Raw genomic sequence first — 224274 nt, forward strand, 5'->3', positions numbered from 1 at the left:
TCTGCTCGCGGTCAATCCGCTGGCGCGGGTGCCGACGCTCGTCGCCCCGGACGGTTTCGTCCATACCGAGAGCGCCGCCATCGCCCTTCACCTCGCCGAGCTTCGCCCGGAGGCCGGTCTCGCGCCGGCGGCGGGCGATCCGCTGCGCCCCGCCTTCCTCAACCGGCTGATCTGGTTCGTGTCGGCGCTCTATCCGACCTTCACCTATCGCGATTATCCCGAGCGTTGGGCGCCGGACGCCGCCGATCAGCTGACGGCCAACGTGGATGCCTTCCGGCAGGATCTGTGGCGGCAGCTCGAGCAGGCGCTCGAGCCGGACGCATGGGTCCTCGGCGACAAGCCTTCGGCGCTCGACGCCTATGTGACGATCATGTCCCACTGGCGCCCGCGCCGGCCGTGGCTGGCGCAGCATTGCCCGAAAGCGCACGCGCTGGCGCTGCGCGCCGACAAGCTGCCGCAGATCGCCGCCGCCGTCAGGCGCAATTTTCCGGAAGGATGATGGAATGGAGCGGGTGAGGGGGAATCGAACCCTCGCGCAGCCGCTTGCGGCGAAGCGCCACAAGGAAACGAGGGTTCGTCCCGAAGAGCAGAAAATGGAGCGGGTGAAGGGAATCGAACCCTCGCGCAGCCGCTTGCGGCGAAGCGCCACAAGGAAACGAGGGTTCGTCCCGAAGAGCAGAAAATGGAGCGGGTGAAGGGAATCGAACCCTCGCACAGCCGCTTGCGGCGAAGCGCCACAAGGAAACGAGGGTTCGTCCCGAAGAGCAGAAAATGGAGCGGGTGAAGGGAATCGAACCCTCGTCGTAAGCTTGGGAAGCTTCTGCTCTACCATTGAGCTACACCCGCTTGGGCGCCGTCTAGATCAGGCAAGCCGCCGGAATTTTCAAGCCCGAAGGCGCGTCAGGGTCCGGTCGTCGCGCGGATCGGTCGAGATCGGCACGATGCCTCCCTGAAGCGGCGCGCGTGCGCGGGGCGGCAACCGAGGAACCCGGCCACCGAGCGCTTCGTTCGAATGCCGTTGTCAAAGGAAGGCCGATGGCGGAGTCGATCGAACGCGAGACAGCCCGGCTCCGGCCCGGCTGGGGCTGGGTGCTCGTCCTCGGGATCGTCCTCGTCGTCGCCGGCGTCCTGGCGATCCTGCAGCCGATCGCCACCAGCCTGGCGACCGGCATCATCCTCGCCTGGCTCCTCATCGCCGGCGGCATCTTCGCGGTGGTCGCCGGGATGACCGATCTGCGGGCGGTCGGCGGCTGGATCTATGTCCTGCTCGGCCTGCTGTCCGTGCTCGCCGGAATCATCGTCATGATCAATCCGTTCTCCGGGGTGCTGTCGCTGGTTTGGGCGATCGGCGCCTGGCTCGTCCTTGCCGGGCTTCTGCAGCTTGCCGGCGCCGCGCGGGCCCCGGCAGGCAAGGGCTGGCTCGTCTTCCTCGGCCTCGTCGACATCATCCTCGGGATCGCGCTGATGATCATGGATCCGTTCTCGGCCCTGTTCTTCCTGGCCGTCGCGATAGGGGTGAGCTTCGTCGTTCGCGGCGCCGGCGCCATCCTGTTCGCACTGGGCCTGCGCCGGCTGTCTCGTCTCTGAGGTAAGGACGGCCGGTATTCAGCGTTGGGCGCGGCCGATCGCGACCAGGGCGCCGCCGGTGACGAAGAAGCTTGCCGCCAGGACGAGGGCGAAGCTGGCGACGATCTCCCGGGTCGGGCCGAATAAGCCGGTGACGAGCATCGCCACCGGCAGGCCGAGCAGCAGCAGAAGACCGAGGAGAAGATCGGCACCCCCGGAAAACAAGGTCCAGGCCCGCACCCTCGGCTCGCGGCTGCGCAGCCCGCCAACGAGCTGGAGCGTGCCGCGCAGCAGCAGCCACGTCGTCACCAGCCAGGAAAGCGGCACGAAAGCGATATAGGGGTTGAGGACGAACAGCAGTCCGTCGAGGGCCGTCACGGCGCCCGCGGCCAGCGCCGCGCTACGGGCGGGATCGGGCCGTCGCGCGGCCGCGGCGGCCAACTCGGCCAGGCCGGCGATCAGCAGCAGCCACCCGACCAGCGTACCCCCGGGCAGGTCCTTCGCCACCGGAAGCACCAAGGCGGCAAGGCCGAGGAGCAGGGTCAGCAACGCGGCGGCGAGGATGACGGCCCGCCGCCCCCCGCTTCGCGTCAGTGCCTCAGATGCCATCGCCTTTCCTCCGGCCGAGCGGAGGCATCATAGGCCGACGTCTTTCGCAGGGAAACGGCTTCCGAGCGCTGCGTCAGCCGATCCGCGTCCAGGTCTGCGACTTGCAGATCAGTCCGGCGACCAGGCAGCCGCGCGCGACGAGGCTGTTCGGCCCGCTCTTGCGCAGGGTGCCCGAGAAGGTCCGGCCCATGTCGGGCACGAACACGCGGCCAGACCAGCTTTCGGGCGCGGTCTGCCGGAACTCGCGCAGCAATTGGGTCCCGACCAGGCTGGCGGTGCCGCCGCGCCGGGCCTTGGCTTTCGCGCGCTCGCTCGCCCAGACCACCGTGCCGCATACCGAAGTCCCGCACGGGGCGATGCGGACATGGACATTGTTCTTCGGATTCTTCCAGATTCCGGCGGCGGCTCCGGGAGCGGCGGCGTCGGCCGACGCATTCGCCGCCAGCCCCGACAGTGCCAGAACGGCCGCGGTCAGCGCGGTCACCAGGATGCGCATAGGTCTCTCCAAAATATCGATTTTCCCCCTCGCCGGGGTGTCCATCCCTATCTGGGGCGCAAGTCCGTCCGATCAAGGTCGACACACGCTTGCGCCGGGCGGGCGCGGCAAGGACGTCCCGCCCCGTATCGCGCCCAATTCGTCCCCGCCCGCCCGGCTTCGCTTGACCCCCGCGCCTGCGGCGCTAGCCGTCTCCCTGCCGCAAGGCAGCCGCTTGACGGACCGATCGCCCCAGTTGCTCGTTCCGCCTCCGTCACGTCTGTCATGACGGCCGCGACGGCAGCGGAAGCTTTACCGGGCGGGCCCGCAGTCTCCCGCGCGGGCCTGGCGGCGAGCGAAGGAGAGACCGCATCTTGACCAAGGCCATCCTGCTTCTGATCGGGCTTCAGGCGGCCGGCGAGCCGCCGCTCATTCCAGCCTTCTTCACCGGCGAGGCGCTCTACGCGATCTGCTCCCGGCCCAATGGCGGGCAATGCTCGATGTATGTCGCCGGCGTGCTCGACGGCCTCTTCTACGCCCGCTCGCGCGGCGGGGCGCCGCTGCTGTGTCCGGCCCCGATCAACAACCGCCAGGCGGCCGAACGGGTGACGCAATATCTCGCCCAGGATTCCGAGCGCCGGCAGCGGGCGGCCGCCCTGCTCGTCCGCGAAGCGCTCGCCGACCGCCTTGCCTGCAACGGCGATGCCGGGACGGAGCGCCCGACGGAGCGTTGACCGGCCCGTTCAGCCGCCGACCTCTACTGCCTCGCCATAGGCCTGGCCGGCATAGTCGCGCATCGCGCGCTCCGCGCTGAAGCGGGGTCCGAGCGAACTCACGCTATGCTTCATCATCGCGATCCAGCGGGTCCGATCGTCATACCAGGTCGGCAGAACCTCACGCTCCAGAAGCTCGAGCAGCCATTCGTCATGGCCTGGAGCCGCGGCGTCCCGCTCGTTGCCGATGCACCAGCCGTTGCGGCCGTGCTCGCAGCCTTCGAGCCACCAGCCGTCGAGGACGCTGAGATTGAGCACGCCGTTGATCGCCGCTTTCATGCCGCTGGTACCGGAGGCTTCGAGCGGTGGCTCGGGCGTGTTCAGCCAGACGTCGCAGCCGGCCACCAAGCGGCCCGCCATCTCGATGTCGTAGCCGGGGAGGAAGACGATCGGCAGATGCGCACCGCAGCTGTGGGCGATCTCGTGCAGCCGGGCGATCAGCGCCTTGCCGCCCTTGTCGTGGGGGTGGGCCTTCCCGGCGAGCAGCACCTGGAAGGGGCGGTTCTCAGCGATCTTGAGCAGTCGGACGAGATGGCCGAACAGAAGGTCGGCGCGCTTGTAGGGGGTCATCCGGCGGGCGAAGCCGATCAGCGGCCGGTCTGGATCGAGGTCGTGGCCGGTGCGGCTGCGGACATCGTCGATCAGGGCCCGTTTCGCTTCCATGTGGGCCGCCCAGACATCCACGTCGCCGGCGGCGGTTTCGAAACCGGCCAGCGCCGATGCGCCGGCGCGCCAGCCGGGCGTCGTCCGGTCGAAAAGGTCGGCGATGGCGGGGTGGGTCCAGCGCACGTGGTGGACGCCGTTGGTGACCGCATGGATTTCGTGGCCGGGGAACATCAGGCGGGTCACCTCGGCATGCTTCTGCGACACGCCGTTCACCCATCCGGTGAGGGCTAGCGCCAGCCTGGTCATGTCGAGCTCGCGCGCGCCGTCGAACAGGCGTGCCGCCTCGTCGGCGAGCACGTCCCCGATCACGGCGCGCACAGCCGACATGGCGAAGCGGTCATGACCCGCCGGGATCGGCGTATGGGTGGTGAAGACGGCGCTTTCGCGTACCGCCTCTGCGTCGCCGCGCTCGGCGAGCAAAGCGAGCGGCAGCAAGGCGGCATGGCCCTCGTTGAGATGATAGCGGCGGATCTCGAGGCCGAGCAGGTCGAGCACGGCCTTGCCGCCGAGGCCGAGCACCGCTTCCTGCCGCAGTCTGAAATCTTGGTCGCCGCCATAGAGCCGACTGGTGATGGCGCGGGCGTCGGCATCGTTCGCCTCGACATCGGTGTCGAGCAGCAGCACCGGCAGCCGGCTCCCGCTCGTCCCTTCGATCTCGCGCAGCCAGGCGCGGATGCGCACCTCCCGTCCCTCGATCGCCACGCTGGCCTCGATCGGAAGCGGCGTTGCCCATTCGGCGGGGTCCCAGGGATCCGGGGCGTCATGCTGATGCCCCTGCCCATCGATGGTCTGGCGGACATAGCCGTCGCGGCAGGCGAGCGACAGGAACACCATCGGCAGGCCGAGGTCGGCCGCCGCCAGCGCGAAGTCGCCGGCGAGCACGCCGAGCCCGCCGCTGTAGCAGCGCATCCCTGATTCGAGGCCGATCTCCATCGACAGGAAGGCGATGCTCGCGCGAGCGAGCGAGGCGGGGAGGCGGCCGGTCATGCTAGGCCCGCGCATCGCGTGGAAGTGGCAGCGGAGCCGGCATCGACCATGGCCGATTCCGACGCCCTGCCGCAGCCTGGGAAAAGGACAAGGACGGTCATGCGCCTATGCTTCTGCAATGATCTGTCGAACTCCAACGGCCGGGTCTTCGGGGCATCCCGCACTCATGATAGAGTCCGCCGCCGGCGAAGACGAGGCCTCGAAGCCGCCGAGAGGAAATTCGGAAGGCAGGAGGGGGTTCCCGGCGACGAGCTTTGCGCACGGGCATCGAGCGCGAGCCGTCGCCCGAACGGGGTTGGCCGCAGCGAGGGCTGCCGCGACGCGGCCGCCATTGGGGGCCGAAGGCCCCGACTGCCCGCCTCAGCCGGCGGCTCTCTGCCCTCCGCCGGCGAGCCTGACGCCGAAGCCCCGCGTCTTGCCCGGGACCAGCCGGCGCAGGTCGAACTCCTCCTCGAACTGGATGCCGGTGCGGCGCGATTCGGACCAGCGCACTTCGGCGCCGAGGCTGCCGCAGCCGGGAAGGTCGAGCTGGACCTTGGCCTCGACCGGGACGGTGCGGTCGCTCTCGAGCAGCGCGCCGCCGGTCGAGATGTTGCGCACCCTCACCGGTATCTGCATTCCGTTCCATTGCAGCGTCGCGACCTTGAGCAGGCCCTGGCGCGGCGGCCGATTGAACTGGAATCCGTCGGCGGCGACGGTCTCGTTGTCGGCGGCGAGCTTCAGCGCCTCCTCGGCGATCATCGGCCGGCCGAAGATGTAGCCCTGGATGTGCGAGCAGCCGAGCTCCCGGATCAGCGCGAGTTCGTCATGCGTCTCCGCGCCTTCGGCGGTCGTGTCCATGCCGAGGCTTTCCGCCAGCGTGACGATCGCCCGGATGATGGCGGCGTTGCGGCTGCCGCGCATCGCCGCCCCGCGGACGAAGGATTGGTCGATCTTGATCTTGTCGAACGGCGTCTTGCGCAGATAGCCGAGGCTCGAATAGCCGGTGCCGAAATCGTCGAGGGCGAGGCGGACCCCGATCGCCTTCAGCCTTGCGAACATGTCGTCGGTCGACTCGCTCTCCACCAGAAACACGCCTTCGGTGATTTCCAGCTCGAGCCGTCGCGGCGCCAGTCCGGCATTGGCGAGCGCGCTGACGATCGTGTTGGGCAGGCTGGCGTCGGTGAACTGGACCGGCGAGAGGTTGACGGCGATCCGGATGTTCTCGGGCCATTTCGCCGCCTCCGCGCAGGCGGTGCGCAGCACCCATTCGCCGAGCTGGAGGATGATCCCGCTCTCCTCGGCAAGCTGGATGAACACGGTCGGCGAGATCATTCCGCGAGTCGGATGGTGCCAGCGGACCAGTGCCTCGAATCCCGACAGCGCCTCGGACTTGGTGTCGACGACGGGCTGGTAGTAGAGCTCGAGCTCGCCCCGGCCGATGGCCTTGCGAAGGTCGTTCTCGAGCATCTGCCGGTCCTGCGCCTCGCTGTGCATTTCCGGCGCGAAGAAGCAGTAGGTGCCGCGGCCTGCGGCCTTGGCGGAATACAAAGCGAGGTCGGCGTCGCGGATCAGCGCGTCGCCGCAGCATCCCTCCGGCGGCGCGATGGCGATCCCGACGGACGCTCCGATCGAGATGTTGTGGCCTTCGATGAGGTAGGGCATCGACACTTGCTGGATCAGCCGGGCAGCGAGGGCGCCCAGGCTCGGCTCGTCGGTCACGCCGGGGAGCACCGCCTTGAACTCGTCGCCGCCGAGCCGGCCAATCTGGCCGCGGTCGCCGATCACCGAGGCCAGCCGCTGTCCGACCTGCTTGAGAAGGGCATCGCCGACCGGATGGCCGAGCGTGTCGTTGACGTTCTTGAACCGGTCGAGGTCGATCAGGAACAGGGCATTGCCGGACGTGCTGTTCGCCTGGAGGGTCTCGTCGAGCGTCCGGCGCATCAGCATCCGGTTGGGGAGACCGGTGAGCGAATCGTATTTCGCGAGCCGATTGATCTCGTCCTCCGACCGGCGCTGCTCGGTGAGGTCGGTGCCGATGCCGCGAAAGCCGAGGAAGCGGCCATATTCATCGAAGCTCGGCGTGCCCGACAGCGACCACCAGGTGTCGGCGCTGGCATTTGCGCGGACGGTGATGTCGGTGAAGGGCAGGCGCGCGGAGAGATGGAAGCCGAGCGTGCGCTCGGACGAATCGGCGGATCCGGACGCGTCCGATCCGATCAGGTCGGTGAAAGGCCGGCCGATCAGCTCCGCGGCGGGAATGGCGAGATCCGCGGCGAGCTGGTCCGAGATGTAGGACAGGGCACCGCGCGAATTGGTCTCCCAGAACCAGCCGCGGCCGGCCTGCTCGAACTCCTCGATGAATCGGCTGGCGCGCTGCGCGTTCCAGTCGATCATCTCCCGCCGCTTGAGCTGGCTCAGCTTCTCGGCCGCCCGGTTGAGGCTGAGCCTCAGTATGGCGATCCCGACGATCCCCGCCAGCGCCGTGCTGACGGCATCGCCGGTGACCAGCAGCCAGGCCATCAGCGCGCCGATGCAGCCGAGGCCGGCCAGGCCGGGGAAGAGGAGGAAGGCGAGGGGCAGGGCAAAGACCGCTCCGGCGAGGCCGAGGGTGAGCAGCGGCATGCCGCCGTCCCGCACCGTGCCGAGGCCGGCAACGACCGTGCCGATGAGGGCGCCGACCAGCAAAGAGTAGAACGCCGCCGCGCGCAGGGCGAGGTGCGGCTGAATCCTGAAGATCCCGCCGCGACGGGCGAGCGCCCACAAGAGGATGTCGACCACCAGCAGAGAGGCGAGCGGCGCCGTCACCACCGGCTGCCGCATCGCCTCCGTCCCCAGCGCGAGCAGGATGGCGGCGGCGCAGACGAGGTGGACTACCAGGAAGAAGCCGGGAACCGGGGCCAGTGCCCGCAGGCGCTCGCGGGCAATGCCTTCGTCGCGCTCGTTCGCGAGCGGCTGGAAGTCCTGGATGAGGAGGCGGCGAAGCGAAGGGCGATCCTCGGCTTCGAGCCCGACCGGCTCCACTGATTTCCTGATGGCACGCATATGCGGAAGGTACGGCCTTTGCCCTTAAGAATAGGTTTGCGGTCGCGGTGCCGTGCAGGCCGCGACATTGCGGGCTTCCCGCTCTTGTCGCGCCGCCCGCATGGGCGCATAGGAAATCGGCTTTCATTGGAGGATCGTCGATGGTGGAAGCATTGAAGAAGCGCCGTTGGGCCGCGCGGCTGACCTGGGCCGGCGCTCTCCTCTGCTTCGGTTCGGTCGCGGCCGCGCTGATCGCCGCCATCGGGGCCGGCCGGGGCTTCTGGCATTTCGGGGCCGGGTTCAGCGTCCTGCGCTACGCTTTCTTCGCCGCGATCCCGGGAATTCTGCTCGCGCTCGCCGGCGCGATCGTCGCCGGTCGGGTCCGGCCGCGGCTGGTTCTCGTCAATCTGGCGGCGCTCGTCGTCGCCGGCATCTTCGTCGGCTTCCTCGGCAATCAGGTCAGGACCGCGCGCTCGGTGCCGCCGATCCACGACATCGCCACCAATCTGGAAGACTATCCGCGCTTCTACCGGCTGCGGGTGCGCGACGACAATCTGGCGGAGGTGCCCGACATGGGCCGCGCCGATCTGGCGGCGCTGGAGCCGCGGGAGCGGTGGAAGGCCATCCATCGCGAGCATTATGGCGATATCGCCACCATCAGGGTGCCGTGGAGCCGGGAGGAGACGATCCAGCGGGCGCGGGCGCTCGCCGAGAGTCGCGGCTGGGAGATCGTCACGGCCGACGCGGAGCGGGGCATCGTCGAGGCGGTCGACACCAGCCGGTTCTTCCGGTTCAAGGACAATGTCGTCGTCCGGGTGCGCCCAGTCACGGACGGGACCGGATCGATCGTCGACATGCGCTCGATCAGCCGCGTCGGCGTCAGCGATATCGGCGTCAATGCCCGCCGGGTCCGGGAATTCCTCGCGGACCTGAGACGCGGCTGATCCGGCAAGGCGGGAGAAGAGGATGATCGAGCGTCGGCGGCTGGGCCGGGACGGTCCGGAAGTTTCGGCCATCGGGCTCGGCTGCATGGGCATGTCCGAATTCTACGGTTCCGGCGACGAGGCAGAGTCGATCGCCACGATCCGCCACGCGCTCGATGCCGGCATCGACTTTCTCGACACGGCCGACATGTACGGGGTCGGCCGCAACGAGACCCTGGTCGGCAAGGCGATCTCCGGCCGCCGCGGCGAGGTCTTCCTCGCCACCAAGTTCGGCAACGTCCGCGGCGAGGATGGCAGCTTCCGCGGCGTCTGCGGCCGTCCGGACTATGTCCGCTCCGCCTGCGAGGCGAGCCTGCAGCGGCTCGGCGTCGAGACGATCGACCTCTATTACCAGCACCGTGTCGATCCGGACGTTCCGATCGAGGATACCGTCGGTGCGATGGCGGAGCTGGTGGGCGAGGGGAAGGTCCGCTTCCTCGGGCTCAGCGAGGCGGCGCCGGCGACGATCCGCCGCGCCCATGCCGTCCACCCGATCGCGGCGCTGCAGACCGAATATTCGCTGTGGAGCCGAGATCCCGAAGCGGAAGTCCTGCCCACGGTCCGCGAGCTCGGCATCGCCTTCGTCGCCTACAGCCCGCTCGGCCGCGGCTTCCTCACCGGCCGCTTCCGCAGCGCCGCCGACTTTCCGGAAGACGATTATCGCCGCTTCCATCCGCGCTTCCAGGGCGCGAACTTCGACCGCAATATCGCGCTGGTCGGCGAGATCGAGACGATGGCGCAGGACAAGGGCTGCACGCCGGCGCAGCTCGCTCTGGCCTGGGTGCTGGCCCAGGGCGAGGACATCGTCCCCATTCCCGGCACGAAGCGCATCCGATTCCTGGACGAGAATCTCGGCGCGCTATCTCTTCGCCTGTCGGCGGACGAGCTGGCCCGGATCGACCGGATCCTGCCGCCGGGTGCGGCGGCGGGCCCTCGCTATCACGAAGCCGGCATGGCCACGATCAACCTCTAGACCCTGGCCGGCGCGGCGCGCCGATTGTCACAATTGAAACGATAAGCCGGCCGCCCCGGCAACGCGCCGCAACGCGCGCCGTCTAGTTCCGTCTTCAGCGAAAGGATGGAACGATGACCCCGCAGCAGGCACAGATCGTCAAGAACAGCTTCCGGACCGCGATGGCGCGACGGGACCGGCTCGCCGGCTGCTTCCTCGCGGAGCTGTTCGCGCGCGATCCGGCGCTGTGGGAGAAGCTTCGCGGCGAAAGCGGCTGGCGCGACGGCAGCTTCGCGAACGGCCTTGCCGCGATCGTCGCCTCGATCGACCGGCTGCATCCGATCGCCGCCGTGCTCGAATGGGTGGCCTATCGCGGCGCCGCCCGCGGCCTCGCCGAGCGCCACCATGTCGCGATCGCCGACGCGCTGATGGCGGCCCTCGAAGCGGTGATCGGCCCGGCGTTCAACCCCATCCACCGTCAGGCCTGGTGGCTGGCGTGCCGCTCCGTGATCGACGTCATGGTCGCGGCGCTCCACGCCGAGCCGCTGGCGGCCTGACGGTCAAGAGAAGCTAGCGATGCTCCGGCCAGTCCGCCGCCCGCTCCTCGGCGTCATCCTGCCTCCGGCGCTCCTCGCGCTCGCGTCGGCGAGCTTCGCGCCCGAGCCTTTCCTCCTCCTCGCGGACCTGCCGCCCCCGCCTCTGGTCGGCCTCGGCCTGGCTGGTGGTGACGGCATCGACGCCGGCGCCGACCGCCTTGACGGGCAGGGTGACGATGCCGACGGCCGTCCGGGCGAGACAGCCCGAAAGGAGGAAGGCGGCGAGCGGGAGGATGAGTAGGCGCATGGCTCCCTTATAGCGCAAAGATTCTTGACCGCACACGAACAACACCCTTGACGTCGAGGCGCATAAGTCGGAATGTTCTGTCATGACAGAAACTACTGACCAGACGGGCAAACTGCCTCCCGCGGTGGAACGCTTCGTGCTTCACTGGGGTGACATGGGCAATGAATGGGGGGTCAACCGGTCGGTCGCCCAGATCCATGCCTTGCTCTATCTCGGTGACCGCCCCCTCACCGCTGAGGAGATCGCCGAGACCCTCGGCATGGCACGCTCGAACGTCTCGACCAGCCTCCGGGAGCTGATCGGCTGGAAGCTGATCCGCCGCGTCCCCGTCCTCGGCGATCGCCGCGATCATTTCGAGGCAGAGACCGATCTCCTGCAAATGGTGACGCGCATCGCCCAAGGCCGCAAGGAAAGGGAGATCGATCCGGCGGCCGCGGCGCTTCGCGCCTGCATGGCCGAAGCGCAGGGCGACCCTCGGGTCAGCGCCGTGGCGCGCGAAAGGTTGGCGGAGATGCAACGCTTCGTCGAGACGCTGAACAGCTGGTACGATCAGATGCTCGGGGTGCCCCCCGCGAAGATCATGGCGCTGATCCGCATGGGCGCCAAGGTGGTGAATTTCCTCAGCTTCGGCCGCAAGGGTGAGGCCGCGAAGGACAAGGGCTGACTTTTCGTGCCGTGACATTTCTGGATTTACAGAAACAAGAGAAGGAGACGGCCATGGGCATGGAGCCGAGGCGGTCGGAAGAGCTTCCGCTTCACCGGCCGCGGATGCGGCGGCAGGGCGGCAGCGGGATCGGCGACCTGCGATTTCGCGCGCTCCTGGGCGAGCCGGCCTGGGGCCGCCTTCCGGAACCGACGCGGGCCCGATTCGGCAAGCGTGTCGACCATTGCCGGAGCGTCGTCTATGCCGGCGAGATCGTCCAATGTCGGATGAGCTGCCTGGGATGGGCGATCGCGCAGCTTGCCCGCTTGTTCGGATCGCCGCTCCCTTTAGGCCGGGACGAGAACGTCCCGGCGGTGGTCAGCGTCACCGAGGATCCCGCGGCTAACGGTCAATTCTGGACGCGGATCTACGGCCGGCGCCGTGGCTTCCCTCAGGTCATCCACTCGAGCAAGCGCTTCTGCGGCCCGACCGGGCTGGAGGAATATGTCGGCGGCGGGCTCGGCGTCGCGCTGCGGCTCGAGGTCGAGGATGGGGCCCTGCACTTCGTCACCGACCATTATTTCCTCTCCTGTCTCGGCCGGCGGCTCGCGCTGCCTCATTGGCTCCAGCCCGGCCGGCTGCGCGTCAGCCACATCGATTGCGGTCGAGGCCGCTTCGCCTTCGTGCTGGAGCTGGCCCACCCCCGGTTCGGCCTGATGATAGGCCAGACCGCCCTCTTCGCGGAGACGGCGCATGGAGACCAAGGATGAGCGACGACGTGCGGCCGATCATCGTCTTCGATTCGCTTTGCCCTTTGTGCAGCGCGCAGGCGCAATTCGTGCTCAGGCATGACCGAGGCAAGCGGTTCAGGCTGGCGTCGATGCAGCGTCTCGCCGGGGCTGACCTTTTCCGCCGCTTCGGCGTGGATCCGGATGATCCGGAGACGCTGATCGTCGTCCAGGGAGGACGCGCGCTTCGCGAAAGCGACGCCGCGCTCGCCATCTATCGCGGCCTCGGCTGGCCCTGGCGACTCGCCGGGCTGCTCGCCCTGGTGCCACGCCGGCTTCGCGACCGCGCCTATCGCTGGATCGCGCGCAATCGCTATCGCCTGTTCGGCCGCCGCAGCGCCTGCTGGGTGCCGAGCGCCCAGGATCGCGACCGGCTGTTGTGACCCGCATCCTGGTCATCGGCGGCTATGGCGGCTTCGGCGGCCGTCTGTGCCGTAGGCTGTCGGACGCCGGGTACGATCTCCTGGTCGGGGGCCGCGACGAGAGGAAGGCACGATCGTTCTGCGCCGCTTTGCCCCGCGCCGTGCCCGTGGCGATCGATCGAGAAGGAGAAATCGCATCGATCCTGCAAGAGCACCGTCCGGACCTCGTGATCGACGCGGCCGGCCCCTTCCAGGCGAGCGGCTACGATGTTCCACTGGCCTGCATCGCCGCCCGCATTCCCTATCTCGATCTCGCCGACGCGACCGGATTCGTCGCCGGCATCGCGGCGCTGGACGAAGCGGCGCGCCGCTCCGGGGTGGCGCTGGTGTCGGGCGCTTCGAGCCTTCCCGCCTTGTCGACCGCGGTGGCCGAACGGCTCGCCGAGGGCCTGGACGCCGTGCGCCGCGTCGACATCGCGCTCAGCGCCGCCAATCGGGCGATGGGTGGCGCCTCGGTCCTGCGCGCCGCCTTGAGCTATGCCGGCCGGCCGGTCCGGCTGCGGCGCGGCGGGCGCTGGACGTACGGGTTCGGCTGGCAGGATTTGCGCCGGATCGATTTCGAGCTGCCGGAGGGCCGTGCCCTGCGCGGGCGGCTGGTGGCGCTGGCCGACGTCCCCGACCTGGTCCTGCTGCCGGACAGGCTGCCGGGGCAGCCGACCGTCGTCTTCCGCGCCGGCACCGAATTGCGCTTCCACATGCTCGCCTTGTCCGCCGCGGCTGCGGTCGTGCGCTGCGGCTGGCTGCGATCGCTCCTTCCCGCCGCTCGTCCAATAGTCTGGGCCTATGGGATCACTCGCGCCCTCGGCGGAGTGCGCTCGGCGATGCGGGTCGCACTCGCCGGCAGGATCGGCAATGCCGCGGTGGAGCGGATCTGGACGCTCGTCGCCGAGCGGGGGCAGGGGCTGGAACTGCCGACCCTCGCCGCCACGCTCCTCGCGGAGAAGATGCTGGCGGGCCGCATAGCGCCCGGTGCGCGATCGGCGGCGGGACTGGTGCCGCTCGAGGCGTTCGAGAAAGCGTTCGAGGGAATTGACGTCCGCTGGGAGCTGACCGAGCGGACCTTGCCGCCGCCCCTCTATGCCCGTCTCATGGGCGACGATTTCGTTCGCTTGCCGACGGCGGTGCGGAACCTGCACGATCTCTGCGCCGACGGCGGCGCCGAAGGCGACGGCATGGTCGAGCGGGGCCGCGGGTTGGCGGCTGGCCTGCTCGGCTTCTTGATGGGGATGCCGCCGCCGGGAAAGACCCCGATTCATGTCGCCTTCACCGAATGCGGCGGCGCCGAGACCTGGACGCGCGATTTCGGCGGCCACCTCTTTGCCAGCGAGCTCTCCGGGAGAGACGGCCTCCTGGTCGAGCGCTTCGGCCCCGTCCGCTTCGCCTTCCAAGTTCCCGGCGGGCCGGACGGCCTGGAAATGAAGCTGCACCGATGGTCCTTCCTGGGCCTGCCGATGCCGGCGTGGCTGGGGCCGCGGATCTCGGCGCGAGAATATGAGGAGGGCGGCCGCTTCCGTTTCGACGTCCGCGTTAGCATGCCGCTGGTCGGGCAGATCGTCCGCTATTCCGGTTCGCTCGACCTGATCCATGGGGGCGACGATGTCATCTGACGCGGAATGGACCGGCGTCGGCGGCCTCCTGGCGGCGGCAACGGTTGCGCCGATTGCTGGCTCCCTCTGGTTCTTCGTGGCCTTCCCGGATTTCGAGGCCGTCATCGAGATCCTGCCGATCGTCTGGCTCTTCGGCTTTCCGATCGCGCTCCTGCACGCGGCCCTGATCGGCTTGCCTGCTTACGCTCTGCTGCGGCGCAGGGTTCAGCCGGCCTGGTGGCGTGCCTGCCTCGGTGGCTCCATGATCGGAGCCGGCCCCATGCTCCTGATCGTGCCTGACTTCGGTTCGCTGCTGCTGGGCGCGACCAGCGGGTTCGCCGGCGGACTGGCTTTCTGGATCTGCGTCGTGAAGCTCGATGGATCGCGCGGTACGTGCAAGTCCACGCCCAAAGAAAAAGGGCGGCCCGTCTCCGAGCCGCCCCACCGGTGATCCGGTCTTTTTCCTGCCTTAGCGCTTCGAGAACTGGAAGCTGCGGCGGGCCTTGGCGCGGCCGTACTTCTTGCGCTCGACGACGCGCGGGTCGCGGGTCAGGAAGCCGGCCTGCTTGACCGCGCTCCTGAGCGCCGGCTCGAAGCGGGAGAGCGCCTGGGCGATGCCGTGCTTGACCGCGCCGGCCTGGCCGGAGAGGCCGCCGCCGCTGACCGTGCAGACGACGTCATACTGGCCCCGCCGCTCGGCGATGTCGAACGGCTGGTTGATGACGAGGCGCAGGGTCGGCCGGGCGAAATAGACGCTCTGGTCGCGGCCGTTGACGGTGATCGTGCCATTGCCGGGCTTCAGCCACACGCGGGCGACGGCGTCCTTGCGGCGGCCGGTCGCATAGGCGCGGCCCTGCTTGTCGAGCTGCTGCTCGCGAAGCGGCGCCGACGGCGTCTGGGGAGCGACGGGCGCGCCGGCCTCGGCCTCGGCCTCGGGGGCCGGAGCGTCGGGCTGGGCGGTGGTCAGCTCGGCCAGATCGGAAAGCGATTGACGGTTGTCGGACATCAGGCACCCACCTTGTTCTTGCGGTTCATGCCCGCGACATCGAGGATCTCGGGATTCTGGCCGCCATGCGGATGGTCGGTCCCGGAATAGAGGTGAAGCGATCGCATCTGCTGGCGCCCGAGCGGGCCGCGCGGGATCATCCGCTCGATCGCCTTCTCGAGCACGCGCTCGGGGAAGCGCCCCTCGAGGACCTTGCCGGCGGTGATCTCCTTGAGGCCGCCCGCATAGCCGGTATGCTTGTAATAGGTCTTCTGCGCCAGCTTGCGGCCGGTGAAGCGGACCTTGTCGGCGTTGACGATGACGACATGGTCGCCGCAGTCGACGTGCGGGGTGAAGCTCGGCTTGTGCTTGCCGCGCAGGATATTGGCGACGATGGTGGCGAGCCGCCCGACCACCAGCCCGTCGGCATCGATCAGATGCCACTTCTTCTCCACCTCGGCCGGCTTGGCCGCCTTGGTGGTCTTCATCAGCGCCTTCATGGCCCGAATCCTTTCGAGGGTTTTCCTCTGTGCAAATGAGCAGCGCCGCCCGATGACGAGCGGCGCGGACGGCGGGCAAATGGCAGCGGAGCCGCCGAAAGTCAAGGAAAAGGGCGGGTTTGACGGGTGGTAACATGATACCACGACCGTCTTGTGGACGCGTCCCGCCTCAGCCCCCGAGCCTGTGCGCGATGCCCGGCAGCCAAGCCAGGCGGGCGAATTCCCATGTGGCGAGCGCGAGCAGGGCGGCCGCGGCCGCGAGCAGCCCGGCGCTGGCGGTCTGCAGCGTCCGTCGCGCGGGCGCGGCGCGGGCCCGGATGAACAGCTCGGCGACGGCCAGATTGGGAAGGTAGAAGGCGAAGTCCATGACGAGGTCGAAGGGACCGCGGAAGTCGGACGCATGGCCGGCCGAGTCGCCGATGGCGAACCAGAGACCGTAGGCCATCCGGTAGAGCCACGATCCGATCGCCAGCGCGAACAGCCTTATCGCCCAGGCGCGGTGGCGCTCGAGCCGGCGGGCGCGGGCATGCCGGTAGGTCTCGATCGCCGCCGCCACGACCAGCGCGCCATAGAGGCCGAAGCCGATATCCATCACCGGGCCGCCGATCGTGCCCTTGGCGAGGATGAAGGCGAGGCCGCCGAGGCCGGCGACCAAAGCGGACGCGACGTAGAGCCGGCCGGTCCAGCGGTGAAAGGCCGGCGCCGCCCGCCGGACGGCGCCGATCAGCTGGATCGGGCCGAGCAGCAGCAGGATGGCGCCTGCGACGAAATGGGCGGCGATCCCGGCGGTGGCGAGCCTGGCTTCCGCCGCGAACAGGCCGGGGAGGACGGAATTCCACTCGGCGGGCCGGCCGAGAGCGGCCGCGCCGACATGGAAGAAGACGATATAGGCGCCGAACAGGGCGGCCGAGAGCCAGGCGGTCGCCGCCAAAGCCGTGCCGCTCCAGCGAAGCCAGGCCGAGGCGGGCAGGGCGGCGGACGGCGGGGCCGCGGCAGCCATCTCTCCAGCCTGCACCTCTTCTCCCCTCAGCTCTCGTCCACGATCCACTGCCGATAGGAATCGAGCGCGTCGGCGATCGGCCACGCGACCGCGGCGGGCACGTCGTAGCTGTGCAGCGCGCCGATCCGGGCGATCGCCGCCGCGGCTCGGTCGGCCCGCGTCTTGAACAGCACCGGCACTTCCTGCGCCTCCTCGACCTCGCTTTGCCAGCGATAGACGGAATGGCAGGGCGCCAGCACGTTGGCGCAGGCGGCGAGGCGCTCCTCGACCAGCTGCCGCGCAACCCGGCGCGCCTCCTCCTCGCTGCCGAAGGTCGAATAGAGGGTGACGATCGCGCCGGCCGCCGCCTCGCTCATGCCTTGGCCTCCTTGAGCCGGTGCGCCGCGACCACCATCGCCCCGAGCAGCAGCACTGCCATGCCCTGGTGGGCGACGGCGATGTCGATCTGCACGCCCGAGAGGATGGTGAGGATGCCGAGCAGGATCTGGACGGTGACGGCGCCGATCAGCGCCGCGCCCTCGAGCCTGAGACCGCGGCTCCAGGCGCGCAGGCCCAGCCAGACCGCCAGAGCGGCGACGGCGAAGGCGAGCCAGCGATGGACGAACTGGACCATGATCGGGTTGTCGGCGAAGTTGCGCAGGAACGGCTCCAGCATCGGCGTCGCCGCCGGGAAGAGCTCGTCGCCCATGAGCGGCCAGCTATTGAAGGCATAGCCGGCCTCCAGCCCGGCGACATAGGCGCCGAACAGGAACTGGACGAAGAGCAGGCACAGCGCCCACAAAGCGAGCAGCGGGGTCCGGCCGCCGGGCGGGGCGCCGCCAGCCAGCGCGCGCAGGTCGAGCGCGACCCACAGGAGCCCGCCGAAAATGAGCAAGGCGGTGAGCAGGTGGACGGCGAGCCGGATGTGGCTCACCTCCGGCACGTCGACGAGGCCGGAGGCGACCATCCACCAGCCGATCGCGCCCTGAAGGCCGCCGAGAGCGAGCAGCCCGACCAGCTTCCAGCCGAAGCCGGCGGGGATGGCGCGGCGCCACCAGAACCAGAGCAGGGGCAAGGCGAAGGCGAGGCCGATCAGCCGCCCGAGCACGCGATGGACATATTCCCAGAAGAAGATCGACTTGAAATCTTCCAGGCTCATCGCATTGTTGTTGATCCGATATTGCGGCGTCGCCCGATAATGGTCGAACTCGGCCTGCCACTGCGCCTCGCTCAGCGGCGGCACGATTCCGGAGATCGGCTCCCAGCGCACCATCGACAGCCCGGATTCGGTCAGTCGGGTGATGCCGCCGACCACTACCATCACGAAGACCATGGCAGCGACGACGAGGAGCCAGGTGGCAAGGGCGCGGGGTCGCGGGTGCGCGGCGGGCCGGGTGGACATGCGCCGCCTATGGCCGAGGCGCCGGAGCTTGGCAAAGGATGGAGCGGGCTCCCTTCACGCGGAACTTTTTCGCGAATGTTATATTGTAACGTCGCTGTCGAATCGCTATACGGGGCGGCAGGAGACGACGCGCGTGTTTCAGGGTGCCATCAGGAACGGAGCCATCGACCGGCTGGCCATCGGCCTGTCCGGCCTTTGCCTCGTCCATTGCATCGCCAGCGCCGTCCTCCTCGCCGTCCTGGCCTCTGCCGGCGGGCTGCTGCTCGATCCGATGATCCACGAGGTCGGCATGATGCTGGCGCTGGTGCTCGGCATCTTCGGGCTCGGCCGCGGCATCCGCGAGCATGGCTTCATGCTTCCCGCCTGCATCGGCAGCCTCGGCCTCGGCATGATGGCCGGTGCCCTGACCCTCGATCATGGCGGCCTCACCACCGTCTATTCGGTGATGGGCGTGCTGATCCTGGCGCTGGGCCACGACCTCAACCGCCGCGCGGTGATCTGAGCGCTCCGGCGGGTCGCCGGAAACCCGGTCCAAGGCGGCGCAAGGACCCCATTGGCCCTTGCGCGCGCTTGTTCCGATCCGGCGAAAGGCCTACATCCCGTCTATGGTCCATGAGCATCACAGCCATTCCGGCGCCGACCTTTCGGTGGCCGCCCGGTCGACGATGGAGAAGTCCGGCGAGCAGTGGACGCCGATGCGCGCCGCCGTCTTCGAGGCGCTGGCGAGCTTCGATCGCCCGGCTTCCGCCTACGACATTGCCGAAAAGGTCTCGCAGGAGCAGCAGCGCCGGGTCGCCGCCAACAGCGTCTATCGGATCCTCGATCTTTTCGTCGGTGCCAACCTCGCGCGGCGGGTCGAGAGCGCCAATGCCTATATCGCCAACGATCATCCCGATTGCCTGCATGACTGCATCTTCCTCATCTGCGACAGTTGCGGCCAGGCCAAGCATATCGACGACGACCGCCTGTCGGGCGGCGTCCGCGACGCCGCGCGCAAGGCCGGCTTCGCGCCCGCACGCCCGGTAATCGAGGTGCGCGGCCGCTGCGGCGAATGCGAAGGCAACTGACGGTTCGACATCCCCGCCAGAGCGTCTTATTATCGGCCCTTGCGAAGGGGATAGAATGAACGACCGACCCAAGACGCCGCTTCTCGACACCGTCGGGACGCCCGAGCAGCTGCGCCGGCTGGACCGCGAGCAGCTGCGCCAGCTCGCCGAAGAGCTGCGCACGGAGACCGTCTCCGCGGTCTCGGTCACCGGCGGCCATCTCGGCGCCGGGCTCGGCGTCGTCGAGCTGACCGTGGCGCTCCATTACGTGTTCGACACGCCGCGCGACGTGCTGATCTGGGACGTGGGCCACCAGGCCTATCCGCACAAGATCCTGACCGGCCGGCGCGACCGCATCCGCACCTTGCGGCAGGGCGGCGGCCTCTCCGGCTTCACCCGGCGCAGCGAGAGCGAATATGATCCGTTCGGCGCCGCCCACAGCTCGACGTCCATTTCCGCCGCGCTGGGCTTCGCCGTCGCCAACAAGCTGTCCGACTCGCCCGGCAAGGCGATCGCCGTCATCGGCGACGGCGCCATGTCCGCGGGCATGGCCTACGAGGCGATGAACAACGCCCAGGCGGCCGGCAACCGGCTCGTCGTCATCCTCAACGACAACGACATGTCGATCGCGCCGCCGGTGGGGGGGCTTTCCCACTATCTCGCCAGGATCGTCTCCTCGAACAAGTATCTGACGGTCCGCCACATCGCCCAGCGCTTCGCGCGCAAGCTGCCCGAAGGCCTCCATTCGGCCGCGCGCAAGATCGAGGAATATGCCCGCGGCCTCGCCACCGGGGGCACGCTCTTCGAGGAACTCGGCTTCTATTATGTCGGGCCGGTCGACGGTCACAATGTCGATCTCCTGGTCAAGATCCTGGAGAATGTCCGCGACGCCGACGAAGGGCCGATGCTGGTCCACGTCGTCACCAAGAAAGGAAAGGGCTACGCGCCTGCCGAGGCCGCGGCCGACAAATATCACGGCGTCCAGAAGTTCGACGTCATCACCGGCGCCCAGGCCAAGAGCGAGCCCGGGCCGCCCAGCTACACATCGGTCTTCGCCAAAGCGCTGCTCGCCGAGGCCGAGCGGGACGACAAGGTCGCCGCGATCACCGCGGCGATGCCTTCGGGCACCGGTCTCGACAAGTTCCAGGCGAGATTCCCCGATCGCACCTTCGACGTCGGCATCGCCGAGCAGCATGCGGTCACCTTCGCCGCCGGCCTCGCCGCCCAGGGCTACCGGCCCTTCTGCGCGATCTACTCGACTTTCCTGCAGCGCGCCTACGACCAGGTCGTCCACGACGTCGCCATCCAGAACCTGCCGGTCCGCTTCGCCATGGACCGCGCCGGGCTGGTCGGCGCCGACGGCGCCACCCATGCCGGCAGCTTCGACCTCGCTTATCTGTGCACCCTGCCCAATTTCGTCGTCATGGCGGCGGCCGACGAGGCCGAGCTCGTCCACATGGTCCATACCATGGCGCTCCACGACGAGGGGCCGAGCGCCGTGCGCTATCCGCGCGGCAACGGCATCGGCATCGAGCTGCCCGCGGTCCCGCAGCGGCTCGAGATCGGCAAGGGCCGCGTCGTGCGCGAGGGCAAGAAGGTGGCGATCCTCTCGCTCGGCACCCGCCTCGCCGAGGCACTGAAGGCCGCCGACAGGCTCGACGGGCGCGGCCTTTCCACCACGGTCGCCGACATGCGCTTCGCCAAGCCGCTCGACGAGGCGCTGATCCGCCGGCTAGCCGCAACCCATGAGGTGCTGGTGACGATCGAGGAAGCGGCGGTGGGAGGCCTCGGCGCCCACGTCCTCACTTTGGTCAGCGACGAGGGCCTGATCGATTCCGGCCTCAAGCTGCGCACGATGCGCCTGCCCGATCGCTTCCAGGACCAGGACAAGCCGGAGAAGCAATATGCCGAGGCCGGCCTCGACGCCGACGGCATCGTCGCGACGGTGCTGAAGGCGCTGCGGCACAACAGCGCGGGGGTTGTCGAGGGCGCGCGCGCCTGAGGCGCCGACCCTCGTCTGTAAGAGCAACCCCTTACGAGTCATCCCAGCGCAGGCCGGGATCTCGATGCCTTACGGCAGCGACGATAAGGAAATGGGATCCTGGCGGTTCGCCAGGATGACGGAAAGGGGCGGCGCCCAATGACTTTGAACCGTCACGGGCGCGCGGCTAGGCTGGCGCCTATGTCCGGAACCCGCTCATGCTGACTCGCCGCGCCTTCGCCACCTCTTCCCTCGCCGCTCTCGCCTTCGGCGGGCTTTCGAACCGTTCCCTTGCGGAGCAGACCGGTGACGACACCTATCGCAACCAGGTTCACGGTTATGGCGATCTCGCCGCCGATCCCGCCGGGCTGCTCGATCTGCCGCGCGGTTTCTCCTACCGGGTGATCTCGTCGGCCGGCGAGGCGATGGACGACGGCTATGTGACGCCCGACCATTTCGACGGCATGGCCTGTTTCGGCCTGGGCGGAAGCCGGGTCGCTTTGGTCCGCAATCACGAGCTGTCGGTGTCGAGGTTCGATTTCGGGCCGACGGGCGGGCGGGCGCGGCTCGTCGAGCGGCTGCGCGGCGAGCCGCATTTCGGCCGCGACAATGAGGGACGGCCGCTCGCCGGCGGAACCTCCACCCTCGTCTGCGATCTCGCCTCCGGACGGCGCGAGACGCAATATCTCAGCCTTGCCGGCACGCTGGTGAACTGCGCCGGAGGGCCGACGCCGTGGGGAAGCTGGCTGAGCTGCGAGGAGAATGTCAGCCGCGCCGGCGAGGTCGGCCAGGATCATGGCTGGGTGTTCGACGTTCCGGCGCGCGGGCGCGGCCTCGTCCGCCCGATCGCGCTTCGCGGCCTCGGCCGGATGCGCCACGAGGCGGCCGCGGTCGATCCGGCCACCGGCATCGTCTACCTGACCGAGGATCAGGACGACTCGCTCTTCTACCGTTTCGTTCCGGAGACGCCGGGCCGGCTGGAAGGACCGGGGCGCCTCCAGGCGCTGGCGCTGCGCGACATTTCCGGTGCCGACGCGCGCAACTGGGAGGGAATCGTCGTGCCGCCGGGCAGCCGCCATGCGGTACGCTGGATCGATCTCGACGAGCCGGAAAGTCCGCAGGACGATCTTCGCCAGCGCGGCCATGCCGCCGGCGCCGCCTTGTTCGCCCGCGGCGAGGGAATCCATCACGGCAGCGGCGAATTCTTCTTCTGCTGCACCTCGGGCGGCGCGGCCGAGCTCGGCCAGATCTTCCGTTATCGGCCGGGCGCCCGCGAGGGCCAGCCGGACGAGGCCGGCGCTCCGGGCGAGCTCCAGCTCTTCGTCGAATCGAGCGATCCCAAAGTGATGGACTATGCCGACAACGTCACCGTGGCGCCCTGGGGCCACCTCGTCGTCTGCGAGGACCGCGCCGACGGCGTGCCCTGCCATCTCAAGGGCGTCACTCCCGAGGGCCGGCTCTACACGATCGCGCGGCTGCGGCTCGACACCGAGCTCGCCGGCGCCTGCTTCTCGCCCGACGGCGGTACCTTGTTCGTCAACGCCTATCGGCCGGGCCGCACCCTGGCGATCACCGGCCCCTGGAACGCCGTCCGATCGAGCTGAGAGGAGAAACCGGGGAAAGGGTAGGCCCCGCCGCGAAGGGGATCAAACGGCGGGGCCTGCTCGATAGCGCCCCCGATCTCGAGCCTCCCTTACATAGGGCCTCGCCACGTATCATCCAATAAGTAGTTCTACTTGCTCGTATTTCTCTCGTCCGATTCGAGATGCGCCGTTGCCAACCCGGTTGCTTCGTGCCGTGCTCGACCGCTGTTATTGTTGCACGCGAAGCCGCGAAGGCGCGAAGAGGAGGATCGGATGCGGAGCATTGAAGATGTAGCGCGGATTGCTGTCGATGCCGGCCTGGGTCTGCATAAGGAGCTGGGTCCAGGGCTGCTGGAGTCTGTGTATGAAGCGATCCTGGCGCTTAAGCTCACCCGCCTGGGACTATCCGTGGAACGGCAAAAGCCGCTCAAGATCGAGTATGACGGCTTTGTTCTGGATGACGGCTTTCGAATTGACCTTTTGCTCGAGGGTCGTGTGATCATCGAGATAAGGTCTGTCGAAACGATGCTTCCCGTCCACAGCAAGCAGCTCTTGACCTATCTGAGGCTGACCGGTCAGCCGCTTGGCCTGTTGATGAACTTCGGTGCAGCGACCTTCCGTGAGGGAATCAGGCGCATTGTGAACAAGCATGACGACTTCGCGTCTTCGCGGCTTCGCGTGCATCAAATTCCCACGCCGCAGCCGGCATCAACGGCCGGAGGTACGATGTCGTCGGCATGAGCAAGGTTCGGGTCGATCAATTGCTCGTCGAGCGCGGGCTGGCGGAGAGTCGGGCTCGGGCGCAGGCGCTGGTGCTGGCGGGGCTGGTCTTTTCGGGCGAGCGCAAGGTTGACAAGGCCGGACAGGCGCTGGCCGGGGATGCGCCGCTCGAAGTCAGGGGCAAGGACCATCCCTGGGTGTCGCGCGGCGGGATCAAGCTCGCCCATGCGCTCGACCATTTCGGCTGGGACGTGAACGGCGCGGTCGCGCTCGATGTCGGCGCCTCCACCGGCGGCTTCACCGACGTCCTGCTCCAGCGCGGTGCCGCGAGGGTGTTCGCGGTCGACGTCGGCACCAACCAGCTCGCCTGGAAGCTTCGGCAGGATCCGCGTGTGCTCGTCCATGAGAAGACCAATGCCCGCTTTCTCGACGCCGCGATCGTCAGCGAGCCCGTCGACCTCATCGTCTGCGACGCCAGCTTCATCTCGCTCGCCAAGGTGCTCGGCGCCGCCCTCGGCTTCGCCCGTCCGGGCGGACGGCTGATCGCGCTGGTGAAGCCGCAATTCGAGGCCGAGCGCGCCGAGATCGGCAAGGGCGGCGTCGTCCGCGACGCCGCGGTCCATGCGCGCGTCTGCGCCGCGGCCGCCGACTGGCTGCGTTCGCGCGGCTGGGACGTCGTCGGCGTGGAACGGAGCCCGATCACCGGACCCGAGGGAAATGTCGAATTCCTCCTCGCCGGGATAAATCCCCAGCCCTGAACGACATTTCCGGCGACAATTTGATACAACCCCCATATCGACATGGCCGCGAAATTCGGCATTGAGCCCCAAGATGAACAAGCGATCCGTTTTCATTCTCCTCGCCCTGCTGCTCGCGGGGTGCGGCAGCGGTGCCGCCGAGAAAGGCGGCGAGCGCGCGGCGCCACTCGTCAAGGCGGCGCCGGCCTCTCCCGCGCGCTTCGCCGATCGCATCGAGGCGGTCGGGACCGCCCGGGCGAACGAGCAGGTGACGCTCTCCGCTCCGGTGACCGAGCGGATCGTCAGGCTCGCCTTCGACGACGGCTCCTATGTCCAGCGCGGTCAGGTGGTCGCGGTGCTCCAGCAGGCCCAGCAGACCGCGCAGCTGCGCGAGGTCCAGGCCCGCTCCCGCGAGGCCGAGCAGCAGCTCGAGCGGGTCGAAGAGCTCAAGGGCCGCGGCTTCGCGACCCGCGCCGATTACGACACTCAGATCGCGGCGGCGGCGGCGGCGCGCGCACAGGCGCAGGCGGTCCGCGCCGAGATTGGCGAGCGGGTGATCCGGGCGCCCTTTGCGGGCTGGGTGTCGCTGCGCAACATCTCGGTCGGGGCGATCGCCAGCCAGGGCACGGAGATCGCCACCATCAGCGACGTCAGCACGATCAAGCTCGACTTCACCGTGCCGGAAACGATGCTGAGCGCGATCCGCGAGGGCCAGCCGATCGAAGCGCGCTCGGACGCCTATCCGGACCGCCCGTTCCGCGGCCGGATCCACACCATCGATCCGGTCGTCGACCCGTCGACGCGGGCGGTGACGGTCCGCGCCCGGCTGCCCAATCCCGATCGGCTGCTTCGTCCCGGCATGCTGCTCACGGTGGTGATCGAGAATGCGCCGCGCATGTCGCTGTCGGTGCCGGAGCTGGCCGTGATCGGGGAGGGCGAAAGCCGCTTCGTCTACGTCGTCGACGCCCAGGGCCGCGCCCAGCGCACGCCGGTTCGCACCGGCGCCCGCGCCGGCGGGCGGATCGAGATACTGGCCGGCCTCCGGCCGGGCCAGAGGGTGATCACCGAGGGCGTCGTCAAGGTCACCCACGGCATCGAGGTCCGCCTCGCCGGGGTCCGCAACGCCGCGCCGGAACCCGCGCCGGCGCCGCGGGCGGGCGAGGGCGAATAGGATGCAGCTTTCCGATCTTTCCGTCCGCCGTCCCGTATTCGCGGCGGTCGTCGCCATGCTCGTGGCGGTGGTCGGGATCGTCGGCTTCTTCAGTCTTTCGGTACGCGAATATCCCGACGTCGATCCGCCGATCGTGTCGGTCGAGACCCGCTATATCGGCGCCGCGGCGAGCGTGATCGAGACCCGGGTCACCCAGGTCATCGAGGAGCAGCTCGCCGGGATCGAGGGCCTGCAGACGATCACCTCGCGCTCGCAGGACGGCGAGTCCGACATCACGCTGGAATTCGAGGCCGGGCGCGACGTCGATGCCGCCGCCAACGACGTGCGCGACCGGGTCGGCAGCGTCGCCGACGACCTTCCCGACGAGGCGCTGGCGCCGGAAGTGCGCAAGGTCGATGCGGACGCTTCGCCGATCATGTTCCTGGTCATCTCCAAACCGGGCTGGTCGCAGCTCCAGCTCAGCGACTATGTCGAGCGCAACCTCGTCGACCGTTTCTCCTCGCTCGACGGCGTCGCCCGCGTCTTCGTCGGCGGCGATGCGCGGCCGGCGATGCGGATCTGGATGAAGCCCGAGCGCCTCGCCGCCTTCGGCCTCACCCCCGCCGACATCGAGGCCGCGCTGCGCCGCCAAAATGTCGAGCTTCCCGCCGGGCGGCTGGAATCGGCCCAGCAGAACGTCACCCTGCGCGTCGATCGCCCCTTCACGACCGTCGACGAATTTTCGGGGCTCATCGTCGGCCGCGGCCAGGACGGCTATCTCGTCCGGCTCGCCGACGTCGCCCGGGTCGAGCAGGGACCGGAGAATCCCTATTCGCGGTTCCGGCTGAACGGCGATTCGGCGGTCGGGCTCGGCATCGTCCGCCAGTCCGGCGCCAACACCCTCGCCGTCGCCCAATCCGCGAAGGACGTCGCGGAACAGCTGCGCGGCTCCTTGCCGGAAGGGATGGAGATCGTCGTCGGATCGGACGATTCCCAGTTCATCGACCGCGCGATCGACAAGGTCGGGGTGACGCTCATCGAGGCGGCGGTGCTGGTGGTGCTGGTCATCTACCTGTTCCTGGGCAGCTGGCGGGCGACCCTGATCCCTGCGGTCACCGTGCCCCTGTGCCTGCTCGCGAGCTTCGGGGTGCTTTGGCTGTTCGGCTTCTCGATCAACCTGCTCACCCTGCTCGCGCTCGTGCTGTCGATCGGCATCGTCGTCGACGACGCCATCGTCGTCCTCGAGAATGTCTATCACCGGATCGAGGAAGGCGATCCGCCGCTCAAGGCGGCGTTCGAAGGAACCCGCCAGGTCGGCTTCGCCATCATCTCGACCACCCTCGTCGTCTGCGCGGTCTTCGTCCCGGTCATGTTCATCGCCGGCCAGACCGGCCTCCTGTTCCGCGAGCTCGCGGCGGCGATGATCGGCGCGGTCGCCTTTTCCGGCTTCTTCGCGCTCAGCCTGGCGCCGATGCTCTGCTCCAAGCTGCTCCGTCACGAGGAAAGGCGCGGCTTCTCCGCCTGGATCGACGATCGCTTCCGCGGCCTCGAGGCGCGCTATGCACGCCTGCTCGACACCGTGCTTCGCCGGCCGCTCGTCCCGTCGATCCTCGTGGTCACCTTCCTGGCCGGGGCGGGGATCCTGTTCGCCGGCCTGCGCTCCGAGCTCGCCCCGGCGGAGGATGTCGGCATCCTCAGCGCCAACGTCTCCGCCCCCGAAGGCACCGGCTTCGACGAGATGGATCGCTACATGGTCGACGTGCAGGGGCGGATCCTTCCCCTGCTCGAGCAGGGCACGGTCCGGTCGGTCATCACCCGCACGCCCGGCGGCTTCGGCACCAGCGACGATTTCAACAGCGGCACGATGGTGGTGTTCCTCCGGCCCTGGGAGGAGCGCGACCAGTCCACCCAGGACGTGGTCGGCCAGATCAACCGCATCCTCACCGAGGTGCCGGCGGTGCGCGGCAACGCCCAGGTCCGCTCCTCGCTGGGCCGCGGCCGCGGCCAGCCGGTCAATTTCGTCATCGCCGGCGCAACCTACGAATCGCTGGCGCGGGCGCGCGACCGCATCCTCGCCGCCGCGGCAGCCAATCCCGGCATCGTCAATCTCGACAGCGACTATAAGGAGACGAAGCCGCAGCTGCGGATCGACGTCAACACCGCCCGCGCCGGCGATCTCGGGGTCTCGGTCGAGGAGGTGAGCCAGGCGCTGCAGAGCCTGCTCGGCTCGCGCCGCGTCTCCACCTATATCGACCGCGGCGAGGAATATCGGGTGATCGTCCAGGCCGAGGCCAATGCCCGCGCCACCGAATCCAACCTCGCCTCCATCTACGTGCGCAGCCGGACCGGCGCGCTGGTGCCGCTGTCGAACCTCGTCACCGTCCGCGAGACGGCCGGCGCCCGCGATCTCGGCCGCTACAACAAGCTGCGGGCGATCACCCTGTCGGGCGGGCTGGCACCCGGATATGCGCTCGGCGACGCGCTCGACTTCCTCGAAGCGCAGGCCGCCGTGTCGCCCGAGGTGCTCGCCGTCGGCTATCGCGGCGAGAGCCAGGCGTTCCGCGAGACCGGCGGATCGATCTATTTCGTCTTCGCCCTGACCATCCTCGTCGTCTACCTGCTGCTCGCCGCGCAATTCGAGAGCTTCGTCCATCCGGCGGTGATCATCACCACCGTCCCGCTCGCCGTGGCCGGCGGGGGGATCGGCCTTGCGGTGATGGGCCACACGCTCAATCTCTACAGCCAGGTCGGGCTGGTCATGCTGGTCGGCCTTGCCGCCAAGAACGGGATCCTCATCGTCGAGTTCGCCAACCAGCTGCGCGACACCGGCCGGGACATCGGCGAATCGATCCGCGAGGCGTCGCGCCGGCGGCTGAGGCCGATCCTGATGACCTCGATCGCGACGGCGGCCGGCGCGGTGCCTCTGATGATCGCCAGCGGCGCAGGCGCGGCCGCGCGGGCGACGATCGGCACGGTCATCGTCTGGGGCGTGTCGATCGCCACCCTCATCACGCTCTTCCTGATCCCCTTGCTCTATTCGCGCCTCGCCCGCTTCACCGGATCGCCGCTGGCGGTTACGCGCAGGCTCGAGGAGCAGCTCGAATCCCCCGCCCAGCCGGCTCCGGCCGAGTGAGAAGGAACCCGGCATGATGGAAATCGCCTCCCGGTCGCAGCTTCGGATGAGCTTCCTGCGCTGGGCGCTGGTGACCGTGCCGCTGGTGCTGCTGCTCGGCACCCTCTCCGGCCGCGCGGCCAATTCCGGCTACGGCAATCCCTGGTTCGACGCGCTCGACAAGCCGTCCTTCATGCCGCCGGGCTGGACGTTCGGCGCCGCCTGGACCCTGCTCTACATCTTTCTCGGCCTCGCGCTGGCCATGCTGCTTCATGCCCGCGGCGCCCGCGGCCGCGGCCTCGTCGTCACTCTTTTCCTGGTCCAGCTGGCGATGAACTATGCCTGGTCGCCGCTTTTCTTCGCCGCGCACGAGATCGGCGCCGCGCTCGCTTTGATCCTGGCGATGATCGCGCTGACGATCGTCCTGGTCGGGCTCGCCTGGCGGATCCGCCGCGGGGCGGCGCTGCTGATGCTGCCTTATCTCGGCTGGCTCTGCTTCGCCGCGGCCCTCACCTTCGCCATCGACCGGGCGAACCCCGGGGCGTCCGAACTTGCGCCGGGGCGGGCGAGCACCGATATCCGCCTCTGACGAGAGAGAATGGAGATTCCCCGATGCAGTCGCAGAACCGCCTGTTCGACGATTTCGTGAAGGTCATGAACGGCGCCGCCGGGACCCTCGCCGGCATGACCCGCGAGGCGCAGACGGCGATGCAGGAGCGGGCGCGTGACTGGATCGGCGGGCTCGACATGGTCAGCCGGGAGGAGTTCGAGGCGGCCAAGTCGATCGCCGTCGCCGCCCGCGAGGAGAGCCAGGCGCTGCGCGCGCGGGTGGAGGCGCTGGAGGCGGCCATTGCCTGTCTCGCCGCGGCGCCGGCGCCGGGGCGCGGCCGTCGCAAGGCGGGCGAAGAGGGCGCCAGCGAGGGCGCCGTCCCCTGAGCCGATCGGCGAATATCCACAGATAATTTGGGGCGGAACCGCGCCTTTTCTTGCGCTTTGCGGCGGAGAAAGGCAGATTTGCTGGAACAGAAGAGGACCGGGGACCGCTTCATGAACATGGATGAGTACGAGCTGGAGCGCGAGGCGAGCGCGCCGATCGACATGCTCGAGCAATATTTCGGCGCCCTCGGCTGGGCCTATGAGCGCAATGGCGACGACGAGATCGTCTCCAGCTTCCAGGGCAGCTGGACCCAATATGAGCTGCGCGCGATCTGGCGCGAGGAGGACCAGGTCCTCCAGTTCCTCGCCCTTCCCGACGTTCGCGTCGCCGCCGACAAGCGCGAGGCGACCTACGAGACGATCGGCCTGATCAACGAGCAACTCTGGCTCGGCCATTTCGAATTGTGGTCCGCATCGGGGCTGGTCCTGTTCCGGCACGCCGCCTTGCTCGAGGGCGACGAAGGCGGCACGCTCAGCCTCCAGCAGGCCGAGACGCTGGTCGAAGCCGCGATCGAGGAATGCGAACGCTTCTATCCGGTCTTCCAGTTCGTCCTGTGGGCCGACAAGACTCCCCAGGAAGCCATCGCGGCCGCCCTCATCGAGACCCAGGGCGAGGCCTGACGGGCGGGACATGGGCCCTTCGTGCCCCCCTCGTCATCCCCGCGCAGGCGGGGATCCAGCTTCTCTCCTCGCCTCGCTTTCTCCGACTTCGCTCGTCCGTTCCCGGCTCCGTGAGGACAGCTGGATCCCCGCTTCCGCGGGGATGACGGAAACGTTCTAGCGGCGGCGCTCCATGGCCAGCGATCCCCTCCTTCCCGGTCCGCTCTGGTTCGTCGGCTGCGGCCATATGGGCTCGGCCATGCTGCAGGGCTGGCTTGCCTCGGGGGTGGAGCCGCGCCACGTCACCATCATCCGTCCGAGCGGGCGCCCGGTCGCCGACGGGGTGCGGGTCCTCACCGATTATCCTGAGGACGAGGTGCCGGCGATCGTGCTGCTGGCGATGAAGCCCCACCAGCTCGACCTCGTCGCCGCGCCGCTCGCCTCGGCGCTCGATGCCGCCACCATGCTCGTCTCGATCCTCGCCGGGGTCGAGCTCGCCTCGCTCAGGCGTCGCTTCACGGCGCCGCGCACCCTGGTGCGGGCGATGCCCAACCTGCCGGTCAGCCTCGGCCGGGGCGTCGTCGGCCTGTTCGGCGAGACCGCCGATCTCACCGCCCGCGCCGAACTGATGGGCCTGATGGCGGCGCTCGGCCACGCCGAATGGTTCGAGGACGAGCAGGCCTTCGACCTCGTCACCGCTTTGGCCGGCAGCGGCCCCGCCTTCGTCTACCGATTCATCGAGGCGCTCGCCGAGGGCGCCGCGTCGCTCGGCATGCCGGCGGAGCAAGCCCATCGCCTCGCCATCGCCACTGCCGGCGGCGCCGCCGCGCTCGCCGCCCACGAAGGCGTCGGCCTCGCCGAGCTCGCCGCCCGGGTCACCAGCCCCGGCGGCACCACCCAGGCCGGCCTCGAGGTGCTCGACGCCGACGACGCCCTCGCGGCCCTCGTCGCCGACACCCTGCGGGCCGCCCGCCGCCGCGGCCAGGAGCTCGCCGCCGCGGCGCGTCGGAGCTGACGGGGCCTCTGCTCGAACGCTATGCGGCGGGGGCGTTCGATGGGCCCACGCGAAGCCGCGAAAGCATGTCTCCCTCTTCGTCATCCTGGCGAAGGGCAGGATCTCTTTCTCCTGAAAGAAGGCGAGGTTGCCGTCCCGGGATCGTCGAGCTCCCTTCGCGTCTTCGCGTCTTCGCGAGAGTCCATCAGGCTGACCCGCCGGTCACCGGCGTCTGAAAATCGGCCCTTCACGCCGCTCAGAATGGCGGCAATCCCGCCGCCGCGCATCGTGACGGGCATGGACCGACCCAAGTTGACCCCTCGCCGCCCGCGCCTTATCCGCTCCTCATGACCGACTACCCGAACTTCCACGATCGCGACGGCATGATCTGGTTCGACGGCGCCCTGGTGCCGTGGCGCGAGGCGAACGTGCACGTGCTCACCCATGCCCTCCATTACGCCTCTTCGGTGTTCGAGGGGCAGCGCGCCTATGCGGGCGAGGTGTTCCGCCTGTCCGATCACAGCGCGCGGCTGCGGCGCAGCGCCGAATTGCTCGGCTTCGAGATTCCGTGGAGCGTCGCCGAGATCGACGAGGGCTGCCGCGACGTGCTCCGCGCCAACGGCCTCACCGACGCCTATATGCGGCCGATCGCCTGGCGCGGCTCCGAGCAGATGGGCGTGTCGGCGCAGAAGACGAAGATCCACCTCGCTATCGCCGCCTGGGAATGGGGTGCCTATTTCGGCGAGGAGGCGATCCGCAAGGGCGTCCGGCTCGACATCTCCAAGTGGCGCCGCCCGGCGCCCTATACCGCGCCGACCGAGTCCAAGGCGGCCGGGCTCTACATGATCTGCACGCTCGCCCGGCACGAGGCGCAGGCCAAGGGCTTCGACGATGCGATGATGTTCGACTGGCGCGGCCAAGTCGCCGAAGGGACGGGGGCCAACGCCTTCTTCATCCGCGACGGCCGGATCCACACGCCGACTCCCGACTGCTTCCTCAACGGCATCACCCGCCAGACCGTCATCGATCTCGCCCGCCGCCGCGGCATCGAGGTGGTCGAGCGGGCGATCTGGCCGGAGGAGCTGGAGAGCTTCGAGCAGTTCTTCCTCACCGGCAGCGCCGCCGAGGTCACCCCGGTCGCCTCCGCCGGCCCGTGGAACTTCGAGGTGGGCGATCTCACCCTGCAGCTGCGCAAGGACTATATCGACCTTGCCAACCGGCGCCTGTCGAACGCCTGAGCGCTCGACCCGCGCCGCCGCGGCGGGGTCCGGAACGCGGCGGGCGATGGCGCTGGGGCAACAGCCTGATCGCGAAGGGGCTTTCGCAATTCCGCCGGCGGCGATAAGGCCCGTCCGCGCCTGCTGGGGCGTAGCCAAGTGGTAAGGCACCGGTTTTTGGTACCGGCATTCGCAGGTTCGAACCCTGCCGCCCCAGCCAAGCTCCTGGGGATCGCTCGCCAGGCGGGGATGGCAGAGGCGCTGGGAGTGCCCGCGGACGAGATCCAGCCTGCACCAAGGTCCGTCGAGCGGCCGCAATGGCTCATCGACGCGTGTTCCCGCGGCTTCCGAGGTGTGGCGAGGACTGTTTGAAAGAACCGGCGCCTGCAGAGGCCAGGCTGCACGGCTGTGCCGGATAGAGACGGCCGGCTCGCGGTCCGTGCGCTCTGGCTTCTGATCGTAGGCCAGGAGTAGCGGCCAGTAACGCCAACCAAGAGCCGGCGGTCTTTGCGCAACATATCTCGCCGCCGCAACGAGTCGCTTTTCTACGCGTATTGTTGATTGCGGTCGCCTATTTGCTGCCGCCCGTCTACTTCTCCCGACCAGCATGGGGGCGAAGCCTTGAGCCGACGGCAGCCGACCTTCACACGATGGGCCAACGTCCTGATCGTGACGGCTGCGCTGGGTATTTCGATGCTGGTCTGGACGACGGCGGCCAGGCAGATCGCCTTCGAGCGCGAGCAGGCGGTGCGATTGGCGATCGCGCACAATGACGATCGCGCGCTCATGCTCCAGCAATATGTCTCGCGAACACTGGACACGGCGAACATGGCCGCGCTTCACGTCGCTGCGCTGACCGCCTCGGGATCGCTGCGCCTGGGACGGGCCGACCGGCCGCAGCGGATCGAAGATCGTATCGCGCTCAATCCCGCCTTTCTCGGGTTGAGCGTCGTTGACTCATCCGGCGATGTGGTCGCGACCACGCTGGCGGGGCGGGAGCTGTCCTCCAACGTCCGCGCGCATCCTGCTTTCGCGAGCCACGTGGCGAGGGACACGGACGGGCTGTTCGTCAGCAGGCCGGCTTATTCGCGGCTGCTGGGCGATTGGACGATCTGGCTCTCGCGGCGCCTGAACCATGCCGATGGCAGCTTCGCCGGCGTGATCGCGATCAACATGTCGCCGGCACAGCTGACGGCAATCTTCGGCGAGACGGCGGTGAAGCCGTCCGAGGTCGCCTGGGTGGTCGGGCTGGACGGGATCATGAGGTCCCGGCGGACCGGAGATCGGGTCAGTGCCGGGGAAGACGTCAGTCGAGGAACGATCTTCCGTCTCCAAAGGTCGGAGCAGCAGGGTCGCCATATCGGCCCCGGGACGCTCGATGGGCAGAACAGGCTCATCAGCCACCGGCGGGTGCCCGGCTATCCGCTGTTCGTCAGCCACAGCATCCTCGAGGACGAGGTGCTCCGCGACGCGCGGCAACGGGCGCGCTACTTCATCGCCGGAGCATTGCTCGTGACCTTGGCGGCGATCGTCGTCGCCCTCCTGATGCGCCATGCCCTCAAGATGCGGGAGCGGCGCGCCATGGCCCTTGCCGTCGCGAAGGCTCGGCTGGAGGAGGCGCAGCGCGTCGGCGGGATGGGAGACTGGTCCTATACATTCGAGGACAGGAAGGTGATCTGGTCGCCGCAATTGTACGAGATGTACGAGCGGGACCCGGCGCTCGGCCCGCTGACGGAGGGGTTCGCGGACCTGCTGGCGGACGAAGGCGCCGAGGCCATGGATGCCTCGGTCCGCCTCGTCGGAGCGGGCGACCCGACGGCCTGGGAGATGGAGGTCCGGCTCCCCAGCGGGCGCACCGTCTGGCATCTGGTCTCGGCGGTCCCGACCCGCGACGCGGGCGGAGCGGTGGTCGGCTTCCACGGCACGACCCAGGACGTCACCGCGCGCAGGAAGCTCGAGGCCCTGCAGGATCAGGTCGCCCATCTCGCCCGGATCGGCGAGATGAACGCGTTGACCGCGACGCTCGCGCACGAGCTGAACCAGCCGCTGGCCGCCGCGCGCAATTATCTCAGCGGGGCGCAGCGGACGGCGGCCAAGCTGGGTCCGGACGCGCAGGCCATCGTTGAGGCGATGCAGGAGGCGCGGCGGCAGGTCGCGCGCGTCGGCGAAATCATCCAGAGGATGCGCAACCTCGTGACCAAGAACAACAGCAGCCGGACCGTGGTCAGCATCGACGCGATCCTGGACGAGGCGCTGGCGATCGTCTCGCTCACGAGGACGTGCACTTCCCCGATCGAGGTGGTGAAGGCCGACCAGGAACTGCTGGTCGAGGCCGACGCCGTTCAGCTGCAGCAGGTAATCCTGAACCTGGTCCGCAATGCCTGCGAGGCGCAGAAAGGCCGCGACGCGCCGCCCCCGCGGATCGAGGTCTCCGTCGAAGGGGACCGGATGGTGGTGTGCGTTGTCGACCATGGCCCAGGCTTTCCCGACAGCCTTCGCGGCAGGCTCTTCCAGCCTCTGACGAGCTCCAAGGAGACCGGGCTCGGCCTCGGTCTCTCCATCTCGCGCACGATCATCGAAGCCCATCGGGGCACCCTTGCGGCCGAGAACCGGCCCACGGGAGGCGCCGTCGTGTCCTTCGCGCTGCCTCTGCACGACAGCCGCCCGCGTTCCCAGGCCGCCTGATCGGTGCAGGTATCCGTTCCGCCGAGATGGCACATGCGGGCGTCGCCGAGGTTCGGCGCGCGACTGATGCGCGCCCCTCGGCTGCCGGCGCAATCCGCGGCTCCACTGGCGCGCTGGCTTTGCTGAGGCCGCGCGGCTCCATCGGCTCCCGGTGACGCTGAAAGCCTGCCGGAAAGTCGCCCCCGCATCAGGGAGAACCCTGATGGCGGTCGTCGTCATCGGGACTAGGACGATCCCATCTCCTCGAAGGGTGGACGCTCGCCCGGCGTGAAAGAGCCGGCGAACGCCGCCCCGATCCGTCCGGAGCAGCCATGGCCGAAGCACCCCTTGTCCTCGTCGCCTCGGATCTCGGTGCGCGTTCCGATCGGGTGGTGGAGCGCGGGCTCGCCATGGCCGGGGCGACGGGTTGCGGCGTCCTGCTCGTTCATGTGCTCGACGGCGCGGCTGCGGCCGATCCCGCCAGGCTCGAACGCCTGCAGGCGATGGCGCGCCGCGATCTCGGCGAGCGCGCCGACAAGGTAGAGATCCGCCTCGAGCAAGGCTCGGTCCCGGCGACGCTGGCGCGGGTCGCGCTCGACGTGGATGCGCCGGTGATCGTCATCGGGACGGCCCGGTTCAACTCGCCCGTCGATTTCGTGCTCGGCACCGCCGTCGACTATCTGGTGCGGCGCTCGCCGGTCCCGGTTCTGGTCGTGCGCCGCCGCTCGAGCCGCCCTTACGAGCGGCTGCTGGTCCTGACCGACTTCTCGAACACCGCTCATTCGGCGCTCGAGGCGGCGGGCGATTTCTTCGCCGGCGCCGAGATCGAGCTCCTCCATGTCTACGGCGCCGCCCACCCCCACCGGCTCGATGCGGAAGCGAGCGCGGCGCAGGTGCGGGCGGAGGCGGAGGACGAGATGGAGCTTCTGCTCGCCGAGGTGGAAGCTTCGCTCCGCGGCCGCATCACCGCTCGAGTCGAAGAAGGGGATCTCGAGCAGGCCGTGGAGGAACGGTTCCTGCGCGGCGCCTTCGACCTGCTGGTCCTGGGGACTCACGGCCGCGGGCGGGTCGCCCATGCGACGATCGGCAGCCGTGCCTCGGCGCTGCTTTCGGCTTCCCTTTCCGACGTGATGATGGTCAGGAACCACTAGGGGACAGCGGCGGCCGCGCTGGGCCGAGCCATCGCCCGTTCAGCTCCATCCTCCGAAAATGGCGGCCGGCGGGGAGGGGGCTCGATGCGGTTGTGGAAGTGGCTGTCGGCATCCGGCGCCGGGCTGGCGCTCCTCGCGGGCTCAGTGCCGTGCTCGGCACAGGATTTCGATGCCTCGCCCAATTACGGCACCGTCACCCTGCGCGGCGGCTCCGCGCCGGATCCGCACCGCGTCGCGCTTCAGGCGGGTGGCGACATCGACGCCGCCGCGCGCATCGATCAGCGCTGCGTCGGCTTCATCTCCAATGCGCCGGACCTGCGCGTCCATTATGTCGCGGGCGGGGCGCCGCTCGTCCTGTCCGTCACCTCTCCCGCGGACACGACGCTCGTCGTCAACGCCCCCGACGGACGCTGGCACTGCAACGATGACGGGGCCGGGGCGGGGCTGAACCCGGTGCTGCGCATCGAACGGCCGGCGAGCGGGCGCTACGAGATATGGGTCGGCCGCTACGGAACGCGCGCGCTCCATGAGGCGCAGCTCGAGATCGGCTCCGGCCGCATCGATGGCGGCGGCTGGATCCTCTCGGAACATCGCTGGCAGAACGCGACCGACGCGCCTTCGCGCCACTTCCTGCGCAACGGGACGGCGCCGGGAAGTCTCCATTATCTGCTGAACGGCACCGCCGCCGGATCCTTCCATTTCTTCTTCAACGGCGGGGATCCGGGCTCGCATCTCTATTTCCGCAACGGCACCGGCATAGGCTCCTTGCATTATTGGCGGCACGGCACCGGGCCTGGCAGCCAATATTACTGGACGCATGGCACCGGCTGCCTGTCCGAATATCTCTGGCGATACGGCACGTCGGGAAACGCTGCCAACGGCTGCAGCGCCGGATCCCCCGTGATCGAGACCCTGCTCGTCCTCTGCCTGACCGGACGCCTCGACATCGCGCCGTGCGGCGAGATCGACGCCGTCCTCCAGGAAGAGGAGCTTCGTCATACGCCGCCCTCGCCCGACCGCGACTACTGGCGGCGTCTCCAGGAAATCAGGCGTTCGGCCGCGGGCTGAGCGTCGACGAAGGCGCATCGGGTCGATTGCCGCCGCGGCCGGTCCACCCGCCATCACCGCCGCGGATCGTGAACAACGGCAGCATGACGTGGACGATCGGCCCGATCGTCACGGCGTAGAGGATGGTGCCGACGCCGACGGTACCGCCGAGACCCCAGCCGACGGCGAGGGCGGTGAGCTCGATCGCCGTGCGGACCCGCCGGATCGACCAGCCGGTGCGGGCGACGATGCCGGTCATCAGCCCGTCGCGAGGGCCTGGCCCGAGCCCGGCTCCGATATAGGCGCCGCCGGCGATGCCGTTGAGGAAGATTCCGGCGGCGAGCATCGCCGCCCGGACCGGCATGGTGTGCAAATCGGGGATCAGCCACAGGCCGAGATCGGCGGCGAGCCCGATGACGACGATGTTGCTGATCGTCCCGATCCCCGGCTTCTGCCGGAGCGGTATCCACAGCAAGAGCACGACCGCACCGGTGACGATGACGACGGTACCGAAACTCAGCGGCGTCCGGTCGCCCACGCCCTGATGGAACACGTCCCAGGGATCGAGGCCGAGGCCGGCGCGGATCATCATGGCCATCGAGAGGCCGTAGAGGAGGAGGCCGACGAAGAGCTGGGCGAGGCGGCGTGTCATCATGCCGGCCTGCTAGGCAGAAGTGGACTTGCTCAAAAGGGCCACTTGAGGAATAGTGGACTGATGACCGGGAGGCGGATCGGTGCCGCGTCGCTCGCGCGGCTGCTCGGCGAGTGGCGACTGGCCGGCAGCGGCGGCGCCGCCTACCGGCAGTTGGCCGAGGCGCTCCGGCTCCTGATCCTCGACGGGCGGCTGGGCCTCGGCATCAGGATTCCCGGCGAAAGGCAACTCGCCGCCGAACTTTCCCTCAGCCGCACCACCGTCGGCGCGGCTTATGATTCGCTTCGCGAGCATGGATTCCTCCAGAGCCGTCACGGCTCAGGCAGCAGCGCCACCCTTCCACGCGGGCCGGCGGCGCGGGCCGAGCTTTCGACCGGCGGCGAGCCGGGCGACGGCGTGCTGGACTTCTCGATCGGGGCTGTTCCCGCCGGCGACGCCGTGCAGCATGCCTTTGCCGAGGCGGTCCTGGCCTTGCCCGCCTACCTGCCGGGGACCGGATACGAGCCCATCGGCCTTCCAGTCCTGCGCTCGGCCGTCGCCAATCTCTACGCCTCTCGCGGCCTGCCGACCGATCCGGACCAGATCCTGGTCACCCACGGCGCCCACAATGCCTTCGCCTTGCTGCTGCGCCATCTCGCGGGTCCCGGCGATCGGGTGGCCATCGATCATCCCACCTACGCGCTCGCCATCGATGCCATTCGTCAGGCCTCGTGCCGTCCGGTGCCGGTGGCGCTGCCGGGGGAGGGCTGGGACGTGGAGGCGCTGCGCACGACCCTGCGCCAGACGGCGCCGCGCCTCGCTTATATCCAGCCCGACTTCCACAACCCGACCGGCCGCTGCATGGACATAGCGACGCGGCGGGCGGTCGCCGAAGCCGCCGCCCTCACACGCACCTACCTTGTCTCCGACGAGACGATGGCGGAGCTGTGGCTGGACGCGCCGCCGCCGCCGCCGCTGGCGGCGTTCGACGAAGCGGCCCAGGTGATCAGCCTGGGTTCCACCGGCAAGACCTTCTGGGGCGGCCTGAGGGTCGGCTGGATCAGGGCCGACGCTCCGCTCGTCGCCGCGCTCGCCCGGACGCGCGCGTCGCTCGATCTCGGCACGCCGGTGCTGGAGCAGCTGGCGGTCACCGCCCTGCTGGCCGGATCGGAAAAGCCGCTGGAGCGGCGGCGCGCGCAGCTTCGCGCGCAGCGGGATCTCGTCCTCGACCTCGCCGCGCGGTGGATGCCGGAATGGCGGTTGACCCGGCCCGCGGGCGGCCTCTCCGTCTGGGCCGAGCTGCCCTTTCCCTGCGCGACCGTCCTGGCCGCGGCGGCGGAGGCGCAGGGCGTGCGCATCGGCGCCGGCCCGCGCTTCGGCGTCGACGGCGCCTACGAGCGTTTCGTGCGGCTGCCCTTCAGCCTCGAGCCCGAGCGGCTGGAGACGGCGATGGAGCGGCTCGGAGCCGCCTGGGCCAGGATCGCAACGTCGGTCGCCAGGCGGGCCTCAGCGGCTCCGGCGGAGCGTGCGGAACCGATGATCTAGAGGCTGTCCCGGCCCGGGTGGAGGCGCCGTGACAGAGCCGATTTCATTCAGGTCCTGGAATGAGGAGGGAGCGTTGCTGACGCATCATGTCGTGCGTGCCCTGCGGGCGGCCGGGGGAGATCGCTGACGTCCCTGGCTCGCCCGGAATCTAAGGCAGGAGTGGGCGCATGAACGTGCGGTCGTATCGAAGGACGCAACGGCTCTCGTCCCGGATGCGATCGGCCTCGATGAAGGCGGCGTCCACGCCGAACTTGCTCCTATATTCCTCATACGCGGCGAGCGAGGGGAAACTGAACAGGGCCAGCGCCCGGTCGCTCGATCCCTCCGAGGGGAGGAAGTAGCCGTGATGGACCCCTCCTTCTTGCTGAACCAGTTCCATCCAGCGTTTCGCGAACCGCTCGAAAGCCTTTATCTCGAGGGGGTCGATCTCGTAATCGACGACGCAGGTAATCATGCAATCATCTCCTTTCGCCAGGGGTGTCCCTGGTGCGAAGCGCGTGCGCGAGCTCGTTCAGGCTGTCGCGGATCGCCGTTTCGTCATGCGCGATCGGCATAAGATACTTCCTCCAGTCTGTGCGGGATGGACTCTGACGAGAAGCGCAACGTTCCGAACGCGAAGCCGCCCCTTCGTCGAACCTGCTTTACGCGAAAGCCCGGTGCAACTAGCCGGGCAGGATGACGAAGAAGCTCTTCCTACCCGGGGCGAGCGGGAGCGCGCGGTTCTGGAAGCCCGTTGCCGAGCGCCTGCCGACCGATTGGGATTGTCATTGCTTCTCCTGGCCGGGTCTTGGCGTGGAGCCGCATCGCGCGGATGTCACGGGAATCGACGATCTCGTCGACCTTGTGCTTGCACGCATCGAATCTCCGGTCGACCTCGTCGCGCAGTCGATGGGCGGCCTGGTGGCGCTCAAGGTCGCCATCGAAGCGCCGGGCAGCGTCCGGCGTCTCGTGCTGGCCGGCACGTCTGGCGGAATTGCTGTCGACTCCCTCGGCGGCCTCGACTGGCGAGCCGAGTATCGCGAGGAATATCCCGGAGCCATGTCGTGGATCACGCAGGTCCGGGAGGACCTCTCGTTGCAATTGTCGACCATTACCGCTCCCACCTTGCTGCTCTGGGGAGACAGGGATTCCATCAGTCCCCCACGCGTCGGCGAAAGGCTGGCCGAATCGCTTCCGAATGCCGTCTTGCGGATCATCCGCGGCGGCCGGCATGATTTCCCTATGACGCATCCGGACGAGGTTGCTCGACGGATCCATGAACATCTGAGCTAGACCCGGCTTCGACCGCGCTGTCGGGTGGTTTCGTTGCCGACACCGGCCAGGCCGGGGCCCCAACTGCTCGTCCTCGCCGGGCAGAGCCGACGCAGGCCACCTGGGATCCCACTCGCTCCTCGGATCCCGGCAGCTCGTTTGACCAGGCAAGGCTCTAGGCACAGGCGCGCAACATGGCCGGAGCCCCAGGCTCTGCGTCTTGCGCGCCGGTGAGGCTGTCGACGAGCGCGTCGATGCGCCGTTCCGCGTCGGCCAGCGACCGGGCGAGCCGCGCATCGCGATATTCGTCATATTCGGCGGCGATGCTGTGGACGTCGGTGATCCCGATATAGCCGAAGGCCGTCCGGATGCTCGGCTCGACGTGGTTCATGTGGGCGATCCGCTCCGGCCGGTCATAGCCATGGTCGCCCCGCGACGAGAGGATCACCAGCGTCTTCTCCATGTCGGCGAGAAGCGGCCAATAGGGTTCGCCGGCGCGGGAGCGGTCGAAGCCGAAGGTGCGGCCGACCCGTACGACATTGTCGATATAGGCCTTGAACGGCGCCGGCACGCCGAAATTGTACATCGGCACGCCGGCGACGATGAGATCGGCGGCGATCAGCTCGTCGACGAGGCGGTCGCTTTCGCCGAGCACCGCCTCCATGGCGGGCGTGCGCTGCTCCGGCCGCGTGAAAGCCGCCTCGATCCAAGCCGCCGTGACCGGAGCGGGCGGTTGCCGGCCGACGTCGCGATAGACGACAGGGTCCTCCGGCCTCGCTTCATGCCATCGCCGAACGAAGCGCGCGCTCAGGCGCCGGCTGTGCGAGCCGGTCTGCCGGGCGCTCGCATCGAGGTGCAATATCGTCGTCATGGCTGAAATCTCCTCATCATCGGTGAGGCGGCGGCCTCAGGATCGGGCCGCATTGACAGAATTGCGGGGCGGCGTACAAACGCCGATTTGGCACCTGATGCATGAACAGGATTCATCCGTATGTCGCGCCGCCTGCCGCCGCTCTCCAGCCTTCGCGCGTTCGAGGCGGCGGCACGTCATGGGAGCTTCAAGCGTGCCGCCGAGGAGCTCGGTGTGACCCCGACCGCGATCAGCCATCAGGTCCGGCTTCTCGAGGACAGCCTCGGCCAGCGCCTGTTCGATCGGCGCACGCGTCAGGTGATCGTCACGCCGGTCGGGGATCAGCTCTTCCCGGCCTTGAGGGACGGGTTCGACCGGATGAGCGAGGCGGTCGGCCGGGTGAGGTCATTGGGGGATCGCGCGGAGGTGGTGATCACGGCCACGACGGCCTTTGCCGCGCATTGGCTCGTGCCTCGCCTCGGCGACCTTCGCGAGCGCCATCCCGACCTGATGCTGTCGGTCTTGGCCACGGACGAGCTGGTCAACCTCGAGGCCGGCAAGGCCGATCTCGCCATCCGCCTGTCGCGATCGCCCCCGCCCGGCGGCGAGGCGGCGCCGCTTTTCCCCGAACTCTTCGCTCCGGTCGCGAGTCCCCGTCTCGGCATAAGCGGAGCGGCGGACCTCGCCCGGGCTGTGCTGATCCATTTCGACCGGCATCGCCCGGATCCGGAGGCGCCCGGCTGGCCGAAATGGCTCGCTCTTGCCGGCATGGATGGCCCGGCGGCCGCGCCGCCGCTGCGCTTCAACGAGGAAAGCCATGCCTTGCAGGCCGCGATCGCAGGGCAGGGCGTGGCGCTGATGAGCCTGGCGATCGCCGACGAGGCGCTGCGGTGCGGACTGTTGGTCCCTCCCTTCGCGCCGACCCTGAAGGGCGAGGTCTATTATCTGGTTCGCGGACCGGCCCGCAGGCGCGCGCCTCAGATCGATGCAGTCTGCGAATGGCTCGTCGAACAGGCGGCGTCGACGCGGAGCGATATCGGCGAGCCGGCGGGTTGAGAGCCTGGCTGACTGCCTGCTTTAGCCCGGGCTCTCGCGCAGGTCCTTTTCCGCCGGCACCGTGATCAGTCGCCGGAGTTTCGGTGCGAGCCTCTGCTCGATCCGGTCGACCACCTCGTAGACCACCGGCACCAGCACCAGCGACAGCGCCGTCGAGCTGATCAGGCCGCCGATCACCGCCACCGCCATCGGCTGGCGGAAGGCGGCGCCTTCGCCGATCCCGAGAGCTGTGGGGAGCATGCCGGCCGCCATCGCGAAGGTGGTCATCACGATCGGCCGGGCGCGTTCCCGGCAGGCGTGGAGCACGGCTTCGCGGCGGTCCGCGCCTTCGCGCTCGCGCTCGATCGCGAACTCGACGAGCAGGATCGAATTCTTGGCGGCAAGCCCCATCAGCATGAGCAGCCCGATCAGCACCGGCAAGGTGAGGTCGAGCCCGACGAGGAGGAGGCCGAGGAAGGCGCCGCCGATAGACAGCGGCAGCGCCGACAGGATGATGATCGGCTTGAGGAAGCTGCGGAACAGCAGCACCATCACCGCCAGGATCATGAACACGCCGGCGGCCATTGCCGCGCCGAAGCCCAGGAACAGCTCCTGCATCTGCTCGACGTCGCCGGTGGGCGTGAGGGTGACGCCCTCCGGCAGGTCCTGGAGAACCGGCAGGGCCTCGATCTCCGCGGTGGCCTGGCCGAGCGTCACCCCGGGGGGGAGGTCGGCCGCGACGGCGGCCCGGCGCTGGCGGTTGAAGCGTTCGATCCGCCCCAACCCGGGCTCGAAACTGATATCGGCGACGGCGCCGAGCGTGGTCGTTCCGCCGGAGGCGGTCGGCAGCTGCAGCGATTCGATGATCTCGAGCTGCTGGCGCGCCTCGACCGGCAGCCGCACGCGGATCGGCAGGCGCCGTTCGCCTTCGGTGAAGAAGGCGACATTGGCATCGATGTCGCCGATCGTCGCCACCCGAGCGGCGGCGGCGATCGTCTGGGCACTGACGCCGAGTCGCGCCGCCTCTGCGAGCCGGGGACGGATGACGAGCTCCGGCCCTGGGGGCGGCATGGACGGGCGCGGATCGGCGACCGTGGCGAGGCCGCGCATCTCCCGCTCCAGCCGCTCGGCGGTGCGCTGGAGCAGCGGGCCGTTGTCGCCGGAAAGGACGATCTCGAGCTGCGGCGCACCCCATTCGCCCTGGGTGGACACCCGGGCGTCGGCGATCTCGCGGAGCAGCGGCCTCATCTCGCCCTTGAACTGCTCGGTGGTGACGTCCTGCTCGCGATCGAGCAAGACGGTGATGGTGGCGCGGCGCAGGTCCGACGTTCCGCCGAAGGCGACGCTGTTGCCGCCGGTCTGGGCGAACACATGCTCGACCGCGGGATGGCGGTGGAGCAAGACGGTGGTGCGCTGGACGATCCGGTCCATGTCGTCCTGGGTGGCGCCCGGCGCCGCCTGCGCCTCCAGATAGATGAATCCCGGATTGGTCGCCGGCATGAACCCGGCCGGCAGCAGTCCCGCGAGCATCAGCGAGCCGACGAAGAACAGGCCGCCGGCCAGGACCGCCAGTTTGTGGTGGTTGAGCGCCCAGTCGAGGCTCTTGCGATAGTAACCGGGCAGGTCGCGATGTTCGACCGGCTTGCGGCGCGGCTTGAGGAAATAGGCGGCGAGCAGGGGTGTCAGCAATCGCGCCACCAGCAGCGAGCACAGCACCGCCGCCGCCACCGTGAGGCCGAATTCCTCGAAGAACTGGCCGACCGTGCCGCTGAGGAAGGAAACGGGCGTGAACACCACGACGATCGCCATCGTCGTGGCGATGACGGCGAGGCCGATCGCGTCCGCGCCTTCCAGGGCGGCGCGATAGGGCGTCTGGCCGCGTTCGATCCTCTTCTCGATATTCTCGATCTCGACGATGGCGTCGTCGACCAGGATGCCGATCACCAGGGTGAGCGAGAGCAAGGTGATGACGTTCAGCGAGAAGCCGAGCAGGATCATGACGACGAAGGTCGGCAGCAGCGAGAGCGGCATCGCCAGCGCCGCGATCAGGGTCGGCCGCCATTCCCGCAGGAACAGGAAGACGACCAAGGCGGCCAGCAGCATGCCCTCGATCAGGACATGGACCGTCGCCGAGAAGCTCTCCCGGGTCTCGCGCACCGTCGAGACGATGAGCTGGACGTCGAGGCCGGGATGCGCGGCACGGATCCCGTCGAGCGAGGCCATCACCTCCTCCTCGACGGCGACGTCGCTCGCCGCGGGGGTCTTCATCACCTGGAAGGCGACGACCGGCCGGCCGTCCAGCCGGGCGAAGCCCTGCTCCTCGCCGGCGCCGGCGCCGATCGAGGCGACGTCGCCGAGCAGCACCAGCCTTCCGCCGGCGGGAATCTGGACGGCCCGGATCTGCTCGATCGACTCGGCCGCGCCGAGGACCCTGATATTCTGTTCCTGGCCGGCAACGCGGGCCTGGCCGCCGCCGGTGTCGACCAGGAAGGCGCGGAGCGCGTCGTTGATCTGGGGCGCGGTGACGCCGTAGGCGGCGAGCCGGTCGGGGTCGAGGACGACGTTGACCTCGCGATCGACGCCGCCGACGCGCGAGACGCGGGCGACGCCCGAAAGCGCCATCAGCTCGCGCGCGATCGTGTCCTCCACGAACCAGGACAATTCGGTCTCGCTCGTGTCGGCCGCGGCGACGGCGAAGGTCAGGATCGGCGCCTGGTCGATCTCGAGGCGCTGGACGATCGGCTCCTCGATCTCCCGGGGAAGGTCGCTCCTGATCTCGTCGATCGCGCGCTGGACGTCGTCGGTCGCCCGCTGGGCGTCGTCGCCCACTTCGAACTCGATCATCGTCATCGAGCTGCCTTGGGTGACGGTCGAGATGACGTTGTCGACGCCTGAGACGCTGGTCACAGCGTCCTCGATGAGCCGGGTCACCTGGGTCTCCAGCTCCTGCGGCGCCGCGCCTTCCTGGACGACCGCGACCTGGACGACCGGGAACGAGACGTCGGGGAATTGCTTGACCGGCAGGAACAGATAGGCGGCGATGCCGGCGATGCTCAGCCCGATGAACAGGACCGAGACCGGAATCGGATTGCGGATCGCCCAGGAGGAGATGCCGCGCGGTTGCCGCTCGCTCACCGGGCCGCCTCCGCGGGCGGCGTCGCCGGCGTCGCGGCGGGCGCGGTCCGCGCGGTCGCCCGCGCCGGGACCGGGCGCACCGTCTCGCCTTCGAGGACGAAGGCGCCGCCGCCGAGCAGCACCGGCGTTCCCACCGGCGGTCCGGTGACGAGCTGCACCCAGCCGCCCGCGCGCCGGCCGGTGCTGACCGCCACCCGCCGCGCCCGATTTCCCTGGGCCAGGGTCATCACCGAGACGCCGTCGGCGTCGAAGCGCAGCGCATCCTCCGGCACCGCCGGCGTCGCCGCCATCGCGCCGGTGAAGCGGGCGCGGCCGAATCCGCCGGGACGCAGGTCCGCATCCGGCGGCAGGCTGATCCGGACCCGGCCGAGCCGGGTCTCCTCGCCGACCTCGGCGGAGAGAAGCCGCACGGCCCCGGTGACCGTTCGTCCGCCCGGCAGCTCGACCTCGGCCGGCTGGCCTGGCCGGATCGCCGCCAGCTCGGCTTCGGGCACGTCCGCCGCGAGCTCGACGAGGCCGCCGCGCGCGATCCGGAACATCGGCTCGCCGCCCACCGTGCCGATATCGCCGGGCCGCACGTTGCGGGAGAGGATCCGTCCCGACACGGGCGCGGTGATGGTCAGGCGGGCGACGCGGGTGCGCAGCTCGCGCAGCTGCGCCTCCGCCCCCCGTACCGCGGCGCGCGCATTGGCGGCCTGGGTGCGGCGTTGCTCGATCTGCTCGGTGGCGACGATTCCTTCGCCGTCCAGGCCGGCGACCCGCGCCGCCTCCCGCTCCGCCTGCGTCGCCTGGATGCGCTGCTGGGCGAGATTGGCCTCGAGCTGGGCGATCTGCGCCTGCAGGAGCGTCGGGTCCATCCGCACCAGCGGCTGTCCCGCGCGGACGAAATCGCCCTCCTCGGCGAGCACGGCGGCAATTCGGTAGCCGCCGACCTCCGCGCCGACCGCCGCTTCCTCGCGCGGGATGAAGATGCCGGAAGCGGCAAGGCCGCCGGCGAGCGGGCGCAGCTCGACCCGGGCGACGCTGACCGTGCGCAACGCGGCCTGCTTTTCCTGGGCTTCCTCGCTTGCGCCGGCGCAGCCGGCGAGAGCGAGGCAAGCCGCCAAGAACCATCCCCGCTTCATCCTTCGATCCCTTCTTGTGCCGCCGTCGCCCGCGCCGGCGGCGTCCAGCCGCCGCCGAAGGCCCGGAAGGTCTGCACGCTGCGCCGCAGAGCCTGGGCATGCGCGGCTGCGGCTGCCGAGCGGGTCGCGCGCCAGGCCCGCTCCGCGTCGAGGACGGCGGTGAGGTCCTCGAGTCCGAGCGCGTAGCGGCGCTGCGCCGCATCGAAGGCGACACGGGCACGCTGCGCGCCGGCCTCGAGCACGGCGAGCCGGTTGCGATCCGCCTCCAGCAGGGTGAGCGCCTGGTCCGCCTCCGCATAAGCGGTCTGTACCGCCTGCTCGTAGCCGAGCACCGCCTGCTCCGCTCGCGCGCCCGAGGCGCGCAGCTCCGCGAGCAGGCGTGCGCGATCGAGCACCGGCAGGGTGAGTCCGACACCGAACGCCCAGAAGGCGGTGGTGCTTTCGAACGTGCCGCGCTGGAGGCCGAGCCCGAGGCCCGGTCGAAGCGTGATCCGTGGGAAGAGCTCGAGCTCGGCGAGCGTGAGGTTGCCGGCGGCCGCCTCGATGCGCGCCTCGGCCTGACGCACGTCCGGCCGGCGCACGAGCAATTCCCCCGGGATGAGCGCCGGCGGCGCCGGAACCGGACCGAGATCGGGGGTGATCTGGAAGCTGTCGAGCTCGGCGGTGGCGTTGCCGATCAGCAGCAGGAGGGAACGCCGCAGGGTACGCAGCTGCGCCTCCAATTCGCGCAGCTGGGCCGTCGCCTGGGCGACGTCGGCCTCGATCCTGGCGGTGTCGGAGGTCGGCGCCAAGCCGCGTTCGCCGCGGATCCGGGCGACCCGGGCAAGCTCTTCCTGGATTCGAAGGGTGGCGCGAGCGTCCTCTACTTGGACGGCGACGGCGCGCGCTTCGAACAGGCTGTCGGCAATCTCGGCCGCGGTTGCGGCGCGGGCGGCTTCCGCCTCGAAACGCGCGGCGGCGAACTCCCCTTCCGCGGCGCGACGCGTCGCCGCATTGCGGCCGAACAGGTCCAGCTCCCAGCTGACGTTGAAGCCGAGATTGGCCTGGGCGCTGGTGCCGCTCGGGGTCAGCGAGAAGCCCGGCGGGACGCCGGGGATGTCGACGCTCTGCTCGCCGCCTATGTTCTCGGTCTGGCGTACCTCGCCCGATCCCTCGATCCCGCCTTGCGGGCCGATCTGCGCGAGCCGGCTTGAGCGCAAAGCGCGCGCTTCCTCGAGCCGCGCCAGCGCCAGCCGGGCGTCGAAGTTGCGGGCGAGCGCCTGATCGACCAGCCCCTCGAGCTGCGGGTCGCCATAGACCGTCCACCAGCGGTCGAGCGGCTGGGCAACGGCTGCACCCGGAGCCTCGAACCGGCCGGGCAGGGCCGCCTCCGGCGGACGTGGCGCCCGTCCAGTCGTGCAGGCGCCGACCAGGATGCAGGCAAGGAGGAAAGCGGCCGCACGGGGCGCGCGCGAACGTCTCGCGCCGCATGCTGCAACCTTCGCCGCCGGCCGGGTGTTGACACATCCGATCGGGAGGGGCTTCGACATAAGCGGCCTTTGACTTATGATCCAGCGTGGATCATAAGTCGCCCCTGCCGGGTGCTGCCGTCCCGGTCAAGAGGAATATGGATCCCAGGATCGAGAGGACTCGGTCGGCGCTGGCCGCCGCCGTGCTGGAGCTGGTCGAGACCCGCGACTTCGATTCGGTGACCATCGCCGACATCGTCAAGCGCGCCGGCATCGGCTATGCCACCTTCTTCCGTCATTATCGTGACAAGGACGAGCTCCTTCTCGACGTCGCCGAGAGCCTTAACCGCGAGCTGCTGGCGACGATGATCCCGGCGCTGCGCGACGACGATACGCGCGCAGCGGCGCTGACCTTGTGCCATTTCGTCGACGAGCATCGCGGCATCTGCCGGGCGCTGCTCGGCGGCGGCGCGGAGCGTCAGATTCGCCGGCTGCTGATCGAGCGCTCGCTGCGCTGGGCGGATTCAGCCGGGCTTCCCGACCCGCCCGGGCTGCCGCCCCGACTCGCCATCGACCACAGCGTCCGATCGATGATCGGCCTGCTGTCCTGGTGGCTGGAGCAGGAGCCCGAGCTGGATTGCGTCGAGATGGCGGTGATCATCGACCGTCTCGTCCTGACGCCGGTTCGAAAGGTGGGTTAGGCGTGGCGGTCGGACGGCCAGGTGACGAGGCGGTCCTTCGCTCTACAGGCCCACGACCAGCGTCGTCCGTCCGCTCGTCCCGAACGAGTCCGTCCCCAGCACCGAATTCCGCTCGTAGAGCAGCTCGTAGGACAGGCGCGCGCGCACGGTACCGAACAGGCGGGTCTCGATGGCCGTGATGGCGCGGCCGCTTTCGTTGCCGCCGTCCATGATGAACGACCCGTCCTGCTTGAGCTCGAGCGTCGGCAAGATCTTCCAGGCGAAGTCGAACGCGGCGCGGCCGCCGACGGCGGTGTCGACGTTGCCGCCGGTGCTCTGCGTCCGGCGCAGCGCCGGCCCACCGTCGAAGCGAAGCGTCATCTCCGGCTCGCCGATGATCGTGTAGCTGATGCCGGTGCCGGCCGTGTAGCGATGGTCGAGACCGATGATCGGGTCGTGCTCATATTGGGCGAGGCCGTAAATCTGGAGATCGTCGCCCAGGCGGTAGCGGGGCCGCCACGAGGCGTTGATCCGCTCGACCGAACGGACGCCGTTGGTCTCCTGAAGCTCGGCGCGCGCGTTGACGCTATTGTCCCAGCGCAGGCCCCGGCGCTCGGCCTGGATCGCGCCGTAGAAGCCGAAGCTGCTCGAATTGCCGGTGGTGCGGGATGCGCCGAGCTCGATACTGCCGTCCCAATTGTCGGTGATCCGGGCGGCGGCGAGCCGCCTGATCCTCTCCGCCTCCGCCGCCTCGCGCCGTTGAGCCATGGCTCGGTCGTAACCCGCCCGCATCACCTGGACGTCCTGCGCGGCGTTCGGGAAAGCCTGGAGCGCGAAGCGCGTCATCGTCGCCACCGCCGCTTCGTCTCCGGAATTCATCGCGGTGCGGATGAGCCGGGCGACGTCGGGCGGAAGGACCTGGAGCAGCTCCACCGGCGCCGGCGGCGCGTCGAGGTCGATCGGCTCGGGCGGCGGCGGCAGCTCGATCGGCGGCGCCGGCACGATGATATCGATCGGCGGCAGCGGTGCCTGGGCCGCGATGGGTGCGGCCGGGAGCAGGCAAGACAATGCGAGCATCAGTCGCGCGATCGGCTTCATGGCTTCCTCGTCGGTGACGTCGCTCCGCCGATGCCAGCGAAACCGGGCGAAGGAAAGGCAGCCGCCTGGGCGCGTCGGGTTTCCGGAACGTGTTCGGCGGCTTCATGGCCGCGGTCGGCTTCCTGTCCGTCGGGCGCCGACCGGGGCGCGGCCGGGTCAGGCGCGCTGCGCCGCGACCCAGCGATCCACTTCCTGCTCGAGGATGGTCAGCGGCAGCGCGCCCTTGAGCAGGATCTGGTGGAACTGCCTGAGATCGAAGCGGTCGCCGAGCGCCGCCTGCGCTTCGCCGCGCAGCCGGACCCAGACGGTGTGGCCGACCTTGTAGCTGCAGGCCTGGCCGGGCGAGGCGCAGTAGCGGTCGATCTCGCGCTGCGTCCTCGGCACCGGAAAGCCGGTGGTGCGGACCATGTAGTCGGTCGCCTGCTCGCGGCTCCAGCGCTTGTGGTGGAGGCCGGTGTCGACGACCAGCCGGGCTGCGCGGAACAGCAGCGACTGGAGCATGCCGGCGCGTCCGAGCGGATCGTTCTCGTAGACCCCGAGCTCGTCGGCGAGGGTCTCGGCATAGAGCGCCCAGCCTTCGGTATAGGCGCCGAACGGGCTGAGCTTGAGCAGCATCGGCGTGTCGCGGCTCTCCTGGGCGAGGCTGATCTGGAGATGATGACCCGGCATCGCCTCGTGATAGGTGAGCGAGGGGAGCCCGTATTTCGGCCAGTCGTGGGTGTCCTTGAGATTGATATAGTAATTGGCCGGCCGCGACAGGTCGAAGGGGGCGGGCTGGTAATAGCCGTTGGAGGCGCCATCCTGGATCAGCTCCGGCACCCGCACCACCTGCACTTCGGCGCGCGCGCGGCTGGCAAAGGCTCGCGGCAGCAGCGCGTCGACCTGCTCGATCTGCCGGTTGAGGTCGGCGAGGAGCTGCTCGCGGCCGGCATCGGTGTTGGGATAGAGCTGGCGCGGATCGCTGTTCAAAGTCGCCAGCTGTGCGGTGAGGTCGGCGCCATTTATGCCCTGCGAGGACAGGATCTGCGCGAGCCGGCCGCTGATCTCGGCCACTTGCGCGAGCCCGAGCTGGTGTACCTCCTCCGGCGACATGTCGGTCGTCGTCGCGGCGTGGACCGAGGCCGCGTAATAGGCCTCGCCCTGGGGCAGGCGCCACACGCCGGCGTCGCTGGTGGCGCGGCCGCGAAGCTCTTCGACCAGGGCGATCTGGCGGTCGAGCGCCGGATAGACTTGTTCCGTCACGATCGCCTCGGCCCGGCGGGCGTGGTCGCCGGCCAGATCGGCATCGCGCGCCTTGCGCCCGAGCGAGGTGACGAGCACCGATTGGGCCGCCGGGACGCCGCGCAGCGCCCTCAGCTGGTCCAGAGTCGTCGACAGGATGAAGCCGGGCGCGAACACTCCGCGCGCCGCATCCTCCCGCTGCTTGTCGCTATTCTGGTCGAGCGCGATCGCGAAGGCCTCGAGCCGCGCGAGATAGGTCACGGCATCTTCGGGCCCGCTGATCCGGTGATGCTGGTCGAGGAAATCGGGGATGGATTGGTAGGCGCCGTCCTGCTGGCTGATCACGTAGGGGACATAGCCGATCGCGTTGCTGCCATAAGGGAATTCGGCCAGCCCCTCGATCGCGCTTGCCGTCAGGAACGTGACCGCGTCGCGATGCAGCCGGCTGGCTTCGGAGAGCTGGCTGCGGTCGATAGCGTCCAGGTCGACCGCAAAGCTGCGGAAGGCGGCAAGCTCGCGCGCCTGCGATTGCGGCGAGTAATCGGAGAGCCGCGACCGCAGGCCGGCTCGCTCCCCGGTGTCGAGCCCGAGCATGGTCGCGAATTCGGGATTGGTCTCCATGACATGGAAGAACATGCGGTCGAGCAAGGCCGACAGGGCCGCGTCGGCGGAGCCGGCCGTCGCGGCCTGGAAGGCCGCGCGCGCCGGGGCGCCGCCCAGCATGGCCAGGCCCGAAGTCGCGCCGAGCGCGGCGATGAAGGTTCTTCTGTCCATGCCATCCACTTTCGGATCGATTCGTCAGGCGCGCGAGCATGCCCGTCGCGCCGGCCGATGCAAGCGCGGCGCCGGGCGAGCCTCAGCCCGCCAGCTCGTCGAAGACGCTGGACATGAGGGCGCTGGCGTCGAGCGACGGCTTGGTCACCTCGATGTCCTCGAGGTCGAGATCGAGTCCTTCGGCTTCCGACCATTTGACCGGCATTCGCACGCCCAGGGTCATGTCCGGGCCGAAGGTGCCGAGCATCTTCGTCCACGGGCCGAACGTATGCGAGACGTCGGTGACCCACAGGTCGACTCCGACGGTGACGCTGGCATTGGCGGAAAGTTCGAATTTTGGCTTGGCCTCGGCCTTGAGATCGGCGCCGACCTCGAGCCCGTCGTCCTTGTTCCAGGCGATGTCGATCGCCGCCGAGGCGCCCGCCTCGATGCCGAGCTCGCCCTTGAGGCCCACCCGCCCTTCCGCATAGGCGACGGCCAGGCGCGCCCTGAGCCCGCCGCCGACGTCGAGCGAGAGGCCGGCATAAGCCGGGACGACGACATCGGCATGGCCGGTGACGGTCGCTTCCTCGGGCTTCTCGAGATCCATGGTCGCGCCGATCTGGGCGTTTCGTATCTCGCCCGGGCCGACGAAGGCGTTGAAGGCGACGGTCGCGTCGACGAAGGCGAAGATGCCGATGCCGACCCCGGCGACCGAGACTCCCCAGATCGGGAATTCCGGCGGGGCCAGGGTGAGCAGGTCCTTCTTATATTCCTTCTTCGGGAACAGCTCGAAGACCGGCGGCAGCCCGATCGATCCCGAGATGATGATATGGTTGTCGGGCGTGAGTTCGACGCCGGCGGTGCCGGTCAGGATCTTGCCGAACTGGATGGTGACGGTGCCTTTGCCCCAGACGCTGATCGTGTCGGTCGGCGGACCCTCGATCGGCTTGCCGTCCTCGTCGAGGGCGCGGTTCGTGGCGGTGAAGTTCAGTGTGCCGCTCGCCGGGCCCTTGGCGATCTGTGCCGCCGTGGTGAAGGTGATCGCCCCGTCCAGATAGGAGATGGTGATCGTGCCGGTGGCCCCGGGTACCGCGAGGGTGGCGGTGCCGGTGCCGGCGAAGCTCCACACGCCCTCCGGGGTTCGGGTGGCGCTGATCGACAGGCTCGCATTCTGGATCGCGGGGATGTCGTTCAGCGGCAGCGGAATGTTGTCGGCGCCGATCTTCAGGCCGGTGGTCTTGTCGTAGCTGACGTTGATCACGGTGCCCTTGAGCGGCCCGCCGAGGCTGAGCGTGCCGGCGAACGTCACCGCGTCCCGGCTCATCCCGATCGCGACCTGACCCGATTCGATTCCCGGAATCCTGCCTGCCTGAACGCCGAGCGTCGCCTGCGCGCTGAAAGCGTCATTGGCGAAATCGTAGCTGACGGCGACGTTGGCCGGGTTCAGGAAGTCCATGGCCAGGTTGAAGTCGCCGGAGATGACGGGTCCTGCCTTGCCGACCTCGGCGACGATGCTGCCTTCGCCGAGCGAGGTGACCATGAAATCGGCGGCGCCGCGCAGGAAGGGGCCGCCGTCATTGACCCCCAGCGACATCGAAAGGGCCGTGACCGTGACCGGGCCGAGGCTGAAGGCCTCCATCGGGATCGGGAAGTCGATCCGAAGCTCGGTCGGCAGCATGACGACGTCGGCCCGCAGCCCCGGAAGGAGGGCCTTGGTGGCGGTGAGCACGCCGCTGCCGACCAGATAGCCTTCCGTGTTCAGGCCGAATTCGGTGAAGTCCACCGGGGAGGCGCCTGGCAGGTCCCAGCCGGTGCGGGCGTCCTGGACGGAGCGCGTGCTGATATAGCCGACGTCGTAGAAGCCCGGCAGCCGGTCGAGGTCGACGCTCTTCGGCACCTCCTCGCGTACGATCTTGCCGCCCTTCGTTACCGCGGCGCCCTTGGCGGTGCGCTTCGCCTTCCTCCACATGACCTGAATGGTCGCAATCTTGGTGCCGCCCGCGCCGGCCGGCTCGAGCGTTCCGCCGATCAGCTCCATGTTGGGATAGAAGAATTGCTTCCCCGGTGGCTTGAGCTCGCCCTTGTCCCCCACGTTCAACGTCCACATCTTGCCCCCGTTCGGGGTCGGGAAGATGTAGATCTTCGACGGCGTGCCCTCGGCGCCCTTGGGGCGGAAGCCGCGGCTCTGAAGGTCCTTCGATGTCAGGAACTTGATCGGCTTGAGGTGCAGGCCCTCGCTGATGCTCTGGCGGGTCCAGAAGGTCTTGGTCGTGCCGAACTTTTTCTCTTCTCTCAGATTGACGAAAGTGAGCTTCCAGCTTTCGCGCATCGTCCCGGCGCCGGGAAGCGGGGTCCCGGTAAGGTCGTATCGCTTCTCGACGTCCTTGGTCGCGGCGATCAGGTCCGAGAGGATCCGGGTTCCGATCGCCGGTCCCACCGAGCCGTTGAAGCCGGCATCGAGCAGCCAGAGATTGTCGAACTCGTCGGCACCGCCGAGCTGCGTCTCGAGGATATGGTCCGCCTCGAACGTCGCCTCGCCCGCGCGGCTCGACCATCGCGGTGCGAGCACGAGCTGGGCCTGCGCCAGGTCGGTGATCGAGCCCCAGATGAAGGTGTTCTTCTCCGCGCCGGTGAAAGAGGATTCGAAGCCGAGCACGTAGAAGCCGTTGGGCATCTTGAGGGGGTCGTTGGCCGGCGGCGTCTTGGGGTCCGCCTCGGCCTTCGGCAGCTTGGCGTTGAGATGGGTGAGGATATCGGCCTGGAACTTGGGCTCGCGCGCGCCCTTCAGCCAGCGGTTGATCGGCATCATCGTGGACTTCGTCCCCGATCCCGTGATCGAATAGCGCGTCCCGTCCACAGGTAGCGAGCCGCTTGTCGCCTTCGCGTCCGGTGTCGTTCCCTTAAGCGCGCCATTGACCTTGGGCAGGCTGAGATAAGGCAGCTCCACCTCCTTCTGGCCTGCGGCGCTCTTGATCTTTCCGGTGGTGTTCGGGCCGCCATTGTCCAGCGTGAAAGTGAGGATACCGTCCGCCGGCACGGCTTCCTTGGTCGGGCCGGAGGGCGTCGCCTCCGGCGCCTTCGGCGGCGGGCCGCCGCGCTGGATCCGCTTGCGCGCGGCGGTGCCGCCGGAGCCGGATTGCTGCACCGTGTGCGTGAGCTCGTGGGCGAGCAGGCGGCGGCCCTCGCCGCTGTTCGGCCGATATTCGCCGCGATTGAAGAAGATGTCGTTGCCGACCGTGAAGGCGCGGGCGCCGAGCGCGTCGGCCGCGCGCGCCGCCTCGGTCCCGTGATGGACCCGCACCGCGCTCAAGTCGCGGCCGAACCGGCCTTCCATGAAGGTCCTGGTGCCGCCGTCGAGGCCGGGCGCGAGCCCCGACCGCATCGCCTGGATCGCCCCGTCGGTCGCCGCGCTCGCGCTGCCGCCTTCGGCGCCCGCCGCCGGCTCGCGCTGGGCGCGGGCCTTTTTCGGGCTCTTCATCTCCTCGGGAGGCTTCGGCGCGGCCTTGCGTTGGGCCCGCGCGGCCTTCGCCTTCGGCGCCTTGGGCTCCTCCTCGGGCCGCTTCGGCGCGGCGGCCTTGCGCTGCGCCATCCCCTTACTCGGCGGCTTGCCCTTCTTCTCCTCCTCCTTATTCTTGACCGGCTGCGACTTTCGCTGCGCGCCGATCGGGGTGATGGTCGGTGGGATCGAGACCGGTGCCGACGTTCCCGCCATCACCGAGGAAGCGACGCTGTCCGCCTCCCTCTCGAAATGGTCGGCGGCGGGCCCGACCTCGAGCTTGCGCTGCAGCACGGGCGCGGCCGCCGCCGGCGCCTTCATCGGCGGCGCCCGCACCGGTGCCGCATGCTGCGCCATCTTTTCAGACCCTCCGCACCCGGCTGACGCCGGCCTGGATGAGGCCGCGGACCGGCGCGACCGCCTCGTCGGGCTTGAGGCCGACCCGCTTGCGCAGCTTCGCGTCGTCGAGCGCCTGGGCCTCGTTCATCTGCTCGAGGCTGTCGAGCCGGCGCGCCTTCAGCCATTCCAGCGCCGTCGCCGCGCTGGTCAGGCCGATCGCCGCGCCCTCGGCGGTCGCCGGCAGGACGGTGGCGACGATCCCCATCAGCTGGGCCTCGCCGCCGACCGCGACGACGTCGAGGTCGATCGTCTGGCCCTTGTCGTCGGCGCGGGCGGCGCGGACGCTCGGCGTTCGGCTGCCGCCGACGGCGACGTTCACTGCCCCGAGAGTCGCCTCGGCCTTGCGGATCTCCTCCACCGCCTGGCTGAGCGATCGGCCGGTAAGATCGGGAAGCCGCGATGCGGGAGTCTGCTCGGCGGTCGACACGACATAGTCGATCGATCCGCCGGCCTTGGTCGCGGCGCCGGGCGGCGGATCGTGATCGAGGATCAGCCCGGCTTGGCGGTCCCGCCGCGTGCTGCGCTTGCCGGGCTTGAGGGCGAGCGCTTCGATCGTGCGCAGCGCCTCCTCCTCCTTCATACCGATCAGGTTGGGAACGATCACCCGCTCGCCGGGCTCCGCGGGCTCGTCGCCGGGGCAGGGGGGCTTGGCCTTGCTCAGTTCGATGTCGCGGTGGACGGCGCGATAGGGCGGATAGGCGGTGCCGGTCTCGTCGCGGAACAGTCGGCTTTTCCCGTCTCGCACCTCGATCAGGATCGGCTTGTCGGGGGCGAAGGACAGCACATAGCCGCCATCGTGCCCGGTGCAGCTGTGCGCGAGCGAAGTGCCGGCCTCGTCCAGGGCGGCGACGGCCACGCCGGGGACGGGCTCGCCCTTGCGCGTGATCCGGCCGTACAGCCCCGCTTGCTCCCCCGTCGCCGGCTTGATCAAGCGCTGGCGGGCCACCTCCGTCTGGAGGTCGCTTTCCCGCAGCGCCAGCCCCTGCGCCTGCTGGCGCCTCGCCTTCGTCTCTTCATGATCGGGACCGAGGCGGATCTCGGTGCGGCGCGCCTCCAGGTTCGCCTGGCGCCGGCGCAGGCCGAGCAGCGGCAAAGCGAGGGCGCCGCCGGCGAGCAGCGCGCCGTCGTTGAGCCGCTCCGGGCTGGCGAAGGACTGCTGAAGCTGCTCGATCTGCTTCGACGAGATCTCGGCCATGGTTCCTACTCCTCGATCGTCATCAGAAGACGGTGAGATTGTCGCGCTCGACCAGCTTGGCCGGGTTGTTCGCGACGGCGTTGACGGAGAAGGTCGCCTGGTTGTCGGCGGTCGTGTTGAGTCCGAGGCCCCAGCTCGCCAGCGAGAAGATGCATAGCGCGCTCTCCTGCATGCGGTTCGAATTGGCGCGCACCGTCGTCGCCAGCAGCAGGGCATCGGCCATGGCGAAGAGCAGGTCGGCCTCGACCTCGAGCTGGTTGTCGGCGAAGCAGAGATCGTCGCGGGTGAGGATGAGCACCGACGAGATCGTCGCCGCATTGGCGTCCCCGGGCCGGTGCAGGCTCACCTGGTTGTTCGCGAACATCGTCTCGCCGCCGCGCAACATCGGCGCCGGCAGCTTCCCGGCTGCATTCCACGCCGCGGCCGCGCCGCGCGACGTGGTGAACACCTCGCCCGAGTTGCCGCGCTTGGCCAGCGACGACAGGGTGTAGGGCAGCATCAGCTCCTCGGCGATGCCCAGATTGACGAGATTGATCGCGTCGCCTCCGAGTATCTCGAGGATGACGTTGAGCAGGACGAGATTCTTGAGGTCGAGGTCGGCGGACGGATCGGCGAGCAGCTGCTGGACCGATCGGCCGCCGAACAGCAGGATGATCAGGGCGAAGAGAGGCTGGGCGAAGAACAGGCTCGGATTGGCCCCGGACAGGCGGTTGTCGGTCACCATGACCGGCCCCAGCGCCATCGCCCGCAGCGCCCGGGCGAAGGGCGAGTGGACGATGTTGGTCTGGACCAGAAGCGCGGGCCGGTCCCGCGTCCGCCGCTCGTCCCTGGCCGCGCCCAGTGTCGAGATGCCGCCGGCGGCGAGTCGGACGAAGATCCCCGCACGCGGCGCTGCGGTGGCGCCGCCGGCGATGAAGCTGCCGATATTCTCGATCCGGTTGCGCTCGATCCGGAGATCCTCGCCATAGCCGACGAAGATGCCGCACATCCCCTGCTGCCGGTTGGTGCCGATATCGGAGATCTGGTTGTCGCGCAGGGTGCAGTCGAACGCCATGCCGAGCGCGATCCCGCCGAACCCGGTGAACAGGAACTGGATGTCCGGGATCTGCGGGATCTCGAGCAGCATGCAGTCGGAGATGAGATTGTCGAGCGCGAGCAGGGACTCGACCGCAACGGCATCGAGCGCCGCTTCGCCGCCGTCGAGCAGGACGAACATCGGGAAGGTCGCGATTCCGCTCCCGCCCATGTTCGAGATCCGGTTCTTCTCGATGCGGATGTCGGCGACGATCCCGTCCGAGACCGGCACGTCGACGGTGCCGTCCGGCCGGTCGTCCGGGCGCGGATCGATCCAGCCGATATTGATGCACCCGGCCGCGTCGACATAGATGAAGAAGCCGATGCTGCGCATGATGCCGCCCAGCGCGTTGGCCGTCGCCGCCTCGCGGTCGGCGGCGAAGGCGGGCGCCGGGATGTTGACCATGGTCACCGATCCCAGCGTGATGCCGTTGCCATTGCCCGCCTCGATCTCGTTGCGAAGCAGCAGGACGCGGTGGCTGTCGCCGCCGATATGGACGCCGCCGAGCGGCCGCTGGCTCGGCAGGCTGTTGGCGCCCAGCGGCGCCCCGATCGAGCAGCGCTCGACGCGCAGGTCGTCGCCCTGGAGATGGACCGCGGCCAGCCCGCTGGTCGCCGCCGGCGGCGCGCCGGCCGGGAAGGGGCCGACCTCGACCCGGCACTGCCGCATGCAGAGGCCGTCGAGCAGGCTCGCCGACACCGCGCTTCCGGAAGGCGAGAACAGGGCCAGTTCCTCGAGGCGGATGTCGCGGTTGCGCTGGCCGGCGGCGCCGATCGGATCGACGTCGGCGAGGATGCATTGCGCCTGGACCCCGTCGATGCGCAGGCGCTTGACCGTGATCGCCTCGCCGTTGCGGATCCGCAGCGGCGGCAGCGCCGGGTTCAAGGCGGTCCAGCGGGTGCGGTTCCCGCAGCCGGTGATGGTGATGTTGGACCGGCCTTCGATGATCACATTCTCGGCCCAGCTGCCGGGGCCGAGGCAGATCTCGCCGCCGCTCGCCGGCAGCCGCGCGAGCGCGTCGGCGATGGACGAGACGTCGCCCCAGCTCGAGACGCCGTCGCCGACGGTGACCGTGCAGCAGCCCCCCAGCTTGTAGAGCGGACGGAAGCGCCGCCGGCAGTCGCTCACCGTCATCGCGTCGAGATCGACGAAGGCCAACGGGACGACGTGCCGCCTCGGCCCGTGCGTCTCCATCCCGTCGAGCAGCGCCCAGGGCATCACCCGCGTCGGCGCGTTGGGACGTGCCGCGATCACCCAATGGTCGCCCGGCAGCGTGCCCGCCGAGAAAGCGAGGGTGAGCCCGGTGCCCGGCAGGTCGGCGGTCGCGAACGGGATGTCCGGCTGCGCCCCCTGGCCCCCGCCGGTCCACACGCGCAGATAGAAATAGCGCTGCTCGCCGTCATCGTCGTGCGGGCTCAGCAGCGTCGCCGGCAGGTTGTTCAGCCAGGTGCGCCAAACCGGATCGACATTGGCCGACACGGTGATCGCGTCGTCCTCATATCCGCCCGACACCGTGTAGAACGCGCCCATCGCTTCCGCCGTCTTCTGGCTGTTGGGCAGGATCTGGTCCCAGCGCAGCAGCTCGACCGTGTGGCCGGCGCGGGGCCGGACGAACTCGTCCTTGGGCGTGTCGAGGAAGACGATGCGCCGCGGCTGGCCGCCGACATTCTCGATCTGGACCCGGTAGAGCGGGGCGGCATCGTCCTGGCCCCACACGTAGCGGCCGTTGCGGGTGATCATCACCCGGTAGCATTCGTTGCGGGCGCCGAGGAACCCCGGGGTCAGCGACGGCTGGCAGAGATCCTGGTCGACCTCGGCCGGGTTGAACGCGACGGTGAGCGTCGCGCCGGAGCTGAGCTGGCCGGTATCGGCATCGACGAGTCCGGTCCAGTTCTGCGCCGCCAGCCACTGGGTCGCCGCCAGCGCGCAGCCCGGGCCGTCGACGGGGGTCGCCCGCACGCGCCAGCTGAAGCGCTTGCGCGCGGCGCCGTCGACGCCGATGCCGGGCTCGATCAGCTCGCTATCCTCGACCGCGGTCACCACCGCCTCGCGCGCGTCGAGCCAGACCAGGAATCGGCGGGCGGCGCCGATCGCCTCGTTGCCGCCCTCGGCGTCGGTCTCGAACGGCAGCCAGTTGAGGCCGCGCTGGTCGCGATAGTCGAGATCGGCCGGATTCTCGATCCGGCTGCCGCCGAGATAGTAGCTGCCGGCGAGGATCCGGAAATCGACCGGGACGCCGCCGCCGGCAAGCGCGATCTTGAAGCCGTCGTCGGGCGATCCGGAGGGCGCGATCGTCTCGACGAACCGGGTCTCGTCGGTCCACTGGGCGATGTCGGTGCCGTGATTCTCCTCGGCGTCGATTGGGAGCCGGCCCTGCTGGCGGACCAGCCCGTGAAACTGCTTTTCCGGATCGCGGAACAGGCGGGAGATGTCGGCGGTCATTTTGGATCCCCTCCACTCATGTCACGAACCGGAACTGCACCCGCGCCTGGACCGGCGCATATTCCTGGACCTTCGCCCTCAGGTCGGCGCGCTTGATCGTGTCGAGGGCGCGATTGAAGGCCCCCATCTCGCTGCCATTCTCGCCCCCGGCGGCGATTTCGGGCAGGCAGCTCTCCGACAGCTGGAGATGGCCCGGATCGCCGAAACGATCGGACACGAACGTGCCGGCGGGCAGGCCCTCGGGCAGGATCAACGATTCGTACTGCGCCGGAATCCGGCCGCCCGAGCGCGCCGTCGAGAATCGGAAGCAGCTCGATTGCGCGTCCTCGACGCGGACCTCGCCGTCGATGATCGAATCGGAGATGTCGGCGCGGCCGCAGCGGCAGTCGCCGATCATCGTCACCCGGTCGAGCTCGACCGAAGCCGATCCGACCGACAGCGCCGGCTGGTCGGCATAGCCGCGCACGATGCTGTCGGAGATGCGGATCGACGCGGCCGTGCAGGGGGCGTCGCTGCCGAGGCCGCGCTCGGCGACGGAGCCGATCACCGACCGCTCGACGACGAGCTCCTCGACGACGCCCTCGATCACCAGCCGGACATGGGCGATGCGAACCGCCGGATCGCCGACGAGCACGGCACGGTCGCCGCCGGGATCGAGCGTGACGTCGCGAAGCAGGATCCGCTGCCACTGTCCGTCGAAGACGATCTCGGCGAGATCGCCGTCCGGCGCGACGCCGTCGAGCAGCAGCCCGATCCACAGTCCGTTGATCTCGATCGAGCGGCCGGACGCATCGGGCGAGAGGCGGATCTCGCGCTGCCCCGCCGGCGGCCGCAGCGTCACATAGGGGCGGTTCCGGTCGGTCGCCCACATGGTCGCGTCGGCGTCCACCGTGATCGCCCCGCCGGCCGCGGTCGGGGCGTATGTCGCACTGCTGTCGAGCATGCGATTGCCGCCGATCGTGCTCCAGTTCGGCGCCAGTCCTTGTAGCGCGGCTGGGTCGCTCGACGGCACCGTGCGCTGGCGGTTGTGCGTGCCCGCGCCTACCGGGCTGAAGGCGCCGTAATGGAGCGTGCGGATCTGCAGCGCCTCGCCCGCGCCGGGGGCGGCGGTGAGGCGCACCCGGCCGGTCGCCGGATCGAGAAGCAACGCGGTCCAGGCATCGGTGACGGCGGTCTCGGCCCAGGCCGAGAGCTCGGCGCCGGCGAGCTGGTGCGGCGTCAGCGACGGATCGCCGGCGGCGCCGACGGCGAGATCGATGGCCGGCTCGGTGCCGAAGCCGCCGGCGACGAGATGGCCGCGTGGGCTCTGCGCCGTCATCGCCGCGGCCAGCAGCGCCTCGCGATCGATCGGGCCCAGGCCCGTGGTCGCGTCGAACAGGCTCTGCTGGCTGAAGAAGGTCCGGCCGATCAGCGGCGCCCAGGCCGGTGGGAAGGTAGGGTCGTCCGCCAGCCTGTAGGTGGCGGCGTTGAGCCGGCGGCAGCCGATCGGCGCGCGCACGTCCCATTCGTTGCGGGCGGCGCAGTCGGCGCGGTCCTCGCGGCCGGGCTGGAAGAGCGGCACGTCGCGGCCGGAGGGATCGAGCGTGTAGTGGGTCGCGTCGAGCCGGAACGGCGTCACCCCGACGAGCGCGAAGGCATATTGCCGGAACAGGAAGAGATTGACGTTGGGGATGTTGTAGAGCCCGCGGCGGCCGGGAGCCCGGCGAACGTCCGGCCGGTGGGCGAGATCGTCGAACGGGCCTTCGATGATGTCGGAGACGCGGACGTTGCGCAGATTGGCGTAGCCGCCGCGCGGCGTCCGGCTGATCGCACCGGACGGGACGCTGGTGTCCAGCATGTGCCAGTTTCGCGCCAGCCCCTTATAGCCTTCGCCGACGACCGCGTCCCAGTCGGCGATGTCGTCGGCGAGCGCCTCGAGGAGATGCGGCGTCCCGGCGCGCCGGCGATAGCCGATCGTGTGGCCGACGTCGGCGCGCCGCCCGGCCGGATTGAAGGCGCTGACCATGCGCGTGCCGAGCAGCGCGCCGATATAGGGGATCGCCCAGTCGTCGGCTTCCTCGATCCGGCTGTCGGCGAGCAGCCGGTCGACGCTTCGCCGCGCCACCGCAGCCTGCTCCGCGAGGATCTCGACGAGCGCGCGCAGCTGGCCGGGGCGGTGCGACACCCCGTCCTCGTGGCGGTAGATTTCGGGAATGAGCGCCCAGATCTTCTCGGCATAATGCCGCTCAAACTGGTCGCGGGCCGAGCTCGGACTTGGGGGGAGCGCCATCAGAGCACCTGGCCGTGGGCGAGGCAGTCGAGCCATTGGCCCTCGCCGACGCTGATCGCCTTGGCCATCGGCCCGGTCGCGGTGGCGATCGAGCGGACCGAGCCCACGCCCGGCACCGCGTGGATGGCGGCGAGAAGGTGGCTGCGGAAGAGCGGCGCGGCGATGGCGATGCGGCGCGGGCCGAGCAGCCCGGCCTCGGGGTCGAACAGGGCGGTCCGGACCGCCTCGCGCACCGTTTCCGGCGCATGGCCGGGCGCCGCGTCGACGCCGATGTCGAAGACCGGGACCACCACAGCGGTCGCCGGCGCGACCTTGATCGGCAGGCCCGGAAGCGCGCGCGCGGCGAGATAGGCGGCCAGCGCCGCGCTCGGATCGCCGGACTCGCTGATGATCCACACCATCACCGTCGCCTGGTGGCGCCCGGCGTCCCAGCTATAGGCGACCGCCGCATTGGAGATTCCCGAATAGGTGCGGGCGATCGCCTCGAAATCGGCGACCGAGACGGCGCGGCCGAGCGACAGCATCGATCCGGGCGCCGCCTTGCCCATGTCCGCCGCGCTTTCCGCATCGGCGCCGCCGGTGGCGGCCAGCGGCCCGAGCACGCGCGAAAGGCCGCGGGCCGGCCGGGCGAACTGCTTGATGCTGCCGGGCGGCGGCTTGGCCGCGCCCGCGCCGAAGCGGTAGCTGGCGGTGACGTTGGCCGTGCCCGACGGCGGGCGGGCGCCGCGCACGCCGTCGCCGAGTACGATCGTCGCCTTCCCGTCGGTTGCCATCTCGACGCGGAAGACGGTCTCGTCCGGGCCGCGGCCGTAGAAGCTCTCGACATAGGTCCAGGCGAGGCCGTCGATCCTGAGCGTGATCTGCGGCGAGCGTCCCAGCCCCTGCGAGGCGTCCTCGATCCAGCTCAGCGGCTTCTTGCGCAGGACGAAGCGCTGGCTGGCGATCGCCGCGTCGGACGATCCGAGCACTTCCTGCACGACGGTCTCGCCGCGCACCGCCTCGACGACATTGCCGTGGATCCTGACCGGGATCGTCAGCGGCTCGGCGAAGCCGCTGGCCGCCGCGTCGACCTCGTAGAGCGGGGTGCCGTCGGCGGCATAGGTCAGGCTGCCCGGCAGCAACGCACCGCGCGCCATGCCGCCGATCGCGACCGCGTCGCCGGACCAGGGCGCGCTGCCGAGCGGCGGCACCGGCTTTTCCAGGCGCCCGGAGCTCTGGACGTGATCGACGGTGATCGCGGTCTCGGCCGGCCGGGTCGGCTGGCCGATCCGGCGCGGCAGGAAATGGAAGGCGATCGAGGCATCGCTCAGGCTGCCGCCGCCATATTCGAACTCGATGATCGTCAGCGGAATGGTGACGTCGGGCGTCGAGGCGCCGGTGGACTGGCTGTGGAGATAGCGGCCGACCGAGATCAGGCGGCAGGGATGGACGGCGCCGTCGACCTCGACGAGGACGAAGCCGCGCCGGCCGATCTGCGGGTAGAGCGCGTCGAGGATCGCATATTTGCCCTCGACCGTGTTGTTGACCGCGGTCCCCTGGTCGAGCAGCGGCGTCGGCCCCGCGCGCAGGGTGAAGAGGACGGCGTGCAGGTCGGAGAGCGGCGTTCCGCCCGGCACCACGAGCGGCCCCTCCTCGAAGCGGACGGTCTGGTATTTGAGGCCGTCCGCTTCGGTCGCGGTGTCGACCGAGGCGACGCGGCCGGCGCCGAGCACCTCGCCGCCGCCGTCGGTCAGCGCCAGCAACGCGCCGACATTGGGCGCCGTGCCGGAGGCGAAGCGGACATTGCCGTCATAGGCGTCGAGGCGGACAGGCGCCAGCGTCCAGTGGTTGCGCTGCGGCCAGACGCCCGCCGCCGCGAGCAGCTCGAACACCTGCGGCGATTCTCCGTCGAACCCCTGGCTGCGGAAGCCGGTGCCGGCGGCGGCCACGACCAAGTCCTCGCCCTTGGCTTCCAGCGCCAGCTGGACCCGCGACACCATCGCCGGCCGCGGCACGTAGCCGAGCAGCGAGACCAGCTCGCGCATCGCGCGATCGTCATCGAGCGTGCCGACATAGGCGCGATCGGCGACGATCGCGTCGTAGAAGCCGGTGATGTCGAGCACATAGGCCCAGGCCTCGATCAGCATGACGCCGAGATCGTGCGCGCCGTCCGCCTTCCAGCCGGCGAGCGCGGGCCGATCGGCGATGTCGGCCAGCATCGCCCGGCGATATTCCGGGAAGCCGACGAGCTGGCGCGGCAGCCGCTCCAGCCCGGCGCGGATGTAGGGCAAAGGCGGATGCGCAGGGACCGGGCAGCAGGGACGGGTCTCGGGACGGAGCATCAGCGGCCTCCGTCGCTCTTGATCCGCAGCAGGCCCAAGGCGGCCCGGTCGGGATCGTTCTGCAGGCGGATGATCTGGCCGGCCTCGGGGACCAAGGCCGTCTCGCTGAAGTCGCGCCAGTCGCCGAGCCCTCGCACGCGGATCCGGATCGAATCGACGAACCGCACTCCGGGCACCGCCTGCGCCGCCGCCTCGAGCGAGGAGCGGCTGAGCGGCGTGCCGAAGGTGAAATTGTTGGGCGCGAAGAAGCCGGGGGCGGCGATCGCCTCGTACAGCGCCTCGACCACCTCGCCGGCAAAGGCATTGGCGGCGACGCAGACCCTGATCTCGATGTCGATGTCGAGATAATCGGGCTCGACCCGGCGCGCGTCTCGCGCCGCCATCCGGATGCACTCGATCTCGGTGTCGACCGCGGCGGCCTGGACCGGCGTGAGCGCGATCGAATCGAGCGGATCGACGGCGACGAAGTCGGTCGACCAGCTGCCGGTCCAGCGGGTCGTGCTGCTGGCGCGCTGGACGAACGGCATCCGCTCGATGATCTCGCTATAGTCTTCCGGCCGCACCGCCCGCCGCGGCATCGCCCGATAGGCCTCGGGCGCGAGCAGCCGGATCGTCGCCGCATCCTCCTCGGCGCGGGCATTGCCGAAGGGCAGGGGATTGGTGACGGCGCCGACCAAAGCGGCGACGGCCGGGGAGACGGCGACGCCCTCGGGCGGCTCGGCGCTCAGCGTCTCGCTGGCGACGTTCGCGGTCACGCCCGGATCGGTGAGGTAGCGGGCGCGGACGATCGCGCCGACCGCCGGCGGCTGGCCGAAGGCGCCGCTGCCGAAGCGCACCGTCCAGCCGCTGTCGGAGGCGTAATCCTGGAAATCGAACGTGCCGAAGGGCAGCTGATAGCGGCGCACGGTGCGCCACATTCCGGGCTCCAGCGTGAAGACGGTGTCGTCGACGTCGCCATCCAGCGGATCGTCGAGATAGTCCCAGGAGGGCGCGCCCGCCGGCTCGACGAACAAAGCGAACAGCGCGGGATCGTCGACCGGCAGCGGCGCCGGCAGCACTGCCGGCGGCTCGATTTCGGTCAGCACGATCTCCGGACTGCCGTCGGCGCGGTGCCGGAGCGACTGGCCCTCGCTCGCCCGCAGGCCGTAGCGGAAGACGATGTCGCGCCCGGCGCGGGCGGCATCGATGCTCCCCTCGCGTTCGACCGCCGGCGGCAGCGCCTGCATCCTCGCCGCCAGCACCGGATCGGCGACCGGGATCGAAGCCGCCAGCTCCTCGCCGGTGCCGATCCGGAAATGCTCGGTGACGGCTTCCCCGGCGGCCACCGGCACCACGTTCATCGCGACGGTGAGGCCGTCATAGGGAAGCTCGACCCGGGTCGCTTCGCTCCGGTCCCAGTGGATCCGGGTGACGAAGGTGGGATTGCCCGCGGTCAGGATGAGCGGATCGACGAACTCGTTGACGGCGATGATGGTGACCGGCACGGCCCGCTTCGGCCGCTCGGCGCCCGGATCGGACAGGATGAAGACCTTCTTGCCGACCAGGAACTCCTCTCGGGTCACGCCGGCGGGGGTCTCGGCGGCGACGGCCGGTGCCGATTGCAGCATCAGGCTGGTGAGGCCGTGGCCGAGGCAATCCTGCTCGGGATCGGGATTGTGCGCGGGGAAGATGTTCCAGCGCGGATGGAGCCAGATCCCAGCTATCGTCGAGAAGGGGATGGACGAGACCGCGTCGGGCCGGGCCCAGAAGGGCGTGTCGGCCGGCAGCGTTCCGCCGGCGCCGATCGCGGTGACGGCGATGTCGCCGCCGGCCGGGGCGCCGCGGTCGACTCGATAGTCTACCAGCCGGGCCAAGGCGGCGAGGCTGGCGCGCTGGGTGGCGCTGGCGAAGCGCGTCTCCGCGTCGATCCGGTCCTGCTGATAGGCGAATTCGTCGCCCAGGGCGGCCATCACCTCCATCAGCATGACCGCGGTGTCGGCTTCGATCGGCTCGCGCCAGTCCGGGTAGCGGGCACGGGTGAAGTCGAGCAGGGCAAGCCGGATCGAATCGAAGTCGCGGGCGAGATAGTCGACGGCGACGTCCTCGAGCGGATCGCCCGGGCAGTCGGGATCGGCCTCGCAGTCGAAGCCGGTCTCGCAGGCCTGCTTGAAGTCGAACAGGAGGGTGCCGCCGAGCACGTCCATCCGCGGATGCTCGATCACCAGCCGGTAGGGCTCGAAGCCGCCGGGCTCCACCACCTCGATCTCGAGTGCGACCCGCTCGGCATCGAATGTGCGGATCCGGCGCCAGCGCAGCGCCGCGATGTCGGCGGCGACGGCGCCGGCCGCCGTCTCGATCCGCGCGCCGAGCGGCGCCACCGCGGGCACGTCCGGCCCCTCGTCGGCCCCGCCGGGCACCGCCGGCACCGCGCCCGGCGCCACCATCGGCGGGACGGTCTCTTCGGGATCGATGATGAAGAAGACGCGCAGCACCCTCTGGTCGGCCGGATCGACGACCTGGACGAAGTCGATGCCGGTCAGCGTCCGGACCGCCTGGGCGCACAGCGCGATGCGGCGGCCGGGGGCGGTCATGACAGCCGCACCTCCTCGTTGAGATAGCGCTGCTCGCCATGGGCGATGACCCGGTAGACGACGGTGACGAGCAGGGTCTCGGCCTGCACGTCCATCTTGACCTGCTCGACCTGGATGATCGGCTGCAGCCAGCGCGTCAGGCTGTCATAGACCATGGTGCGCGCCAGCATCGCCGTCGCCTCCGACAGAGGCGCGAAGACGAGCCGGCGGATTCCGGCGCCGAAGGCGGGCCGGTTCACCCGCTCGCCGGGGGAAGTCAGCAGCAGGAAGCGGATCAGCTGGCGGACATAGGCGTCGTAATCCGGCTCCTCCTCGGTCCGGCCCGACAGCGGGTTGAACGAGAGCGGCGTCGCGAGCCGGCGGGCGAAGGGGGCGAGCGTCATCGCTTCAGCTCCCGCTCACCCGGGCGTCGCCCAGGGTGACGCTGACCGGCGCGCTGGCCGGGACCGCGCTGACCGCCGTTCCGATCGACGCCGTCGAGACGGTCGGGATCCGGTTCACGAAGACGCGGCTGTTCGTCACCGTCCACATCCCCGTCACCATCGGCCCGGAAAATTGCAGCACGTCGGTGGCGATGCCGATCGGGCCCATCGCGGTCTTGACCCGGCTGTTCGTCGTCACGACCGAAGCGGCCGGCGCGCCGGCGGCCATGATCCCGGCCGGAAGCGTGACGAGTGGAGGAGCCATCGCCTCTTTCCCCCTCACATCGCCGTCAGGGCGCCGTTCATGGCGTCGAATCCGGAAGCCGAGACCTTGGCGCTGCCGCCGTTCGCCGACAGCTCGACCTCGGGCGCCTCGATCTTGATGCTGTCGCTCTTGATCGTGATCTTGCTGCCGCCCGACGTCTCGATCTCGACGGTGCCGGCATCGTTGTCGACGCGTAGGGTCAGCCCCGGCGTCTTCCAGAAGGCGATTCCTTCGACGGCGTCGGCGCTGTCGATCTCGCCGTCCTTCCAGAAGCAGCCCGACCAGATCGGCTGGCTGATCTCGCCGCCTTCGAACTCGACCCAGATCGAGCTCTCCGCCGGCGGCAGGGCGAAGAAGCCGACGCTGGCGCCGGCATAAGGCGCGCAGGGCATCGCCCACATCTCCTTGTCGCCCATCACCGACGGCACCCGGACCTTCAATCGGCCGCGCTTGGTCGAATCGGCGGTGTCGACGACGGTGCCGCGATACTTGCCGTAATAACGCTGGCTCATGCCCTGGACGACGCGGTCCAGCTCTTCCATCATGTCGGTCACAGCACCCGGTCCTCCTCGCGCAGGCCGTTCGCGCGCAGCTTGAAGTCGATGAAATGGTCGGCCGCGTTGATGACGTGGGTCGCGGTCTTGACCTGGTAGGCGCCGGACAGGCGGGTGCCGGCATTCTGGACGTCGATGATCATGTGCGGCTTGACGCACAGGCCGAGCAGCTCGAGCGTCGACGAGCAGTCGACCTCGACGAACCAGGCCGCCTCGTTGAGCATCGCCCGCTCGGCGAGCTGCTGCTCCTCGGGATCGGTCACCGCCGGCGCCAGCGCCTGGCGGTCGACGCCGTCTATCTCGCGAAGCGTCGTCCAGTCGGGGGTCACCGGCTCGAGCGTCTCCTCGCCCGGCGTCTCCACCTCCTCTCCGGTCGCCGCCTGCTGGCCGAAGCCGAGCGCCGCATTGGGCCGCTCATAGTCGATGCGGGCGTCGAAGCGGGTCACCTTGATGCACTGGTCGGCCGGCGGGTGGACGTTGATGGCGTTGCCGGCCGGGGCGGCGAGGATCGGCGGCGTGACGTTGAGGAAGGGCCCGGGCGGCGAGCTCTTGATCCGCGCCGTATAGGTGCAGGAGATGCCGCCGGTGCCCGGCACCTCGGAAGGCTCGTAGTCGAGCCAGAATTCGAGCACGTTCTTGCGGGCGATCTCCTCGAGGAAGGCGAGGTCGGTGGCGCGCTGGCTCAGCCCGTTCTGCTCGTCGGCATATTCCTTGGTGGTGTCCTCGACGTCATGCTCGAAGCCATAGGCGTCCAGGATCGATCGCGCCGCGTCGGAGGCGAAGCCGGTCCAGGTCGCCTGCACCCCGACCCGGCCCATGATCACGCGCCGGTCCTCGCCATGGATCTCGACCCAGCTGCCGGTGCCGCCGACCATGGACGAGGTGCGGATGCGCGTGATCGGCCCGAAGACGAGGCAATGGAGCTGCTCGTCGAGCCGGACGAAGATGCCGATCATCTCGTTGGAGCGGAGCGCCGGATTGCGCGCGACCTCGGGATCGCCCTCGCACAGATCGTCCTCGAAGCGCAGCGCGAACTTGGTCGCCTTGCTGAGCTCCATCTCGACCCGCGCCTCGGTGATCCAGGGCATGATGTCCTCGATCACGGTGAATTCCTCGCCGCGGGTGATGATCGCCCCGAAGCCCATCAGCTGCCCTTGACCGGTATCGCGATGAACGGCGCCGCCGCGATCTGGTCGGGCGTCATCGCGTCGTTGAGCGCGGCGATCCGCCAATAAGCGGTCGACTCGTTCAGATAATGCTGGGCGAGATGGTCGAGCCGCTGGCCGTCCTTGAGCCGGTGCTTGCCGAGCTCGAGCTGGGCCGGGATCCGCGCCGGCGTCAGGCAGGCGACGGTGCGGCCGCGCCGGTCGGTGGCCGAGGTAAGGGCGGCGAACTTGAGATAGCGGCTATTGGCCTGGAAGACGGACATGGCGGCCTCAGACCGGGATCATCGAGGCGGCGGCGGTGCCGACATTGACGACATTGGCGATGGCGAGCGCGTCCTCCTGCACCTTGTTGAGATTGTAGGCGGCGATGGCGACGCCGGTTGCGGTCGTCGTCTTGCACTTGAACACGTCCGGGGTGAGCACCTTGAGCTCGAGCGTCGTCTTCGCGACCAGCGGATAGAGGTTGGGCGTGAATTCGATGATCTCGGTGGAGATGCTGGTCACCCGCACCGGCACGATGACGGCGGTGCCGAGGATGAGCAGGGTCACCGGGATGGTCGGGCGCTCGGCCTGGTTCGCCGGATTCCCGGCCAGCGCCTTGGCCGCGCCGACCAGGTCGCCGATCAGTCCCTCGCTCGGCTCGATCAGCTTGCGCAGCGCCGCCAGCCGCGAGGCGATGCCGGTCGCCATCGCGATCGGATTGCCCATCTCGATATCGTCGGCGGCGTCGAATTCGAGCTCGAAGCCGTACGTCTCCTCGGGATCGAAGGGCTGGACCAGGGGCGTCTGCGCGGCCTGGTTCTGCGGGCTGGTCTGGAACGGATTCCAGGGCGTGAAGCTGCGCGTGATCTTCGCCGGATTGTACTGGAAGGGAACGATGTTGGGGATGATGATCCCGAACTCCTCCAGCAGCTGGACGAGGGCGCCGCGCATCACCGTCGGCGACAGCGGATAGCCGTTGAACAGGTTAGGCATGCGCGCGCCTCCTCGGCAGCGCCGCCACCGGCGCGGAGACCTTGGCGAGGCGGCCTTCCTTGAGGAACTCGCGCATCACCCCCTCGGTGAGATGGCCGAGGGCGATCGGCTTCCCGCTCGCCTCGGCGAGATAGGCGCCGGACAACGCCGCGGCCTTGATCTGCGCCGGGCTGAGCTCGTGCGCCTCGGCCAGCGCCTCGGCCATCGCGGCCCGGGCGCGTGCCGCGACGCCGAGCGGCGCCAGCAGCTTCTCCCAGAGCCGGTTGCGCTCCTCCCGGCCCGGCATCGGGAACTCGACGATGAACCGCATCCGCCGCAGGAAGGCGGTGTCGATGTTCGCCCGCCGGTTGGTCGACAGCATGACCAGCCCGTCATGGCCCTCGATGAGCTGGAGCAGGTGTCCGGTATCGGCATTGGCGTGGCGGGCGTTGACGCTGTCCGCGTCGGTGCGGCGGGCGAACAGGCTGTCCGCTTCCTCGAACATGATCGCGCAATTGGCGTCGCGGGCGGCGCGGAAGGCGGCGGTGAGGTTCTTGGCGGTCTCGCCGACGAACTTGCTCACCGTCGCGCCCATGTCGATGAGCATGAGGTCGAGCCCCAGCGCATTGGCGAGCACCTGGCCGGACATCGACTTGCCGGTACCCGGCGGCCCGGACATCATCACCGTCAGCAGGGCGGCGGCGCCGAACAGCCTTTCCTTCTCGGGCTGCTTCAGGAGCGCGTGGCGCAGCCGCGCCTCCTGCTCGATCGACTCGAGCAGGTCGCGCGTCCGCGGCGGCAGGACGAGATCGTTCCAGTCATAAGCGAGGTCGGCGAGCCGGCCGATGCCGCGCGTCCGTTCGCGGGTGCGCTCGCGCAGCATCGCGCGGAACTCCTCCGCCGTCCGCATCTGCTGGGCGGCGGCGTCGCTGAGGTCGACGATCCGCGGCGATCCCAAGGGGGACAGCACGTCGCCGGCCAGCCTGGGCAGATATTCCGCGGTGAGCCGCTCGAGCGACTCGCGGCTCAGCGCCGGCATCGGCAGGACGACGTCGACCAGCCCGCGCCGCCGCGCCGGAACCTGGCCCGGCTCGACGGTGACGAATTGCAGCGGCGCCACCGGAACGTCGGTGGGCCAGCTGCCGGGATCCCCCTGCCAGATGAGCGCGAGGTCGCCGAGCAAAGCGGTGCGCTGCAACCGCTGGAAGGTCGATCGGAAGTCGGGCGCGCCGGCCGCCGGCTCGGCGAGCACGGCCTTGACCCCCAGCGCCTCGACGATCGCCGCCGCGAAGCTCGACCGTCCCGATCCGGGCAGGCCGGGAATGGTGACGCGCACGCATTGCCGCGCCGCCAGGATCCGGCGCAGCCGCGCCGCCTGCGCCTCGATCTGCCATTCGTCGAGCGGCCTCGGCGCCTCCGCCTTGGCGAGGGCCACTCCGGAGAGGAGATCGGGCGTCAGCCGCCCGAAGAACCATTCGACGATCTCCTCGTCGGCCTCGATCATGTCGGGCTCGCCCGGCCGGCCGGGGACCCGCTCGACCATGCCCCAGGCGATCAGGGCCGAGGTCGGCCGCAGGATCGGCTCGGGGCCATGGGCGAACAGGAGGCGCAGTGCGACCTCGGTGGGCAGGAACCGCCCGGGCTGGCCCTGCAGGGTCGCGAAGACCGGACCCAGCGCCGGCTCCACCGCCACCGCGACGGCGCAATCGAGGCAGTCCTTTTCCGCCTCGGCGAGGGAGAACAGGGCATGGAGCCGCGCCCGGTGCGCCCCTTCCGCGCCGGCGAGGCGACGCTCGACGGCGGCGAGGTCGGCGGCGCGGACCTTCTCGCCCAGCGCCCGCGCGAGCCGCAGGCGGATGCGCTCGACCACCAGCTCGGCCCCGCTGCGCGCCTGCGGCGATTTGGCTGTGCGGGCCACGATCAGGGCTCCAGCCAGACCGGCGCGGAATCGACGCCGTTGACCGCCAGCCGGATCATCCGCGTCGCGCCGTCGGCCGGATCGAACAGGAGATCGGCCTCGTAGCGCGTCGGGCTCTGGGCGATGAACGTGCCTGGATCGACCGCGGGATCGTTGGCGAAGGCGGGGACGAAGCGATAGACGTCGCCGGCGATCGACAGCTGGGGCAAGTTGAGCGCGTCGGTGCAGTCGACGCCGGGACGCAGCTGGATGCGCAGGCGTCCGCCGATTTGGCTCAGCGACGCGATCGCCGCCGAGACCGCGAAGGGTATGCGATTGCTCTCGGCCGATGTGAGCCGGATCAGCCCCGCCTCGGTCTTGAGCTGGCGGTCGTGGCGGATCGCGACGGCATAGAGGCCGGGCCGGATCGGGACCGCCCGCGATCCGCCGGGATCCTCGGCCTGCACGGCGGGCTGGACGTCGAACCGGACGCTGTCGCCCCTGAACAGGAATCCCCAGTCGGCATTGTAGGCCGGATCGATGATCGCCTGGGTGAGCGGGGGCGTCAGCCCGGCGAATTCGGCCGAAGCCAGGACGATCTTCTGCTGGGTCCCGTCGCCCAGCGATTCCCCGGTCAGGGTCACCCGGTTGCCGGCCGGCGGCGTCGTCGCGCCGAGCGCCGCCACGGCGGGCGAGATCGCGCTGGTCAGGGTCGCCCCGCCCGACAGCGCCGGCAGGGTCACCGTCTGCTGCGACTGGGAGGCGTGCAGCGTCGGCCGGCCCGCCGGCGTCACGCCGAGGGCGAAGGCGGTGACGATGCCCGGCCTGCCGACCGCTTCCTCCGGCGGCATGAGCAGGCTGCGCACCTCGTAGAAGGCGGTCAGGCGCGCGGTGTGGTTCTGCGCCGCCGACCAGAAGCTGACCGAATCCTCGGGGGTCAGCTGCCGTCCCATCACCTGGATCCGGTTCTGGTTGCCGCGCATCGCCGGATCGAGGATCAGGATGGCGTTTCCGGCCGGTGGACCGGGCAGCTCGAGAGCATCGTCGATCAGCGGGTAATCGTGCATCGACTTCATGCCGAGGCCCATCAGCAGCTGCTGGCCCGGCGGATCCACCGCATTGTTGACCAGGCTGTGCGCGGTCAGCACGTAATAGAGGGTCAGCGGCATCGGCATCCGCGAGATCGGGTTCGGCCCGATATCGTCGCGCGGCAGGACGTTGCGCCGGGTCGGGTCCTCGGCGGCGTGGTAGAGGTGGAGGTTGAGCCGCGAGCCGGGCTCCTTCTCCGCATCCTCTGGCGGCAGCGCCGAGATGGTGATTTCCTGCCCGCTCAGCCGCCAGACATTGACCCGCAGCAGCTCGCACAGGCTCGCGGTGACGCCGTACAGGTTGGGGTGCGGCATGGTCAGGGCCCAAACTTAGCCAGGAGGCGGATCGGGATCGGTCGGAGAAAGCGGCTGGACAGGTCGATGGGGCTGCGCCGTCCCCCGGACGGCGCGATGGGGGCCCCATCGAAGGTGCAGGCCGGGCTGGTAGCCCGGACAAGCCGATCGACGCCGCCAGCCGCTTTCTCCGACCGACCGCGGAGCGGCGGGCTGTGCACAGGTGCGGATTGCCCCCGGCAATCCGCAGCCATGTCCGGGGGACATGGCGACCTGCTGCACTTTGCCGCCCGGACGGCGTCGCTGCGTCGGTCACGATGCACAAGCATCGCTCCCTCCCTTCTCCTTGCCGGACAACAAAATCGAACCCGTCACGACCGTCTCCTGGTTAAGTTTGGACCCTACCGCCTCCGCACGCCGAACAGCATCGGGCTGAAGGACGAGCGCTCGAGCTTGCCGATCACCGATGCCTCGGCGGCGGTCGCGGGGCGCGCGGCCGCTTCCGGCTTCGGCGCGGGCTTCGCCTTGTCGGTCTCGGCGGTGCCGGCTGGCCGACTCTCGGGGCCGGGCAAGGCCTTGCGCACCGCTTCCTCGACCAGCCGCGCAATCTCGCGCGCGGACGGCCCGGGCGCGGGACTCTCGAGAGGCGGCGGCTCGACCGCCACCGGCCGGATCGGCTCGGGGCGGGGCGCGGCGGCCGCCCGCCGCGCCGGCTCCGCCTGGGGGGTCGACGGCGCCGCCACCGGGTCGGGAGGCGCCGCCGCAGCCGCGGATTCACTGGCCGTGTGCGGGACGACGGCCGGCGAGGCGGCCGGCGGCGTGACCGCCGCTGGTTCCACCGCCTCCGGCGCCGGCGGCGATGGCGGTCTGGCGGTCTCCGACCGAAGCGGGTCGAGCAGCCTGCGGATCGAGGCCTCCGCCTCGGCTGCCGCTTCATGGCGGAGCGGGCGGTCCGGGCCGATCTCCGCCGCCGGGGCGCGCGCGGCCGGCGCCGGCTGGGCATCCTCGCGGCTGGGCTGCCCTTGCGGCAGGGCGTGGTCCGTCGGGTCGGGCGGCTGCCCGGGTCGGCGCCCGGCCGCATCCAGTGGGGCCGCGATCGCCGCTGGCTGGATCTTTTGCCTGTCCGGCGCCGGTTCCCCCGGCACCGGCGGCGCGGCCGCGGCGATCGCCGCCGCGGGAACGGGATCGGCGGTGGGGCCCGGCCGGCGCTGGTCCGGCGCCGGCATCGCCGCCGGGGCCCCGCCCTCCGCCAGATCCGGCTCGGGCGGCGAGGCGCCCATGATCGCATAATCGGCGGCCAGCGCCGGGTCGCCCAGCCGCTGGTCGAAGCGCAGGATCGGCGAGCCGCTGCCGATCGCCGGTTCGAGACCGGCGCGCGCCGGCGCCGCGGCGAGGCCGGCGGCGCGGTCGAGCAGGCGCTGGAGATAGAGGGTCACGAGGCCCGCCTCAGAGCGGCGCTGCGCTCGCTCTCGATCAGGGCGGCGAAGGCGCGGCGCTCCTCCCGCTCCAGCGCCATGATCTCGTCATGGCTCCAGCCGTAGCGGGCGGCGACGAGATGGGTCTCGCGGATCAGGAAGGGCCGTTCGGCCGCGATCGCGTCGAGCAGGAATCGCGGCAGGTCGAACCAGACCGCCTGGCGCTCGCCGCAGGCCGGGCAGCTCGTGTCGATGTCGAGCGACAGCAAGGGCGATGCCCGTTCGAGGAAGTCGGAGAGCGTCTCGGCCTCGTCGGGGGCGACCGGCCCGTCGGCGATCCGCGCCAGCAGGTCCTCGGCGGCGCCGGCGCCGGCATCGGCGAGGGTGGGCGGGCGCAGCCGCCGGTCGCTGTCCGTCGTCCACCGCCCGTCGGGTCCGGGCAGGCCGATCGCGGCGGCCGCCTCGTCCTGGCTGGCGAGCAGGTCCGGCAGCGAGAAGGAGAGCTCGAAGGAATCGCCGCACGACCGGCAGCGGGCCCGCGCCTTGACGCCGTCGCCGAGCTCGGCGCAATAGACCAAGGCGAGCAGCCGGTCATGGACCGCCAGCGGCAGGCTGACCGGCTCGACCGTCGCGCCGTCGCGGCCGGTCAGCAACGCCTCGAGCAGACGGCTCGCCATTCCGGTCGCGTCGGGAACGATCGCCCGCTCCAGCCGGCCGTCGATCCGCCTCAGGAGGTAGCGGGCAGGGGGCAGCGACGGAATCGCGACGTCGGCCGGATAGACCCCCGCGCCCATGATCAGGTTTCCGGCAGCTCGACCACCGCCGGATCGCGGATGAAGCCCTCATTCTGGATCACGATCGATTCGAACGCGATCGCGCCGGCATTGGCGTCGAGCTCGGGCACGGCGGTGAACTCCGACACCCAGCAGCGAAAGGCGTTCCAGGCCCGCACCTTCACGCCCTGCAGGTTGTAGAGCTCGATCGTGATGTCCTTGCGGAAATTGGCGAGGCTGATCAGGCCGGCGCCTTCGGGATTGTAGACGCTGAGCGCCCAATCCTCGAAGGCATTGTCGTGGCTGATGCCGCGCTCGACCGTGATCGGCTCGAACGAGGTCAGGCCGGGGCTGAGCCGCTTGGTCGACAGGTCGCCGCCGTCCCGATGCTGGATCGGCTCGATCGTCCGCTTGAGCCCGCTGACCTTGCTGACGCCGGCGACGACGTCGGGCCCGAACAGCAGCTGGAACCGGAAATTGCCATACGGATCGATCCGTTCCGAATTGACGGGAAACATGACCATTTGCGAGCCCTCCCTGATTCGTGGCCGGCGGTGGCGGCGGTCAGATCTCGACCTGTCCGGCGATCTGCTTGACCGTCAGCACGACGAACTCCGCCGGCTTGAGCGGCGCGAAGCCGACGACGACGTTGACGATGCCGAGATTCTGGTCGGTGGCGGTCGTCGTCGTCGCGTCGCACAGCACGAAATAGGCTTCGAGCTTGTTGCGGCTGGCGAAGGCGCCCTGGCGCATCAGCGAGTTCATGAAGGAGCCGGCGGCGAGCCGGATGCTCGCCCAGAGCGGCTCGGCGTTCGGCCTGAACACCGCGAACTTGAGGCCGCGATAGAGGCTTTCCTCGATGAACAGCATGGTGCGGCGCACCGGGATATATTTGTCGTCGATATTGCCGGTGTCGTCCGATCCGATCATCGTCCGCGCGCCCCAGGCGACCGCGCCCGACGGGAACAGGCGGATGGCGTTCAGCGCCTTCGGATTGAGGACGCCATTCTCCTCGTCGCTCATGTTGCGCTGGATCCCGACGATGCCGCGGATCGTCGCCTCGATCCCGGCCGGGGCGGTCCACACGCCGAAGCGGCTGTCGGTGCGCGCCATCAGCCCGGCGATCGACCCGCTCGGATCGACGAACCGGCCGGCGGGGACCGCGGCGTCGGGGATGCGCAGCCGCGGCCAGTAGACGGCGGCGTTGCGCGTCTCGACGCCGATCTTGAGCGACGCGACGCCGGCTTCCGCCGCGGCGATCGATCCCCAGTCGTCGTCGGGATCCACGAGCAGGATGGCGCGGCGCTTGGCGGCGAGCGCGCTCGCCGTTCCCCACAGGCCGCGCCGCTCGGCATTGGTCTGCCCTTCGGCGCGCGGCAGGACCATCAGGTTGAACGAATCGAGCACCGACTCGATCGTCCCGAACGCGGCCTGGTAATCGGCGAGCAGCGGCTCGGTGCCGTCGTCGCCGACATCGGCCGGCGCGGCATTGGTCTGCTTGCCGATCGGCGCGACCCCGCCCAGTCGGCCGAGCGAGTAGGCGGCGACATTCTGCGCCGCCGCCGCCTGGAAGATGCTGGCGGCGATGCTGGTCGCGGCGGTGGCGAGGGTGGTGCCCGCCCCCTCGTTGGGGCCGCCGAAACGCGGCGTGAGGGTCAGCCGCACACCCACCCGCCGCGCGTTCCAGCGGTCGGGGCGCAGCGCCGCGATCGATGCCGCCAATTCGTCGAGCGCGCGGCGGACATTGGCGAGGCTTCCGACCGGCGCCGGCGCGACGACGGCGGCGTCGGCATGCATCGGATCGCCGGGCGTGCCGGTGATGCCGGTCGCCTGGTTCGGCGGCGGCGGCACCGGATCGGTCGGGTCGGTGAGGGTGAAGTCGGCGACGGTGCTCCGGTTCAGGCCGGCGAACGTCGCCAGCGAGTTGAGCCAGCCGATACCGGCCGGCTCCGCCGCCGCCGTGCCGATCCGCGCGCTGAGCCCGCTCGGCGCCGGCCGCGCCGGCCCGGTGGTGTCGATCTCGACGCCGCCCGCGGCGGTGCCGAGCATCAGCGACGTGGCGGCGTCGTTCACGACCGCCGGGGTGATGGCGACGGCGCCGTCCGGACTGGCGAATTGGAGCACCCGCCCGCCGGCAAACGCCTCGAACGTGCCGGTGGCGGCGACGGTCATGCCGATCAGGCCGTAGGCGGTGACGATGTTGGCTGCCATCGTCGCCGGCGTGTCGCCCGCGGCGAAGGTGGCGCGGACCGGGGGCCGGTTGCCGATCGAGACCATGAAGGCGCCGCCCGCGGGGGCCAGCGCGTTGACGCTCGCCTGGGCGGCGCCCGCCGGCGCGGCGGCGTAGATCCGTCCGCCGATCGACGCCCCGCTGATCGCGGCGGGCACGTTGAGATGTTCGAGGGTGACGAGGTTGCTGGTGCCGTCGACGATATTCGGCGCGTAGCGGGACGAGCCGGGATCGAGCGAGAGATTGGCGTGACTCTCGATGTCGGTGCGCTCGAAGCTGCCGTCGGGACGGAGACTGCTGCGATAGACGACGAGGTTGAAGGTCCGCTCCGGGCTCGACGTGTCGTAATTGACCTCGGCCCGGATCATGTTGCCGGCGGCGCCCTGGTCGCGGGCCGTGAGCCGCACCGAGTCGGCGTTGTTCGCCTGGTTGCGCAGCACCACGCTGGCCGCAGCGGCGCCGTTGGCGATCCGCATGATCCAGGCCTCGGTGCCGCCATTGACGTAGAATTGCTGGACCTGCGCGGCCATCTCGCCCGGCGCCGAGGCCCCGAAGACCCGCTGGAACTCGGTGAGCGACAGCACCCGGGTGGGAATCTCGAACGGTCCCTGGCCGAGCATGCCGACGAACAGGGCCGTGGAGGTGGAGGCTGCCGCGACCGCCTGGGCGCCGCTCGATTCCTCGCGAACATAGACACCCGGATACGTGACCAGAGTCGCCATTTTTCCCGCCCTCCTCTCGGCCGCCCGGACCGGCACCGCCGAACCCGTTGCGCGAAAAACCGTCCAAAACTGTCCCACAAACTATTTGGGGCAACAAGCGTGAACAGGGCGGGAACCAAGAAGGCACCAAGAACAGGTCGCAAACAGTCTCCGGAATTATCTCGCTTCTTAGTTGGATAGCATTTGCGGTCCAGGGAGAGACTGTCGGAGCCGATCTCCGGAACAAACAACGACTCTTGCGCTCAATTGGGGAACGACTCGTAAACCCATGATAAAATCACTGCCAAACTACCGTGGTACTACGGTATATTACAAGTACTGGCCCTTTAACTTCCTTTGAATTCAGCCTCTTAGGCGTTTACGCGAATCCTCGGTATCTCCGCGTCCGCCGCGCGGGGCGAAACGGGTCGTCCGGGACCGGCGCTCGCGGGAATGCGTGCGAAGGCGCGATGACGTGGCAAGGGCGCTCCGATGCCGGTTCGGCGCCGCGCCTGCATCGGGATGCCTTCGACCGACAATGGCCTACCCGGACGGGTCGTGCCCTCCGATCCGCTTGCCTCGCGCCCCCGCCCTGTTGCACAAGCCGCCTTGCCCGCCGCGCGCGGCGGGTGACAGATGCGTGGCCGGCCATCGCCCTCAGGATGGCCGTCCGGCGCCCGGCGACTGGGGGATCGATCATGTCCGCAAAGGCGATTCACGTCGGTATCGGCGGCTGGGACTTCGATCCCTGGCGCGGGACCTTCTATCCGACCGGCCTGCCGAAGACGCGGCAGCTGGAATATGCCGGCCAGCATCTCGGCGCGATCGAGATCAACGCCACCTTCTACAAGCTGCAGAGGCCCGAGCTGTTCGAGCGCTGGGCCAGGGCGGTGCCCGACGGCTTCCGCTTCGCCATCAAGGCGTCTCGCTTCTGCACCAACCGCAAGGATCTCGCCGAGGGCGCCGAGTCGATGGCCCGCTTCCTCTCGCAGGGCTTCACCTGCCTCGGCGACAAGCTGGGTCCGATCCTGTGGCAGCTGGCGCCGACCAAGCGCTTCGATCCTGCCGAGATGCGCGCCTTCCTGGCGCTGCTGCCGACCCGGCAGGATGGGCTCGAGCTGCGCCACGCGCTCGAGGTGCGCCACGAGAGCTTCCGCTGCCGCGAGTTCGTCGCCATGGCGGGCTGCGCCAGGGTGGCGGTGGTCTTCGCCGACAGCGACGATTATCCGCAGATCGCCGACCTCACCTCCGATTTTGTCTATGCGCGGCTGCAGCGGACGCAGGAGAGCGAAAGCGAGGGCTATTCCGCGGCCGATCTCGATCGCTGGGCGCGGGTGGCGCGCGGCTGGTCCGAAGGGCAGCGCCCGGAGGGCCTCGATTATGTCAGCCAGGCCCGAGGCCCGGTCGAGCCGCGTGAGGTCTACCTTTTCGTCATCGCCGGTGCCAAGGTCCGCAACCCGGCGGCAGCGCAGGCGCTGATCGCCCGCCTCCAGAAGTGAAGACATGAACCTTCGCAACGATCCCTCCACCGAGGCCCGCGCTTTGCTCGGCCGCCTCGGCGTCGCCGCCGAATCCGGCGATCTCATATCCCGTTCCCCGATCGACGGCGCGCCGATCGGCCGCGTCGCCGTCGCCGACGCCGCTGCGGTGGCCGCCGCGATCGGCCGCGCCCACGGCGCCTTCCTCTCCTGGCGCACCGTGCCGCCGCCCCGGCGCGGCGAGCTCGTCCGTCTGTTCGGCGAAGCGCTTCGCGAGGAAAAGGAAACGCTCGGCCGGCTCGTCAGCCTGGAGGCCGGCAAGATCCTCCAGGAGGGGCTGGGCGAGGTGCAGGAGATGATCGACATCTGCGATTTCGCGGTCGGTCTCTCCCGTCAGCTCTACGGCCTTACCATCGCCACCGAGCGGCCCGGCCACCGGATGATGGAGACCTGGCATCCGCTCGGGATCGTCGGCGTGATCTCGGCCTTCAACTTCCCGGTCGCCGTCTGGGCGTGGAACGCCTGTCTCGCCTTGGTCTGCGGCGACAGCGTGGTCTGGAAGCCGTCCGAGAAGACGCCGATCACCGCCGCCGCCGTCGCCGCCTTGTTCGCCCGTGCCACGACGCGCTTCGGCGGGGCTCCGGCGGGCCTGCTCGAGCTCGTCCAGGGCGGTCGCGACACCGGCGCAGCGATGGTCGACGATCCGCGCGTCGCGCTCGTCTCGGCGACCGGATCGACCCGAATGGGGCGCGAGGTGGCGCCGCGCGTCGCCGCCCGCTTCGGCCGCAGCCTGCTCGAGCTCGGCGGCAACAACGCGATGATCGTCGCGCCGTCGGCCGACCTCGATCTCGCGCAGCGGGCGATCGCCTTCGCGGCGGTCGGCACTGCGGGCCAGCGCTGCACCAGCCTGCGCCGGCTTATCGTCCACGATTCCCTGCACGACGCCCTGGTCGATCGGCTGGCGCGCATCTGGGCGACGATCCCGGTCGGCGATCCGCTCGATCCCGGCACGCTGGTCGGCCCGCTGATCGACGCCGCCGCATTCGAGGCGATGACGGAGGCGTTGACGGAGGCGCGGGCGCAGGGCGGCGCCGTCTCCGGCGGCGATCGGCTCCACGCGGATCGCTGGCCCGGTGCCTTCTACGTCCGTCCGGCCCTCGCCGTCATGCCCGGCCCGGCGCCGGTGACTCGGCGCGAGACCTTTGCGCCGATCCTCTATGTGCTGCGCTACCGCGACCTGGACGAGGCGATCGCGATCAACAACGACGTGCCGCAGGGCCTCGCTTCCGCCATCTTCACCACCGACCTGCGCGAGGCGGAGCTATTCCTGTCGGCCGCGGGCTCGGATTGCGGCATCGCCAACGTCAATATCGGCCCGTCGGGCGCCGAGATCGGCGGCGCGTTCGGCGGCGAGAAGGAGACCGGCGGGGGGCGCGAGAGCGGCTCCGACGCCTGGCGCGCCTATATGCGCCGCGCCACCAACACGATCAATTACGGCCGCGACCTGCCGCTCGCCCAGGGAATAGACTTCTCTTTGCCTTCCTGAGTCTTTGGCTTCCTGAGCCGACGTGCGATCTTAGTGTCGCTGCCGTTCAGTTCGCGCGGAGACGCGGAGGCGCGGAGAGACCGAGGCAGGATCCCGCGACGGCGGGTGTCCGGGGCGATGTTGCAAACAATGGTCAGCGAAGCCGACCTCCGATCGCTCCGGCATATCGAAAGATGCCTCTCCGCGCCTCCGCGCCTCCGCGCCTCCGCGCCTCCTCGCCTCCTCGCCTCCGCACGGACCCCGATCCGGCCTCCACTTCCTAACTTTGGTTCTGCGCAATTTGTTAACCGACCCGCTGGTAGGTTCCCTGCCTCGGGGAGAACGAGGTGGGATACTCGCGCAAGATTGGTCCACCGATCGTGTCGGCGGCCGTAGCGACGCTCGTGTTGACGAACTTCGCGACGGTCAGCATCGTCCGTGAAGGGACAATTTCCGGAATCGAGCTGTTCCGCGCGATCTGGCCGATCTCGCTGACGTCGGCCGTCGCGATCGTCCTCGTCATGTCCTTTCTCTACCGTTCGCTCGTCGAGTTGGTGATGGAGCTGGAGGCGCGGGAAGCCGCCGCCCAGCATCTGGCGCTCCACGACCAATTGACCAGCCTCGCCAACCGGGCCTTGCTCGAGGATCGGCTCGGCCAGGCGTTGAACCGCTATCGCCGCACCGGCGAGCAGGTCGCCTTGCTGATGCTCGATCTCGACCGCTTCAAGCAGGTCAACGATACGCTCGGCCACAATGCCGGCGACAAGCTGGTCCAGGAGGTGGGAGAGAGGCTGCGCTCGCTGGTGCGCGAGACCGACACCGTCGCCCGCATCGGCGGCGACGAGTTCGCCATCGTCCAGATCGGCCCCAAGGGAGAGGCCGATATCCGCCGCTTGTGCGAGCGCATCATCGCGATCATTCGCGAGCCCTTCGTCATCGGCGACCGTGAGGCACGGGTGGGGGTCAGCATCGGCGCGGTGTTCGCCTCGCGCGACGTGTCGGAGGCGTCCGAGCTGCTGCGCAAGGCGGACATCACGATGTACCGCGCCAAGGCGGCCGGCCGCGACTGCTTCCGCATCTTCACCGAGGCGATGGACGCCGACGTCCAGCGGCGCGACCGGATCGAGAGCAGCCTTCGCGCCGAGCTTCGCGACGGCGATGGGCTGCAGCTCTATTTCCAGCCCCTGATCGGCAAGGCCGGCACCGTCGTCGGCCTGGAAGGGCTGCTGCGATGGCACCATCCGACGCTCGGTCAGATCGCCCCGGCGGAGGTCATCCCGATCGCCGAGGAATGCGCGCTCATCGACGAGATCGGGCTCATCCTCTTTCGCAAGGCCTGTGCCGCTGCGCGCCGGTGGCCGCATTTGTCCGTCGCCGTCAACCTCTCCCCCGGCCAGTTCCGCACCGCCGCCTTTCCCTCGACCCTGCGGCGGATCGCCGACGAGGAGGGCGTCGAGCCGCGCCAGATCGAGCTCGAGATCACCGAGACCCTGTTCATCGAGCATGGCTCGATCTGCGCCCAGATGATGACCGAGCTTCGCCGCGACGGCTTCAAGGTCACGCTCGACGATTTCGGTACCGGCTACTCCTCGTTGAGCAGCCTGCGCAGCTTCGAGGTCGACAAGATCAAGCTCGACCGCTCGTTCATCGATGTCGCCTCGCGCGACCAGAGCGTCGCCATCATCCGTGCCGCGGTCACGCTCGGCCATGCGATGAACCTCGACGTGGTCGCCGAGGGCATATCGACGATCGAGGAGGAGCAGATCGCGGTCGAGGCCGGCTGCGACGCCCTGCAGGGCTATCTCTATGCCCCCGCCATGCCGGAGGACGAGATCGACACCTTCCTCGCCGCCAATCCCCCCGCCCGGATCTCCAACGCCGCCTGACGGCGCCGTCCACGCCCCCGTCGGGATCGGCGGGGGCGCGCGGCGCGCCGGCGCCTCGCTTCGACGGACGGCTTCTTTCGCCTCCTGCCACGGCCGGCCGCCGGAGCCCGGCCACGCCTCGCCGCACGCCTGCGCTCCGCTGCGACCGAACTCATGCCTGAACGTTCCCGCCGCAACCGTCCTCCTCCGGGAGCCTCCGATGAGCCGCATCCTCATCCTCTGCGACGCCAACGGCGCCCCAATCGAGACCCTGGCCGACGCCATGGCCGACGGTGCGCGCGCGGCAGGCGCCGAAGTCCAGGTCATTCCCTGAGCCGGCCAGCTTGTCTCTGCTGATCCCATGGAAACGACGTCGCGATGCAGAGGACTCACCGGGCCATCAGTCGGATGTGTCTGTTTGCGCCGCTAGTCCGATAGGTCAGTCGGAGCCTTTGGCCCGAGGAAGAAAGGAGCGGATCATGCCACGCCTGACGCCCCTGACGATCGCCTCCGTCTCCTCGGCGGTAAGGGCCGTCGGCTCCTTCGGCCCATGCGTCCGGCGCGCAACTTCCGCCGAGCCGATCCGTCCTTGCCGGAACAAGGCCCTGAATTTCGCCACCAGGCTCATTTTCGATCGATGCACCCCTATCCCTACCGTGAAGTTTGCAGGCGGCGAGATGAACCCGTCCGGGCGCTCCCTATGCCAATGTCTCACCTTCATTTGCGTCAAAGCGAGCCGCCATCTCAGAGAAATGCTCTCTGTTCCCGAAACCTTTGCCTTGATCATACAGATACAACGTGACCGGACAGGGCTGGTTCATCGCCCAGGTGATCGCCTCATTCACTGAAACGGCTTCAAGCGCATCATAGTCAACGATATGGTGTGGATGGCTGTCTGGCGCTTGATCTGAATCGGCGCAGCTATTGTCGTGCTCCACAGCTTCAACGACAGCGTCCACCAGCTTCCAGCGATATCTCCGCGCTCGATTGTCGATGATGTTCCAGATCATGGTGCAGGCGTAAGAGGAAGGGGAGGCGGGCTCAACTTCGCAATCTCCCTACGCCTCCCGTGCCCCTTCGGGGCAGCCCAGCAGCCGCGCGATCCGTGCCTCCGCGGGCCGCCAGTCCAGCCCGATCTCCGTCAGCCAGCCGTCGTCGTAATAAGTGCAGGCGTAGCGCTCGCCTTCGTCGCACAGCAGGGTGACGATGCTGCCTTCCTCGCCGCGCGCCGCCATCTCCTCGATCAGATCGGCGCAGGCGATGATGTTGGTGCCGGTCGATCCGCCGACGCGTCGCCCGATAGCCGCCGACAGGGCACGCATCGCGCCGATCGAATCCGGGTCCGGCACGGCGATCATCCGGTCGATGACGTCGGGAACGAAGCTGGGCTCGACCCGCGGCCGGCCGATGCCCTCGATCCGGGAGCGCATGCCGTCCGCCAGGAGCTTCTGGCTGCGGTCGGCGAAATGGCGGTGGAAGACCGAATGCTCCGGATCGGCGACGCACAGCCGCGTCGCGAAGCGCTGATAGCGAATGTAGCGGCCGATCGTGGCGGAGGTGCCGCCGGTGCCGGCGCCGCAGACGATCCACGCGGGCACGGGATGCTCCTCGCTGCGCATCTGGGTGAATAGGCTCTCGGCGATATTGTTGTTGCCGCGCCAGTCGGTGGCGCGCTCGGCGAAAGTGAACTGGTCGAGATAATGCCCTTCCGTCTCCGCCGCGAGCTGCTGGGCGGCGTCGTAGACCGCGCGCGGGTCCGTCACCTCGTGGATCTCGCCGCCGTAGAAGCGGATCGCCTCGAGCTTGGGCGGCGCCGTCGAGGCGGGAACGACCGCGATGAAGCGCAGGCCCAGCATCCGCGCGAAATAGGCCTCGCTGACCGCGGTCGATCCGGACGACGCCTCGATCACCGTCGTCCCAGGGCCGATCCAGTCATTGCACAAAGCGTAGAGGAACAAGGAGCGGGCGAGCCGGTGCTTGAGGCTCCCGGTCGGATGCGAGCTCTCGTCCTTGAGATAGAGGGTGATGCCGGGAAAGCGCGGAAGCTCGAGCCGGATCAGGTGGGTATCGGCCGAACGGTGGGAATCCGCCTCGATCCGCCGGACCGCCTCCGACGTCCAGGCTCGGTCACGTTGCGCCGGCATCTGTCAATCACCCCTTCGCTCGCATCGGCTTGGCCCTCGGCGCCGCCTTCCACGACGGCGGCTTCGCAGGCACCTGCGCGCGCCAGACTATGGCCTGAGCGCCGGCGAGGCCAGCCGTCCCGCCATCGCGGCGCGGAAGGGCCGAGACAAGGGCAGGGGCGGCGCGATCGCCGCCACATACGCGGCGTGCGGAACATCGACCCGTGCGGCCGGCTGTGGCAGGAAACGCGCATTCGGGCGTGGTCGAAGACAGGGGGGCAGACTGAAATGTGCCGGTGGCTCGTCTATTCCGGAAGTCCGGTTCCACTCGAGGCGTTCCTTTACCAGCCCGAGCATTCGCTCATCGACCAGAGCCTCAACGCCAAGCTCGGCACGCACACCACCAACGGCGATGGCTTCGGCGTCGGCTGGTATGGCCAGGAAGACGAGCCGGCGCTCTACAAGGGCATCAACCCGGCCTGGAACGACCAGAATCTGCGCGAGCTTTCCCGCCACATCCGGTCGGGCATGATCTTCGCCCATATCCGGGCCTCGACCGGCACGCCGGTCCAGCACACCAACTGCCATCCCTTCCGGCACGGCCGCTGGCTGTGGATGCACAACGGGCAGATAGAGCGCTTTTCCGAGGTCAAGCGCGAGCTGGTGCTGGCCGTCGAGCCCGGCCTCTATCCGCACATCAAGGGATCGAGCGACACCGAGATCTTCTTCTTCCTCGCTCTGACCTTCGGTCTCGAGCAGGATCCGCCGGCGGCGGTGGCGCGCGCGGTCGGCTTCATCGAGCAGGTCTGCGCCCGGCACGGCATCGCCCATCCGGTGCGGATGAGCGTGGCGGCCAGCGACGGCCGCGGCGCCTGGGCCTTTCGCTATTCGAGCGAGGGGATCCCGCCCTCCCTTTATTATTCGACGAAGGTGTCGACGCTGCGCGAGCAGCTTCCCGACATCTCCATCTTCCGCACCCTCTCCGACGAATCGCGCCTGATCGTCTCCGAGCCGCTCGGCGAGCTGGCCGGAGCCTGGAACGAGGTCCCGCCCTCCACCTTCGCGGCGATCGTGTCGGGCGAGAGCGATCTCCATCCGTTCGCGCCGCTGCCGGCCTGAGAAAGGCACGGCCATTCGGCGCGGAAGGGCTTCGCCCCGGGCTTGATCCCCGCATAACGGTGACAGGGCACTTGGTGTGGAGCCCCGGCCCGCCGGACGCGGACGGCCTCGCCTCGCGCTCGAGACAGTGCGCTGGCCCCTCTGACTAGTGCGCCTGCCGCCGGAATCGATTCTCCGACGGCTGCGCAGGGACCGCCTCCGGGTCGTCGATCCAGATGATCGGGAAAGCGGCAAAGCGGATAGGACCGTCCGGGTCGGTCCAGATGCTGTCGAAGAGCGTCGATTGCTCGGTCGGGAACGAGTATGGCCCGCAGGAACGGCCTGCCACGGATCTCGCGGCCCCGATCTGCCAGGCCCGCAATCCGCAGCCTCCCCCTTCGCGATTGTAGATTTCCACCACCGACGGATCCTGCGGCGTCAAGGTGACGGAGAGCGCCCGGTGACGGAGCGAGGTCCGGTCGCCGAGAGCCTGCAGGTGTATGACACGACCCTCATAGTCGACCCTGAAGGTGGGCGTGTCGCAGGAATTTCGAGCGTAGACTTGAGAGCGGGCCTCGATCCGGTCGCGGTCGAACCTGATCGTCGTAATATATCCGTGCCGACCGCCTTGGCCGATCGGCAGACAGTCGGACACCCAGCTCCCATCCAGTTGTGCGGCAGCTCCCGGCCGAACGGCGCCTTCGAGAGAGGCGATGGCCAGATGCATCGTCAACAGCGCCCATCCCAGCATGTGTCGGTCCTCCGCGGCTCGTTCCTCGACCTGCCGGGCGCGAGGCTGGAGACGCGCGAGGCGCGTGTCCACCCCGGAGCCGTCAATGACGATGGCTGCGCAGTCTCTGAGCATCCGCTGCAGCGCGATCGGCTCTCTGGGATGCCGGCCCGGCGCAGGACGCACAAGGCGGTTGGACCGATCGCCGCGGCGTGGCACGGACGCCCTGCATCGTCGGTGGTCCGATACGCCTGCCCGGATGCTTTCAGGAGAACGCCCCCGTGACCTTGCCCGATCTTCTCGTCCCCACTTACGTGCAGATGCTCGGTGCGCTCTCAGCGTGGTTGGCCAAGGCCGAGGCGCAAAGGCCGGACGGCGCTGCCGACGCGCTCATGCTCGCGCGCCTCGCGCCCGACATGTTCCCTCTCGCCACGCAGGTCCGCTTCGCCTGCGTCCAGGCGCAGGAGGGCCTGTTCCGCCTTCACGGCCGGCCATTCCCGGAATCGGTCGAAATCCTGCTCGACGAGGGGCGCAGCGCCGCCGATTGCCCGGGCACGGTCGCCGACGCCCGCGCTCGGGTCGCCGAGACCTTGGCGATCGTCGAGGCCGAAGCGGCGGCCATGCCGGAGGTCGATCCGGCGGCGCCCATCGCCCATGCCCTGCCCCGGGGCATGATCTTCGATCTCACCGCCGAGCAATATGTCCGCGACTGGGCGCTGCCCCAATTCTACTTCCACGTGATGGCCGCCTACGCGATCCTGCGCGCCGAGGGCGTCGAGCTCGGCAAGGCCGATTACGTCGCCCACATGTTCGCCTATCTGCGTCCCGACACCCCGCCTGCAGCCTAGCCGCGGCGCTTCGATGCCGGTGCGCCGCCAGCACTGGTGCGCGCCCCGTCCTTGACGAGTCGGCCTGCGCTTGCCGCCGGATCGGCTGGCAGGGAAGTGCCCTGTCGCCGACGTCCGGGTTGGCCCGGGAGGGCTGGATCACTCTCCTGCCCATGCCGGGTCGCTGCCGCGACCACGCGCGACGCCGGCCCGGCCTTCCTGGTTCGATCGGCGGTTACTCGCGCCTTTCCGATTACCTGCGAAGGAATGGAAGCTCGGGGGCAGGGTCGTCCATGCCCTCCACATGGATGAGCCTGAACCCCCCGCGTCGCATGCCCTGATATTTCGACCCGTCGTCGAAGGCGACTGGCCTGCGCTGACGGCGATCCTCCGCCAGGCGACCGCGGCGCGCGACGCGCTGACATATGACGCGGAGCTCACCGATAGCCAGCTCAGGGAACTATGGGGCGCGTCGCAGAGGGTGCTAGTCGCGCAAGCGCCTGATGGAGCCATTGCCGCGACGGCGAAAATCGGTCGCAATCAGGGTGGTCCCGGCGATCATGTGGCGACGGCCAGCTTCGTCGTTGCCCCGGCCTGGAGGCGCCGAGGGGTTGGCCGGCAGCTTTGCCGCCACGTCCTCGCCTGGACGAGAGACGCGGGCTTCGCCGCCATCCAGTTCAATGCCGTTGTGGCCAGCAACGTCGCGGCTGTGAATTTATGGCAGTCCGAGGGCTTCCAGATTGTCGGCCGCGTGCCGCATGCCTTTTGCCATCCTCGTCTCGGCTTCGTCGACCTCCTCGTCATGCACTGTGAGATATCGGAGGGTCGACAATGAGCGCAGCTCCGAGCCGCACCGCGATCGTCACGGGCGGAGCGCGAGGCATAGGCGCCGGCATTGTCGCCCGTCTCGCGCGCAATGGGATGTCCGTGGCCGCCATAGACCTCGATGTCGACGCCTTGACCGACAGCCTCGAACGGTTGCGCGCAGGGGGCGCTAAGGCGATCGCGCTCAAGGCAGACGTCACCGATGAATGTGCCGCAAGGAACGCCGTCAGTGAAGTCGCGCAGCGGCTTGGTCCGCCGGTGATCCTTGTAAACAATGCCGGCGTCGCCCGTGACGTGGACCTCGAGATCATGGCCATTGAGGATTGGGACGCGGTTCACCGCGTGCACCTGAGAGGCGCCTTCTTGATGACCCAGGCCGCCATTCCGTTCATGAGAGCCGAGAAATGGGGCCGGATCATCCAGATCTCGAGCATATCGGCCCAGGGCCACGCGGGTCGGGCAAATTACTGTGCCGCCAAATCCGGGATGCACGGCTTCGTCAAGTCGCTTGCCATCGAGCTCGGAATGCACGGCATCACCGCCAACGCTGTGGCTCCGGGCCTGATCGTGACGAGAATGACCGATGCGACCGCCGCCCGTCGAGGCCTGTCTCTCCACGAGCATCTGGCCGACGCGACCCTGCGCATCCCGGTGCGCCGGCCCGGAAAGCCGGAAGACGTCGCCGCACTCGTGGCTTTCCTGGCAGGGGAGGAATCCGGATTCGTGTCGGGGCAGGTCATCTATGTCGCCGGCGGGCCGCACGACTGATCGAACAGCCATTCTCGACGCCGCATTCTCCAGCGGATGAAGCCCTGACTGCCGTTGCACGGGCACGACGTTTGTGAAGCCGGTCCAGCTTCTCGGCATTCGACCGTCTCCGTTACCCACGAGGTTATCGACCGGCTTCAGCGGCGACCGCTATCGAGATCAGGACAATTGAAGCGCGGAAACCTGCGAGGACGACAAGACGGTGGAGTGCTGAGCGGCGCGGAAACGCGGCGGTGCGAAGCGGATGATCCCGCCACTCGATCGATCATCGCCTTCCAGGCACGTTCGTCCCGCGAAGGCCGGGACCCGGTGATTTGCGAAGAAGGATCGACATCTTGACCAGAACCCTTTGCGATATCCTGCGCCACGCGCGAGTCCAGGCTCGGATCAGTCAGATGGAACTCGCCCTGCGGCTCGGCTATTCGACCCGTCACATCAGCTTCGTGGAGACGGGCCGGGCCCATCCGGGGCGCAATCTCGTGACCGATTGGCTGCACGAGACCGGCGCTCCCGACTCCCTGAGAAGCGCCGCCCTGCTGCAGGCGGGTTACGCGCACGGCGACAAGGTGCCGAGCGCGGAGCCTCAGTTCTGGGCCCAGGAAAGCGTCAATCAACGGTCGCTGGCCGCGTTGCTCGCCGTGCACGACCCTTTCCCGGCGCTGATCCTCGATTGCGAATGGCGGATCATCGATGCCAATCCCGGCTTCGTCAGCCTTGTCGGCACCTTGTTGCCAGATTTTGCGGCCGAGCACGGCGTCGGCGGCGGCACGGACTACATCGACCTCCTTGGCAGCTCCTCCGGACTGGGGGCGCGGCTCGCCGACGGCGGGTCGGCCATGGCCGCCTTGCTTGTCCAGCTGCGCCTGGAGGAGTGGGCCAATCCCGCCCTGAAGCCTCGGGTCGACTTGTTCGAGCAGAGAGTGGCGCATCTCATCCTCGACAGTCCACCGGCGGATCCTGCCGATCAACCACTCGAGCTGGTTTTCGACTCTGAGCGATCGTCACTTCGTTTCTACAGGTTCCAGACTGTGTTCGGTCTGCCGCAGGACATAACCTCATCCTATTGTCGCGCCGAAACCTGGTATCCGACGGACGACATTACTCGAAAATGCATGACGAAATCTGGTCCTGAGTTGATCAATGAATAGGAGTTCCAACATGAAGAAGATCATCGCATCGCAATATCTGTCGCTGGACGGAGTTTTGGAAGATCCCGTCGGAATGGAGAGCTCCGGCCTCGGAAACTGGACCGGTCCCTATTCTCGGGGCGAGAAGGGCGACGCTTTCAAGCATGCCGAGCTCTTTGCCTGCGAATCCCTGCTTCTCGGGCGCCGGACCTATGACGGATTCGCTGCCGTATGGCCGACGATCGACGACGAGGCCGGCTTCGCGAAGCAGATCAACGCGATGCCGAAACATGTCGTCTCGACGACGCTGAAGACGGCCGAGTGGAACAACACGACTATCATCGATTCGGACGTCGTTGCCCGCGTCAAGGCGCTCAAGTCGGAGCCGGGCGGGGACATGCTGGTCTATGGAAGCGGGATGCTCCTGCACACGCTGATGCGCGCCGGCCTGGTCGATCGATACAATCTCATGATCTACCCGACCGTGCTCGGCCGCGGCATCCGGTTATTCCCCGACGACTGGAAGGAGCAGCTCACCTTGGACGAATGCACCGAGTTCGGCTCGGGCATCGTCTCCCTCCGTTACTCGGCTTGCTAGCGGGCGGTCGGGGCGAGGATCTCGGGGCCTCCGTTGATGGGCCCTGCCGCGCCTCAACGCCTGATTGTTGGCCGTCCAAACGATCCGGCGCGTCCAGGGGAGGGCCACCTCGGCAAGGCCGATGACGTCGCCCACCTGTTCGCCTGTTCGCGTCACCCATGTCCACGGTCTGGTCGCGGCGCTCGATGCCGCTTCGGAGGTGGTGGTGGACAGGCGCGGCTGAAGCGATCTCCATCCGCCGGTCGCGCGCCCGGCCGGTTGCTCAATAATCGTCCCATTCGCAGGGTATCTCGGCGAGCTTCTCCTCCGCCGTCTTGGCCCGCGCCTCCGCCTTGGGGCGCGGCGTCGCCGCCGCCTTCGCCGTGCCGGCGCGGAGCTGGCTCTTCTTCTGCGCCGCCTTCGCCCAGGCCGGCGTCCGCCAGATCAGCGCGCCCTTGACCGGCGGCAGCTCCTCGGGCTGCGGCGCCGGCTCGATCGGCTGGCGCGGCAGCAGCTTGGGGAAGATCTTCGTCCAGTAGAGCGCCTCGTTGGCCTCGCTCTTCTCCACCCACTTCACCAGCCCATCGACGCCGCCCAGTTTCTCGAACGCCTCGAGGATCGCCGCCTTCGCCTCGTTGGTGAGCCTGTTGCGCGCCCCCTTGGGCCGCCCGCGCTGTGCCTTGGCCATGCTCTGTCCTTTCGATGTTGATGGAGTGGGCAGGGGCGCCTTTCCGGTACCGGCGGTGCGCGAGGACGCCCCGCATGATCCCACGCGAAGCCGCGAAGACGCGAAGTCGAGCGCGCCCCCATTCGCCCGCGCCCCCTCATTCGTCATCCTGGCGCACGCCGGGATCTCACTTTTCTGCAGAAAGTCAGAGATCCCAGCTTCCGCTGGGATGACGTGAGAGAAAGTCGAGACGCCCTTCGCGTCTCCGCGCCTTCGCGTGGCATCAGCTCTAAGATCGAGCCGCACGAGAGCGGCCGCAGGCGCGCACCGGAACCGCCCCAACAACGCACGCACCCTTCGCCCGCCTTCGGGAATCCCCGGGCGCAATACTCACCTGTACCATTTCGGAAACAAGCACAAAACGGGAACAAAGTCAAGCCTGCCGCCGCCGGTTCGCGGCCACGCCAATAGAATCGATTATTTTATTCCCGCGCTCGGTTGAGGGGCCGCCCGCCGACTCAGTCGAGCAGCAGCGCCAGCGGCGAGACCAGGGGTACGTGCAGCTCGGTCGCCACCGCCCAGAGCAGCAGGCCGCCGAACAAAGCACCCCAGCCGGGAAAGGAGGCGCGCCAGGAGGCTCTGCCCTGGAGCAGCGCCGCGAACGGCACGAACGAGGTCCGTGCCTGCCATTCCCGCCACGGCTCGCCGATCAGCCGCGCCTTCTTGCGATCCTGGCCGATCGATCCGGCGAAGGCGAGGATCAGGATGCCGATCGCGACGATCAGGTTGCGCGCGCTCCACGAGATCGACAGGTGGACCAGCGCCCACAGCATGAAGCTCCAGTTCATCGGATGGCGGGTGATCGCGAATACCCGCCGCGGCGGCGGGATCGCGCGGGGCGGCGCGCCGGGATGGGGCAGGGCCGGATTGCCGATCAGGGATCCGACCAGCAGGATGCTCGCGGCGAGCATGATCAGGGAGGCGATCGGCCACCACCAGAGCGGCGCCGTCCAGTGCGGCGTCGAATCCGGGCTCGCCCGCCAGGCGATCACCATCCAGGCGAAGGTGGCGAGCGAGACGAGCGAATAGAGGCCGAGGAAGACGCGCTCGCCGAGCCGGCCGACGAGACCGGGGCGCAGCGGGTGCGACATGATCAGGTGCCCGCCGACGAAGGCGGCGGTCGCCAGCGCGAGGCTGACGACCGGGTTCACCGGGCGGCCGCTCCGATCTCGCGCCCGCCGGTCCTCACCGGTCGTAGGCGTGCGGGAGCGCGCCCTCCTGCGGCTGGCGATAGCGGTCGCGAAGCCGGGTCTGCCGGTTCTCCAGGCTCTGCTGGACGCCGTCGATCCAGACCGCCTCGACCGCGGTGGCGAGCTCGAGCGGGTCGCCGTCCCAGATGACGACGTCGCCCCGGCGGCCGGGGCGAAGCGAGCCGATCTCCTCGCCGAGGCCGATCGCCTCGGCCGGCCGCGAGGTGATCGCGGCGAAGGCCTCGTTCCAGCTGAGGCCGCTATGGCCCGGGACGCGGCCGATGCCCACCAGATTGCCGGCATATTGGGTCGACACCCTGATCTGGCGCGCTTCGTCGTCGTTGATCATCCCGATCGAGACATGGACCCCGGCCGCCCGCATCCGGCCGATATTGGATTGGGTCGCGGCGAGCTGCTCGAAGCTCGCCGGAAGGTCGGTGAGCGCATTGGCGATGACGGGCACGTCCGCCGCCGCGATCCGGTCCGCCACCCGCCATCCCTCGGCGGCACCGACCAGCACCAGCCGCAGCCGCGGGAATTCGCGCTTGAGCGCCAGCGTCTGGAGGATGTCGCTGGCGCGCTCGACGTGGACGAGGAGGAGCTGGCGGCCCTGCAGCACCGGCACCAGGGCCGCCGCGTCGAAGCGGGTGAGCAGCACGTCCTCCGGCCGCCGCGCATCGGGCAGGATGTACGGATTCTCGGTGATGTCCTCGATCGGCGCATCGGCCGCCGAGGAGCCGCGCTGGCTGCTGCTGCCGATGGGAAGCCGGAGGTCGCGCGCTTCCCGCATCGCGTTGCGCAGCAGCGCATAAGCGGAGGCGCGGCTGCCGCCGGCGTCCTGGGCCCCGGCCTCGCCCAGCTCGATGAACTGGAAGGCGCGGGCCCGGGTGACCGGCTGCATGTCGGCGCCGAGGTCGATGACCGCGCCCTGGCCGCCGAAGATGCTCCGCCCGGTCGCCGGCGAGACGATCGCCCGGGTGACGCCGGCCGCCCGGTTGACGGCGATCGAGGCCGCCTGCGGGTTGATCGCCGGCACCACGTCGATCGCCGCGCTGAACGGCGAGTTGTTGGCCTGGACGTCGTTGGTCGCGTCGACGGCGTCGACCTCGGTGAGGCCGATCCGGGAGAAGCCGGCGACGATCCCCGGCGTCACCCATTTGCCGCTGGCGTCGATCACCGTCGCGCCCGCCGGCACGGCGACGCCGGCGCCCGCTGCGGCGACGCGGCCGTCGCGGATGACGACGGTGCCGCCGTCGATCGGATCGGAGCCGTCGCCGAGCACCACCCGGCCGCCGGTGATCGCCACCGTCTGCGCCGCCGCCGGCAGGGCGGCAAGCGCCGCGATGGCCGCCATCAGCAGGCCGACTTGTCCGCCGAAGCCTTGGCGGAGGCGGAAGCCTTGGCGAAGGCCGATCATTTCACGTCTCCCTCGCCCGGCTGGCCGAGCTCGAAATCGGATACCGGCCGCAGCCTCGGATCGTTCATGTCGTACAGGAGGGCGCCGTCGATCCACACCTGCTGCGGGCGGGTATAGACACTGAACGGATGGCCGTTCCACAGCACGACGTCGGCGCGCTTGCCGGGGCGCAGGCTGCCGGTCTCGTCCTCGATGCCGAGCGCCCGCGCCGGATTGATGCCGAGCCAGCGCCAGGCGACCTCGTCGGAGATGTCGATGCCCATCCGGCGGCCGTCGGCGAGCGCCTTGGCCGCCTCCTGGTTGAGCCGCTGGATGCCGTTCGAATCGTCGGAATGGACGATGGCGCAGGCGCCGGCATTGTGGACCAGCGGGATATTCTCGTTGACCGCGTCATAGGCTTCCATCTTGAAGCCCCACCAGTCGGACCACATCGCCGCGCAGGTGCCATTGTCCTCGAGCAGGTCGGCGATCTTGTAGGCCTCGACCGCGTGGTGGAAGGTCGAGATGCGGAAGCCGAACTCGCGCGCCATGTCGAGCATCAGCGCCATCTCGTCGGCGCGGTAGCAATGGTTGTGGACCAGGATGTCGCCTTCGAGCGCCCCGGCCAGGGTCTCCAGCGCCATGTCGCGGGCGGTGTTCGGCTCGCGCCGGCGCCGGTCGCGATACTCGGCGGCGCGCTGCCAGGTCTGCCGCATCAGCGCGATATTGCCCATCCGGGTCTGCGGCATCTGGTTGCGGCCGCCATAGACGCGCTTGGGATTCTCGCCGCAGGCGATCTTGAGGCCGCGCGGCGCGCCGGGGAAGCGCATCGCCTGCACCGTCCGGGCGGGCACGTTGCGCAAGGTGACGCCGCGGCCGCCGAACAGGTTGGCCGATCCGGGGAGCACCTGCAGGGTGGTGACGCCGCCATTGGCGAGCGCGCGCGAGAAGCCCGGATCCTGCGGCCAGACGCTGTGCTCGGCCCACACTTCCGGGCGCACCGGGCTGGTGATCTCGTTGCCGTCCGAATGGGCCTCGACGCCGGGGCTCGGATAGTCGCCGAGATGGGAATGGACGTCGATCACGCCGGGCGTGACCCAGCGGCCGGCGCCGTCGATGCGGGTCGCCCCTTCCGGCACCGGCGTGTCGGCGCCGCCGACCGCCTGGATGCGGCCGTCGGCGAGGACGATGGTGCCATTGTCGATCCGCCCGCCCTCGCCGTCGAAGATGGTCGCGCCGGTGATCGCCGTCACCACACCGGGATAGGCGCGATAGGTCGAAGGATAGGGGTCGTCCGAGGCCGAGCGTGGGGCGTCGGCGCCCGTCTGCGTCGAGGAGGTGGAGGCGGGCCTCTCCGTCCCCTGGCCGGCGCATCCGGCCAGGAGCGCGGCGGCGCAGGCCACCGTCGACCAACCTGATTTCATCGGTTGCCCCCGTTCGTGTCGTCGCCGCGAGCGCGGTTCGGGTCGTGCTCCAGCCCCGCGGCGTCGGCCTTGGTCTCGTTTCCGGTATAGGTGCCGGCTGCGTCACGCTCGACCAGCTGCGCCTCGCCGGCCATCACGTTGCGCTGGCCGCCGCCACGATCCTTGCCGAGCGTCTCGAGATGCATGCCGCGCTTGAGCCATGGCGACAGAATCATCAGCAGCAGGCCGATGCCGACGCCGACCGCACCGATCGTGAAGAAGACGTTCGAATAGGTGGCGAGCTGTGCCGACGGGTCGGTGACGACGCCGCCGACCGTCTCGCTCGACGTTGCCTGAGCGACGAGGCCCGCCAGGGTATGGGCAAGTGCCGAGGCGAGGAACCAGACGCCCATCATCAGGCCGACGATCCGGGGGACCGACAGCTTGGTGATCATGCTCAGGCCGACCGGGGAGAGGCAGATCTCACCGGTCGTGTGGAGCAGGTAGGCGAGGAACAGCCAGACCAGCGGCACGCGATAATCCGGGCCGGCGAAATAGGTGATGCCGACGACGAGCACGAGGAAGCCCAGGCCGGCCTGGACGATTCCGAGGCCGAACTTGAGCGGCGTGGAAGGCTCCAGGTTGCGCCGGCCGAGCCATCCCCACAGCGCCGCGAACAATGGGGCGAGCAGGACGATCAGGCCCGGATTGAAGAAGTTGGTCTGGGCTGCGGTCATGCGCAGGTCGCCGGCGATGGTGAGATCGCTGTTGCGGTCGGCGTAAAGCGTCATCGAGCTGCCCGCCTGCTCGAACAGGGTCCAAAACAGGACTGTGAAGATGATGAGCACGAGCGCGACGATCATCCGCGAGCGTTCGGCACCGCGCAGCGCCACCGCCGACCAGATCAGCATGCCGGCGAAGATGGCCGGCGCCGCGATCGTGAGGACGGTGGTGACGATCTCGTCGCGCTGCACCAGGAACCAGGCCGGCAGCAGCATCAGCAGGCCGGCGACATAGATCGTCCATTCGATGTTGAGGCCGATCGCGCTGCGCTGCTTGAGCACCTCGGGACGCGGCGGCTCGGCCTTGCCGAGAAGGTGCTTCTGGCCGGCGAGGAAGGTGATCAGGCCCAACAGCATGCCGAAGCCGGCGAGGCCGAAACCGTAGGCCCAGCCGTAGCGAATGCCGAGATAGCCGCAGCCCAGCGTCGCCAGCACCGAGCCGAGATTGATGCCCATGTAGAAGATGGTGAAGCCGCGGTCTCGCCTTGGATCGTCAGCGGCGTAGAGCGAGCCGACGATCGTCGAGATATTGGCCTTGAGGAAGCCGACGCCGACGATGATCAGCGACAGCGAGAAGAACAGGATCTGGACGTAGAGCGGATCCTGCACGATCCGCGTCTCGAAGGCGCCGGTCGGAACCGCGGAGGGCAGACCCACGCTGGCAGGATCGGACAAGGTCATGCCCTCGCCGGAGAAGTTGAGTGCCGAGCGTGCGCCGGCGCCGTTGGTCAGGAAAAGCTGGCGGTCCTCGCCGCGGCCCTCGGTGATCACCTCGTAGCTGCTGCCCGCGACATCGACATATTGGCGCGAGCCCGACCCTTCGAACGCCATGCCGAAATGGCCGAGCACGAGCAGCACCGCGCCGACCGTGACCGCCTTGCGCGATCCCAGATAACGATCGGCGATGAGGCCGCCGAGCACCGGCATCAGGTAGACCAGCGAGGCATAAGCGGCGTACAGCCCCTGCGCCTCGTTGTCGGCGAACAGGAAATGCTGCGTGAGATAGAGGACCAGCAACGCCCGCATGCCGTAGAAGGAGAAGCGCTCCCACATCTCGGCGAAGAAGAGGACCGCGAGGCCCTTCGGATGACCGAAGAAGCTTCGGTCGTCTGACGGCTTGCTGCGGTCGGGATAGGCTGCTGATGCCACGGGCAGACTCCATGGTGAGGGTTAGCGGACCGAGCGGTCGGCGATTGCGTGGGCGGCACCCTAATGCCTTGGTCGCGCTTGTGAAGCGGATTGTTGACCGCCTCCGGCGCTGCTAGCGGCAGGACCCGAAACCGACCGGCGTCGCCGCCAGTTCGTCACTCGGCTCGAGCCGCAGCGAAGGATGACCATGTTCAACGACCGCTCCTCGGCGCTCGAACTCCTGAAGACGCGCCGCTCGGGTCGGCCCCGCGACTTGGTCGCGCCCGGCCCCGGTGCGGAGGAGCTTCGCCAGATCCTCGAGATCGCGGCTCGTTCTCCCGATCACGGCAAGCTCCAGCCCTGGCGGTTCGTCCATGTTCCCCGCAATCGCCGCGAGGCCTTGGCGGCGCTGCTGCAGCGCGCCTACCGGATCGACAATCCTCGGCCCGGCCGTCTCGAGGTCGAGGCGACGGACCGGTTTGCGATGCAGGCGCCCGAACTCGTCGTCGCCTTGTTCAGCCCGAAGCCGAGCCCGAAAATCCCGCTCTGGGAGCAGCAGCTCTCCTGCGGCGCGGCCTGCATGAACCTGCTGCTTGCCGCCCACGCGATGGGCTATGCCGCCGGCTGGGTGACCGGCTGGGCGGCCTATTCCGACATCGTCCGCGACGCCTTCGGCGCCGAACCGGAACGCATCGCCGGCTTCATCTTCCTCGGCACGCCCGGCAGCGAGCTGGAGGAGCGCCTGCGGCCGAGCTACGAGGACGTGGTCGGCGAGTGGCAGGGGTGATCGGACCCGGAAGCGAAACGCCTCAGGCGGCGACGTCGCCGATGCCGAGTTCGCCGAGCTTGCGGTAGAGGGTCGACCGGCCGATCCCGAGCCGGCGCGCGACCTCGGTCATGCGGCCGCGATAATGGCCAATGGCGAGGCGGATGACGTCGGCTTCGATATCCTCGAGGGGACGCAGGTTGCCGTCGCTCTGGTAGAGCGTGACGCCGGGGCCGTGCTCGAGTGCGGCTGTCGCCGACTGCCCATCGAGGCGCTTGGCATGATAGTCGTCCGCCCGTCGGCCATAGGTCGCCTCGGCGGCGATCTGCGGGAAGTCGTCGGCGGTGAGCGCGTCGCCCTCGCACAGCACGGCGGCGCGGAACAGGGCGTTCTGGAGCTGCCGGACATTGCCCGGCCAGCCATAGGACATCAGCACCGACAAGGCGTCGTCGGTGATCGACAGGTAGTGCATGCCCGGCTGCTCGGCGATGCGCGAGAGCAGGTGGCGAGCGAGCGCCGGCAGGTCGCTGATCCGGTCGCGCAGCGGCGGGACCGGAACGTGGACCACGTTCAGCCGGTAGTAGAGATCCTCGCGGAAACGGCCCGCCGCGACCTCGTCGGCCAGCCGGCGGTTGGTGGCGGCGATGATCCGGACGTCGACGGTCTGGGTGATCCGGCTGCCGACGCGCTGGATCTCGCCGGTCTCGAGCGCGCGCAGCAGCTTGACCTGCGTGTCGAGCGGCAGCTCGCCGATCTCGTCGAGGAACAGGGTCGATCCGTCGGCGTCCTCGAACCGGCCGACATGGCGGTCGAAGGCACCGGTGAAGCTGCCTTTCTCATGGCCGAACAGCACCGAGTCGACGAGATTCTCGGGAATCGCACCGCAATTGACGGTGTGGAGCGGCTTCTTGCCGCGCGGGGAGGCGGCGTGGATCGCCTGGGCGACGATCTCCTTGCCGGAGCCGCTTTCCCCTTCGATCAGCACCGAGACGCGGGCGCGCGCGGCCTTGGCCGCCACCGCGAGCGCGGCGCGGAAATTGGGAGCGGAGCCGACGATTTCCTCGAAACCGAGCACCTTGCCGATCTTCTCGGACAGCGGCCGCAGCTCGCCGCCGCGCCGGCGGCGGTCGGTGGCGGCGTCCAAGGCGGCGAGCAGCCGGTCCGGCGCGATCGGCTTGACCAGGAAATCGCTGGCGCCGGCCCGCATCGCGTCGACCGCGACGGCGACCGAGGTTTGGGCGGTGAGGACGAGCAGGGGAATTTCCGGCTTGAGCTCGCGCAGCTGGCGGATCAGCGCGCTGCCCTCCTCGCCGGGAAGCCAGTGGTCGAGCAGGATGGCGTCGAACTTCGGCTCCTGCGGGTCGGCGAACATGGTCTCGGCGGCTTCGAGGTCGTTGGCGCCGCGCACCCACCAGCCGGCTCGGGCGCCGATCGCGGTGATCAGGCGGCGCTGTGCCGGTTCGTCGTCGATCAGCAGCAGGCAGCGTGTCGGATCGGGCCGCATCTGTATCCCTCGTCCTGAAGAGGGACTCGTCCTAGCCCGAAGGGGGTAAAGGCCGGCTTAAGGCAGTGACGGGGAAGTCACGCGCTAGGCGGCGATCGCGGTCTGCCGTGACAGCAGAGCTTCCGCCGCGAGCCGGCCGGTCTGAAGCGCACCGTTCATGTAGCCGGGCCAGGCATCGGAGAGCCATTCGCCGGCGAGCAGGATCGGCCCTGCCGCGGCCGGCCGCCTTTCTCCCTCCTCCTCGACGGCGAGCAGGCTGCCGAAGCGGCTGAGCTGGCCTGGCCGGAAATTCGCATAGGCGCCCTGGGTCAGCGGATCGTCGCACCAGCGCGTGCGCCGGGTGCGGCCGTTCGGATCGGGCAGGTCCGGATAGACCGCGCGCGCGGCGCCGTGAAGCGCTCGGCGAGCCGCCGAGTCTCGACGTCGGCGGCCTCGCGCACCTGGTCGCCGCCGAGAAAGTAGCAGAGCGCCCCCGAGCCGCCCGCCGGCACCTGCGAGGCGGCGTCCCAGATGGCGGAGAAGCCGTCGGCCGCCCAGACCGCGCCGGCAAAGCCGGTGGAATGGCGCCAGGGCTGCGAATCATATCCGACGATGAGCTTCTCGTTCCGTCCGGGGCGGACCTCGTCGATCATCGCCCGCGCGAGCGGGGGCAGGACACCTTCGATCCGGATCGCCTTGAGCAGCGGCGCCGGCAGCGCGAGGACGACCTGGTCGGCCTGCGCCGTACGGCCGTCGGCGAAGGTCAGCCGCATGCCTGCCGGCCCGGCGGCGATCCCGGCCACGGTCGCGCCGAGGTGGATCTGCTGCCGATGCTCGTGCGCGAGCGCCGCGGCGATCTGGCCGGTGCCGCCGTCGATGAGATAGCGTTCGTCCGACAGGCTGATCCGGCTGACTCGCTCGCCGTCGACCGTCGGCAGGTTGAACAGCAGCTCGAGGGCCGAGGCCTCGTTGGGCTCGGCGCCATATTCGGTGCGGACGGTGGCTTCGATCGCGTCGCGGGCGTCGCCGGGGGCGAGGCCGTGGCGGTCGAGATAGTCCTGCACCGAAAGCGCGTCGATCTCCGCCGCGACCCCGGCATAGTCGGCGTCGAGCCGGTCCGAATCGGCGGTGATGGCCGCGGCGATCCCGCGCAGCGCCTGCGCCAGAGCCGCTTCGTCGACGGGTCTGCCGCCGCGGCCGATCTGGACCTCGTGATGAGGGCCGTGTGCCCGCCGGTCGACCAGGGGAAGGTCGAAGCGCCGGACCATCGCCAGCACGTCGGCATGGTCGCTGTTCACGAGCTGCGCCCCCTCGTCGAAGGCATAATCGGGGGCGAACACGCCGCGGACGCTGCGGGTGCGGCCGCCGGCCGCCGTTCGTGCCTCGTAGAGCACGGCCTCGGCGCCGTTCCGGCGCAGCACGTCCAGGGCCGACAGGCCGGCGAGCCCGCCGCCGACGACGGCGACGCGCAGGGGCGAACGCGCGAATGCCGGCCAGCGCGGCCAGGCGGCCGCGGCGAGGCCGCCGCCGAGCGCGGCCAGGACGCGGCGCCGGGTGATTCCGTCGGCGCCGGTCCGGGCGGGCGCTGCGCCGGCCTTGGACAGATTGATCGCGCGCGCCCGGTCGAGCGCCCTCCAGACCTGTCCGGTCCCCCGCATCGGCTCTCCCTCCCGTTCCGTCCCCGTCACGAGCGTATCGCATGGCGCGTCGCGGCGCTACGCATTGCCGCCTTGCCCGGTCAGGGGGCAGGTTGGTAAGGGGGGCGTCGAACAGGGAAGGAGTTTCCATGGCAGCCGACGAGGCCGAACGCGCCGTGCGTTCGCATCAGAACAGCTACAATCTCTTTATCGCACTGATGAAATATGGGACGATTATCAGCGTCATCATCGCTTTTATCGTCATCCTGATCATTCGAAACTGACGGGGGAGGCGGGGGGATGAAGATCGCGGTGCTCAAGGAAGCGGAATCCGGGGAGCGCCGCGTGGCCGCCACGCCCGACACGGTGAAGAAGCTCGCCGGATTGGGGGCGACCCTCGCCGTCGAGGCCGGCGCCGGTGCCGGGGCCAATATCGCGGACGCGGATTACGAGGCGGCCGGCGCCAAGGTGGGCGGCCGCGCGGAGGTGCTCGGCGATGCCGACATCGCGCTCGTCGTCCAGGGTCCCGATCCGGCGGCGCTCAACGGCGTGAAGCCAGGCCTCATCCTCGTCGGCGCGCTCAATCCCTTCGGCCGACGCGACCGGATCGACGCTTACGCGTCCTCGGGGATCGAGGCATTGGCGATGGAGTTCGCGCCGCGCATCACCCGCGCCCAGTCGATGGATATCCTTTCCAGCCAGGCCAACCTCTCCGGCTACAAGGCGGTGCTCGACGCCGCCGCCGAATATGGCCGGGCGTTTCCGATGATGATGACCGCCGCCGGCACCATTCCGGCGGCGCGGCTGTTCGTCATGGGCGTCGGCGTCGCCGGGCTCCAGGCGATCGCCACCGCGCGGCGGCTCGGCGCGGTCGTCTCCGCGACCGACGTTCGCTCCGCCACCAAGGAGCAGATCCTCAGCCTCGGCGCGAAGCCGATCTTCGTCGAGAACGTCGCGGGGATCGAAGGCGAGGGCGCCGGCGGCTACGCTACCGAGATGTCGGAGGAGTATAAGAAGGCGCAGGCCGATTTGGTCTCCAGCCACATCGCCAAGCAGGACGTGGTGATCACCACCGCCCTGATCCCGGGCCGGCCGGCGCCGCGGCTGATCTCGGACGCGCAGCTCGCCACGATGCGGCCGGGCAGCGTCGTCGTCGACCTCGCGGTCGAGCAGGGCGGCAATGTCGAGGGCGCCGTCGCCGGCGAGATCGTCGAGCGGCACGGCGTCCGGATCATCGGCCACCGCAACGTACCGAGCCGCCTCGCCGCCGACGCCTCCTCGCTCTACGCGCGCAACCTCTACAATTTCCTCAGCGCCTTCTGGGACGCGGAAGGCAAGAAGCTCGCGCTCCCCGACGACGACGAGATCGTCAAGGGCGTCCGGCTGACCCGCGGCGGCCAGGTCGTCAGCGAGAGGCTGCTGGGGTGAGGCTGGCGACGGCCGGGCTCGTTTCCGCGGCCGTGCTGAGCGCGCCGGGATGCGGCTCGGGCCCGGCGCCGGCGAAGCGCGACGGCGCGGTCGAGCGGGCGAGCTTCCGCAGCCTCGCGGCGCGCCAGTTCCTGGCGACCTGCCCCGGCGGCGCGTCGCGGCCGGAAACCCTCGAGCAGGAAGCGCGGCTCGAGGCGCTGAAGGGGCTCGCCGCGGGCAAGGATCTCGATCACGCCGTCTGGGTCGGCGAGAATCGCTGGAACGGCCTGGCCCGTTATTCCGACCGCGAGCCGTGCCGGCCCGGCGAGCCGGCCTATCGCGACGCGCTCGCCGCCTTCAGCGGCGCGCTCGACGCGCTGGCGCAGACGATCGCGGAGGCGCCGCAATGAGGACCGCCGTCGCGCTCGCCTCGGCCCTGCTCGCGGCGGGCTGCACCGCCTCGGACTATCCGCCGGCGGCCGGATGGAGCCGGGCGCCGGACCTTTCGGCTTATTCGGCCATGGTCCTTTACGGCGGCATTGCCCGCGAGCAGGCGATGCTCTGCGGCGGCTTCAGCCCGGCCTCGGTCGATCGCCACTGGCAGGACGATTTCGGCGGGCGGGAGGCGGCTGTGGAGGCGGCATTGGTCGGGCGGCACGGCGCCGCCGCGGTCGAGCGCGCCGAATCCGAAGCGGTCGCGACCCGGACGGTGCCGTGTCCCGATGTCCCCGATCTTCGCTGGCGCGTCCACTATGCGAGGCTGCTGCGGCTCCTCGAAGTCCGGACGGGGCTACGGGGATGACGCCGCCCTCCCTAATCCTCCCCGTCGAGGGGAGGGGGACCGCCCGTAGGGCGGTGGAGGGGTGTCAGCTTTGGATGATTCGCGGCGGGGGGCGGTGCGCGTGGAAACGCTGACACCCCTCCACCAGGCTTCGCCTGGTCCCCCTCCCCTCGAAGGGGAGGATTCAGGGTGCTGAACGGGACTCGAGAGACGATCGAGCGGGCCCGGGAGCTGCGCCGCAGCATGTCGCTCCCGGAGGTCCTGCTCTGGCAGGAGCTTCGCAAGCGGCCGGCGGGTCTCAAGTTTCGCAGACAGCAGGCGGCGGGCAGGAACGTTACCGATTTCTTCTGCCACGCCGCCAGTCTGATCATCGAGGTGGACGGTGACATCCATAATTTCGGCGACCAGCCTGACCGTGATGCCGCCCGGGACACCGCCTTCGGCCGCCGCGGCCTCACCGTCCTTCGCATCCCCGCTCACGAGGTGCTCGACAACCACGACGGCGTGATCAAACACATTGTTGCGGCCGCGCATCAAACCGTCCACACCGTCATGCGAAGGCGCAGCCGCTAGCGCCGCCAGGGAGGCTCCATGGACTTCATCTCGATCCTGTCGATCTTCGTCCTGTCCTGCTTCGTCGGCTATTACGTCGTCTGGTCGGTGACGCCGGCGCTGCACACGCCGCTCATGTCGGTGACCAACGCCATCTCGTCGGTGATCGTCGTCGGCGCGCTGATCGCGGCCGGCGCGTCGGGAGCGCCGGGAGCGAAATGGCTCGGGCTCCTCGGCGTGGTGCTCGCCAGCATCAACATCTTCGGTGGCTTCGCGGTCACCGAACGGATGCTGGCCATGTACAAGAAGAAGGAACGCTAGGGCTGAGGCGCCCGGGCGGATGGGGCTTCAAGGCAAATTAGGGGGAGCATTCGTACATGCATGAGACCATCGCCGCGCCGGCCTGGGTGATGCTTGCCTATCTGATCGCAGGGGTCTGCTTCATCCTGGCGTTGAGGGGGCTTTCGAGCCCGGCAAGCTCCCAGCGCGGAAACCGGCTGGGCATGCTCGGCATGACGATCGCGGTCGTGACCACCTTGCTGGTCTACGCGCCCATGCGATCGGCGAGCGATTGTCCGCCGGGCGAGCTCGGCTTGTGCAGCGAGGCGATGTCCGTCGACTGGGCGAGCTTCGGCTGGGTGATCGGCGCGATCGCGCTGGGCGCCGTCATCGGCATCGTGACGGCCCGCCGCATCGCGATGACGGCGATGCCGCAGCTCGTCGCCGCCTTCCACAGCCTGGTCGGCCTCGCCGCGGTGCTGGTCGGCGCCGCCGCCTTCCTGAACCCGATCGCCTTCGGCATCGCCGACGCGGCCGGATCGATCTACTTCAACAGCCGGCTGGAGATGGGCCTCGGCGTCGCGATCGGCGCCGTCACCTTCTCCGGATCGGTGATCGCCTTCCTCAAATTGAACGGCAACATGTCGGGCAAGCCGATCATGCTGCCCGGCCGGCACGTGCTCAATTTCGGCATCCTGTTCGCCATCCTGGCGCTGATCGCCTATTTCACCCAGGACCAGAGCCCCTGGATCTTCTGGACCGTCACCGGCCTGGCCTTCGCCGTCGGCTTCCTCCTGATCATCCCGATCGGCGGCGCGGACATGCCGGTCGTCATCTCGATGCTCAATTCCTATTCGGGATGGGCCGCGGCGGCGATGGGCTTCACCCTGCAGAACAGCGCGATGATCATCACCGGCGCGCTGGTCGGCAGCTCCGGCGCGATCCTCTCCTACATCATGTGCCGGGCGATGAACCGCAACTTCCTGTCGGTCATCGCCGGCGGCTTCGGCGGCGACGCGGCGGCGGCCGGCGCCGAGGCGGCGATCGACCGGCCGTGGAAGCGCGGCTCGGCCGAAGATGCCGGCTTCCTGATGAAGCAGGCCGAGCTGGTCATCATCGTCCCCGGCTACGGCATGGCCGTCGCCCAGGCCCAGCATGCCGTGCGCGAGCTCGCCGACCTGCTCAAGGAGGAAGGCGTCGCCGTCAAATATGCGATCCATCCGGTCGCGGGGCGCATGCCCGGCCACATGAACGTCCTCCTCGCGGAAGCGAACGTCCCCTATGACGAGGTGTTCGAGCTCGAGGACATCAATTCGGAATTCGCCCGCGCCGACGTCGCCTTCGTCATCGGCGCCAACGACGTCACCAACCCGTCCGCCAAGAGCGACAAGAGCTCGCCCATCTACGGCATGCCGGTGCTCGACGTGGAGAAGGCGAAGACGGTGCTGTTCGTGAAGCGGTCGATGGGCGGCGTCGGTTATGCCGGCATCGACAACGAGCTCTTCTACCGCGACAACACGATGATGCTGCTCGGCGACGGCAAGAAGATGGCCGAGGAGATCGTCAAGTCTCTGGGCTGATGCGGAAGAACGGGAATCTGGTGGGCGCTGACGGTCTCGAACCGCCGACCTTCTCGGTGTAAGCGAGACGCTCTACCAACTGAGCTAAGCGCCCGACCAGCCGTGACGGACCCCTGCCAGCTTCGCGGCGGAGGGGCAAGGGCGGGCGCGTTCAGACACTGATCCAGCCGAGCAGCAGCAGGATCAGGACGGTGCCGAGCGCGGTGACCAGAAGGGAGCCGGCGCAGCCGAGGCGGTTCGAGAAGAACAGGAACATGAGCCGCAAAACGCCCGTCGGCCGGATTGGCCGCGTGGCGGCTCACAAGGATCGGATCAGCCGCGTCGCCACCGCCAGCCAGAGCGGCGCCGTCACCACCGTCTGCCGCTGCCCGGTCCCGAGCGGCAGCAAATGGAGCCTCTCGCCTTCGCGGCCGATCAGGCGGCCGAACAGGAAGCGGTCGCCGGGCCGCGGCACGAGCACGTCCCGGTTCAAGGCGCCGGCATATTCGGCGGGGCCGATGCGCCGCAGCCAGATCTCGTCACCGCTGCGATAATCGCCGACCGACGACGCGACGGCGACGGCGACGATCCCGGGCTCGGGCCGAGGGGGAATTGCGACGCTCGCCCGCGGCGGCGCCAGCACCCCGTCATGGCCGAGCAGCGCCGCGACCGGCACGTCCTCGCGGTCCGGAAGCCGGACGAGGTCGGCCGCCGCGACGTCGAGCGCGGCGGCGATCCGGTTGAGCCAGCCGACCGAGACGGTGCGGGTCCCGGTCTCGAGCCGGCCGATCGTCTGCGGCGTCGTCGGCGGCGCGCAGCGGGCGGCCACATCCTGGAGGGTGAGCTTCCGAGCTCGCCGAACCTCGCGAATCCGGGTAATCATAGCTTCCTCCCCGAACCGATATGGTTCCGTATCGCACGCCCCCTTCGTCTGTGCAATCGGCGGCCACGCCCGGGACATAATGGACCTCACCGGCGTTCAGCGGCGATGGCGGTGCTCTTCACCAGCGACACCCATTTCGGCGATCATCGCACCTTGAACATCCACAAGCGACCGTTCGGCTCGGTCGCCGAGATGGACGAGGCGCTGATCGCCGCCTGGAATGCGGCGGTCGGGCCCGGCGACGAGGTCTGGCATCTCGGTGATTTCGCCCGCAAGGGCGAGGCGGCCGAGGGCCTGCTTGCGCGCCTTCAGGGGCGCAAGCATCTCCTGCGCGGCAACAACGATCCGCCGGAGACGGCGGCCGCGGCCGGTTGGGCCGGGGTCGGAGACTATGCCGAGCTCGAGCAGGACGGGCGCAGGCTGGTCCTGTGCCATTATCCCTTCCGCAGCTGGAACGGGCAGCATCGCGGCGCGATCAATCTTCATGGCCATAGTCACGGGCGGCTCAAGCCGCTTCCCCGCCAGTTCGACGTCGGCGTCGACCTGCGGGACTGGCGGCCGGTGACGCTGGCGACGATCCTGGAAGCGTGATCGGTCGCTTGCGCCGCCTTCAAATCGGCGCAAGAAGTCTTGGGGATTTCGGCCGACGCGGCGCGGCCCGTCGGCGGCGGCAGGAGTGGGGGGCGGGAGAATGGCGAGTATCGCCGCGCCGGGCGCGCTTGCGGCGCCGTCGCACGGGCCGGGCCCGGCGAGCGACCGCATCGAGGCGCTCGACTTCGTCAGAGGGGTGGCGGTTTGCGGCATCCTGCTGATGAACATCATCGGCTTCGGACTTCCGGAAGGCCATAACAGCCCGGCCGTCGCCGGCGGCGCCAGCGGCGTCAACCTGTGGACATGGATCATCACCGAGATGGGGTTCGAGGGGACGCAGCGCGCGCTCTTCTCGATGCTGTTCGGCGCCAGCGTCATCCTGCTCACGTCCCGGCTCGAGGCGTCAGGACGCGCGGACGCGACCGACATCTACTTCCGGCGCAATCTCTGGCTCATCGCCTTCGGGCTGGTGAACGCCTTCATCTTCCTCTGGTACGGCGACATCCTCTACGCCTACGGCATCGTCGGCCTGTTCCTGTTCGCCTTTCGCCGGCTCGCGGCACGCTGGCTGATCGGCCTCGGCGTCGCCGCTCTCCTCCTGGGAATCGCCTGGAACGTCCATGACGGCAGCCGGGTGCTGGCGAAGCACGAGGCCCATGAGGCCGCCGCGGCGGCCCGCGATGCCGGCGAGACGCTGACGCCCGCGCAGGAAACGGCGTTGGCCGACTGGGAGGCGACGCGCACCCAGTACGAGCCGCCGCCGGAGAGCGCGCGGGCTTCCACCGAGGCGCGGTCCGGCGGCTATTGGCGCGCCTTCCTCCACACCGCCATGATCAACAGCGTCTGGCAGAGCTGGGGCCTGTACCGCTACTTCTTCGACCTGTTCGGGATGATGCTGATCGGGATGGGACTGTTCCGGGCGGGCGTGCTGACGCTCGAGCGGCCCACCCGCCTCTACGTCGCCCTGCTCGTCATCGGCTACGCAATCGGCCTCGTCGTCAACTATCACGAGACCCGGCTCATCCTCGACCGGCAGTTCGCCGCCGAAGCCTTCGCCCGGGCGAGCTTCACCTACGATCTCGGCCGCCTCGCCATGACTCTCGGCCATCTCGCCGCGCTGCTGCTCTTCGTCCGCTCGGGCATGCTCCCGCTGCTGCGCCGCGCCTTCGCCGCGGTCGGCCAGATGGCCGTCACCAACTATCTCGCCCACTCGGTCGTATGCCTCATCCTGTTCGTCGGCCTGGGCTGGTACAACCAGCTCGAGCGGCACCAGCTCTACCTGGTCGTCCTGGCGATCTGGACGGCGCAGCTGGTCATCAGCCCGCTGTGGCTCAGCCTGTTCCGCTTCGGCCCGGTCGAATGGCTGTGGCGCTACCTCACCTACCTGGACCGGCCGCCTTTCCGGCGCGGCACCGCGATCGCGGCCCCGGCCGCGATCCGGCCCGACGCGCCGCGAAGTCAGTCGGCGGGAATCCTGGACTGATAGTCTCGCTCGAGCTCGGCCTGACGCGACCAGAACGGCCCCGGCTCGCGTCCGGCAAGAACCGCCTCCAGCACGTCGAGATGGAGGTGCCAGCCGCTCGAAACGTCGACCGTCATCGCCCGATCGGGCAGGCGCCGGTGGACAAGGGTGAGCAGGGTCTGGCCGCCGCGCGGCTCGAGCGCCCAGCTGACCTCGGTGGGCGGGCCGGAATCCTCGTGCCAGAGGAAGACGAGGCGGTGTGGGGGATCGGCCTCGACGATCTCGCCGGTGGAGACCATGCCTTCCGCGGGCTTGAACCGGTCCGGCACTTCCTCGCCCGGGCCAAGCTCGGAATTGCGGAAGACGAGCTTCATCGCCCCGCCGGTCCGAAGCTCCATCTCGCCGGCACAGAACCATTTGCGGCGAAGCTCCGACTCGACCAGATATTGCCAGACCCGCTCGACCGGCGCCGGCATCAGCCGCTCGAACCTGACCGCACCCGCCTCGGTGACGATGCCGAAATCGCTCATCATGCTTCTCCTTGTTCCGCCCGAAGCACCGCCTCGAGCTGGTCGAGCCGCTGCTTCCAGTCCTTGCGCACCCGGCCGATCCACATCTCGACCTCGGCCAGCCCGTGCGGGTCGAGGCTGTAGATGCGTCGTGGACCCTCCGCCTGCACCCGGACCAGTCCTGCCTCGCGCAGGGCCTTCAGATGCTGGGACACGGCCGGCGCGCTGAGATCGAAAGACGCCGCCAGCGTGCCCGAGGGCAGGGGACCATCGCCGAGCAACTCCAGCATCCGGCGGCGATTCGGATCGGCCAAGGCGGCGAACGAGTCCATTGCCATTCATTTAAGTTACCACTTAATTAAGTCAACACCTAAATCAAAAGGCGCGTGACGGCCCGGATCCGCCGGTCTATGCCAGTGGCATATCGAAACCGATCAGGGAGATCTGGCATGATCGTCTATGGCTCTTCGCTGTCGCCGTTCGTCCGCAAGGTTCTGGCCTATGCGAGCGAGAAGGGGATCGACCTGGAGGTCAAGTCGATCGCGCTCGGCGCCGCCGACCCGGATTTCCGCGAAGCGAGCCCGTTCGGAAAGATGCCGGGCTTCCGCGACGGCGATTTCGCCATTTCGGATTCGACCGCGATCATCGTCTATCTCGAAGCGATCCGGCCGGAGCCGAACTTGATCCCGACCGAAGCCAAGGCCCGCGCGCGCACCATCTGGTTCGACGAATATGCCGACACCATCCTGAGCGCGTGCGGCGGCAAGATGTTCTTCAACCGGATCGTCGCCCCGCGCTTCCTCGGCATGGCCGGAGACGAGGAAGCGGCGGCCAAGGCCCAGTGCGACGAGCTGCCGCCCCTGCTCGACTATCTCGAGCGGGTGATCCCGGCGAGCGGGTTCCTGGTCGAGGATCGGCTGACGCTAGCCGACCTCGCGGTCGCCAGCCCGTTCGCCAATTTCCAGCACCTCGACGTCGCCATCGATCCCGCCCGCTATCCCAAGGTGACGCGCTACATCGAGACCATCCTGGCCCGTCCGAGCTTCAAGCCCATGATCGAAAGGGAGACGGCCTTTCTCGAACGAACGGCGCCGGCTGCGGCGGCGCCGGCTGCGGCCCCGGCGACGTCCGCCTGATCGTCGACCGGCCTCCTTACGGCGGCGAAACCTTTGCCGGTTTGAGGGGTTCAGCGGGCGTGTCGGATGCCTCTCATGAGGGCGAGACCGGGCTGCCGGTCCTGAGCCCGCCCCGCAATTGCTGGCGGATCGAACGGACGGACCGTGCGGCCCTGATCGTCGATGCCGCCGATTATTTTCGCCTCGCCCGCGCAGCGATGCTGCGGGCGCGGTCGCAGATCCTGCTCATCGGCTGGGATTTCGACACGCGCCTTCAGCTCGTCGACAAGGACGAGGGTGTCGGCGCACCGATCCATCTCGGCCCCCTGCTGTCCTGGCTGGCGAGCAAGCGGCCCTACCTCTCAATCCATATTCTCGCGTGGGACGGCAAGATGTACAGCTTCCTCGGCCGAGGAACCACGCTGCTGCGCCTCGCCGAGTGGAAGCTGCTCAAGCGCAACATCCACTTCAAGCTCGACGGCAAGCACCCGCTCGAGGGCTGCCATCATCACAAGATTCTCGTCATCGACGACCGCTTCGCCTGCGCCGGCGGAATCGACATGACCGGATCGCGCTGGGACACGCGCGCGCACCGCGACGACGAGCCGGGACGCAAGCGGCCGACCACGGGGCGGCATTACGGACCGTGGCACGACGCGACCATGGCGGTGGACGGAGATGCGGCCAAGGCCTTGGGCGAACTGGGCCGTCGGCGCTGGCAACTGGCCGCGGGCCAGCGGCTTTCCGCGCCGGACGCCCAGACCCATCCGTGGCCGGACGACCTGGAGGCGCAGTTCCGCGACGTTCATATCGGAATCGCCCGCACGTGCGGCGAGACGGACGAGGTCGAGGAGGTTCGCGAGATCGAGGCGCTGTTCATCGACATGATCCACGCCGCGCGCCGCTTCGTCTACATCGAGTCGCAATATTTCGCCTCCCGCGCCGTCACCGAGGCGATCGCGGCCAGACTGGCCGAACCGGAGCCGCCGGAGTTCGTCGTCATCAACCCATGCAGTGCCGATGGCTGGCTGGAGGAGGCCGTGATGGGCGCCGCCCGTGCCGATCTGCTCAAGGCCGTGCGCGAGGCCGACCATGAAGGGCGCTTCCGGATCTACACGCCGGTCACCGAGGGCCGGCGAGACATCTACGTCCACGCGAAGATCATGGTTGTCGACGACCGCCTGATCCGGGTCGGTTCCGCCAACCTCAACAATCGATCGATGGGCCTCGACAGCGAGTGCGACCTGGTGATCGGCGATGCGCCGGCGGAGGCGATTGCGGCCGTTCGCAGGGACCTGATCGCCGAGCATCTCGGCGTAACCGCGGACGAGCTCATGCGCGCGGAGGCGCAGACCGGGTCGATCATTGCCGCGATCGAGCGGCTGCGCGGGGAGGGGCGCAGCCTCGTCCCATTCGATCCGTCCGATTATTCCGAGGCGTCGAAGGCGCTGGCGCGGAGCGAGGTGGCGGACCCGGAAAGCGCGTCGGAGCCGATCGAGCCCCTGGCGCAGCGCAAGCTGCTGCGAGGATTGCGCAACGCTGCTCGCCGCGGCGCCCGGCGGCGACGCCGGCACGCCTGACCGGCCGCTCAGCCGGCTGGCCTCGGACGGCGACGGCTCCCAAATCCCGGCAGCCAGGACGCAATGCCCGGCCTGGCCAGGACGGATTGGCGCCCGCGCTCTGGAGGGCCCTCCGTCGCATCCTCCGCCGAGGGCGGCATGCCGGTCCAGAAGCGGCGGCGGGGACAGCGATCGGTTCCAATCTGGTCGAACAGCGGCTCGTTCAAGGCTCGTCTCCGGCTTGGAAAGGCGGGGCGCTTCGTCTATGCGACCTCAACCAAAGTTGAGGTCAAGCCATGATTTTCGGGTCGACGGGCAAGCCGGTCGTGTCGCTTTCGGTGGGCGAGGTTGCCCGGCGCAGCGGCGTGGCGGTCTCGACGCTCCATTTCTACGAGCGCAAGGGACTGATCTCGGGTTGGCGATCCTCGGGCAATCAGCGGCGTTACGAGCGGGCCACGCTGCGGCGGATCGCCATCATCAAGGTCTCCCAGCAGCTCGGCATCAGCCTCGCCGAGATCAAGGCGCGGCTGGCGGCCCTGCCCGGCGATCGCACGCCGGGCAAGGCCGACTGGGCCCGCATCGCGGCCGACTGGCGTGCCGATCTCGACCGGCGGATCGGCCAGCTGGAGAAGCTGCGCGACAATCTCGACGGCTGCATCGGCTGTGGCTGCCTTTCGGTCGAGGCCTGTCCCCTGCGCAATCCGGCCGACCGCGCCGCAGCGGAGGGCGCGGGACCGCGCTACCTCGAGCCGCGGCGGTGACCAAGCCGATCGGACCCGGCGCGCAAAGCATCTGGTCCGCCCCTCGAGGCCCCGCTATGGCCGCAGGCGAGCTGTTGGGGCCTTTCAATGTTTCGTGCGCTTTACGACTGGACGCTGCGGCTGGCGGGGCATCGCCACGCGACCCGATCTCTGGCTGTCGTCTCCTTCTGCGAGAGCAGCTTCTTTCCGATACCGCCGGACGTGATGCTCGTCCCGATGGTGCTGGCGCGCCGGGATCGGGCCTATATGATCGCCACGGTCTGCACCGTCGCTTCGGTGGCCGGAGCCATCTTCGGCTATGCGATCGGCTATTTCCTGTTCGACACGGTCGGCCAGTGGGTGATCGACGTCTACCATTTGGGGTCCCGCATGGAGGACCTCAAAGCCCTGTACGACGAATGGGGCGACATAGTGATCCTGGTTGCAGGCGTCACTCCGATCCCGTTCAAGCTCGTCACGATCGCCAGCGGCTTCTTTCAGTTCAACTTCTTCCTGTTCGTCATCCTCGCGGCGCTCGCCCGCGGCGCGCGCTTCTTCGCCGTCGCCTGGCTGTTGAAGCGCTACGGAGCGCCGATGCAGGCTTTCATCGAGCAGCGCCTGACCCTGATCGGCTGGGCCTTCCTCGCGGCGCTTGTCGGCGGCTTCGCCCTGATCGCCCTGATCTGAGCGGAGGAAGAAAATGCGCCTCAGGATCGATGCGAGGCTGGACTATCATTTCGCGGCCCCCGCCGATGTGCTGCTGGCGATCGAGGCGGCCCAGCTGCCCGACCAGCGGCTGGTCGAGGATCTGCTGACCGTCGATGGGGTCGGGCCGCTCCGGCCGATCGCCGGCGGCGACGGCGTGGGCCGGCGGACCTGGATGCTGGCCGAGGGCCGGTTTCTCGCCGTCTACGGCGCCGAGGTCGAGATCTTGCGCGCCCGCCCGGCACTGGAGGGGCTCCCGGCGGTGGCGCGGCGCCAGCTGCCGGCGGAGGCGATCCCCTATCTCTGGCCGAGCCGCTATTGCGAATCTGATCGGTTCGAGGGGTTCGTCGCCGGCGAGTTTGGCGGCCTCGAGGGCGGCGGCGCCGTCGCCGCGATGGCCGAATGGATTCACGGCAAACTCGTCTACCAGCCGGGGGCCAGCGATTCGACCACGACCGCGGTCGATACCTTCGTCTCGCGCTGCGGCGTCTGCCGCGATTACGCCCATCTCCTCGCCGCCTTCGCCCGTGCCGCCGGTATTCCGGCGCGGCTGGTCTCCGCTTATGGCTGGGGCGTGGATCCGCCGGACTTTCACGCGCTGGTGGAGGTCTGGCTCGGCGGGGACTGGCAGCTCGTCGACCCCAGCCGCCTCGCCGATCTGGACGGAGTGGTTCGGGTCTGCGTCGGGCGCGACGCCACCGACATCGCCTTCATGACGAGCTTCGGATTTGCCGATCTGCGATCGCAGAGCGTCGAGGTCCAGCGGATCGACTGAACCTGGCGGCGGAGGACCGCTGAGGCAAAAAAATGCCCCGGCCCGAAGGCCGGGGCATGACTCCTTCGACCGTGAAGGCCTCAGAAGCGGAAGCCGAGCGTCGCCACCGCCTGGTGACGCGAGAAGTCGGCTTCGTAGTTGGAGTAGCGATACTCGCCGCCGACATAGGCGTTGCCGCCGAGGGCGAACTGGGCGCCGATGCCGCCACGAATGCCGTCGCCATTGGCGGAATCACGCTCCGTCACGCCGGAATCGGTCACGCGCGCGCTGATGCGAGCGTTGGTGTAGCCGGCCTTGAGGTAGATGTTGGTCCGCGGCGAAACCGCGAAGGTCACGCGGCCGCCGGCATAGAGGTCCCGGCCAACGGAGATTTCGGCGCTGTCGGCACCGTCGACGAGCTCGAGGTCGGCGCTCGATTCCGTGGCTTCGACGTCGATCCCGATCGAGGCGCTTTGGCCGATCGCGAAATCATAGCCGGCGCCGATGCCGAAGACGATGCCGTCGCTGTTCACGTCGTCGTCGAGACCAAACGCGTCGAAATCGACGGATGCGCGATCCCAGCCCACCAGAGCCTCGACGCGGGCGCCACTGACGGCGGCGGCGGAGGCTGGCGTGGCGAGACCGGCGAATGCGACTCCGGCGACAAGAATGGCAGCAAACTTCTTCATTTTTCTTCCTTTTGTTCACACGATTGTGACGGGCGCTCCCCTAGCGGGGGCCGCGCGCCCCTGTCACGGCGGTTTGTGGACCGGTCTGGTAGAGAATCAGTCGCTGTGGTATATCAGTCACACACCTCGCCCATCTGAACGGACGATGAGCCAGGTTGCCGCCGCTCGATGCCGGCGGCGCGAGCAAGGAATAGGCCGTGGGCCGGTGGGCGGCCGCGGCGACGGAGGCTCAGCCGGCCGGAACGACCGGGCATTGCGAAGCGCGGGGTCAGCCTTCGGGCTGCATCGCCATCTCGAAGCGCTCGCGGAAGTTCGTCCGAGCCTCCTCGATCTCGTCGCGGGCAGCCTGTTCGGCATCGCCGCGGCTGGCGCGCATCGACGTCTCGCGGCGGATCACGGCTTCCCGGAACGCCGCTTCCTGCGCAGAACATTGCTGCGGAAAGGCGGTCTGGAACGCCTCGGCGGTGGATTGGCCGTTGAGACTCTGGTCGACATAGGCACGAAGGCAGCCGGTGAAGGCCTCGCGCGCGGCCCGGGTCGTGTCGGAGGCCTGACCTGCGTAGGCGGCCAATATCAGAGCGAGCGCAGATGCAATCATGTCGGCACCTCATCCGTCTGTTTTTGTAGAGAAACAATGAGACAGCTTTGGCCGAAAGGGAAGCGGTTTCATCCGGCGGCGACGCTCCCCGCCAGCCTCGAATTCCTGCGCCGGCCGCGCCGGCCTACGGCGGCGCAGCAGAGGATCGCGCTGCTGACGGGTCCCGCCCCGGGCGGAATCGCTTGCGATCAAGCGTTTGCAATTACACAAGAAACTAGCCTGCACGCGCGCGCGAGAGGGGGTCATGTGCGGCTAAATTGCAACAGTTCCCTGCTGATCGCGCTTGCTCGCTGTTGCGGTGCAACCTAAGAGGAGGTGCGGTCGTTTCTGGCCCAGCCTGCTAATCTGCCGTCCACGTTCTCTCTGAACTGCGGCTTTTCAGCAACAGGTCAGGGGCTAAGCGTGCTTGCACGTAAACTCCGCTTACCGTAAGGAGTTCGCGTCGTTCCCGCTTGGGACGCAGAAGAAAGGGGAAGATTATGCGGAAGCTCGCCATTGTAGTGGCGCTGTCATCCACCGTGCTCGCCACGCCGGCACTTGCGCGCAATGGCGCCTGGTACGTCGGCGGCGATTTCGGTGCGATGATCGTTGAAGATGTCGGATTCGACTACGGCCTGTCGCCGACGACGCCGAGCCAGGATGACTCGCAGATCGTGCTCAACCACGATTACGGCTTCGATGGCGCTCTGTTCGTCGGATACGATCTCGGCATGTTCCGTCTCGAGGCGGAAGTCGCCTACAAGCGGGCTCGCGTCGACGACATCGAGACCGTTGTCGGCCTTCCCGGCGATGCGGCACCCGGTGCTGCCTTCCTCGGCACCATTCGTGAAGCCGGCGGCGGTCGCACCAGCGCGCTCAGCTTCATGGTCAACGGCATGCTCGACTTCGGCGACGATGACGGCGTGTCCGGCTTCGTCGGCGGTGGCGTCGGTGTCGCCCGTGTCGACTACAACAACGTTCGCGCGTTCGAGAACCAGGGCGCGGTGGTCGACGATTCCGACACCCGCTTCGCATGGCAGATCGTCGCCGGCGTCCGCCAGGCGATCACCGACAATATCGACGTGACGCTGCGCTATCGCTTCTTCAACGTCGACAATGTCAACACGGTTGACTTCCGCGGCTTCGAGTCCGAATCGCGGTTCCGGTCGCACAGCTTGCTCGGCGGCATCACCTTCAACTTCGGCGCTCCGGAGCCGCCGCCCCCGCCGCCTCCGCCGCCGGCCCCGCCGCCTCCGCCCCCGCCGCCTCCGCCGCCGCCTCCGCCGCCGGTGTGTGCGCCTGGGCCGTACATCGTGTTCTTCGACTGGGATCGGTCGGAAGTCACGCCTCAGGCTGCGGCGATCCTCGACAACGCGGCTGCGCAGTATCAGCAGTGCGGTCAGGCCCGCGTCGTCATTGCCGGCCACGCCGACCGTTCGGGTCCGGCCGACTACAACGTCGGTCTGTCCCAGCGCCGCGCCGACTCGGCCCGGTCCTACCTGGCCGGCCGCGGTGTTCCGGACGGCGTCATGACCACGGAAGCGTTCGGCGAGAGCCGGCCGCTGGTCGAGACCGCCGACGGTGTCCGCGAGCCGCAGAACCGGCGCGTGGAAATCACCTTCGGTCCCGGCTCCGGCTGGTAAGAAGGGGTCCCGCCGCCACGGCGGCGGGCACTCGCGACAAAATTGGGAGCCGGCCTTCGGGCCGGCTCCTTTTTGTTTGGCGCCGGTGCGCGCCGGGCCTACTCCGCGCTGTTCGCGCCATCGGCGCTTTGCTAACGGGGCGCCGATCCAGCTTTCGAGGAGACGCAATGAATATCGCTATCATCGGGACCGGCTATGTCGGGCTGGTCTCAGGCGCCTGCTTTTCCGATTTCGGCCATCGAGTGGTCTGCGTCGACAAGGATTCGGCCAAGATCGAGGCGCTGCAGCGCGGGGTGATGCCGATCTACGAGCCGGGACTGGACCGCCTCGTCGCGCGCAATGTCGAAGGCGGGCGACTGAGCTTCACTACCAACCTGGCGGAAGCCGTCGACGGCGCCGATGCCATCTTCATCGCGGTCGGAACGCCGTCCCGCCGGGGAGACGGCCACGCCGACCTCAGCTACGTCCACTCAGCCGCACGTGAGATCGCCGAATCGCTGACGGGTCCTGCCGTGATCGTCACCAAGTCCACGGTCCCCGTCGGCACCGGGGACGAGGTCGAGCGAATTCTCCGTGAGGCTGCGCCCGACGTCAAGACGTGGGTCGTCTCCAATCCTGAATTCCTGCGCGAAGGCGCGGCCATCGAGGATTTCAAGCATCCCGACCGGATCGTCGTCGGCGCGGAGCAGGAACCGGCGGTCGAAGTGATGCGCGAGGTCTATCGCCCGCTCTATCTCAACAAGGCGCCGCTCCTCTTCACCTCGCGGCGCACGGCCGAACTGATCAAATATGCGGCCAATGCGTTCCTGGCGACCAAGATCACCTTCATCAACGAGATTGCCGATCTGTGCGAGGCGGTCGGCGCCGACGTCCAGGACGTGTCCCGCGGCATAGGCCTCGACGGCCGGATCGGGTCAAAATTCCTTCACGCCGGCCCGGGCTATGGCGGCTCCTGCTTTCCGAAGGACACACTGGCCCTGCTCAAGACGGCCGAGGACCACCAGGCGCCGCTGCGCATCGTCGAGGCGGTGGTGCAGGTCAACGAGACACGCAAGCGGGCGATGGGACGCAAGGTCATCAGGGCGCTCGGGGACGAGGCTCGCGGCAAGACGGTGGCCCTGCTGGGCCTGACCTTCAAGCCGAACACCGACGACATGCGCGACGCGCCGTCGCTGCGCATCGTGCAGGCGCTGGAAGATGCCGGCGTGACGGTGCGCGGCTACGACCCCGAAGGGACGGAGCAGGCGCGTCCGCTCATGCCCAATGTCGAGCTGCACACCGATCCTTATGCTGCGGCGCGGGGTGCCGACGCGGTCGTGCTCGTCACCGAATGGGACGTGCTTCGCGCTCTTGACCTGAAGCGCCTCGCGGCCAGCATGGCCACCCCTGTGCTCGTCGATCTGCGCAACGTCTATCCTCCGGAGGACGTCAAGGCAGCCGGTCTCGCCTGGCATGGCGTCGGCAAGCCGGCGCAGCCCGCAGCGGTTCCGGTCGAGCCCGCAACCCGCGCGCTCGAGACAAGTGCCTCCTGACGGAAGGAAGTCTGCCCATGTCGAGAAGCCTCTTGGCCGGTCTGACGCTGCTGAGTCTTGCCGCCTGTGCGACGGACGGGTCGACCGGATCGGCTCCGATGGCGGGCGAGGCCCGCGCGGATCTGCGCAATGCGGCCGGCAACGTCGTGGCTTCGGCGACGGCGACGTCGTCGGGTGACCGCGTCCGGATCCGGCTGGTCGCGGCCGGCCTTCCGGCCGGAACCTTCGGCGCTCACGTCCACGCCGTCGGCCGCTGCGATCCTCCCGGCTTCGAAAGCGCGGGTCCGCACTGGAATCCGACCGGCCGCCAGCATGGCAGCCAGAATCCGCAAGGCCCCCATCATGGCGACTTGCCGAACCTGCAGGTCGGGACCGATGGCGCCGGCACGCTCGAATACAGCCTTGCGGCCGCCAGCCTGCGCGGTGGTCCGGCGCCGTTGTTCGACGGCGACGGCGCCGCCATCGTCGTCCATGCCGGTCCGGACGATTATCGTACCGATCCGAGCGGGAATAGCGGCGCCAGGATCGCCTGCGGCGTCTTCGAATGAGCTGAGCGCGATCCTGCGGCCGGTCAGATCGGCTCGCCGGCGGCGCGCGCCCGCTCGACGCGGGTCGCCTCGAGCTCCCCCACATGACGACTGCCGATCCACAGGCCGACCAGGGTGAGTGGCGGCATCAGGTAAAGGGCGGCGATACCGGTCGCGAGACTTCCGGTCAGCACCGACATCTTCCCTGCAAAATAAGGGCCGAGCGCGAGACCGACCATCGTGGTGCCCAATATGTAGGTCGCCCCGGCCGTCGCGCGCATCCGCGGCAGAACGAGGTCCTGCAGGGTCGCCACCGCGGCGCCCACCCAGGCCGAGGCGAGCATGTGGGCCACGGGATTGATCCAATAGAAGGCAGCGAGGCTGTCGGTCGTCAGCAAGAACGCCATGAGCGGGATCGGCAGGACGACGGAGAGCATATTCACGAAGAGCCGCCCGCGAGGGTCGCGCTGGCGCCACAGGTCAGAAAGATAGCCGCCGACTATGACTCCTACGGCCGCCGAAAAAGCCGCCGACCAGCCGAGGATGAGCCCGATTTCCTCCTTGGCCGTCATGCCCGAGAGGAACCGAGCCGGCTCGAGCGCGCTGCCGTAGAAGCGCTGCTCGACATAAGGCGGGATCCAGAAGCTGGAGGCATAAGTGACGAAGGAAATGCTGCCGAAGGCGACGGCGAGCAGGACGACGACCGGCGAGCCCCAGATCAGCCGATAGGCGGGAGCGTCGCGGTGCCTCAGCGACTGCACCCAGGAGAAGACGGCATAGACGCCAAGGCCGTAGGCCGCCCATTGCGGCCAATCCCCGGTGAGCAAAGCGAGACCGCAGGCGACGGCGACGACGAGCAGAAGTGCGACCAAGTTCACCTTCAGCGCCCCGGGGATCCTGGCGACGTTGAACAGGGTCAGCGGCGGCAGGATCGCGGCGAGCTCGCGGCCGAAGTCGCGCCAGGCATTCGGCCGCACCACCGGCTGGGGGAGGCCGTCCGACGCGCCGCGCTGCGGCTCGCGCAAGGTCAGTACCCACAGGGCCAGCAGCAGGCCGGGCAGGCCGACCGCGAGGAAGGCGGCCTGCCAGCCGGCAAGTCCGAGCGGCGCCGCCGCCGGATCCGGATAGGCGGCGGTCCAACGGCTGACCACGAAGCCGCCGATCGGCAGGCTGATCGCGCCGCCGACATAGAGGCCGCTCGAGTAAATGGACAAAGCGGTGGCCCGCCGCTCCTTCGGGAAATGGTCCGAGATCATCGAATAGGCGGCCGGGGAGGCGCTCGCTTCGCCGATGCCGACACCGATCCGGGCCGCGGCGAGGACGCCGAAGCTGTTGGCGAAGCCCGACAGGGCCGTCATCGACGACCAAAGGGCCAGTCCCATCGCCATCAGTCGGCCGCGATACCAGCTGTCGGCGAGGCGCCCGAGCGGGATTCCGAACAGAGCGTAGAAGACGGCGAAGGCGGTGCCGTAGAGGAAGCCGATCTGGGCGTCGGAGACGCCGAGGTCGCGCTTGATGTCCCCGACCAGGATCGACAGGATCTGCCGATCGATGAAGTTGATGATGTAGACGAGGACGAGGACGAACAGCGCGTACCAGGCGTAGGCACCGATGCGTGGCCTAGCCGCCGCCGGTGCGGGTTCGACGGCGACCTCTGCCATACACCCTCTCATTGTGCTTCTGTTTCCCTCTGGCTAGCAGAGGAGCGGCCGGTAGCAACAGGACAAAGATGACGATCGCGATTCTCTTCGTCTGCCTCGGCAACATCTGCCGCTCGCCGCTGGCCGAAGCGGCGCTGCGCGCCGAAGCCGAGCGCCGCGGTCTCGACATCGAGGTCGATTCCGCCGGCACCGGCGACTGGCATGTCGGCCATCCGCCCGATCCCCGGGCTCGGGCCGTGGCCGGGCGCAACGGCGTCGACATCTCGCATCTGCGGGCTCGGCAGGTGACGGGAGAGGATTTCCACCGCTTCGATCATATCGTCGCGCTGGACCGGGAGAATTTCGCCGGACTCGAGGCGATGCGGCCCGCCGGCGCCCGGGCGCGACTGTCGCTGCTCCTCGACCATGTGCCGGGGCGCGAGGGGGAAGCCGTGGCCGATCCCTATCATGGCGACGACAGCCACTTCGATGCCAGCTGGGCCGACGTCACGGCCGGCGCTGCCGGGCTTGCACGCCGCCTGAGCGAGGGCCGTTGACCGCCTTCGCCGGACGCGTCGCCGATCTGCTCGGCCTGTCGGAAGAGGCGGGGCTGGAGCGCCTGGCCGGCGGCGATCTCTCCGAGGTGCTGCTGATACGCCGCCCGGATGGACATCTCAGCGTCGCCAAAGGCGGGCCGGCCGTCGGCACCGAAGCCTCGATGCTGCGGGCGCTGCGCGACGCCGGCGCGCGCGTGCCGACGGTCGAAGGCGAACATTCGGGCGTCCTGCTGCTCGAGCATGTCGCGGGCGACGGGCTGTTCACCCCGCGGGCCTGGGCCGATATGGGCGAACAGCTGGCGCGGCTGCACGCAGTCCGCGGCGACGATTACGGATGGCCCGTCAATTATGCGCTCGGCACGGTCCAGCTGGACAACCGCCCACGGTCCGACTGGCCGGGCTTCTGGGGGGAGCAGCGGCTCGCCGCGGTCGCCGCGATGCTGGATCGGCCCTGGCGGGAGCGGGTCGGCCGCGTCGTCTCCGGGCTGGACCGATCGCTGCCGCAGCGCCCGCCGCCATCACTGCTGCATGGCGATCTGTGGTCGGGCAACATCATCGTTCGCGAGGGCACCCTTGCCGCCTTCCTGGATCCCGCCTGCTATCATGGCGACGCCGAGGTCGACCTCGCCATGCTGACCTTGTTCGACGCGCCTCCGGACAGCTTCTGGGAAGCTTATGGTCCGCTCGAGCCCGACTGGCCGGCCAGGCGGCCGGTCTACCAGCTGTTCCCGGCTCTGGTTCATCTTCGCCTGTTCGGCGACGGCTATGCGAAGCTGACCGACCGCCTGCTCGGCGCGCTCGACGCCTGAGCCCCGCCGCGGCGGGCACGACGGTTCAGTCGAGCGCATAACGCTCGACCACCGAATAGACCGCGCCTTCGAGCGTCAGCTGGCTTTCGAAAAGCGAGAAATGGGCGACGGTGAAGGGTGGGCTGGCGAGGCCGCCGGCGCCTTCGACGAGGCCGCGGATCGAACCGGAAGTCCGCTTGAGCCGCGCCAGGGTGACGTGGGGCGAATAGGCGCGCGATTCCGGCGGCAGGCCGATCCGGACCATCGCCTGGTCGACCTTGTTGTGGAGCGTCCGCAACGGCACCGACGGCGCGACGCCGGCCCAGACCGTTTCGGGCCGCCCGCGGCGGCCGAACGTGCCCAGTCCGTCGATCGCGATGTCGAAGCGGGGATGGTGGATCGACCCCAAGGCGGCGACAACGTCGCCGCCCCGATGACGGTCGACGTCGCCGACGAAACGCAGCGTCAGATGAAGCTGGTCTTCGGTCTGCCAGCGCGCGCCGCTGATCCCGCCCATCGCGGCGAGGAGAAGCTTCCGGACGGGGGCCGGGGGTCGGATGGCCACGAAGAGCCGGTGCATGGCGGCGCGCTAGCAGAATAAGTGCCGAGAATCATGTTCCGCGCCCGCGTCCGGTTTCGCTTGAAAGACAGGCCCATTCTCACGATATTGGGCCCATCCGGCCTTCGTGCCGCAAAGAGGAGATGAGAGAGATGGCCAATTGGTCTGACCCCCGGATCGGCGGCGGTGTGAATCCGACGGCGACGGCCGGCCGTACCGATGTCGCGGTCGACGCCGGCCTTCGGTCCTACATGCTGTCGGTCTACAATTACATGGCGTCGGGCGTGCTGTGGACCGGCATCGTCGCCTTGCTTTTCGCGAGCAGCGGCATGGCGGCCCAGATCCTGATGGGCCCGGGCCTGCTCAAGTATCTCATCATGTTCGCGCCGCTGGGCTTCGTCTTCGCGATCAGCTTCGGCGTGAACCGAATGTCGACCGGGACGATGCAGGTCCTCTACTGGCTCTTCGCCACCGTGATGGGACTGTCGCTGTCGTCGATCTTCCTGGTGTTCACCGGGGCCTCGATCGCGCAGACCTTCTTCGCCACGTCCGTCGCCTTTCTGTCGCTCAGCCTCTACGGCTATACGACGAAGCGCGACCTGTCCGGCCTCGGGACATTCCTGATCATGGGCGTCGTCGGGCTGCTGGTTGCGATGATCATCAACCTGTTCCTGCAGTCGCCGGCGATGCATTATGCGATCAGCTTCATCGGCGTCCTGCTGTTCGCCGGCCTCACCGCCTACGACACCCAGCGGATCAAGAGCCTCTACTTCCACGTGGCGGGCACGGACATGATGGGCAAGACGGCGATCCTCGGCGCCCTGTCGCTCTACCTGGACTTCGTGAACATGTTCACCTTCCTGCTCCAGTTCATGGGCAGCCGCGAATAGCCGCCCTTTCGAAAGCGAAAAATCATGGGAGGCCCGGCGGCGACGCCGGGCCTTTTCCATGGAGCCTTCCTCATTCCGGGCGCACGCCCCGCCAGGTCACCAGGGTGCTGATCGCGCCGAGGCTGCCGAGCAGATAGACGGCCCCGTTGCCGGTGATCGCGGCCGCGCCGAGGATGGTCGCCGTCGCCGCGATGCTGAGGCCAAGGGTGATCCTTCGCGCCCTTTCCATCGCCGCCTCCCTCAGTCTGCCGGGCTGCCGAGATGGCGGCCCAGGAATTCCAGCGTGGCAGCCCAGGCCTGCCCGGCCGCGGCGCGATCGTAGCGCATGGCCGACGTGTCGTTGTGGAAAGCGTGATCGACGTCGGGATAGGTGATGGTCGCCGCGTCCTTGCCGGCCGCGCGGAGCGCTTCCCCCCACGGCAGCGCCGAACGATTCACGCGTTCGTCCCGGCCGGCGAGAATGATCAGCATCGGTGACTGGACGCGAGCCGCTTCCGAAGGATCGGGCGCCGGCCCGTAGAAGGGAACCGCGGCGGCGAGCGAAGGCCCGGCGGCGACGGCGAGTCGATTGACGAGCCCGCCACCCCAGCAGAAGCCGATCGCGCCGACGCGGCGGGCGCCGCTCGCGGGGGAGCTCAAGTAGCGGACCATGGCGGCGGCATCGGCGACCGTCCGTTCCAGGTCGAGCGCTCCGATCATCGTGCGGGCCTGATCCTCGTCCGCCGGCGTGCCTCCGACAAGGCTGAGAAAGTCGGGCGCGACCGCGGAATAGCCGGCCAGAGCGAGGCGGCGCGCGACGTCGCGGATATGGTCGTTGAGGCCGCGATTCTCGTGTACGACCAGGACGACGGGCAACTCGGCATCCGCGGCAGCAGGGGCGGCGTTGTAGCCGCGATAGCGCCGGCCCGGTGCGACCTCCCATTCCAGGACCTGGGCGCGCAGGCGCGGATCGTCGGTAGCGGCGACGGCCTCGGAAGCACGGCAGGCGATGTCAGCCAGGATCAGGTTGGCCGCGGCCGCGCCTCCGGCGATCCGGGTGAGCCGGCGCATGAACCGGCGCCGATCCAGCCCTTCGTGGGTGAAACGATCGTAGAGCGCGATCGCGGCGGCTCGAACGTCGGGCATGGCGGCCCCCTGTCTCCGGAGCGGCTCCGCTCCGAAAATATTCGGAGCGCCCGCGCCGGACATTTGTTGCCGCGATATCGAGTCGTCGGGACGCTTCCATCCGACCGGAGACCGCTCAGGCGGTCAAATCCTAGCCTCTGATTGCTTCGAAGGGGAGTCCGGTTATGGTCGGGACGAGAGGAGGGGCCGGGCCATGGGGGAGAAGAGGGAAGATTCGGCGAGCGTCACGCGCCGCACCTTCGTCGGCGCTGCAGGCGCCTCCCTGCTCGCCGGCGGGGCAGCGATCGCACAGGCGGTGCCGGAGGTTCCGAACCGGGCCGTGGGCCGGCCACGGCCCCGCGATCTGCCTGCCGAACCCCTGCCCGACGATCGTCGGCTGGGCTTTGCGGTGGTCGGGCTCGGCAAGCTGGCGCTGAGCGAGATCGTCGACGCCTTCGGCGTCACCCGGCGCGCGCGCCTTGCGGCGCTGGTGAGTGGAGACCGCGACAAGGCGCGCCGGGTCGGCGCCCGTTATGGCGTGCCGGAGGACGCCCTCTACGGCTACGAGGATTTCGACCGCATCGCCGGGGACCCGCGGATCGACGCGGTCTACATCGTGCTGCCCAACGGTCTCCACCGCGAGTTTGCCGAGCGTGCCTTCCGCGCCGGCAAGCACGTGCTGTGCGAGAAGCCGCTGGCGACCAACGTCGCCGACTGCGAGGCGATGATCGCGGCGGCACGTACCGCCGGCCGCAAGCTGATGACCGCCTATCGCTGCCAGTTCGAGCCGCACAATCTTACCGCGATGCGCATGCTCCGCCGCGGTGAGCTCGGCGAGATCAAGGTGGTGTCGGCGGATATCGGGCGAGCCGCCGATCCGACCGATCCCTCCGATCAATGGCGGCTGGACCGCGAGCTGGCCGGTTCCGGGTCGTTGTTCGACATCGGCATCTATGCGCTCAACGGCGCCCGCTTCCTGTTGAACGAGGAGCCGGTCGAAGTGCGCGCCCAGCTCTTCGCCAAGCCCGGGGACGCGCGCTTCGCCGAGGTCGAGGACGTCGTCGCGTGGCAGATGCGTTTCCCGAGCGGCGTCCTGTTCAACGGCTCGACCAGCTATTCCTACGCCTTCAGCAACAGCATCCAGGTCATCGGCACCGGCGGCATCATGACCTTCGATCCGGCGATAGAATATCACGCCCAGCGCCTGCGCATCCGCGCAGGCGGCCAGGACCGCGTGATCCAATGGTCGCCGATCGACCAGTTCGCCCGCGAGATCGACCATTTCTGCGCCTCGATCAGCGACGGCATCCCGGTCGTGGCCGATGGCGAGGAGGGACTCCAGGACGTGCGCCTGATGCTGGCCATCCTCGAGGCCGGGCGCACCGGCAGGGCGGTGGCGACGGACTGGGGCTATCGGCGCAGCGCCGATCCGGCAACCACGGTGCCGGACGGGCAGGGGGTGGCGTAGCGCCAGCCGCGAAATCCCGCTGATCGGCCCATCCCGAGCAGGGGCCGAGCCGGCTGCTCGGGATGCGCGGTCACCCTGTCCGCAATGCCGCTAGGCCGTCTGCGGCGCCGGCGACGGGGGCTGCTGCGGCATCAGCGCATCGTCCAGCTCGTTGCCGCGGATCGCGGCCGGGCGCGAGGCCAAGCGGGCATGATAGTCCTCGAAGACCGGCCGTTTCTCGATGGTGCCGAACTGCATGCCCCAGCCGATATGAGCACCGACATAGAGATCGGCGGCGGTGAACTGGTCGCCGCAGATATAGGGGCCGGGCTTCAGCGCCGTCTCGAGCGCGTCGATCGTCGCTTCGTAGGTGCCGTAGCCGGCCATGGCCGCCTTGTCCGCCGGCGCGAGCAGGCCCATCGACTTGGCGGTCACGGCCGCCTCGAGTGGGCCAGCGGCGAAGAACAGCCAGCGATAATAAGGCCCGCGCTGCTGGTTGCCGGGCGGCGGCGCGAGGCCCCGATCGGGAAACATGTCGGCGAGATAGGCGCAGATCGCCGCGCCCTCGGTGACGACGACGCCGCCATGCCGGATCGCCGGCACCTTCCCCATCGGATTTATCGCGAGGTAATCGTCCGCCTTCATCGTCGTCCCATAATCGAGCACCACCGTCTCGTACGGCTCGCCAACCTCCTCGAGCATCCAGCGGGCGATGCGACCGCGCGACATGGGATTGGTGTAGAAGGTCAGGGCTCCGGTCATGGCGACTCTCCTCTGTTTCGCCGGGCGTCATAGCGCATCGGCTGGACGAAACAAAGCGGGAACAGGCTCGATCGGGCCACGGTCCGCCGCCGGCGTGGCTCAGCCGTGGACCAGGCGGCTGTCCGCGGGTGCCTCCGACCTGTCCTCGAGGCCGTAATCGCGCACGATCGCGGCGATCCGCAGCCGATAGCCGGCGAACAGGCCCGCCCGGCCAGCCGCCTGGGCTGCGCGATGGGCGGGGCAGCCGCGCCAGGCCGCGACGGCCGCCTCATCGCGAAAGAAGGACAGGGAGAGAAGCTTTCCAGGATCGGCGAGCGACTGGAAGCGCTCGACCGAGACGAAGCCATCGATCGCCCCGAGCTCCGCCTTGAGCGCGGCTGCGATGCGCAGATAGTCGTCGCGTCCGCCATCGCGGGGCCGCACCTCGAACAGGACGGCGATCACGAGCCCGCCTGCCGCGTCGTCGGAGCGGAGGCGGGGACGCGTTTCAGGAACAGGCGGTCCTCGCTTCGAATGAACTTCTCCCGCGTGGCGAAGGAAAAATTCTCCCGGCCGAGCGGGTCGTCGCGCAAACGCTCGCGATACCGCTCGTATGCGGCGAGGCTCTCGATCGAATAGAGGCCGTAGGCGATGGTGGCGCTGCCCTCATGCGGCGCGAAATAGCCGATCAGGTCGGCACCGCAGCGCGGGATCGCCTCGGCCCAGACGCGCGCATAATGTTCGAAGGCCTCGCGCCGGTGCGGCTCGATCTCGTAGCGGATGAAGCAGGTGATCATCTCCGTCTCCTTTCCGGGCGGACATTAGCCGCTGGGCAGTCAGCCACGTTTCGGTTATGACCGAAGCATGTCCGCAGGCCCGCTCATCGCCTCCGTCGCCGCCGTGATCGGCGATCCCGCCCGCGCGAACATGCTGTCGGCGCTGATGGACGGACGCGCCCGCACGGCGCGCGAGCTCGGCGAGATTGCCGGCGTAGCGCCGGCAACCGCGAGCGGGCACCTGTCCCGGCTGGTCGACGCTTCGTTGGTCGAGGTCCGCCAGCAGGGGCGCCACCGCTATTTCACGCTCTCCGCCGCCGACGTCGCCGATGCGCTGGAGACGCTGATGAGCCTGGCGCAGCGGACAGGCGCCATGCCCAGCCGCGGCGGCCCGCGGGACGCCGCGCTTCGGGAGGCGCGGATCTGCTACGACCATCTCGCCGGCGAGAAGGGCGTCCGGCTGCTGGAGAGCCTCAGCCGGCGCGGCCTCGTTGCGCAGAGCGGGGAACGGGTCGGGCCGACCGAAGCCGGCCGTGCCCATCTCGGCGCGCTCGGCATCGACCTCGCCGCCCTCGGCCGCGCGCGCCGGCCGCTCTGCCGCCTTTGCCTCGACTGGAGCGAGCGCCGCATGCACCTGGCCGGCGCACTCGGAGCGGCCCTTCTCGACCGGATGCTGGTCCAGGGCTGGCTTCGACGCGGCGAGGGCCGCGTCCTTCGCTTCACCCCTCCTGGCCTGCGCGCGTTCGAGGCCGCCTTTCCCGACTGAGCGGGTTCAGCGCTGCCGGCGCAGCAGCTCGCCCACGGTCACCACGCGGAGGCCACGTTCCCGAAGGCCGGAAAGGACCAGCGGCAGCGCCTCGCGGGCGAGGCCATTGCCGCGATACATGACGTGCATGAGCAGGATCGAGCCCGGCCGCGCCTCGCGCACCATCCGATCGGCATATTCGCGCGGGGAGGCGGCGTCGATCGGCTCCTCGACATCGATCATCACCATGCGCAGGCCTCTCGCGGCGACGGCGCGGGGCAACCCGACCAGCTTCTTGCCGTAAGGCGGCCGGAACAGGCCCGATGGCGGTGCGCCCATCCCCCGCAGAAGCGCCTCGGTGCGCCCGATTTCCTTGTCGTAGAAGGCGAAGGAGCGCCCCACCATCCGGACGTGGCTGTAGCTGTGATTGCCGAGCTCGTGGCCTTTGACGGCGAGGCGTCCGACCAGCTCCGGCGCCTGCTCGATCTGGGAGCCGATCAGGAAGAAGGTCGCCTTCACGCCCTCGCGGCGGAGGTGGGAGAGCGTGAGCTCGACCCCTTCGGGAGTTGGGCCGTCGTCGAAGGTGAGGGCGACGACCGGCTCATCGGTCTCCACCCGGCAGACGATCTCGCCGGTTAGGGTGAAGCAGCGCGCCTTGCTGATCTGGAAAAGGGCGATGGCGGCGACGAGGAGCAGGGCCGCGGCGGCGGCGGATAGGATGGCCAACCTTCGTCCGCGGCTCATCGAACCTCCCCCGATACGAAAAGGCCCTCCCCGTCAGGGGAGGGCCTTCGGAGTCGCTAGGCCTGCTGTTCCGGCTGGTCGGCCGGCTTGGCCTTGGCCGCCTTCTTCCTCTTTCCGGCCTTGGGCGGGGCCGGAATGATCTCGAAGTTCGGCGCATTGTCCTTGATCCGGACCTTCACCTCGCCGCCATGGACGAGCTTGCCGAAGAGCAGTTCCTCGGCGAGCGGCTGCTTGATCTTCTCCTGGACCAGCCGGCCCATCGGCCGGGCGCCGTAGAGCTTGTCATAGCCGCGCTCGGTGAGCCAGGCGCGGGCGCCTTCGTCGAGCTCGATGTGGACGTTGCGGTCCGCCAGCTGCAGCTCGAGCTGGAGGATGAACTTGTCCACCACCCGCGCGACGACTTCCGGCGGCAGATAGCCGAACGGCACGATCGCATCGAGCCGGTTGCGGAATTCCGGCGTGAACATCTTCTTGACCGCCTCGTCGCCGGCATCCTCCTTGGAGACGTTGCCGAAGCCGATGCCTTCCGACGCCATGTCGGCGGCGCCGGCATTGGTGGTCATGATCAGGATGACGTTGCGGAAGTCGACCGTCTTGCCGTGATGATCGGTCAGCCGTCCGTTATCCATGATCTGCAGCAGGATGTTGAACAGGTCCGGATGGGCCTTCTCGATCTCGTCGAGCAGCAGCACGCTGTGCGGATGCTGATCGACGGCGTCGGTGAGCAGGCCGCCCTGATCGTAGCCGACATAGCCCGGGGGCGCGCCGATCAGCCGGCTGACCGAGTGGCGTTCCATATATTCGGACATGTCGAAGCGCTGCAGCGGGATGCCCATGATCGAGGCGAGCTGACGCGCCACCTCGGTCTTGCCGACGCCGGTCGGGCCCGAGAAGAGATAGTTGCCGATCGGCTTGTCGGGATCCCGAAGGCCGGCGCGGCTCAGCTTGATCGCCGAGGACAACACCTCGATCGCCTTGTCCTGGCCGAACACGACCCGCTTCAGATCGCGGTCGAGATGCTCGAGCGCCTTCTTGTCGTCGCTCGAAACGCTCTTCGGCGGGATCCGGGCGATGGTCGAGATGACCGTCTCGATCTCCTTGGTGGTGATCGTCTTCTTGCGCTTGGACGGCACCACCAGCATCTGCATCGCGCCAACCTCGTCGATCACGTCGATCGCCTTGTCGGGCAGCTTGCGGTCGGTGATGTAGCGGGCCGAGAGCTCGACCGCCGACTTGATCGCATCGGGCGTGTACTTGACGCCGTGATGCTCCTCGAAGGCGGAGCGAAGGCCGGCGAGGATCTTGATCGTGTCCTCGACCGTCGGCTCGTTGATGTCGATCTTCTGGAACCGGCGCAGCAGCGCGCGGTCCTTCTCGAAATGGTTGCGGAACTCCTTGTAGGTGGTCGAGCCGATGCAGCGGATCGCGCCGCTCGACAAGGCCGGCTTGAGGAGATTGGACGCATCCATCGCGCCGCCGGAGGTGGCGCCGGCGCCGATCACGGTGTGGATCTCGTCGATGAACAGGATCGCGTCGGGCAGCTTCTCGAGCTCCGATACGACCGCCTTCAGCCTTTCCTCGAAATCGCCGCGATAGCGGGTACCGGCGAGCAAGGCGCCCATGTCGAGCGAGTAGATCACCGCCGGCTTGAGCACGTCGGGCACGTCGCCCTCGACGATCTTGCGCGCCAGGCCTTCCGCGATCGCGGTCTTGCCGACGCCGGGATCGCCCACATAGAGCGGATTGTTCTTCGAGCGGCGGCAGAGGATCTGCACCGTGCGGTCGACCTCGGGACCACGGCCGATCAGCGGATCGACCCGGCCTTCCTTGGCCTTGTCGTTGAGGTTGACGGTGAACTGCTTCAGCGCGGATTCGGGCTTCTTCTTGCCGTCCTCCTGCTTGGTCTCCTCGGCCCCCTTCGCCTCGGGCTGCTGGGTAATCGCCTCGCCCTTGCCGACGCCGTGGCTGATATAGGTGACGGCGTCGAGGCGGCTCATGTCCTGCTGCTGGAGGAAATAGACGGCGTAGCTCTCGCGCTCGGAGAAGAGCGCGACGAGCACGTTCGCACCGGTCACCTCGTCGCGGCCGGAAGACTGGACGTGGAGGATGGCGCGCTGGACGACGCGCTGGAAGCCGCTGGTCGGCGACGGATCGGTCTCGCCTTCGACCTTGAGCGCCTCGAGCTCATTGTCGAGATAGTGGCGGACCTGCTCCTTCAGCTCGCCGAGATTGACGCCGCACGCTTCCATGACGCGACTGGCGTGGACGTCCTCGGTGAGGGCGAGGAGGAGATGCTCGAGGGTCGCATATTCGTGCCTGCGGCCGCTCGCCTCGGCGAGGGCGTTGTGGAGCGTCTGCTCGAGCTCGCGGGCAAAAGAGGGCATTGGCTACTCCTGCGGGCCCATGACCAAGTTCACGGGCCACTTGCCTCCAATGTCGGACTTCTACCCGCCTTCATCAAGCGTTCGCCCGAAACAGTTGGGGAAAACCTGGCGAGGCGACAGGTTCCCCGGAAGGGACTGCGCCGCGTCTCACGAGCCGAAGCGGAGTCTCTCACTTCCTGAATAGCTCGTCCGCACTTGCCCGGAAGTTAACCGCGTTCTGCAATTTCAACTTAACCCGCGCGACCTCGGCTTCGAGGAGGAGGATCCTCGCCTCGAGCTCCTCCACCGAGAAAGGATCGAGGTCCTGCCGGGCGAGCAGGGTCAGCGGATCGTCGGGCTTGTCGGGAAAGAGCTCGTCGAGGTCCATGGCCGGGATGGTCCCTCTCCGCCACCGGCTTGTCAACTGCCGGTCGGCGCTTCAAGAATTCCTGCGCGCCCGATGTTGCCGACGACCCGCCGGCGCCGGTATCGAGGCGCGTCGTGCCGTCACCGGCGAGGGGGGAAGATGACCGAGATTCCGCGGCAGATGCAGGCGATCGACCCGGAAGCGCCGGGCGGCGCCGAGGTGCTGCGCGTGGTGGATCGGCCGGTGCCGGAGCCGGGGCCCGGCGAGGTGCTGATCCGAGTCGCGGCGGCCGGCATCAACCGGCCCGACATCCTGCAGCGGCGCGGCCTCTATCCGCCGCCGCCCGGCGCGCCTTCCATCCCCGGCCTCGAAGTGGCGGGGCGGATCGTCTCCCTGGGCGGCGGCGTGGACCGCTTCCGCCAGGGGCAGACGGTCTGCGCACTGATCGCCGGAGGCGGCTATGCGGAATATGCGCTCGCCCCGGCAGCGCAGTGCCTGCCGGTGCCGGAGGCGCTGACGCCGGTGGAGGGGGCGGCGATGCCCGAGACCCTGTTCACCGTCTGGAGCAATCTCTTCCAGCGGGGCTATGCCCGCGACGGCGAGACGGTCCTCGTCCATGGCGGAACCAGCGGCATCGGTACGATGGCGATCGCGCTGTGCCGCGAATTCGGAATCCGCATCCTCGTCACCTGCGGCAGCGAGGCAAAATGCGAGCGGGCGCGTGCGCTCGGCGCCGACGCGGCGATCAACTATCGTGACGGCGACTTCGTCGAAGCGGTGGCGGCGCTGACCGACGGGCGCGGGGTCGACATCGTGCTCGACATGGTCGGCGGCGACTATCTCCCGCGCAACCTTCGCTGCCTCGCCGAGGAGGGGCGGCACGTCTCGATCGCCGTGCAGCGCGGCGCCACCGCCGAGCTCGAGCTCGGCCGGGTGATGGCGAAGCGGCTGGTCCTGACCGGTTCGCTGCTGCGGCCGCGCTCCGCCGAGTTCAAGTCGCTGCTCGCCGACGAGATCGCCCGCGAAGTCTGGCCGCTGGTCGCGGAGGGACGGGTGAAGCCGGTCATCCACGCGACCTTCCCGCTCGCCGAGGCGGCACAGGCCCACCGGCTCATGGAATCGGGCGACCATGTCGGCAAGATCGTGCTGACGATCGGAGACCTGGACCGGATGATCTGATCGCATCAAATCATCCGGTCCAGGGGCTTGATATGTCGCGATTTCCGAGTCGTCGGATGATCCCATCCGACTAGCAATCGCTCTCGCCTTATAAGCCCGGCTGATTGCTCCATAAGGAGGTCCCAGTCGCGCTCGGGGCGGATGCCGGCTAGCCCAGCAGCGACAGCGAGGAGGGACTATGGACAGGCTGGTGCTTCACGAGGATCCGGTTTCGGGCAATTGCTACAAGATCCGCCTGACCGCGGCGCTGCTGGGGCTGCCACTCGAGCGGCGGAGCTACGACATCCGCAAGGGCGAGACCCGCACCGACGCATTCTTGTCGGAGGTGAACGCCAATGGCCGGATCCCCGTGCTCCAGGTCGGCGAGCGCTTCCTGCCGGAGAGCAATGCCGCCTGCTTCTACCTCGCCGACGGCTCGCCGCTCATCCCGCAGGAGCGGTTCGCGCGGGCGGACATGCTGCGCTGGATGTTCTTCGAGCAATATAATCACGAGCCCAATGTCGCGACCCTGCGCTTCTGGATCGCCTTTGTCGGCGAGGATTCGCTGAGCGAGGCACAGCGAGTCCAGTTCCCCGCGAGGCGAGCGGCCGGCGAGGCGGCGCTCGCGCTGATGGACGAGCATCTCGCCACCCGCCCGTTCTTCGTCGGCGAGACGATCACGCTCGCGGACATCGCCCTCTACGCCTACACCCATGTGGCCGAGGATGGCGGGTTCCGCCTGGCGGAATATCCGTCGGTGACGGCATGGCTGGAGCGGGTGGCGAAGGTGCCGGATTTCGTGGCGATGGAGGAGACTTCTCCTGTCATCCTCGCGAAGGCTCGGGTGGATTGACCTGCCCGTTCGTCATCCTGGCGAACGCCAGGATCTCCCTTTTTTGCGGGACGCTGTCCTAAGGCATTGAGATCCCAGCTTTCGCTGGGATGACGATATTTTCTTAGGCGTGGCGGTCTTCGTGCGTCTTCCCCTTCAGCGCGAAGCGCTGGAGCTTGCCGGTCGCGGTCTTGGGCAGGGCGTCGACGAATTCGATGACGCGCGGATATTTGTAGGGAGCGATCGCGGTCTTCACGTGGGCCTGGAGCTCGGCGACGAGCGGCTCGCCCGGCGCGTGGCCGGGCGCCGGCACGACGAAAGCCTTCACTTTCTGCCCTCGTTCCTCGCAGGGAAAGCCGACAACCGCGCATTCCTGCACCGCGGGATGGGCGTAGAGGGCGTTCTCCACCTCCGGCGCGGCGATATTGTAGCCGGCGGAGACGATCATGTCGTCGGAGCGGGCGAGATACCAGAAATAGCCGTCCTCGTCCTTGCGGTAGGTGTCGCCGGTGACGTTCCAGCCCTCCACCACATAATCGCGCTGGCGATCGTCGTCGAAATAGCGGCAGCCGGTGGGCCCCTTGATGGCGAGCCGGCCGGTGCCGCTTGCCATCGGCCGGTCCGCCTCGTCGAGCACGGTGGCGACATAGCCGGGAACGGCCTTGCCGGTGGCGCCGGGGCGGATGTCGTCCCCGGCGGCGGAGATGAAGACGTGCATCATCTCGGTGGCGCCGATGCCGTCGACGATCCTGAGGCCGGTCGCGTCGCGCCAGGCATGCCAGGTCGACGCCGGCAGATGTTCGCCGGCGGAGACGCAGGTCCGCAAGGTCGAGACGTCCTGGTCGGCGAGCAGGGGCAGCATCGCCTTGTAGGCGGTGGGCGCGGTGGCGAGGGTCGTGATTCCGTGCCGCGCCACCGCGTCGAGCAGCGGCTTCGGGCCCGGCGTCTCGATCGTCACCGCGGTCCCGCCGAAGCGCCAGGGAAAGGTCAGCAGCATGCCGAGCCCGAAGGTGAAGGCGATCGGCGCCGAGCAGGCCCAGCGCTCGCCCGGCCGAGGCTTCAGGACGTGGCGGGCGAAGCTGTCGCAGCTGGCGAGGACGTCGCGATGATAATGGACGCATCCCTTGGGCGTGCCGGTCGTCCCCGAGGTGAAGGCGACGAGGGCGACGTCGTCGCGTGCCGTATCGATCGGCCGGAAGCCGGACGCCACCTCCCGCAGCCGCCGCTCGAGCGGCCCGGTACCGGCATCGCCATCATAGGCGAGGAGCGAGCGGACCGTTCCCGCCTGCGCGGCGCCGGCCTCATAGTCGGCGAGGCAGCGCGAATCGACGACGGCGTGGCTGACCTGCGCCCGTTCGAGGATCGTCGCCACCTCGCCGCCGCGCAGCATCGGCATGGTCGCGACGACGATGCCGCCAGCCTTGAGCACGCCCAGCCAGCTGGCGAACAGCATCGAATTGTTGGGGCCGCGCAGCAGCACGCGGTTGCCGGGGGCGAGCTTTTCCTCCTCGACCAGCAGGCGGGCGATCCGGTCCGACAGGTCGCGCATGTCGCCATAGGTCCAGGCGCCCTGATCGTTCAGCAGCGCCAGCGATGCGGGGTCGTGCCGGTCGATCAGCTCGACGGCGGCGTTGAGCCGGTCGGGATACAGGAGTTCTGGCAGGTCGAAGCGGAATTCCGGCTGCAGCTCCGGCGGCGGCAGCCGATCGCGAATGAAGCTGTCCCTATGCGCTGAATTCATCTCACGGCACCATCGCTGTCGTTTCGATTTCGATCTTGGCTCGGGGATCGATCAGGGCCGCCACCTCCACCACGGCCATGGCGGGGAAGTTCTTGCCCATCAGCTCGCGATAGATCCGCCCGATCTCGCCCAGCCCGGCAAGATATTCGTCGCGGCTGGTCACGTACCAGGTCATGCGCACGACATGCTCCGGTCCGGCACCCGCCTCGGCCAGGATGGCCAGCATGTTCCGAAGAAGCTGGCGAAACTGCTCGGCAATGGTGTCGGACGGGAAGTTCTCCCGACTGTCCCAGCCGACAACTCCGCCGGTGAACACCATGCGCCCGATCGCCTCGATCCCGTTCGCATAGCCCTTCGGCCGCGGCCATCCCGGCGGCAGGAGCGTACGATGCACGCTCATGGCGCCGACTCCAGCACATCCTCCAGTCGCGCGCGCCATTCGGCGGGCCAGGCTTTCGACTTCATCGTGGTCATATCGATCAGCACCTGTGTGTAGCGGATGTCGAACCGGCTCGAGCCTTCCGAGGCGACGCTCATGATCAGGCTCACGGAACTGCGGCCCAGGCCGGCGACGCACAGCTTGAAGTCGAGCCAGTCGCCGAGGCGGCTGACCGCAACGAAGTCGGCCTCCAGATGAACCGTCGGGAGGCCGAGCTTCCGTTCGAAGTGGAGTCTGCCGCGCGATATCCCGAGGACCGATTCCGTCCATTCCTCGATAACGGCGTCGCAAAGCGCGAGATATCGGGGGTAATAGGCGATGCCGGCAGGGTCGCAGTCCTGGAACCGCAGGCGCTGGCGCATCGTGAATGGCCCGCTCATCCCTCGAATTCCGACAGATGGTGTCTTGCGATGACGACCTTCTGCACTTCGGAGGCGCCCTCGTAGATCCTGAGCGCGCGTATCTCGCGGTAGAGCCGCTCGACCGCGACGCCGGTCGTCACCCCGAGGCCGCCGAAGATCTGGACGGCCTTGTCGATCACCGTCTGGGCGCTATCGGTAGCGTGGAGCTTGGCGAGCGCGGCCTCGCGGCTGTTCCTCCGCCCCTGCACGTCGCGCAGCCAGGCGGCGCGGTAGACGAGCAAGGCGGAGGTCTCGACGTCGAGCACCATCTCGGCGAGCTTCGACTGGGTGATCGGATTGTCGGCGAGCGTGCCGGCCCCGAGCCGGCGCGCCATCGCCCGCTTCGTCGCCTCGGCGAGCGCGCGGCGGGCGAAGCCCAGAGCGGCGGCGCCGACGGTGGTGCGGAAGACGTCGAGGGTCGCCATGGCCTGGGCGAAGCCGCGCCCGCGCTCGCCGAGCAAGGCGGCATGGCTGGTATAGCTGTCGATCCGGAGGGTCGCGAGCGGGTGGGGAGCGATGACATGGATGCGCTCGCTCGCGTCGAGCCCTGGCGCCCATCTGTCGAGGATGAAGGCGGAAATACCCTTCGATCCGACGCTGCCCTCCTCGCGAGCGAAGATGACGTAGAAATCGGCGATGCCGCCATTGGAGATGAAGGTCTTGGTGCCCTTGAGGTTGATCCCTTCGCGGTCGACGTCGAAGCGCGTCGACAAGGCGGCGACGTCCGATCCCGCGTCCGGCTCGCTCAGCGCGAAGGCGGCGATCTTCTCGCCGCGGGCGACGGCGGGAAGATAATCCCTTCTCTGTTCGTCCGATCCGAACAGGCTGATCGTGCCGGAACCCAGGCCCTGCATCGCGAAGGCGAAGTCGGCCAGGCCGTCATGACGGGCGAGGGTCTCGCGGATCAGCGCCAGCGAGCGGACGTCGAGATTGTCGTGGATCCCGCCATAAGCGGCGGGAACGCAGTAGCGCAGCCACCCCGCCTCGCCGAGCTTGCGGACGAGGTTGCGGCAGGCGTCGTCGACGTCGGCCGGCTCCTCGTCTGAAAGGTTGGCGGCGCACCAGGATTCGAGTCGGTCGGCGAGGTCGCGGTGCGAGTCGTCGAAGAAGGGCCAGTCGAGGAAGTCGGCGCTCATGCCCTAGTCACCCTTGAACTCCGGCGCTTTCTTCGCCGCGAAGGCCTCGAACGCCCTTCGGAAATCGTTGGTCGCCATGCAGATCGCCTGGGCCTGGGCCTCCATCTCGATCGCCGTCTCCAGGCTCACCGCCCATTCGGTGTTGAGCTGGGTCTTGGTGATGCCGTGGGCGAAGGTCGGCCCCTCGGCGAGCGAGCGCGCCAGCGCCTGCGCCTCGGCGAGCAGCGCTTCGCGCGGCACCAGCCGGTTGTGGAAGCCCCAGCGCTCGCCTTCGTCGGCGCTCATCACCCGCCCGGTGAAGAGCAGTTCCGAGGCGCGGCCCTGGCCGATGATCCGCGGCAGGATCGCGCAGGCGCCCATGTCGCAGCCGGCAAGGCCGACGCGGGTGAACAGGAAGGCGGTCTTGGTCTCCGGCGTCGCGATGCGCAGGTCCGAGGCCATCGCGACGATCGCGCCGGCGCCGACGCAGACACCGTCCAGCGCCGCGACGATCGGCTGCGGGCAGGCGCGCATCGCCTTGACGAGATCGCCGGTCATCCGGGTGAAGTCGAGGAGGGCCGGCATCTCCATATCGGTCAGCGGGCCGATGATCTCGTGGACGTCGCCGCCGGAGCTGAAATTGCCGCCGGCACCGGCGACGACCACGGTTTTGACGGAGCGCGCATAGACCAGGGCGCGAAAGGCGTCGCGCAGCTCGGCATAGGATTCGAAGGTCAGCGGGTTCTTCCGCTCGGGCCGGTCCAGCGTGATCGTGGCGACGCCGTCCTCATAGTCCCAGCGGAAATGAAGCGGCGCGAAGCTTTCGGGGTTCATGTCCTCCCTTTCCGGGCCGAGGCCCGCCCGATCGAGGTCTTGAGCATGCCCAAGGCGACGTAGAGGCGCTCGCGCTGGGTGAAGTCGAGACCGCCGGTCATCTCGTCGATCCAGTCCTGATGCAGCCGCGCCAGCCGGTGGAACAGCGCCCGCCCTTCGTCGGTGAGGCGGACGAGCGAGGCGCGGCGGTCGGCGGGCGGCTTGTGCATTTCGACCAGCCCATCGCGGACGAGCTTCTGGACGAGCTGGGTGACGTTGCCGTTGGAGACGAGCAGGGCGCGGGACAGGGCGCCCATGTTCATCTCGTCGTGGCGGTCGAGCGCGGCGAGCACGTCGAAGCGGGGCAGGGTCATGCCCTCTTGGGCGAAGCGGCGGCCGACCTCCTTCTCGATCGCCATCGTGCAGCTCAGCAGCCGCAGCCAGACGCGGACGCTGGAGCGGTCGCCGAGGACGCCGTCATGCTTCTCGCGGATCGCGCCGGAGGGGCTCACATCACTTCTCCGCCGGCGACCGAGATCGCCTGGCCGGTGATCGAGCGGCTCTCGGGCAGGCACAGCCACAGCACCGTCTGGGCGACTTCCTCCGGGTCGACGAGGCGGCCCTGCGGGTTGAACCGTTCGAGTTCAGCGCGCGCCTCCCCGGCACTCCGGCCGGTCTTCGCCTGGATGCGGCCGATCGCCTCGGCGGCGAGGCCGGTGTCGGTGAAGCCGGGGCAGACGGCGTTCACCGTCACCGGGGTGCGCGCCAGCTCCGCGGCGAGGGCGCGGGTCAGGCCGATTGCCCCATGCTTCGCCGCGGCATAGGGCACGCTATAGGCATAGCCCTTGAGCCCCGCGGTCGAGGCGATGTTGACGATGCGCCCGGCCTGCGCCTGGAGCAGATCGGGCAAGGCGGCCTGGCAGCAATGGAGCAGGGCGTCGAGATTGACCGCCATCATTCGGCGCCAATGATCCTCCGTCACCCGGGAGAAAGGCGCGGCCTCGGCGGCGCCGGCATTGTTGACCAGGATTGTGATCGGCCCCTGCGCCTCGCGGGCGGTGGCGAAGCAGGCCTCGACCTCGGCGCGGACCGTGACGTCGGCGGGCGCGACGAGGGCGTCGAAATCGCCGGCGCCGATTTCCTCGAGCGGCTCGCGGCGGCGGCCGACCAGGGTGAGTTTCGCCCCCTCGGCGGCGAGCGTGCGGACGATCGCGGCGCCGATGCCGGTGCCGGCGCCGGTGACGAGGGCGTGGTGGCCGGCGAGCCTCATGCCTTCAGCTCCGCCTCGCGCTGCAGGTTGCGCGCGAGCTGGGCCATGCCGCCGAGATATTGCGGCGGCACCGCCACGCCGCGATGATCCTGCGCGGCCGCCGCGCGCAGGGTCCACATCGGGTCGATCAGATGGGGCCGCGCCAGCGCGACGAGGTCGGCGCGGCCGGCCGCGAGGATCGAATTGGCGTGGTCGGGCTCGTAGATATTGCCGACCGCCATCGTCGTCAGCCGACCCTCGTTGCGGATCTGGTCGGCGAAGGGCGTCTGGAACATCCGCCCGTAGATCGGCTTGCACTCCGCCCAGGTCTGGCCGGCGGAGACGTCGATCAGGTCCGCACCCGCCTCGGCGAAGGCGCGGCCGATCTCGACCGCCTCGTCCGGGGTGACGCCTTCCTCGCCCATCCAGTCGTTGGCGGAGATGCGCACCGACATCGGCCGGTCGGCGGGCCAGGCGTCGCGCATCGCCCGGAATACCTCGAGCGGGAAGCGCAGCCGGTTGTCGAGGCTGCCGCCATATTCGTCGGCGCGCCTGTTGGTGAGGGGGGTGATGAAGCTCGACAGCAGATAGCCATGGGCGGCGTGGAGCTCGACCATGTCGAATCCCGCTTCGAGGCCGCGCCGAGTGGCGGCGACGAACTGCGCCACAACCGCGTCCATGTCGTCGCGGGTCATCGGCCGGGGCACCTGGTTGGCGGGGCTCCACGGCACGTCGGAGGCCGCCATGACGGGCCAGTTGCCGGTCTCGAGCGGGACGTCATAGCCCTCCCAGCCGACCCTGGTGGAACCCTTGGGGCCGGAATGGCCGAGCTGAAGGCAGAACTTCGCGCGGCTGTTGGAATGGACGAAGTCGACGATCCGCTTCCAGGCGGCGACATGCTCGGGCGCATAGAGGCCGGCGCAGCCCGGCGTGATGCGTCCTTCCGGCGAGACGCAGGTCATCTCGGTGTAGAGGAGGCCGGCGCCGCCCTGGGCACGCGCGCCGTAATGGACGAGGTGGAAGTCGTTCGGGCAGCCTTGGTCGGCCGAGTACATCGCCATCGGCGAGACGACGACGCGGTTCTCGAGGTCCATGCCGCGCAGATGGAAGGGCGCGAACATCGGCGGCGCCGGCTCGTTCACCGGGGCCCCGCGCGCTTTCGTCTGGAACCAGCGCTCGACCCCTTCGAGCCAGGCCTGGTCGCGCAGCCGCAAATTTTCGTGACTGACCCGCTGCGAGCGGGTGAGCAGCGAATAAGCGAACTGGATCGGCTCGAAATCGAGATAGCGATCGAGCGTCTCGAACCATTCGGTCGAGTTGCGCGCGCTGTTCTGGAGCTTGAGCACTTCGAGATTGCGCTCGGCCTGATATTCGGCGAGCGCCTGGTCACGGCCGAGGCCGGGCCGATTGAGCACTTCGGCCAGCTTGATCGCATCCTCGAGCGCGAGCTTGGTGCCCGATCCGATCGAGAAATGGGCCGTGTGGGCCGCGTCGCCGAGCAGGATCAGGTTGCGGTAGGACCAGCGTTCGCAGACGATCCGGCGGAAGTTGAGCCAGGCCTGCGGTCCGGGCAGGTGGGCCGCGTTCGATATCAGCGGCTGCCCGTCGAGGTAGCGGGCGAAGATCCGTTCGCACAAGGCGATCGCCTCGGCCTGGTCCATCCGGTCGAGGCCGAGCCCCGCCCAGGCTTCCGGCGCCATCTCGACGATGAAGGTGGAGCGCTCCGAATCGAAGCGATAGGCGTGGGCCCAGACCCAGCCCGCCGCGGTCTCCTCGAAGGCGAAGGTGAAGGCGTCGAACACCTTTGGCGTGCCGAACCAGAAGAACTTGTTCCGGCGCACCTGCACGTCGACGCTGAAATGCGGCTCGTAGCGGGTGCGGATCCGGCTGTTCGCGCCATCGGCGGCGATAACGAGATCGTAGTCGGCCCAGTCGTCGAGATCGGCGCTGGCCTCATGCTCGAAGTGCAGCGCGACGCCGAGCGCGCGGGCGCGGTCCTGGAGGATGCGGAGCAGGCGCTTGCGGCCGATGCCGATGAAGCCGTGGCCGGACGAGCGGATGCGCTGGCCATGAATATGGACGTCGATATCGTCCCAGTGGGCGAATTCGTCGCGGATGACCGCGCCCGAGACCGGGTCGTTGGCCATCAGATTGTCGACGGTCTGGTCGGAGAAGACGACGCCCCAGCCGAACGTATCGTCGGCACGGTTGCGCTCGAACAAGGCGATCTCGTGCCGCGGATCGCGCAGCTTCATCGAGATCGCGAAATAGAGCCCGGCGGGACCCCCACCCAGGCAAGCGATGCGCATCCTTTGCTCCACCTATATTTTATACGTGAAATATCTCGGCGGGCCGCAGTGATCAAGCCGTCATCGCAGCCTCAGGCGACCTGGCAGGCGAAGGGCAGGAGCGGGATGAGGTGACGCCGGCCGCCGCCCGACCTATATCGCGCCCATGTCCTGGTATCTCGGCTTTCTCCTCCTCCTCGCCACGGTCCTGGCGATGGAAGGCGTCGCCTATGCGGCGCACCGCTGGGTGATGCACGGGCCCGGCTGGTTCCTGCATGCGAGCCATCATCGGCCGCGGCCGGGACGGTTCGAGGCGAACGATCTCTACGCCGTGATCTTCGCCTTGCCGTCGATCCTGCTCATCCATGGCGGCGTCAATCTCGGCTGGGGCGCCTGGGCGGTGTGGGTCGGAGCCGGCATCGCCGCCTACGGCGCCATCTATTTCGGCTTCCACGACGTTATCGTCCACAAGAGGATCGCTCACCGCTACGTCGCGCGTTCGCCCTATATGAAGCGGATCGTCCAGGCCCACCGGCTGCATCATGCGGTCGAGACCAAGGCGGGAACGGTCAGCTTCGGCTTCCTCTGGGCACCGCCGGCGGAGGAACTGAAGGCCGAGCTGGCGCGGCGCGGAAGGGAAGGGGTGCGGGCGCCGGCCGGACCGTGACCCTGCCGCCTTGCGCGAGCGCCTGGTCGTGCCGCTCGTCGTTTCCGTCTCAACTCCCGATCCGCACGGCGCTGCCGATCGTCCAAATAGCCTTCGACGCTGGACATACTAGGCCCGCAAGTCGTTGGGCGCGGAGCGAATGACCGATGCCCATCCCCTTCGCGGCGCGCTGCTGCTCGTCACCGCTTTGCTCCTGTTCGCCTGCATGGACGCGACGACGAAGTTCCTCTCGGCGACGCGGGAGGTGCCGCTCATCGTCGCCGTCCGCTACGTCGGCAACTTGCTGCTAATGGTGCTGCTGCTCGCGCCGACCCACGGCCGTCAGCTGGTCGAGACGAAGCGGACGGGCCTGGTCGTCGTCCGCGGGATCTGCCTTGCCGCCTCGTCGCTGATGGTCGGCTTCGCGCTGCAGCGCATGCCGGTGGCTGAGACGACGGCGATCGGATTCCTCGGCCCGATCCTCGTCATCGTCGCCGCCGGGCCGCTGCTCGGCGAGCGGATCGGCCGGATCGGGTGGGCCGCGGTCCTGCTCGGTTTCACCGGAGTCCTGCTGATCGCGCGGCCGGGCAGCGGGCTCGAGGCGGTGGGGGTCGCTTGCGCCCTCGCCGCCGTGGCGGCGAATGTCGGCTACCAGCTCTTGTCGCGGGTCCTCGTCGCCACCGAGCGGACGATCGCCTTGCTCTTCTACACCGCGCTCGCCGGCGCGATCCTGTTCAGCCTTGCTCTGCCCTGGTTCTGGGACGGCCGCGCGCCCACAGTCTTCGAAGCCGTGCTCTTCTTCAGTCTCGCCGCCTATGGCGGGCTCGGCCATTTCCTGTTCACCGCCGCCTATCGCTACGCGCCGGCCTCGCTGCTCGCGCCGATGAACTATCTGCAACTGCTCTGGGCGGGGCTGCTCGGCTGGACGCTGTTCGGGCACGTACCGGACCAGGTGAGTCTGCTCGGCATGGCGATCGTCGCCGCGTCCGGAATCATGGTCGCGCTGAAGACGCGGCGGCCGCCGGCAAAGCGGATGGTGTAGCCGGAAGCCTGGGCCGGAAGACGCCCGCGGGCTTCGCTGACGGCCCGGAGCCGCCGGAAAGCTCGCAGACGGCGAAGCTCGCCACCGGCTCGAGCTCTGCCAACGGCAGGAAGGCGCGGCCGGGATCGCCGATGAGCATCTCGGCGCCGGCCTCCACGCAGCGCGCGCCGAAGCGCAGGACCCGCTCCGCCGTCGCCCGATCGTAGAAGAGGTCGCCAACGGTGATCAGGTCGAAATCGGACACGGCCGGCGTCCGGGTGGGATCACCTGGTCGAAGTGTCAGGCGGACCTGGTTGGCCTCGGCGTTCAAAGCGGCCGCGACCACGGCATAGGGATCGACATCCGCGGCGACGACCTTGCGCGCGCCCGCCAGCGCGGCGGCGATCGCCACCAGCCCGGATCCGGTGCCGATATCGAGCACCCGGCGTCCGGCCACCTGTTCGGGATGATCGAGCAGATAGCGGGCGAGGACGAGGCCGCCGCTCCAATAATGCGCCCAATAGGGGCTGCCGAAGCTCTCGTCCCGCTCCGCCAGCCGGCCGAGGCCGCTGGCGAGGACGGCCTTGTGCAGGCGGATTTCCGGGACGAACGGCACCGGTGCCAAGGGCAGGTTCGCCCGGATGAAGGCTCTCGTCGCTTCGGACACGGGTCCGGTTAGCGGCGGCAGAGGGGGAACCGCAATGGCAATCTCGGACTCACTTTACATCGCAAAGTAGCGCCATTACGCATATGCGGATGCCCTGGCGCGAGCACTTTCTCGATCGCCCGTCCGTGGGAGATGCGGTCGAGGGCGCACCCGCGACGAGCGGTCTCCATTTGCCTAGACACTCTGTAGCAGCGAGTAGTTTCCGTTGCAGTTCGGGTTGGCGTGGCCGCCTTCGAAGTCTGCGCTTTGCCGCGGAAGGCCTGTCGGTCCTGTTCCGCGACGAGCCCAATGCTCGAGTTCACATCGCCTGTGCCGCGATCGCCTGCGTCCTCGGGCTCCTGCTTCGCATCAGCCTTGCCGAATGGCGGTGGGTCATACTGGCCATCGGCCTCGTCCTCGCAGCGGAGGCCGTGAACACCGCTCTGGAAAGGGCCTGCGACGCGGCGCACCCGGATCCCCATCCGCTCGTGAAAGCCGCGAAGGACCTGTCCGCGGCCGCGGTGCTCATCGTCGCGTTGACCGCATTCGCCATCGGGCTGCTCACCTTCCTTCCTCCTCTCGCGAGGACGGTCGCGCCGCTGACGAGTTTCATCGTTTCAGCCCATTGAGGAAGTTGCCGAGCGTATCCCTGGATCCTCAGCTGCGCCGCCGGACCACCCGGATCTTGCCGCTCGTGCCGCCGCCGCAGAAGAAGAGATCATCGCCATTGGATTCCAGGCCGGAGACGCCGGCGCCGGCCGGCATGTCGAGGCACTCCAGCACCTCGCCAGTTTCCGGGTCGACCCGCCTGATGTCGCTTTCCTCGCCTTCCCAGGTGCCGTGCCAGAGCTCGCCCTCGACCCAGGTGACGCCGGTGACGACCTTCTTCGATTCGATGGTGCGGATCAGCCGGCCCGTCTCGGGATCGATGCGATGGATCCTGCGGTTGCGATATTCGCCCACCCACAAACTCCCCTCCGCCCAGGCCAAGCCGGAATCGGCGCCCTGGCCGGGGGAGGGGATGGAGGCGAGCTGCTCGCCGGTTTCCGGGTCCAGCTTGAGGATCCGGTCCTCGGCGATCTGGTAGACATGGCGACCGTCGAAGGCGGTTCCGGCATCGGCCGCCGCCTCGATCGATCGGCCGAGCGCCCCGCTCGCCGGATCGAGGGCGGTGATCCGGTCGCCGGCGGCGAACCAGATGCGGCTTCCGTCGAAGGTCACGCCGTGCACGGCGTCGACTCCGGGGAAGGGGCCATATTCGCGCACGATTTCGGCATTTCGCGTCTTCATGTCCGTCTCGCTTCTCAAAAGGGCATCGAGGAACGTCCTCGCGCTCTTGCCGAATCTAGTCCGCGATCATCGCGCCCGGGAGTAACAAGAGTGTCGGGAAACCGGGCAAAGCCGGGATCATCCAGCGCAGCGCCCGGCCGCGGCCATAGGATTCGACCTTGCCCTGCGCGGCAAGCGACTCGAGCGCGCGCTGGACGGTGCGCTGGCTGGCGCCCAGCGCCAGAGCCAAAGCGGAGCTCGACCAGGATTCGCCGTCGGCGAGCAAGGCGAGGAGGGGGGCATGCTCGCTGTCGAAAGCCGGCGCAAGCACCACCAGGTCATGGCCCTGGCGGGGCGCCAGTGCAAATCCTCGGCGGGTCGCGCGCAGATCCGCCAGCGGCCGCAGCGCGGCGCGCAGCCGGCCGATCTCGACCCTGAGGCGGGCGCGGTGCGATTCGTCGGCGAAACGGGCGCGAAAGGCGCGTCGCAGGAGCGCCTCGCGCGCGGCGTCTCCCGGCCAGGCTTCGGCCAGCGTGCGGGCGAGCGCGAACAACACCGGCCGGGTCGCGAGGGGCACCGACCGGCCGCCGGCACGAATGGCGTTCCGGCAGGCGTCGACGACCAAGGCCTCGGAGGCGAGCAGCGACTCCACCTCGTCCAGGTGCAGCAGCCGGGACTCGCCTCGCGCCAGCAGACGGGCCACCGGGGCATCCAGCTCCTGCGACGCCGCCTCGACCTCCGCGGTCAGAGCCGGCAGGTTCGCGGCCAGTGCGGCGGCCTTCGCCCGTTCTAGGGCGCGGCGCGCTTCGCCGACCCGCAGCCGACGTAGCGCGATACCGGCGACGACCAGCGCGTGCGCGCCGCGGGCCGCAGGCGGCAAGGTCTCGACGGCCAATCCGGCGAGGGCCTGCTCGGCCTCGTCGAGACGTCCAATCAGCAGCAGGCGGCGGGCCTCGATGTGGCGGGCATGGGCGGCGTTGCGCCCGTCGCCCCGCGCTTCCAACGTCGCACGGGCAGCGGCGAGGGCTCGCGGCGGCCAGCCGAGGTCACGCGAAACCAAGGCGATCTCCGCCTCGGCGAGAACGCAGCGGGCGCGGGCAAGCGCCTCGCGAGGGCCGAAGGCGCGGCCGGCCCTCCGCAGCAGCACCTTGGCGCGGTCGAGCTCGCCCAGCTGCGCCATGGCGATGCCGCGCAGGGCCAAAGCCGGCGCGTCGTCCCGCAAGGCGACCCGATTCAGCGCGCCGAGCGGATCGCCGGCCGCGAGTGCCCGCGCGGCGGCGTTGACGAGCGAGTCCATCATGTGGGTCGCGCCAAACTACCTCTCCCGCCCGTTGCGGACCGATACTAGGTCGCGGGCGTCACCGACGCCAATCGATCGCGGTCAGCCGCCCGGAGCGACCGCCGGATCGCCTGCGTCAACCTTGCCTTGCGCATAGACTTGCGAAAGGCGTCGATAGGCGCCGGACCTGAAGGCGGCGATCGTCACCAGCATGCCGATCAGGCCGGCGGCGGTGAAGACCAGGGCGATCCCGCGTTCGGGGCCGCGGCCGTACCAGTCGCCGATCGCCTCGGCGCCGGCGCCCGTCGTCATGAAGGGGATGAAGACGAACTGGGCGACAGGCGCGATGATGAAGGCGGTGAGCGGCGAGGCGGCCTGCTCGACCGACTGGGCGAAGCCGAACACCCGGCCCTGGCGCTCGTAGGGGACGACCTTCTGCAGGGTGGTGTGCTCGGCCGCCTCGGCAAAGGGGCCAAGGAACATCCACATGATGCAGCCGGCCGCCAGCAGCGGGATGGAGGACTGGACGGTGAACAGGGCGCCGGCCGTCCAGGCGATCAAGTTGACGAGGAGCAGGGTGCGCAGCGGATTGCGGCCGAGCCCGGTCCGGGCGATGACGATCCCGCTCAGGATGAAGGCGCAGGACACGAAGGCCCAGAACAGCCCCCAATGCTGGACCGCCATCAGCGACAGGCCGTAGGCATCGAGCAGCGCCATGAACACGCCGCCCAGGAAATTGTTGAAAGTGGCGAAGAGGATCAGCGCGAACAGGCCGGGCACGCCGGCGACCACGCCGATCGTGCCGCGAAGGTCGACCCGCTTGGGTGCGCCGCTCTCGGCGGCCGGTCGTGGCTCGTCCACCCGCACCAGCATCAGGTGGATGAAGGCCGCCACGGTGAGGGCGGCGGCGAATGAAAGCGCGGCGACCATCCCGCCCCACGCGACCAGGAAGCCGCTCACCGCTGAGGTGGTGAGGAAGCCGATCCCGGTCACCATACCGACGAGGCCGTTCGCCTTGTCGCGCCGGTCCTCGGGAACGAGCGCGGTCACCAGCGTCGGCAGCGCAATGTTGCGGATGTTGCCGGCGATCACGCCGGACATGACGACAATGACGAACAGCCAGAGCCAAGGGCTCGCCGCGCTGGTGAACTCTTTCTCCGGCGTCAGCACCACCATCGCCAGCGACGCGGCGTAGAAGAGGAAGGAGACGAGGCTCGATCCCATCATGACCGCCTTCTTGCGGTGATGGTCGACCAGGCTGCCGAACCAGATGGCCAGGCCAGCGGTGAGGGCCAGGTAGAGCCCGGCGATCATGCCCGTCGCGAACACCGACCTTGTCTCGAGGAAGACCCAAAAGGTAAGCGCGAACCACACCGTGAAGTTGGTGATGTTCGCAACGAGATTGTTGACGAGGATCTTGTGGAAAGGGGTCATCGTCGCTCGCCTATCGGGGGCTCCGGATGAGGGCCCAGATGAGATCGGCACCGCGCCGCCCCACAGGCGGCAAGCTGTCCCTGGAGGGTCAACGACGCGGCGGCGTCATTTCCGCAGGATCTTCTCCATCGCCTTCCCTTTGGCGAGCTCGTCGATCAGCTTGTCGAGATAGCGCAGCTCGCGCATCAGCGGATCCTCTATCTCCTCGACGCGGATGCCGCAGACCGTGCCGGTGATGAGCGACCGCGACGGATTCAGGCGTGGCGCCTGCGCGAAGAAATCCTCGAAGTTGGTCTTCTTCGCCAGTTCCTCGTCCAGCGTTTCCTGGCTGTGCCCGGTCAGCCAGCGGATGATCTCGTCGACTTCCGCCTTGGTGCGGCCCTTCTTCTCCGCCTTGGCGAGATAGTGCGGATAGACGCTCGCGACGCTGATCGAAAAGATGCGATGCTTCTTCATGGGGCCTCCGAAAGCGGCTCGGCGATCACACGGGCCGGATCATCCTTCACGCGCGAGGGCCCGCCGAACCGCTCATTGCGACCGGCCGCGCGCGTCGACCGGCCAGATGTCGAGGAGCGTGTCGCCCCGCACGACATGATAGTGATCGTAGAGATTCACCGTCGGGTCGCAATGGGGAACGGCGCAGGTGATCGTCGCGCCGATCGCGACCGCCTCGCCCAAATCGAGAGCCAGGCCGCCCTGCTCGTCGCCGCGGAACAGATAGCGTGTGCCCTCGGGCGCTCCGGCGACGATCCGCGGTGGTCCTGCGTCCGTCGCGAAGGCCTTGAGGCCGGCATCGGTGGTCGCGAAGCCGGGATGGTTGGCGCTGATCACCGTCGTCTGCACGAACAGGGTGGTGGCGAACGGCGCGGGCTCGCCCGCTTTCTCCCAGACGTCGCCATATTCGGCGTCCATGAACAGATAGGAGCCGGCCTGGAGATCGGTGAGCACACCCGCCTGCGGATCGAGGTCGAAGGTCCCGGTGCCGCCGCCGGTGACGATCGGGCAGGCGAGCCCCTGCCGTTCGAGCAGGGCGCGGACGCCGCGCAGCGCGTTCATCGCCGCGAGAGTCGCGGCCTTTCGTTCGCTGCGATCGCCGACATGCATGAGGTGGCCGGCATAACCCTGGATCCCGGCGAGGCTCAGATGGGGATCTGCGGCGATCCTTCGGGCAAGGGCTGCCGCCCCTTCGCCTGGTTCGATGCCGGTCCGGCGCTGCCCGACATCAAGGTCAACGAGCAGCTTGAGCGGCCTGCAGGATGCCCGTCCGACCTCGCCGAGGGCTTCCGCGTGGGCCGTGCAGTCGGCGACCACGAGCAGGTCCGGGCAGACGCGATTCAACTCGGCCAGACGCCGCCGGCCGTCGCCGGTGACGATCGGCGAGGTGATCAGGATCGATTCGATTCCTCCCGCCGAGAGCACTTCCGCCTCGCCCAGCTTCGCGCAGCAGATGCCGACCGCGCCGGCCGCCATCTGCCGCTTCGCGATCTCGATCGACTTGTGGGTCTTGGCGTGGGGCCGCAGGGCGATGCCGCTCTCCCGGCAAAGCCTTGCCATTCTCGCGATATTGGCTTCGAGCCCATCAAGATCGACGATCAGGCTCGGCGTGTTGAGGCGCCAGCGGCCACCGGGGACGCCGATGAGATGACCGTTGACGCCCAAGCCACGCGCATTTTCGTCCGACCGAGGCGGGGCGCCGGTCATGCGGGTCGCGTCCATAATCCCTCCCGCCCCGTCGCCTGCGGGTGCTCTCCGCACTCGACCAGCGCCTTGGCCACGAAGACCAGCTTGGAGGGCTTGTGGATGATCGTCCGGCTTTCCCACGCTTCCTCGCCGCGCGCGGCGACCCGTCGGGCAATGGCGCCGTAGATGTTGGCGGCGGAGAGGACCGCCCAGCGGGCGCGGAAAGGGAGGCGGGCGGCACCGACCCGGGCGGAGGCCTCGTAATCGGCGACCAGCGCCGCCAGTCGTCCTGCGATCCGGGCGAGGGTTGGGCGGTCGGCCGGATCGAGGCCACCCGGCGGCAGCCAGTCGGCGGGCAGATAGAGCCGGCCGACGCCGTGATCCTCGACGATGTCGCGGGCGATGTTGGCGAGCTGGAAGGCGATGCCGAGGTCGGCGGCGCGGTCGAGCGTGTCTCCGTCGTCCGGATCGACCCCCATCACCACCGCCATCATGCAGCCGACGGCGCCGGCGACATGATAACAATAGCGGAGCAGGTCCTGCTCCGTGCGCGGCCGCCAGCCCTCAGCGTCGAGGGCAAAGCCGGCAAGATGGTCGTCGATGAACCGGCGCGGGATCATGCATTCGGCGGCGACGACACGAAGCGCGTCGAACGGGGCGAGGCCGACGCGCTCCCCGGCCAGCGCGCGGTCGGTCATGCCGCGGATCTGGCCGATGCGCCGCTCCGGATCGTCCGGTGCGACCGCGCCGTGGCCCAGCGTCTGGCCGTCGGCAAGATCGTCGCACGCGCGGCACCAGCTGTAGAGCAGCCAGGCCCGCTCGCGCGTGGCCTGGTCGAACAGGTTGCTGGCGAAGCGGAACGACTTCGAGCCTTCGCGGATGATCCGCTCCGCCTCCGCGACCAGCGACCGGCGCTCCGCGCCGGCCGCGCCCGCGGCGTCGAGACCGCCGGAGACGGGGCGCGCCTGCGCGTTCAGGCGGCCCTCCCCTGGGTGAGATCCGCGATCATCAGGCCGGCCGTCGCCTTGGCGCTGCCGACCACGCCGGGGATGCCTGCGCCGGGATGGGTGCCGGCGCCGACGAAATAGAGATTGGGGATGACGTCGTCGCGATTGTGCGTCCTGAACCAGGCGCTCTGCGTGAGCAAAGGCTCGAGGCTGAAGGCCGAGCCGAGATGGGCACCGAGATCCTCGGCGAAATCCTGGGGCGTGTAGTGGAACAGGACCTCGATGCGGTCCCTCAGTCCCGGCAGCATCCTCTGCTCGAGGATCTCGAGGATCCGGTCGCGATAGCGCGGCGCTTCCTCCTCCCAGTCGATCGGGAGCTTGCCGAGATGCGGCACCGGGGCGAGCGCATAGAAGGTCGACCGGCCCGGCGGCGCCATGTCCGGATCGGTGGCGGTGGGATGGTGGACGTAGAGAGAAGGATCGTCGGCGAGGCGGCCGTGGTCATAGATGTCGCCGAGCAACGCCCGGTAGCGCGGCCCGAACAGGATATTGTGGTGAGGCACGTCGGGATATTCGCCGCGCACCCCGAAATGAACGACGAAGAGGGATGGCGAGAAGCGCTTGCGCCTGAGGCGGGCGGCGGCGGCGGGGCCGCGGCGGTGGCCCTCGACCAGCTCGTAGCTTCGCACCACGTCGGCGTTGGAAGCGACCGCGTCGAAGGAGGCGCGCCAGCCGGATTTCGTGCGCAGTCCGGTGACGCGGGCGCCGTCGCTCTCGATCGCCTCAACCGGATCGCCGATCCGCAGCGTGCCGCCGATGCGCTGGAAATGATCGATCATGCCGCGAACGAGCGCGTTGGTGCCGCCGCGCGCGAACCAGACGCCGCCGTCCCGCTCGAGCTTGTGGATGAGTGCATAGATCGAGCTCGTCGCCATCGGATTGCCGCCGACGAGCAGGGTGTGGAACGACAAGGCCTGTCGGAGCTTGTCGTTGCGCACGAAGCCGGAGACGATCGAATAGACCGACCGCCAGGCCTGGTAGCGGGCGAGCTGCGGCGCGGCGCGGATCATCGACTTGAAGTCGAGGAAGGGCACGGCGCCCAGTTTCTCGTAACCCTCGACGAAGACGCCGGCGGAATAATCGAGGAAGCGGCGATAGCCGTCGACATCGGCCGGATCGAGCCGGGCGATCTGCTCGGCGAGATGTGCGTCGTCATTGGTGTAGTCGAAGACGGTCCCGTCCGGCCAGGAGAGCCGGTAGAAAGGCGTGATCGGCAGCAGATCGACGTCGGCGGCCATGTCACCGCCGCTCAGCGCCCACAATTCCTTCAGGCAATCGGGATCGGTGATGACGGTGGGCCCCGCATCGAAGACATGGCCGTCCTTCTCCCAGAAATAGGCCCGGCCACCGGGCCGGTCGCGGCCCTCGACGAGAGTGGTGGCGATGCCGGCCGACTGCAGGCGAATGGCAAGCGCGAGGCCGCCGATGCCGGCGCCGACGATGGCGGCATTCTTCATGCCAGCAGCGCCTTGATCGCGCGGCCGATCGTCACGGGCGGCCGTCCGCTCAGGATCCGCAGGCGATCGGCCATGGTCGACTGCCCGGCATAGAAGCGGCCGATCACGTCCGGCCCGAGCCGGTAGAAATGCTCGAGGACCCGGTAGCGTTCGTCGGGCGCCGCCGCTTGGAACAGCATCCGGCTCAGCAGGCGGTAGAAACGACGCTCGCGCCACAGCCGCGCTGCCTCCTCCCGAAGGCGATGGCCAAGCGTCGCGAGATCCGGCTGGGCGGAAATCGTCATCGCCACGCGCACCGCATCGGGGAGCGAATAGCCGGTGACGGGATGGAAGAAGCCGCCGCGCAGGCCGATGCGGCCGACCGGCGAACCCACCGGCCAGAAACGGTCGAAATCCCCGCCCATCGCCACCGGCAGCACGCCGGTCTCCTCCCGTTCCAGGGCAGAGATCTGCCAATTGCGCGCGGCGGCATAGTCTTCGATCCGGCGGCCGAGCCGGTCGCGGTCGAGGTGAGGGTCGGTCGAATAATAGGTGTCCTCGATCAATAGCCGGTCCGCTGCGAAAGGCAGGCAATAGACGAAGCGATAGCCGTCTGTCTGCTCGACCCGGGCGTCCATAACGATCGGGCGTTCCAGCCGATGCGGCGCCGCCAGGCGATATTCGCGCCCGACGAACTTCTGCCAGCCCAGATCGAGGCCGTCGAGAGCGTCCGGGCCGCGAGCGTCGATGACGGCGCTCGCGGCGAGGGTCTCGCCGTTCCCGAGCCGCACCGAATCGGCCTTCACGTCGGCGATCGTCGCGCCGAGGCGATACTGGTCCGGACGAAGCGACCCGCGCACTAGCCGGTCGAGCCGGTCGGAGGTCAGGCTGTTATAGCCGGCGGCGAGCACCCGCTCGCGCCTCGGGAAATGGACCGAATAGCCGCTCCAACTCCGCTCGATCGCACCCTCGATCAGCCAGCGATCCTCGTCTGCCACGTCGGAGTCGAAGAAGGACCAGATATGGTTGCCGCCGAAGGATTGGCCTTGCTCGAGGAGCAGGAAGGGGGTTTCCGGCCGGCGCTGTGCCAGCGCGAGCGCCGCCAGGCAGCCGGCCAGGCCGCCGCCGGCGATGATGAGGGGAGGGGGAGGGGACAGGCTCAATCGAAGTTTCCGGCGTTGTGGCGAGCCTCTCTGGAATCCTCCCTCGAGGGAGAGGACGTTCCTTGGAGGGACCCGCTTTCGCCTCTCCTTACGCAGGCCCTTCGCCAATCGCCACCACGTGATGTAAGGCACGCGTGTGACCATCTTCTTCGCCGCGCTGATCTCGATGCTCGCCATGACGGCGATCGTGGGCCTGCGTTACCTGGCGGTGAGCGGCGCCTTTGCCTGGCTGACGCGGCGCCGCTTCCCCGGCCTCTATGCCGGGCTCGACCCGCAGATCCGGCGCGAGATAGGCTGGTCGCTCGCCAGCGCCGCCATTTACGGCTTCCCGGCCGGCCTGCTGGCCTGGGGTTGGCAGGAGCATGGCTGGACCCGGGTCTATACCGATGCGGGGGACTATCCGCTCTGGTGGCTGCCGGCCTCGGTACTCGTCTATCTGCTGCTCCACGATGCCTGGTTCTATTGGACCCATCGCTGGATGCACCGGCCGCGCTGGTTCCGGATCGCTCATGCCGTCCACCATGCCAGCCGGCCCCCGACCGCCTGGGCGGCGATGAGCTTCCACCCCGTTGAGGCGCTGACCGGCGCCGTCGTCATTCCCGTCCTCGTCCTCACCATCCCGATCCATGTCGGCGCTCTCATGGCCGTGCTGCTGGTGATGACGGTGATGGGCGTCACCAACCATATGGGCTGGGAGCTGTTTCCGAGCCGGCTGGTCGAGGGGCCGGCGGGCGCGTGGCTGATCACGGCCAGCCATCACCAGCGCCATCACCAGCAATATGGATGCAATTATGGGCTTTATTTCCGTCTCTGGGACCGGCTGTGCGGCACCGACCGCGGCCTCGGCAGCTTTGCCGCGCATCCTCGCGGCGATCGTCGCGGCGATGATGCTGGGCGGAGCAGCGGGGACGGCGGAGATCGAGATCTCGGTCGAAGGGCTGCGTAACGGCAACGGCTCGGTGCGGCTGTGCCTGACCCGCAACGCGGCACACTTCCCGGACTGCAACCGCGATCCCGCCGCGATCCGCCGGTCGCTGCCGGCCGGCCAGGCCGCGAACATCCGCTTTTCCGGTGCCGCGCCGGGCGTTTATGCGCTCGCACTCATCCACGATGAGAACGACAATGGCCGGCTCGACAAGTTCATGGCGATCCCGCGTGAGGGCTTCGCTTTCTCGCGCAATCCCGGCCTTCGCATGGGGCCGCCGAGCTTCGAGGAAGTGCGATTCGACGCGCCCGCCGGACGCGTCCGACAGACGGTTCGGGTGCGCTATCTTTTGTAGCGTTGCCAAGGGCTTGGCAGATCAACGCCCCGCCTGCGGATATTTCCGGCCGAAGAGCGACTGGAAATCCGCTTTTCACGGGACTATCTCATCCTCATAACGGAAGAGAGCGTGACCATGGCTTCCGGCCTCGTGGCCTATCTCGATTCGATCAAGGCGCGCGATCCCGCCCCGCGCAGCCGCTGGGAGATCCTGCTTTATCCGGGCGTCTGGGCGCTCGGGCTGCACCGGGTCGCCCACTGGCTGTTCAAGGGCGAGCTCTATTTCCTCGCCCGGCTGGTCAATCATTTCTCGCGCATGCTGACCGCGATCGACATTCATCCCGGCGCGCAGATCGGCCGCAACTTCTTCATCGATCACGGCTTCGTCGTCATCGGCGAGACCGCGGAGATCGGCGACAACGTCACCATCTATCAGCATGTCACCCTGGGCGGCACCGCGCCGCACGAAGGGATAGGCGGCAAGCGCCATCCGACCATCTCGGACTGGGCCGTGCTCGGATCGGGCGCGCAGGTGCTCGGCCCGATCACCGTCGGCGCCCGCGCCCGCATCGGCGCCAATTCAGTCGTCACCCGGGACGTGCCGGAGGGGGCGACGATGATCGGAATCCCGGCCCGCTCGACGCTGGTCACCGCCGAGCAGAGCTCGAAGAGCTTCCTGCCCTATGGAACACCCTGTTCCGAGGTCTATGATCCGGCCACGCAGAAGTTCGAGATCCTCCAGTGCGAGGTCGAGCAGCTGCGCAAGCGGGTCGCCGAGCTGGTGGAGGAGCGCCAGCAGGCGCAGGGCGACCTGGGGCTCACGGCCGGCGACCGGAGCCGCGCCTGATGGGTCAGGTCCTCCCGTTTCCGTCCGGTCCGGGAGGACAGGCCAGGCAGACGGGTTTCACGCGGACCGAGCTCAACCGGATCGTCGATCTCTATGGCCGAATGGTCGCGGCCGGCCTGTGGAAGGATTATGCGATCGAGCTCCGGTCCGAGGCGGCTTCCTTCTGGTGCTTCCGCCGTGCCGCCGAGCGCCCCGAATATCGGATCGAGAAGCGGCCGGCCGCCCGTCAGGGTCCGTGGGCGCTGATCGGCGAGCAAGGCCAGATCCTCCGCCGCGGCCACGAGCTCGGTCCCGTGCTGGCGCCGATCGAGCGGCGGCTGATGAAGGTGGTGGCAGGGTAAAGTCTTTCCCCTCCCTGCAGGCAGGGAGGGGAGACCCAGGTCTAGGCGGCCACCGCCTCGTGAGAGACACGGTCGAGCACCGGCAGCTTGCCACGCAGGCCCTCCGGCAGCGGCTGCACGATCGCCCGCCGGGCATTGGCCCAGAAGGCTGACAGCAGCAGCAGCGCCGAGCCGATGATGAGCGCCGTGAGCGCGACGCTGAGCTCGACGGCGCCATATTCGCGGAACAGGCTGTTCAGCGCATAGAGCACGTAGGCGAGCGCGGAGACCAGCAAGGCGCGCCGATCGATGGCGAGCGCGGCAAGCCCGAGGGCGACGTAGAGGGCGACGACGATCACCGCTTCGCCGGGATTGACGCTGCCTTCGGTCAGGCCGAGCAGGGTGAAGACCGGGTGAACGATCATCGGCGCCGCCAGCAGGTGAAGCCAGAAGGCGACGTCGGAGCGCCGGGTCTCGCGACGCGGATCGGAAGCGTCCCAACGCATCGCGAACAGGAAGACCCCGATGCCGAGGGCGAGAAGCGTGACGAGCACGACGGTCTCGGTCGCCGGCGTGTCCCCGACGGCGGAGAGGACCAAGCCCACCACGAGGGCGGCCACGGCCGCCGTTCCCGCGGCGACGGTGATCGGCACGCGGAAGCGCCGCCAGTGCAGCCAGGCCGAGGCGGCAGCGATCGCGGCGGCGGCCGCCAGCAGGATCGCCGCCAGCGTCGCATCGTTCTGGAGCCGCGCCTCGCCGACGGCGAGGACGAGAGTGATTCCGGCGGTGGCGAACACCCCGCCGACGAAGGCGAGCAGCAGCAGGATGCTGGGAAGTGCCATGCGCCGCTCGCGCGTGAAGAATTCGGCGAGGCCCCAGGCGGTGGCGGCGACAAACAGGCCCATGAACGGCGTCGGCCCGTCAAAGTCGATGCGGGGCGGCACATAATAGCCGATCCACCCTACCGCCACGAGCAGGATCACCGCGGCGATGCCGACGAAGATGTCGTTGAAGCCGGTCAGCAGCCGGAAATGCTCTTCGTCCACCACCGGAGCGTGCCGGCCGGACGCAACGAAGTCCCGGAACCGCCCTGCCTGGTCGCGCGTCAGCGCGCCGGCGACGATGGCGGCCTCGAGATCGCTCTCGCTATACATGGTCATCCTCCCTCTGTTTGGCGGGAGTATACCAGCGGTGTGTGAGTCGAGCAATACAGTGCGGCGTGGCGGCGGGCGCCGATGAGCGGCGAGATCAGGCCCCTTGCAGACGCTGAAGGATGCCGAGCGTCTGCTCGTGGCCGGACTGCGGCACCGCCTCGCCGTCGCGGTCGATGATCCGGGCCCAGTTTTCGGCGACTCCTTCCGGCGTCTGCTCATCCTCGTCGAGCGCGACGCCGCGCGTGAGGGTCACGAAGGCGGCCTGGACGACTCCGGCGCCGGCGCCGACGATATGGTTCGTCGGCGCTTCGTCCGAGACCAGGAACAGGGCCGCGGGCGCAACCAGCTCTGGCCGGAAGCGCGCCAGCAGCTCGGGCGGAAAGATGTCCTCGGTCATCCGCGTCGCCGCGGTCGGCGCGATCGTGTTGACGCGGATGTCGTATTTGGCGCCCTCGAGCGCGAGCGTCTTCGCAAGCCCGACCAGGCCGAGCTTGGCGGCGCCGTAATTGGCCTGGCCGAAATTGCCGTAGAGGCCGGTCGAGCTGCTCGTCATCAGGATACGGCCATAAGCCTGCTCGCGCATCGTCTCCCACACCGCCTTGGTGCAGAGCGCCGAGCCGACCAGATGGACGTCGACGACGGCGCGGAAGTCCTCGATCGTCATCTTGGCGAAGCTTCTGTCGCGCAGGATCCCGGCATTGTTGATGAGGATATGGACGGCGCCAAACTCGGCCTTTGCCTCAGCCACCATCGCCTCGACCTGAGCATGATCGGTGACGCTGGCGCCGTTGGCGATCGCGCGGCCGCCGAACGCTGCGATCTCCTCGACGACACGCTGCGCCGCGTCGCTGGTTCCGGTGCCGTCGCGCGCACCGCCGAGATCGTTGACGACGACCGAGGCCCCTCGCTTCGCCAGCTCGAGAGCGTAAGCGCGGCCGAGCCCGCCCCCAGCGCCGGTGACGATGGCGACGCGCCCTTCGAAGCCGATGGTCATGACTGTCCCGCCTTGTTCGCTCGTTGTCCGGCCAGGCGGGTAGGGGAAAGCCGGCGCGGAGGAAAGGCCGCGCCGGCGTCCGTTCATCGGTCGCCCCGGCTATTGGCCGAGACGGAGGTGGGCTGCTGCGCTCGTCAGTTCGGGCCGCGGCCGCGCTCGTAGGTCTGAACGCAGCGGTCGGTCACCGTTCGCGAGCAGGGCGGGAATTCACCCTCGGCAGGTCGCGGCGTGAACACCTGCTGCTGGTTCGGATTGGGCTGGAAGACCGCGCCCGCCTGGACCGGCGGGCTCTGGTTCGCGCCGGCGGGCACTTCGGCCGGTGCCGACACGACCGGGATGCCGCGCGCATCGCGGGCGGGCGCCTGGTTACCGGGCGCCGACGTCTGCGTGGCGGTCGACGGCTGAGCGGCAGTGGTGCCCGTCGTCTGGGCGAAGGCCGCGCCCGCCATCGTCAGGGCAGCCGCGAAGAGTGCGGTTTTCATCATGCTCCTCCTTGCTGGGACTCGGCATAAACGATGCCGAAACGATTTTTCTCCGTGCCGGCGGAAAATGCCCTGTCCCGGCGGCGCGAAAGCTTCTTCGGAGGTGTCGTGCCATCGCGGGACACGCGCAGCGGCGGCCTCGCACCGCCAGTGGCTTTACCCTTATGTAAGGCGGGTCGTGTAGCGGGATCGGTCATGAGCGGCATTGAAGACAAGGATGGCGGCAGCGAGGGCTTCGTTCCCAGCCGGCGTACCGTACTCATGCTCGGCGTCGCCGCGGCCTCGACCGTGGTGACGATCCGCCCGGCCCTCGCCCAGACGGCGGGTTCGGTGCTCAATTGCGAGATTCCGGTGCCGGGGCCTCACGCGGCCGGCAGCCATATCGCACCCGACGGCAGTCTGGTCGCGCCCGGCACGGCCGGCGCCGCGCCGCCGCTGGCGCGTCCGTTGCGAGGCGAGGAGGCGCGCATGCTGCTGCGCGGTTCGACCCCGCCGGGCGTCAATCCGGGATCCTCTCAGGCCTATGCCAATTACATTCGGCGGCTGCAGGCGGGGATGAGCGGTTTCACCTGCTACGCCTCCCTGCAGATGCCGCGCTAGCCGTGCTGGCGCCATGAGCGGCGCCCGCTACGTCGCCGATCCGGCCGAATGCCTCACCCGGGTCGAGCTCGACGGCCTGTCGCTGCTTTTCCACCATCCCTCCGGAATGACCCACATCGTGGCGTCGCCAGCGCCGCAGATCCTCGAAGCGCTGCAGCTTGGTCCCGCCGATGGGGGCGAGATCCTTGCCCGCATGCGCGCCTGGTACGATCTCGAAGGGGACGAGGCCGCCGACGCGATCGACGCCCGGCTCGAGGAGCTCGAAGCCGCCGGCCTGGTCCGGCGCGCGTGATGGAGTGGCGGGCCATCTCGCATTCTCCCCTCCCTGCACGCAGGGAGGGGCCGGGGGTGGGTATGCCCCTGCAAGAAGCACAAAAGGAGAATTTGCGCGCCGGCTCGTGTGCGCGCAGGATATCGCAATGCCGAGGATTCCGCCTCGCCTCACCACCTTCGCGCGCGAAATGCGCAACGAGCCCACCGAGAGTGAGAAGCGGCTCTGGCTGTGCCTCTCCCGCTTTCGTCCTCGCTTCACGCGGCAACTGGTCGTCGGGCCGTACATCCTCGATCTCGCCTGTCGGCGCGCCAAATTGTTCGTCGAGTATGACGGCAGCCAGCATTTCGAAGCGGCCGACGAGGACGAAGCGCGCACGGCTTTTCTCGAACGTCTCGGCTGGAAGGTCATCCGCTTCTGAAACTCTGAGGTTCAAGACAACCCCGACGGCGTTGCCCAGGCGATCCTCCTCGAAGTCGCGGCCAGATTGGGCCGACCCACCCCCATCGTGGCGACAGGTCCGTCCCCCGGACGGACCAAAAGGTCGCCACGATCCTCCCTGTTTCCAGGGAGGGGAGGAAAAGGGTGCCACGCACTCGCAAACCGTGATTCGACCGTCAAAGTGCAGGTTCGCACATGAGGCATAGCCTTTCCCTGCAGATCGGGCCGGTCGCCTTCCGCATCGGCTCCGCCTGGCGCGCGCCGCTCGAGGCGCTGGCACATTTGTACCAGGGCTATCCGCAGCCGGAGCGGATCTGCGACTTCACCGTGCGGCTCGAGCCGGAGAGGCCGTGGCGGCGATGGCTGCGCCCGTCGGTGGCGATTGCCGGCGACTATGTCCTGCCGGACGCGGCGCCGATGGCGCTGGCTCACGGCCTGCTCGCCGCCGAGATGGGCATGAACCTGCAGATGGCGCTGGGCCAGAAGAGCTATCTTCTGCTCCACGCGGCGAGCGTCGAGAAGGACGGAAGGGCGCTCATCCTCACCGGCGAATCCGGGGCCGGAAAATCGACCCTGGCGGCGTTGCTCGGCGAACGCGGATGGCGGCTGATGGGCGACGAGTTCGCCCTGCTCGATCTTGCCGATGGCAGGCTTCGCGCCTTTCCGCGCGCGGTCAGTCTCAAGAACGGCGCCATCGCGGTGATGGAAGCCGAGGTCGACGCGGACCGATTCGGGCCGGTGCTCGCGGGAACGCCCAAGGGGACGATCCGCCACGTTCGCCCGAACAAGCGCGCGCTGGCCGCGATGGCGGAGCCGGCACGGCCGGCGCTCATCCTGTTCCCGCGCTTCGGCGAGGCGGCTGCGGCGCGCGGCGTCGGGCAGGCGGAGGTGTTCATGCGCCTCACCCAATCCTCGACCAACTATGTCGCCCTTGGCGGCGCCGGGTTCGAGGCGCTGAACGGCCTCGTCGCCGCCTGCCCCGCCGCCGCGATCGATTATCCCGATGCCGCCACCGCCATCGACATGGTCGAGGGCCTGTGGGAGCAGGCGGCGTGAGGGGCGGCCGCCTGGTCGCCGCGGTGCTGCGCGCACCCGAGATTGCTGCCCGCCTCGCCGGCGAGGAATGGAATGCGCTGATCGCCGCCGCGCGAGCGGAGCAGCTGATCGGAAGCCTGGCTTGCCGCCTCGACGGCCACGACGTCCCCGAGAAGGTCGAGCGGCTGCTCGCGGCCGCGCGGCGGGACGCGGCGCAGCAGCGCGTGCAGGCGTTGTGGGAGGCCGAAATGACCCGCCGCGCGCTGGCGCCGCTCGGCATCCCGGTGGTCCTGCTCAAGGGCAATGCCTTTCACGCCGCCGGGCTGGCCGCTTCGACCGGCCGCTTCGTCGGCGACCTCGACATCTTGGTGCCGAGGGACAGCCTGGAGGCGGTGGAGGCGGCGCTGCTCGCCGCCGGCTGGGAGCGCCTCAAGGAGGCGGACGGCTATGACGACCTCTATTACCGCCGCTGGATGCACGAGCTGCCGCCGCTGATCCATCGCACCCGCGACCGCATGATCGACGTTCATCACACGATCCTGCCGATGACGGCGCGGCCGCGGCCGGACGCGGACGCCCTGATCGCCGACAGCATCGCCATCGACGGCGGCCTCAGGATCCTCGCGCCCGCCGACATGATCGTCCACGCCGCCGCCCACCTGTTCGCCGACGGCGATCTCGCCGGCGGCCTTCGCAATCTGTGGGACATCGACCGGCTGCTGCGCCAGTTCGCCTCCGACCCCGCTTTTTGGGGACAGTTGGACGACCGGGCGCGGCGGCACCAGCTCGGTCCCGCCGTCGCCCGGGCGCTGCGGCTGTCAGCGCGGATCTACGATACGCCGGTCGACCGGGCCGTGGCCGGCCGCGATCGTCTCGTCGACCGACTGTTCGCCGCCCGCCTGCTCGCCCGAAACGGCTGGGGCCAGCCGGTGCGGCCGCTGCTCCGCTTCGCCTTCTTCGTGCGCTCGCACTGGCTGCGCATGCCGCCGCTCATGCTGGCCCGTCATCTGTGGGTGAAGGCGCGAGGCTGAAGGCGGCTGGACCCCTCCGGCCGCACCCTTTATCCTCGACCCCGGAAACGAACGGGCAGGGGCATGTTCATGAGCGGCTTTCGTGAGTTCATCGCGCGCGGCAATGTCCTCGATCTCGCGGTGGCGGTCATCATCGGCGCCGCCTTCGGCACCATCGTCACCTCGCTCACCGACGACGTCATCATGCCGGCCATCGGCGCCGTCTTCGGCGGACTGGATTTTTCCGCCTATTTCATCCGCCTGGGCCCGATCCCCAGCGGCTATGCGGGCGATCCCCACAATTATGCCGCGCTCAAGGAAGCCGGCGTGCCGATGCTGGGCTACGGCCAGTTCCTCACCGCCTTGGTCAATTTCCTCATCCTCGCCTTCATCATCTATCAGCTCGTCCGGCTGGCCACGAAGTTGAGGAAGCCGGAGGAGGCCGCTCCGCCGGCGCCGCCCGAGGAACTGGTCGTGCTTCGCGAGATCCGGGACGAGCTCAGGCGGAGGCCCTGAGCGCTCAGCCAGCGCGGCCGATCGGCACCAGCCAGATCGCTGCTATCAGCGCCAGCGTCGCGACGGCCATGGCGACGGTGATGATCCGCAGGTTCATCGGTTTCGCGCTCTCGACCACATGAGCGGAAAGTCGCTTGCGCACGGTGCAGGCCCGCCGCTCGGCCGCCACCGCCGTCGCCACCCCGACCAGCATGAACATCGTCGCGATCGTGCGCGGCAGCCAGGCCGGCTGCATCTCCTCGAAGAGAACATGGAAGCCGAGGCCGATGCCGACCGCGGCAAAGCCGGTCCGCAGCCATCCGGCGAAGGTGCGCTCGTTGGCGAGCAGGGTGCGGTCCTCGGCGAGATCGGTGCGGACCCGGGCAGGATTCTCCTCGTCGGTCATATAAGGTCAATGCACGGGCCTTCGGCCGGGTTCATTCCGGCTCAGAGCCGTTCCAGCGTCTCCGGGAGCAGGGCCAGGCTGTCGATGACGGCGTCGGCGCCGAGCTCGACCGCCGGACGATCGGAATAGCCGAAGCTCACGGCGACGAATGTCAGTCCCGCCGCGCGCGCCGTGTCGGCATCGATGATCGAATCGCCGACGAACGCCGCCCGTCCGCCCCCGGACGCCTCGATCGCCGCGCGGAGCGGCGCCGGATCGGGCTTGCGCACCGGGAGGCTGTCGCCGCCGACGATGGCGGCGAAGCGGCTCCCCAGGCCCAGTGCCTCGAGCAGCAGCCGGGCCATCCGCTCCGGCTTGTTGGTGCACAAGGCGAGGCGGGCGCCGCATGCCTCGATCCGCTCCAGCGCCGGCTGGAGCCCGGGATAGAGACGGCTGCCGACGCAGAGATGGTCGGCGTAATAGTCAAGGAAGATCGGAAAGCCCTCGTCGACCAGCGCTTCCGGCGACTCGCCGCTGGCGGCCAGGCCGCGGCGCAGCAGCGCCCGGGCGCCATGGCCGATGAGGTGACGCACCCGCTCGGTCGGAACCAGCGGCCGCCCCAGCCGCGCGAGCGTGTGGTTGAGCGCCGCGGCAAGGTCCGAGGCCGAGTCGACCAGGGTGCCGTCGAGGTCGAAGGCGACGACATCGAAAGGAAAGGCGGGCATGGCCGCGTTCGTTAGGCACCGGTTCCTCGCTTGGGAAGCACTGGCACCGGCTCCCCATCCGTGGCATCGGGCCGCCATGACCGACCGACCCGTGGCCGCCATCGTCCTTGCCGCCGGCAAGGGAACGCGGATGAAATCCGATCTCCACAAGGTGCTTCACGCGATTGCCGGCCGGCCGATGCTCGGCCACCTGCTCGCCGAGGTGGACGCGCTCGGCGCCGAGCGCACCATCGTGGTGGTCGGCAGCGGACGCGAGCAGGTCGAGCCGCTCGTTGCCGATCATGGCGGATCCGTCGTCGTCCAGGAGCCGCAGCTCGGCACCGCCCATGCCGTCCAGCAGGCGCAGGCGGCGCTCGACGGCTTCGATGGCGACATCCTGATCCTCTACGGCGACACGCCCTTCGTCACAGCCGCGACGATGCGGCGGATGCGCGAACGGCTGGCTGCGGCGGACGCGCCGGCGGTGGCGGTGGTCGCATCCCGTCCGGCCGATGCCAAGCATTATGGCCGCATCCTCGCCGAGGGCGATGGCACCATCGTCAAGATGGTCGAATATAAGGATGCGAGCGAAAGCGAGCGGTCCGTCGACCTGTGCAATAGCGGACTGATGGCCGTCCGCGCCGACGATCTGTGGCAGCTGCTGGGGAGGGTCGGGAACGACAATGCCGCGGGCGAATATTATCTGCCCGACATCGTCATGATCGCCGCCGCCGACGGGCGCCGTTCGGCCGTCATCGAGGTCGCGCCGGACGAAGTGGAGGGGATCAACAGCCGCGCCGAACTTGCCCGGATGGAGGCCGCCTGGCAGCGGCGACGGCGGGAGGCGGCGATGGCCGACGGAGTCTCGCTGATCGATCCGGAGACGGTATGGTTCTCCCACGACACGAGGATCGGGCGGGATACGATCGTCGAGCCGAACGTCTATTTCGGCCCCGGCGTCTCGATCGGCGAGCGAGTCCGGGTTCGCGCCTTCAGCCATATCGAAGGCGCGAGCGTCGCGTCCGGCGCGGAGATCGGCCCCTTTGCCCGGCTGCGACCGGGCGCCGAGATCGGCGAGAAGGCCAAGGTCGGCAATTTCGTCGAAGTGAAGAAGGCGACGCTCGGACGCGGTGCCAAGGTCAACCACCTCTCCTATATCGGCGACGCCGAGGTGGGGGACGGTGCGAATATCGGCGCCGGAACGATCACCTGCAATTATGACGGCTTCTTCAAGCATCGCACGGTGATCGGCGCCGGCGCCTTCATCGGATCGAACAGCGCCCTGGTGGCGCCGGTGAATATCGGTCCCGGAGCGATGGTGGGGGCGGGCTCGGTCATCACCCGCAACGTCGCCGAGGATGCGGTCGCGCTGGCGCGCGGCGAGCAGGTCGAGAAGCCGGGGCGGGCGAAGCGGTTCCGCGAGACGATGCAGGCGCGCAAGAAGGGCGCTTGACCCTCCGTGCCGCCGCCGCGAAAGCGGGAATGGCGAGAGATTTTAAGGCCCTGCAGCAGGATGCGGGGCAGCGGGGAAGTGACATCCATGTGTGGGATCATCGGCATTGTCGGTCGGGAGCAGGTGGCGTCGCGGCTGATGGACGGCCTCCGGCGGCTGGAATATCGCGGCTATGACAGCGCCGGGATCTGCACGATCCACGACGGCGCGCTGGAGCGGCGGCGCGCCGAGGGCAAGCTCGACAATCTGGCCCGCGAGCTCGTCGCCTCTCCGCTCGATGGCGCGGTCGGGATCGCCCACACCCGCTGGGCCACCCATGGCGCACCCACCGTCGGCAACGCCCATCCTCACGTCGTCGATGGCGTCGCCGTCGTCCACAACGGCATCATCGAGAATTTCAAGGCGCTGCGCGACGAGATGCAGTCGAAGGGACGGCGCTTCGAGAGCCAGACCGATTCGGAGGTGGTGGCCCATCTGGTCGCCGATCAGCTCGCCCAGGGGCTGGCGCCGGAGGCGGCGGTGGCGGCGGTGCTGCCGCGGCTCCACGGCGCCTTCGCCATCGCCATCCTGTTCCGCGACCATCCCGGGATGATCATCGGTGCCCGCCTCGGCGCGCCGCTCACCGTCGGCCTGGGCGACGGCGAATCCTATCTCGGCTCCGACGCCCTCGCGCTCGCCGCGCTGACTCAGAGGATCGCCTATCTCGAGGAAGGCGACTGGGCCGTGGTCACCCACGACGCCGTCCGGATCCACGACCGCGACAACAATCCGGTCGAGCGCGAGATCGTCCAGTCGGGCGTGAGTGCCGCGATCTACGACAAGGGCAACCACGCCCATTACATGCAGAAGGAGATCTTCGAGCAGCCGGTCGTCGTCGCCCAGACGCTGCAATCCTATGTGCGCCCGCTCGAGCAGAAGGTCGCGCTGCCGCAGATGGACTTCTCCTTCGGCCCGGTGCCGCGGATCACGATCGTCGCCTGCGGTACCTCCTTCTATGCCGGCATGGTCGCCAAATACTGGCTCGAGCATTTCGCGCGGGTCCCGGTCGAACTCGATATCGCCTCCGAATTCCGTTACCGCGACCCGGTGCTGGAGGCGGGCGGGCTTGCGCTCTTCATCTCCCAGTCGGGAGAGACCGCGGACACGCTGGCGGCGCTGCGCCATGCCCGCGCGCAGGGCCAGAAGATCGCCGTCGTCGTCAACGTGCCGACCAGCTCGATGGCGCGCGAGGCCGACCTGCTGCTGCCGACCCATGCCGGTCCGGAAGTGGGCGTCGCCTCGACCAAGGCCTTCACCTGCCAGCTTGCCGTGCTCGCCGCGCTCGCCGCCAAGGTCGCGCGCGACAAGGGACGGATGAGCGAGGAGGAGGAGCGCGACATCGTCCGCCATCTTTCCGAGGCGCCGGCGGCGATGAACGCGGCGCTCGCCCATGACGAGGATATCAAGGCGATGGCGCACGTCATCGCCGAGGCGCGCGACGTCCTCTATCTGGGCCGGGGCCAGGATTATCCGCTGGCGCTCGAGGGCGCGCTCAAGCTCAAGGAGATCAGCTACATCCACGCCGAAGGCTATGCCGCCGGCGAGATGAAGCACGGCCCGATCGCGCTCATCGACGACGCCGTCCCGATCATCGTCCTTGCCCCGTCCGGTCCCCTGTTCGAGAAGACGGTGAGCAACATGCAGGAGGTCCAGGCCCGCGGCGGCAAGGTCGTCCTCATCTCCGACGCGGAAGGGATCGCCCAGGCGGGCGAGGGGTCGATCGCGACGATCGAGATGCCCAAGGTCCATCCGTTGATCGCGCCTCTGGTCTACGCGATACCGGTCCAGCTGCTCGCCTATCACGTCGCGGTGGCGAAGGGCACGGACGTCGACCAGCCGAGGAACCTGGCGAAGAGCGTCACCGTGGAGTGATGGCGCAGCGGCGGTGGACTGCCCGAAAGGAGCCGAAGCCGGTTACCACCGGTCCCGCATCGCTCTGAGCGCAGCAAAGACTTCCTCGCGAAACGCTCCCGGTTCGAGCCCGGCGCTTTCATGAAGGCCGCGGCGCACCGTCTCGGCATCGAGGCGGAAGAACAGGCTGATCTCGCGCTCGTCCGCGATCGTGGTGAACAGGGTCCGGGCGCGTGCCGGTTCGAGCAGGGCCTGGGCCCGCGCATTGCCGGGCTCGACGCTCAGGGTGAATTCGAGGTTGCGGGCGAGATAATCGTGCCCTGGATAGAGAAGAGTCTCCGGGGCGAGCTGGGCGGCGAGCCGATCGACGGTGGCGAAGAGCGTCCCGACATGGCCGCCATAGCCGCAATTGCCGACCCCCGCGCCGAACAGGGTGTCGCCGCACAGGAGGAACGGCACGCCCTCGTCCTCGCCGAGCAGGCTGACATGGGTCATGGTGTGGCCCGGCGTTTCCAGCACGCGAAGCCGGTGGCGTTCGCCGACCGCGATCTCGCTCCCTTCGACCAGCATCGCGTCGACATGTTCGATGACCCCGGCCGCCGCCTTCGGCGCCAGGACCCTGGCGCCGGTCTCGGCGCGAAGGCGATCGTTGCGGCCGGCATGGTCCCAATGCTCGTGCGTGTTGACGATCTGGGTGATGGCGAGGCCGTTCGCCCGGGCGGTGTCGAGGACGAGGTCGAGATGGAAGGGGTCGATCGCGGTCGCCTCCCCCGTCGCGGGGCAGGAGACCAGATAGCTCACATGGTCATATCGGTTGCCGACCGGTGTCGCGATGACCGGCATCAGGCGTCGGCACCTTCGGCCGCGGACCGGATATTGTCGAGGAACAGGCGGAAATTGGCCTGGGAGATCGCCTTCGCCTCCGCCTCGCCCATGTCGACCGGGATGAAGGTGGACCGCAGCATCAGCACGCAGGCGTCGGCGCCAGCGCGGATCACCCTGGCGCGCCCCTGATAGTCGGCGAAGGGGACGGCGCCGCCCGTGTCGGTGATCCGGTACATCATCTCCATCTCGTCGGCGTCGAAATGGTCGCAGCGCTCGACGACATAGGTCTCGCCGAGATGCCCCTCGGTCCGCATCGTCCGGACCATTCCCAGGCCCTCGCCTTCGAATTCCATCGACGCCACGAAGCCGCGGGCGGCGAGCCGCTGGCCGTCATGGGTCGCGACCAGTGCCCATACCTTCTCCGCCGGCGCCATGATCCTGGTGGCCTGCTCGTTGACGACCATCAGCCTTCTCCTCCCTCAGCTCGATGCCGGTCCCCGCCGCGCGTCGTCGTCCAGGCTCCAGTGCAGCTTCACCTTGTGAACCTTGAGGACGAGGCTGTTCTCGACCTCGGCGATGTCGGGATGGCCGTAGCAATGGCGGATGAGGAACTCGCGAAAGTCCTCCTGCGACTTGTGATAGGTAGCCATGCCGAGATCGAAGCGGCCGAGCAGCATCGTCAGATAATAGACGTCGGGCAGCTGGGCGAGGCGCCGGGCCACCGCATCGACATCCGCGCCCGCGGCGACGTTGATGAAGGTCATCGTGTTGAACTTGTAGCCGAATGCGTCGGGCAGCGCCTCGGCCTGGATGGTGATGACATTGTCCGCGATCAGCTGCTTCACGCGGTTGCGGACCGTGCCTTCCGACACGCCGACGATGCTGGCGATGCTCGAATAAGGCATCCGCCCGTCCTGCTGGAGCAGCTCCACGATCCGCATGTTGAGCTCCGGCTCTTCGAGCGAGACCGAATCGCCGGCATCCGTCCTGACCGGAGGTCGGCTGCGCCCGCGTCCGGCTTTCTGTGTCTTCTCGCTCATCGTCACCTCTCCGCTGCCGCGTACCCGTCTAGCCGATCCGCAACGACGTAGACAGATGGATGCGGATTCCGATCTTCCGTGTCAAGTCATCTACGAAATCCGCGAATAGCCGTTGACAGTTTGCGATTTTCGAAGATATCTCTCGACTCCGATAAGCATCCCGCAGGGAGTCGACGATGAGCTCTGCCGCCCAAATGCTCACGCCGCGCCGATCGCTGGCGCCGTTGAAGGAAGGGGAGGACGGCCTCTTCACCCAGAGCTGGTTCGCGGTCTGCCTGTCGACCGACGTCGAGTCCGGCGGCTTCGCCGGCTTCGACTTCCTCGGCGGCCGCGTCATCGTCATGCGCGACTCCGACGGCCGGGCCAGCGTGCTGAGCGCCTATTGCCCGCATCTCGGCGCCGACCTGTGCGGCGGCGAGATGGTGGACGGGGCGCTGCGCTGTCCCTTTCATCACTGGCGCTACGGGCCGGACGGCAAGTGCGTGTCGACGGGATCGGGCGATCCGATACCGCCGACGGCGAAACTGTTCCGCTTTCCGACGGTCGAGAAATACGGCTTCGTCTTCGCCTTCAACGGGACCGAACCCAGCTTCGAGCTGCCCGACCTGCCGCGCGCCCCCGAGGGGCTCGTCTGGAAGGTCGGCGAGTGGAACATCCGCATGCCGGTCGATCCCTGGGTGATCTGCTGCAACACGCCGGACATGCAGCACATCAACGTCGTCCACGGCATCACCTTCGATCGCGAGCCGCACGACCTCGTCCAATGGACCGACCATTCGATGCTTTACACCCTCCAGGGTGCGAACCGGGAAGGCCTGCGGCTCGAATTCGAGGTCGGCATCTTCGGCACGAGCCTCTATTGGCAGCATGGCGAGCTCGGTGGCCGCTGGTTCGGCTTCGTCGCGCCCATGGGCCTGCCGCGGCCCGGCGAGAGCCGCCTGTTCTTCGCGGTCGCGGTCGAGGACGACCCCGCCGACCCGGATGGCACGCGCGCCTTCCTCGACGCCATGTACGATCTCGAGGTCCATATCGCGACCGAGGACCTGCCGATCGTCGAGCATGCGCGCTTCCGCCCCGGCACCCTGACCAAGAGCGACCGTTCGCTGGCGCGCTTCCTCCAATATCTTCGCGAATTCCCGCGCGACCATCCCAGCGCGACCTTCATCAGCTGATATCGGGAGAGGGGAGAGCATGAGCGCCATCTTGTCGCCGGCGGACATCGAGGAAATCGGTGCGGTCTGTCCGAGACTCTACGAGGCTGTCGGATGGGACGACGGCAAGGCGCCCGACTGGGATGCCTTCCGCGCCTGCTGCCACCCGAACATCCTGCTGGTTCCGATGGGCAGCGGGGCGGCCACCCCGATCGGGATCGAGGATTTCATCGCCGGAATGGAGGGGCAGCGCAGCAGTGGCGCCGTCAGCGCGCTGAGCGAGGTCGAGACCGGCCGGAAGATCGAAGGCTACGGCAATTTCGCCAGCGTCCGGAGCCGCTTCGTCGCCACCGTCAACGGCACGTCGCGCCGCGGGGTCACCTTCGCCCATCTGGTTCGAGAGCAAGGGCGCTGGGTGATCGTGGCGACGGGATGGGAGAACGAACGGGAGGATGAGCCGCTGCCGGCCGAGTTCGACTGATCATGGGGCGCCCGCGCCGCAACGACGGCGCGGAGGAGTGGGAGAAGAAGAGATGGGCATGAAGGGGATGGGTACGGCCTTGCTTGGCGGCACGGCCTTGGCTTTGATCATGGCGACTCCCGCGGCGGCCCAGGCCGGCGACGAGGCCTGCGCCGGCGCTCCCGACGGATCGAGCGAGGCGCAAGCCTGTGCAGCCGCGGCCAATTCCTCCGCTCAGGGTTTCGAGGAGATCGTCGTCACCGCGCGGCGGCGCGCCGAGAATCTGCAGGACGTGCCCGATTCGATCACGGCCTTCTCCGCGGACGACATCGCGGAGCGGCGGTTGGAACGGATCGACGATTTCCTCGCCGTCACCTCCAACGTCCGCATCAACAACGATCAGGATACGGCGACGAACAATATCGCCATCCGCGGCCTCGGCGCGAACCGCAACCAGGCTGCGGCGGTCGCCTTTTCCGTCGACGGCGTGGTCCTCCCCGATTCCGACGCCTTCACCATCGACCTAAGCGACGTCGAGCGGGTCGAGGTGCTGAAGGGGCCGCAGGGCGCGCTCTACGGTCGTGGCGCCATCGCCGGCGCGATCAACATCACCACCCGGCGGCCGACCAACGAATGGCAGGGCGAGGCGCGCGCCAGCTATCAGAGCGCCGATTCCTGGCGGGTCTTCGGGGCGGTGAGCGGTCCGATCGTCGAGGACTTCGCGCTCGCGCGCCTGTCGCTGTCTCATCGCGACAGCGACGGCTACATCGTCAACCAGCTGACCGGCGACGGCATCGACCGCAACCGCCAGACCCGGGCGACCGGCCGTCTCATCCTGATGCCCGCGCCGGGCCTCGAGATCGACTTCCGCGCCGCCTATACCGACGAGCGCGGCGGCTCGACCTGGTTCAGCCGCTTCGACGTGCTCGGCCAGTCGGGCGGCGAGATCACCGGGGAGATCGCCGCCCTGCGCCCGGCGCAGGATACGGAATCGCTGAGCGAGCGGCAGATCACCGACCTGTCCATGCTCATCAACTACGATTTCGGCTTCGCCACGCTGACGTCGATCACCGCCTATAACGACATCGACGTCTTCTTCCGGCAGGATCTCGATATTTCCGAGTTCCCGCTGGTCCCGAACGCCCAGCAGTCGCGCGACACCGAGGCATTCAGCCAGGAGCTGCGGCTGACGTCCCCGGGAAACCGCCGGCTGCGCTACATCCTGGGCGGCTATTACCAGCATTCCGAGCGATCGATCGAGACCGCGGCCGTGCTCGACGTCTGCCTCTTCATCGGCAGCTGCTTCAGCGGCCCCGGCGGCGGCTTCGTCTCCGCCGGGACGGTCGGAGCGCCGCTCGCCGACAACCGCATCACGTTCAACCAATATGCGGTGTTCGGTCAGGTCAATTTCGACCTGACGCCGCAGATCGAGCTGACGGCAGCCCTGCGCTATGATGTCAGCGACGGCCGCATCGACGACTTCTTCTCGAATTTCGAGACCGAGGAGAGCTTCGAGGCGCTGCAGCCCAAATTCTCGATCGCCTGGCGGCCCTCCGACCAGGTGATGCTCTATGCGACCTATTCGCAGGGCTTCAAGAGCGGCAACTTCAACCCGGCCGCGGCCGGACCGACCTTCCCGCGAATCCTCGGCGAGGAGACGTCCCGCAATTACGAGCTCGGCTTCAAGACCACCCTGCTCGACCGTCGGCTGATCTTCAACGGCGCCGCCTTCTTCACCGAGCATCTGGACCCGCAGATCTTCCAGCTCGATCCGGCGACGATCAGCCAGGGATCGCTCAATGCCAACAAGGTCGAGATCACCGGGTTCGAGCTGGAGCTGAATGCCCGGCCTTTTCGGGGCTTCGAGCTCAACGCCGCCTTCGGCTATCTCGATGCCGAGATCGTCGACTTCGACGGGACCGCGCTCTACGTCGGCCAGCAGATGCCCAACGCCCCCGAGTTCACGCTGAATCTCGGCGCGCAATATCGCTTTCCGGTGACCGATGCGATCGACCTTCGCGCCCGCGTCGATGCCGCCGTCGTTGGCCGCCAGTCCTTCCAGGATTTCCAGTTCCCGCAGAACGACGAGCTCTACCTCTACCAGCGGAGCTACGGCACGGTCGATGCGCAGCTTGCCCTGGAGGGCAGCAACTGGACGGCGACCCTGTTCGTCCGCAACCTGTTCGAGCGCGATTATGCGACGAGCGCCTTCTCCCGCTATATCTTCGCGGTCGCTTTGGTCCCGCTGAACAGCGACGCCGTCCAATCCGACCCGGGCCGGATCTTCGGCGCCGAGATCGGCTTCAGGTTCTGAGACGCGCCATGACCGAGAAGAAGCGATTCCACCTGCGGCCCGAGGGCGAAAAGGCGTTCGGCTATGCCCAGGCGGTGCAGGTCGGCGGCCTCGTCCACGTCGCCGGCTCGCTCAGCGTCGACGACTCCTTCGCGCCGCTCCACCCCGGCGACATGGCCGCGCAGATCGGCGAGGCCTATGCCGGAGTCGCGCGGACGCTCGCGCATTTCGGCCTCGGGCTCGCCGATGTCGTCAAGGAAACGGTATTCGTGACGGACATGGAGGCGTTCCTCGAGGCGAATGGCAGACGGATGCAGGTCTATGGCGGCACGCTGCCGGCGGCGACCGTGGTCGAGGTCCGGCGGCTCGCCTTCGCCGAATGCCTGATCGAGGTCGAGGTCGTCGCCGCCGCCTGAGGAGAAGCTGGATGCCTGCGCTCGCCGATCTCTTCCCCCGCCAGGTGAGCTGCCGGCGTGCCGTCCGGCTCGCCGTTCCCGCCGTTGTCGCCTGGGCCGTCGTGGGCGACATAGCCAGTCTCGTCCCCGGCGGCGGCATGATCGAGCGCGTCGACCTGGAAGGCGAAGGCGCCGGAGCCGTCCGCACATTCCATCTGCCTGGCGGGGCGCGCATCGTCGAGCGGATCGAGGAGCATGATCCCGTCCTGCGCCGCTATGTGTACCGGATCGTCGACGGGGGTCCGCTCGACTGCGTCGACTATCTCGGCCTCGCCCAGGTCACCCCGGCGGGCACGCAGGCGTGCATCCTTTCCTGGGCGGCGATGGCCAATCCTGTCGCGGCGGATGCGGATTCGCTGCGCAAGATGCTCGAGGCGAATCTCGACCACGCCTTGCAGGCGGTCGCCGATCACGTGGCAGGTGCGGTCCCGTGACGATGCCGCTCCCGCTGCCGCCGCGGCCGGTATGGCCCGTCGGCGGGCGCAGCTTCCCCGCGCTGGAGGGAATGGCGAAGGCCGACGTCGTCGTCGTCGGTGCCGGTTTCGCCGGCGTTGCCGCCGCCCTCGAGCTTGCCGCACGGGGCCGATCGGTGATCGTGCTGGAAGCCGAAGGTCTGGCTGCTGGCGCCTCGGCGGCCAGCGCCGGCCAGGTCGGGCCGCTTCTCTACGGCGCACGCAAGACCGCCGGGCAGGCGATGGCGAGGCTCGGTCTCGATCGGGGCGAACGCCTCAACCGGGCGGTCGCCGCATCGGGCCGCCGGTTGTTCGAGCTGATCGCCGCGCATGGGATCGATTGTGAGGCGCGACGGGGCTTCCTGTGCGTCTATCGAAGCGACAAGAGCTTCGCCCGGGCGGCCGGCCGCTTCGCGGAATGGCAGCGATATGGCGGCCGATCCGAGACCATCGGGCGCGGCGAGCTTGGCCAGTGGATCGCCTCTGCCCGTTATCGCGGCGGGGTCTTCCTGCCTGAGGGCGGCTTCCTCAACCCTGCCCGGCTGATCTCCGGCCTGGCCGATGCCGCCGTCGGGGCAGGCATTCGCCTGCACTGCCACAGCCGGGTCGCGGCGGTGCGCAGGCTAGGGCAGCAATGGGGCGTCCAGACCGCGGCGGGGCAGGCGGTGGCACCGCACCTGCTGGTCGCGACCGGTAGCGGCGGCTTTCCCGCCTGGCCGGAGCTCGCGCGCACTTTCTACCCGGTCGGCTGCGGCGTCGCGGCGACGGCGCCGCTTGCGGATCGGGCGCAGAGCCTGCTGCCGCGCAGCGGCCCCGTCGCGGACATGGACGATCCGGCGGTGTTCTCGCCGGCCGTGACCGCCGACGGGCGCCTGCTGGTCAGCTTCCTGCTCGAAGGCCGAGCCCGGGACGACCCGATGAGAAATTCCGCGCCGGCGCGCCGCCGGCTGGAGCGGGTCTTTCCCGATCGTCCGCCGCCTCCCTTCGAGAGCTTATCGGCGGGGCGTCTCGCGGTGACGCCGGATGGCCTGCCGCGCCTGATTCGGGGACCCGAAGGCATGCTGGCCGTCACCGGCTGCAACGGCTTCGGGCTGACGCTCGGCATGCTGGCGGCGCGGGAGGCGGCGTCCTTCATCCTGGGCACGCCGGCCGGGGACCTGGCCTTGCCGATCTCCGAGGCGAAGCCGCTGCCGGCGGCAGGCTTGATGCCCGCTTTGTTCCGGAGCGTGCTTGCGCCGCTCGCCAACCGCTTCGGCATCTGAAATCATCCGGATCATCGCGGACGCAAGAAGGCATCAACGTATATGAAGACGTCAGACATCGTCGTGATAGGCGCGGGGATCATCGGCATGAGCGCGGCCTTCCAGATCGCCCGCCGCTCGAAGGCGCGGATCGTCGTGCTCGAGAAGGGTGCGGGGCCGGGCGAGGGATCGACCGGCGCCTCTTCGGCCGTGTGCCGCTTCCGCTATTCCTATCCCGAGATCGTGCAATTGGCGAAGGATGGGATCGGCGCCTATCGCCACTGGCCGGACTTCATCGGCAGCGGCGAGGCCCGAGCCCGCTTCCACGCCTTGGGCGTGCTCTGGCTGTCGGCCGATCCGGATTGGGCAGGAAGCGAGGTAGACCGGCTCGGCTCGCTCGGGATCCGGGCCGACGCGCTCGACGATGCGGCCCTCGCCGACGCCTTTCCGGCCATCCGGCCCTGCCTGATCTCGCCCGATTTGATCGGCGGCGAGGCGCATGATTGCCGCGGCGGCGGGCTCCACCTGCTCGAACGCGACGGCGGCTATATGGACCCTGTCGACGCGCTTCAGGACCTGATCGACGCGGCCCGCGCGCGCGGCGTCGAGGTGCGGTTCAACAGCCCGGTCGATGATGTGGATGTCGAGGGCGGAGCGGTGACCGGCGTCCGGCTCGTCGGCGGCGAGCGGATCGCGTGCGGCACGGTCGTCGAGACGGCCGGGCCCTGGTGCCTGCCGTTCCTGGAGCGGCATGGGCTCGGCGGCCGCTGGCCGCTGGAGCCGACGCGGATCCAGATCGTCCATATCGATCGTCCGGCGGAGCTGGCCGGCGATCTTCCGGTCTGCGTCGACATGCCCGGGGGCATCTATTTCCGGCCGCAGAATCGCGGTCAGCAGATCATCGTCGGATCGGTGCTCGAAGAAGACGAGAAGGAGAGGGTCGCCGACCCCGACGACTTCGCGCGCTATGCCGACGACGATTTCATCCGCCCCAAGCTGCACGCGCTCCAGCACCGGCTGAACGTGCCGGAACTGCGCGGCGCGATCCACGGCTATAGCGGGCTCTACACGATCAATCGGGCGGACATGCACCCGATCGTCGGACCGACGCCGATCGCGGGATTCCACATCGCCAACGGCTGCAGCGGCCACGGCTTCAAGCTCGCGCCGGCGATCGGCGCCCTGATCGCGCGGCAGATCACCGGCGAATCCTCGGATTTCGACACCGCGATGGACCCCGCTTTTCTCGCCTTCGACCGCCAGCCGATCCAGCTCGCCGCGATGAACGTGCTGGCCTAAGGGCCACGGATGGAACGGCACGACGTCCTCATCGCCGGGGCCGGCCATGCCGGCGCGCAGGCGGCGATCGCGCTTCGGCAGGCCGGCTTCGGCGGCAGCATCGCCCTGGTCGGTGCCGAGCCCGACCTGCCCTACGAACGGCCGCCACTGTCGAAGGAATATCTGGCGGGCGAGCGGCCGTTCGATCGGCTCCTGATCCGTCCGGCAGGCTTCTGGGAGGAACGCGAGGTCCAACTGCGGCTCGGCCGTCGCATCGTCGCCGTCGATCCGGCGGCCCGGGTCGCCGAGCTCGGGGACGGAGAGACGCTCGGCTACGGGACCCTGATCTGGGCAGCCGGCGGAGAGCCGCGCCGGCTGGCCTGCCCCGGGGCGGAGCTCGAGCGGGTCCATTCGATCCGCTGCCGCGCCGACGCCGACCGGATCGTGGCAGCGCTGCCCGGCGTCCAAAGCGTCGTCGTGGTCGGCGGCGGATTCATCGGCCTGGAGGCGGCGGCGGTCCTGAGCAAGCTCGGCAAGACCGTCACCGTGCTCGAGGCGCTCGACCGGGTGCTCGCCCGCGTCGCCGGAGAGCCGATCTCGCGCTTCTACGAGGCCGAGCATCGCGCGCACGGCGTCGCGGTCCGGACCGAAATCGCGGTCGAGGGCATCTCCGACTCCGACTCCGCGGCCGCCGTCCAGCTCGCCGGCGGCGAGATCCTCCCGGCGGACATGGTGATCGTCGGCATCGGCATCGTGCCGGCCGTCGGGCCCTTGCTCGCCGCCGGCGCCGAAGGGGGCGACGGCGTGAATGTCGACCCCCTGTGCCGCACCAGCCTGCCGCACATCCATGCGATCGGCGATTGCGCCGCGCACGAGAACGTCTTCGCCGGCGGCGCCCGCATCCGGCTCGAATCCGTCCAGAACGCCAACGACCAGGCGGCGACCGCCGCGCGGGCCGTGGCCGGCTACCCCCACCCTTATGCTGCCCTACCCTGGTTCTGGTCGAACCAATATGACCTGAGGCTGCAGACGGCGGGGCTGTCGCTGGGCCACGACGACATGGTGGTGAGAGGCGACCCGGCCACCCGCGCCTTTTCGGTCCTCTATCTGAGAGAGGGGCGATTGATCGCCGCCGACTGCGTCAACCGGGTCAAGGATTATGTGCAGGCCCGAAAGCTGATCGCCGCCGGCGGCATGACAGAGCGGCGGAGTCTGAGCGATCCGGATCGCCCGCTCGCCTGAAGCGGCAACGCGCCTCTGTCAGTCGCCGCCGAACAGGTCGCGGAACCGGCCGGGCTGCGAGCGCAGATACTGCTTCGGCGCCTTCACCTGCGCGCCGAGATGGGCGGCCGCATGCCAGGGCCAGCGCGGATCGTAGAGGATGGTCCGGGCGATCGCGATCAGGTCGGCGTCGCCGGTGCCGACGATCGCCTCCGCCTGGTCGTATCCGCTGATCAGGCCGACGGCGATGGTGGTCATCCCGGTGGCCTGCTTCACCGCCCGTGCCAGCGGTACCTGATAGCCGGGCCCGACCGGTATCTTCTGCCTCGGATCGAGTCCGCCGCTGGAGACGTGCATCGCCGCGCAGCCACGCGCCTTGAGCGCGGCGGCAAAGGCGATGGTCTGCTCCACGTCCCAGCCCTGTTCGACCCAGTCGGTTCCGGACACGCGCATGGTGACCGGGCGGTCCGCAGGGAACGCCTCGCGGACCGCATCGAACACCTCGAGCGGGAAGCGCATCCGGTTATCCAGCTTCCCGCCATATTCGTCGTCGCGCCGGTTCGACAGCGGCGACAGGAACTGGTGGAGCAGATAGCCATGGGCGGCGTGGATCTGGACGGCGTCGATCCCCAGTCGCGCGGCCCGGCGTGCGGCCGCGGCGAAAGCCTCGCGTATCCTGACCAGGCCGTCCCGGTCCAGCGCGGCCGGCGCCACGTCACCTTGGGCGAAGGGCAGCGGCGAGGGCGCTTCGGTCTGCCATCCGTGCGGATCGCCGGGGGGCAGCTGGCGCCCGCCGGCCCAGGGCCGCTCGGTCGAGGCCTTGCGTCCGGCATGGGCGAGCTGGATCGCCACCGGCATGTCGGACCAACGCCGGACGCCGTCCAGGGTTCGCGCCATCGCCGCCTCGGTCGCATCGTCCCAGAGGCCGACATCGGCCCAGCTGATCCGTCCTTCCGGAACGACCGCCGTCGCCTCGATCGTCAGCAGCGCGGCCCCGGACAAAGCGAGCTGGCCGAGATGGATCAGGTGCCAGTCGGTCATCCGCCCGTCCTCGGCAGAATATTGGCACATGGGCGCGATCACGATGCGATTGCGCAAAGGCAATCCGCCGACCTCGATCGGCTCGAACAAGGCGGGACGAGGCATGGCAGGCTCCCGGAGTCTGAAGGCTTCGATCGGCCCGCGCCTGCCACCGTCGGCCGGATTGGGAAAGCCCTATCCTCTATTCGGGATCAGCGGGACGCCGCCCGGGCTTCGACGCCGGGCGGTGCCGGGCTGCGCGGCGCCGCGGCACTGCCGTCGAACAAGGCGACCTGATTCCGTCCTGCATCCTTGGCGGCATAGAGCGCCCGGTCCGCTTCGCGATACAGGATCTCGAACTCGGCCCCGGCCGGCCCGCGGCTCACCCCGATGCTGGCCGTGATCCCTCGCGCCTCGCCGAAGAGGTGGGCGAGCGGGAGCGACTCGATCGCCTCGCGGACGCTCGCGGCCACCTTGATCGCATTGCGGCCGGGGCCGGACACGCCGATGGCGAATTCCTCTCCTCCGATGCGCCCGGCAAATCCGTTTCCGGCGGCCTTGTCTTCGATGCAGCGCGCGATGCAGCGCAGCACGGCGTCGCCCACATCGTGTCCGAACCGGTCGTTGACCGACTTGAAATGGTCGACGTCGATCAGGAGCAAGGCGAAGCCGCCGCCATCCGCCCGCAAGGCCTTTTGGGCCCGATCGACGAAGCCGCGCCGATTGAGCAGGGCCGTCAGCGGATCGCTTTCCGCCAGCCGCTGCATTTCCCAGCGCGCCGCGTAAGCGGCGTCCCGCTCCACACGCAGGCGGGCCAGGCGCAACGTCTCGGCGACGGAGAGCCACACCGTCTGGAAGGCCGAGGCGAGCAGGACGGCGAGCTGGGAGCCGCCGCCGAGCAGGGAAGGTCCGTAATCGACGACCTCCGTCGAGGCGAGCACGGCCATCGGCACCGCCCACGATAGGATGAAGTCGCGGGCCCCGGTATCGCCCCTGCGCCAGCTCCAGCCGAGCAGGAGAGCGACGGTGGCGAGATCGACAAGCAGCAGGATACCGAGCACCGAGCCGAGCAACGGCAGCAGGCCGGACGGCGGAAAGGCCGCGAAGGCGCCGACGAGGCCGAAGACCAGCCCGCATCCGATTGCCGGCCAGCGTGCCCAGCGCGGCAACCGTCCGGCCTCGGGAACGGTGGCGGCGCAAAAGGTGGCGAAGCTGATCGCCAGGGTGGCGAGCAGGGTGCAGAGCTTCGAAGCCAGCGATCCGGCAAGGCCTGGAAAGACGAGCAAGGCGAGCTGCGACCAGAGCAGGCCCCAGACGAAGACCGTACCGACCCAGGCGGCGTGCCAGCCGATGAAGGTGCGTCGCGACGCCAGGGCCAGCAGGCCGTTATACAGGGTGCTCAGCGCGAGCAGCGCGATCGCCGCGCCGACCAGGGCCGCAGCCAGGCTGGTCTCAGCTTCGGCCTCCCCCGAGGGGAGCAGGCGCACTCGGAAATGCGGATAGGATTCCAGCCGATCGAGCGCGAGGAGAATGCTCGTGACGGGCGACTCCCGCACCGGCGCCTGGAAGGCGATCTGGCCGCCGACGCGCCAGCGCTCGCCATATTCGCCGGCGGCCACGCCTTGGCGCTCGACATGGCCATCGCGATAGCGGAATTCGACCTCGAGCCGGTCGAAGCGGCTTTGATGGACAAGGAGAGTGGCGCCGTTGGCGAAGGCGGCATCGGCGGCCGGGGCGTCGGCCCGCAGCCAAAGACGCGCGGCCTGGTAGCGCTCGGGTACGCCCGCGCAGGCAAAGTCGCGGCCGTCGGGCGCGGACGTGCCGGTTCCGGTCACGGCATGGCACAGGCGACCATCGAGGTCGCCAGCCGCCGCGAGCGCCGGGCACGTCCACATCAAGATCACCAGAGCGAGCAGGCGCCAGATCAACAGGACCTCGTCGGCTTGAAAAGAGGGGCGCCCGATGCGGACACCCGGGGAAATAAGCAGGCCAGCGTCAAGAGATCGTTAACCGCGCTCGGCCAGGACGGACGACGGAACCCCGGCCGTAGCTTCGTGCTTGATGCTGGGGCCATATCCAGTTCCTTCACAATCGTGCGATAGGAACAGGAAGGGTGCGGCGATCCTGCGGTAAGGGTTATGCAGATGGCGCGACGGCATCAGCTTTCAGATTGCCTAAGGGTGCTCCTGGCCGGCGCCCTCGTCCTGCTGTCCGGCTGCCAGACCGCGCAGGTCCCGCAAGAGCCGGCCATCCCTACGATCAGCGTCCGCGAGGAACCCGGCTGGCGTCGAGCGGCGCTGCCCGGCGACGTCGACCGGATCGACGGAATCGAGGGCGCGTGGGAGGAGGCGCTTTCCGCAGCCGAGGCCGCCGGTCACCGCAGGACCATGAGCAGCGAAGGTCCGCTGCTCGATCCCGGCGCCGCACTGCCCATGCCGGCGCCGACGCCGGGCGCCTATACCTGCAGGTTGTTGCGCTTCGCCGAGCCCAGGCGACGCGGTCCGGTGCTCACCGTCTATCGTCCCTTCTTCTGCAATGTCGGCGTGGACGGCGATGCGCTGACCCTGATCAAGCAGACCGGCTCCGAACGGCCGGCCGGCCATCTCTGGGTGGACGAGCGGCCCGAGCGGCTGATCTTCATCGGCACCCTCTCTCGAGGCGAGCATGAGGATCCGCTTCCCTACGGCGAGGACCCCGAGCGGGACATGGTGGCCGTGCTCGAGCGGGTCGATGCCTTCCGATTCCGTCTCGTCGTGCCGTGGCCGCGCACTGGTGCAATCGTCGAAGTCTACGAGCTGACGCCGTCGCCGGTCCAGTATCAGGACTGAGCGGATCAGGCCCGGCGGCAGGAGCCGAACGCTTCCCGCTTCCGGACAAGGCGGTTATATTGTCCTTCCGTAACGATCGCGAAGGGCTCGCCGATGCTCGAGGTGAAACTGCGTCCCGGCGTTCACGGCTGCATCTATTGGCCGCTCGCCGTCATCAGCCTGGGACTGATCCCGCTGGCGATGAAATCGGCCGAGAAGCACTTCATCGCCCGCATGGACGAGGAGGGTCTGTGGACCCGCGGCGGCAGGCGCATTGCCTGGGGCGAGATCGAGCGTCTCGAGCGAACCGTCGGAAAGGTTCAAGGCATCAAGATGTCCGACGAAGTCCTCGTCTTCACCAGGCAGGGCCGGGTATCGCTGCCGATGTGGCGGATGGAGAATATGGAGGAGGCGCTGGTCTATTTCGGCGCCCATTCGCCTGTCGCCCTGTAAGCGGCGGCGGCGCTCAGGCGGCCTGCCGCTCCTTGTGGTAATCGCGGCCGCGGTAGAGATGCGGAAGCGGCACGTCGCCCGACGCACGGGCTTCGTGGACGACGTCACGGGCGGCTCTCGCCATCCGGGAAAGCAGTCCCGGCCGATGTGAGGCCCAAGGTCCGGCCATCGGGGCGCGATCCCCGGTCCGGGCGCGGCCGGCGAGATCGGAAGACGGCAATACCGCCTGGTTGCTGCGTACCGCCAGCATTCGTCCATTCGCGTCGAACATGGTTAATCTCCGGGTCCTGACAGTCCTGCCGGTGCCGTCTGCATGATTGACCCTATATCCTTTCGATCGGGTGAGCCGCCACACCGTACCACTACGATGCGTGTTTCTACGGAGGCGGCGGCCTCATCTCAGCCAGCCGGTTCCTTCCTGCAGGGCAGCATGTTATGCCCTCGACTGTTCAGAAGCGCACCGAGGGAGGGGGACCATGGCACGGAAGTTCATCATCGAGGAGCAGGGCCGCTACTATGTCTGCGAAGTGACGCTCGAATATGATCCCGCACTGGCGAAGACGAGCACAGCCCAGGAGGGAGTGCGCCAGGTGGCCGCCATGCTCGAGGAGGCCCGCCAGCGCGGCACCTGCCTTCAGGCCTGCGAGGTCGGCTCCGAGATGTTTACCCGCTCGCCGCTCAACACCGGCCCCAGGGTATAGGTTCAGCCCGCGTGGCGTGAGGCGGCCGCCGCAGGCTTTCCCGCGGTCCGAACGATGACGGACAGGTCCGAGGCGGCGCGGCCGCTCGGCCCGGCCGACCCTTTGCGCGTCGCGAGCGCGCGGGATCTGCTGCCCAGCGCCGGGCGCGCCGGTGGCTGGGCGGGCGTGTCCCGTTTGGCGGAGCTGACGCGGCTGGACAGGCTCGGATTGCCGGTCTGGCAGGCGGTGCGGCCGATGGGGCGCGCACTCAGCGTCCATCAGGGCAAGGGCGCGACGGACGACGACGCCCGGCTGGGCGCCCTGCTCGAGGCCGTCGAGAGTCACGCGGCCGAAAGCTACCAGGCGGAGGGGCCGATCTGCCGGCTCCACGAACTGCCGGCGCGGGAGCGCGCCGCCGATATCGGCGACTTCGCCGCCGACCGGAACCGGCCGCCGCCCGCCGACCAGCCGCATCGCTGGGTCGCCGCCCGCGACCTTCGGTCCGGAGGCACGCTCCATCTGCCGTTCGATCTCGTCTCGCTCGATCTCACCCGCGCGGTGCCGTCTCCGTTCGACCGGGCCAGCAACGGGATCGGCGCGGGCGGGAGCGTCGAGGAGGCGGCGACGGTCGCCCTCCAGGAGCTGATCGAGCGCGACGCCGTGACGGAATGGCAGGCGCAGGGGCTGGTGCCCCGGATGCGCTCGACGATCGATCCCGAGACCATCACCTACGGCTGGTTCGGAGCCTGGCGCCAGCGGCTCTCCGACGCGGCGGTGGCTGCCCGCTTCTATCGCGTGCCGTCCCTCACCGGCGCGCCGGTCGTCGTGTGCGAGCTCGGCGATCTCGGCAAGAGCGCCGCCGCCCTTCGGACGGCGAACGGCCGCGCCTGCCATCCCGATCCCGAGATCGCCCTGTTCAAGGCCCTGGCGGAGGCGATGCAGGGCCGCGCCACCTACATTGCCGGCTCCCGCGACGATCTGCTGCCGTCAGACTATCAAGTACCGGCGGGCGAAGGCATCAGGGTCGCCTTCGGGCTGCCGCCGCCGCCAGGCATGGCGCTTGTGGACTGGGCGGAGACGCGGCCGGGTCCGCGCGGGCTGGAGGGAATCGTCGGCGCGCTGACCGCCGCCGGCTGCGATCGGATCGCTCTTGTCGAGCTTGCCCGGCCGGAGGGCCTTGCGGTCGTCCGCGCCTTCGTCTGCGGTCTCGCCTCTATCCGGCGGCGGCGGCGGACGGTGGGCCGATGACGCTCATTCCTGTCTTTTGCGGTCCGTCCCTGCCTCCGGAGGCGCGGCCGCGGGGGCCGTTCGACTGGCGGCCGCCTGCCCGGGCCGGCGATCTGCTCGCGCTCGCCGCCGCGCCACCTGATCGGCTCTGCCTCATCGACGGCTATTTCGACTGGTGCCCGGCCCCCTGGCACAAGGAGCTGCTCCTGCTGATGGCGCGCGGCACCATCGTCCTGGGGGCGTCGAGCATGGGCGCCCTGCGGGCGGCTGAGCTTCACGCCTACGGGATGATCGGCGTCGGCGCGATCTTTCGCGCCTATCGCACTGGGAGACTGTCTGGCGATGACGAAGTCGCCCTGATCCATGCGCCGGCCGAGCTGGGATGGGCGCCGCTATCCTTGCCCTCCGTCGAGCTTCGAGCGACCCTCGTTGCCGCCTGCCGCGCCGGGCTGATCCGCGCCGAGCATGCCCGGACGCTGCGCGAGCGGGCGAGGCGGATCCACTACGAGGATCGCGACTGGCCGGCGGTCGAGCGGGCCTGGCTGGAGCTCGGAATCCTGGATCGCGCGGCGATCGCCCTGATCCGGACCTTGTACGTGCCGCTGAAGCGGCAAGATGCGCTCGCGTGCCTCGAGACGGTCCTCGATCCCGTGCTTCAGCCGCCGGTGCGGCCCACCCGGCCTCCGGTCACCTGCTTCATGCGTGACCTGGCGGGCGAGCTCGGACTGGATCCTGCAATGCTGGGGTCGCGCTGATCCATTCGAGCGCACGCTCGATCGCCCCGAAGAAGCCGGCGCTGGTATCCGGATGGAGGGGGTGGTGGCGCTGGATCCACGCCATGATGTCGGCATTGCTGGGGCTGGACTCACCGTGCCAACACCTTTCCACCCGGTCCCGCCAGCGGCGCAGGCGCGGCTCGCCGCCGGGGATGACGAGATTCACCTCGCAGACGCCGAGATACAGATCGGCGAAGATCGTGCCGGCGAGCACAGCCTCCAGATCGGCATGCGCTCGCTCATAATCCCCCTCGATCATCCGCAACCGTCCCGAATCCTCGCGCAGGCCGTCACCGGGAATCGGATTGAGGGCCGCCGCCTGGTCCATGAGATCGCGGGCGCGGGCGAGGTCGCCAAGATACATCCAGCCGGTCGCGCATTCCTCGAGCCTGACGGGATTATAGGGGTTCAGCGCGAGGGCTTGCTCGAAGCAGTGCCGGGCCTGACCGCGCTGATCGTGCCAGAGGTGGCAGAAGCCCAGGACGGTGAAGGCGTGGACATTGCCGCGGTCTGCGGCGAGACCGTCCTTGGCGAGCTGCAGTGCCCGCGCCCGCTCGGCGGCGCCGCTCGATCCCAGCGCGGTATAGGCGAAGTCGGTATTGTAGAGCCGGGCCAGCGGCGGATAGGCGAGCGCGAAGCCCGGCCGGTCAGCGATGACCACCTCGAGCGCGTCGGCCGCCGCCCGGGCCTCGTCGAAGGTCTGCGCGGCGAAGGACCGACGCTTGGCCATCAGGTAGCGATTGTAGACGTCGTCGGGCTCGTGCGGGAGGCCGACGGAAAGATCCTCGTCGACGGCGGGCAGCGCCGCGCCGGCGATGCGGCGCACGATCTTCTCGACTCCCCCGGCCATGCCGATCGCGGCGAGCGACATGGTCTCGCCCCACAGGATCCGTGAGTCGCTCAGCCGGCGCGCGCGGGCGATCACCTTGATCCCGTCGCCCTCTGGCAGCAAAGTCGCCGTCAGCTGGTATCCGGGCTCGTCGGCATGGGCCCGAGCCGCCTGGTCCTCGGGCCGGTCGTCGGCGACGAGCAGGATCTCGCGGAAGCGGGCGAGACCGGACAGGACCTCTTCGCGAAGCTCGGCGGCGAAATAGGGATGATGCTCGCGCACCGCTTCGTCGCGGAATTCGGAGACGAGGACCAGGGGAGGGCGTCCTTCCGTCAGTGGCATGGCGGCGCCCGCCGTCGGCCGGGACGAAGCCCGTCCGGCTCCGAAGCCGGGCGCGGCCTGCGGGGCTTCACGCAGAGGCGCGATGAACCGGTAACCGCGACCGTAGACGCTCTCGATGAAGCGCGGAGTTCGCGAATCGTCGCCGAGCGCGCGTCGCAGCTCACGGACGGCAGAAGTCAAAGATGCCTCGGTGACGATGGTGCCGTCCCATACGGAAGACAGCAGGGCGTCCTTGGTGACGAGGCGGCCGGCATCGTCGACCAGCGCCAGCAGGACTCGAAAAGCCTTGTTTCCCAGCTTCAGCGGACCCGCCGGACCGAGAACGCGCTCGTCCGCGCGATCCACGACGAACTGCTCGAAGGCGATCCTCTCGAGTGTGACAGAAGGGGGCATTCTGGACGGAGACTTTCGCTGTGACTCGCGCGTGGCGGCCGATTCTAGCACATGCTGCGGCGCAATACGACGCTGTGCCTGCCATTTTTGGCAGTTTTTCGCCAGTGATTCTGAAAGAATTCTGATTCAGAATCGTTTCAGGCGCCCCTCAGGATGAACCGGGACATTCGGCGTAGACCGACACTGCAACGGCAACACCGCCGTCACATCGGAGCTTGCGTGGATATGGTTCTCAATCGTCTCATCGTGTGGGCAGCGCCGCTGATGACGTTCGGCGCCTTCGTCTACACCCTTGCCGTCCTGACGGCCGGTGCCGGCCTCCCGATCGCCGCATGACGATCATGCAGAACATCCAGCGTGAGCTTTCAGGCCTGTTCGTGGACCGCAAGCGGTCCGACCGCTCGGCCATCCAGACGGTGAACTTCCGTCGCGTCGAGACGGAACGTCTCATCCTCCGTGTTCCCGAAATGGGCGATTACCGCGACTATTGCGCTCTGCTCGCCGACCCCGAGGCGTTCCGCTTTTCCGAACGGGGGCCGATGAGCGGTGAGGAAGTGTGGACGAGGCTGCTCCGCCAGGTGGGCCATTGGTCGCTTGCCGGCTACGGCCTGTTCGCCGTCCAGGAGAAAGCCACGGGCTGCATCGTCGGCGAGGTCGGATTCGGTGATTTTCGCCGTGGACTGGGACCGCGGTTCGACAGTGCCCCGGAGGGTGGCTGGACGATCGCCGCCGGCGCACGCGGCCACGGCTATGCGACCGAGGCCGCCGAAGCGGCGCTGGCCTGGCTCGATGTTCGGCTCGGCTCGCGCCGGACGGTGTGCATGATCCACACGCAGAACAAGGCGTCGCTTCGCGTCGCGCACAAGCTTGGTTTCCGGGCTTTTTCGGAGATCGATTATCGCGGTTACCGTGCCATGCTGCTTGAGCGGCACGGGGGGAACGGGGAGGCGTCCACGGACTGAGCGGGCGAGGGTGAGGGCTTGCCCGCCTGGTTCACACGGACGCTTCCTCGGCCTTCCGGCCGGGATGCAGGATCGATCATCCGAAAGGCGCCCCCGCCCCATGTCGGGAGGGGGAATGGTGGGGGGAATGTGGTGAGTCACGCGCCACGCTCCCTCCGCCGGGTCCTGCCCTCCCCCGGCCGGGGGAGGGCGTTTCTCGCAGGTGGCTTGCCAGCCTTCCCCTCCCCGCTCGCGGGGAGGGGAAATCCGCGTCAGGCGCCCGGCCGCCGCTTCATCCTGATCAGAGCCTCGTCCAGCGCCGACAGGAAGCGCGACCGGTCGGATTTCGAGAAAGGCGGCGGGCCGCCGATGATATCGCCGCCGGCCCGAAGATCGGCCATGATCGCCCGCGTGGCTACGGCCGCGCCGATAGAGCTCGTCGTGAACGGCCGCCCGTTCGGCGCCAGCACCGTCGCGCCGGCCTTGATCGCGCGATCGGCGAGCAGGATGTCCGCGGTCACGACGATGGTGGCGTCACTGGCCCGCTCCGCGATCCAGTCGTCGGCCGCGTCGAAACCCGAGCCGACGACGATGCGCTCGACCAATGGGTGCTGCGGCACGCGCAGATAGTCGTTGCTGACGACCGTCACCGGCACCTCGTGCCGAAACGCGACCTTGTAGACCTCCTCCTTCACCGGACAGGCATCGGCATCGATCATGATTCGGTATGGGCTCATCCTCTTCGCATTGGCCCAGGGGGCGATGCATCCACAAGCCTGCCGCGGTCGCCTGCATTCGCCCCAGTCCCGACCGCGTTGAAGCGTCCTTAACCCGCACCGGCCTAGACGAGTCGCGTTACGCGTCGCGTGAAGGATGGCAGTTGCCGCATAGGGAAACCTTGCTTGCCGACGGCTCGGTCGTGGCCGGGCTGGAGATCGGCGCGGCGGACCTGCTCGACCGGCTGGCCGCATCGGCCGCGCCCGGACGCGCCTTCCTGCGCGCGGCATGGTTCGCGGCGGCGGCGGGCGATCGGCCGCTGGTCACGCTGGCCGGGCGCTCAGCCGCGGGAGCGCCGTTCGCGGCGATCCCGCTCGTTTCCCGCCGGATCGGCCCGCTGTCGCTGCGGGAGCTTGCGGGCAGCTACTGGCCGTATCGCAGCTTCCCGCTCGCGGACGAAGCCGGCGTCACCGAGCTCGTGTCGATCCTGTCCTCGCCGGCGGCGCGTTCGGCCCTGGGCCATGCCTGGCGGATGGGACCGGTCCATTCAGACGATCCCGCGCTGCAGCGCGTCGCCACTGCGGCCCGGCAGGTGGGATGGATAGAGCTGAGACGATCCCTCGGCACCTGTTTCGTCGTCGATCTCGGCGCGATGCGGGCGGCGGGCCCGTGGCCGAGCACGAAGACGATGCGCAAGAATCGCTGGCTCGAGCGCCGGCTCGCGGAGATGGGTCCGCTCGAATTCCGGTCCGTGACCGGCAGTGGCTGGAGCCCTGAGAATCTCGCTCTTTTCGCTCAGGTCGAGCGAGAGAGCTGGGTGGCCCGCGAGGCGGATGCGCGCGATACGAAGTTCCTCGCCGATCGCAGCCGCAGGCTGTGGGAAGCCGTGATCCGGGACCCGGCCCTACGCGAGATGCTGGTGGGTTCGCTGCTCCTTGTCGGAGGAGAGCCGGCCGCCTTCACCTTCGGCCTGCGGTGCGGCGACCGGCTCCATGTCATCGCCAACAGCTATAGCGAGCGATTCCGCGAAGGCAGTCCGGGGCGGATACTTCTCTATCGGGAGTTTCAAGCCGCCGCGGACGCGGGAGCGGTCACGATCGACTGGGGAGCGGGCGATCCCGGCTACAAGAGCGAGATGGGTGCCCGGCCCGGGCCGGAGATCGTCGATTGCCTGTTCGTCCGCAGCCGCGCCGCCGCTGCGATCGCGCGCCCGCTCTGGTGCAGGGGTAGCCGGTGACGGCCGTGCCGCAGGCGACGGCGGCGAGCGCCCCGCGCCGGTTCGCGCACGCCGCCGCGACATGGCTTTCGGCGCCGGCCGGCCGTCGGGTGGGGTTGGCGGCGGTCGCGGCGCTTGCCGGTCAGGTCATCTTCGCTGCCTATGAAGTCTTCGGCCTCGGCCTTCCCTTGGTCAGGGAGTCTGCGGCGGCCTTCGCGCCGCATCAGCTCGCGCAAACGCTCTTCATCCTCGTCTTGGCCGTCTGGCTGGTCGATTCGCTTGTCCGGGCCCGGGCGCAGGACAGTCTGCTCGATCGGAGCAGCGCCGGATCGGTCTCGCTGACGGTGGGAGCCGCCGCGATCGCCGCAGGCCTTGTTTCCACCTGCCTCTTTCTGGCCGATCGGGACGCCTTCCATCTCGGCGCCCAGGAGGATCGGCCGCTGGAATGGGCTTCGGCATTGCTGCTGTTGGTTGCCGCGGCCGGGATCGGTTTCGCGGTTCGTCGATATCGCCTGCGCCCGGTCGTCGCGGCGGCCGGTGCATTGATCCTGCTCGCGCTGGTGCTCATCGCCATGGAGGAGATCAGCTGGGGACAGAGGCTGCTCGGCTTCGCCACGCCCGACGCGCTGGCGGAGGTCAACTGGCAGGCCGAATTCAACCTGCACAACGTCCAGACCGATCTTTCCGAAACCGTCTATTATGTCGGCGCGATCGGCTTTCTCGCGCTCGCGCCGCTGCTTCGCGACCTGCTGCCGCTCGCCGCCACCCGCCACCCGCTGCTGGCTCTCGTCCCCGGCCGGGGCACGGCCCTCGCTGCGGCACCGGCGGTGTGGATGAATTACGGCCATTGGAACCTCTATTCGGTCCAGCTGGCGACCTGGCTTGCCCTCGCCGCCTACGCCGCCTGGGCGGCGGCAGCGTGGAAGCGCGGGCACCGCGGCGAGGCCGCGGCATTCCTGGCCGCAGCCGCGGCCGCGATCATCGGACAGGCGTTGTTCCTGGCCTTCGGCCGGTCGATGATCGACGTCCCCGACGTCACCGAATATAAGGAATTCTTCATCGCGCTGGCCTTCGCCGTCTATGCGGCGTCGGTCGTCCGTTCTCCGGTCAGCGGCGCAACCGCCGCCTGAGCGCATCGCCGCCCCACGCTGCGAAAAGGTGCTTGGCGGTCGCCACGCCTCGATCGAACAGGTTGAGGGCGTGACCCAAGGCGAGATTGGTCGGATTGCGCCTGAGCAGCAGCAGGTCGACGCAATCGAGGCTGTCCGTCGCGAACTGCCGCTTGTGCTGGCCGTCGCCCTCGGTGAAATCGAACAGACGGAAGCGGTGTTCGTCCATGAGCAGCCGCATCGCCTCGAGCTGGAGTACCGTGCCGGGGGAAAAGGCCGCGAAACCGGGATCGTAGCCGAGATGGGCGTAGATCAGCGTCTCTCCCTCGGCAGGGGCGTAGAGGTAGCTGACCGGCCGCCGGTCGACGAACAGCAGCCAGGCGCGGACCTGGTCGCGGCGGGCCAGAGACTGCATCTCCGCCACGGCGGCCTCGCCGTCCGGCAATCCGGCTCCCAGACGGCGTTCCTGGTAGGTGAGGGCTGACAGGGCTCGCGCCTGCCGATGGAATTCCTCCAATTCGTCGGGACGGCGATAGACGCGGAGGTCGAGCGATCCGCCCGATTGCTCCGCGAGCTTGCGCAGCTTGCGCTTCAAAGTCGATCGACTCTTGGCCGAGAAGCCGGCGAGGTAGGTGTCGAAGTCGAGGTCGAGCCGCGCGTAGCTGCGGACATAGGCCTGCCGGACGAAGAGGGCGAGATCGCCCGGCGCGGACATCGCATCGGCGTGGACGGCCGGCACGCCGGTGACGAGATAGCCGTCTGCCTCCGGCGAGAGGCACGGCAGCGCCGGCGGCATGCCGTCCAGGGCTTCATCGAGCCGCACCCTGCGCCGGACGAGCCGGCGCCGAAGCGTCCATAAGGTGCGCGTGCCGACGCGCAAGGGCAGGGCCGTGTCAGAGGCCGGCATAAGCCAGGTAGGAAAGCGCCGCTACCGGCGGCGGTGCAAGCAGGGCGGCGGCGGCGATCGCTGGCTTCTCGTAGCGGGCATGGCCCCAGGCCTGCTCGACATAGCGGGCGACCGTGCGCAGCGGTCGGGCCGGAAGCGGCGCGGACGGGAGATGCGGGCAGTCTATGCCGAGCGTGTCGAAGCGGACGGTGTCGAAGCGTGTTCGATTCCGGTCGAGGAAGGCGCAGAGACGGTCGAAACGCCGCCGGATGACGACGTTGGGCCGCCGGCCGTCGCGACTGGCAAGCTCGAAGCTGTGGCCGACGATCGTGACCAGGGGGTGAGCGTTGTCGGCGGCATGAAGGAGGGCTGCCTCCATCTCGTTCCGGGACAGTGCGCAGATCTGGAACGGGCGCAATCCGCCGTCGCGGCGCCGGATTTGGGTGACCGGGACTTCCGTCACGCCGTCAGTCGCCAGCGGATCGATGAGCGAAGGATCGAGCGGCAGCGCGCTCGGCCAGGGATGGTCGGCGCCGCAATGACTGCTGTCATAGACGAAGCCGAGCTCGTGGAGCGCGGCCAGGGTGTCGGCATTGGCGGCAAAGCTGCCGGATCGAAAGGCGATCGGCCGTGGTGCCCCCGCCTCCATCAGCAAGTCGCGGCCGAGCGCGATCAGCCTGGCCTGTTCCGTCCTGTCGAACTGCGTCAGCTCGAAACGCGCCGCTTCGCCGCGGCCGGCCGAGAGATCGTGCCAGAAGCTGTGCAGGTGCAGCTGCACCTCCTGACCGGCGGCGAGGATCGGCTCGATCATTCGCCGAACCGGCTCGAGACCGTAGACCATGGCGGGCATCGGATCGACGAAGAAGCAGGCCTTGAGCCGATGCTTGGCCAACTGCTCGAGCTGATAGGAAATGCCGACGCCCGCCGGTTCGCAGCTCAGCGCGAAATTGGGCCGCCAGTCCTCGCCCGGCACATGATGCCGCCAGGTGAGCTCGGTGTCGACCGTGAGGATGACGCGCGTCGTCATGCCCCGGCTCTATGCGAGGGAAATGAAGATAGGGCTAAGCCGCCGCCCCTTTCCTCTTCATCCGAACATCCGGGGGTCGGTCAGCGGCGTATCGAGGTCGCCGCGCACCGGTACCTTGGGTTTGGGCAGCCAGTCTGTCGGTCGTTCGATCATCCGCCGGACGTGCGGCGGTTCGGGGCCGATGTGGAGCTCGCGTGCTCGGCCGGTCGCCGCCAGCTCCGCCTCGGTGATGCGATTGTTGTGCCGGATGTACTCGACCCAGTTGGGAACCTGAAAGCGCTCGATCCACAATTGGGGATCGGCCACGTCGCGCAGCAGCGTCCAGCGCCGCGCTCCGCTCCGCCGGCGAATGAGCCGGCGCTCGCGCATGGCCTGCAGGAATTCGGGAATATCCTCCTCGCGGATCAGAAACTCCACGGCGACGACGACCGGGCCGCTGCGTGGCTGGATATCGATCGCGGTATCGGGCGGGCGCCATTCCGGCCGGGGATCGAGATCGACCGCGCCCGCGTCGGGGAGGGGCAGCCGGAAGCCGATTGCGGCGCAGACGATGAGGGAAAGCGACGCGGCGATCAGCGCGGTCGGGACGTCTTGCGCGTCGGCGACGGACCCCCACGTCCAGGCGCCGCCGGCCATGCCGCCGAACGCCGCCATCTGATAGAGCGACAGCGCCCGCGCCACCACCCAGCGCGGGGAGTTGAGCTGCACCGTGACGTTGAAAGTCGACAAGGCGAGCACCCAGGCGGCGCCGGCGAAGAAGAGGGCGCCCATGGTCGGGACGAGGTCGCGGCTCGCGGCCGCGGCGAGGGCACCGGCGGCGAAGGCAAGGCAGGACCAGCGCACGATCCGCTCGGTGGTCAGCGCCAGCCGGAGCCGCGCGCTGAGAAGAGCGCCGGCGACGGCGCCGCCGCCGAAGGCGCCGAGCAGCAGGCCGAACGTGAGCGGCCCGCCGCCGACGAGGTCGCGCGCAATGAGCGGCATCAGGGCGCTGACGGCGCTGGCACCGAAGCCGAAGACGAGGCTCCGTCCGAGCACGAGGCCGATCGCCGGCGACATCGCGGCATAGCGGATGCCGGCGACGATCGCGACGCCCATCCGCTCGCGCGGCAGCCTCCGCTCGTGGCGGACGGGGCGCCAGCGGAGCAGGACGGCGAGGAGCCCGATATAGCTGACCGCGTTGACGAGGAACGCGATCACGGCCCCCGCCGCGGCGACGATGGCGCCGCCGATGGCGGGACCGAGGCTGCGGGCGATGTTGAAGCCCATGCTGTTGAGCGCGATCGCCGACGGCAGGTCCTCGCGCGACACCATGTCGCCGACCGAAGCCTGCCAGGCCGGCCCGTTCATGGCCGCGCCGCAGCCGATCAGGAAGGTGAAGAGGAGCAGCAGCCAGGGCGTGATCCACCCGAGCCATGTGGCGGCGGCAAGCCCCACCGAGACGAGGAGCATGAAGGACTGGGCGAACAGCATCATCCGCCGCCGATCGAAATTGTCCGCGGCAGCTCCCGAGAAGAGCGAGAGGAGCATGATCGGCAGAGTCACCGACGTACTGACCAGTGCCACCATGTCCGCGGACCCCGAGATGGAGGTCATCATCCAGGCGGCGCCGACCGACTGGATCATCCCGCCGAAATTGGAGGCGAGACTGGCGATCCAGATCGCTCGGAAGACCGGATGCCGCAACGGGGAGAGCATGCTTGCGGAGCTCGGTGGAGGCGGCGTTTCCCGGTTCATCTCGCGGCTTCGGCCGGAGCGGCGGCCCGGCCTCGCGGCATGATCCGGCGCCGATCGGTCCTCGTCAATCTGTGCTCCTGCTTTCGTCACGGTCCGGCAACCGAACCACTCGCCCGTGGTTCCCTTACTGGCCCGTCCCGGGCGCCGCCGCCAGCCCCGGCCGGCGGGGAGGTCAGAACGGATCCTGCCGACGGGCTCAGACCTGCCGGACGATCCTCGCGAAGCGAGGATCATCGCGGACAAAGCCCATTCGCGGCGATTGCGCGAGATAGCCGGAGACGTCGACCTCGCGCGCCTCGTCCAGCGTCAGGAACAGCCACTCGCCGCTATGGCCATCGGTGCTGTCGCTGCATTCCCAGGCGAGCAGCATCGTCCGGCCGTGCCGATCGAAGCCGACCGCATGCGGCTCCACGACCAGGCTGTGATCGCCATAATAGATTTCGAGGCGGCAACCTCGCTCGATCGCATCGCAGGCGCTTTGCAGATGCACGGCCCGCTCTCCCCGGTTCCTTTTTCTGAACCTACAGGGAGTCGGGCGGTGGCGGAATATGCGGCAATTGCGGTGGGCCCGGCGGCCGCGACCGCATTGAGGCATGCTTAACCCCTTCGGGACTAAGGCGGCGCGACCAGCGGAGCTCGCCCTTGTCCGTCCAGAACGTCCACCTGATTGCCGCCGCGCGCCCCAATTTCATGAAGGTGGCGCCGCTGTGGCATGCCCTTGCCGCCGCCGCCGATTTCCGGCCGGTGCTCATCCATACCGGCCAGCATTACGACGCGAACATGTCGGCCGACATCCTCGCCGACCTCGGCCTTTCCGAGCCCGACTTCCATCTCGGCATCGGGTCGGGCAGCCATGCAGAGCAGACCGGCAAGGTCATGATCGCCTATGGCGAAGTGGCGTCGGCACATCGCCCGGACTGGCTCGTCGTCGTCGGCGACGTCAACTCGACCCTCGCCTGCGCCATCACCGGCGTGAAGCTGGGCATCCCCACCGTCCACCTCGAAGCGGGCCTGCGCTCGCGCGACCGATCGATGCCGGAGGAGATCAACCGCATCGCCACCGATGCGGTCGCCGACATCCTGTGGACGCCGTCGCCGGACGCGGACACCAATCTCGCCGCTGAAGGGGTCCCGGCCGATCGCGTCACGCGCGTCGGCAACATCATGCTCGACAGCTTCGAGATGAAGCGCCCGGCGATCGAAGCGGCGGCGGTGCCGCAGAGCCTGGGCTGCAACGGGCGCGGCTATGGCGTCGTCACGCTTCATCGGCCGGTCAATGTCGACGATCCCGCGCAGCTCGGGCGGCTCGTCGACTGCCTGGCAGAGCTCCATGCCGAACTGCCGTTGGTCTTCCCGGTCCATCCCCGCACGGCGGCACGCCTGGAGGCGGCCGGTCTCGACCGACGGCTTGCCGCCGCAGGCCTGCGCCTGCTCGAACCGCTGCCTTATATACGCTTCATGAGCCTCGTTTCCGGAGCACGCGCCGTCGTCACCGACAGCGGCGGCATCCAGGAGGAGACGACCTATCTCGGCATTCCCTGTCTTACCCTCCGGGAGTCGACGGAGCGTCCGATCACCATCCAGCAGGGGACCAATCGGCTGGCGACGCCCGACGACGTGGTCGACCTGCTGCGCGCGGCGCTCGCGAGCGGCGGCCATGGAGAGGCCCCGGCCCGCCCGGAATATTGGGATGGACGCACGGCAGAGCGCTGCGTCGAGGATCTGCGGCGGCGAACCCGCTGATCAGCAGCCGCCCGGGAAGCGGGAATCGCCGACGACCGTATAGCTCTCGCCACGCCGCACGTAGCGTTCGGTGAACGTCTCGGATCCGCCATAGTCGATCTCGAAGCTGCGATCCCGCACGGGCCGGACGATCCGACCCTGGAGTTCGCTGGGCGCGGACCCGTCGACGATGGCCCCCGCATTGCTGAAGCCCAGCGGCACCTGCCCGCGCAGCCGAGGGCCGGCCGGATCCAATTCGACCAGATTGGCCCAGCTGCAGGTGATGCCCTGTCCGGTGAACCCGCCTTCGTTGACGAGGACCGGATGGGCGGCGAGATCGCGCCTCACCGTCCAGCCGGTCGTGGCGTTGCCGAAGGAGGAGCCGGGCACCAGGCCTGGCCAGCGGCCGACCACCGCCAGGCCGCCCTCGGAGGTGCGGCGCAGATAATGGATGCCCAGCGCTCCGCTGCAGGCATGGCAATCGTCGACATTGTCGGCGCGGGTGATGAGGACGAGCAAGTCGCCAAGCGGCTCGATCGCTTCGGCGCTGACCCGGTAACGATTTTCCCCGACCGTCGCCTCGGCCGTGTCTGGGGCACCATAGACCGTGCGGAAAGCCTCGGCGATCGGCGGCGCCGCTGCGGATGGCGGTTCGGCCGGCGGCGGCAGGGCCGGGCCGGGACCCTGCGCCTGCGGGCCGCGCGCGGCTTCTCGCGCGCCGTTCTGCCGCCACACCAGCAGGCTGGCCCCGATCAGCACGATCAGCAGGGCGACGACAAGGAGCCATCGGGAGTTCGGCATCTTCGCCATGCCTTCGATCTACCGGAGCGCCGGAGGGGTGTCATCCGCCCACCCGGCGAATAGCCCTGTTGCCGCTCGGCAGCCGGCCGGCCGCGCTTCGCGCGATCAGGACCTTTCCAGGGCCGGCGTGCCTATGGGCGCCGTCTCGGTCGGCGGGGCCGCGGTCCGGCCATAGATCCGGTCGAGTACCCACGCCGTTTCGGCAAGCCCGCGCGTCGTCGCCTCGAAACGTTCGCCGCGAGCCAGCCGGCGCGCCCAATGCTCGGCGGCGCGGCCGCCCCAGGCGTCGGGCGGCGACACCAGCCTTTCGCTGGCGGCGCCGCGGAATCGGTCGGCCGTGAAGTCGTAGAAGGAGCCGCCGACATTGTGCAGGGCGGCGCCCCCGTCGGTACCGTAGAGCTCGGCGCCGATCACCGCGTCGCAGCCGACCTGCAGGCACCAGGAGCAGGCGATGCGGACGGTGACGTCGCCGGCGAGGTCGAGCGTCACCACGGCATGATCCTCGACCTGCCCTGCCCGGATCGGCCTACCCTTGTGGGACAGGCGAGAGGAGACTTTGACGACCTCCGGAAAATCCAGCAGCCACAGGGCCAGATCGACGAGGTGGACGCCCAGGTCCATGACGCAGCCGCCGCCGGACAAAGCGGGGTCGTAGAACCACGCTTTGTCCGGCCCATAGCCATTGTGGAAAGTGAAGTCGGCGGCGAAGACCCGGCCGAGCGCGCCCGACTTGGCGAGGTCCCTGATGCGCTGCATCGCCTCGGTGAAGCGATAGGAGAGGTCGACTCCGAGCAGCCGGTCGGCGTTCCGGGCAGACTCGATCACCGCCTCGACCTCGGCGGCGGTGCGGCCGAGAGGCTTCTGGCAGAAGACCGCCGCGCCGGCGTCGAGCGCCTGCACCGATTGGGCGGCATGGAGCGCGCTGGGCGTCGCGATCACCACGCCGTCCGGCGCCAAAGCGAGCATCGCCTCGAGCGACGGCACGAGCTCGGCGGCCGGGGCGAGCCGCTGCGCCGCGGCGGCGGCAGCGGGATCGGAGTCGGCGATGGCCACGGCCTCGACGGCGCCGCTTGCCAGCATCGCCTCCATGCGATGCCGCCCGATCCAGCCGACGCCGAGAAAGCCGATGCGCGGACGGCTCATCCCGGCGTCACCACCGCCTTGAGGAAGCCGTCGGGACGATCGCGGGTCGCGTCGAGCGCTTCGCCCAGCCTTTCCAGCGGATATTGGTGGGTGAGCAAAGGCGTGAGGTCCAGCCTTCCGCTCGCCACCATCGCCACCGCTTCCTCGACGCCGCGCCGGGCGACGCCGGGGTCGCGCTCGTGCGCATTGATCACGTCGAAGCCGCGCCAGTTCCACAATTGCATGTTCACCTGGCGCGGCCCATCCTGGTGATAGCCGGCGACGATCAGCCGACCGCCCTCTGCAGTGAGTTCGGCGGCGAGATCGAGCGGCCATTGCTTGCCCACCGCCTCGATCACCCTCTCGCAGAAACGGCCGCCGGTCATCGACCGCACCTGCTCGATGATCGCGTGATGGTCCTCGAGCGGGATCGTCTCGGCCGCGCCCATCCGTCGGGCAAGCTCGAGCGAGAAGGCGCGGCGGGAGATGGCGATCACCCGCGCCCCAGCCTCGTTGGCGAGCCGCGTGAGAATCGCGCCGAGGAAGCCGATGCCGACGATCGCGACCGTCTGTCCGGGTTCGATGGCGGAGCGGCGGAAGATGTTCATCGCGCAGCCGAGCGGCTCGCCCGGGAAGGGCAGGCCGTCGAGCTCGGCGGGCAGGCGGACGACGGCGTCGGCATCGGCGAGGTCATATTCGGCATAACTCGCGAAGGACAAGGCGGCCACCCGGTCCCCGACGGAGAGGGTGTCGACGCCGTCGCCGAGGGCGTCGATCGCGCCCCATCCTTCGTGCCCGAGCGCGCCGGGATCGGTCGGGAAACGCATCCATTCCGGACCGGCCCAGGGGGTGAGATTGGACGCGCACACGCCGCACCCTTCCAGCCTGATGCGGACCTGCCCGGGTCCGGGCTCGGGAATCGGCGCGCTCTCGATGCTGAACAGCCCGGGCCCGGTGATCACCGCGGCCCGCATGCTGGCCGGCGCCGCGGCTTCGTTCGGAGCCCGCGTCTCGGGCGCTTCGGCAACCAGTCCGTCGCTCATTCGGCCGCCGCCACCAGCGCCGTGGCCCGTTCGTTGCCGTCTTCCGCGGCTATGCGCCGACGCGAGGGATCGACTTCCTCGTCCGCGAACCAGGCGGTGGTCGCCTCCAGTCCTTCCTGAAGCTCGATCCGCGGCTGCCAGCCGAGCAGTTCCTCCGCGCGCGAGATATCGGGCTTGCGACGGCGCGGATCGTCCTCCGGGAGCGGCCTTTGGACGATCCGCGAAGCCGACCCGGTGAGCGCCAGCACCCGTCGGACGAGATCGATGACGGTGAGCTCGTTAGGATTGCCCAGGTTCACGGGAAAGCCGACGGCAAGGTCGCTCTGCATCAGCCGGAGCAGGCCGTCGACGAGATCGCTGACGTAGCAGAAGCTGCGCGTCTGGCTGCCGTCGCCATAGACGGTGATGTCCTCCCCGGCGAGCGCCTGGCAGATGACATTGGAAACGACGCGGCCGTCGTCGGGACGCATGCGCGGGCCGTAGGTGTTGAAGATCCGGGCAACCCGCACGTCGCATCGGCCGGAGCGCAGATAGTCGAAGGCCAGGGTCTCGGCGGCGCGCTTGCCTTCGTCATAGCAGGCTCGCGGCCCGGTGCAGCTCACCCATCCGCGATAGCTTTCCGGCTGGGGATGCACTTCCGGATCGCCATAGACCTCGCTGGTCGAGGTGAGCAGCAGGCGGGCGCCGGACCGCTCGGCCAGCCTCAGCATGTTGCGCGTGCCGAGGACGTTGGTCAGCATCGTGTGCTCGGGATCCGCCTGGTAGTGGGGCGGCGAGGCCGCGCAGGCGAGATGGAAGACGTGGCTGAACCTTTGGCCGTTCTCGACCCGATAGGGCAGCCGGTCGATGACGTCGCTCTCGATGACATGGAACCGGCTTTCACTCTCAAGGTGCCGCAGATTCGCCCGCCGGCCGGTCAGGAAGCTGTCGAGGCAGACGACGTGGTCGCCGTCGGCGAGGAGGGCTTCGCAGAGATGGGATCCGATGAACCCCGCGCCGCCGGTGACGAGGATCGTCCTCGCCCTGTCCCTCTTCATCATCTTTTCCCTTTCCGGACTTTTCCTGGTTCCAGACCGCGCCGCTGCTTCCGAAAGATGCCGTTCGAGCTCGTTCGCCCGTTGCGAGGCGCTGTGCGAGGCGAGGATCCTCGCCCGGGCGGCGCGGCCGATCGAGCGTGCCTCGCCGTCGGGGGTGCGCGCCAGGCGGCTGGTGACCTCCTCGCTCGTATCGGCGAGGATGATCTCCCGATCCGGCTCCAGCAGCTCGCCGATGCCATCCCAGCGATCGGAGATGACCGGAATCGCGCAGGCGGCCGCTTCGAACAGGCGCACCGAGGGCGACCATCCGGCGGCGATCATGTCGGCGCGGGTGACGTTCAGGGTGAACCGGGAGGCGCCGTAGAAAGCGGCATGGTCCGCCGGTGCGACATGGTCGATCCGCTCGACGTTGGACGGCCAGTCGATGCCGTCGGGATATTGCGGACCGGCGACGACGAAGCGCAGGTGCGGCAGCTTGCGCGCCGGCTCGATCAGCAGTCGCTCCAGCGTCGGCTGGCGGTCGTCGCTATAGGTGCCGAGATAGGAGAGGTCCCAACGCTTCGGTACGACCAGCGCAGGATAGGCATCCGGATCGACGCAGCAATGAAGCGCCCGCGCCGCAGGGGAGCCATGGTCCCGCTCGAGCCGCGCCAATGTCGGGCCACCGGTGAAGGAGAGATAGAGATCGTAGCCGGCGATGAGGTCCGGCGAGAGATATTCGAAATCGCCGCGGGCGAGCTTCGCCAGGGTGACCGGCGTATCGATGTCGTAGAAGGCGGTGACGCCGCGCGCGATCCTCTGCACCCGCCGTCCGACCTCGACCCCTTCCGGGACGTAGGACCCGACGATCACCGCGTCGGCGGTCTCGATCTCCCCCCTCCACCGATCGAGGTCGTCGATCGACTGGTAATATTCGAGACGGCAGAAGGCCGGCTGCGCCAGATCGCGCTGGGCGCGATACCAGGGGACGTCCCGCTCCAGGAAAAGGATGTCGTGGCCGCGCGCGGCGAAAGCCTTGAGCAGCGACCGGTAGGTCGTGGCATGGCCGTTGCCCCACGAGGAGGACAGGCTCAGTCCGAGGACGACAAGCTTCATGCGAGGCTCCGCTCCTTCTCTGCCGGCGTCGCCGGCCCGCCGGAAATCGGGCCGCTCCTCTCTCGCCGATCCATCTTCGCCTTCAGGATCTCGTCCACCTGCGCACCGCGATGCGCATAGCTGTGCTCGCGGCGGATCCGGTCGAGCGCGGCGACTCCGATCGCCCGCGCCCGCTCGGGCGTGAGGCTGCGCAAATGATCGGCGACGTCGGCGCCATCGCGCGCGACGAGGACCTCCTCGCCCGGCTTGAGGAACAGTTCGATCCCCTCCCAGGCGTCGGTGATCAGGCAGGCGCCGGCCCCGGCCGCCTCGAACACCCGGGTCGCCGGGGAGAAGCCGACATTCGCCATGCTGTCGCGGGCGACGTTGAGGACCGCCAGCGGGGTGCAGTTGAAGGCATTGTGCTCGTGCGTGTAGACGTGGCCGAGATGGCGGACATTGTCCGGCATCGGCTTGGTTTCCCAGCCGTTGCCGCCGATCAGGAAGCGCCGCTCCGGCAGTCTCGCCGCGGCCCCGAGGAAGAATTCCTCCACCCGCGCCTCGCGGTCCGGAAGCCGATTGCCCAGGAAGGAAAGGTCGGCCGCGAAGCGCGGATCGTGCGGGGCCGGATGGTGCGTGCTCGGGTCCAGCGCATTGTAGACGGGCACGCATTCGGCGGCGCCAAAGCCGCGATAGGCATGGATCACCGGCGGGCCGCCGCCATAGGTCAGCACCAGGTCCAGCGACGGCAGTGCCCGCCGGACCGGATGATCCGCATCCGAACGCATCTCGTCGAGCGTCGCGGCGGCATCGACGTCCCAGAACAGGCGCAGGGCGTCCGGCCGGCTGTGCGCGACGATCCCTTCGAGCAGCTCGGCGTCGTAGACGCCGACGCCGCTCGCCTTGACGACGATGTCCGCGCGCGCCGCCTCGGCGAGCACGCGCCGAAGGCCCGAAGAGTCGGCCTCCCAGACGACCACCTTCGCCCATTCCGGCGGATCGATGTCGCGGTGCTGCTGGCGATCGAACGCGTCCGGTTCGTAGAAGGTGATGTCGTAGCCGCGGCTGGCGAGATCGCGCAGCAGGCCGCGATAATAGGTCGCCGCTCCGTTCCAGTAGGAGGAGAGAAGGCTGGATCCGTAGAAGGCGATCTTCATGCGACGCTCCTGAGGTGAGGGGCGCGAAGCTTCGCCGCGATGGCGAGCAGCTCGTCGGCGCGATGGGCGCAGCTGTGACGGGCGCGGATGGTCTCGAGCCCGTGCTGCGAAAGGCTGCGCCGAAGCTCGGCGTCCGATGCGAGCGAGCGCAAATGCGCCGTCATCTCGGCCTCGTCGCTGCCGACGAGATAGTCCGTGCCCGGGCGGAACAAGTGCTCGCAATCGATCCAGGGAGCACTCACCAGCGGGATCCCGCAGGCGAGCGTCTCGAACACCCGGATGGTCGGGATCCCCGGGAGCAAGGTGGCGTAGAAGCGCCGCGGGACATGGACGGTGGCGAGGTGGCGCGCGAACACTTCGGGTGCCTTCGCGTTGGGCAGCCAGCCATGATAGCGCGCGCCGTATCGCCGCAGCGTCCGCTTGGCCGCATCGGAATAGCGGACACCGTAAATGTCGAGCGGCAGGCCGGCGGTCTCCGCGGGACGGAACAGATAGTCTTCGAGCTCGGTAGTGCGCTCGCCGTCGCCCCAATTGCCGATCCAGACGATCCCCGAACGCTGCGTCGGCTCTTCCGGCGGGTGGAAGAGGCGGGTGTCGGCGGCTTCGTGCCACACGTACACGTCGTCGCCCCATCCCATGTCCCGATAGACCTGTGCGAGCGTATCGCCAAAGGCGAGGATGCCGTCATAAGCGGGCAGGTTGCAGCCCTTGAGCTCGTGCGGCGCCGAAACCGCGCGGTGATGGGTGTCGTGAAACAAGGCGATGAAGCCGCCACCGCGCTGCCGGATCCGGCCGATCCGGGCGACCAGATCGGGGTCGTTCCATTCGTGAACGATCACGAGGTCGGCGCCGTCGACCAGCGCTTCGAGGTCGGCGCCAGCCGCATAGGTTTGCGAGCTCAGCTCGGGATAGGCGCGCTGCCAGGCCGCGAGGCCCGCTTCGCCATGATCCTCGAGGAGATTGGCCAGGCTCCATGCGCCTTCGGGTTCGTAGGCGACGACATCGTGGCCGCGGACGATCAGCTCGCGAAGGACGCCACGGAGGAAATGCGCGTTGCCGTGATTCCAGCAGGAGCGCAGCGAATGGGTGAAGTAGACGATCTTCACGCCGCCGCCCTCGCTTCCTGCTTGGGGTCGGGCACCGGCTCCGCGGGGAGAACGCTCCGGTAGAGCCGCGCCATCTGCGCCGCCATCGCGTCGGGCGTGTAGCGGGCCGCCCGGGCCTTGGCGGCGCGGCCGCGAACCGCGCGCTGGAAATCGTCGCCGGCGAGATCGGCGATAGCCCGGGCGAAGCCCTCGGCATCCGTGGCCGGGACGTAGATGGCGGCGTCGCCCCAGATTTCGCGAAACGTGGGAATATCCGAAAGGACGAGCGGACATCCGGCGGCTGCAGCTTCCAGCACCGCGAGGCCGAACGGCTCGTACAAGGCGGCGCTGACGAAGACCGGCCGCGCCGCGAGCCAGCGCCCGATGGCCGCGTCGTCGATGCTCCCGAGGCAGTGGAGGTGCTCGAAGGCGACGCGCGTTCCGTTCGGACCCTCGGTCGGTCCTGCCGCGTGAATGGGGATGGCGATCCTTGCCGCAGCCGCGTCGAGCGTGGCGAGATTCTTGCCGTCGTCCCACAGCCGGCCCGCCGTGAAGGCGAAATCATGGGGAGCCGCCTGGCCAAGCTTGAGCGGTGTCCGGCCGTTGAGGACAGTGACCGGCGCTCTGTCGAGCGCGTAGCAGCGGCGCACCAGCTCGCCGAAGGCGGCGGTCGGCGTCGCCACCGCGGCAGCTGCCTCGAGGCCTGCAGCGACCCGCTCCGTCCGCCAGACGAAGTCGGCGGGCAGCCGAGTGCCGCGCACGCACTGCCACCAGGTCGCGACGCAGCTGTGGACGACGGCGACGAGGGGCATGTCGAACGTCGCTTCGGCGGCGAGAGCCGGCGCATTGAGCTGGACCAGATCGACATCGAGCCTTGCCGCGATGGACGCTACCCTTCGGCCCGCTTCGGCGACTTCGGCCGCGCTCTCGGCGAGCCAATCGAGCGGGAGCCCGGTGTCGATCAGCTGCGCGCCCGCTTGCCGCGCCGCCGCCATCTGGGCCGCCGAAGGGGAGGGGCCCATCGACGCGATGACCGTGTCGACGTCTACGCGCGACAGGCCGCAGGCGAGATCGAGCGCGTAGGTCCAGACGCCGCCGACGGCATCCGCGGTGACGAGAACCCGCATCCGTCGGCTCATGCCCGTGCCTCCGCGGCGAGTGCGGGGCTCCCGACTGCCTCCGCCCGTGCCGGGGCGCGCTCCGCCTGCAGCCAGGCGGCAAGCCGGGCGACGCCTTCGCGCCACGGCACCGCCGGCGCCAGGCCGAGCGTTGCACGGGCGGCCCGCGTATCGGCGACGAAGTAGCGCTGGTCGCCGGCGCGCCAGTCTTCCCGTTCGACCGTCACGGCGCGGCCGATCAGCGTCTCGATATGGGCGATGAGCTGACGCAGCGAGACCGCGTTCGCCGGGCCGCCGCCGAGGTTGAAGGCGCGGCCGCCGGCGCGGTCGATCTGCCGCCAGGCGGCGAGATAGGTCTCGACCGCATTCGACACGTCGAGGATGTCGCGTACCTGGAAGCCGTCCCCGTAGAGCGTGATCGGCCGATCCTCGATCGCCCGGATCAGGAAATGGGCGACCCAGCCCTGATCCTCCGTCCCCATCTGTCGATGTCCGTAGATGCAGCTCATCCGGATCACCGCCGCGGGCAGCCCGTAGCTGCGCGCATAATCCAGCACATATTGATCGGCCGCGCCCTTGGAGCAGCCATAGGGCGTGTGGAAATCGAGCGGCCGGCGCTCGTCGATGCCGCGCCCCCGCACCTCCGGATCGACCGGTACATAGCGGTCGCCTTTCAGCCGGAGCTCGACATCGCCGAGATCGCCATAGACCTTGTTGGTGGAGGCGAAGACGACGGGCACGGGCTCGGCGCGGAGACGAAGCGCGTCGAGCAGGTTGAGCGTGCCCTGAAGATTGATCGTGAAATCCTCGCGCGGGTCGGACAGGCTGGTCGTGACCGCGACTTGCGCCGCCATGTGGAAAGCCGCCTTCACCTCGCGGGCGGCCTGGCGGAGCCGGTCTTCATCGCGGATGTCGGCGACGACAGGCGAGATGAGGGCGCCGTGGCGCTCCCTCAGCCAGTCGAGATTGCGCTCGACACCGGGCCGGACGAGCGAATCGTAGACGATCACCTCATGGCCGGACGCCGCCAGCGCGTCGGCGATGTTGCAGCCGATGAAGCCGGCGCCGCCGGTGACCAGGACCGGACGACCATCGCCCCCCGCACTCATGCCACCAGCCCCCGGGCCTCGAGCTCCGCCCGTGCTTCTTCGACACGGTCGTCCGCCGTCTGCCGCGCCACCCATTCGGCCAGTTCGGCGAGCCCTTCGCGAAAGTCCGTGGCGGCGATGAAGCCGAGCCGGTCGCGGGCCTTGGCGCCGTCGCAAAAGCAATGCCGGATGTCGCCGATCCGGGACTTGCCGACAATCTCCGGCTCGACGTCTTCGCGGCCCATTGCCTGCGCCAGCTCGCGCGCCACCTCGGAGACGCTGCGATCGCGGCCGGACCCGATGTTGAACACCTCCCCGTCCGCTTCCGGAAGGAACAGGGCGTCGGCGAAGGCGCGGGCGACGTCGGAGACATGAACGAAGTCGCGGCGCTGCTCGCCGTCTTCGAAGATCATCGGCCGCTGCCCGTTGAGCAGCCGCGAGGCGAAGATTGCGAGGACGCCGGTATAGGGGTTGGAGAGCGCCTGGCCGGGTCCGTAGACGTTGAACAGCCGGAGGCAGGCGCCTTCCATCCCGTAGGCGCCGGTCATGATCAGCGTCTGGCGCTCCTGCGCATATTTGCCGAGGGCGTAGATCGAGGCGAGGCTCGGCCGTTTCCATTCGGGCGTCGGCACCGGACGCAAGGGGCGGCCCTGTCGGTCGAGCGGATCCCAGCCCTGGGCCTCGCTCGCGCGCGGCTGACGCTCGGCATCCTCGATCGCCTGGCCGTCGGCGTCGAGATACAGGCCTTCGCCATAGATGCTCATCGACGATGCGGTGACGACGCGCCGCACCGGCCGGCCGATCAGCTTTTCGAGCAGGACCGCAGTCCCCACCTCGTTCACCGAGGTGTAGCGCTCGACCGCATACATGGACTGGCCGACGCCTACCTCGGCAGCGAGGTGGACGACGGCGTCGACGCCCCTGAGCGCGAGCTCGACCATTTCGCCGTCGCGCACGTCGCCCCGGATCAGTTCGGCGTCCTCCGCCAAACCTTCGGGCTTCTCGCGATTTCCGTGAACCTGCTCGATCAGGCTGTCGAGGATGCGAACCTGGTGCCCGCGCCGCAGCAGCTCCGCGGTGACCGCGCGGCCTATGAATCCCGCCCCACCGGTGACCAGTATCTTTTCAGGCAAGACTTTCGCCTCCAAGCTAATCTATATCAATAATTCAGGACATTCTTGCGCGCTGACTGTCGCCTTTGTGAATTAACGTATGTTAGTCTCTGAAAAGATGGCCTCTTGCCCGGACGAGCGGCAGCATCTTCATCTACCCCGGACAAACGGGACTTTTCCGGCTTGGTTCCGTGTCCGCAGCATTACGGGGGCGTAACTTGTCGGCTCGGAACCGCAGCTTGTCTCCGGGTGTTGGGTCGGCATGCGAGATCGTTTCACTACCTTTCCGAACCGGGAATGAGCGCGACGATCTTGCTCCTTCGCCATGCGGCGCATGTGGAGCTGGGACAGACGTTGAGCGGACGAAGACGCGATGTTGCCTTGAGTCGTGACGGCCTCGAGCAGGCGGCCATCGTTGCCGACCTCCTGGCGCCGCTGCCGCTGGCCGCCGTCTATTCGTCGCCGCGGGAGCGGGCCTGGTACACCGCGCGCGACATTGCCGAGCCGCACGGCCTCAAGGTCCAGGTCAGCGAGGCGCTGGACGAGGTGGACTTCGGCGACTGGTCCGGCCTGACCTTCGCCGAGCTCGAAAGCGACCCGGCCTGGACGGAGTGGAACGAGTTCCGGAGCCGTGCCCGCCCGCCGGGCGGAGAGACGATGGCGGAAGCGGTCGCCCGGGCCGCCGGCGCGGTCGAGGCGATGGCGCAGGAGCATGACGGCGCGACCGTCGCTGCGGTCAGCCACTGCGACATCATCCGAGCTCTCATCGCTCATTACCTTGGGCTGCCGCTCGACAATCTGCTGCGCTTCGACGTCGATCCGGCGTCGGTTTCGCGGCTCCAGGTGGGAAGCTGGGGCGGCCGCGTCGCCAGCGTCAATGAAAGGCTCCATCAATGAATCTGGCCGAATCCCCGATCCGGTCGAAGAACGGCGCCCGTGACGGCGAAGCGCCTGCGCTGCGCGAGAAGATCGAGGCGCTCGGTCCCTGGTTCCACAACATCGACTTGGGCGGGATCTGGACGGCTCCGGATCACTTCCTCGGCGACTATCCGGGCGACAAGTTCCGTCGCTTCGCGCCGAACTTGCCCTCGGACCTGACCGGCAAGTCCGTGCTCGACATCGGCTGCAATGCCGGTTTCTACTCGATCGAGATGAAGCGGCGAGGCGCCGCGCGCGTGCTCGGCATCGACTCGGACGATCGCTACCTCGCCCAGGCGCGGCTCTCGGCCGAGACGCTCGGTCATGAGGATATCGAGTTCCGGCGGCTGGACGTCTACGACGTCGGGGCCCTCGGCGAGCGCTTCGACGTCGTCATCTTCATGGGCGTCCTCTATCACCTGCGTCATCCGTTGCTCGCGCTGGATCTCATTCGCGAGCATGTCGCCGGGGACCTTCTCGTCTTCCAGTCGATGCAGCGCGGCTCCAAGCAACTGCTCGACGTCGCCGAGGATTACGATTTCAACGAAACCGAGCATTTCCTCGAGAGCGGCTATCCCAAGCTGCATTTCGTCGAGCGCCGCTATGCCGGCGACTGGACGAACTGGTGGGTGCCCAACCGCGCCTGCGCCGAGGCAATGCTTCGCGCCTCCGGCTTTTGCATCGAAACCCGTGCGGAGGATGAGGTCTATATCTGCCGCCGGGCCGATCGTCCTTACGCCGATTGGGGAGACGCCGCCGTCTATCCGGCACGCGCCAAACGGGAAGGTGAACGCGCATGATCGAAGCCGCGATGATCTGGAACGAGCCCAACAACAAGTCGCATTGGGACCCTGAGCTCGATCCCGACTGGTCGATCTATGCGCGCACAGTGATCGAGACGGGCAAGGCGATCGCGGCCGTGAATCCCGAGGTGAAGCGGGTGCTCGGCGGCATTTCGCCCATCGACCCCCATTTCATCCGTCGGCTCGACGGCCAGGGCGCGCTCGACCAGGTCGACGTGATCGCGGTTCATGGCTTTCCCCTCGACTGGAATCTGTGGCCGATCCACGAATGGCCGCAACGCATTGCCGAGATCGAGGCGGTCGCGCCGAACCACGAGATCTGGGCGACCGAGGTCGGCGTCGGCAGCTTCGGCGCGGAGGAGGTGCAGGTGTTCGGCGTCGATCGTACCGCCGAATTGCTGCTCGACCGCGTGCCGCGCGTCTATTGGTACAGCCTGTTCGATCTTCCACGCGCGTGGGAAGCGACGACCCGCCACAGGGAGGCGGAAGGCTCGAGCTATTATCGCCATTTCTACATGGGGCTGATCCGCGAGGACGGCACGCCGAAGCTCGCGCTCGACCATTTCGCCCGGCACGCGCCGCGCATGGGTATCATGCAATGGTTCCACTTCGAGGATCATCGCCTCGAGCTTGCCGTCGACTGGCTGAAGCGGCTCGGCGTCAGGCGGCTGCGCACCGGGCTCAGCTGGTGGGACAGTTACCGCCCCGGCTGGGAAGACTGGTTCGACCGTCAGATGGCGGCGCTGGAGGATTTCGACGTCACCGTCACCTTCTGCTTCACGCCCGACCATGAGGGGATCGCGCCCCACCATACCAGCCCGCCGCGCGACCCCATGGTGTTCGCCGATTTCTGCGCCCGAATGATCGAGCGCTACGCCCCCGCCCGCCGGGAGAAGAAGGTCGCATGAGCCTGCACGATCCTACCAGTCGCAGCATCAACCTTGCCGTCGTCGGCGTCGGCAATTGCGCGAGTTCGCTCGTCCAGGGTATCGCCCATTACCAGAATGGCGGCGCCAACGAACAGATCGGCCTCCTCCACTGGGACCTGGCCGGCTATCGACCGCGGGACATCCGCGTCGTCGCGGCCTGGGACGTCGATCGCCGCAAGGTAGGGCGCGACGTCGCGGACGCCATTTTCGCGCCGCCCAACTGCACCGCGGTCTTCTGCGACCATGTGCCGCCATCGGGATCCACGGTGCGGATGGGACCCGTGCTCGACGGCGTCTCCGAGCATATGGCGTCGGCGCCGACGGACCGCACCTTCCTCGTCGCCGACGCGCCCGAGCCGGACAGGGACGAGGTCGTCCAGGTGCTGCGCGACACCGGCGCCGACGTCATGGTCAATTATCTGCCGGTCGGTTCGCAGCGGGCGACCGAATTCTATGCGGAATGCGCGCTCGAGGCGGGTGTCGCCTTCGTCAACAACATCCCGGTCTTCATCGCCAGCGACGAGACCTGGGCCCGCCGCTTCGCCGAGGCCGGCGTTCCGATCATCGGCGACGACATCAAGGCCCAGCTCGGCGCAACCATCGTCCACCGGGTGCTCACCGACCTGTTCCGCAAGCGCGGCGTCAAGCTCGACCGGACCTACCAGCTGAATACGGGCGGCAATACCGACTTCCTCAACATGCTGAACCGTGCGCGGCTGGAATCGAAGAAGATCTCCAAGACCGAGGCGGTGCAGTCGGTCGCCGAGCGCCGGCTCGAGGATGAGAATATCCATATCGGCCCTTCCGACTATGTCGCGTGGCAGAACGACAACAAGGTCTGCTTCCTCAGGATGGAAGGGCAGCTGTTCGGCGGCGTGCCGATGAACCTCGAGCTGCGGCTTTCGGTCGAGGACAGTCCGAACAGCGCTGGCGTCGCCATCGACCTCATCCGTTGTGCCAAGGTCGCGAAGGATCGGGGACTGGCCGGTCCTGTGCATCCGGCCGCGGCCTATTTCTGCAAGCATCCGCCGCGCCAGATCAGCGACGATCAAGCTTATGAGGCGCTGGAGGCCTTCATCCGGGGCTGACCGTGCGGGTGCAATCGGGTCGAAAGCGTCCGCAGGGCGGCGGGCGCCTCGGTCGGTGCGCCGAGCTCCCGGTCGAGCGCGTCATGGGCAATCCGCCACGCGGCACCGGCACGGGCGAGCACCGCGCAGCCGGCCTCCGTGAGGCGCGGCCGTTTCACCCGACCATCGGCCGGATCTGAATCCACAAGGACAAGGCCGCGCCGCGCCAGCGGCTTGAGCGCCGCCGTGACCGTGGAGCGGTCCATCGCCAGCAGATCCGCCGCCTCGCTCACCGTCGGCGGCTGCGGCCCGCTCAGCGCCGTCAGCAGCGAGAATTGGCCGCTGGTGAGGTCGTGGGGCCGCAACGCTTCGTCGAAGCGGCGCGCCAGCGCCCGGGCGACGCGTTGTGCGTGCAGGCACAGGCAGCGGTCGCGCACCTCGCTGGCGGAGGGCAAGGCGGAGGGAAGGGCTTTTGACATCGCCTGATCATGTTGATATCAACCTATCTTGTCAAATCGACGGGAGGGAATATTGGCCGATCATCCTGGTCTGGTTCCGGCGGCCGAGCTGGCGGCGGGCAAAGGCAGTCGCTTCCCCAACGAGAGCGCCGATTACCGCGAGGCGCGCAAACGGCTGCTTGCCGAGGAGATCGAGCTGCGCCGTCATATCGAGCGGGTCGCGGCCCAGCGCCGCCGACTGCCGCCGGGAGGCGAGGTCCTCCGCGACTATCGCTTCGTCGGTGAAGCGGGCCCGGTGACGCTGGCCGATCTGTTCGGTCGTCACGACAGCCTCATCATCTACAATTACATGTTCGGCCCCCAGCGCGAGAAGCCCTGCCCGATGTGCACCTCGTTCATGGCTGCGCTCGAATCGAAGGTGCGCGACATTACCCAGCGCGTCGGTCTCGCCATGATCGCGCGCTCGCCGATCGATCGGCTGGTCGAGGCGAAGCAGGCTCGCGGCTGGACCGAGCTGCCGGTCTATTCCGACAGCGATGGCGATTTCACCCGCGACTATGTCAGCGCCGCCGACGAGGACGTGCCGGGATACACCGTCTTCACCCGCCGCGACGGCACCATCCGCCATTTCTGGAGCGCCGAGATGGATATGTCCGACCCGGGTCAGGACCCGCGCGGCGCGCCCGATCTCGACCCGCTCTGGACTCTTCTGGACACCGTTCCCGAGGGACGCGGCAGCGACTGGTATCCGAAGCTGAGTTACGACTGACGAGTTCGGCGTCAACGCCGAACGAAGGAGCAGGATTCAACCCTGCGGGATCCTCCGGGTGCTCGACATATGCCGCAACTTTCGACGAGGCGCTTCGCGCCGCGGCCGACTTGATCAGAAGAACTGCTTGCGGAAACTGATCCTCACCGACCGGCCGAGCGGGTCCAGATAGGCGCCGCGATAGGCGAGCGGCGTCTCGCCGAACGCGTCGCGGACCTCGGGGCGGCTGTCGAACAGGTTGTCGACGACGAGGCTGAGCCTCGATCCGCGCAGGAAGGGCACCGCCTCGACCAGCTTGCGCTGCTGGCCGAGATTGGCGAACAGGCGAAGATTGATCGTCGCCGCCGGCGAGAAATCGAGGTCGCCGCCGGCGACGTTGCGCACGCTCGTCCCGCTCTGCCAGTTGGCGGTCAGCCGGGCGCCGATGCCGTTCACGGTCAGGCCGGCCTGGGCCTCGACTTCGTGCCGCGGACGCCCGCCGCGATTGCCTGCGGCCGATCCGTTGAGGAAGTCGAGCGGCGGCAGGCCTTCGCGGATGATCACCCGGTCCTCGAAGCGGACGGTGTGATAGGCGGAGAGCTGAAGCCGGCCGCCGCGTCCGCCGCCCCGGCCGAAACCCCCACGGCCGAAGCCGCGCCCGCCGAATCCGCGGCCTTCGCCGCGCGGCCTTTCGCCCGCATTTCCCTCGGGCGTGCCGCCCTCGGCACCGTCCGTCTCGCTGCGCTGACGGCGGCGTTCGCCGCGCGGGGGCGGCTCGGGGCCGACGCGGCGGGAGTAGTTGACGCCCCAGCGCAGCTCCTCGCGATCGGACCGGAGGAAGTTGACCGGACGCGCGTCGATGCTCAGCAACCGCCCGTCCGCGTCGCGCACGAACCGGTCGGGAAAGGCCGCCTCGATCTCGGGCGTCGCCGTCGGAAAGGAGGCGATCGGGTTGCGGATGCGACTATCCGTATAATTGGCGGTGAGCACGAGATCCTCGTCCTCGATCGGGCGGATTCGCGCGCCGAGGCTGAAGACGCGCCTCTTGTCGGCGAGCAGGGCCGGATTGCCGCCGTCGATCCGGGTGATGTCGACGGTCTCGCCGCGGACGAAATCGAGCACCCGCACGCCGCTTGTCGCGATCACCGGGTCGCCCAGTTGCTGCATGGACGGGGCGCCTTCCTCATGGGTGACGCTGGCGCGCATGTTGATCGCGTCGATCGGAGTCCAGTTGAGGCCGTAACCGAGGGTGGTCAGCGTTCCGAAGTCGGAGAAATGCTCGACCCGGCCGTTCAGATTGGCCGAGAGATTGCCGATCGCCCCGAGAAAGCCCCGGCGCCGGCTGGCGATCGGAATGTCGACGGTCGCCTGGGCATGCATCCGCCCGCGCGACAGGTCGCGATCCTGGTAGGCGCCGCCGCGGATGGTCTCGCTGGCCAGGCCCTGGCGTTCCGCGCCGGCGGTCAGGCTGGTGCGCAGGTCGCCGGCCGGAAGGTCGAGCACGGGTCCCGCGAACAGCAATTCGGCATTGGCCGTCTCGGCCCGGGTCTCTGCCCGATCCCGCGCGGCAAAGGCGTCGAGTCGGCTGTCGGTCAGGGTGACGCTGCGGCTGCGGTCGTAGTTCGACGTCAGCGACCAGCGCCACTCGGAGAGGTCGCCGTTGAGCGTGAGGCCGAGATGGCCGTTCCAGCCGTCGCGCTCGCGGTCCAGCGGCCGGGCCAGGCCGAAGCCGGCATCCGGCGCGAGGCCGAGGCGGCTGTCATTCCCGTCAATCTCGAAACGGCCGTTGACCGTCCCGCTGACGGTCTGCGACAGCGCACGGCTGTAGGTGCCGGTGACGGCGGCCTGTTCCATGGCGGGGAGCAGGGTTCGGAACGGGTCGCCGAGGCCGCGCTCGATTTCCCTCAGGTCGTCGCTGCGGCGATATTCGGCGCCGACGCTCCAGCGGCCGTCGCGATTGATCCGAAGCAAGTTGGCCTCCGCGCCGAAGCTCGGCCGTCCGCCCTCGGTGGCGAAACCATATTGCGCTTCGGTCGTGATCGCCCGGAAGCGCCGCCGGAGCACGAAATTCACCACCCTCTGGTCGGCGCGATAGCCATATTGCAGCGCGGCTTCCTCGGGCAGGATGTCGACCCTGAGCAGTGCTTCGGGCGGGATGTCGCGAATCTCGGAGAAACTGGAGATGCGCCGGCCGTCCAGGAGGATGACCGGCCGTCCGCCGTCGCGCCCGCGGCCGCTCGCCGTCTGCGGCGCCAGCGCCTCGAGCAGCTCGTTGAGGCTGCCGGCGCCATAGGCGCGTATCTCGCGTGGATCGAGCTGCAGCTCGGGCTGGATGTCACCGGGTACGGCGCCTCGCTGCGGGCGCCTGACGCCGGTCACGACGATCGCCTCGCCTTCGAGTTCTTCCTCTTCCTCGATCATCGCTTCCTCGGCGGCCTCCTCCGGCCCGGCCTCCGGTGGGATCGGCGCAGGCGCCTCCTGGGCGAGAGCGGGTGTGAAAGCCGTTCCACAAAGGAGGGCGAGCAACAGGGATTTCGGCAATCCGATACGCGACATGGTCTTCCTGCAGTTTCGTGTTCCGGGCGCGGCCCTAGCCAAGCCGCCCTAAACCCGGGATGTATCGGAATTGTCCCGGCGGGAGGGCGAATGTGCGTCAAAGTGTCTGCTTGGCGGGAACGCGATCGGGGGCGTCGCTCCAGGAGGTCAGGCCGCCTTCGCTTGCGCCGCTTCGACCGCCAGCCAGGTCCGCATCCGTTCGAATGTCGCGAGTGCGGATGCGATGACGCGCTCGTCGATCTCCGGCGACGCGAACAGGTCGAGCTTCTCGGTGAAGACGCGCCACCTGGCGGCGCTGTCCCGGCCATAGCCGGCAAAATAGGCGCAGCCCCGATCCGCGGTGAAGCCGAGATGGCGTCGGACGGCTTTGGCGATGACGGCACCGCCCAGGGTCGAGCCTTCGACGACATAGGCTGCGCCCCAGGCGTCGGCGGCATGGCTCAACCGCATCAGCGGCGAACATCGCGCGAGCCCCGCAATCGCGCTCTCGTCCATCCCCAGCGTTCGCAGGTCAGCCTCGAGAAGAGCGGTCTTCCAGCGGCCGGCGAAGATCGGTTCGGCCGCGAGGAACCGGCGCGCTTGCGCCTCCCATTCGGCGTGAAAGCCATGGAACCGCTCGAGCAGGCGACGATAGGAGACCGCCGAGCCGATCCGGCGCGGCAGATCGAGTTCGCGCTCGATACGGGCGTGCGCCGACGCCGTCTCGCGCTTGAGCCGGAGCGCGAGGCTCACGAGGCCAGCGACCCGACCGGCGATGCGGTGCCGCCCTCGGCTGCCGCCGGCGCCAACCGGGGAATCGGCACGACGAGGCTGAATTCGGTGCCCGGATCCGCCGCCCGGGTCTCGATCTCTCCGTCGAGTTGGCCGACCAGCGAACGGATGAGGCGGCTGCCGAGCCCGCTCGTCGGCTTTTCGCCGCTCAGGCCGCGTCCGTGATCGCGGACGACGACGGTCATCGACTTGGGGCCATCCTTGACCGTGACGTCGATCGGCCCAGGTTCGCCGTCATAGGCATATTTCACCGCGTTGGTGAGAAGCTCCGTCACCACCAAGGCCAGCGTAACGGCCTTGTCCGTAGGGACCAGCACGGCGCTGCCATGCACCTTGACCAGCCCCGTCCAGCCGCGGCCCCAGGTGTCGAGCAGGCCGTCGCGAAGTTCCTCTATGTAGGATCGGAAGTCGACGCTGCGGACATGATCCGAACGCCACAGTCGCTGGTGGACGACGGCAATGGCCCGAATCCGGCGCGAGGCCTCGTCGAAATGGCGTTTCACCTCGGGGTCGCCCGCATCGCGCGCCTGAAGGTGCAGCATGGCGTTGACCAGCTGGAGGCTGTTCTGAACACGATGGTTCAGCTCCTTCATCAGCAGGTCCTTCTGGGAGATCAGCGCCTCCTTGTCCGCCAGGGTGCGGCGAAGCTGCTGGTTGAGCCTTCGTTCCTGCTGCTGATGGCGGATGTCGAGCAGGGCCCGGGAGGCGCGCGCAGCCCCGTCCAGCTCGCTCTCGGTCCACGGCCGGGCTCGTCCGCGGACCGTCTCCTTCCAGACCTCGAACGAGCGGCGCGGCGTCAGGCGGCCGACCCCGTCGACCGACTCCACCGGCTTGTGCGGTGAGCCTGCCCATTCGACGACCGTGACCTGCTCGGCGCGAAACCACAGGAGCGTGATCGGCTCGTCGCCGGGTATCGACACGGCCAGAAGGCCGCTCGCCTGGTCGCGATACTCGACCGCAGGGGCGAACAGTTCCGACAGCGAGTCGGTGGCGAGCGGTTCCAGTCCCGCAGTCGCCCGGACCCAATCCGCCAGCGCAATCAGCTGGGCCTCGTCGGGCGCATGGCCGATCGCGGCGGCCGTCCCCGCATGGACGATGGCGGCGCCGTCCGCCGCCAGCATCGCCTGAAGCTGCGGTAATTGCTCGATCAGGCCTCGCTCGACGGAGAGAGCGCGACCGACCGTCTCGACCAGGTCCTCGCGCGCGGCCCGGGCGCGCAGCATCTGGCCGTGCCGCTCGCCGTCTACGAGCGCCTTGACGCGCTGGCCGAGCATCTGCCCGAGATGCTGGCAGACTTCGCGCTCGGCATAAGAGAGCGTCCTCGCCGTTTCATGGTGACAGGCGATCAGCCCCCACAATTGTCCGTCGACGATGATCGAGACCGACATCGAGGCGGCGACGCCCATATTCTTGAGATACTGGATATGGACCGGAGAGACGCTGCGCAGCACGGCATCGCTGAGATCGAGCGGTCGTCCGTTCCCCGGAATGACCGGCGGAATGAGCGGAGCCGGGAGATAGCCGACGTCCGGGATGAGCCGGATCGGGTTCCGCAGATAGAGCGCACGGGCCTGCCGCGGAATGTCGGAGGCGGGATAATGATGGTTGAGGAAGGTCGGCAGATCCTGCAGCTTGTCCTCGGCGATGACGGCCCCGCTCTCGTCCTCGAGAAAGCGGTAGATCATGACTCGGTCGAAGCCGCTGATTCGCCGCATCTCGCGCGCCGCAGCCTCGGCGAGGCTGGTGAGGTCGGCCGTTTCGCTCAGCCGCGCCGCCGCGCTGCGCACCATCGCGAGCGTCTCGGCGGCGTCCGTCAGCCGATCGACTTCGGGCTCCAGCTCCAGGATCAGCAGGTCGCCGCTGCAATGGGCGCTGAGCTCGAGACGCGCCGTCGCGCCGCGCCCCTCGACGAGACCCAGGAAGAGCGGTGGCCCGCGCCGGCCGGCGGCTCGGCGTTCCACCAGGGCTGCCCCGGCTTCGCCGATCAGTTCCTCGAGGGCTCGGCCCGGCGCCTGCTCGACAGGGACGCCGAGCATCGCCTCGACGGGACCTGCGGCCTGGACCACCCGCCTTTCGTCGTCGACCGCGATCAGGATTCCGTGAGGCTGGATCGAGCCCGGGATGTGGATGGGCTCACGCTCGCACGCCGTGAGATCGAGCTCGGAGAAATCTGCCATGCAGAACAAGCCTATAGACGAAGGCTTTGCGAGGTCCACCCCAGCCAGTCATGGTCTCTTCGGCGAAGCCCGTGTCAGTCGACCGGGCCCGGTCGTCTTTCCCTCGACCGGCCGACTCGCCTGGGCTGGGGGCCACGGGCCGAGGCGTCGGCGCCTGCTGGACGTCGGGTCGGGAAGTGGGCCCGACCCGAACCGCCGGCCGCGTCGACCTGGGCCTGGCCTCAATCCTGGGGCATTTCGGCTTCGTAGATATCGGCCAGCCCGGCCGCCTGGCCTGAGCGCCGCATTGTGCTGGCAAAGCGGAGATGTCTCCCGTCGGCGCTGAAGCTCGGGGTGAAGTTGAAGTCGCCGAGATTGATCGAGGCCGGCAGCGGCTGCGGCTCCGACCAGCTGCCGCCGCGGCGCCTGGAGACATGGAGAAGGCCCTTGCCGCCGGCGATCCGCCAGAACATGGCCGTCTGCCCGTCGGGCGAAAGCGTGAAGTCGCTCTCGCTTTCGCGGCTGTTGAACGGCGACTCCAGCGGTCGCGCCGGCCCGAAGGCCGTGTCGGCGACATCGGCCTGGTAGATGTCGAGGCCGCCGCGGCCCCCCGGCCGGGTCGAAGCGAAATAGAGCCGCCCGTCGTGCAGCTCCGGTCCGAGTTCCTCGGAGTCGCTGTTCACGCCGGCGCCCAGATGCTCCGGCTCGGACCAGCCTTCGCCGTTTCGCCGCGCGCGCCAGATGTCGAGATCATGACGATCCGGCGCCCGTCCCGCCGCGGGACGGTTGGAGATGAAATAGAGTGTCTGACCGTCAGCTGTGAGCCAGGGGTCGGAATCGGACCAGCGCGGGTCGCTGAAGCCGATCGGCTCGGGTGGCGACCAGCCGTCGGCGGTGCGATGCGACACCAGGATCCGGGCGTTGCGGAATTCCGCTTCGGACCGGGCGACGACGAGGATCGATTCGGCCGCATCAGCGACGGCATTATAGTCGTTGAGCGGTGACGACAGCGGCGCGACCATCGTCGGGGAGGCAAGGCCGGCGGCAAGGGCGAGGAGGAGCGGGTTGGGCAAGGGGTGGGTCTCCGGTCGAACTCGACCGGCGTCTTGCAGGATCGGCAGGTCTCGCCAGTGCCCGCGCGACCAAGGCGCCGGAGCGTTCGACGAAGCAACGCCGCGCTCTCGATCGCACGAACGCCCCTGCGCGCCCTCGTCCTTGCGGATCCGCGCAGGGGCGGTCGCCGCCTCAGCAGAAGGCCGGCGCGACCTGCTCGATCAGGGCGCGGCCGTCCGGACTGACGGCTCCGATCGCCTCGAGGAAGCCCGGGTTGCACAGCGCCGATCCCAGGAAGGTCCAGCGCATCGCCTGGTGCTGGATCTGGCTGAAGGCGTCGCGCTCGCCGCCGGGAAGCGTCCGGCCGATCGCCTTTTCGAGGCTGGCCAGGTCGAGCGCCGTCTGCTGCTTCAGAAGCGTGTCGACATAGCCGCCGATCGCCAGGAACCCCTGGAGGGCGGCGTCGACCTGCTCCGGCCCCGCCCGGGTCGCCAGTTCCCGAAAGACGAGCGCGTCCAGCTTGGCATGCTGCGATTCCTCGAGCCAATGATGGCGGAGCAGGCTCTTGAACTGGGGGTCGAGCGACGGATCGCCGCGAACGCTCTCCGCATAATGGACCTGGGTGGCCCACTCGATGGCGAGAACGAAGATGGCAAGGGCAAGCTCGCCGTGGCTGCGTATCTCCGCGCCGATCGCCTCGGCGGGTCCGACGAAGCCGCATTCCACCTCGAAACTCTCGGTGAAGTCGCGGCGGAAACGGGTGAACAGCTCGATATGCTTGGCCTCCTCGGCCGCGAACTGGCTCATGGCCGGCGTGCGCCACTCGTCCTGGTCCGGGCGCGAGGGCGTATGTGCATCAATGAAGGGGAGGATGCAGCGTTCGACCAGCTCGAACATGGCGAGATAGCCGTGGCCGCGTATCTGGTTGAGCAACCGCTTCTCGCCGTCGTCGAGAAAGTCCATCCCATCGACCCGAGCGAAGCTTTCGGGGAGGAAGGGGCGAGAGAAATCCATCTTCTTGTCGCCGCCGATAATGTCCTCGAGGCGCCAGTTCACGCGCCGGGAGGTGGCGAGCAGACGTTCATAGCTATGCATCTGGGTCATAGTCTGGCTCCATGCACGACCCGAGCGCGCCGCCCGGCGCTCGTCCGCCGGCCGGCTTCCCCTGGATCGCTTCCTTGTTTCGGGCCGTCAGTTGTTGGCCGTGAGGGGATCGATGATCTGCGGGATCTCGGTGATCGCGCTCACCGGGATTCCGCTCAATTCGGCGTGGGCACGGATCGTGTCCTCGCCATCCGCGAGATAGATGCAGAACATCCGGTCCCCAGCGACATAGCTGTGCTGCCACTGGATCCGGGAGCCGAGCGTCTCGATCGCCTGGTTCGAAGCGCGGGCTGCCCCGCAGAGCTCGACGATCGACATGCCGCCGATGCCGGGGATCTCGCGCTCGACCAGGTAGCGTTTGAGTTGGCCCATGGCGCCAGCTCCTGCATCACCCTGGAATGCGCTCAGTGTCTCTCCGATCGCCCGGCAACACAATCCAAAAGCTGTCGCGGTGACTAAAGCTTTCCTTTATTGAAGCGATCATGGTCGCTCCTTCGCACCTCAAGGCTCTGCAGGCGCTCGAGCTCGCCGCCCGCAAGGGCTCGCTCAGGGAGGCGGCCGAGGCGCTGGCAATCACCCCGGCGGCCGTCGGGCAGCGGATCCGGGCGCTCGAGGACTATCTCGGGGTCACGCTGCTGGAGCGCGGCCGCTCCGGGATCAGGCCGACCGCTTCCCTGGCGGCGGCGCTGCCGCACCTCCATCACGCCTTTTCGGGTCTCGAGGCGGCGGCGCGCGAGCTCGACCTCCAGCGGGGCCACGAGATCCATATCGCAGCGACCTCGGATCTCGCCGAGCTCTGGCTCGCCCCGAGGCTGGCGCGCTTCCGCGAAGCCAATCCCGCCACGCTCTTCTGCATCAATGGCGAGGGCGATGTGCCGATGCGGCTCGGCCGCGTCGATTGCGAGATCAGCTACGGCGCGGTCCGCGAGGACGGTCTGGCCGATACTCTGTTCCACGATTACGTGCTTCCGGTCTGCTCGCCCTCGAATCTCGCCCGCACCGCCGCGCTTCCCGCCGCCGGCCGGCTCGAAGGCTTTCCGCTGCTCCACCTCGATTTCTACAGGAACGATCCGGCAGGCCTCTCCTGGTCCCGCTGGATCGCCGCCGCCGGCGCGGCCCGCAGCGCGCCGGAGCGGGGGATGCGCTTTCAGAGGATCACCGCCGCGCTCGGCGCCGTGCGTGCCGATGCCGGCATCGCCCTGTGCGGGTTGGCGCTGATCGCGGACGATGTCGAGGAGGGCAGGATGAAGCTTCCTTATCCCGTCGCCAGCGGCCTTTGGGGCGAGCACGCCTTCGTGGCGCGTTACCGCGCCGACGCCGCTGCCCGGCCCCATGTCGCCCGCTTCCGCGCCTGGCTCAGCGAGGAAAGCGCGGAGACCGCCCGATGGCTCGGCGAAACGGCAGGGGGGACGGCCGCCGGCCGCTCGCGCGAGCCGCGGATCGGATGACCGATCCGGGCGCGCTCCCGCCCGCCGCCTAACCCGTTGTCACCTCTTTCCGGTGACGCCGGTCCGACTGGTGATCGAACAGGCGCCGGTATCGGCCGCCTTCGATCGCGAGGAGCCGCTCATGGTCGGCGTCCTCCACGATCCGGCCCTGATCGAAGACGAGGATCCGATCGAGCGACCGCACCGTCGACAGCCGGTGCGCGATGATGATCGCGGTGCGCCCGACCATCAGGCGCTCCATCGCCTGCTGGATCATGGCTTCGGACTCCGAATCCAGGCTCGACGTCGCTTCATCCAGGATCAGGATCGGCGCGTCCGCAAGGAAGGCGCGGGCGATCGCCACGCGCTGCCGTTCGCCGCCCGACAGCTTGACGCCGCGTTCTCCGACCAAGGTGCGGTATCCGCGAGGCAAAGCGGCGATGAAGTCGTGGGCGTTGGCAAGCCGCGCCGCCGTCTCGATCTGCTCCTGGCTCGCGTCCGGCCGTCCATAGCCGATATTCTCGGCGAGGCTGCGGTGGAAGAGAACCGGCTCCTGCGGGACGATCGCGATCTGACGGCGCAACGAGGCTTGCGAGGCGAGCGCGATATCGTGGCCGTCGACCAGGACGCGTCCTTCCGTCGGATCGTGGAGTCGCTGGATCAGTTTGACGAAGGTCGTCTTGCCCGAGCCCGACGGCCCGACGAGCCCGATTCGCTGGCCGGCCGGTATGACGACGTCGAGGGCGGAATAAAGCGGGGTCGCATGGCCGCCATAGCGGAAGGTCACATGCTCGAAGCGCACCTCGCCGGAGTCGATCCGGATCGGCCGCGCTGCCTCATGGTCCGCGACGCCGAGGGGCTCGTCGTGCAGCTTCACCAGCTCCTCCATCTCGTTCACCGAACGCTGGAGCTGGTGGATGTGCTGGCCGACATCGCGCAGATAGCCGTGCAGGACCAGATAGGCGGTCAGCACGTAGACGATGTCGCCGGCGCTGGCCTGGCCCCTTGCCCACAACCAGAGCGCTGTCCCGGTCACGGCCGCGCGTATCGCCCACAGCAAGAGGAGCTGGCCGCTCCCGCTCCAGGTGAAGAACATCCAGGTGCGGCGCGTGCGGCGCGCCCACTTGCCCATCATCTCGGCGAGCCGCGCGTCCTCGCGATCCTCCGCCCCGAAGGCCTTGACGACGGCGTTGGTGCCGATCGCATCGGCGAGAAGGCCGCCTATCCTCGTATCCCACGCATTCGACAGCCGGGCGGCCGGGGCGAGCACGCCTATCGCCAGCCCCAGATTGAGCGCCACATAGAGGATCGCGCCCAACGCCATGACCATTCCGAGCGCCGGCCACTTCGCCGCCAGCAGACCGACGGTGCCGGCCAGCACCACCAGCGAGGGCAGCAGCGCCAGCAGCAGCACGTCGTTCAGCTCGTCGAACGCCCACATTCCGCGCGTGATCTTGCGCACGACCGACCCGGAAAAGCTGTTGGCATGCCAGTCGCTCGACAGCCGCTGGACCCGGTGGAAGGCCTCCGCGGCGGCTTCGCGCATGTTGGTCAGCGTCAACGGGATGACGGCCCACCAGGCGATGTGGCGCAGCACCACCATGGCAAGTCCGAGCGCGACCATGGTCGCGAACGCGGCGAGAGCGGCCGATCGTCCGTCGGCGCCGAGCGCCAGGGCGTCGATCAGCCGTCCGGCATAGACCGGGACGAAGATCTCAGTGACCGTCGCCAGGCCCATGCAGACGGCGATTCCCAGAGCGAGCCTCGGCTGGCGGGCCCAATGGCGGAAGGAAAAACGGAGGACGAGGCCCAGGACTGAAGCGGGGCGCCGCGCATTGGATCTGTTCATCGAAGCACCACGCACGCCGACGCGTGCGTCCCTGTGACAGGTTGATCGGGAGGGAAGGGGCGGCTTTGAGGGCCGCGGGCGGATCAGCCCTCGGCGGCTCCGGGCCGGATCGAGGGCATGGCGACGGTGGATGCGTTCATCTTTGCCCTCCTTCTTCCTGGTGCGAACGCGACTTCGCTAGCCAATTTCGAGGCTGCGCTCAATGGCGCGCCGTCCGGCAGCACGCGCTCCAGCGCTTCGCGCGTCGCATGGCCCCGGCTGATGATTGCAGCGCAGGAGACGCCGGCCTCCCGCGCGTGTCGCGCCTGGTTCACGGCGCGAAGACCCAGTCGGCGGTGCCGGCAAGCGTCCCATCGAAGTCGAAGACGCCGAGACGGCACCGGACCGGCAGGAAGTTCACACACCCTCCCGGTCGTAATAGTCGACGGTCGTCTCGGCCCTGAACATCTTGCGCAGGCCCGGCTGTCCCGGCTTGCCGGTCACCACGAGCACCTTCCCGGAATCCGGATATTCGCACGCCTCGACCTCGACGAGGGTCGAGATCGCCAGATAGCGCATCGTCGTCGTGCCGGTATTGACGATCTGGTGCGCGACCTCGGGGCCGCCGGGCGGGCAGGCGATGACGTCATGGCGGCGGATCGGGTAACGCCGCTCGCCGAAGCGCAGCTCGCCTTCGCCCTCCAGGATGAAGAACATCTCCTCCTCGCCATGATGGCAGTGGAATGGGCACTGTACCTTCCCGGGCGGCAGCGTCGTGAGATTGTAGCCGAGGTTGCGCGCCCCGATCCTCTCGCTGAACAGCGCCCGGCTGGACGTGTAGAGGCCGTTCTCCTCGACATCGTCATACTCGACCTCGTCGAGGTTGATGATCGGCTTGATCAACGCCTCCTCCCTCTCTGCCTGTCGGGCCCGGTAGCCTATCGGCCGAACACATGGAGAACAAGGCTGCCTCCGATAAGAGAGGTCTCGCGTCTGCCGGCGCTAACCCTTTCCGGCCGATCGTCCCTTGCCGGGACGGTCGATTCCCGGGCCTTGTCTTCCGGTCGGTTCGAGGCGTTTAGAATGCTGGCCGGCCTCGTTTCGCCGGCGGTCGCGTAGAGGTGG

Annotated in this window: 215 protein-coding genes, 3 tRNA genes and 1 pseudogene (1 of these 219 running past the window's edge); 104 read left to right on the top strand and 115 right to left on the bottom strand. The window is 68.9% G+C overall.

Annotation, left to right across the window (positions count from 1 at the left end; translation table 11 throughout):
• Positions 1–499, top strand: partial view of a glutathione S-transferase family protein gene (locus tag DDE10_RS09075; protein ID WP_284734545.1) — the 3' portion only. It extends 134 nt beyond the left edge of the window; only the last 499 of its 633 coding nucleotides appear in the window; the start codon falls outside the window, past its left edge; it ends in the stop codon at positions 497–499.
• A gap of 273 nt (positions 500–772) precedes the next feature.
• On the opposite strand, the gene DDE10_RS09080 is transcribed toward DDE10_RS09075, so the two are convergent.
• Positions 773–846, bottom strand: a tRNA-Gly gene (locus DDE10_RS09080).
• Positions 847–1035: 189 nt separating this feature from the next.
• Here DDE10_RS09080 and DDE10_RS09085 point away from each other — a divergent pair.
• Entirely contained in the window at positions 1036–1587 is a 552-nt protein-coding gene (locus DDE10_RS09085; RefSeq protein WP_114952447.1) for an HdeD family acid-resistance protein, read from the top strand.
• 18 nt (positions 1588–1605) lie between these two features.
• Here the strand turns inward: DDE10_RS09085 and DDE10_RS09090 are convergent, their stop codons facing one another.
• Together DDE10_RS09090 and DDE10_RS09095 are read right to left on the bottom strand one after the other, a co-directional pair.
• Positions 1606–2175: a DUF308 domain-containing protein gene (locus tag DDE10_RS09090; protein WP_114952448.1), complete on the bottom strand. Its 570-nt coding sequence runs from the start codon at positions 2173–2175 to the stop codon at positions 1606–1608.
• Between the two features lie 73 nt (positions 2176–2248).
• Entirely contained in the window at positions 2249–2671 is a 423-nt protein-coding gene (locus DDE10_RS09095) for a DUF2147 domain-containing protein (RefSeq protein ID WP_114952449.1), read from the bottom strand.
• A 353-nt stretch (positions 2672–3024) separates the two neighbouring features.
• Between DDE10_RS09095 and DDE10_RS09100 the strand changes: the two genes are divergently transcribed.
• Positions 3025–3384, top strand: coding sequence for a Rap1a/Tai family immunity protein (locus DDE10_RS09100; RefSeq protein ID WP_114952450.1), 360 nt, complete (start codon positions 3025–3027; stop codon positions 3382–3384).
• Positions 3385–3393: 9 nt separating this feature from the next.
• On the opposite strand, the gene glgP is transcribed toward DDE10_RS09100, so the two are convergent.
• Both glgP and DDE10_RS09110 read right to left on the bottom strand, forming a co-directional pair.
• Positions 3394–5076, bottom strand: a complete 1683-nt coding sequence (gene glgP, locus DDE10_RS09105; protein WP_114952451.1) for an alpha-glucan family phosphorylase — start codon at positions 5074–5076, stop codon at positions 3394–3396.
• A gap of 360 nt (positions 5077–5436) precedes the next feature.
• Positions 5437–8079, bottom strand: a complete 2643-nt coding sequence (locus DDE10_RS09110; RefSeq protein ID WP_284734546.1) for a putative bifunctional diguanylate cyclase/phosphodiesterase — start codon at positions 8077–8079, stop codon at positions 5437–5439.
• 161 nt (positions 8080–8240) lie between these two features.
• Between DDE10_RS09110 and DDE10_RS09115 the strand changes: the two genes are divergently transcribed.
• The 3 genes from DDE10_RS09115 (at position 8241) to DDE10_RS09125 (ending at position 10571) form a co-directional block, all read left to right on the top strand.
• Positions 8241–9023 carry a DUF1499 domain-containing protein gene (locus DDE10_RS09115; protein ID WP_114952452.1) on the top strand — a complete coding sequence of 261 codons (783 nt, stop codon included), beginning with the start codon at positions 8241–8243 and terminating at the stop codon, positions 9021–9023.
• A 25-nt stretch (positions 9024–9048) separates the two neighbouring features.
• Positions 9049–10035 (top strand): aldo/keto reductase, encoded by a 987-nt coding sequence (locus DDE10_RS09120; protein WP_114952675.1) that lies wholly within the window; start codon positions 9049–9051, stop codon positions 10033–10035.
• 113 nt (positions 10036–10148) lie between these two features.
• Entirely contained in the window at positions 10149–10571 is a 423-nt protein-coding gene (locus DDE10_RS09125; RefSeq protein ID WP_114952453.1) for a globin family protein, read from the top strand.
• Between the two features lie 13 nt (positions 10572–10584).
• On the opposite strand, the gene DDE10_RS09130 is transcribed toward DDE10_RS09125, so the two are convergent.
• The gene (locus tag DDE10_RS09130; RefSeq protein ID WP_114952454.1) at positions 10585–10857 is read right to left on the bottom strand and encodes a hypothetical protein; all 273 of its coding nucleotides are present in this window, start codon (positions 10855–10857) and stop codon (positions 10585–10587) included.
• 82 nt (positions 10858–10939) lie between these two features.
• Between DDE10_RS09130 and DDE10_RS09135 the strand changes: the two genes are divergently transcribed.
• Genes DDE10_RS09135 through DDE10_RS09155 form a run of 5 tightly spaced genes read left to right on the top strand, consistent with a single transcriptional unit; the run spans position 10940 to position 14747 of the window.
• Entirely contained in the window at positions 10940–11521 is a 582-nt protein-coding gene (locus DDE10_RS09135) for a GbsR/MarR family transcriptional regulator (protein WP_114952455.1), read from the top strand.
• A 53-nt stretch (positions 11522–11574) separates the two neighbouring features.
• Positions 11575–12270 (top strand): DUF4166 domain-containing protein, encoded by a 696-nt coding sequence (locus tag DDE10_RS09140; protein ID WP_284734547.1) that lies wholly within the window; start codon positions 11575–11577, stop codon positions 12268–12270.
• Positions 12267–12671, top strand: a complete 405-nt coding sequence (locus DDE10_RS09145; RefSeq protein ID WP_114952456.1) for a thiol-disulfide oxidoreductase DCC family protein — start codon at positions 12267–12269, stop codon at positions 12669–12671. The genes DDE10_RS09140 and DDE10_RS09145 overlap by 4 nt, the downstream gene beginning before the upstream one ends.
• Entirely contained in the window at positions 12668–14317 is a 1650-nt protein-coding gene (locus DDE10_RS09150; protein WP_114952457.1) for a saccharopine dehydrogenase family protein, read from the top strand. The genes DDE10_RS09145 and DDE10_RS09150 overlap by 4 nt, the downstream gene beginning before the upstream one ends.
• Complete coding sequence (locus DDE10_RS09155) at positions 14307–14747, top strand: hypothetical protein (RefSeq protein WP_162806512.1); 441 nt, start codon at positions 14307–14309, stop codon at positions 14745–14747. The genes DDE10_RS09150 and DDE10_RS09155 overlap by 11 nt, the downstream gene beginning before the upstream one ends.
• Before the next feature lie 18 nt (positions 14748–14765).
• Here DDE10_RS09155 and rpsI read toward each other — a convergent pair whose 3' ends face one another.
• The 5 genes from rpsI to DDE10_RS09180 all read right to left on the bottom strand — a co-directional run bounded on the left by rpsI (position 14766) and on the right by DDE10_RS09180 (position 18162).
• A complete protein-coding gene (rpsI, locus tag DDE10_RS09160; protein WP_114952459.1) occupies positions 14766–15302 on the bottom strand; it encodes a 30S ribosomal protein S9 in 537 nt (178 codons plus the stop codon).
• Entirely contained in the window at positions 15302–15781 is a 480-nt protein-coding gene (gene rplM / locus DDE10_RS09165) for a 50S ribosomal protein L13 (RefSeq protein ID WP_114952460.1), read from the bottom strand. The genes rpsI and rplM overlap by 1 nt, the downstream gene beginning before the upstream one ends.
• Before the next feature lie 169 nt (positions 15782–15950).
• Complete coding sequence (locus DDE10_RS09170; protein ID WP_114952461.1) at positions 15951–16781, bottom strand: DUF2306 domain-containing protein; 831 nt, start codon at positions 16779–16781, stop codon at positions 15951–15953.
• Between the two features lie 26 nt (positions 16782–16807).
• Positions 16808–17137 carry a divalent-cation tolerance protein CutA gene (gene cutA, locus DDE10_RS09175; RefSeq protein WP_114952462.1) on the bottom strand — a complete coding sequence of 110 codons (330 nt, stop codon included), beginning with the start codon at positions 17135–17137 and terminating at the stop codon, positions 16808–16810.
• Complete coding sequence (locus DDE10_RS09180) at positions 17134–18162, bottom strand: COX15/CtaA family protein (RefSeq protein WP_114952463.1); 1029 nt, start codon at positions 18160–18162, stop codon at positions 17134–17136. Before DDE10_RS09180 ends, cutA begins: the two co-directional genes overlap by 4 nt.
• A gap of 133 nt (positions 18163–18295) precedes the next feature.
• Between DDE10_RS09180 and DDE10_RS09185 the strand changes: the two genes are divergently transcribed.
• The 17 genes from DDE10_RS09185 (at position 18296) to DDE10_RS23775 (ending at position 37121) form a co-directional block, all read left to right on the top strand.
• Entirely contained in the window at positions 18296–18664 is a 369-nt protein-coding gene (locus tag DDE10_RS09185; protein ID WP_284734548.1) for a MerC domain-containing protein, read from the top strand.
• Positions 18665–18767: 103 nt separating this feature from the next.
• Positions 18768–19229, top strand: coding sequence for a Fur family transcriptional regulator (locus DDE10_RS09190; RefSeq protein WP_114952465.1), 462 nt, complete (start codon positions 18768–18770; stop codon positions 19227–19229).
• Between the two features lie 55 nt (positions 19230–19284).
• Positions 19285–21210 carry a 1-deoxy-D-xylulose-5-phosphate synthase gene (dxs, locus tag DDE10_RS09195; RefSeq protein ID WP_114952466.1) on the top strand — a complete coding sequence of 642 codons (1926 nt, stop codon included), beginning with the start codon at positions 19285–19287 and terminating at the stop codon, positions 21208–21210.
• A 197-nt stretch (positions 21211–21407) separates the two neighbouring features.
• Positions 21408–22793, top strand: a complete 1386-nt coding sequence (locus DDE10_RS09200) for an alkaline phosphatase PhoX (RefSeq protein ID WP_114952467.1) — start codon at positions 21408–21410, stop codon at positions 22791–22793.
• A gap of 252 nt (positions 22794–23045) precedes the next feature.
• Entirely contained in the window at positions 23046–23513 is a 468-nt protein-coding gene (locus tag DDE10_RS09205; RefSeq protein ID WP_114952468.1) for a GxxExxY protein, read from the top strand.
• The gene (locus DDE10_RS09210; protein WP_114952469.1) at positions 23510–24250 is read left to right on the top strand and encodes a TlyA family RNA methyltransferase; all 741 of its coding nucleotides are present in this window, start codon (positions 23510–23512) and stop codon (positions 24248–24250) included. Before DDE10_RS09205 ends, DDE10_RS09210 begins: the two co-directional genes overlap by 4 nt.
• Before the next feature lie 73 nt (positions 24251–24323).
• Positions 24324–25400 (top strand): efflux RND transporter periplasmic adaptor subunit, encoded by a 1077-nt coding sequence (locus DDE10_RS09215; protein ID WP_114952470.1) that lies wholly within the window; start codon positions 24324–24326, stop codon positions 25398–25400.
• A gap of 1 nt (position 25401) precedes the next feature.
• On the top strand, positions 25402–28512 hold the full coding sequence (locus DDE10_RS09220; protein WP_114952471.1) for an efflux RND transporter permease subunit: 3111 nt from the start codon (positions 25402–25404) through the stop codon (positions 28510–28512).
• A 13-nt stretch (positions 28513–28525) separates the two neighbouring features.
• Positions 28526–29080, top strand: coding sequence for a TspO/MBR family protein (locus DDE10_RS09225; RefSeq protein ID WP_114952472.1), 555 nt, complete (start codon positions 28526–28528; stop codon positions 29078–29080).
• A gap of 23 nt (positions 29081–29103) precedes the next feature.
• A complete protein-coding gene (locus DDE10_RS09230; protein WP_114952473.1) occupies positions 29104–29427 on the top strand; it encodes an accessory factor UbiK family protein in 324 nt (107 codons plus the stop codon).
• A gap of 111 nt (positions 29428–29538) precedes the next feature.
• Positions 29539–30048 (top strand): type III secretion system chaperone family protein, encoded by a 510-nt coding sequence (locus DDE10_RS09235; RefSeq protein WP_114952677.1) that lies wholly within the window; start codon positions 29539–29541, stop codon positions 30046–30048.
• Positions 30049–30220: 172 nt separating this feature from the next.
• Positions 30221–31042 (top strand): pyrroline-5-carboxylate reductase, encoded by an 822-nt coding sequence (gene proC, locus DDE10_RS09240; protein WP_114952474.1) that lies wholly within the window; start codon positions 30221–30223, stop codon positions 31040–31042.
• 326 nt (positions 31043–31368) lie between these two features.
• On the top strand, positions 31369–32259 hold the full coding sequence (locus DDE10_RS09245; RefSeq protein ID WP_114952475.1) for a branched-chain amino acid aminotransferase: 891 nt from the start codon (positions 31369–31371) through the stop codon (positions 32257–32259).
• Positions 32260–32383: 124 nt separating this feature from the next.
• Positions 32384–32458 (top strand) — tRNA-Gln (locus DDE10_RS09250).
• Positions 32459–32859: 401 nt separating this feature from the next.
• On the top strand, positions 32860–34923 hold the full coding sequence (locus DDE10_RS09255; protein WP_114952476.1) for an ATP-binding protein: 2064 nt from the start codon (positions 32860–32862) through the stop codon (positions 34921–34923).
• A 311-nt stretch (positions 34924–35234) separates the two neighbouring features.
• Positions 35235–36053 (top strand): universal stress protein, encoded by an 819-nt coding sequence (locus tag DDE10_RS09260; RefSeq protein WP_114952477.1) that lies wholly within the window; start codon positions 35235–35237, stop codon positions 36051–36053.
• Positions 36054–36137: 84 nt separating this feature from the next.
• Positions 36138–37121 (top strand): hypothetical protein, encoded by a 984-nt coding sequence (locus DDE10_RS23775; RefSeq protein WP_284734549.1) that lies wholly within the window; start codon positions 36138–36140, stop codon positions 37119–37121.
• Here DDE10_RS23775 and yczE read toward each other — a convergent pair.
• On the bottom strand, positions 37099–37755 hold the full coding sequence (yczE, locus tag DDE10_RS09270) for a membrane protein YczE (protein ID WP_284734550.1): 657 nt from the start codon (positions 37753–37755) through the stop codon (positions 37099–37101). The two genes, DDE10_RS23775 and yczE, sit on opposite strands and share 23 nt — an antisense overlap.
• Before the next feature lie 60 nt (positions 37756–37815).
• Between yczE and yczR the strand changes: the two genes are divergently transcribed.
• Positions 37816–39276, top strand: a complete 1461-nt coding sequence (gene yczR, locus DDE10_RS09275) for a MocR-like transcription factor YczR (RefSeq protein ID WP_114952478.1) — start codon at positions 37816–37818, stop codon at positions 39274–39276.
• 148 nt (positions 39277–39424) lie between these two features.
• On the opposite strand, the gene DDE10_RS09280 is transcribed toward yczR, so the two are convergent.
• Positions 39425–39730, bottom strand: coding sequence for an NIPSNAP family protein (locus DDE10_RS09280; protein ID WP_114952479.1), 306 nt, complete (start codon positions 39728–39730; stop codon positions 39425–39427).
• Between the two features lie 221 nt (positions 39731–39951).
• Here DDE10_RS09280 and DDE10_RS09285 point away from each other — a divergent pair, with 221 nt between their 5' ends.
• Positions 39952–40548: an alpha/beta fold hydrolase gene (locus tag DDE10_RS09285; protein ID WP_114952480.1), complete on the top strand. Its 597-nt coding sequence runs from the start codon at positions 39952–39954 to the stop codon at positions 40546–40548.
• A 154-nt stretch (positions 40549–40702) separates the two neighbouring features.
• Here the strand turns inward: DDE10_RS09285 and DDE10_RS09290 are convergent, their stop codons facing one another.
• Positions 40703–41398: an FMN-dependent NADH-azoreductase gene (locus DDE10_RS09290; protein WP_114952481.1), complete on the bottom strand. Its 696-nt coding sequence runs from the start codon at positions 41396–41398 to the stop codon at positions 40703–40705.
• Positions 41399–41518: 120 nt separating this feature from the next.
• Between DDE10_RS09290 and DDE10_RS09295 the strand changes: the two genes are divergently transcribed.
• Complete coding sequence (locus DDE10_RS09295) at positions 41519–42433, top strand: LysR substrate-binding domain-containing protein (protein ID WP_114952482.1); 915 nt, start codon at positions 41519–41521, stop codon at positions 42431–42433.
• Between the two features lie 21 nt (positions 42434–42454).
• Here the strand turns inward: DDE10_RS09295 and DDE10_RS09300 are convergent, their stop codons facing one another.
• Genes DDE10_RS09300 through DDE10_RS09310 form a run of 3 tightly spaced genes read right to left on the bottom strand, consistent with a single transcriptional unit; the run spans position 42455 to position 48200 of the window.
• A complete protein-coding gene (locus tag DDE10_RS09300) occupies positions 42455–45547 on the bottom strand; it encodes an efflux RND transporter permease subunit (protein WP_114952483.1) in 3093 nt (1030 codons plus the stop codon).
• Positions 45544–46671 carry an efflux RND transporter periplasmic adaptor subunit gene (locus tag DDE10_RS09305; RefSeq protein ID WP_114952484.1) on the bottom strand — a complete coding sequence of 376 codons (1128 nt, stop codon included), beginning with the start codon at positions 46669–46671 and terminating at the stop codon, positions 45544–45546. Before DDE10_RS09305 ends, DDE10_RS09300 begins: the two co-directional genes overlap by 4 nt.
• Positions 46668–48200 (bottom strand): efflux transporter outer membrane subunit, encoded by a 1533-nt coding sequence (locus DDE10_RS09310; protein WP_114952485.1) that lies wholly within the window; start codon positions 48198–48200, stop codon positions 46668–46670. Before DDE10_RS09310 ends, DDE10_RS09305 begins: the two co-directional genes overlap by 4 nt.
• A gap of 77 nt (positions 48201–48277) precedes the next feature.
• Here DDE10_RS09310 and DDE10_RS09315 point away from each other — a divergent pair, with 77 nt between their 5' ends.
• Positions 48278–48820 (top strand): TetR/AcrR family transcriptional regulator, encoded by a 543-nt coding sequence (locus tag DDE10_RS09315; protein WP_114952486.1) that lies wholly within the window; start codon positions 48278–48280, stop codon positions 48818–48820.
• A gap of 42 nt (positions 48821–48862) precedes the next feature.
• Here the strand turns inward: DDE10_RS09315 and DDE10_RS09320 are convergent, their stop codons facing one another.
• The 20 genes from DDE10_RS09320 to DDE10_RS09410 form a co-directional block, all read right to left on the bottom strand.
• The gene (locus DDE10_RS09320) at positions 48863–49897 is read right to left on the bottom strand and encodes a DUF481 domain-containing protein (protein WP_114952487.1); all 1035 of its coding nucleotides are present in this window, start codon (positions 49895–49897) and stop codon (positions 48863–48865) included.
• Positions 49898–50053: 156 nt separating this feature from the next.
• Positions 50054–51892: a DUF885 domain-containing protein gene (locus DDE10_RS09325; RefSeq protein ID WP_114952488.1), complete on the bottom strand. Its 1839-nt coding sequence runs from the start codon at positions 51890–51892 to the stop codon at positions 50054–50056.
• Positions 51893–51974: 82 nt separating this feature from the next.
• Positions 51975–55727, bottom strand: a complete 3753-nt coding sequence (locus DDE10_RS09330) for an eCIS core domain-containing protein (protein WP_114952489.1) — start codon at positions 55725–55727, stop codon at positions 51975–51977.
• A gap of 4 nt (positions 55728–55731) precedes the next feature.
• Positions 55732–56964 carry a PASTA domain-containing protein gene (locus DDE10_RS09335; protein WP_162806513.1) on the bottom strand — a complete coding sequence of 411 codons (1233 nt, stop codon included), beginning with the start codon at positions 56962–56964 and terminating at the stop codon, positions 55732–55734.
• A 22-nt stretch (positions 56965–56986) separates the two neighbouring features.
• The gene (locus DDE10_RS23425) at positions 56987–60481 is read right to left on the bottom strand and encodes a DUF6519 domain-containing protein (protein ID WP_162806515.1); all 3495 of its coding nucleotides are present in this window, start codon (positions 60479–60481) and stop codon (positions 56987–56989) included.
• Between the two features lie 16 nt (positions 60482–60497).
• Complete coding sequence (locus DDE10_RS09340) at positions 60498–62750, bottom strand: hypothetical protein (RefSeq protein ID WP_114952491.1); 2253 nt, start codon at positions 62748–62750, stop codon at positions 60498–60500.
• The gene (locus DDE10_RS09345) at positions 62750–65071 is read right to left on the bottom strand and encodes a baseplate J/gp47 family protein (RefSeq protein ID WP_114952492.1); all 2322 of its coding nucleotides are present in this window, start codon (positions 65069–65071) and stop codon (positions 62750–62752) included. The genes DDE10_RS09340 and DDE10_RS09345 overlap by 1 nt, the downstream gene beginning before the upstream one ends.
• Complete coding sequence (locus DDE10_RS09350; protein ID WP_114952493.1) at positions 65071–67641, bottom strand: baseplate J/gp47 family protein; 2571 nt, start codon at positions 67639–67641, stop codon at positions 65071–65073. The genes DDE10_RS09345 and DDE10_RS09350 overlap by 1 nt, the downstream gene beginning before the upstream one ends.
• Entirely contained in the window at positions 67638–68024 is a 387-nt protein-coding gene (locus DDE10_RS09355; protein WP_114952494.1) for a GPW/gp25 family protein, read from the bottom strand. The genes DDE10_RS09350 and DDE10_RS09355 overlap by 4 nt, the downstream gene beginning before the upstream one ends.
• A 4-nt stretch (positions 68025–68028) precedes the next feature.
• Positions 68029–68328, bottom strand: a complete 300-nt coding sequence (locus DDE10_RS09360) for a hypothetical protein (protein ID WP_114952495.1) — start codon at positions 68326–68328, stop codon at positions 68029–68031.
• Positions 68329–68342: 14 nt separating this feature from the next.
• A complete protein-coding gene (locus DDE10_RS09365) occupies positions 68343–68873 on the bottom strand; it encodes a phage baseplate assembly protein V (protein WP_284734571.1) in 531 nt (176 codons plus the stop codon).
• A gap of 5 nt (positions 68874–68878) precedes the next feature.
• Complete coding sequence (locus tag DDE10_RS09370) at positions 68879–70027, bottom strand: hypothetical protein (protein ID WP_114952496.1); 1149 nt, start codon at positions 70025–70027, stop codon at positions 68879–68881.
• On the bottom strand, positions 70027–70311 hold the full coding sequence (locus DDE10_RS09375) for a hypothetical protein (RefSeq protein ID WP_114952497.1): 285 nt from the start codon (positions 70309–70311) through the stop codon (positions 70027–70029). The genes DDE10_RS09370 and DDE10_RS09375 overlap by 1 nt, the downstream gene beginning before the upstream one ends.
• Before the next feature lie 7 nt (positions 70312–70318).
• A complete protein-coding gene (locus DDE10_RS09380) occupies positions 70319–71023 on the bottom strand; it encodes a hypothetical protein (protein ID WP_114952498.1) in 705 nt (234 codons plus the stop codon).
• Positions 71016–72920: an ATP-binding protein gene (locus DDE10_RS09385; RefSeq protein WP_114952499.1), complete on the bottom strand. Its 1905-nt coding sequence runs from the start codon at positions 72918–72920 to the stop codon at positions 71016–71018. Before DDE10_RS09385 ends, DDE10_RS09380 begins: the two co-directional genes overlap by 8 nt.
• 2 nt (positions 72921–72922) lie before the next feature.
• Positions 72923–74302 (bottom strand): Pvc16 family protein, encoded by a 1380-nt coding sequence (locus DDE10_RS09390; RefSeq protein ID WP_114952500.1) that lies wholly within the window; start codon positions 74300–74302, stop codon positions 72923–72925.
• A 380-nt stretch (positions 74303–74682) separates the two neighbouring features.
• A complete protein-coding gene (locus DDE10_RS09395; RefSeq protein WP_114952501.1) occupies positions 74683–75717 on the bottom strand; it encodes a hypothetical protein in 1035 nt (344 codons plus the stop codon).
• On the bottom strand, positions 75714–76490 hold the full coding sequence (locus tag DDE10_RS09400; protein ID WP_114952502.1) for a hypothetical protein: 777 nt from the start codon (positions 76488–76490) through the stop codon (positions 75714–75716). Before DDE10_RS09400 ends, DDE10_RS09395 begins: the two co-directional genes overlap by 4 nt.
• Before the next feature lie 2 nt (positions 76491–76492).
• Positions 76493–76993, bottom strand: a complete 501-nt coding sequence (locus tag DDE10_RS09405) for a phage tail protein (RefSeq protein ID WP_114952503.1) — start codon at positions 76991–76993, stop codon at positions 76493–76495.
• Between the two features lie 40 nt (positions 76994–77033).
• A complete protein-coding gene (locus DDE10_RS09410; protein WP_114952504.1) occupies positions 77034–79421 on the bottom strand; it encodes a phage tail sheath family protein in 2388 nt (795 codons plus the stop codon).
• A 677-nt stretch (positions 79422–80098) separates the two neighbouring features.
• Between DDE10_RS09410 and DDE10_RS09415 the strand changes: the two genes are divergently transcribed.
• The 3 genes from DDE10_RS09415 to DDE10_RS09425 all read left to right on the top strand — a co-directional run bounded on the left by DDE10_RS09415 (position 80099) and on the right by DDE10_RS09425 (position 84289).
• The gene (locus DDE10_RS09415) at positions 80099–80899 is read left to right on the top strand and encodes a DUF72 domain-containing protein (protein ID WP_114952505.1); all 801 of its coding nucleotides are present in this window, start codon (positions 80099–80101) and stop codon (positions 80897–80899) included.
• A 4-nt stretch (positions 80900–80903) separates the two neighbouring features.
• Positions 80904–82424, top strand: a complete 1521-nt coding sequence (gene amaB / locus DDE10_RS09420; protein WP_114952506.1) for an L-piperidine-6-carboxylate dehydrogenase — start codon at positions 80904–80906, stop codon at positions 82422–82424.
• A gap of 383 nt (positions 82425–82807) precedes the next feature.
• A complete protein-coding gene (locus tag DDE10_RS09425; RefSeq protein ID WP_162806517.1) occupies positions 82808–84289 on the top strand; it encodes a putative bifunctional diguanylate cyclase/phosphodiesterase in 1482 nt (493 codons plus the stop codon).
• Positions 84290–84966: 677 nt separating this feature from the next.
• Here DDE10_RS09425 and DDE10_RS09435 read toward each other — a convergent pair.
• Together DDE10_RS09435 and DDE10_RS09440 are read right to left on the bottom strand one after the other, a co-directional pair.
• On the bottom strand, positions 84967–85278 hold the full coding sequence (locus tag DDE10_RS09435; RefSeq protein ID WP_114952509.1) for a hypothetical protein: 312 nt from the start codon (positions 85276–85278) through the stop codon (positions 84967–84969).
• Between the two features lie 48 nt (positions 85279–85326).
• Complete coding sequence (locus tag DDE10_RS09440) at positions 85327–86412, bottom strand: PLP-dependent cysteine synthase family protein (protein ID WP_114952510.1); 1086 nt, start codon at positions 86410–86412, stop codon at positions 85327–85329.
• 267 nt (positions 86413–86679) lie between these two features.
• Between DDE10_RS09440 and DDE10_RS09445 the strand changes: the two genes are divergently transcribed.
• Positions 86680–87510, top strand: a complete 831-nt coding sequence (locus DDE10_RS09445; protein ID WP_114952511.1) for a class II glutamine amidotransferase — start codon at positions 86680–86682, stop codon at positions 87508–87510.
• Between the two features lie 145 nt (positions 87511–87655).
• Here DDE10_RS09445 and DDE10_RS09450 read toward each other — a convergent pair whose 3' ends face one another.
• On the bottom strand, positions 87656–88222 hold the full coding sequence (locus DDE10_RS09450; protein WP_162806518.1) for a hypothetical protein: 567 nt from the start codon (positions 88220–88222) through the stop codon (positions 87656–87658).
• 278 nt (positions 88223–88500) lie between these two features.
• On the opposite strand from DDE10_RS09450, the gene DDE10_RS09455 reads away from it, so the two are divergent.
• From DDE10_RS09455 to DDE10_RS09475, 5 genes are all read left to right on the top strand, one after another.
• Positions 88501–89067, top strand: a complete 567-nt coding sequence (locus DDE10_RS09455) for a DUF1993 domain-containing protein (protein WP_114952513.1) — start codon at positions 88501–88503, stop codon at positions 89065–89067.
• Between the two features lie 283 nt (positions 89068–89350).
• Positions 89351–89881: a GNAT family N-acetyltransferase gene (locus tag DDE10_RS09460; RefSeq protein ID WP_114952514.1), complete on the top strand. Its 531-nt coding sequence runs from the start codon at positions 89351–89353 to the stop codon at positions 89879–89881.
• Entirely contained in the window at positions 89878–90639 is a 762-nt protein-coding gene (locus DDE10_RS09465; protein WP_114952515.1) for an SDR family oxidoreductase, read from the top strand. Before DDE10_RS09460 ends, DDE10_RS09465 begins: the two co-directional genes overlap by 4 nt.
• 335 nt (positions 90640–90974) lie before the next feature.
• Positions 90975–91787, top strand: a complete 813-nt coding sequence (locus tag DDE10_RS09470) for a helix-turn-helix transcriptional regulator (RefSeq protein WP_162806519.1) — start codon at positions 90975–90977, stop codon at positions 91785–91787.
• 10 nt (positions 91788–91797) lie between these two features.
• Complete coding sequence (locus DDE10_RS09475; protein WP_162806520.1) at positions 91798–92364, top strand: dihydrofolate reductase family protein; 567 nt, start codon at positions 91798–91800, stop codon at positions 92362–92364.
• Positions 92365–92626: 262 nt separating this feature from the next.
• Here the strand turns inward: DDE10_RS09475 and DDE10_RS09480 are convergent, their stop codons facing one another.
• From DDE10_RS09480 to DDE10_RS09500, 5 genes are all read right to left on the bottom strand, one after another.
• Positions 92627–93031: a hypothetical protein gene (locus DDE10_RS09480; protein WP_114952518.1), complete on the bottom strand. Its 405-nt coding sequence runs from the start codon at positions 93029–93031 to the stop codon at positions 92627–92629.
• A gap of 497 nt (positions 93032–93528) precedes the next feature.
• Positions 93529–94221 (bottom strand): NnrU family protein, encoded by a 693-nt coding sequence (locus DDE10_RS09485; protein WP_114952519.1) that lies wholly within the window; start codon positions 94219–94221, stop codon positions 93529–93531.
• Positions 94222–94255: 34 nt separating this feature from the next.
• The gene (locus DDE10_RS09490) at positions 94256–95614 is read right to left on the bottom strand and encodes an amidohydrolase family protein (protein ID WP_114952679.1); all 1359 of its coding nucleotides are present in this window, start codon (positions 95612–95614) and stop codon (positions 94256–94258) included.
• Positions 95615–95673: 59 nt separating this feature from the next.
• On the bottom strand, positions 95674–97080 hold the full coding sequence (locus tag DDE10_RS09495; RefSeq protein ID WP_114952520.1) for an amidohydrolase: 1407 nt from the start codon (positions 97078–97080) through the stop codon (positions 95674–95676).
• Positions 97077–98990, bottom strand: a complete 1914-nt coding sequence (locus DDE10_RS09500) for a peptide MFS transporter (RefSeq protein ID WP_284734551.1) — start codon at positions 98988–98990, stop codon at positions 97077–97079. The genes DDE10_RS09495 and DDE10_RS09500 overlap by 4 nt, the downstream gene beginning before the upstream one ends.
• Positions 98991–99177: 187 nt before the next feature.
• On the opposite strand from DDE10_RS09500, the gene DDE10_RS09505 reads away from it, so the two are divergent.
• Positions 99178–99756: a nitroreductase family protein gene (locus DDE10_RS09505; RefSeq protein ID WP_114952521.1), complete on the top strand. Its 579-nt coding sequence runs from the start codon at positions 99178–99180 to the stop codon at positions 99754–99756.
• Positions 99757–99778: 22 nt separating this feature from the next.
• On the opposite strand, the gene DDE10_RS09510 is transcribed toward DDE10_RS09505, so the two are convergent.
• Both DDE10_RS09510 and DDE10_RS09520 read right to left on the bottom strand, forming a co-directional pair.
• Positions 99779–101239, bottom strand: coding sequence for a sigma-54-dependent transcriptional regulator (locus tag DDE10_RS09510; RefSeq protein WP_114952522.1), 1461 nt, complete (start codon positions 101237–101239; stop codon positions 99779–99781).
• Between the two features lie 84 nt (positions 101240–101323).
• Positions 101324–102876, bottom strand: a pseudogene (locus DDE10_RS09520) (flavin monoamine oxidase family protein).
• 128 nt (positions 102877–103004) lie between these two features.
• Here DDE10_RS09520 and DDE10_RS23430 point away from each other — a divergent pair.
• The 7 genes from DDE10_RS23430 to DDE10_RS09555 all read left to right on the top strand — a co-directional run bounded on the left by DDE10_RS23430 (position 103005) and on the right by DDE10_RS09555 (position 107454).
• Positions 103005–103139, top strand: coding sequence for an aa3-type cytochrome c oxidase subunit IV (locus DDE10_RS23430; protein ID WP_162806521.1), 135 nt, complete (start codon positions 103005–103007; stop codon positions 103137–103139).
• Between the two features lie 16 nt (positions 103140–103155).
• A complete protein-coding gene (locus DDE10_RS09530; RefSeq protein ID WP_114952525.1) occupies positions 103156–104283 on the top strand; it encodes a Re/Si-specific NAD(P)(+) transhydrogenase subunit alpha in 1128 nt (375 codons plus the stop codon).
• Positions 104280–104672, top strand: a complete 393-nt coding sequence (locus DDE10_RS09535) for a hypothetical protein (protein ID WP_114952526.1) — start codon at positions 104280–104282, stop codon at positions 104670–104672. Before DDE10_RS09530 ends, DDE10_RS09535 begins: the two co-directional genes overlap by 4 nt.
• The gene (locus DDE10_RS09540; RefSeq protein ID WP_114952527.1) at positions 104669–105064 is read left to right on the top strand and encodes a hypothetical protein; all 396 of its coding nucleotides are present in this window, start codon (positions 104669–104671) and stop codon (positions 105062–105064) included. Before DDE10_RS09535 ends, DDE10_RS09540 begins: the two co-directional genes overlap by 4 nt.
• 168 nt (positions 105065–105232) lie before the next feature.
• Positions 105233–105616: an endonuclease domain-containing protein gene (locus DDE10_RS09545; RefSeq protein WP_114952528.1), complete on the top strand. Its 384-nt coding sequence runs from the start codon at positions 105233–105235 to the stop codon at positions 105614–105616.
• An 18-nt stretch (positions 105617–105634) separates the two neighbouring features.
• Entirely contained in the window at positions 105635–105916 is a 282-nt protein-coding gene (locus tag DDE10_RS09550) for a proton-translocating transhydrogenase family protein (protein ID WP_114952529.1), read from the top strand.
• A gap of 56 nt (positions 105917–105972) precedes the next feature.
• Positions 105973–107454 (top strand): NAD(P)(+) transhydrogenase (Re/Si-specific) subunit beta, encoded by a 1482-nt coding sequence (locus DDE10_RS09555; RefSeq protein ID WP_114952530.1) that lies wholly within the window; start codon positions 105973–105975, stop codon positions 107452–107454.
• Between the two features lie 18 nt (positions 107455–107472).
• Here the strand turns inward: DDE10_RS09555 and DDE10_RS09560 are convergent.
• Positions 107473–107548: transfer RNA gene (locus DDE10_RS09560), tRNA-Val, on the bottom strand.
• Between the two features lie 204 nt (positions 107549–107752).
• A complete protein-coding gene (locus DDE10_RS09565) occupies positions 107753–108316 on the bottom strand; it encodes a helix-turn-helix domain-containing protein (RefSeq protein ID WP_114952531.1) in 564 nt (187 codons plus the stop codon).
• A 105-nt stretch (positions 108317–108421) separates the two neighbouring features.
• On the opposite strand from DDE10_RS09565, the gene DDE10_RS09570 reads away from it, so the two are divergent.
• On the top strand, positions 108422–108907 hold the full coding sequence (locus tag DDE10_RS09570) for a metallophosphoesterase family protein (protein ID WP_114952532.1): 486 nt from the start codon (positions 108422–108424) through the stop codon (positions 108905–108907).
• 100 nt (positions 108908–109007) lie between these two features.
• A complete protein-coding gene (locus DDE10_RS09575; RefSeq protein WP_114952533.1) occupies positions 109008–110390 on the top strand; it encodes a DUF418 domain-containing protein in 1383 nt (460 codons plus the stop codon).
• Here the strand turns inward: DDE10_RS09575 and DDE10_RS09580 are convergent.
• Positions 110366–110899, bottom strand: a complete 534-nt coding sequence (locus DDE10_RS09580; RefSeq protein ID WP_284734552.1) for an SRPBCC family protein — start codon at positions 110897–110899, stop codon at positions 110366–110368. The two genes, DDE10_RS09575 and DDE10_RS09580, sit on opposite strands and share 25 nt — an antisense overlap.
• Positions 110899–111210 carry an ArsR/SmtB family transcription factor gene (locus DDE10_RS09585; RefSeq protein ID WP_114952535.1) on the bottom strand — a complete coding sequence of 104 codons (312 nt, stop codon included), beginning with the start codon at positions 111208–111210 and terminating at the stop codon, positions 110899–110901. Before DDE10_RS09585 ends, DDE10_RS09580 begins: the two co-directional genes overlap by 1 nt.
• A 117-nt stretch (positions 111211–111327) precedes the next feature.
• On the opposite strand from DDE10_RS09585, the gene DDE10_RS09590 reads away from it, so the two are divergent.
• The 5 genes from DDE10_RS09590 to DDE10_RS09610 all read left to right on the top strand — a co-directional run bounded on the left by DDE10_RS09590 (position 111328) and on the right by DDE10_RS09610 (position 115772).
• The gene (locus tag DDE10_RS09590; protein WP_114952536.1) at positions 111328–112014 is read left to right on the top strand and encodes a glutathione S-transferase family protein; all 687 of its coding nucleotides are present in this window, start codon (positions 111328–111330) and stop codon (positions 112012–112014) included.
• A 59-nt stretch (positions 112015–112073) separates the two neighbouring features.
• Positions 112074–113573, top strand: a complete 1500-nt coding sequence (locus tag DDE10_RS09595; protein ID WP_284734553.1) for a phospholipase D-like domain-containing protein — start codon at positions 112074–112076, stop codon at positions 113571–113573.
• A 275-nt stretch (positions 113574–113848) separates the two neighbouring features.
• Positions 113849–114313, top strand: a complete 465-nt coding sequence (gene soxR / locus DDE10_RS09600) for a redox-sensitive transcriptional activator SoxR (protein WP_114952537.1) — start codon at positions 113849–113851, stop codon at positions 114311–114313.
• A gap of 87 nt (positions 114314–114400) precedes the next feature.
• Positions 114401–114979, top strand: coding sequence for a YqaA family protein (locus tag DDE10_RS09605; protein ID WP_114952538.1), 579 nt, complete (start codon positions 114401–114403; stop codon positions 114977–114979).
• Positions 114980–114992: 13 nt separating this feature from the next.
• Positions 114993–115772: a transglutaminase-like domain-containing protein gene (locus DDE10_RS09610; protein ID WP_114952539.1), complete on the top strand. Its 780-nt coding sequence runs from the start codon at positions 114993–114995 to the stop codon at positions 115770–115772.
• 80 nt (positions 115773–115852) lie between these two features.
• On the opposite strand, the gene DDE10_RS09615 is transcribed toward DDE10_RS09610, so the two are convergent.
• Both DDE10_RS09615 and DDE10_RS09620 read right to left on the bottom strand, forming a co-directional pair.
• On the bottom strand, positions 115853–116440 hold the full coding sequence (locus DDE10_RS09615; protein WP_114952540.1) for an outer membrane protein: 588 nt from the start codon (positions 116438–116440) through the stop codon (positions 115853–115855).
• A 268-nt stretch (positions 116441–116708) separates the two neighbouring features.
• Positions 116709–117038 carry a hypothetical protein gene (locus tag DDE10_RS09620; protein WP_114952541.1) on the bottom strand — a complete coding sequence of 110 codons (330 nt, stop codon included), beginning with the start codon at positions 117036–117038 and terminating at the stop codon, positions 116709–116711.
• 479 nt (positions 117039–117517) lie between these two features.
• Between DDE10_RS09620 and DDE10_RS09625 the strand changes: the two genes are divergently transcribed.
• The 3 genes from DDE10_RS09625 to DDE10_RS09635 all read left to right on the top strand — a co-directional run bounded on the left by DDE10_RS09625 (position 117518) and on the right by DDE10_RS09635 (position 120740).
• Positions 117518–118660, top strand: coding sequence for an OmpA family protein (locus tag DDE10_RS09625; protein WP_114952542.1), 1143 nt, complete (start codon positions 117518–117520; stop codon positions 118658–118660).
• A 167-nt stretch (positions 118661–118827) separates the two neighbouring features.
• Positions 118828–120192 (top strand): UDP-glucose dehydrogenase family protein, encoded by a 1365-nt coding sequence (locus DDE10_RS09630; protein ID WP_114952543.1) that lies wholly within the window; start codon positions 118828–118830, stop codon positions 120190–120192.
• 17 nt (positions 120193–120209) lie between these two features.
• Complete coding sequence (locus DDE10_RS09635; RefSeq protein WP_114952544.1) at positions 120210–120740, top strand: superoxide dismutase family protein; 531 nt, start codon at positions 120210–120212, stop codon at positions 120738–120740.
• 23 nt (positions 120741–120763) lie between these two features.
• Here DDE10_RS09635 and DDE10_RS09640 read toward each other — a convergent pair whose 3' ends face one another.
• Positions 120764–122380, bottom strand: a complete 1617-nt coding sequence (locus DDE10_RS09640) for a spinster family MFS transporter (protein WP_284734554.1) — start codon at positions 122378–122380, stop codon at positions 120764–120766.
• 68 nt (positions 122381–122448) lie between these two features.
• On the opposite strand from DDE10_RS09640, the gene DDE10_RS09645 reads away from it, so the two are divergent.
• Both DDE10_RS09645 and DDE10_RS09650 read left to right on the top strand, forming a co-directional pair.
• Positions 122449–122916, top strand: coding sequence for a low molecular weight protein-tyrosine-phosphatase (locus DDE10_RS09645; RefSeq protein ID WP_114952546.1), 468 nt, complete (start codon positions 122449–122451; stop codon positions 122914–122916).
• A complete protein-coding gene (locus DDE10_RS09650; protein ID WP_114952547.1) occupies positions 122913–123725 on the top strand; it encodes a fructosamine kinase family protein in 813 nt (270 codons plus the stop codon). The genes DDE10_RS09645 and DDE10_RS09650 overlap by 4 nt, the downstream gene beginning before the upstream one ends.
• A 25-nt stretch (positions 123726–123750) precedes the next feature.
• Here the strand turns inward: DDE10_RS09650 and thpR are convergent, their stop codons facing one another.
• The gene (gene thpR, locus DDE10_RS09655; protein ID WP_114952548.1) at positions 123751–124284 is read right to left on the bottom strand and encodes an RNA 2',3'-cyclic phosphodiesterase; all 534 of its coding nucleotides are present in this window, start codon (positions 124282–124284) and stop codon (positions 123751–123753) included.
• 131 nt (positions 124285–124415) lie between these two features.
• On the opposite strand from thpR, the gene DDE10_RS09660 reads away from it, so the two are divergent.
• Positions 124416–125153 carry a Bax inhibitor-1/YccA family protein gene (locus tag DDE10_RS09660; protein WP_114952549.1) on the top strand — a complete coding sequence of 246 codons (738 nt, stop codon included), beginning with the start codon at positions 124416–124418 and terminating at the stop codon, positions 125151–125153.
• 70 nt (positions 125154–125223) lie between these two features.
• Here the strand turns inward: DDE10_RS09660 and DDE10_RS23435 are convergent, their stop codons facing one another.
• Both DDE10_RS23435 and DDE10_RS09665 read right to left on the bottom strand, forming a co-directional pair.
• Complete coding sequence (locus tag DDE10_RS23435; protein ID WP_162806522.1) at positions 125224–125382, bottom strand: hypothetical protein; 159 nt, start codon at positions 125380–125382, stop codon at positions 125224–125226.
• 11 nt (positions 125383–125393) lie between these two features.
• Positions 125394–126278, bottom strand: a complete 885-nt coding sequence (locus DDE10_RS09665; RefSeq protein ID WP_114952550.1) for a dienelactone hydrolase family protein — start codon at positions 126276–126278, stop codon at positions 125394–125396.
• Positions 126279–126471: 193 nt separating this feature from the next.
• Here DDE10_RS09665 and DDE10_RS09670 point away from each other — a divergent pair, with 193 nt between their 5' ends.
• A complete protein-coding gene (locus tag DDE10_RS09670) occupies positions 126472–127725 on the top strand; it encodes a Gfo/Idh/MocA family protein (protein ID WP_162806523.1) in 1254 nt (417 codons plus the stop codon).
• 90 nt (positions 127726–127815) lie between these two features.
• Here the strand turns inward: DDE10_RS09670 and DDE10_RS09675 are convergent, their stop codons facing one another.
• The 3 genes from DDE10_RS09675 to DDE10_RS09685 all read right to left on the bottom strand — a co-directional run bounded on the left by DDE10_RS09675 (position 127816) and on the right by DDE10_RS09685 (position 129242).
• The gene (locus DDE10_RS09675; RefSeq protein WP_114952552.1) at positions 127816–128466 is read right to left on the bottom strand and encodes a glutathione S-transferase family protein; all 651 of its coding nucleotides are present in this window, start codon (positions 128464–128466) and stop codon (positions 127816–127818) included.
• Positions 128467–128565: 99 nt separating this feature from the next.
• The gene (locus DDE10_RS09680) at positions 128566–128910 is read right to left on the bottom strand and encodes an antibiotic biosynthesis monooxygenase family protein (RefSeq protein ID WP_114952553.1); all 345 of its coding nucleotides are present in this window, start codon (positions 128908–128910) and stop codon (positions 128566–128568) included.
• A complete protein-coding gene (locus DDE10_RS09685; protein WP_114952554.1) occupies positions 128907–129242 on the bottom strand; it encodes an NIPSNAP family protein in 336 nt (111 codons plus the stop codon). The genes DDE10_RS09680 and DDE10_RS09685 overlap by 4 nt, the downstream gene beginning before the upstream one ends.
• A gap of 67 nt (positions 129243–129309) precedes the next feature.
• Between DDE10_RS09685 and DDE10_RS09690 the strand changes: the two genes are divergently transcribed.
• Positions 129310–129987: an ArsR/SmtB family transcription factor gene (locus DDE10_RS09690; RefSeq protein WP_114952555.1), complete on the top strand. Its 678-nt coding sequence runs from the start codon at positions 129310–129312 to the stop codon at positions 129985–129987.
• 6 nt (positions 129988–129993) lie between these two features.
• On the opposite strand, the gene DDE10_RS09695 is transcribed toward DDE10_RS09690, so the two are convergent.
• The 3 genes from DDE10_RS09695 to DDE10_RS09705 all read right to left on the bottom strand — a co-directional run bounded on the left by DDE10_RS09695 (position 129994) and on the right by DDE10_RS09705 (position 133461).
• Positions 129994–130710: a polysaccharide deacetylase family protein gene (locus DDE10_RS09695; protein WP_114952556.1), complete on the bottom strand. Its 717-nt coding sequence runs from the start codon at positions 130708–130710 to the stop codon at positions 129994–129996.
• Positions 130711–130766: 56 nt separating this feature from the next.
• The gene (gene clpA / locus DDE10_RS09700) at positions 130767–133094 is read right to left on the bottom strand and encodes an ATP-dependent Clp protease ATP-binding subunit ClpA (protein ID WP_114952557.1); all 2328 of its coding nucleotides are present in this window, start codon (positions 133092–133094) and stop codon (positions 130767–130769) included.
• Positions 133095–133263: 169 nt separating this feature from the next.
• Positions 133264–133461, bottom strand: a complete 198-nt coding sequence (locus DDE10_RS09705; protein ID WP_114952558.1) for a DUF1192 domain-containing protein — start codon at positions 133459–133461, stop codon at positions 133264–133266.
• Between the two features lie 138 nt (positions 133462–133599).
• On the opposite strand from DDE10_RS09705, the gene DDE10_RS09710 reads away from it, so the two are divergent.
• Both DDE10_RS09710 and DDE10_RS09715 read left to right on the top strand, forming a co-directional pair.
• Positions 133600–134619, top strand: coding sequence for an NAD(P)H-quinone oxidoreductase (locus tag DDE10_RS09710; protein WP_114952559.1), 1020 nt, complete (start codon positions 133600–133602; stop codon positions 134617–134619).
• Positions 134620–134797: 178 nt separating this feature from the next.
• On the top strand, positions 134798–135451 hold the full coding sequence (locus DDE10_RS09715) for a glutathione S-transferase family protein (RefSeq protein WP_114952560.1): 654 nt from the start codon (positions 134798–134800) through the stop codon (positions 135449–135451).
• A gap of 103 nt (positions 135452–135554) precedes the next feature.
• Here the strand turns inward: DDE10_RS09715 and DDE10_RS09720 are convergent, their stop codons facing one another.
• Genes DDE10_RS09720 through DDE10_RS09755 form a run of 8 tightly spaced genes read right to left on the bottom strand, consistent with a single transcriptional unit; the run spans position 135555 to position 143497 of the window.
• Entirely contained in the window at positions 135555–137171 is a 1617-nt protein-coding gene (locus DDE10_RS09720) for an AMP-binding protein (protein WP_114952561.1), read from the bottom strand.
• Between the two features lies 1 nt (position 137172).
• The gene (locus DDE10_RS09725; protein ID WP_114952562.1) at positions 137173–137571 is read right to left on the bottom strand and encodes a RidA family protein; all 399 of its coding nucleotides are present in this window, start codon (positions 137569–137571) and stop codon (positions 137173–137175) included.
• Entirely contained in the window at positions 137568–137972 is a 405-nt protein-coding gene (locus DDE10_RS09730) for an acyl-CoA thioesterase (protein WP_162806524.1), read from the bottom strand. The genes DDE10_RS09725 and DDE10_RS09730 overlap by 4 nt, the downstream gene beginning before the upstream one ends.
• A gap of 14 nt (positions 137973–137986) precedes the next feature.
• Positions 137987–139147, bottom strand: a complete 1161-nt coding sequence (locus DDE10_RS09735) for an acyl-CoA dehydrogenase family protein (protein WP_114952564.1) — start codon at positions 139145–139147, stop codon at positions 137987–137989.
• A gap of 3 nt (positions 139148–139150) precedes the next feature.
• Entirely contained in the window at positions 139151–139960 is an 810-nt protein-coding gene (locus DDE10_RS09740) for an enoyl-CoA hydratase family protein (protein WP_114952565.1), read from the bottom strand.
• Positions 139957–140451 (bottom strand): MarR family winged helix-turn-helix transcriptional regulator, encoded by a 495-nt coding sequence (locus DDE10_RS09745; protein ID WP_284734555.1) that lies wholly within the window; start codon positions 140449–140451, stop codon positions 139957–139959. Before DDE10_RS09745 ends, DDE10_RS09740 begins: the two co-directional genes overlap by 4 nt.
• Positions 140448–141209: an SDR family NAD(P)-dependent oxidoreductase gene (locus tag DDE10_RS09750; RefSeq protein ID WP_114952566.1), complete on the bottom strand. Its 762-nt coding sequence runs from the start codon at positions 141207–141209 to the stop codon at positions 140448–140450. The genes DDE10_RS09745 and DDE10_RS09750 overlap by 4 nt, the downstream gene beginning before the upstream one ends.
• Positions 141206–143497: a bifunctional salicylyl-CoA 5-hydroxylase/oxidoreductase gene (locus DDE10_RS09755; protein ID WP_114952567.1), complete on the bottom strand. Its 2292-nt coding sequence runs from the start codon at positions 143495–143497 to the stop codon at positions 141206–141208. The genes DDE10_RS09750 and DDE10_RS09755 overlap by 4 nt, the downstream gene beginning before the upstream one ends.
• 145 nt (positions 143498–143642) lie before the next feature.
• Here DDE10_RS09755 and DDE10_RS09760 point away from each other — a divergent pair, with 145 nt between their 5' ends.
• Together DDE10_RS09760 and DDE10_RS09765 are read left to right on the top strand one after the other, a co-directional pair.
• Positions 143643–144143, top strand: a complete 501-nt coding sequence (locus tag DDE10_RS09760) for a sterol desaturase family protein (protein WP_114952568.1) — start codon at positions 143643–143645, stop codon at positions 144141–144143.
• A 139-nt stretch (positions 144144–144282) separates the two neighbouring features.
• On the top strand, positions 144283–145164 hold the full coding sequence (locus tag DDE10_RS09765; RefSeq protein ID WP_114952569.1) for a DMT family transporter: 882 nt from the start codon (positions 144283–144285) through the stop codon (positions 145162–145164).
• Here the strand turns inward: DDE10_RS09765 and DDE10_RS09770 are convergent.
• Positions 145115–145810 carry a class I SAM-dependent methyltransferase gene (locus DDE10_RS09770; RefSeq protein WP_114952570.1) on the bottom strand — a complete coding sequence of 232 codons (696 nt, stop codon included), beginning with the start codon at positions 145808–145810 and terminating at the stop codon, positions 145115–145117. The genes DDE10_RS09765 and DDE10_RS09770 overlap by 50 nt on opposite strands.
• Before the next feature lie 89 nt (positions 145811–145899).
• On the opposite strand from DDE10_RS09770, the gene DDE10_RS09775 reads away from it, so the two are divergent.
• On the top strand, positions 145900–146418 hold the full coding sequence (locus tag DDE10_RS09775) for a diacylglycerol kinase family protein (RefSeq protein WP_114952684.1): 519 nt from the start codon (positions 145900–145902) through the stop codon (positions 146416–146418).
• A 28-nt stretch (positions 146419–146446) separates the two neighbouring features.
• On the opposite strand, the gene DDE10_RS09780 is transcribed toward DDE10_RS09775, so the two are convergent.
• From DDE10_RS09780 to crtY, 8 genes are all read right to left on the bottom strand, one after another.
• The gene (locus DDE10_RS09780) at positions 146447–147079 is read right to left on the bottom strand and encodes a Vgb family protein (RefSeq protein ID WP_114952571.1); all 633 of its coding nucleotides are present in this window, start codon (positions 147077–147079) and stop codon (positions 146447–146449) included.
• 55 nt (positions 147080–147134) lie between these two features.
• The gene (locus DDE10_RS09785; RefSeq protein WP_284734556.1) at positions 147135–148358 is read right to left on the bottom strand and encodes a helix-turn-helix domain-containing protein; all 1224 of its coding nucleotides are present in this window, start codon (positions 148356–148358) and stop codon (positions 147135–147137) included.
• An 81-nt stretch (positions 148359–148439) separates the two neighbouring features.
• Positions 148440–149771, bottom strand: a complete 1332-nt coding sequence (locus DDE10_RS09790; RefSeq protein WP_114952572.1) for an MFS transporter — start codon at positions 149769–149771, stop codon at positions 148440–148442.
• Positions 149772–149876: 105 nt separating this feature from the next.
• Complete coding sequence (locus DDE10_RS09795; RefSeq protein ID WP_114952573.1) at positions 149877–150227, bottom strand: DUF2200 domain-containing protein; 351 nt, start codon at positions 150225–150227, stop codon at positions 149877–149879.
• A gap of 72 nt (positions 150228–150299) precedes the next feature.
• Positions 150300–151487 carry a DSD1 family PLP-dependent enzyme gene (locus DDE10_RS09800; protein ID WP_284734557.1) on the bottom strand — a complete coding sequence of 396 codons (1188 nt, stop codon included), beginning with the start codon at positions 151485–151487 and terminating at the stop codon, positions 150300–150302.
• Positions 151469–152428 carry a squalene/phytoene synthase family protein gene (locus DDE10_RS09805; RefSeq protein WP_114952574.1) on the bottom strand — a complete coding sequence of 320 codons (960 nt, stop codon included), beginning with the start codon at positions 152426–152428 and terminating at the stop codon, positions 151469–151471. The genes DDE10_RS09800 and DDE10_RS09805 overlap by 19 nt, the downstream gene beginning before the upstream one ends.
• Entirely contained in the window at positions 152425–153915 is a 1491-nt protein-coding gene (locus tag DDE10_RS09810; RefSeq protein ID WP_114952575.1) for a phytoene desaturase, read from the bottom strand. The genes DDE10_RS09805 and DDE10_RS09810 overlap by 4 nt, the downstream gene beginning before the upstream one ends.
• On the bottom strand, positions 153912–155057 hold the full coding sequence (crtY, locus tag DDE10_RS09815) for a lycopene beta-cyclase CrtY (protein WP_284734558.1): 1146 nt from the start codon (positions 155055–155057) through the stop codon (positions 153912–153914). The genes DDE10_RS09810 and crtY overlap by 4 nt, the downstream gene beginning before the upstream one ends.
• A 166-nt stretch (positions 155058–155223) precedes the next feature.
• On the opposite strand from crtY, the gene DDE10_RS09820 reads away from it, so the two are divergent.
• From DDE10_RS09820 to DDE10_RS09835, 4 genes are all read left to right on the top strand, one after another.
• Positions 155224–156003 carry a sterol desaturase family protein gene (locus tag DDE10_RS09820; protein ID WP_432653725.1) on the top strand — a complete coding sequence of 260 codons (780 nt, stop codon included), beginning with the start codon at positions 155224–155226 and terminating at the stop codon, positions 156001–156003.
• Positions 155942–156337 (top strand): DUF2141 domain-containing protein, encoded by a 396-nt coding sequence (locus tag DDE10_RS09825; RefSeq protein WP_114952577.1) that lies wholly within the window; start codon positions 155942–155944, stop codon positions 156335–156337. Before DDE10_RS09820 ends, DDE10_RS09825 begins: the two co-directional genes overlap by 62 nt.
• 117 nt (positions 156338–156454) lie before the next feature.
• Positions 156455–157165: a serine O-acetyltransferase EpsC gene (epsC, locus tag DDE10_RS09830; RefSeq protein WP_114952578.1), complete on the top strand. Its 711-nt coding sequence runs from the start codon at positions 156455–156457 to the stop codon at positions 157163–157165.
• Complete coding sequence (locus DDE10_RS09835; protein WP_114952579.1) at positions 157165–157506, top strand: DUF2794 domain-containing protein; 342 nt, start codon at positions 157165–157167, stop codon at positions 157504–157506. The genes epsC and DDE10_RS09835 overlap by 1 nt, the downstream gene beginning before the upstream one ends.
• Before the next feature lie 41 nt (positions 157507–157547).
• On the opposite strand, the gene DDE10_RS09840 is transcribed toward DDE10_RS09835, so the two are convergent.
• The 3 genes from DDE10_RS09840 to DDE10_RS09850 form a co-directional block, all read right to left on the bottom strand.
• Positions 157548–158639 (bottom strand): hypothetical protein, encoded by a 1092-nt coding sequence (locus DDE10_RS09840; RefSeq protein WP_114952580.1) that lies wholly within the window; start codon positions 158637–158639, stop codon positions 157548–157550.
• 94 nt (positions 158640–158733) lie between these two features.
• Positions 158734–159633, bottom strand: coding sequence for an SDR family NAD(P)-dependent oxidoreductase (locus tag DDE10_RS09845; RefSeq protein WP_114952581.1), 900 nt, complete (start codon positions 159631–159633; stop codon positions 158734–158736).
• 134 nt (positions 159634–159767) lie between these two features.
• A complete protein-coding gene (locus DDE10_RS09850) occupies positions 159768–160115 on the bottom strand; it encodes a hypothetical protein (protein ID WP_162806525.1) in 348 nt (115 codons plus the stop codon).
• Between the two features lie 195 nt (positions 160116–160310).
• On the opposite strand from DDE10_RS09850, the gene DDE10_RS09855 reads away from it, so the two are divergent.
• The 6 genes from DDE10_RS09855 (at position 160311) to mscL (ending at position 163988) form a co-directional block, all read left to right on the top strand.
• Positions 160311–160715: a hypothetical protein gene (locus DDE10_RS09855; protein WP_114952583.1), complete on the top strand. Its 405-nt coding sequence runs from the start codon at positions 160311–160313 to the stop codon at positions 160713–160715.
• A 13-nt stretch (positions 160716–160728) separates the two neighbouring features.
• Positions 160729–161007: an HPr-rel-A system PqqD family peptide chaperone gene (locus DDE10_RS09860; protein WP_114952584.1), complete on the top strand. Its 279-nt coding sequence runs from the start codon at positions 160729–160731 to the stop codon at positions 161005–161007.
• 127 nt (positions 161008–161134) lie between these two features.
• The gene (locus DDE10_RS23780; protein ID WP_284734559.1) at positions 161135–161407 is read left to right on the top strand and encodes an endonuclease domain-containing protein; all 273 of its coding nucleotides are present in this window, start codon (positions 161135–161137) and stop codon (positions 161405–161407) included.
• 215 nt (positions 161408–161622) lie between these two features.
• Complete coding sequence (locus DDE10_RS09870; RefSeq protein WP_114952585.1) at positions 161623–162483, top strand: HprK-related kinase A; 861 nt, start codon at positions 161623–161625, stop codon at positions 162481–162483.
• Complete coding sequence (locus DDE10_RS09875) at positions 162480–163493, top strand: nucleotidyltransferase domain-containing protein (protein ID WP_114952688.1); 1014 nt, start codon at positions 162480–162482, stop codon at positions 163491–163493. The genes DDE10_RS09870 and DDE10_RS09875 overlap by 4 nt, the downstream gene beginning before the upstream one ends.
• Positions 163494–163562: 69 nt before the next feature.
• Positions 163563–163988, top strand: a complete 426-nt coding sequence (mscL, locus tag DDE10_RS09880; protein WP_114952689.1) for a large conductance mechanosensitive channel protein MscL — start codon at positions 163563–163565, stop codon at positions 163986–163988.
• 4 nt (positions 163989–163992) lie between these two features.
• Here the strand turns inward: mscL and DDE10_RS09885 are convergent, their stop codons facing one another.
• Positions 163993–164373, bottom strand: a complete 381-nt coding sequence (locus tag DDE10_RS09885) for a YidH family protein (protein ID WP_114952586.1) — start codon at positions 164371–164373, stop codon at positions 163993–163995.
• 41 nt (positions 164374–164414) lie between these two features.
• Entirely contained in the window at positions 164415–165077 is a 663-nt protein-coding gene (gene gph / locus DDE10_RS09890) for a phosphoglycolate phosphatase (RefSeq protein ID WP_114952587.1), read from the bottom strand.
• Positions 165078–165153: 76 nt separating this feature from the next.
• Between gph and glmU the strand changes: the two genes are divergently transcribed.
• Positions 165154–166509, top strand: a complete 1356-nt coding sequence (gene glmU / locus DDE10_RS09895; RefSeq protein WP_114952588.1) for a bifunctional UDP-N-acetylglucosamine diphosphorylase/glucosamine-1-phosphate N-acetyltransferase GlmU — start codon at positions 165154–165156, stop codon at positions 166507–166509.
• Between the two features lie 87 nt (positions 166510–166596).
• Positions 166597–168420, top strand: coding sequence for a glutamine--fructose-6-phosphate transaminase (isomerizing) (glmS, locus tag DDE10_RS09900; RefSeq protein ID WP_114952589.1), 1824 nt, complete (start codon positions 166597–166599; stop codon positions 168418–168420).
• A 42-nt stretch (positions 168421–168462) separates the two neighbouring features.
• Here the strand turns inward: glmS and DDE10_RS09905 are convergent, their stop codons facing one another.
• Genes DDE10_RS09905 through DDE10_RS09915 form a run of 3 tightly spaced genes read right to left on the bottom strand, consistent with a single transcriptional unit; the run spans position 168463 to position 170264 of the window.
• Positions 168463–169242, bottom strand: coding sequence for a hydroxyacylglutathione hydrolase (locus DDE10_RS09905; protein ID WP_114952590.1), 780 nt, complete (start codon positions 169240–169242; stop codon positions 168463–168465).
• Positions 169242–169688: an SRPBCC family protein gene (locus DDE10_RS09910; RefSeq protein WP_114952591.1), complete on the bottom strand. Its 447-nt coding sequence runs from the start codon at positions 169686–169688 to the stop codon at positions 169242–169244. The genes DDE10_RS09905 and DDE10_RS09910 overlap by 1 nt, the downstream gene beginning before the upstream one ends.
• A 15-nt stretch (positions 169689–169703) precedes the next feature.
• Complete coding sequence (locus tag DDE10_RS09915; RefSeq protein ID WP_114952592.1) at positions 169704–170264, bottom strand: Lrp/AsnC family transcriptional regulator; 561 nt, start codon at positions 170262–170264, stop codon at positions 169704–169706.
• A 176-nt stretch (positions 170265–170440) separates the two neighbouring features.
• Here DDE10_RS09915 and DDE10_RS09920 point away from each other — a divergent pair, with 176 nt between their 5' ends.
• Genes DDE10_RS09920 through DDE10_RS09955 form a run of 8 tightly spaced genes read left to right on the top strand, consistent with a single transcriptional unit; the run spans position 170441 to position 178836 of the window.
• Complete coding sequence (locus tag DDE10_RS09920; protein WP_114952593.1) at positions 170441–171436, top strand: aromatic ring-hydroxylating oxygenase subunit alpha; 996 nt, start codon at positions 170441–170443, stop codon at positions 171434–171436.
• 19 nt (positions 171437–171455) lie between these two features.
• Positions 171456–171896: a nuclear transport factor 2 family protein gene (locus tag DDE10_RS09925; protein WP_114952594.1), complete on the top strand. Its 441-nt coding sequence runs from the start codon at positions 171456–171458 to the stop codon at positions 171894–171896.
• Positions 171897–171954: 58 nt separating this feature from the next.
• A complete protein-coding gene (locus tag DDE10_RS09930; protein WP_284734560.1) occupies positions 171955–174189 on the top strand; it encodes a TonB-dependent receptor in 2235 nt (744 codons plus the stop codon).
• An 8-nt stretch (positions 174190–174197) separates the two neighbouring features.
• The gene (locus DDE10_RS09935) at positions 174198–174584 is read left to right on the top strand and encodes a RidA family protein (RefSeq protein WP_114952595.1); all 387 of its coding nucleotides are present in this window, start codon (positions 174198–174200) and stop codon (positions 174582–174584) included.
• A gap of 11 nt (positions 174585–174595) precedes the next feature.
• A complete protein-coding gene (locus DDE10_RS09940) occupies positions 174596–175057 on the top strand; it encodes an SRPBCC family protein (protein WP_162806526.1) in 462 nt (153 codons plus the stop codon).
• 2 nt (positions 175058–175059) lie between these two features.
• Positions 175060–176337, top strand: coding sequence for an NAD(P)/FAD-dependent oxidoreductase (locus tag DDE10_RS09945; protein ID WP_432653726.1), 1278 nt, complete (start codon positions 175060–175062; stop codon positions 176335–176337).
• A gap of 42 nt (positions 176338–176379) precedes the next feature.
• Complete coding sequence (locus DDE10_RS09950; RefSeq protein WP_114952597.1) at positions 176380–177615, top strand: NAD(P)/FAD-dependent oxidoreductase; 1236 nt, start codon at positions 176380–176382, stop codon at positions 177613–177615.
• Between the two features lie 9 nt (positions 177616–177624).
• Positions 177625–178836: an NAD(P)/FAD-dependent oxidoreductase gene (locus DDE10_RS09955; protein ID WP_114952598.1), complete on the top strand. Its 1212-nt coding sequence runs from the start codon at positions 177625–177627 to the stop codon at positions 178834–178836.
• A gap of 18 nt (positions 178837–178854) precedes the next feature.
• On the opposite strand, the gene DDE10_RS09960 is transcribed toward DDE10_RS09955, so the two are convergent.
• Positions 178855–179961, bottom strand: coding sequence for an NADH:flavin oxidoreductase/NADH oxidase (locus DDE10_RS09960; protein ID WP_114952599.1), 1107 nt, complete (start codon positions 179959–179961; stop codon positions 178855–178857).
• 86 nt (positions 179962–180047) lie between these two features.
• Positions 180048–181763: a sensor domain-containing diguanylate cyclase gene (locus DDE10_RS09965; protein ID WP_114952600.1), complete on the bottom strand. Its 1716-nt coding sequence runs from the start codon at positions 181761–181763 to the stop codon at positions 180048–180050.
• Positions 181764–181979: 216 nt separating this feature from the next.
• Between DDE10_RS09965 and DDE10_RS09970 the strand changes: the two genes are divergently transcribed.
• Complete coding sequence (locus tag DDE10_RS09970; RefSeq protein ID WP_162806527.1) at positions 181980–182663, top strand: DUF4893 domain-containing protein; 684 nt, start codon at positions 181980–181982, stop codon at positions 182661–182663.
• Between the two features lie 93 nt (positions 182664–182756).
• On the top strand, positions 182757–183095 hold the full coding sequence (locus DDE10_RS09975; RefSeq protein WP_114952602.1) for a hypothetical protein: 339 nt from the start codon (positions 182757–182759) through the stop codon (positions 183093–183095).
• A gap of 13 nt (positions 183096–183108) precedes the next feature.
• Here DDE10_RS09975 and DDE10_RS09980 read toward each other — a convergent pair whose 3' ends face one another.
• Positions 183109–183366 carry a hypothetical protein gene (locus tag DDE10_RS09980; protein WP_114952603.1) on the bottom strand — a complete coding sequence of 86 codons (258 nt, stop codon included), beginning with the start codon at positions 183364–183366 and terminating at the stop codon, positions 183109–183111.
• A gap of 205 nt (positions 183367–183571) precedes the next feature.
• Here DDE10_RS09980 and DDE10_RS09985 point away from each other — a divergent pair, with 205 nt between their 5' ends.
• The 3 genes from DDE10_RS09985 to DDE10_RS09995 are packed head-to-tail and all read left to right on the top strand — an operon-like array spanning position 183572 to position 185757.
• Positions 183572–183796, top strand: coding sequence for a hypothetical protein (locus tag DDE10_RS09985; RefSeq protein ID WP_162806528.1), 225 nt, complete (start codon positions 183572–183574; stop codon positions 183794–183796).
• Between the two features lie 54 nt (positions 183797–183850).
• A complete protein-coding gene (locus DDE10_RS09990) occupies positions 183851–185023 on the top strand; it encodes a YcaO-like family protein (RefSeq protein ID WP_114952605.1) in 1173 nt (390 codons plus the stop codon).
• Complete coding sequence (locus DDE10_RS09995) at positions 185020–185757, top strand: TfuA-like protein (protein WP_114952606.1); 738 nt, start codon at positions 185020–185022, stop codon at positions 185755–185757. The genes DDE10_RS09990 and DDE10_RS09995 overlap by 4 nt, the downstream gene beginning before the upstream one ends.
• Here DDE10_RS09995 and DDE10_RS10000 read toward each other — a convergent pair.
• Complete coding sequence (locus DDE10_RS10000) at positions 185699–187342, bottom strand: winged helix-turn-helix domain-containing protein (RefSeq protein WP_114952607.1); 1644 nt, start codon at positions 187340–187342, stop codon at positions 185699–185701. The two genes, DDE10_RS09995 and DDE10_RS10000, sit on opposite strands and share 59 nt — an antisense overlap.
• Positions 187343–187674: 332 nt before the next feature.
• On the opposite strand from DDE10_RS10000, the gene DDE10_RS10005 reads away from it, so the two are divergent.
• Complete coding sequence (locus DDE10_RS10005) at positions 187675–188304, top strand: GNAT family N-acetyltransferase (RefSeq protein ID WP_284734561.1); 630 nt, start codon at positions 187675–187677, stop codon at positions 188302–188304.
• 251 nt (positions 188305–188555) lie between these two features.
• On the opposite strand, the gene DDE10_RS10010 is transcribed toward DDE10_RS10005, so the two are convergent.
• A complete protein-coding gene (locus tag DDE10_RS10010; protein WP_114952608.1) occupies positions 188556–189020 on the bottom strand; it encodes a YaiI/YqxD family protein in 465 nt (154 codons plus the stop codon).
• A gap of 143 nt (positions 189021–189163) precedes the next feature.
• Between DDE10_RS10010 and DDE10_RS10015 the strand changes: the two genes are divergently transcribed.
• A complete protein-coding gene (locus DDE10_RS10015) occupies positions 189164–190237 on the top strand; it encodes a GNAT family N-acetyltransferase (protein WP_162806529.1) in 1074 nt (357 codons plus the stop codon).
• Complete coding sequence (locus DDE10_RS10020) at positions 190234–191346, top strand: hypothetical protein (RefSeq protein ID WP_114952610.1); 1113 nt, start codon at positions 190234–190236, stop codon at positions 191344–191346. The genes DDE10_RS10015 and DDE10_RS10020 overlap by 4 nt, the downstream gene beginning before the upstream one ends.
• On the opposite strand, the gene DDE10_RS10025 is transcribed toward DDE10_RS10020, so the two are convergent.
• From DDE10_RS10025 to DDE10_RS10040, 4 genes are all read right to left on the bottom strand, one after another.
• A complete protein-coding gene (locus DDE10_RS10025) occupies positions 191324–192205 on the bottom strand; it encodes a GNAT family N-acetyltransferase (protein ID WP_284734562.1) in 882 nt (293 codons plus the stop codon). The genes DDE10_RS10020 and DDE10_RS10025 overlap by 23 nt on opposite strands.
• A gap of 13 nt (positions 192206–192218) precedes the next feature.
• Positions 192219–193238: a polysaccharide deacetylase family protein gene (locus tag DDE10_RS10030; protein ID WP_114952612.1), complete on the bottom strand. Its 1020-nt coding sequence runs from the start codon at positions 193236–193238 to the stop codon at positions 192219–192221.
• A gap of 57 nt (positions 193239–193295) precedes the next feature.
• Positions 193296–194933, bottom strand: coding sequence for an MFS transporter (locus tag DDE10_RS10035; protein ID WP_349356537.1), 1638 nt, complete (start codon positions 194931–194933; stop codon positions 193296–193298).
• A 235-nt stretch (positions 194934–195168) separates the two neighbouring features.
• Complete coding sequence (locus DDE10_RS10040) at positions 195169–195462, bottom strand: hypothetical protein (RefSeq protein ID WP_114952614.1); 294 nt, start codon at positions 195460–195462, stop codon at positions 195169–195171.
• A gap of 152 nt (positions 195463–195614) precedes the next feature.
• On the opposite strand from DDE10_RS10040, the gene wecB reads away from it, so the two are divergent.
• Positions 195615–196715: a non-hydrolyzing UDP-N-acetylglucosamine 2-epimerase gene (gene wecB, locus DDE10_RS10045; RefSeq protein WP_114952615.1), complete on the top strand. Its 1101-nt coding sequence runs from the start codon at positions 195615–195617 to the stop codon at positions 196713–196715.
• Here wecB and DDE10_RS10050 read toward each other — a convergent pair whose 3' ends face one another.
• The 9 genes from DDE10_RS10050 to DDE10_RS10095 all read right to left on the bottom strand — a co-directional run bounded on the left by DDE10_RS10050 (position 196716) and on the right by DDE10_RS10095 (position 207352).
• Entirely contained in the window at positions 196716–197495 is a 780-nt protein-coding gene (locus DDE10_RS10050) for a hypothetical protein (RefSeq protein ID WP_162806530.1), read from the bottom strand. It abuts the gene before it with no gap.
• Between the two features lie 105 nt (positions 197496–197600).
• Positions 197601–198638, bottom strand: coding sequence for a Gfo/Idh/MocA family protein (locus DDE10_RS10055; RefSeq protein WP_114952617.1), 1038 nt, complete (start codon positions 198636–198638; stop codon positions 197601–197603).
• Positions 198635–199660, bottom strand: a complete 1026-nt coding sequence (locus DDE10_RS10060) for an MDR/zinc-dependent alcohol dehydrogenase-like family protein (RefSeq protein WP_284734563.1) — start codon at positions 199658–199660, stop codon at positions 198635–198637. The genes DDE10_RS10055 and DDE10_RS10060 overlap by 4 nt, the downstream gene beginning before the upstream one ends.
• Positions 199657–201792: a bifunctional glycosyltransferase/UDP-glucuronate decarboxylase gene (locus DDE10_RS24000; RefSeq protein WP_349356538.1), complete on the bottom strand. Its 2136-nt coding sequence runs from the start codon at positions 201790–201792 to the stop codon at positions 199657–199659. The genes DDE10_RS10060 and DDE10_RS24000 overlap by 4 nt, the downstream gene beginning before the upstream one ends.
• Entirely contained in the window at positions 201789–202928 is a 1140-nt protein-coding gene (locus DDE10_RS10075; RefSeq protein WP_114952618.1) for a CgeB family protein, read from the bottom strand. Before DDE10_RS10075 ends, DDE10_RS24000 begins: the two co-directional genes overlap by 4 nt.
• Positions 202925–204034, bottom strand: coding sequence for a CgeB family protein (locus DDE10_RS10080; RefSeq protein WP_114952619.1), 1110 nt, complete (start codon positions 204032–204034; stop codon positions 202925–202927). Before DDE10_RS10080 ends, DDE10_RS10075 begins: the two co-directional genes overlap by 4 nt.
• Complete coding sequence (locus tag DDE10_RS10085; RefSeq protein ID WP_114952620.1) at positions 204031–205152, bottom strand: glycosyltransferase family 4 protein; 1122 nt, start codon at positions 205150–205152, stop codon at positions 204031–204033. Before DDE10_RS10085 ends, DDE10_RS10080 begins: the two co-directional genes overlap by 4 nt.
• Positions 205149–206240, bottom strand: coding sequence for an SDR family NAD(P)-dependent oxidoreductase (locus DDE10_RS10090; RefSeq protein ID WP_114952621.1), 1092 nt, complete (start codon positions 206238–206240; stop codon positions 205149–205151). The genes DDE10_RS10085 and DDE10_RS10090 overlap by 4 nt, the downstream gene beginning before the upstream one ends.
• Positions 206237–207352 carry an NAD-dependent epimerase/dehydratase family protein gene (locus tag DDE10_RS10095; protein WP_114952695.1) on the bottom strand — a complete coding sequence of 372 codons (1116 nt, stop codon included), beginning with the start codon at positions 207350–207352 and terminating at the stop codon, positions 206237–206239. Before DDE10_RS10095 ends, DDE10_RS10090 begins: the two co-directional genes overlap by 4 nt.
• Before the next feature lie 276 nt (positions 207353–207628).
• Between DDE10_RS10095 and DDE10_RS10100 the strand changes: the two genes are divergently transcribed.
• The 4 genes from DDE10_RS10100 to DDE10_RS10115 are packed head-to-tail and all read left to right on the top strand — an operon-like array spanning position 207629 to position 211069.
• Entirely contained in the window at positions 207629–208228 is a 600-nt protein-coding gene (locus DDE10_RS10100) for a histidine phosphatase family protein (protein WP_114952622.1), read from the top strand.
• Positions 208225–209049, top strand: a complete 825-nt coding sequence (locus tag DDE10_RS10105; protein ID WP_114952623.1) for a TIGR04290 family methyltransferase — start codon at positions 208225–208227, stop codon at positions 209047–209049. The genes DDE10_RS10100 and DDE10_RS10105 overlap by 4 nt, the downstream gene beginning before the upstream one ends.
• Positions 209046–209960 (top strand): beta-xylosidase, encoded by a 915-nt coding sequence (locus DDE10_RS10110; RefSeq protein WP_114952624.1) that lies wholly within the window; start codon positions 209046–209048, stop codon positions 209958–209960. The genes DDE10_RS10105 and DDE10_RS10110 overlap by 4 nt, the downstream gene beginning before the upstream one ends.
• Positions 209957–211069 carry an inositol-3-phosphate synthase gene (locus DDE10_RS10115; protein ID WP_114952625.1) on the top strand — a complete coding sequence of 371 codons (1113 nt, stop codon included), beginning with the start codon at positions 209957–209959 and terminating at the stop codon, positions 211067–211069. Before DDE10_RS10110 ends, DDE10_RS10115 begins: the two co-directional genes overlap by 4 nt.
• Here DDE10_RS10115 and DDE10_RS10120 read toward each other — a convergent pair.
• Complete coding sequence (locus DDE10_RS10120) at positions 211036–211527, bottom strand: MarR family winged helix-turn-helix transcriptional regulator (protein ID WP_114952626.1); 492 nt, start codon at positions 211525–211527, stop codon at positions 211036–211038. The two genes, DDE10_RS10115 and DDE10_RS10120, sit on opposite strands and share 34 nt — an antisense overlap.
• 52 nt (positions 211528–211579) lie before the next feature.
• Here DDE10_RS10120 and DDE10_RS10125 point away from each other — a divergent pair, with 52 nt between their 5' ends.
• Complete coding sequence (locus DDE10_RS10125; protein WP_114952627.1) at positions 211580–212275, top strand: DUF899 family protein; 696 nt, start codon at positions 211580–211582, stop codon at positions 212273–212275.
• A gap of 114 nt (positions 212276–212389) precedes the next feature.
• On the opposite strand, the gene DDE10_RS10130 is transcribed toward DDE10_RS10125, so the two are convergent.
• From DDE10_RS10130 to DDE10_RS10155, 6 genes are all read right to left on the bottom strand, one after another.
• Positions 212390–214810 (bottom strand): TonB-dependent receptor plug domain-containing protein, encoded by a 2421-nt coding sequence (locus DDE10_RS10130; RefSeq protein WP_114952628.1) that lies wholly within the window; start codon positions 214808–214810, stop codon positions 212390–212392.
• 147 nt (positions 214811–214957) lie between these two features.
• Positions 214958–215542, bottom strand: coding sequence for a biliverdin-producing heme oxygenase (locus DDE10_RS10135; protein WP_162806531.1), 585 nt, complete (start codon positions 215540–215542; stop codon positions 214958–214960).
• Complete coding sequence (locus DDE10_RS10140) at positions 215539–217758, bottom strand: histidine kinase dimerization/phosphoacceptor domain -containing protein (protein WP_114952630.1); 2220 nt, start codon at positions 217756–217758, stop codon at positions 215539–215541. Before DDE10_RS10140 ends, DDE10_RS10135 begins: the two co-directional genes overlap by 4 nt.
• A gap of 221 nt (positions 217759–217979) precedes the next feature.
• Positions 217980–218810: a TolB family protein gene (locus tag DDE10_RS10145; protein WP_114952631.1), complete on the bottom strand. Its 831-nt coding sequence runs from the start codon at positions 218808–218810 to the stop codon at positions 217980–217982.
• 172 nt (positions 218811–218982) lie between these two features.
• Positions 218983–219894, bottom strand: a complete 912-nt coding sequence (locus tag DDE10_RS10150) for a hypothetical protein (RefSeq protein WP_114952632.1) — start codon at positions 219892–219894, stop codon at positions 218983–218985.
• Between the two features lie 87 nt (positions 219895–219981).
• Positions 219982–220266: a DUF4242 domain-containing protein gene (locus tag DDE10_RS10155; RefSeq protein WP_114952633.1), complete on the bottom strand. Its 285-nt coding sequence runs from the start codon at positions 220264–220266 to the stop codon at positions 219982–219984.
• 110 nt (positions 220267–220376) lie between these two features.
• On the opposite strand from DDE10_RS10155, the gene DDE10_RS10160 reads away from it, so the two are divergent.
• Positions 220377–221342 carry a LysR substrate-binding domain-containing protein gene (locus DDE10_RS10160; protein ID WP_114952634.1) on the top strand — a complete coding sequence of 322 codons (966 nt, stop codon included), beginning with the start codon at positions 220377–220379 and terminating at the stop codon, positions 221340–221342.
• Between the two features lie 28 nt (positions 221343–221370).
• Here DDE10_RS10160 and DDE10_RS10165 read toward each other — a convergent pair whose 3' ends face one another.
• Together DDE10_RS10165 and DDE10_RS10170 are read right to left on the bottom strand one after the other, a co-directional pair.
• Positions 221371–223170: an ABC transporter ATP-binding protein gene (locus tag DDE10_RS10165; RefSeq protein ID WP_114952635.1), complete on the bottom strand. Its 1800-nt coding sequence runs from the start codon at positions 223168–223170 to the stop codon at positions 221371–221373.
• Between the two features lie 396 nt (positions 223171–223566).
• Positions 223567–224052 (bottom strand): cupin domain-containing protein, encoded by a 486-nt coding sequence (locus DDE10_RS10170; protein ID WP_284734564.1) that lies wholly within the window; start codon positions 224050–224052, stop codon positions 223567–223569.
• Positions 224053–224274: the final 222 nt, after the last annotated feature.

This window comes from Sphingosinicella terrae, from assembly GCF_003347635.1.
GTDB lineage: Bacteria > Pseudomonadota > Alphaproteobacteria > Sphingomonadales > Sphingomonadaceae > Allosphingosinicella > Allosphingosinicella terrae.

Coding starts and splice junctions, on each gene's coding strand:
- DDE10_RS09085 (WP_114952447.1), top strand. CDS start 1,036: ATGGCGGAGTCGATCGAACGCGAGACAGCCCGGCTCCGGCCCGGCTGG.
- DDE10_RS09090 (WP_114952448.1), bottom strand. CDS start 2,175: ATGGCATCTGAGGCACTGACGCGAAGCGGGGGGCGGCGGGCCGTCATC.
- DDE10_RS09095 (WP_114952449.1), bottom strand. CDS start 2,671: ATGCGCATCCTGGTGACCGCGCTGACCGCGGCCGTTCTGGCACTGTCG.
- glgP (WP_114952451.1), bottom strand. CDS start 5,076: ATGACCGGCCGCCTCCCCGCCTCGCTCGCTCGCGCGAGCATCGCCTTC.
- DDE10_RS09115 (WP_114952452.1), top strand. CDS start 8,241: ATGGTGGAAGCATTGAAGAAGCGCCGTTGGGCCGCGCGGCTGACCTGG.
- DDE10_RS09125 (WP_114952453.1), top strand. CDS start 10,149: ATGACCCCGCAGCAGGCACAGATCGTCAAGAACAGCTTCCGGACCGCG.
- DDE10_RS09130 (WP_114952454.1), bottom strand. CDS start 10,857: ATGCGCCTACTCATCCTCCCGCTCGCCGCCTTCCTCCTTTCGGGCTGT.
- DDE10_RS09135 (WP_114952455.1), top strand. CDS start 10,940: ATGACAGAAACTACTGACCAGACGGGCAAACTGCCTCCCGCGGTGGAA.
- DDE10_RS09140 (WP_284734547.1), top strand. CDS start 11,575: ATGGGCATGGAGCCGAGGCGGTCGGAAGAGCTTCCGCTTCACCGGCCG.
- DDE10_RS09145 (WP_114952456.1), top strand. CDS start 12,267: ATGAGCGACGACGTGCGGCCGATCATCGTCTTCGATTCGCTTTGCCCT.
- DDE10_RS09155 (WP_162806512.1), top strand. CDS start 14,307: ATGTCATCTGACGCGGAATGGACCGGCGTCGGCGGCCTCCTGGCGGCG.
- rpsI (WP_114952459.1), bottom strand. CDS start 15,302: ATGTCCGACAACCGTCAATCGCTTTCCGATCTGGCCGAGCTGACCACC.
- rplM (WP_114952460.1), bottom strand. CDS start 15,781: ATGAAGGCGCTGATGAAGACCACCAAGGCGGCCAAGCCGGCCGAGGTG.
- DDE10_RS09170 (WP_114952461.1), bottom strand. CDS start 16,781: ATGGCTGCCGCGGCCCCGCCGTCCGCCGCCCTGCCCGCCTCGGCCTGG.
- cutA (WP_114952462.1), bottom strand. CDS start 17,137: ATGAGCGAGGCGGCGGCCGGCGCGATCGTCACCCTCTATTCGACCTTC.
- DDE10_RS09180 (WP_114952463.1), bottom strand. CDS start 18,162: ATGTCCACCCGGCCCGCCGCGCACCCGCGACCCCGCGCCCTTGCCACC.
- DDE10_RS09190 (WP_114952465.1), top strand. CDS start 18,768: ATGGTCCATGAGCATCACAGCCATTCCGGCGCCGACCTTTCGGTGGCC.
- dxs (WP_114952466.1), top strand. CDS start 19,285: ATGAACGACCGACCCAAGACGCCGCTTCTCGACACCGTCGGGACGCCC.
- DDE10_RS09200 (WP_114952467.1), top strand. CDS start 21,408: ATGCTGACTCGCCGCGCCTTCGCCACCTCTTCCCTCGCCGCTCTCGCC.
- DDE10_RS09205 (WP_114952468.1), top strand. CDS start 23,046: ATGCGGAGCATTGAAGATGTAGCGCGGATTGCTGTCGATGCCGGCCTG.
- DDE10_RS09210 (WP_114952469.1), top strand. CDS start 23,510: ATGAGCAAGGTTCGGGTCGATCAATTGCTCGTCGAGCGCGGGCTGGCG.
- DDE10_RS09215 (WP_114952470.1), top strand. CDS start 24,324: ATGAACAAGCGATCCGTTTTCATTCTCCTCGCCCTGCTGCTCGCGGGG.
- DDE10_RS09220 (WP_114952471.1), top strand. CDS start 25,402: ATGCAGCTTTCCGATCTTTCCGTCCGCCGTCCCGTATTCGCGGCGGTC.
- DDE10_RS09225 (WP_114952472.1), top strand. CDS start 28,526: ATGATGGAAATCGCCTCCCGGTCGCAGCTTCGGATGAGCTTCCTGCGC.
- DDE10_RS09230 (WP_114952473.1), top strand. CDS start 29,104: ATGCAGTCGCAGAACCGCCTGTTCGACGATTTCGTGAAGGTCATGAAC.
- DDE10_RS09235 (WP_114952677.1), top strand. CDS start 29,539: ATGAACATGGATGAGTACGAGCTGGAGCGCGAGGCGAGCGCGCCGATC.
- proC (WP_114952474.1), top strand. CDS start 30,221: ATGGCCAGCGATCCCCTCCTTCCCGGTCCGCTCTGGTTCGTCGGCTGC.
- DDE10_RS09245 (WP_114952475.1), top strand. CDS start 31,369: ATGACCGACTACCCGAACTTCCACGATCGCGACGGCATGATCTGGTTC.
- DDE10_RS09260 (WP_114952477.1), top strand. CDS start 35,235: ATGGCCGAAGCACCCCTTGTCCTCGTCGCCTCGGATCTCGGTGCGCGT.
- DDE10_RS23775 (WP_284734549.1), top strand. CDS start 36,138: ATGCGGTTGTGGAAGTGGCTGTCGGCATCCGGCGCCGGGCTGGCGCTC.
- yczE (WP_284734550.1), bottom strand. CDS start 37,755: ATGATGACACGCCGCCTCGCCCAGCTCTTCGTCGGCCTCCTCCTCTAC.
- yczR (WP_114952478.1), top strand. CDS start 37,816: ATGACCGGGAGGCGGATCGGTGCCGCGTCGCTCGCGCGGCTGCTCGGC.
- DDE10_RS09280 (WP_114952479.1), bottom strand. CDS start 39,730: ATGATTACCTGCGTCGTCGATTACGAGATCGACCCCCTCGAGATAAAG.
- DDE10_RS09285 (WP_114952480.1), top strand. CDS start 39,952: ATGACGAAGAAGCTCTTCCTACCCGGGGCGAGCGGGAGCGCGCGGTTC.
- DDE10_RS09290 (WP_114952481.1), bottom strand. CDS start 41,398: ATGACGACGATATTGCACCTCGATGCGAGCGCCCGGCAGACCGGCTCG.
- DDE10_RS09295 (WP_114952482.1), top strand. CDS start 41,519: ATGTCGCGCCGCCTGCCGCCGCTCTCCAGCCTTCGCGCGTTCGAGGCG.
- DDE10_RS09305 (WP_114952484.1), bottom strand. CDS start 46,671: ATGAAGCGGGGATGGTTCTTGGCGGCTTGCCTCGCTCTCGCCGGCTGC.
- DDE10_RS09310 (WP_114952485.1), bottom strand. CDS start 48,200: ATGTCGAAGCCCCTCCCGATCGGATGTGTCAACACCCGGCCGGCGGCG.
- DDE10_RS09315 (WP_114952486.1), top strand. CDS start 48,278: ATGGATCCCAGGATCGAGAGGACTCGGTCGGCGCTGGCCGCCGCCGTG.
- DDE10_RS09320 (WP_114952487.1), bottom strand. CDS start 49,897: ATGAAGCCGATCGCGCGACTGATGCTCGCATTGTCTTGCCTGCTCCCG.
- DDE10_RS09325 (WP_114952488.1), bottom strand. CDS start 51,892: ATGGACAGAAGAACCTTCATCGCCGCGCTCGGCGCGACTTCGGGCCTG.
- DDE10_RS09330 (WP_114952489.1), bottom strand. CDS start 55,727: ATGGCGCAGCATGCGGCACCGGTGCGGGCGCCGCCGATGAAGGCGCCG.
- DDE10_RS09335 (WP_162806513.1), bottom strand. CDS start 56,964: ATGGCCGAGATCTCGTCGAAGCAGATCGAGCAGCTTCAGCAGTCCTTC.
- DDE10_RS23425 (WP_162806515.1), bottom strand. CDS start 60,481: ATGACCGCCGACATCTCCCGCCTGTTCCGCGATCCGGAAAAGCAGTTT.
- DDE10_RS09340 (WP_114952491.1), bottom strand. CDS start 62,750: ATGGCGCTCCCCCCAAGTCCGAGCTCGGCCCGCGACCAGTTTGAGCGG.
- DDE10_RS09345 (WP_114952492.1), bottom strand. CDS start 65,071: ATGCTCCGTCCCGAGACCCGTCCCTGCTGCCCGGTCCCTGCGCATCCG.
- DDE10_RS09350 (WP_114952493.1), bottom strand. CDS start 67,641: ATGACCGCCCCCGGCCGCCGCATCGCGCTGTGCGCCCAGGCGGTCCGG.
- DDE10_RS09355 (WP_114952494.1), bottom strand. CDS start 68,024: ATGACGCTCGCCCCCTTCGCCCGCCGGCTCGCGACGCCGCTCTCGTTC.
- DDE10_RS09360 (WP_114952495.1), bottom strand. CDS start 68,328: ATGGCTCCTCCACTCGTCACGCTTCCGGCCGGGATCATGGCCGCCGGC.
- DDE10_RS09365 (WP_284734571.1), bottom strand. CDS start 68,873: ATGATGGAAGAGCTGGACCGCGTCGTCCAGGGCATGAGCCAGCGTTAT.
- DDE10_RS09370 (WP_114952496.1), bottom strand. CDS start 70,027: ATGGGCTTCGGGGCGATCATCACCCGCGGCGAGGAATTCACCGTGATC.
- DDE10_RS09375 (WP_114952497.1), bottom strand. CDS start 70,311: ATGTCCGTCTTCCAGGCCAATAGCCGCTATCTCAAGTTCGCCGCCCTT.
- DDE10_RS09380 (WP_114952498.1), bottom strand. CDS start 71,023: ATGCCTAACCTGTTCAACGGCTATCCGCTGTCGCCGACGGTGATGCGC.
- DDE10_RS09390 (WP_114952500.1), bottom strand. CDS start 74,302: ATGCCGCACCCCAACCTGTACGGCGTCACCGCGAGCCTGTGCGAGCTG.
- DDE10_RS09400 (WP_114952502.1), bottom strand. CDS start 76,490: ATGGGCGCGGGGGTCTATCCGGCCGACGTCGCGATTCCGTCGCTGCCC.
- DDE10_RS09405 (WP_114952503.1), bottom strand. CDS start 76,993: ATGGTCATGTTTCCCGTCAATTCGGAACGGATCGATCCGTATGGCAAT.
- DDE10_RS09410 (WP_114952504.1), bottom strand. CDS start 79,421: ATGGCGACTCTGGTCACGTATCCGGGTGTCTATGTTCGCGAGGAATCG.
- DDE10_RS09415 (WP_114952505.1), top strand. CDS start 80,099: ATGTCCGCAAAGGCGATTCACGTCGGTATCGGCGGCTGGGACTTCGAT.
- amaB (WP_114952506.1), top strand. CDS start 80,904: ATGAACCTTCGCAACGATCCCTCCACCGAGGCCCGCGCTTTGCTCGGC.
- DDE10_RS09435 (WP_114952509.1), bottom strand. CDS start 85,278: ATGATCTGGAACATCATCGACAATCGAGCGCGGAGATATCGCTGGAAG.
- DDE10_RS09440 (WP_114952510.1), bottom strand. CDS start 86,412: ATGCCGGCGCAACGTGACCGAGCCTGGACGTCGGAGGCGGTCCGGCGG.
- DDE10_RS09445 (WP_114952511.1), top strand. CDS start 86,680: ATGTGCCGGTGGCTCGTCTATTCCGGAAGTCCGGTTCCACTCGAGGCG.
- DDE10_RS09460 (WP_114952514.1), top strand. CDS start 89,351: ATGGATGAGCCTGAACCCCCCGCGTCGCATGCCCTGATATTTCGACCC.
- DDE10_RS09465 (WP_114952515.1), top strand. CDS start 89,878: ATGAGCGCAGCTCCGAGCCGCACCGCGATCGTCACGGGCGGAGCGCGA.
- DDE10_RS09475 (WP_162806520.1), top strand. CDS start 91,798: ATGAAGAAGATCATCGCATCGCAATATCTGTCGCTGGACGGAGTTTTG.
- DDE10_RS09480 (WP_114952518.1), bottom strand. CDS start 93,031: ATGGCCAAGGCACAGCGCGGGCGGCCCAAGGGGGCGCGCAACAGGCTC.
- DDE10_RS09490 (WP_114952679.1), bottom strand. CDS start 95,614: ATGGCGGCCATCGCGGCGCTTGCCGCCCTGCCGGCGGCGGCGCAGACG.
- DDE10_RS09495 (WP_114952520.1), bottom strand. CDS start 97,080: ATGAAATCAGGTTGGTCGACGGTGGCCTGCGCCGCCGCGCTCCTGGCC.
- DDE10_RS09505 (WP_114952521.1), top strand. CDS start 99,178: ATGTTCAACGACCGCTCCTCGGCGCTCGAACTCCTGAAGACGCGCCGC.
- DDE10_RS09510 (WP_114952522.1), bottom strand. CDS start 101,239: ATGCGGCCCGATCCGACACGCTGCCTGCTGCTGATCGACGACGAACCG.
- DDE10_RS23430 (WP_162806521.1), top strand. CDS start 103,005: ATGGCAGCCGACGAGGCCGAACGCGCCGTGCGTTCGCATCAGAACAGC.
- DDE10_RS09530 (WP_114952525.1), top strand. CDS start 103,156: ATGAAGATCGCGGTGCTCAAGGAAGCGGAATCCGGGGAGCGCCGCGTG.
- DDE10_RS09540 (WP_114952527.1), top strand. CDS start 104,669: ATGAGGACCGCCGTCGCGCTCGCCTCGGCCCTGCTCGCGGCGGGCTGC.
- DDE10_RS09550 (WP_114952529.1), top strand. CDS start 105,635: ATGGACTTCATCTCGATCCTGTCGATCTTCGTCCTGTCCTGCTTCGTC.
- DDE10_RS09555 (WP_114952530.1), top strand. CDS start 105,973: ATGCATGAGACCATCGCCGCGCCGGCCTGGGTGATGCTTGCCTATCTG.
- DDE10_RS09565 (WP_114952531.1), bottom strand. CDS start 108,316: ATGATTACCCGGATTCGCGAGGTTCGGCGAGCTCGGAAGCTCACCCTC.
- DDE10_RS09570 (WP_114952532.1), top strand. CDS start 108,422: ATGGCGGTGCTCTTCACCAGCGACACCCATTTCGGCGATCATCGCACC.
- DDE10_RS09575 (WP_114952533.1), top strand. CDS start 109,008: ATGGCGAGTATCGCCGCGCCGGGCGCGCTTGCGGCGCCGTCGCACGGG.
- DDE10_RS09580 (WP_284734552.1), bottom strand. CDS start 110,899: ATGAGCGATTTCGGCATCGTCACCGAGGCGGGTGCGGTCAGGTTCGAG.
- DDE10_RS09585 (WP_114952535.1), bottom strand. CDS start 111,210: ATGGACTCGTTCGCCGCCTTGGCCGATCCGAATCGCCGCCGGATGCTG.
- DDE10_RS09590 (WP_114952536.1), top strand. CDS start 111,328: ATGATCGTCTATGGCTCTTCGCTGTCGCCGTTCGTCCGCAAGGTTCTG.
- soxR (WP_114952537.1), top strand. CDS start 113,849: ATGATTTTCGGGTCGACGGGCAAGCCGGTCGTGTCGCTTTCGGTGGGC.
- DDE10_RS09605 (WP_114952538.1), top strand. CDS start 114,401: ATGTTTCGTGCGCTTTACGACTGGACGCTGCGGCTGGCGGGGCATCGC.
- DDE10_RS09610 (WP_114952539.1), top strand. CDS start 114,993: ATGCGCCTCAGGATCGATGCGAGGCTGGACTATCATTTCGCGGCCCCC.
- DDE10_RS09615 (WP_114952540.1), bottom strand. CDS start 116,440: ATGAAGAAGTTTGCTGCCATTCTTGTCGCCGGAGTCGCATTCGCCGGT.
- DDE10_RS09620 (WP_114952541.1), bottom strand. CDS start 117,038: ATGATTGCATCTGCGCTCGCTCTGATATTGGCCGCCTACGCAGGTCAG.
- DDE10_RS09625 (WP_114952542.1), top strand. CDS start 117,518: ATGCGGAAGCTCGCCATTGTAGTGGCGCTGTCATCCACCGTGCTCGCC.
- DDE10_RS09630 (WP_114952543.1), top strand. CDS start 118,828: ATGAATATCGCTATCATCGGGACCGGCTATGTCGGGCTGGTCTCAGGC.
- DDE10_RS09635 (WP_114952544.1), top strand. CDS start 120,210: ATGTCGAGAAGCCTCTTGGCCGGTCTGACGCTGCTGAGTCTTGCCGCC.
- DDE10_RS09640 (WP_284734554.1), bottom strand. CDS start 122,380: ATGGCAGAGGTCGCCGTCGAACCCGCACCGGCGGCGGCTAGGCCACGC.
- DDE10_RS09645 (WP_114952546.1), top strand. CDS start 122,449: ATGACGATCGCGATTCTCTTCGTCTGCCTCGGCAACATCTGCCGCTCG.
- thpR (WP_114952548.1), bottom strand. CDS start 124,284: ATGCACCGGCTCTTCGTGGCCATCCGACCCCCGGCCCCCGTCCGGAAG.
- DDE10_RS09660 (WP_114952549.1), top strand. CDS start 124,416: ATGGCCAATTGGTCTGACCCCCGGATCGGCGGCGGTGTGAATCCGACG.
- DDE10_RS23435 (WP_162806522.1), bottom strand. CDS start 125,382: ATGGAAAGGGCGCGAAGGATCACCCTTGGCCTCAGCATCGCGGCGACG.
- DDE10_RS09665 (WP_114952550.1), bottom strand. CDS start 126,278: ATGCCCGACGTTCGAGCCGCCGCGATCGCGCTCTACGATCGTTTCACC.
- DDE10_RS09670 (WP_162806523.1), top strand. CDS start 126,472: ATGGGGGAGAAGAGGGAAGATTCGGCGAGCGTCACGCGCCGCACCTTC.
- DDE10_RS09675 (WP_114952552.1), bottom strand. CDS start 128,466: ATGACCGGAGCCCTGACCTTCTACACCAATCCCATGTCGCGCGGTCGC.
- DDE10_RS09685 (WP_114952554.1), bottom strand. CDS start 129,242: ATGATCACCTGCTTCATCCGCTACGAGATCGAGCCGCACCGGCGCGAG.
- DDE10_RS09690 (WP_114952555.1), top strand. CDS start 129,310: ATGTCCGCAGGCCCGCTCATCGCCTCCGTCGCCGCCGTGATCGGCGAT.
- DDE10_RS09695 (WP_114952556.1), bottom strand. CDS start 130,710: ATGAGCCGCGGACGAAGGTTGGCCATCCTATCCGCCGCCGCCGCGGCC.
- clpA (WP_114952557.1), bottom strand. CDS start 133,094: ATGCCCTCTTTTGCCCGCGAGCTCGAGCAGACGCTCCACAACGCCCTC.
- DDE10_RS09705 (WP_114952558.1), bottom strand. CDS start 133,461: ATGGACCTCGACGAGCTCTTTCCCGACAAGCCCGACGATCCGCTGACC.
- DDE10_RS09710 (WP_114952559.1), top strand. CDS start 133,600: ATGACCGAGATTCCGCGGCAGATGCAGGCGATCGACCCGGAAGCGCCG.
- DDE10_RS09715 (WP_114952560.1), top strand. CDS start 134,798: ATGGACAGGCTGGTGCTTCACGAGGATCCGGTTTCGGGCAATTGCTAC.
- DDE10_RS09720 (WP_114952561.1), bottom strand. CDS start 137,171: ATGAATTCAGCGCATAGGGACAGCTTCATTCGCGATCGGCTGCCGCCG.
- DDE10_RS09725 (WP_114952562.1), bottom strand. CDS start 137,571: ATGAGCGTGCATCGTACGCTCCTGCCGCCGGGATGGCCGCGGCCGAAG.
- DDE10_RS09730 (WP_162806524.1), bottom strand. CDS start 137,972: ATGCGCCAGCGCCTGCGGTTCCAGGACTGCGACCCTGCCGGCATCGCC.
- DDE10_RS09735 (WP_114952564.1), bottom strand. CDS start 139,147: ATGAGCGCCGACTTCCTCGACTGGCCCTTCTTCGACGACTCGCACCGC.
- DDE10_RS09740 (WP_114952565.1), bottom strand. CDS start 139,960: ATGAACCCCGAAAGCTTCGCGCCGCTTCATTTCCGCTGGGACTATGAG.
- DDE10_RS09750 (WP_114952566.1), bottom strand. CDS start 141,209: ATGAGGCTCGCCGGCCACCACGCCCTCGTCACCGGCGCCGGCACCGGC.
- DDE10_RS09755 (WP_114952567.1), bottom strand. CDS start 143,497: ATGCGCATCGCTTGCCTGGGTGGGGGTCCCGCCGGGCTCTATTTCGCG.
- DDE10_RS09760 (WP_114952568.1), top strand. CDS start 143,643: ATGTCCTGGTATCTCGGCTTTCTCCTCCTCCTCGCCACGGTCCTGGCG.
- DDE10_RS09765 (WP_114952569.1), top strand. CDS start 144,283: ATGACCGATGCCCATCCCCTTCGCGGCGCGCTGCTGCTCGTCACCGCT.
- DDE10_RS09775 (WP_114952684.1), top strand. CDS start 145,900: ATGCCCTGGCGCGAGCACTTTCTCGATCGCCCGTCCGTGGGAGATGCG.
- DDE10_RS09780 (WP_114952571.1), bottom strand. CDS start 147,079: ATGAAGACGCGAAATGCCGAAATCGTGCGCGAATATGGCCCCTTCCCC.
- DDE10_RS09785 (WP_284734556.1), bottom strand. CDS start 148,358: ATGATGGACTCGCTCGTCAACGCCGCCGCGCGGGCACTCGCGGCCGGC.
- DDE10_RS09790 (WP_114952572.1), bottom strand. CDS start 149,771: ATGACCCCTTTCCACAAGATCCTCGTCAACAATCTCGTTGCGAACATC.
- DDE10_RS09795 (WP_114952573.1), bottom strand. CDS start 150,227: ATGAAGAAGCATCGCATCTTTTCGATCAGCGTCGCGAGCGTCTATCCG.
- DDE10_RS09800 (WP_284734557.1), bottom strand. CDS start 151,487: ATGGACGCGACCCGCATGACCGGCGCCCCGCCTCGGTCGGACGAAAAT.
- DDE10_RS09810 (WP_114952575.1), bottom strand. CDS start 153,915: ATGAAGAATGCCGCCATCGTCGGCGCCGGCATCGGCGGCCTCGCGCTT.
- DDE10_RS09820 (WP_432653725.1), top strand. CDS start 155,224: ATGCTCGCCATGACGGCGATCGTGGGCCTGCGTTACCTGGCGGTGAGC.
- DDE10_RS09825 (WP_114952577.1), top strand. CDS start 155,942: ATGATGCTGGGCGGAGCAGCGGGGACGGCGGAGATCGAGATCTCGGTC.
- epsC (WP_114952578.1), top strand. CDS start 156,455: ATGGCTTCCGGCCTCGTGGCCTATCTCGATTCGATCAAGGCGCGCGAT.
- DDE10_RS09835 (WP_114952579.1), top strand. CDS start 157,165: ATGGGTCAGGTCCTCCCGTTTCCGTCCGGTCCGGGAGGACAGGCCAGG.
- DDE10_RS09840 (WP_114952580.1), bottom strand. CDS start 158,639: ATGTATAGCGAGAGCGATCTCGAGGCCGCCATCGTCGCCGGCGCGCTG.
- DDE10_RS09845 (WP_114952581.1), bottom strand. CDS start 159,633: ATGACCATCGGCTTCGAAGGGCGCGTCGCCATCGTCACCGGCGCTGGG.
- DDE10_RS09850 (WP_162806525.1), bottom strand. CDS start 160,115: ATGAAAACCGCACTCTTCGCGGCTGCCCTGACGATGGCGGGCGCGGCC.
- DDE10_RS09855 (WP_114952583.1), top strand. CDS start 160,311: ATGAGCGGCATTGAAGACAAGGATGGCGGCAGCGAGGGCTTCGTTCCC.
- DDE10_RS09860 (WP_114952584.1), top strand. CDS start 160,729: ATGAGCGGCGCCCGCTACGTCGCCGATCCGGCCGAATGCCTCACCCGG.
- DDE10_RS23780 (WP_284734559.1), top strand. CDS start 161,135: ATGCCGAGGATTCCGCCTCGCCTCACCACCTTCGCGCGCGAAATGCGC.
- DDE10_RS09870 (WP_114952585.1), top strand. CDS start 161,623: ATGAGGCATAGCCTTTCCCTGCAGATCGGGCCGGTCGCCTTCCGCATC.
- mscL (WP_114952689.1), top strand. CDS start 163,563: ATGAGCGGCTTTCGTGAGTTCATCGCGCGCGGCAATGTCCTCGATCTC.
- DDE10_RS09885 (WP_114952586.1), bottom strand. CDS start 164,373: ATGACCGACGAGGAGAATCCTGCCCGGGTCCGCACCGATCTCGCCGAG.
- gph (WP_114952587.1), bottom strand. CDS start 165,077: ATGCCCGCCTTTCCTTTCGATGTCGTCGCCTTCGACCTCGACGGCACC.
- glmU (WP_114952588.1), top strand. CDS start 165,154: ATGACCGACCGACCCGTGGCCGCCATCGTCCTTGCCGCCGGCAAGGGA.
- glmS (WP_114952589.1), top strand. CDS start 166,597: ATGTGTGGGATCATCGGCATTGTCGGTCGGGAGCAGGTGGCGTCGCGG.
- DDE10_RS09905 (WP_114952590.1), bottom strand. CDS start 169,242: ATGCCGGTCATCGCGACACCGGTCGGCAACCGATATGACCATGTGAGC.
- DDE10_RS09910 (WP_114952591.1), bottom strand. CDS start 169,688: ATGGTCGTCAACGAGCAGGCCACCAGGATCATGGCGCCGGCGGAGAAG.
- DDE10_RS09915 (WP_114952592.1), bottom strand. CDS start 170,264: ATGAGCGAGAAGACACAGAAAGCCGGACGCGGGCGCAGCCGACCTCCG.
- DDE10_RS09920 (WP_114952593.1), top strand. CDS start 170,441: ATGAGCTCTGCCGCCCAAATGCTCACGCCGCGCCGATCGCTGGCGCCG.
- DDE10_RS09925 (WP_114952594.1), top strand. CDS start 171,456: ATGAGCGCCATCTTGTCGCCGGCGGACATCGAGGAAATCGGTGCGGTC.
- DDE10_RS09930 (WP_284734560.1), top strand. CDS start 171,955: ATGAAGGGGATGGGTACGGCCTTGCTTGGCGGCACGGCCTTGGCTTTG.
- DDE10_RS09935 (WP_114952595.1), top strand. CDS start 174,198: ATGACCGAGAAGAAGCGATTCCACCTGCGGCCCGAGGGCGAAAAGGCG.
- DDE10_RS09940 (WP_162806526.1), top strand. CDS start 174,596: ATGCCTGCGCTCGCCGATCTCTTCCCCCGCCAGGTGAGCTGCCGGCGT.
- DDE10_RS09945 (WP_432653726.1), top strand. CDS start 175,060: ATGCCGCTCCCGCTGCCGCCGCGGCCGGTATGGCCCGTCGGCGGGCGC.
- DDE10_RS09950 (WP_114952597.1), top strand. CDS start 176,380: ATGAAGACGTCAGACATCGTCGTGATAGGCGCGGGGATCATCGGCATG.
- DDE10_RS09955 (WP_114952598.1), top strand. CDS start 177,625: ATGGAACGGCACGACGTCCTCATCGCCGGGGCCGGCCATGCCGGCGCG.
- DDE10_RS09960 (WP_114952599.1), bottom strand. CDS start 179,961: ATGCCTCGTCCCGCCTTGTTCGAGCCGATCGAGGTCGGCGGATTGCCT.
- DDE10_RS09970 (WP_162806527.1), top strand. CDS start 181,980: ATGGCGCGACGGCATCAGCTTTCAGATTGCCTAAGGGTGCTCCTGGCC.
- DDE10_RS09975 (WP_114952602.1), top strand. CDS start 182,757: ATGCTCGAGGTGAAACTGCGTCCCGGCGTTCACGGCTGCATCTATTGG.
- DDE10_RS09980 (WP_114952603.1), bottom strand. CDS start 183,366: ATGTTCGACGCGAATGGACGAATGCTGGCGGTACGCAGCAACCAGGCG.
- DDE10_RS09985 (WP_162806528.1), top strand. CDS start 183,572: ATGGCACGGAAGTTCATCATCGAGGAGCAGGGCCGCTACTATGTCTGC.
- DDE10_RS09990 (WP_114952605.1), top strand. CDS start 183,851: ATGACGGACAGGTCCGAGGCGGCGCGGCCGCTCGGCCCGGCCGACCCT.
- DDE10_RS09995 (WP_114952606.1), top strand. CDS start 185,020: ATGACGCTCATTCCTGTCTTTTGCGGTCCGTCCCTGCCTCCGGAGGCG.
- DDE10_RS10000 (WP_114952607.1), bottom strand. CDS start 187,342: ATGCCCCCTTCTGTCACACTCGAGAGGATCGCCTTCGAGCAGTTCGTC.
- DDE10_RS10005 (WP_284734561.1), top strand. CDS start 187,675: ATGACGATCATGCAGAACATCCAGCGTGAGCTTTCAGGCCTGTTCGTG.
- DDE10_RS10010 (WP_114952608.1), bottom strand. CDS start 189,020: ATGAGCCCATACCGAATCATGATCGATGCCGATGCCTGTCCGGTGAAG.
- DDE10_RS10030 (WP_114952612.1), bottom strand. CDS start 193,238: ATGACGACGCGCGTCATCCTCACGGTCGACACCGAGCTCACCTGGCGG.
- DDE10_RS10035 (WP_349356537.1), bottom strand. CDS start 194,933: ATGCTCTCCCCGTTGCGGCATCCGGTCTTCCGAGCGATCTGGATCGCC.
- DDE10_RS10050 (WP_162806530.1), bottom strand. CDS start 197,495: ATGCCGAACTCCCGATGGCTCCTTGTCGTCGCCCTGCTGATCGTGCTG.
- DDE10_RS10055 (WP_114952617.1), bottom strand. CDS start 198,638: ATGAGCCGTCCGCGCATCGGCTTTCTCGGCGTCGGCTGGATCGGGCGG.
- DDE10_RS10060 (WP_284734563.1), bottom strand. CDS start 199,660: ATGAGCGACGGACTGGTTGCCGAAGCGCCCGAGACGCGGGCTCCGAAC.
- DDE10_RS24000 (WP_349356538.1), bottom strand. CDS start 201,792: ATGAAGCTTGTCGTCCTCGGACTGAGCCTGTCCTCCTCGTGGGGCAAC.
- DDE10_RS10075 (WP_114952618.1), bottom strand. CDS start 202,928: ATGAAGATCGCCTTCTACGGATCCAGCCTTCTCTCCTCCTACTGGAAC.
- DDE10_RS10085 (WP_114952620.1), bottom strand. CDS start 205,152: ATGAGCCGACGGATGCGGGTTCTCGTCACCGCGGATGCCGTCGGCGGC.
- DDE10_RS10090 (WP_114952621.1), bottom strand. CDS start 206,240: ATGAGTGCGGGGGGCGATGGTCGTCCGGTCCTGGTCACCGGCGGCGCC.
- DDE10_RS10100 (WP_114952622.1), top strand. CDS start 207,629: ATGAGCGCGACGATCTTGCTCCTTCGCCATGCGGCGCATGTGGAGCTG.
- DDE10_RS10105 (WP_114952623.1), top strand. CDS start 208,225: ATGAATCTGGCCGAATCCCCGATCCGGTCGAAGAACGGCGCCCGTGAC.
- DDE10_RS10110 (WP_114952624.1), top strand. CDS start 209,046: ATGATCGAAGCCGCGATGATCTGGAACGAGCCCAACAACAAGTCGCAT.
- DDE10_RS10115 (WP_114952625.1), top strand. CDS start 209,957: ATGAGCCTGCACGATCCTACCAGTCGCAGCATCAACCTTGCCGTCGTC.
- DDE10_RS10120 (WP_114952626.1), bottom strand. CDS start 211,527: ATGTCAAAAGCCCTTCCCTCCGCCTTGCCCTCCGCCAGCGAGGTGCGC.
- DDE10_RS10130 (WP_114952628.1), bottom strand. CDS start 214,810: ATGTCGCGTATCGGATTGCCGAAATCCCTGTTGCTCGCCCTCCTTTGT.
- DDE10_RS10140 (WP_114952630.1), bottom strand. CDS start 217,758: ATGGCAGATTTCTCCGAGCTCGATCTCACGGCGTGCGAGCGTGAGCCC.
- DDE10_RS10150 (WP_114952632.1), bottom strand. CDS start 219,894: ATGACCCAGATGCATAGCTATGAACGTCTGCTCGCCACCTCCCGGCGC.
- DDE10_RS10155 (WP_114952633.1), bottom strand. CDS start 220,266: ATGGGCCAACTCAAACGCTACCTGGTCGAGCGCGAGATCCCCGGCATC.
- DDE10_RS10160 (WP_114952634.1), top strand. CDS start 220,377: ATGGTCGCTCCTTCGCACCTCAAGGCTCTGCAGGCGCTCGAGCTCGCC.
- DDE10_RS10165 (WP_114952635.1), bottom strand. CDS start 223,170: ATGAACAGATCCAATGCGCGGCGCCCCGCTTCAGTCCTGGGCCTCGTC.